A 230,686-nucleotide genomic window follows, 5' to 3' on the forward strand; every position below is an offset into this window, starting at 1 on the left:
TGAAGCCTGCCACCTTGTCAGCAACCGCCTCGATACGCTCAACTGAGCCCACCGAGGTGCCGCCATATTTCTGCACGAACAAACTCATCGTTCTAGTGTTCCTTACTACCTGTATGCGCGGTACCCGACTCGCGCGTGTCGCGCACTTAATCACCAAACCCCGGGCAAATCAACTGCAACGGTACAATTTACACCGAAGCAAAGCCGGAAATTCCGGAATCGCCGACATAATCGGCTGATTGGTTTCACTTGATATTGCTTTTCACCCACTCAGGTACCGCTTTCAGCAGTTCAGGTAGTGCAGCGACATTCACACCGCCGCCCTGGGCCATGTCCGGGCGACCGCCACCTTTGCCGCCCAACTCACCGGCGGCAAAGCGCATCAAGTCACCCGCGGCCAGTCGACCGGTAAGATCTTTGGTTACTGCGGCAATCAGTGCGACCTTGTCTTCACTCGGTGCCGCCAGCAGTAACACACCACTACCGAGCTTGCTTTTGAGTTGATCCGCCAGATCCCGCAGGGACTTCGCATCCGCGCCCTCAATTGAGGTGGCCAGCAACTTCACACCGGCCACTTCAACCACTTCACTGGTGAGGTCGCCTCCTGCACCACTGGCGAGCTTGGTCTTCAACTGTGCGAGCTCTTTTTCAAGCTTACGGTTGTTGACCAACAGCTGCTCCACCTTATCCGCGAGATTTTCCGGACGCGCTTTCAGCAGTGCTGAGGCGTGATCCAGACGCTGCTGGGTCTGATCAAAGAGGGCGAGTGCATGGGCGCCGGTAACCGCCTCTATACGGCGCTGTCCGGATGCAATCCCGCTTTCACCAACAATGCGCAGCAATCCTATATCGCCGGTACGCTTTACATGGGTCCCACCACAAAGTTCTACCGAAAAAGTGCCGGCATCACTGCACTCGCCCATGGAAAGCACGCGGACGGTATCACCATACTTTTCACCGAACAGCGCCATAGCCCCCTTCGCCTTCGCCGTTTCGATATCGGTCTCTTCGGTATGCACAGGGGTATTTGCGCGAATCTGGCTGTTGACCAACGCTTCGATCGCTCGCAATTGCTTGGTCGTTACCGCCTCGGGGTGAGAAAAGTCGAAGCGCAGGCGTTCTGAATCCACCAGTGACCCCTTCTGGGTGACATGGTCACCGAGCACTTTGCGCAGGGCGGCATGCAGCAGATGCGTAGCCGAGTGGTTGAGTGCTGTGGACTGACGTACTTCAGCCGCCACATCAGCGTCGACCTCGTCGCCTACCGCGAGACTTCCGGAAAGCAGTTTGCCCTGATGAAGGTGGTGACCGCCCATCTTGGTACAGTCTGATACCTCAAAACGGCCAGCCTGCGCTTGCAGATAGCCACTGTCGCCAACCTGACCGCCGGACTCCGCATAAAAGGGCGTACGATCGAGAATGACAGCGCCGGATTCCCCCTCTTCCAGGCGATCGACCTGTTCGCCGTCTTTGACAATAGCCAGCACCTTGCCAGTCGCGGAAACGCCGTCGTAGCCGAGAAATTCGGTGGCACCCTCGATATTGAGACTGCCGGCATAGTCCTGTTTGAATTTGCCCGCCGCACGCGCACGTTCCCGCTGGGCCTCCATAGCACTTTCATAACCGACCATATCCAGTGTCAGGCCGCGCTCGCGGGCGATGTCCTGAGTCAGATCAGTCGGGAAACCGTAGGTGTCGTGCAGAGTGAACACCAGGTCACCGGGAACTTCGCTCCCATCGAGAGATTCCAGCGCTTCGTCCAACAATGCCAGACCTTTGTCGAGGGTTTTGGCAAATTGTTCTTCTTCCTTACGCAGGGCATTCTCAATAAGGGACTGCTTCTCACGCAATTCCGGATAGGCCTCCCCCATCTCGTGCACCAGCGCCGATACCAGCCGGTAAAAAAATATCTCCTGGTGACCGAGTTTGTGTCCGTGGCGAATGGCACGGCGAATAATCCGGCGCAGCACGAATCCGCGCCCTTCATTAGAAGGCATCACTCCATCGGCAATCAGGAAAGAGCAGGAGCGAATGTGGTCCGCGATCACCCTCAGGGATTTTTCTTCGGTATTCGCACACCCGACGATTTCACCCGCCGCCTTCAGCAACGCCTGAAACAGATCGATTTCATAGTTGGAATGCACCCCCTGCATCACCGCGGCAATACGCTCAAGCCCCATACCGGTGTCCACCGAGGGCTTGGGCAGCGGATGCAGCTCGCCGTCGGCAGAGCGCTCAAACTGCATGAACACCAGATTCCAGACTTCGATATAGCGGTCGAGGTCGTCGTTTTCAGAACCGGGGGGACCGCCGGGAACATCTTCACCGTGATCGTAGAAAATTTCCGAGCTGGGACCACAGGGACCGGTATCTCCCATCTGCCAGAAATTGTCTTCATCCAGACGCGAGAAGCGGTCAGCGCTGACACCGACTTCCTTAAGCCAGATATCCGCGGCCTCGTCGTCGCTGATATGCACGGTAACCCACAGGCGCTCTTCCGGAAGGTTCAACACCTTGGTCAGGAACTCCCAGGCGAACTGAATGGCTTCGCGCTTGAAGTAGTCACCGAAGCTGAAGTTACCCAGCATTTCGAAGAAGGTGTGGTGCCGCGCTGTGTAGCCGACATTCTCCAGATCATTGTGTTTACCACCGGCGCGCACACAGCGCTGCGAGCTGGTTGCCCGCACATAGGGGCGCGGGTCCTGCCCGAGGAAAGTATCCTTGAACTGCACCATGCCGGCATTGGTGAACAGCAGGGTCGGGTCATTGCCCGGCACTAGAGAGCTGGACGCTACACGTGTGTGCCCCTGTTCGGCAAAATAGTTGAGAAATGCTTCGCGTATCTGTGCGCTCTTCATCCAGCCAATTTCCACATCGTCAGTAATAAACACCGGTACCCCTACTCGGCACCATGAATCAAATTCTCTAATCAGCCCTGCAGACCATCCGCCAGACCGGCCTCAGGCATTTTGCGCTGGGCCAACAGGTGAATGTGCAAGTGAAATACCGTCTGCCCTGCTCCGCGACCATTGTTGATCACCAGGCGAAAACCGTCCTCCAGCCTGAGGCGTCGCGCCACATCGGCGGCCACCCACATCAGGTGCCCCAACAGCGGAGCGTCCTCGATCTGAGCCTCCGCGAGGCTGACCAGAGGCTTGCAGGGAATGATCAGAAGGTGTGTCGGCGCCTGGGGGGACCGGTCTTCTATGACGATGCATTGATCGTCCTCGTACAACCGCCGGGCCGGCAGCTCCCCGGAAATAATCCGGGTAAACACACTGGTTTCCGCCATATTCCATCTCCCTGGCACAGCCGCATTCGCAGCGGAATTACTTTTCCAGTTTTTCATCCGCCGTAAGCTGACGGGCTTCTGTCTCCAGCATCACCGGGATGCCGTCCCTTATGGGGTAGGCAAGACCACTGGCCTTGCACACCAATTCCTGGGTTTCTTCGCGATATTCAAGCGGCGCCTTGCTGACCGGACAGACCAGCAGGCTCAACAGTTTCTTGTCCATGATTCACCCTGCGCAGGCCCGAAGCCCGGAATGACCGGGTCCCGGGTCAAAAATGACCGCGTATGGTACAACGCTTTTTCGGGGTTTTCACCGACCAGCGGTGGAATTGAAGCGTCGGGAAAGGTGGGAATCCGGCCAGCCTCAGGGGCTGGCCATATCGCGCAGGGCCTGAGAGGGGGAGCGCGAAAGCGCATTGAGATGACCGACGAGCAGATCGAGCGCCCTGTCGCCATCTTCCGGCTCGTTGAATATCTCGTGGTAGGCGCCGGGAAACCGGCAAAGCCGATGAACGCTGCCCGAGAGACCATCGAACCAGCGGTGACTGGCAGACGCATCCACCAACCGGTCCTGTTCCGGTAGCAATAGCAGGCAGGGAACGGTTACCGCGTCAGGCTTCGCCAAAAGTCGTGTCCGCATCCGCTGGTAACCGGCAAACCAGCGAGGGGTTACCCTTCCGTGTACCAGCTCGTCATCGCGATAGCCTCTCACAACCTCAGGGTCACGACAGATCCACTCCGCCTGCAGGCGATTTGACAGCGGCAATCCCGGACATACCCGGGCCAGCAGCTTCAGTAGCCGGGCCTCGATCCCCGCCGGCTCCCTGGCGCCGACAAATGCAGGGGCCGAAAGCACCAGACTATCGACCGCACAGTCTTCCGCTGGGTAGACCACACTTGCGCAGGCGATGACTCCTCCCATGCTGTGCCCAAGCAGGTGAAGCGACTGCGCCGGATTTTCGTGCTTAACCAGGCGGATGAATCGACACAGGTCGCGAGCATAGTCAGCAAAGTCGCCAACATCCCCGCGGCGACCTGGAGACTGCCCATGCCCGTAGTGGTCCAGGGCATACACACTGTAGCCGCGGGCGTTCAGCTCACCGGCCAGCCGTCGATAGCGGCCGCTGTGCTCTCCCAACCCGTGGGACACAACCACCACGCCCAGTGCGCTTTCCACCCACCATCGCCGGTAGTGCAACCGGAATCCTCTGGACTCGAAATACATGGCACGCTCCTTTTTATTTATGGTTATGTACGGATACTGCCACTTCGATATTATCGAAGTATTTCCGGATGGGATTTCGTGCCGGCCGTGCCACCAGCCAGCGCCTCATCATCTTTGAACGTTACATAATTATTCACATCCATCAACCCGGTAGCTACGGCAGGCTGTCACCGCCTGGCGCCAGCCATCCAGTAACACACGGCGTCTCAGCTCACCCATCTGAGGCAGGAAATCCTGCTCGATATCCTGCAGGGACTCGGGAAGCTGGTCACAACACCAAATACCGGCACCGATTCCCGCGAGAAGTGCAGCCCCCACCGCTGTCGACTCGACCTGGCGTGGTCGCTCCACCCGCAGGCGGGAAATATCCGCCTGGAACTGCATTAGAAAATCATTGGCACTGGCACCGCCATCCACTCTCAGGCACTGCAGCTTCACACCCAGCGCTTGCGCCATCAGGCTCGCAAGCTCATGGCTCTGGTAGGCAATAGACTCGAGCGTTGCCCGTACCAGCTCCGCACGCCCAGCGCCACGAGTGAGACCGAAGATGGACCCCCGCGCCGCTGCATCCCAGTGTGGCGCACCGAGCCCGCTGAAAGCGGGAACCAGGTAGACACCGCGAGTATCGGGAATCGCCTGCGCAATCGACTCCGTTTCCGCCGCATGCTGGATGATTCCCAGATCATCCCGCAACCATTGCACCGCAGCGCCAGCATTGAATACCGAGCCCTCGATCGCAAACTGCGGTTGTCCGGAGCGATCACAGGCGATGGTTGTCAGCAGTCCTTCCGGCACCAGTGGCCGTCGCGCCCCGGCTGCAGCCAGCATAAAGCACCCGGTGCCGTAAGTATTCTTGAGACTGCCAGGCTGAATACACCCCTGCCCGAAGAGTGCGGCCTGCTGGTCGCCGGCGACGCCGGCGATAGGAACCTCGGCCCCGAAAAAGGCGTCCGCCGCAGTGTGCGCGAAAACACCGGCGGACGGCCTGATCTCCGGCAGAATGGACTCCGGGCAATCGAACAGACTCAAGAGATCCTTATCCCATTGCCGGCGGTCGAGGTTGTAAAGCAGTGTCCGGCTGGCATTGGTGTGATCTGTGAGGTGCGCCCGACCACCGGTAAGACGCCAGATCAGCCAGCTGTCCACGGTGCCGAAACAGAGCTCTCCCGCTTCCGCACGGCGGTGGAGTTCCGGCATCCGATGAAATATCCAGCTCAGTTTGCTGGCGGAGAAGTAGGCATCAAGCAACAGACCTGTACTGGCGCGCACCATGGCTTCTGCACCGGCCTGTTTGAGTTCCGCGCAGATCTCCGCTGAGCGGCGACACTGCCAGACGATGGCCCGGTGCACCGGCTCACCGGTTTTCCTGTCCCAGAGAACCGTGGTTTCCCGTTGATTGGTGATTCCCAGGGCCTTCACATCAGCGGCGGTGATTCCCGCACGCTGCAGGGCTGCGGCGCACACTTTCAGTGTCACCTGCCAGATTTCTTCGGCATCGTGCTCCACCCAGCCCGGGCGGGGATAGTACTGGGGAAATTCAGAATAGCTGCGGCCGCGCAAGCGGCCGTCAGTATCAAACACAAAGGCGGTGGTACCCGTTGTACCCTGATCGATAGAGAGGATCATCGCGGCTCGCTTCTGCTTATTCTATTAGGCCGACCGCCCCCCAACAGGGAGGCGAAAACGCTTCCGCGGCCAGTATATACGCTGAAGGCGCACCCGGGTCTGTCCGGAGACCGCCCCACCAGGTCAATAATGGAGACCGTCAGTACTGCTCGCGGTTCCCGCCAGAGTCCAATTCGGCCAACGCAAATTGGATTGCATCGGCGAAAAAGCCCCGGTAGGCAAGGTAGCGCTGTCGGCGGGCACGCTCTTTCAGCTGCTCCTCCCTGGTCACACCAGGATCTACCGGGCGGCGGAATTTGCGCTGCAGCAGTTCCAGCGCGAGCTGGAACCAGTCCACCTCTTCCTGTATCTGCTCCATGGCGCCCTGCACCAATGCGGACGGCACCCCTCGCAGCTGTAACTCCTGACGGATACGCAGCGGCCCCTGCCCCCGCTGCACGCGAGAACGGCAGAATACTTCCGCAAAACGCTTGTCGGATTGGTAGTTGAGTTCTTGCAGCCGCAGTAGCACCCTGTCGAAAATACTGTCGAAATCCCCGTCAGGGTATTTGGACCCCAATTTCTGGCGTAATTCCTGGCAGGAGTGCTCGCGGCGGGAGAGAAGGTCGAGCGCGCTGCTGAAGAGCGCCTGAAAGGCTTCGGGGGAGTCCAGTGGGGATGCGGGATTGGCGGAAAAGCCACTTTCCGGCGGCCCGCCTTGCGGGCTGCCGGAATCGTTTTGCGGAAAAGACAAAATCAGTCTTCCGCAGCTTCCACGGCTGCCGGCTGGGCAGTAACGGCATCACCCAACAGCAATGCGCGCAGCTGGGATTCGATGTCGTTGCGGATATCTACATTTTCCTTGAGGAACTTGACCGCGTTGGCCTTGCCCTGACCGATCTTGTCGCCTTTGTAGCTGTACCAGGCACCGGCCTTGTCCACCAGACCATGCTTAACACCGTAATCGACGATTTCACCCAGAAGGTTGATCCCCTCACCGTACATGATCTGGAATTCAGTCTGCTTAAACGGCGGCGCCACCTTGTTCTTGACCACTTTGACACGGGTCTCGTTTCCGACCACTTCCTCACCTTCTTTCACCGATCCGATGCGACGGATATCAAGGCGTACGGAAGAGTAGAACTTGAGTGCGTTACCACCAGTTGTGGTCTCCGGGGAGCCGAACATGACGCCAATCTTCATTCGAATCTGGTTAATGAAGATACACAGGGTGTTGGTGTTCTTGATATTGCCGGTCAGCTTGCGCAACGCCTGGGACATCAGTCGCGCCTGCAGGCCGACGTGGGAATCCCCCATTTCACCCTCGATCTCCGCACGCGGAGTGAGCGCCGCTACGGAGTCCACGACCAGCACGTCCACTGCACCGGAGCGCACCAGCATGTCCGCCACCTCCAGCGCCTGCTCACCAGTGTCTGGCTGGGAAACGATCAGTTCATCCACATTGACACCGAGCTTTTCCGCGTAGATCGGGTCCAGAGCGTGTTCCGCATCCACGAAGGCACAGGTGCCGCCCTTGCGCTGCGCTTCCGCAATCACCTGCAAGGTCAGGGTGGTTTTACCGGAAGACTCTGGACCATAGATTTCCACAATACGACCACGGGGCAGACCGCCAATACCGAGGGCCACATCCAGCCCCAGAGAGCCGGTGGAAATGGCGGGAATACGCTCGCGCCCTTTCTCCCCCATGCGCATGACGGTGCCCTTGCCAAACTGGCGTTCGATCTGAGACAGCGCCGCCTGTAATGCTTTGTCTTTGTTGGAATCCATGACCTTTCCCGTGTACGTGAAGATTGGTTATTGGAAGGGAGCTTAGAGAAAAATTACTGTATAAGCAACCAGTAATCTGAAATCGACAGTCCCCGGTCGGCAAAATCCACCGGGACTGGAAAAGACCGGAATGGCTAGCGATGAGACTCGGCAATCGACAGCAGACCACGTAGCGCCTCGGCCACTGTCTGAGCCTGGATTTCGGCGCGGCAGCCTTGAAAGTGCATACAGCGGGCATCGGCTTGTAACGGCTCCTGCCCAATACCGTGGGCCCAGGCCATCCACACAGTACCAACCGGTTTGTCATCACTGCCGCCATCAGGCCCGGCAATACCACTGACGGCGACGGCGAGATTGGCATCCAGTCGGTTTAACACGCCCACCGCCATCTGCCGCACCACCGGCTCGCTAACCGCACCGAATTCTTCAAGATCCCGCGGGTCAACACCGAGAAAATCCCGCTTGATGCGATCGGCGTATGACACCACCGCGCCGTCAAACCAGGCAGATGAGCCGGCAACCGAAGTGATGGCGGCGGCAATACCACCGCCAGTACAGGACTCCGCAGAGGTCACCCGCCACTTCAGCCTATGCAGTTCGGCGCCCAGTGCTTCCGCCAGGCTGTATATACCGAGATCAATCACTCCCGCCCCCGAGCCTGAGTTCAATGTCAGATATCGCTACGACCAGAACCCGTGCCCGGCTTCGGCGCACAGCTTGAGAACTGATAGGGTACATTGCCCACCGGATCGAACCCCAGCTCCAACGCCGCATCCAGCATGGCTGAGGGAATGCGGTGCAACAGGATGTCACCGGTAGCCCCTCCGCACATTTGCGGATACATGCGATCGGTGCGCACGCCGCAGCGGGATTCCACCACCTGAATACCGCCATCTACGAGTTTGCCGCGACTCTGCTCAACGGTCATACCGCCACCTTCGCACTGCTTGGTACCACGCGACTCCATGACCCACAGAGTATCCGTCACCTGTCCCTGGGGCGTGCTACCTGGAGAGGCTGCAGGAGTAGAAGACGCCGCCTCTGTTTCACCGCTACCCGATTCTGTAGGCGCCATTTGGCCTCCCACCCTGTCCTGTTCTGGAGATCTGGCATGGCGATCGTCGCAGCCCGCCAGCACCAGCGCCGCGAGCGCCATAATCATCACTATTCCCTTTTTGACACTCATTACCTGCTCCTCGGTTAATTCCAACTCTGCCCCACGCACAAAGTTCACCACGGTTCTGTCAGCTTAGCGCGAGCCAAACACCCACGCCCAACATCAGAGTACCGGCCATTCTATTCATCAGCCGCACATTCTCGCCCCGGTGCAGCAGTCGACTCAAGGTTCGACCACCGCTGGCGTATATCAGCAGGCAAATGAACTCCAGCGAAAGGATAATGCCGAGCAGAATACTCATCTGCGGCAACAAAGCTTCGTCCTGCCGAATGAATGGCGGCAACAGTGCAATAAAAAATGCCCAGCCCTTGGGGTTCGCCACAGCGGTAACGAACCCCTGAGCACTCAACGAAAGCGCGGGCATCACTGGCCCCCCTTCCGCTCTTGGTTCCACCAGTACCATACGTCCCCGCGCGCGCCACATCTGTATACCGAGATAGGCGAGATAAGCCGCACCGCAGTATTTAAACACCTGAAATGCAGTGGGGTATTTCAGCATAAACGCGGCAATCCCAAGTACCGCAGCGATGGCCACCGTCGCCACCCCACACAGCTCTCCGAGCATCATCCACAGGGTACGGCGCACGCCGAACGTCATCCCCATAGTCAACGCGAGCGTCATGCACATTCCCGGCGTGATGGAGACGAAGAAAAATGTCGGTATAAACAGTGCCAGAACAGACCAGTCGATCATGATGTCACCCGGGAGCAAGCGCGATGTCAGTGGTGCGCAACACTGTGATTGCCGTAGTGACTGACGAACATGCCCGCCAGCATTAACCCGCAACCAATCAACTCATTTACGCTCAGCAACTCGTTCAGGAACAGCCATCCGGCAGCCACGGCAAACACCGATTCGAGACTCATGATAACAGTGGCATGGGAAGGCGCCGCATTGCGCTGACCAAGCAGCTGGAAGGTAAAGGCGATTGCCGTAGAAAACACCATCATGTAGGCAATGGGCCAAGCAGCCTCCCAGGCCCCTTCCAGCGTCGGCTGTTCGACCACCAGCGAGGCCACCGCTGACAATACGCCGCACACCAGAAATTGAATAGCCGCCAGACGCAGCGCGTCGTAGCGGTGCACCAGATAGTCCGCCGACAGCACCTGGATAGCAAACACGAAGGCGCTGGCAAACACCATCAAGTCCCCGATCAGCTGCGCCTGTTCGGAAAAATCCGCCAGCCAGTAGAGGCCGATAAGCGCCAGAGCAACGCCGCCCCAGGTCCATCGATTGGTTTTATGACCGAGGGACAGACCGATGATCGGTACCAGCAACAGGTAAAAACCGCTGATAAAACCCGCGCGCCCCGCAGTGGTGTACACCAGACTCGCCTGCTGCAGCGCGGCGCCGAGAAAAAGCCAGAAACCGAGCACCGCCCCGCCCGGCAGACACTTGCGCCAACGGTGCTGAACGATCACACCCGCCGGTTCCTGCGGTGTCAAATCCCGCCGCGACGAAAGCCAGTACACGATGGGCACCAGCAGAAGGCCACCGAGAAAGAAACGCCAGGCATTGAACGCCAGTGGTTCGATATGCGCCATGGCAACTTTCTGGGGAACAAAGGCCACGCCCCAGAACAATGCCGCCAACAGTAACAGTAACTCGGCCTTGGCCTGCTTTTGTTTCATACATCTTACCCGCGGTCAGAAGCACTCCGGCTTCCGCCACGCAACATCAATAAACAGAAAAAGATTCGATCAGAACCATGTATTTACAACGGTACAATATGGCTCACCAGCAGCTGCAGTGACCTCCGCCCGCGGAATTCATTGATGTCCAGCTTGTACGCCAGTCGCACCCGCTCCACCGCGGCGGGCCAGAAATCCGTATCGATATTGAAGGCAATGGCGTCCAGCGACTGCCTGGGCGCACTCACTGGCGCCACCATCATTTTCAGGTGGCGCTCGCCGACGATCCGCTGCTGCTGCAACACGAACTCACCATCAAATTCCGGTTCCGGGAAGGCCTGCCCCCAGGGCGAACAGGCGCGAAGTAGCGCTGCAGTCTCCATGGTGAACTCTTCTGCACGCAGTTCACCATCGGTTTCGATCACCGCCTGCAACTGTGATGGTGTAAGCCGACTGCGCACCGCGTGCTCAAACGCCTCGGTAAAGGCCGGCAGGCGCTCCGCCGGGAGGCTGAGCCCCGCCGCCATCGCGTGGCCACCGAACTTGCTGATCAGGTGCGGGTGTGCGGCGGCCACATCGCTCAGTGCATCGCGGATATGCAAACCGGGAATGGAGCGCGCGGACCCTTTGATCAGACCGTTATCACCGTCGGCGAAGGCGATCACCGGGCGGTGGAATTTTTCCTTGATTCGGCTGGCGAGAATACCCACAACACCCTGATGCCAGGCCGCGTCATAGAGGCACAGGCTCCAGGGCAATCCGTCCTCCGCCAGTTGCAACTGCTCCAGCACCGCCATCGCCTCCCGCTGCATACCGGCCTCGATGGCTTTACGGTCTCGATTGAGCCCATCCAACTCTACCGCCAGCTCCCGCGCCTCTTCCGGGTCACGGGTCAGCAGGCAGCGAATACCTGTACTGATATCGTCCAGACGACCGGCGGCATTGATCCGCGGGCCGAGAATAAAACCAATGTCCGTGGTGGACAGCCGGTGGAGATCGCGCCCGGCCACTTCCATCAGTGCCCGAATACCTACACGGCAGCGGCCGGCGCGCATGCGCGCGATGCCCTGGTGCACCAACACCCGGTTGTTATGATCCAGCGGGACCAGATCCGCCACGGTGCCGAGCGCCACCAGATCCAGATATTCGGCCATATTGGGCACGGGAATACCCCGCTCCTCAAACCAGCCCGACACCTGCAGCGCACTTTTCAGCCGGCTCAGCAGGTAGAAAATCACCCCGACACCCGCCAGATTCTTGCTGGGAAACTCACAGCCCGGCTGGTTGGGATTGACAATCGCGTCTGCCTCCGGGAGCTCGCTGCCGGGCAGGTGGTGATCGGTGACAATGACCTTGAGACCGGCGGCCCTCGCAGCCGCCACGCCGTCGATACTGCTGATGCCGTTGTCGACGGTGATCAGCAGATCGGGCTGGTACTCCTGGGCCACCTCGACGATTTCGGGCGTGAGGCCATAACCGAATTCAAAGCGATTCGGCACCAGAAAGTCCACCGGGCCCGCGCCCAGCGCACCCAGCGCCAGCACCGCGAGGGTACTGCTGGTGGCACCATCGGCATCGAAGTCGCCAACGATCAGGATCTTGTGCTGCGCGCGCACCGCCTCCAGCAGCAGGGAAACCGCGGCGCCAACCCCGCGCATGGACTCGGGGCTGTGCAGGCGGGCAAGCTGGTGATCAAGGGCCTGGTCGCTATCGACGCCGCGCCCTAACAGCACCCGCTGGAGGATCTCCGGTGTGGAGGAAGTAAAACGGCCAGTGGATAAATCCACTGGCCGCCTCTGAAGGATGGTGTGCATCGCGTCCGGTCGTATCTGGTTCCCGTGATTTCGGCCCCATTCTACCGTCCCGGCTGCGCGACTCAACCCGGGCTCAGGTCAGCGCCCGGGAGATGAAGTCGTGTATCGCAGAAAGCGTATTTGGCAGGACTTGCAACCGCTCTTCGCGCTCCAGCAGGTCCTGCATATGGTGCGGCAACGGCACACTGGTACCCGGCAGCGCCTTGTCCACCGCCTCGGCAAACTTGGCCGGGTGCGCGGTGGCGAGGCACACCATGGGCTCGGCGGCGGACTTGCGCGCGCGGCGCGCAGCCTCGACACCAATCGCCGTGTGCGGATCGAGCAGGTACTCTGTGGATTCGAACACCTCGCGAATTACCTCCACTGTGCGCTCGTCTCCCACCCGCTCGGAGGCGAACAGTCCGCGCGCCTTTTCCAGTGCGCGCTCATCAAGCTTCATCGGCGCACTGCGGTCCGCCAGCAGCTCCGCCACTGCTGTGCCGTTGCGGTCATACAGATCAAACAACAGACGCTCAAAGTTACTGGATACCATGATATCCATACTTGGCGACAGGCTGTGCACCAGCGGCTGCGGTGAGTGGTCGTTGGCGCTAATACAGCGGTGCAGAATATCGTTGGCGTTGGTGGCGATCACCAGCTGATTGATCGGCAGCCCCATGCCACGTGCCAGGTAGCCGGCGAAGATATCGCCAAAATTGCCGGTGGGCACGGAGAAGTTGACCGGACGGTGCGGGCCGCCCAGGCTCAGGGCCGCGTGGAAGTAATAAACGATCTGGGCCATGATTCGCGCCCAGTTGATGGAGTTCACCGCCACCAGACGGCGACCGTCCGGCAGGAAGGACTGGTCTGCGAAGCTGGCTTTCACCATATTCTGGCAATCGTCGAAATTGCCTTCCAGAGCAATATTGAAGACGTTGTGCGACAGCACCGTGGTCATCTGCTTGCGCTGAACTTCCGATACACGGTTGTGCGGATGCATGATGAAAATGTCGATATTCTCGCAGTGACGGCAGCCTTCAATCGCCGCGGAACCGGTATCGCCGGAGGTTGCTCCCAATACCACCACTTTCTCGCCGCGCTTTTTCAGCAACAGGTCGAATAGCTGCCCGAGGAATTGCAGAGCAAAATCCTTGAACGCCAGTGTCGGGCCCTGGAACAGCTCCATTACCCATTCGTTGTGGCCGGTCTGCACCAGCGGGGCAATCGCGGCGTGGCGGAAATTGGCATAGGCACGTTCGATGATGCCGCGCATCTCGGCTTCATTCAGGTCCTCGGCGACGAAAGGCCACATGATGCGAAAGGCCAGCTCGCGGTAGTCGAGACCCGCCATGTCGGCGATTTCCTGCTGGCTGAATCTGGGCAGGTTTTCCGGAACATACAGACCACCATCACTGGCAAGGCCTGTGAGCACGGTGTCGGCAAAGCTGAGAGACGGCGCGCGGCCGCGAGTACTGATGAATTTCACGTTAATTCTTGTCGATTGATTTTGAAAAAAGGAGTTCAGCAGGTGGCGGCCACCTGCCGTCTAAGCGTGCGTATCAGCCGAGGGATTCGACCCGGAAACGGACCACCGGCCCCTGGATCGTGTCCAGCGCCTCAATCTGATTGACCGCCTCCTGAAGCTGGGACTCGCGGGCGCGACTGGTCAGCAGCACCACCGGCACCAGCTCTTCGTCTTCCGCCGGCTCGTGCTGGATCAGGGCCTCGATGCTGATGCCCTGGTCGCTGCAGATCTTCGCCACCTGCGACATCACACCGGGCTTGTCGTGGGCAGAGATACGCATGTAGTAGCTGGTTACGGTGTCACCCATCGGCAGCACGTCGTCCAGGTTGCCCTGACTGTCCTGGGTCACACCGGCCAGCGGCACACGCTGATCAGGGCGGACATTGAGTGTGCGCGCCACATCCACAATATCCGCGATCACTGCGGAAGCGGTCGCCTCGGCGCCGGCGCCGGCACCGTAATAGAGAGTCGGCCCCACCGCATCGCCATTGACCAGAACCGCATTCATTACGCCGTTAACGTTGGCAATGAGACGGCGCTGTGGGATCAGGGTCGGATGTACCCGCAGCTCCACACCATCTTCCGTGCGCCGTGCGATACCCAGGTGCTTGATGCGGTAACCCAGCTCGTCCGCGTAGCGGATATCTTCCCGTGCCACACCACTGATCCCTTCGGTGTACACCTTGTCGAATGCCAGCGGCATGCCGAAGGCCAGAGACGCCATGATGACCAGCTTGTGGGCAGCATCTATGCCCTCCACATCGAAGGTGGGATCCGCCTCGGCGTAGCCCAGCGCCTGCGCCTGCGACAGCGCCTCCTCAAAGCTGCGGCCCTTCTCACGCATTTCCGTGAGGATGTAGTTGCCAGTGCCATTGATAATACCCGCCAACCACTGGATGCGGTTGCCGACAAGGCCTTCACGCAGGGATTTGATGATCGGGATACCACCGGCCACCGCAGCTTCATAGGCGATGGTCACCCCCTGCTCCGCCGCCGCGGCAAACAGTTCATTGCCGTGCTCGGCAATCAGTGCCTTATTGGCGGTAACGACATGTTTACCGTTGGCGATGGCGGTCAATACCAGCTCTCTCGCCACAGTGGTTCCGCCGATCAGTTCAACCAGGACATCTACATCCGGGTTGTTCGCCACATCAAAAATTTCACGGGTGACACTGATACGCCGGGTTTCGCAATTAGGGTTATCGCGGCGCGCACCGATCTGGACGATTTCTATCTTGCGACCGCAGCGGGCAGCAATCTCATCGCAATTGCGTGCCATGACATTGACCGTACCGCTACCTACGGTCCCGAGACCACAGATACCGATACGCACTACGGGCACCGCGCCCGCCGTATTGGATTTTTCCGAGACCTTGACTGCTTCGTCGGCGAATGCGCTCACAACTTCCCTCCGCGCAAGACTGTTTTGGAACACTGCGCAATAACTGGCGTATAAATCAAAAAAAGGTCGACAACCTTACTGAGATCCAGGGGAAATTGTCAATTAAATTGCGCAGAGCGGTCAAATGGCAACCACCCCGGATCACAGACTCCCGGCAACTGAAAAAGCACCGGCATCAGATACAAAAAGGCCGGCAATTGCCGGCCTGATCGAAGGGACTACAACAAATCAGATGCCCAGTGCCTTGGCCAGGGTCTCCGGCGGCAGGTATCCCGGAACCACCGTGCCGTCTTCCATCACAATGGTGGGTGTACCACGCACATCAATTACTTCGTTGCCAAGCTTGTACTGGGCCGCGACAGGGTTATTGCTGCACACGTTGAGCGGCACATCCTTGCGGTTCTTAAGATCGGTCAGGGTCTTGTTCGGATCATCTGCGCACCAGGCGGTGGCAATCTTGCGATAACCCACGGAGTTGAGTCCGGCGCGGGGAAACGCCAGGTAGCGCACTTCGATACCACGGCGGTTCAGCTCAGGCACGTCGTTGTGCAATTTACGGCAGTAGCCGCAGTCTACATCGGTAAATACATAGATATGTGCTTTGGTCTCCCCCTTGGGAGAAAACACAATCATATCCTTCAGGCTCTGCTGATCCATCACTTCCGCACGGTGACGACCGCGGCGCTGTTCAGACAGGTTAACCACCTGTTGCGAGCCGACTTCAAACAGGTCTCCGGCAATAAAGTGACCGCCGTCCTTGGAGACGAACAGGACATTCCCGCCATTGACCTCTACTTCGTACAGCCCCGGCATCGGGCTTTCGCGCACATCACCAAATGTGGCATTGGGGTTCCCGGCGGAAAGCTTGGTCTTAATCTGTTTGGCAACGGCTTCATCCACCGCGGCAATGGCAGCCTGCCCGAGCAGCAGGGAGGCAGTGGCAACAAGCGCCGTCAGCGGCTTGACAAGAAAAGTCATGATTCGGTTCGCTCCAGATTATTCGTTGTTCTGACCGCAACTGCGGACACCAGTTCCCGCCAGTATGGCACCTGTCTCCAGCATTCGGATAACCAAGGCGGGTTTTACTACAGACTGACCCGCGGTTCCACACCCCAATCCCATCCCTGAGACCTTGAGACCAGAACTGCCACTGCCACCCGCGCAAAAAAAAACCGGAGGCAAGCTCCGGTTTTTTTTTGCGCGAGAGAAACTCAGTTGAGTTTCTCTTTGATGCGAGCAGCTTTACCAGTCAGGCTGCGCAGGTAGTACAGCTTGGCCTGGCGAACGTCACCGCGACGCTTGACGGCAATGCTGTCTACCAGCGGGCTGTGAGTCTGGAAGGTACGCTCAACGCCAACGCCGTGAGAAATCTTGCGCACGGTGAAGGAGGAGTTCAGGCCGCGATTGCGCTTGCCGATTACCACACCTTCAAACGCCTGCAGACGCTCGCGGTTACCTTCTTTTACCTTTACCTGTACCACAACGGTGTCGCCCGGGGCGAACTCAGGCAGTTCAGCTCTCAGCTGCTCTTGCTCCAGCTGCTGGATAATCTTGTTGGTCATTTGGAAATCTCCAAAAGGGTTTGTGTAGCCTCACGGCTAGATCACCGAATTACTCCCGCCTCACGGCGAATCCGATATTAATTCTCCGCCCCGGTGGACGACTCCCGCAGGAATTCGTCCAGCAGTTGCATCTGCTCCGGGGTCAGCGCCAGCTTTTCCAGCAGGTCCGGCCGGCGTTGCTGCGTGCGTCCCAAGGCCTGCTTGAGGCGCCAGCGGCGTATTCTTTCATGGTTGCCGGAAAGCAGTACTTCCGGAACCCGACGGCCCTGATAGTCTTCAGGGCGCGTGTAATGCGGGCAATCCAACAGCCCTTGGACGAAGGAATCTTCCACCGCGGACTGATCGTGTCCCAACGCTCCGGGGATCAGGCGGGTAATGGCATCCACCATCACCATGGCCGCAAGTTCACCGCCACTGAGCACATAATCACCAATCGACCATTCCTCGTCGATCAGGGATTCGACGATACGCTCATCGACACCCTCGTAGCGGCCGGCCAGCAATACCAGATTGCCGCACTGCGCGAGCTGCTCTACCCCCCCCTGATCCAACTGCCGCCCCTGAGGGGACAGGTAGATAGAGCGGGTAGCGCCGGCCTCCTCCGCCCAGCTGCGCGCCTCGCGGAGCGCCTGGGACAGCGGCTCTGCCAGCATGACCATGCCGGGGCCACCGCCATAGGGGCGGTCATCGACAGTGCGATGCCTGTCACTGGTGAAATCCCGTGGATTCCAGCAGCGCACTTCCAGCAATCCATCCTTAACTGCCCGACCACTGATACCGTAGTCGGTCAGCGCGGTAAACATCTCGGGAAAGATACTTACCAGGGCGATGCGCTTCGCCGCCATCAGAACTCGGGGTCCCAATCGACGACAATCTGCCCGGCCTCAAGGTCAACGTTGGTAATGAACTCGCCGGGCAGGTACGGAATAAGGCGCTCACGCCCATCCTCGCCACCGCGCACCACCATCACATCGTTGGCACCGGTTTCCATCAGCCGCACCACTTCACCGAAACGGTATTCGCGGCCTTCAAACTGGCTGATCACCTGCAGGCCCTGCAGCTGGTGCCAGTAGTATTCACCATCTTCCAGCGGCGGCATTTCGCTGCCGGCAACGGCGATATCGCGCTGACAAAAGGTGGCCGCAAGATCGCGGTCATCCACATTCTTGATGTGTACGATCAGGCCTTTGCCGTGGCGCTTGCCGTCGTCGATATCAAGACGTTGCCAGCCGTCCCTGCCTCCGGCACCAGGGGCCTGCAGCCACCAGCCGGAAAATTGCAGGATATTCTCCATCGGCTCAGTATAGGAATGCACCTTTACCCAGCCGCGCACACCGTAAACCGCGGTAATACGCCCAACAGTGACCAGATCTTCGTTTACTAGCGAACGCTCAGCCACGGACATACCCCGGTTTACAGACGATCAGGAGAAGAATCAGGCGGCTTCTTTCAGCAGCTTGCTGACGCGGTCAGACAGCTGAGCACCCTGGCCTACCCAGAACTCAACGCGCTCGCGATCAATGCGCAGACGCTCTTCCTGACCACGGGCTACCGGGTTGAAGAAGCCAACACGCTCGATGAAACGACCGTCGCGGGATTTGCGGCTGTCAGTCACAGTCAGGTGATAAAAAGGGCGCTTCTTCGCACCGCCACGAGCCAAACGAATGGTTACCATGTAGCTATCCTGTAGTTTCAACACCAACCAGTCACCAGAGGCGACCGGAACATTCCGCCTCACGGCGGTATTGCAGATTTTGCCGAGACAAAAATCTGTTGCTAAATCAATGATCAGCGACCAAGGGCCAGCTGAAAGGCGGCGTATTCTAATGTACCCACCCCGGTTTGTATAGCGCGGATATACCCGCCAGAACACACCGTTAAAAACACTTACTTCTTGCGGAAGCCTGGCGGCAGACCGCCACCGAGACCACCCAGTCCACCCATCCCGCCGGCGCCACCTCCGAGTCCCGGCAAACCACCGAGACCCCGCATCATCTTGCCCATACCGCCGCCTTTCATCTTCTTCATCATCTTGCTCATCTGCTTGTGCTGTTTGAGCAGGCGATTCAGGTCCTGAATCTGTGTTCCGGAGCCGGCAGTGATGCGACGCTTGCGGGAGCCGCTCAGCATGTCCGGGTTGCGGCGCTCCTCAGGCGTCATGGAACCGATGATGGCGTCCATACGACGGAACTCTTTACCCATATCCGCCTGCTGCGCTGCCTGGGCAAGCCCCCCCATACCGGGAAGCTTGTCCATCAGGGCGCCGAGACCGCCCATATTCTGCATCTGCTGCAGCTGATCACGCAGATCCTCCAGATCGAATCCCTTACCCTTCTGCACCTTCTTGACCAGTTTTTCCGCCTTGCTGCGGTCGATCTTCTGCTCAGCCTGCTCGATCAGGGAGAGAATGTCGCCCATTCCGAGAATGCGCGATGCTATACGGTCCGGGTGGAAGGTCTCCAACGCATCGGTCTTCTCACCGACACCAATAAATTTAATCGGTTTACCGGTGACATGACGAACCGACAGGGCCGCACCACCACGGGCATCACCGTCTGCCTTAGTCAGAATCACACCGGTCAAGGGCAACGCATCGTTAAACGCGCCGGCCGTGTTCACCGCGTCCTGACCAATCATGGCGTCAATCACGAACAGGGTTTCCGCCGGCGTCAGCTCGCTGTGAAGCTCGCGAATTTCCCCCATTAATTCATCATCAATATGCAGGCGGCCGGCCGTATCCACGATCAGCACATCGGCAAACTGTTTACGTGCGGCAGTCACAGCGCCGCGGGCAATATCCAAGGGTTTCTGATCCGGTTGCGACGGATGGAAAATAGCGCCCACCTCACCAGCCAGGGTCTCCAATTGCTTGATGGCGGCGGGGCGGTAGACGTCCGCACTGACCACCATCACTTTTTTCTTCTCGCGCTCCTGCAGGTATTTGGCGAGTTTCGCCACACTGGTGGTTTTACCCGCCCCCTGCAAACCCGCCATCAGGATGACCGCCGGCGGCTGCACCGCGAGGTTGAGCGGCGTGGCCGCCTCCCCCATGACCTTGACCAACTCATCCTGCACGATTTTGACAAACTGCTGCCCGGGGTTGAGCGCCTTGCTGACATGCTGCCCCACCGCCGCGGTGCGCACCTGCTGGACGAAGGCCTTGACCACCGGCAGCGCCACATCCGCCTCCAACAGCGCCTTGCGCACTTCCCGCAAGGTATCGCGGATATTGTCATCCGTCAGGCGCGCCTTGCCCGTAACTTTCTTCAGTGCCGACGACAGACGGTCGCTCAGGTTATCGAACATATCACCTTCTCAAATCGTAAAAGCCTGATGGTCCGGGTGTTACCGGCCCCCAAAAACGCGGCAGTATAGCCCAGCCGGGCTTTCCAGCACAGGCGCGCTGTGACACACTGCCCGCCCGGAACTTAATGACAAAAACGACGGATCTACCCCGATGGCGGCTATGGCCCACTGGATGGCAATCGCGCTTTATGTAGCCACTACCTGTGTAGCGGCAGTATCCCTGTCTCGCCAACCTTCCGCTTCCCGGCAGCCGCTGCTGCTAGGGCTGTTTGGCTGCGCCATCGTCGCTCACGCCATCTCGCTCAAATTTACACTGCTGTCGGAACAAGGGGTCCGCTTCGACCTCGCCGCCGTGCTGTCGCTGATTACCTGTGTTGTGGCCCTGCTCCTGCTGTTTTTGTCTCTGCGTCACCGGCTCAACCTGCTGGTCCTCGCAATCGCCCCACTGGCGGCGGTAGCGGAGATGGCCGCAGTCCACACCTGGGGCGGGGTACCGCCCCGCGCCCTGCTGTCTCCCGGCATCGCCGCGCACGCCCTGCTCTCCATATCCGCCTACTCTCTGCTTACCCTGGCAACGCTTCAGGCCATTTACCTGTATTGGCTCAATCAGCAGCTGCACAACCATCGCCCCACGGGTATCAGCCGAATGCTGCCGCCATTGCAGACCATGGAGAGTCTCCTGTTCGGTCTGATTGCCTTTGGTCAGCTATTGCTGACGGCATCGCTGGTTACAGGCGCTCTCTTCGTTGACGACCTGTTTGCGCAGCATCTGGTCCACAAGACCATCCTGTCGATCTTCGCCTGGATTCTCTACAGCATTCTGCTGTGGGGGCACTGGAAAAAAGGCTGGCGCGGTAACACCGCCGTGCGCTGGACACTGTCCGCCTTCGCCGTGCTGATGCTGGCGTTTTTTGGTAGCAAACTGGCACTGGAAGTCATCTTTGCCCGACACTGACCGCTGTAAACTTGCGAGCACTGGCAAACTGTTCCAATATCGCCCCGATTCCATAAAAAGAGTTCCCCCTTGAACGAGATGCCCCCCGGTCTACTGTTTGCACTGATAGGCCTGCTGATAGTTATTTCCGCGTTCTTTTCCAGCTCCGAAACCAGCATGATGGCGCTGAACCGCTATCGCCTGCGCCACCAGGCCAAGAACGGTCACCGCGGTGCCAAGCGCGCGGTGGATCTGCTGTCGCGCCCAGACAAGCTGATTGGTGCGATTCTGATTGGCAACAATCTGGTTAACATTCTCGCCTCGGTCATTGCCGGTGCCGTATTCACTCGCCTGTACGGCGAGGCCGGTGTTTATTACGCCACCGCGGCACTGACGTTTGTCGTCCTCATTTTTGCCGAGGTAACTCCGAAAACCATCGCCGCCCTGCACCCGGAGAAGATCGCTTTCCCCGCCAGTGTGATACTCCAGCCGCTGCTCTGGCTGATGGCGCCATTTGTATGGTTTGTAGGCAGCATTTCCAACGGTCTGGCGCGCCTTGTGGGCGTGGAGGCGGGAAAGGAGTCAGAGGCTGAACACCTGGCACCTGAAGAGCTCCGCACCGTGGTGTTTGAATCCGGCGCACTGTTGCCCACCAAGCACAAAGGCATGCTGTTGAATGTGCTGGATCTGGACCAGGCTACGGTGGAGGACATCATGATCCCGCGCAATGAGGTCATCGGTCTTGATCTCGACAGCTCCGCGGAGAAAATTCTGAAGCAGCTGGCAGAAAGCAGCTATACCCGCCTTCCGGTATACCGCGGCGATATCAACCAGGTCGTGGGCATTCTGCACCTGCGTCGCGCGGCACAGATCCTGCGGGACGGGCCGGAAGCACTCACCGCGGAAACCCTGAAATCCCATCTGGACGAACCTTATTTCGTTCCCGAGGCCACCCCGTTACCCACGCTGCTGATGAACTTCCAGCAGAAGAAACGCCGCATGGGACTGGTGGTGGATGAGTACGGCGAGGTTATGGGCATAGTGACCCTTGAGGACCTGCTGGAAGAGATTGTGGGTGACTTTACCGCAAGCCCGGTCCCCAGTGATGATGAGGAAATCGTTGCTCAGGAGGATGGCTGGTACCTCGTGGATGGCGGAACCTCAATTCGCGAGATCAACCGCACGCTGCACTGGGAGTTGCCCACCGATGGACCGAAAACCTTCAACGGCCTGATCATGGAGCATCTGGAAAGCATCCCCGAAGGCAATATCAGCCTGTATATCCAGAGCTACCTGATCGAGATTGTGGAAGTGTCCGACAAGATGATTACCAGCGCACGGATCCGAAAAGCCCGCGGCTGATCGCGTCGAACACGGACATACAGCAGGTTTACACTAACGCCAGTTGCCGCTGTACTGGCGCAAAGCTTTTGCGGTGTATCGGTGTAACCCCCAGCCGCGCGAGCGCCGCCATATGCGCCTTGGTCGGATAACCCTTATGTCCGGCGAGGCCATATCCGGGATACTGCTGATCCAGCGCCACCATTTCCCTATCCCGCGTGACCTTGGCAAGAATAGAGGCCGCCGCAATCGCCGCAACCCGGTCATCCCCTTTCACCACGGTATCACAGGCGTAGTGCCAGTCCGGTTTGCGGTTACCGTCCACCAGTACAAACTCAGGCCGCAGCGACAATTGCTCAACTGCGCGCTTCATCGCCAGCATACTCGCGTGCAGAATATTTAACCGATCAATCTCTTCCACCGTCGCACGGGCGATGGCAAAGCTCAGCGCCTTTTCACGGATTTCATCGAACAGTACTTCGCGTCTTTTTTCACTGAGTTTTTTTGAGTCCGCCAGCCCGACGATGGGGCTATCGGGATCGAGAATTACCGCCGCGGCCACCACGTCCCCGGCCAGAGGACCACGTCCCACCTCATCGACACCGGCAAGCAACACACCCGTATACGGACACAGATAGGGAGGAAGAGACGAACTGGATTTCATGGATAGTCTACAGGTTTTACAGGTGAGCCCGTAAGGCAGGAAGGTTAGCCGTACAACAACTTACACACTGCGTCCGCGGCTTTTTCCGAGGCATCGCGGCGCAGCTGCTGGTGCAGCTCGCTGAATTCTCTGCGCAATTGATCACCGAGCAATGGATCATCAAAGTAATTCAACAATGCCGCCCCCAGTGCTTCAGGCGTGGCCTCATCCTGGAGAATTTCCGGCACCAGCTCACGCTGCGCCAACAGGTTTGGCAGGGAAACCCAGGGGGTGTGCAGCATGCGCGAAAAAATTGCGTAGGTCAGCGACGCCATTTTATAGGCCACGACCATAGGTTTGTTCATCAGCATGGTTTCGAGAGTCGCAGTTCCGGATGCAATCAGTACCGCATCTGCAGCAGCCAGTGCCTGCTGGGAGTTTCCGTCAAGGACCATCAGTGGCAGCGCGTCGATACCGGGCAATTGCGCCAGTTGCTGCTCAATCTGCGATTTGCGATCCGGGCTTGCCGCTGGCAACACGAACTTGAGATTTGGCCGACGCTGATAGCACCAGAGCGCCGCCTGTAAAAAAAGGGGCCCCAGCAGCCGAACCTCTCCACCGCGACTACCCGGCAGCAGCGCGACGACTTCATCCTCGGAGGAAAAACCGAGCACCTGTTTTGCCGCCGACACGTCGACATCCAGAGGAATATCATCGGCCAGCGGGTGTCCGACAAAGGTCACCGGCACCTTGTGCTCGCGATAAAACTCCGCCTCGAATGGCAGCAGGGTGAGCATATGGTCCACCGCGCGGGCGATTTTCTTTATCCGCCCTTGGCGCCAGGCCCACACGGAAGGGCTGACATAATGCATCGTGGGAATACCGGCGGAGCGGAGGGCCTCCTCCAACCCGAGATTAAAATCCGGCGAATCGATACCGATAAAAATATCAGGAGGGTCAGCAAGAAAGTTTTCACGCAGGGTGCGGCGGATACGAAGTAACTCCGGCAGACGCTTCAGAGGTTCCACCAGCCCCATAACCGACAACCTTTCCATCGGGAACAGGGACTCGGCTCCCAGCGCCTGCATACGCGGACCGGCAATACCACGCACTTCCACTGCAGGAAAACGCTTCCGCAGAGCCGCAATCAACCCCGCACCGAGAATATCTCCCGAGGCCTCTCCGGCCAACATACCGATGCGCAACGTGCGCACCTCCTCAATCGAAGTGTTCAACGGACGATGCCACGAGTGGAATTTTGCAGGGAATCGATCCAGGGCTGAATTGCCGCGGACTCCTGGCGCAACGGCTGCAGAGACTCCAGCGCCTCATCTGTTGTCAAACCACGACGGTAAACAATCTTGTAAGCGCGATTGATCAGTGCGATGTCCTCGCGGCTGAAACCGCGCCTGCGCAGTCCCTCAGCATTGATGGTCTTGGCCTCTGCAGGGTTGCCAGCCACCATCACGTAGGCGGGAACATCCTTACCGACACCACACCCCATCCCGGTAAATGCGTGTTCGCCGATCGTGCAGTACTGATGAACGAGGGTATAACCGCTAAGGATTGCCCAGTCGCCCACATGTACGTGGCCCGCAAGCGCCACGTTGTTGACGAGAATAGTATTGTTGCCGATCACGCTATCGTGGCCAATGTGTGCGTAGGCCATCAGCAGATTGCCGTTGCCAATAGTGGTCTCACCGCGATCCTGCACGGTACCGCGGTGAATGGTAACGCCTTCACGAATGACATTGCCATCGCCAATCACCAGTGTGGTGGGCTCACCCTGGTATTTTTTATCCGGAGTGTCCTGCCCTACCGTGGCGAACTGATAAATACGATTGTTTTTGCCCAGCCGGGTCGGCCCGCTGAGCACGACGTGCGAGGCGATCTCACACCCATCGCCGACTTCTACACCGGGCCCGATTACACTATAGGGGCCGATATGCACGCCTTCGCCAATACTCGCCGAGTCGTCGACAATGGCGGTTGGATGAATCCTGGTTTGCATTCCGTGGTTCTCTCCTCACCAGCAGGGTTGTGCGAAGTATCCTGATATGTCCGCGCAACAACCCGGATTTCACTGGCAGTGACTCAGATCTTTTTCACCGCACACAGAATGTCCGCCGATGCCGCCAGCTCTCCGTCTACACTGGCTTTGCCGGCAAACTTCCAGATTCCGCGACGCTCGGAAATCACTTCAGACTCCAATTGCAGGCGATCACCCGGCACAACCTGGCGTTTGAAGCGCACATTGTCGATACCCGCGAAGAGGTACAAGTAGCCGTCCTCCGGCTTCTGCCCCAGGGTTTTAAAGCCGAGAATACCTGATACCTGAGCCAGCGCCTCCACGATCATCACTCCCGGAAAGATTGGCATTTCCGGAAAGTGGCCGTTAAACACCTCTTCGTTGATCGAAATGTTTTTATAGCCCTTGATCGACTTACCCTCTTCCAACTCAACAACACGGTCGACCAGAAGAAAAGGATAGCGGTGCGGAAGGTATTGACGAATTTCCTGAACGTCCATCATGACGAATTGTCCCCAGAAACCACTTCGGGGCGCCGAACGCCCCGAATCTACTAAAAATTAAACTGTCTGCAACCGGAAGTTACCGGGCTTTATTCCTGCTCACCTTGCGGCGTACTTTCATCCGCTCGCCCGAGATTAGCCGCCAATGTTTTTTCAAGTTCACTCAGGCGGCGAGCCATCTGATCCAACTGCCCAAATCGCACCGCATTTCGCCGCCACGACCGGCTGTCAGAGAAAGGGGTACCACTGGAGTATGAGCCCGCTTCATCAATGGACTTGGTCACCAGCGAACGGGCAGTAACATGGGTGTGATCCGCGATGGTGACGTGACCGACAATGCCAGCGCCACCGGCAATGGTGCAGTGCTTGCCGATAACGGCGCTGCCCGCCACTGCAGAACAGGCGGCCATGGCCGTATAGTCACCAATGCGCACATTGTGCGCGATCTGCACCATGTTGTCGATCTTGACCCCGCGACCGATCACTGTGTTGCCCAGTGCTCCGCGGTCGATACAGGTACAAGCTCCTACTTCCACCTCATCGGCAATTTCCACTCCGCCCAACTGATGGATCTTGATCCACTGCCCCTGGCTTGGTGCGAACCCGAATCCATCGGCACCGATGACGGTATTACTATGCACGGTACAGTCGGCACCGATAAAGCAGCCATGATAAACGACGACATTGGGGAAAAGCCGTGAGCGGGCGCCTATTTCACTACCCTCACCCACCACGCATCCGGGGCCAATAACAGCGGACGCCGCAACTTTGGCATGCGCCTCAATGATCACCCCCGGACCGATACACGCGGAGGGGTGCACTTCCGCGCTGGGATGAACAGAAGCGCTGGGATCTATACCGGCAGCGTACTGCGGAGTCTTGTCATAAATGGCGGTAGCGAGGGCGAATGCGTGATAGGGATTTGCCACCACTAGCGCCGTCACCGGGCACGATTCCGCCTGCTCAGCTGTCAGCAGCACCGCGCAAGCGCGAGTGCTGGCAAGAAAGCGACGATAGTTGGCGCTCGCCAGAAAGCTGACCTCAAGGTCGTCGGCATCCTGCAACGTATTGAGACCGGTAGGCACCAGACTCTCACTGGCACCTTCCGCCAAACGCAGTTCGGCGCCCAACACTTCAGCCAGCTGGGACAGTGTTGGCTGTCCGGTCTTCAAACTGATCACCTGCGGTAATTTATTTTGCAGCGTTCAGACGCTTGACCAGTTCTTCGGTCAGGTTGGCATCGTTACCCGCGTAAACGGCAGCAGTGGCGTCCAAGACCAGATCCAGCTTGCGCTCCTTGATTACAGCTTCCAGCGCCTCTTTGGCTTTCGGCAGCAGATCTTTTTGCAGATCCTGAACCGCCTGCCCTTCAATCGCACGCAGCTTTTTAACAGTCGTTTCAAAATCGGAGCGTTTGAAGTTAATTTTGCGCTGCTCTTCAGCCCTTTTCTCTTCAGACCAGGTCACGCCATTTTTTTGCGCATCTTCTGCCATTTTCTGCACTTCCACGCGAATGCTTTCCGCAGTGTTCTGCAGTTGGGAGTACTCGGAGCTGGTCTTGAGCGCATTGATTTTCGCCGTCGCCTTTTCGGTACTCATGATCGCAGCCTGAATATTGACCACGGCCACCTTGGTTTGTGCAGATGCCGCTCCCGCAAACATCAGACCCGCCAACAGAATTGCACTAGCTTTCACAAATTTGAACACGCTTATTCTCCGTAACTCATAAATTTCGGCGCCCTGGAGGCGCACATTATTATCAAAACAATCGGCCGCCCTGCAATAAACCCCGAGCAGAAGCGGCGATATACCCCTGGATCAGAAACTGTTGCCCAGTGAGAACTGGAACACTTCTACATCGTCGTCTTCGTTTTCACGCAGTGCCTTGGCGAGGCTAAAGGTGAGAGGACCGAAACCGGTAATCCAGGTCAGACCGATGCCAGCAGAGACATTCAGGTAATCGACGTCGATATCGTAACAGTTAAGCTGGGTGGCGCCACAGCTTGAGTCGAACACGTTACCCGCGTCGATAAAAAACGCCGACTGCATGGAGCGCTGATCCTTCACGAATGGAATCGGGAAAATCACTTCCGCACTGCCTTCTACCAGAATGTTGCCACCAAATGGGTCGGGGCGACGCCCGGAAGATTCCGTCACCAGTTCACCGGTATCCGTATTCAACACGTAACAGCGTTTGGTTACTGCACCCTCGGCATCTACCGCACAGCTAACGTAATCGTAAAACTCGGCCGGGGTGGAGCGCGGCCCAAGGGTATTGCGTTCAAAACCACGCACCGAGCCGAAACCACCGCCGTAGAAGTTTTCAAAGAACGGCAACTCGCCGGTGTCCCCATAGCCGTTCGCGTAACCGAGACGCGTACGCAACCGCAATGTCAGATCCTTGGTTAATGGGCGGAAATACTGCGCGGTATAGATGAACTTGTAATACTCAAGATCACCGCCAGGCAGCGCGATTTCCATGGATGCCTGTTGCGAGGCGCCGCGGGTGGCGAGGATACCGCGGTTTAAGGTTGAGCGTGCATACGAAGTCGTGAGCGACCAGGTATCAAACTCATCGCCGTACAGATCGACAAACCCGTCGTAATCCGTATTCAGCAGGCTGTCATCCAGCGGCATGCTCAAATCGAGCACGACACCGTCTTCGACGGCCTGCCCGAGTTCTTCCGAAATACTCGCCAGTTCATCGAGGTCTACTTCCCCCGTTACACCACTGATCGGGCGCGGGCTGGAGACAATCTGTTGAACTGAGCTACTGTGGGTACTCAACTCCAGGTGGTTGAATCCCACATTCAGGCCGATCCGGGAAATTTCCGAAATCGGATAACCAAAGCTCAGCCCCGCGCCATACGTGGTGGTGTTATAGCTGGACAGGTTGATCTCGGAGTAGTCACGCTCCTGGTAGAACACGTTGAAACCGCGACTGACGCCGTCGGGCGTGAAATATGGATCCGTGTAGGAAAAATTCACCACCGTCTGGTATTTGGAGGTGTTCACCCCAAAGCCAACGGATTTGCCGGTGCCCAGCCAGTTGTTTTCCTGCACATTGGCACCGAGCACCAAGCCACTGCCCTGGGCGTATCCCACGGTGCCGCCAATGGAACCAGAAGGCTGTTCTTCGACCGTGTACTCTACATCGATCTGGTCGGAAGTACCGGGTACCTCGGTCGTTTCTACCTGTACTTCCTTGAAGTAACCGAGACGCTCGAGACGCACCTTGGATTGCTCAATGCGCGCAGAGGACGCGGATGCGGATTCCATCTGCCGCATTTCGCGGCGCAACACATCGTCGGAGGTGCGGGTGTTGCCGCGGAAATTGATGCGGCGTACATAGGCGCGCTTGCCGGGATCGATAAAGAACGTGACCTTTACGGTTTTGTCTTCCTCGTTGGCCTCGGGCATCCCGTTCACTTCCGCGAAGGTATAGCCTTCGTTGCCGAGGCGCTTGGTGATGTAGTCCGAGGTTGTCGTCATCAATACCTGAGAGAAGGTCTGCCCCTTGCGAACCAGCAACAGGCGGCGGATCTCTTCTTCGGAAACAACAGGGTCGCCGGCCAGTTCCACATCGGAAACGGTGTAGACATCACCTTCGGTGATATTGACGGTAATGAAAACGCTCTTTTTGTCGGGACTCAGCGACACCTGGGTAGAGTCGATCTTGAATTCAAGATAACCGCGGTCGAGGTAATAGGATTCCAGACGCTCCAGGTCACCGGTAAGTTTTTCCCGAGAGTATTTGTCGTCGCTGTTCAGCCAGGACAACCAGCCAGTGGTCTGCAGCTCGAAAATTTCACCCAGTTCCTCATCCGAGAACGCCTGGTTGCCGACCACATTGATATGCTTGATGGCGGCCACGGAGCCCTCGTCCACGACCACTTTCAGTTCAACCTGATTACGCGGCAGTTCCTTGACCTCAGTTTTTACACTGGCGCCGTAGCGGCCCTGAGCCACGTACTGGCGCTGCAGCTCCTGAGCCAGGCCTTCAAGCGTCGCGCGCTTGAAAATCTGCCCCTCCGCAAGACCGTTGTCATTCATGCCTTTCAGCAGGTCTTCCGTTTTGATCGCCTTGTTGCCGGTGATTTCAATCTTGGAGATTGCCGGGCGCTCGCGCACGGTAATCACCAGCACCCCGTTCTCACGACCAATCTGGATATCCTGAAAGTATCCGGTGCGAAACAGTGCGCGGGTCGCGCTCTGGATTTCCACACTTTCGACCTGATCGCCCACCCGCACAGGCAGCGCCGCGAACACAGTACCGGCGGAAACCCGCTGCAGACCTTCTACGCGAATATCGTTGACCACAAACGACTGGGCGTAGGCAGTAATTGGCAGAGCCAGGCCGAGCGAAGCCGCTTTCAGGAAGTTTTTCATCTACTAATTCCGAGTTTTTATTCGCAATTCCTGCCGGGCCTCGGGCCCGTACAATTCTTGAGAGCCCGCAGGCACCCCGTTCAGACATCTAAAGTCGAAGAATGTCGTTGTACAACGCCAGCGCCATGATCCCCAGCACCATGGCCATACCGACCTGCAAACCGATCATCTGCACACGCTCGGACACCGGAGAGCCCTTGATGGCTTCAATACCGTAGTAAAGCAGATGCCCGCCATCCAGTACTGGAATAGGCAGCAGGTTCAGTACACCGAGACTGATACTTAGTAATGCCAACAATGACAGGAATGACTGCCAGCCGGCGTTCGCCGAAGTGCCGGCCACTTTAGCAATGGTGATTGGACCGCTCAAGTTGCGGGTCGAAAGTTGCCCGAGCAGCAATTTTTTCAGGCTATCGAGGGTGAAGAGTGTCTTGCTCCAGGTTTCTTCCAGCCCCTTGTTGAGTGCACTCAACATGCCGTAGTGGTAACGACGCACCTTGTCTTCCGGCCAGGACGCGCCGGCTGGCGCCACGCCAATACGCCCGATCTCCTCACCACCATCCAGTTTGACCCGATCGGGAATAACGGTAAGCGCCAGCTCCGCACCATCCCGCGCAACGGTGACCTGCACCGGTTGCTCCGGACGCGCCTTGATATAGCTGGTCCAATCGTCCCAGGCGTCAAATACCTGTCCGTCAGTGGATACAATCTCATCGCCCACTTGCAGCCCTCCCCGCTCCGCGGGGCTACCCGGGATTATCTGGGAAAGTGTCATACCGGGCTCGGGAATCCACAGGGAAACGCCAATTTCCTCCATGGGATCCGGCACCTCCCGCCCGGCCAGCCAGCGCTCGATATCCGCGTACATGTGATATTCCAGGGAGGAATCCGGGTAGCGCACGGAAAACTTGATATGCCCGCTATCCCCGAGGCGATTGGCCAGGCGCCAGTTCAGCGCCTGCCAGGTCGGCGTCGGATGATCATCCACCGCAAGAATTTCCTGCCCCTGCTCCAAACCGGCTACAGCGGCCAGACTGCCCGGCTCCACCTTGCCCACCACTGGCACAGGACCGGAAGTACCACCGAGGAAAACGCCCCAAAACAGCACTATTGCGAGCAGGAAATTGGCAATCGGGCCGGCCGCCGCAATCGCCATACGCGCCCAGACGCTCTTGCGATTGAAGGCGCGATCCAGCTCATTAGGGGCGACCGTACCTTCGCGTTCGTCCAGCATCTTGACGTAGCCGCCGAGAGGGATCGCCGAAATAGTGAACTCGGTGCCGTGGCGATCGTAGCGGGAAACCAACCGTCGACCGAAACCGATGGAGAAGCGCAGTACCTTGACCCCACACCAGCGCGCAACAATAAAGTGGCCGAACTCGTGAAAGCTCACCAATACACCGAGGGCAATGAGGGCCCAGACTGCAGTCTGTAGAAAATCTAGCATGGGGGCAGTTTACATTGATCTCATTTGCGGGTGCGGTTCACCCGCACGGACACCGTTCAGCTCTTCCAACACTTCAAGCGCCCGTTTACGAGCATTCCGATCAGCCAGTTCGACTGCATCCAGGTCCGTCAGTTCAACCACCTCGGTGGTTTTCATGACCTTTTCGATGAGCCGGGCAATCCCGGTAAACGGCAGCTCGCCGGCGAGAAAAGCATCTACGGCAATTTCATTGGCGGCATTCAGCACCGTTGGTGCACTGCCACCTGCTTCCATGGCTTCCCGCGCCAGACGCAGGCACGGGAAGCGGGAGTCATCCGGCGCCTCGAAATCAAGCCGCCCCTGCGCAATCAGATCCAGAGCGGCAACACCACTGTCGATCCTCTCCGGGAACGCCAGCGCATGGGCAATGGGTGTGCGCATATCCGGATTCCCCATCTGCGCCAGAAGCGATCCATCCCGGTACTGCACCATGGAATGCACAATACTCTGAGGGTGCACCACCACCTGGATATCCGCAGGCTTGGCGTGAAAAAGATAGCAGGCTTCAATGAATTCCAGCCCTTTGTTCATCATGGTGGCGGAATCCACGGAAATCTTGCGCCCCATGGACCAATTCGGGTGGCGGCAGGCCTCCTCCGGTGTCACAGTATCCAGCGCTCCCGGATCGCGGGTACGAAAGGGGCCACCGGAACCCGTCAGCAGAATACGCTCTACCCCGGCAGCGTCGAGGCTCTCACAGGGATAGGGAAGGCACTGGAAAATCGCGTTGTGCTCACTGTCGACAGGCAAAAGTTGCGCGCCACTCTCTGCGAGCGCGGCCATGAACAGCGGCCCCGCCATCACCAGTGACTCTTTATTCGCAAGCAACACCTTCTTGCCCTTGCGCACTGCCGCCAGTGTAGGCTTCAGGCCGGCAGCACCCACGATGGCCGCCATCACCACCGCCACGTCTTCGTGTGCAGCCACCCGGCACAGAGCATCCACCCCGCACAGAACTTCCGTCGCAACACTACCTGACCCCGACTTCAGTGCACGGCGCAGCTGAGCGGCCTTGTCTTCGTCCAGTACTACGGCAAATCGGGGCGAGAAACGCTGGCACTGCTGCGCCAGCTCTTCGATGCGATCGCGGGCGGTCAGTGCGAATACCGAGTATTTTTGCGGGTGGCGCGCCAGCACATCCAGAGTACTGACACCAATGGAGCCAGTAGACCCGAGTACACAGACGGCTTGTGGATTCGTGGAATGCATGAAACGAACTACCTCAGCGACTCAACAGGGCACCGGACCACGCCGGTGCCAGAGCCGAACTTCGTCAGCGATGGTATTAGTAATAGCGGGCGATAAACAGGCAAAAGCTTGTCCCGGTTACTGGGCGCAAATTACACAATTTTTATAGATACTTGGGCAATTCACTCGCCAGCGCCGCCATGGTGAATACCGGCAGTGCCGCCGTGAGACTGTCCAGCCGGTCCAGAATGCCACCGTGCCCCGGCAATATCCGACTGCTGTCTTTGATACCACGGTGACGTTTGAACATGCTTTCAACCAGATCTCCGATTACCGACGCCAGCGCAGTAACCAGTACCCCAAAGGTAAACAATATGGTGTTTTTCACAGGGAGGTCGAACGCGAAGGACACCGCCAACGCCAGGACCAGACAGGCCGCAAGGCCACCGAAAAAGCCCTCCCAGGACTTGCCCGGGCTCACTTCGCGAGCAAGCTTGTGCCGGCCGTATTTGCGGCCCACAAAATAGGCCCCAACATCCGCGGCCACCACGACCGCCACAACAAACAACACCAGCCAGGGACCGTGCTCAAGGCCCTGCAGGATAACCACGGACAACCAGGCCGGCACCAGCACCACCAGGCCAATCAGGCCGCGGGCCCAGCGATTCCCCCAGAGCATGGCGCTCGCGGGATACCCCTGGACCCAGAGAAAAGCCAGTGCCCACCAACCACAGGCGACTGCGAGAATTCGCCGTGCGTGGTCCACATCGGGGCTTGAGAATTCGAATTTGAAAACATAGTGCGCCGCCCCGATGAGGGCGGCACCGAGCGCACCGAGAAACACAAACCGCAACGCACGGTTCAGATTGGACAGGTTGGCCCACTCCCACCCCCCCAACAGGATGATCGCCGCCACCACGATGGCAAACCACTGCATGGGTACGAAGAAAAGCAGCCCGAGGAACAGAGCAACCAATACCAGCGCGGTAATTATTCTTTGTTTTAGCACCGTTTAACCCTTGATTAAATCAATCTGGCAACCGGTAAAACGCACCTGAAGCATCCATCGCGAACAGCGGTGTCCGCGCTGCTCTCACCATCAGGCCTGCGCTTCCAGTCCATCCTCACTGCGACCGCCGTAACGTCGGTCCCGCTGGCGAAATGCCGCAATGGCATCATCCAGCTCGGCGACCCCAAAATCCGGCCACAGTGTTTCAGTAAAATAAAATTCGCTATATGCAGCCTGCCAGAGGATAAAATTACTGATGCGTTGCTCCCCACTGGAGCGGATCAGTAAATCCACGGGCGGAAGATCCGCCAGCAGTACTCGCTCAGCAAGCGCCGTCTCATCGATCGAATCCACAGAGCGCTCGCCGCTTGCCACCTCTTGGGCCAGCATACGGGCTGCCTGGGCAATATCCCACTGGCCGCCGTAGTCTGCGGCAATCACCAGAGTGCCGTTCACACCACCCCGCGTCAGCGCCTCCGCTTCCGCGATTGCCCGCTGCAGACGCGGAGAAAATCGGTCCCGGCGACCAATCACACGCAGCTCAACCCCCTGCTCCTGCATCCGCCGCGCTTCGCGCCGCAGATAGGAGTGAAACAGGGTCATCAGCAGCTCCACCTCTTTAGGTGGGCGCTGCCAATTCTCGCTGGAGAAGGCGAACAGCGTGAGCACTTCAACGCCACGCTCTTTGCAGGCCTCGATCAGATCCCGGATCCGCTCGACCCCCGCCTTATGTCCGGCGGACGGAGACAGGCCTTTACGCGCTGCCCAGCGACCGTTGCCATCCATGATGATGGCGATATGCCGCGGTTCCAAAACCTCAGGACCCGTCACACCCGTACCACGTGCAGACATCAGATTTCCATCAGGTCCTTTTCTTTTACCGACAACACCTTTTCCACCTCGGCAATATACTTGTCGGTCAGCTTCTGGATTTCGTCACCGGCACGGCGCTCGTCGTCCTCGGAGATCTGCTTTTCTTTTTCCAGCGCTTTCACTTCCGCCAGCGCATCGCGACGCACATTCCGAATCGCCACACGGGCGTTTTCCGCTTCGCCCTTAGCCTGGCGAATGAAATTCTTGCGGGTTTCCTCCGTCAGCATCGGCATCGGAATACGGATCACGCTGCCAGCGGTGCTGGGGTTCAGTCCCAGATCGGACTTCATGATCGCTTTTTCGATATCCGGAACCAGATTCTTTTCCCAGGGAGTAACGGAAAGCGTACGCGCATCTTCCACCGTTACGTTGGCCACCTGCGACAACGGTGTATCGGAGCCGTAATAGGAGACCATTACGCCATCGAGAATACTCGGATGCGCGCGACCGGTGCGAATTTTGTTGAAGTTGCTACCCAGCGCTTCAATGGATTTTTTCATGCGCCCTTCGGCGTCTTTTTTGATGTCGTTGATCACTGATTCACATCCTCTTCAATAAGTGTGCCCTCTTGGCCGCCCACAACGATATTCAGCAGTGCGCCGGTCTTGTCCATCCGGAAAACGCGCACAGGCATATTGTGCTCACGACAGAGGCAGATTGCGGTTAAATCCATAACCCCGAGCTTTTTGTCCAGCACCGCGTCGTAGGTGAGACGGTCATAGCGGGTGGCATCAGGTACCAGTTTCGGATCGGCGGAGTAGACACCATCCACTTTGGTGGCTTTCAGCACCAGCTCGGCGTCAATCTCGATCCCGCGCAGACAAGCCGCGGAATCTGTGGTGAAAAACGGGTTACCGGTACCGGCGGCAAAGATCAGTACTTCACCCCGCTCCAGGTAACGGATAGCAGCGCGGCGGTCGTAGTGATCGACGATACCGCTCATCTGGATCGCGGACATCACCCGCGAGGAAATATTCGAGCGCTCCAGCGCGTCGCGCAGAGCCAGCGCGTTCATGACAGTGGCGAGCATCCCCATATGGTCACCGGTAACGCGATCGAGACCGGCGGCGTTCAGAGCCGCGCCGCGGAACAGGTTACCGCCGCCGACCACCAGACCGACCTGCACACCGATACCTACCAGCTGGCCGATCTCCAGCGCCATTTTGTCCAGTACTTTGGGGCTGATCCCAAACCCCTGTTCGCCCATCAGCTCTTCTCCGCTGAGCTTTAACAGGATTCGCTTGTACTTACGGTCTTTAATACCTGGCATCCCTTGTTCCTCAACTGTTACGGGCTGAATTCTATGTTGAGACGCAAACCCCATTGCGATTCGCGCCCGCCGAACATTACAACAAATTCGGCGCTTTACCTATTGCTTTACCCCAGGCTTTGCCCCGCACACGGGTCATGGAACCTCACTTCTGGCCGCCTGGCGCGACCAATCGCTCGGTTTATGACCACCCATACGCCCTACGAAAAGTACGGCAAGCCAGATACCAGCGCGGGGTGCCCCGGTGACATTCTGACGAACACACCGGGAACACCCCGCTGGTGCCGACGACCGATTGCGGTCGCCGGCGATCAAGGCATCAGGAGCTGGATTTGACCTGCGCTGCAACTTCCGCCGCGAAGTCCACCACTTCCTTCTCGATACCTTCACCTACTTCAAAACGCACAAAGCCCAGAACATCCGCACCGGCGTCTTTGGCCAGCTTGCCAACGGTCACGTCCGGGTTCTTGACGAACGGCTGTTCCACCAGGCTGTTTTCCTTCAGGAACTTGTTGATGCGACCGCCCATCATCTTCTCGACGATCTCCGCAGGCTTGCCTTCCATATCCGGCTGCGCCTTGATGATTTCCTTCTCTTTTTCCACCACGTCGGCCGGCATATCTTCCGGCTTCACCACCTGCGGGTTGGACGCAGTGACGTGCATGGCGATATCGCGTGCGAGTTCTACGTTGCCGCCACTCAGAGCGACCAGAACCGCAAGGCGGTTGTTGGAGTGCACGTAAGCACCTACCACGGGCGCTTCTACCAGCTGGATGCGACGAACACCGATATTCTCACCAATCTTCTGTACCAGCGCTTCACGGTCAGTTTCCAGCGCGCCTTCCATCAGGGCTGCGACATCCTGCTGACGCTCAGCAAATGCCTTGTCGACAACCTTGGCCACAAAGCCCAGGAAGTTGTCATCGCGGGCAACGAAGTCGGTTTCGGAGTTCACTTCAACCAGAACACCGTAGCTGCCATCTTCGGCAACTTTGGCGGCAACAACGCCGTCAGCAGCGGTACGACCGGCTTTTTTGGCGGCCTTCAGGCCAGATGCCTTGCGCAGGTCATCGATCGCTTTTTCGATATCGCCATCCGCTTCGGTCAGTGCTTTTTTGCACTCCATCATCGGCAGACCGGTGCGCTCGCGCAGTTCTTTTACCATTGACGCGGTAATCGCCATGATTCAATCCTCGGGTTCAGATTCAAATTCTTTGATGGATTTGAAAAAAAGGGGCCGGATAAGAGGCCCCTTTTCCCTGCAGCGTAACTCAGATTTGTTACACCGCCAGTAGCCTTACGGCTTATTGCGCAGCGGCTTGATCGTCGCTGGCTTCAACGTACTCGCTCTGAGCCGCACCGTTACCCGCATTTGCGGCGCCCGCCAGTACGGCGTCGGCTACAGCGGTGGTGTACAGCTTGATCGCGCGAATCGCGTCGTCGTTACCTGGAATAACGTAGTCAACACCTTCCGGGCTGCTGTTGGTATCAACGATACCGATAACGGGAATGCCCAGCTTGTTGGCTTCCTGGATAGCAATACGCTCGTGGTCAACGTCGATCACGAACAGCGCGTCCGGCAGACCGCCCATGTCTTTGATACCACCGATAGAGCGCTCGAGTTTCTCCATCGCACGGGTACGCATCAGCGCTTCTTTCTTGGTCAGCTTCTCGAAGGTGCCGTCCTGAGACTGGGTTTCCAGATCGCGGAAACGCTTGATGGAAGCGCGGATGGTTTTGTAGTTGGTGAGCATACCACCCAGCCAGCGGTTGCTGACGTAGGGCTGACCTGAACGCTCAGCCTGTTCCTGGATGGCTTTCTGCGCAGCGCGCTTGGTACCAACGAACAGAACCTTCTTCTTCTGCGCAGCCATACCTTTGATGATCTGCAGCGCTTCATTGAAGGCCGGAACAGTGTGCTCCAGGTTGATGATATGAATCTTGTTGCGGGCGCCAAAGATGTATTGACCCATCTTCGGGTTCCAGTAGCGAGTCTGGTGACCAAAGTGGACACCAGCCTGCAGCATATCGCGCATGCTGACTTGCGGCATAATAAACCTCAATTTTCAGACGGAAGCGGCGGCATTACAGAAAATCCGACACTCCCCGGGTTGCATCCTCCATATACCCCATTCACCAATCCCCACCGACGACCGAAGTCGTGACCGTGGAGACACCCAGGCGAATGTGCCGGTATATGTGCGGCGTTGGTATGGAACCGGGCTCAAGCCGCGTATTCCAGATGTTAGTTTTCGCCAGGGACATGCCCAAAGCGGCGCGCTTTATACCACATCTGGCGCACAGCGGGAAGCGCAAACACCGCCAGAGGCCACCTTCGCCACCATGCCCTTCAGATGCCGCAGGGCGGCAATTCCGCTACAATACCGCGCCGCGACCGGCCACCTGGCGCCACGGCGCCGGATGACATACCGATCAAGCCACGAACGAGTTACCTGGAAAACTTCATGACCAACGCTGTAAAGACACCGGAACAGATTGCCAAAATGCGCACCGCGGGGCGCCTAGCCGCCGAAGTGCTGGAGATGATTGGCGAGTATGTGGTTCCCGGCGTCACCACCGAGGAGCTGGACCGTCGCTGCCATGACTACATTGTCAACGTGCAGCAGGCAATCCCCGCATGCCTCGGTTACCGCGGTTTTCCCAAGTCCATCTGCACCTCGGTCAACGAGGTCATCTGCCACGGTATCCCGTCGGAATCCAAGGTGCTGAAGAAAGGTGACATCATTAATATCGACGTAACGGTCATCAAGGATGGCTGGTACGGCGACACCTCCAAGATGTACTTCGTCGGCACCCCCGCACCCCATGCGGAACGACTGGTCAAGGTCACTCAGGAGTGTCTGTACAAAGCCATCGACATCGTGCGCCCCGGCACCACTCTCGGCGATATCGGCCACGTAATCCAGCAGCACGCGGAGAGCAACTACTACTCGGTGGTGAAGGACTTCTGCGGCCACGGCATCGGCGACGTCTTCCACGAGGACCCGCAAATCCTGCACTACGGTAAACCCGGCACCGGACAGGTGCTGGAAGAAGGCATGACCTTCACCATCGAACCCATGATCAACGCCGGCAAACCCGGCAGCCGCGTGCTGCGCGACGGCTGGACCGCCGTGACCGTAGACCGCCGCCTGTCCGCCCAATGGGAGCACACCATGGTGGTCACCGGCACCGGCGTTGAAGTCCTGACCGCGCGCACGGAGGAGTCTTTCTAAGCCCCCGCTGTTGAGGCGGTATTATCGCGCGAACATGGCCGGTAGCGGCCAGGGAAGGAACAACCGGCACAGAGATGAGCCCGTGCCGAACCGGAATCTATATAGATGAATTCCATGCAGCTGGCCCAGATCCCGCATTTTGAAAAGCCCCTGTTTTTCTTCGATCAGTCACGCTTCCGCCGCGACCTCGAAGCGGGCACCCGCCCTCGCCTGGAAATATTCCGCGACGCAGTGGGGGCCGCAAATACCCAGATGGCGCAGCGCTTTCGCGAGGGCGAAGATGTGCGCACCCTGGTTTATGAGCGTGCACTGTTCGTGGACTGCCTGCTGCACTACGCCTGGTATCAATACCAGTGGCCGCAGAATATCGCCCTGCTGGCAGTCGGTGGCTACGGCCGCGGAGAGCTGCACCCCAAATCCGATATCGACCTGCTGATTCTGAGTGACGACACACCAGACGCAGCGATGATCGACAACATCGAGCGTCTGGTGGCGTTTCTGTGGGATCTGAAGCTGGACATTGGCCACTCGGTGCGCACCATCGAACACTGTGTGGAAATGGCGGCTTCGGACATCACCGTGGCCACCAACCTGCTGGAGTGCCGCACGGTGGTGGGTAACCCCGCTCTGTGTGAGACCTTGACCGAGCGCATGACGCCGGATGCCATCTGGCCCGCCGACAAGTTCTTCCAGGCAAAGTTTGAGGAGCAGGAGGAGCGCCACCGCAAACAGCGCGGAGCCGAATACAACCTTGAGCCCAATATCAAAAATGCGCCCGGCGGCCTGCGCGACATCCAGACCATCAATTGGGTGGCCAAGCGCTATTTTCAGGTACGCACCCTGAAACAGCTCCAGGGCAAAGGTTTTTTCACCGAACAGGAGTTCGCCATCCTGCAGTCCGGTGAAGATTTTTTATGGCGGGTGCGCTATGGCCTGCACCTGCTGGCGGGCCGTCCGGAAGAGCGGCTGCTGTTCGACTATCAGCGCGAGCTGGCACGGGAGTTTGGCTACAAGGACAGCGACTCGCACCTGGCGGTCGAGCAGTTTATGCACACTTACTACCGCATTGTGATGGCGCTGCGAGAGCTGAACGATGTGCTGCTGCAGTTCCTCGACGAGGTCATCCTGCAGCGCGGCAAACACTTGCCCGTCACCACCATCAACGAGCGCTTCCAGTTGCGTGGCAACACCATCGAAGCCGCAGTCACCCGCACGTTTACCGAGAACCCCTCAGCGCTTCTGGAAATCTTTGTGCTGATGGCAAAAAACCCGGACATCCAGGGGGTGCGCGCCTCCACCATCCGTCTGATCCGCGAGCACCGCTACCTCATCGACGATCAGTTTCGCGCGGACCCGACCAATGCGCGCCTGTTCATGCAGCTGTTGCGCAGTCCCCGCGGTCTGTCCACCCAGCTTACGCGCATGACCCGCTACGGCATTCTCGGTCGCTACCTGCCAGAGTTCGGTCGTGTTACCGGGCAGATGCAGCACGACCTGTTCCATATCTACACCGTGGACGCCCACACCCTGCAGGTGGTGCGCAACATGCGCGCATTCCGCGGCGATGACGCCTGGGAAAAATTCCCGCTGGCCGCGGAAATTCTCGCGCGTATGCGCAAGCCGGAACTGCTGTATATCGCCGGCCTGTATCACGACATCGCCAAAGGCCGTGGCGGCGATCACTCCAAACTCGGTGTGATCGACGCGGAAGCCTTCTGCGTGCGCCACGGCCTCTCGGCCCGCGACACCCGACTGGTGTGCTGGCTGGTGGAAAAGCACCTGTTGATGAGTGCCGTGTCGCAGAAGCAGGACATCACCGACCCCGAAGTGGTGCATGCCTTCGCTGCCGAAGTGGGCGACCGCGAGCACCTGGACTACCTGTACGCATTGACCGTAGCCGATATCAACGCCACCAACCCGGACCTGTGGAACAGCTGGCGTGCGAGCCTGATGCGCCAGCTGTACCAGTACACCCAGCGCGCCCTGCGCCGCGGCCTGGAAAACCCCATTGACCGCGACGAAATCTATGAGGAAACCCAGGCCCAGGCACGCAACATGCTGCGAGCCATGGGACTTCCCAGTAACGCGGTGGAAGATATCTGGTGTGAAATGGGTGAGGATTATTTCGTGCGCGAGAGCGCCGACAATATCACCTGGCACACGGCTGCCATCTATCAGCTACAGAAAGATCCCAAGCGCGACGCCGACAGTGACACCCTGGTGCTCACCCGCAACTCCGGCCCCGGTGAACACGACGGCGCCACCGAAGTGTTCGTCTACACCCCGGACAGACCCAACGTGTTCGCGGCGGTGGTGACCGGCCTCGACATGCTGAACCTGAACATTCACGACGCGCGCCTGTACAGTTCCGCTGGCGGCTACACGCTGGACACTTTCTACGTACTGGATGAAAGCGGCCAGCCGTTGCTGGACGAACCCCAGCGACTGGAACAGATCCGCAAGACACTGCAGAAAGAACTGAAGCTGGTGGGTGATTACTCCAAGGTCATCAAGCGCCGCACCCCGCGTCGCCTGAAAATGTTCCACCTGTCGAGCCAGGCTCACATTTCCACCGAGCCGGAAGATACCTACAGCACCCTTGAAATCATCAGTGCCGACCGCCCCGGACTGTTGGCGCGCATTGCACGAATTTTCATTACCCACGACCTGCGCCTGCACAACGCCAAAATTTCCACACTGGGGGAACGGGTGGAGGATATCTTTCATATTACCGATGCCAACGACGAACCGCTCACGGACCCGGCGCTGATCGAACTTTTAGAACAGGCCATTTGCCAGGAACTGGATGCACACCAGGCAACTCTGCCACCGCAGCAGTAAATGACAGAGTCCGAGATAAGAACACGCGAATAAGCGGAAAAGAAGATGAATCCAAATTTGCAACAGCTGCAGCCCTATCCGTTTGCCAAACTGGCAAAACTGAAAGAGGGTTTTGAAGGACCGGCGGAGCTTGCCCATATCGCGCTGTCTATCGGCGAGCCCAAGCACACGCCACCCGCGTTCGTGCGCGACGAATTGATCGACAACCTCGACAAGCTCGCCGCCTACCCGCTCACCAAGGGAATCGACCCACTGCGGGAAACCATTGCGCAGTGGTTGTGCAGCCGCTTCCGATTACCAACGGTGTGCGCCGATACTCAGATCATTCCGGTCAATGGCACCCGAGAGGCGCTGTTCGCCTTCGCTCAGGCTGTGGTCACCCCCGGTTCTACCGTGCTGATGCCGAACCCCTTCTACCAGATCTACGAGGGGGCCGCGTTTCTCGCCGGCGCCACACCGCACTTTATCAACTGCAGCGCGGACACCGGATTCAAGCCGGACTTCAGTGCTGTACCCGAATCCGTCTGGGCGACCTGCGACCTGCTCTACCTGTGCACCCCCGGCAATCCCACCGGTGCACTGCTGAATCTCGACGATCTGAAACAACTGATTGCACTCGCAGACAAATACGATTTCATCATCGCCTCCGACGAGTGTTATTCAGAGCTTTATTTTGACGAGAGCAATCCGCCGGCCGGCCTGCTGCAAGCCTGCGCGGATCTCGGCCGCAATGATTATCACCGCTGTGTGGTCTTTCACAGTCTGTCGAAACGCTCCAATCTTCCGGGACTGCGCTCAGGCTTCGTTGCCGGTGATGGCGAGATCCTGGAAAAATTCCTGCTCTATCGCACCTACCACGGCTGCGCCATGCCGGTGCCCACCCAGTATGCGTCCATCGCAGCATGGCAGGACGAACAACACGTAAAGCAAAACCGCGCGCTGTACCGGCAGAAATTCGACGCCGTACTGGAGATACTCGACGGTTGCCTGGACGTGCAGAAGCCCGAAGCAAGCTTCTACCTCTGGCCCAGAGTAGGCGATGGCGAAACCTTTGCCCGCGAGCTGTTCCACCAGCAGCACATCACCGTCCTCCCTGGCGCCTACCTGGCTCGCGAAGCCAACGGCGTAAACCCCGGTTCGGAATACGTGCGCATGGCCCTCGTTGCCACCCTGGAAGAATGTATCGACGCGGCGCAGCGCATACGCCGCTTCTGCCTGTAGTTAGTAATCAGGATGCCTACTGTCGAACAGATGAGCGCGAGAAATCTTTTAAAACAGGAGCGGGTGGACTACATCCAGAACCGTCTGGAAGAGCTCTATCCGGAAACTCCGGTTCCACTGGATCACTTCGATGCCTATTCTCTGCTGATAGCAGTGCTGCTCTCGGCCCAGTGCACCGACGAGCGGGTAAATCAGGTGACGCCTGGACTGTGGAAACTCGCAGACAATCCTCACGATATGGCGCAGGTGCCCGTGGAGAAAATCCGCGAAGTCATTCGCCCCTGTGGCCTGTCGCCACAAAAATCAAAGGCGATACAGAAGCTTTCAGAAATATTAGTCAATCAGTACCACGGCAAAGTGCCGGAAAACATGGCTGCACTGGAAACCCTTCCGGGCGTGGGGCACAAAACCGCCAGCGTGGTGATGTCGCAGGCCTTTGGCCATCCGGCATTCCCGGTGGACACCCACATCCACCGTCTCGCCCAGCGCTGGGGTCTGACCTCCGGCAAGAATGTGGTTCAGACGGAAAAAGACCTGAAGCGCCTGTTCCCGAAAGACAAATGGAACAAATTGCATCTGCAGATCATTTTCTACGGCCGCGAATACTGCTCCGCGCGCGGCTGTGATGGCACCGTATGCGAGATCTGCACCACCTGCTATCCCGCACGCAAAAATCCCAAGAAAACGAAAAAGGCCTGATTTCAGATCGAGGCAGCAAGACGACGAACAGGAATAACCATGATTACCCTTTACGGCATCAAGAACTGCGACACCGTAAAAAAGGCCCGCAAGTGGCTGGAGCAACACCAGGTGGATTATACCTTCCACGACTTCCGCGAGGATGGCATGAACCATGTGCCACTGACGGAGTGGCTCGGCGAATTTGGCTGGGAGCAGGTACTGAATCGCCGCTCTGCCAGCTGGCGCGAGCTCAGCGACGCACAGAAAAACGGGATCGACAACACAAGTGCAGAAGTACTCGCTAACACTACGCCCACACTGATCAAACGCCCGGTATTGACCCACGGCGGTAATACCCTGTTCGGTTTCAAGGCCGACGACTACGCTGCATTCATCAAGTCATAAATGGACACGAGCGTATTACCGAATAAACACAGATTAAGGAAAAGGAAACCCACATGAGCAATCTTTACAGCATCGGCTTCGGCGTCGGCACCTGCAATGAGAAAGGTGAGTGGCTGGAAGTCTATTTTCCTCAACCGCTGTTGAGCCCCTCGGAAGAAATCGCAAAGGCAGTGACCGGAGTACTCGACATCTCCGGCGGCAATGTTGCCGTTGCCCTGGAAGAAGCCCAACTGCAACCGCTGGCCTCAGAACTGGATGCCGCCGGCGCTGGCGAACAGGCCGCCATTCTGCGCCAGTTCGCCAGTAGTCAACGCCCGCTGGTTGCCGTCGTACTGCACAGTGACGATGCACCGCAGTCGGTACCCGAGGCGTATCTGAAACTGCATCTGCTGTCACACCGCCTGGTAAAACCCCACGGCACAAAGCTGGACGGTATTTTCGGTCAGCTACCGAACGTGGCGTGGACCAACAAAGGCGCGATTGATCTCGCCGAATTGCCCGCCCGCCAGCTGGAAGCGCGTCTGAAAGGCGAACTGCTGGAAGTGGCGTGCGTGGACAAATTCCCCAAAATGACCAACTACGTAGTCCCGAAAGGTGTGCGCATCGCGCACACGGCGCGTGTGCGCCTCGGTGCCTATCTCGGCGAAGGCACCACCATCATGCATGAGGGTTTTGTGAACTTTAACGCGGGCACCGAAGGTCCGGGCATGATTGAGGGGCGCATTTCCGCCGGCGTATTCGTTGGTGCCGGTTCCGACCTGGGCGGCGGCTGCTCCACCATGGGCACCCTGTCCGGCGGCGGCAACATCGTAATCTCCCTTGGCGAAGGCTGCCTGCTCGGCGCTAACTCCGGGACAGGTATTCCATTGGGCGATCGCTGTACTGTTGAATCCGGCCTGTACATCACCTCCGGCACCAAGGTTGCCGTTTTGGATGACAAAGGCGCGGTGGTCGAGTCAGTAAAAGCGCGGGATCTGGCGGGCAAATCTGATCTGCTGTTCCGCCGCAACTCTTCTACTGGTGCGGTTGAGTGTTTGACCAACAAGAGTGCCGTTGAATTGAATGCGGAACTGCATAGCAATTAATTAAAGTTTTGAGAGCTTTTCTGCCGCGGGTCCGCTTGAAGCGGGTCCGGTGGCGGCAAATCACTGGGTGGAGTCTTTCGGAATCGCTGTGAATACATCCCTGTAAGCTCCGGCGGCGACGGTCCGGCCGCTATCGCGGCGCCTTCGGCCCTGTCGCCGACGGTTCCGAAAGGCTCCACCCAGCGCTTCGCCTAAAATCGACCTTTTGCACTTCGATTACAACAAATTGGTCGTTCTACTTAATTAATTCCGTGTGATTAATTTCAATGCGAAGGCCTGCCTGCCGGGGGCTGTTCGCGAGACCTTCTAAAACAGGGATGTTTTAGAAGAGCCCCCAGGGATGGGTTCACGGCGTGTCTCGCGAACAGCCCCCGGCAGGCAGGCCGCCACAAAACAGGAACAGTGCTCCAAGACCTCGGAGCAGGGCCAAAATAAATGACCCCAACAGTACAACTGACTTGCGACCTGATCCGTCGCCAATCCGTTACCCCCGAAGACGCAGGCTGCATGGAACTGATGCTCGAGCGCCTGGAAAAAATCGGCTTCAAAACCGAACATCTGCGCTTCGGCGATACCGACAATTTCTGGTCCGTACGCGGCGACGAAGGCCCGCTGTTTGCTTTCGCCGGCCACACCGACGTAGTACCAACCGGCCCAGCCGCCAACTGGCAAAACCCGCCATTCGAACCCAAAATCATCGACGGCATGCTCTACGGCCGCGGCGCCGCCGATATGAAAGGTTCCCTGGCCGCCATGGTCGTCGCCTGTGAGGAATTCGTCGCCGCCCACCCTGACCACAAAGGCCGCATTGCCTTCCTCATCACCAGTGACGAAGAAGGCCCGGCCAAACACGGCACCGTCAAAGTGGTCGAGTGGCTGGAAGCCCGCAATGAAAAAATCACCTGGTGCCTTGTCGGTGAACCATCAAGCACCACCCTCGCCGGCGACGTCATCAAGAATGGCCGCCGTGGTTCTCTCGGCCTCGAGCTCACCGTGTTCGGCATTCAGGGACATGTGGCCTACCCGCACCTGGCAGAAAACCCGGTGCACAAGCTCGCCCCGGCACTCGCCGAGCTGGCAGCGGAAGAGTGGGATCAGGGCAATGACTTCTTCCCGGCCACCAGCTTTCAGGTCTCCAATATCAACGGAGGCACCGGCGCCACCAACGTGATTCCCGGAGACGTCAAAGTCGTGTGCAACTGGCGCTTCTCCACCGAGACCACTGCCGAAGACCTCGAACGTCGCGCGCGCGCCATCTTTGACAAGCACGGGCTCAAATACGAAGCCGACTTCAACCTCTCCGGCCAACCCTTCCTCACCGCTGAAGGTCCGCTGGTGGAATCCGCACAAGCCGCCATTCGCAAGGTCACCGGCCGCGAAACCGAACTATCTACCGCCGGCGGAACCTCCGACGGCCGCTTTATCGCCCCCACCGGTGCACAGGTGGTAGAACTTGGGCCGGTGAATGCCACGATTCACAAAGTGGACGAGTGCGTAAAGGCAGACGACCTGGATCTGATCAAAGAAATGTACCGGGAAATCCTTGTGGGATTGTTGAAGTAGCCACGCCGAGACACTTCTGGAGCAGCTTGAGAAAAGCGGCAAACCCGCGGAATCGTGATGCAAATAAAAAACGCGGCGAAATGCCGCGTTTTTTATGGATGTTTATCTCAGTGCAACCTGCCGTGACGTGCCACCACGGTAGACGGCTCATGCACATCGTAACCGTGAGCCATCACAAAGTAGTACAGCACCTGCTCTTCTCCATCGGCCTCAGCCATCAGGTCGAAGATTACATCCTCTTTTTCACCCGGCGTGATACGCACAGAACTGACCAGGTCCGGCTCGATAAATACTTCGCCCACCAGGCGCTTTCCTTTCACCAGCTGAACCAACAGGGTATTGGCATTTTCATGGGTGAAGCGCCAGAAGAAATCGTCATCGTCATACAAAATCGAGTCCGGCGTGCCCGCACGCAGGATGCAATTGCAGTGGTCCGCAAGCCAGGGCCAGAAGTCCTGCAAAGTAAGAGTGTCGGGATGAGTCATGAGTGCATCAATCCTCCAGCAACGCGACGCTGTCGGCACCGCCGTCCAGACCGAACTCTTCAGCAATCTGCTCGCACCAGTCGTTAAGACGCGCACAGGTGAGCTCTTCCTGCTGGTCTTCGTCGATGGCAAGGCCGACAAAGAGATCCTGCCCGGGCACCTGCGCCTTGGAAGCTTCGAATTCGTAGCCCGCGGTAGGCCAATGGCCAATAATAGTGGCACCACCGGCAACGATGACGTCGTGCAACATACCCATAGCATCGAGGAAGTAGTCGCCGTAGCCGAACTGATCACCGAGACCAAACAACGCCACAGTTTTGCCGCTGAAGTCGATTTCCTTGACGTCTTCCCAGAAGTCATCCCAGTCGGACTGGATCTGGCCAAAGTCCCAGGTTGGAATGCCGAAAATCAGCTGCTCATAGCCCGCGATTTCAAGCTGAGTAACGTCGGCGATATCGTGCAGGTCCACTCGATCTTCCCCCAGGCGGGCTACGATGCGGTGGGCAATGCCTTCCGTATTGCCTTCATCACTTCCGTAAAACAGACCGATCTTGCTCACGCTCACTCCTCAACTCTCCGGGGCATTCTGTTCCGGGCTCACTGACAACAGGTCCGGAACTGGCCCGGCGGGCGGGCATTTTCCCAACATTGGGCGGGTACAGCAAGGCTGTAAAAGGCGGATACGGTAGCGAAGCGGTGGTCCACAAAAAAAAAGCCCCTGTCTGAGCAGGGGCGCCAAAGGATGGTCAGCCGGCTGTTGGGGTGGACGCCGGCCAGCCAAGGATCACTGACTGCGGGGGTGAGGAGACGGTCAGCAACCCGTACTGACCAGATAGACGCATTTACTCGTCGTTTTGCTTGTCTCTCCAGCGCTGCATGCGCTTTTCATGGCGTTCCTTGCGCTCGGACTTGAGCTCCTCCAGCTTCGCCTTCTGCTCCGGTGTCAGGATGGACTCAAACTGCTCGCGCTTTTCCTGCATGCGCTGCATTTTTTTAACTTCGAGCTGACCGAGTTTAGCGCCCAGGCTATCCAGGGTTGCCTGATCCGCTCCAGACTCGATCGCTTCGCGCAACTGCTTGTGTACTTCGCGCATGGCTTCCCGGTCAGCCTTGCGTGCCTCTTTGCCCGCTTCGCGATTGGCTTTCAACTGAGCCTTCTGGCCTTCGGTCAGATCCAGCTCATCCGCCAGATGCTCGAACATCCGCTCCTTGTCGAAACCGCCCATGTGGTGGCCACGAGGACCGTGATCACCATCGGGAAAGGCCATGACCAGCCCGGAGGTGGTCAGCGCGCTGCCGATGATCAGGCTGCCTGCGAGTGCTTTCCATTTGTTCATAACGTTCATCCTCTCGTGATGCGTGGGGCGTTACCGCCGAAAAGTTCTGTTGGGTGTTTTCCGATTCGGTAAGTGCATACTAGGCTGGCGGACTGTAAACAGGGGATAAGTGCGGTAAACATTTGTTAAGAACGGTAAAACACGCAAAACCTTGCTCCTGCGGGGCATTGTCATACGCATATAATCGCCATATACCGAAATCCGATGAATGGAAGGTGGAGCCCTAATGAGCCATATCCTGCTGGTCGACGACGACACCGAACTCACCGAACTGCTGGAGGAGTTCCTGCGGGGAGAGGGATTTGATGTAACCGTCGCCAACGATGGCGGTCGCGGTCTCGAACTCGCCCGCAGCCACTCGTTCGACGCACTCGTTCTGGATGTGATGCTGCCGATCCACAATGGTTTTGATGTTCTGCGCAAGCTGCGTGAGGATGCCACCAACCCCGGCCACACACTTCCGGTGGTCATGCTCACGGCAAAGGGCGACACGGTAGATCGTATCGTGGGCCTGGAAATGGGGGCCGATGACTATCTGCCCAAGCCCTGTAACCCGCGCGAGCTGGCGGCGAGACTGCGCGCGATACTTCGCCGCGGCCGGTCTGAAACGAGCGGCCCGGACGATAACCTCAGCAGTGGCGCGCTACGCCTGCTGCCCCGAGAGCATTTGTGTCTGTGGTCGGAACAGCCTGTCAATCTCACCGGTGCGGAATTTTCAGTACTCAGGGTTCTGGTGGAGCACGCCGGCGAGGTCGTCAGCAAAGAAGTACTTACCGAGCAGGCGCTCGGCCGCAAGCTCATGCCCTACGACCGATCCATTGACGTGCATGTCAGCAACATTCGCAAAAAACTGGCGGAACAGGGGGCCAGCCGCGAGCTGATCATCAACATCCGCGGCGCGGGTTATATGCTCACTGGTGGGCAGGGCTGACCTATGAACAGCCTTTTTGGACGCGTGTTTCTCGGTGCGTGGCTCACCGCCGTGGTCATGGTGCTGGCGGCGGTGTACATAACCCATATCCGGGAGTTTGGAGACCCCAGCAGGAAAGACCGCTGGGAGGGCCCCCCGCTGTTCGAGCAGATCGCGCACAATTTACGTATCGCGCGCCGCAGCGGTTCGGATCACTTCGTCCACTGGCTGGAAGAACAACCGGAAGACGTCCGCCGGCGGATTTACGCCATCGACAGGTACGGTACGGAGGTGCTCGGGCGCCCCATACCCCAGTCCATGGCGCCGCTGTTCGAAGCGCTCAATTTTCGCAACCGCGAAGAGCCGGGGATGGTGGACAAGAAGCCGAGCATCGGCTTTTTCGTGCCCATACGCGGCGGTGAGAACCTGCGGGTGGTATTCATCGCCGGCAAGAGCAAGAGTGAACTGCTGCTGCGTTTCATACTGCGCAGCTTCTGGCCGATTCTGGTGCTGACCTCTCTGGCATCGGGCCTCGCCTGTTATCTGCTCGCGCGCTACCTGAGCAAGCCGCTCGACAATCTGCGCACCGCCACCCGGCGGGTTGCAGCGGGTGATCTCAGTTACCGGGTAACACCGACGCTGGGCAGCCACAGCCGTGAACTCGGCGAGCTGGCGGCCGACTTCGACTCCATGACCGCACAACTCCAGGAATCCATGGCGGAACAGCGCCGTCTGATCAAGGATGTCTCCCACGAACTGCGCTCACCGCTGGCACGCCTGCAGATAGCCCTGGGTATCGCGCGACAGAAGAATGTACAGGCGCTCGATCCGGAACTCGACAAAATCGGCAAGGCGGCCGACTACCTGGAAGATATCATTGGCGACATTCTGTCGCTGCCGGTCAGTGGCAGCGATGAGCGCACGCTGGACGACGTGGTGGAACTCAACAGCCTGCTCACCGCGCTGACCGAAGACCTGAAAGACGAGGCGGAGAACAACCGGGTCTGCTTCGATATGCGCCGTGTGGAGACCGAAATGCTGGTAGCCACCCGCGGCAGCTCATTGACTGCGGCGCTGGAGAACATTCTGCGCAACGCCATCAAGTACAGCACAGAGGGAGGACGCATTTCGGTGACGACCGGGCAGGAAGGTGACTGTGGCCAGATTCAGGTTACCGACAGTGGCAACGGTGTACCCGAGACAGAGTTGGAAGCCATTTTTCGCCCATTCTATCGTACCGACGAAGCCCGCAGCCGGGAGAGCGGTGGCTTCGGTCTCGGTCTCGCCATCGCCCAGCGCACTGTGGCCCAACACGGTGGCAGCATTAAGGCCTTCAACGCCCCGGGCGCGGGACTCTCGGTGCGCATCACCCTGCCGCTTCTGGATACCAGTTTCTAAGCAGGCGGGGAATCTGGTCCCCCAAATACGCCCACTGGCGAACCCTGGTGCCAGACAGTACACTCGATGGCGATATAAAACACGGCGCCGGGCCAGCGGGTCCGGCCATTCCGCTTTGGCAGCTTTGCGCACCAGAAGCGCCAACTGGCGGATCTGAACATATGGGCAATACCTAGGGGGACACACGCCATGCGCTGGATACTGTACATTCTGGTTTTTCTCGCCCTGCTGGTTCTCGCCGGCTTCCTCTTTCCGCGCGTAGCTACCACCGAGCGCAGCGTCTACATCACCAAGCCCCCGGAGGTGGTTTTTCCCTACCTCAACAACTTCCGCAACTTCAATCAGTGGTCCCCCTGGTACCAGATTGATCCGGATACCGAATACACTTATGAGGGTTTCCCGGAGGGCATTGGCGCAGTAATGAAATGGCAGAGCGACAACCCCAGCGTGGGCACAGGCTCGCAGACCATTACTGCCAGTGAACCCTATTCCCACATCGCCATGGACCTGGATTTCGGCGCCCAGGGCCAGGCCAAATCCGGATTCCAGCTGCAGTCGCAGGGCAGCGGCACCAACGTGACCTGGACGTTTTCTTCGGACATGGGAGGCAGCCCCATTGCCCGCTGGATGGGATTGATGGTGTCCAAAATGGTGGGCAAGTCCTACGAAGAAGGACTGCAGAAACTGAAAACCGTAGTCGAATCCCAAGACAATCCCGCGGGGTCTGCCGCACCTGACGCTAACAACGCAACGCCCGCAGGCCCTGGTGCCATTGAGCCAGGGGAGATAGACCCGGGCATGGAGAACGAAATCATCGAGGACGATGAAATCGACGAACCGGATAGCGATGGCGACGCGCTGGAAGAGTTCGAGCGGGAAGAACAGCCCTGAGCATGACCACACACTACTGACGCACTACTACAGAAAAGGCAGCCGAGGCTGCCTTTTCCATTCATGGCGGGCTTACTGCTCGCCGATTACTTGTGCGAACCGGGCCCCTGTCGCGAGCGCCCACTCGCATTCCGAGCACCACTTTTGGAGGGAGTACCGCCCTTTTGCGGGCCCTTTTTGCCTGGAGTGCTTTTGGCGGCCACACTTTTGCCCGCCGCGGGACCACCTGCCACCGGCTTCGCCGGCGCGCGCAGGGGCGCGGCGGCTGGCGCTTTGCGCAGTTTACGACGCTGTCGCTGCAGGTTTTCTTTTTCGGCCTGGGTCAGCGGCCGCTGGCCCAGCTTCGGCAATCCGGCAGTGATGCACAGATCGTCGATCTCCCTGGGTTCCATTTCGATCCACTGCCCCACGCGCACATGGGACGGGATAAACACACTGCCGTAGCGCACGCGCTTCAGGCGGCTTACACGCACCCCCTGGGACTCCCACAAACGGCGCACTTCGCGATTGCGACCTTCCATCACCACGCAGTAGAACCAGCGGTTACTGCCCTCGCCACCACTCTCAACGATATCGGTAAAACGAGCTTCGCCATCATCCAATTGCACGCCTTTTACCAGGCGCTTCTTCATTTCGTCATCCACCTGGCCCTGGATACGCACCAGATACTCTCGGTCGATGACTGAGGAGGGGTGCATCAGCTTGTTGGCCAACTCGCCGCTGTTGGTGAACAACAGCAGGCCACTGGTGTTGAAATCCAGTCGGCCGACAGAAATCCAGCGGCCACTGCCGAGGCGCGGCAGGCGGTCGTAGACCGTGGGACGCCCTTCCGGGTCGTGGCGGGAACAGATTTCACCAATGGGCTTGTTATACAGAATGACTCGCAGGCGGTTTTCATCACCGCCAGCAATGCGCTTGCCGTCGAATTCCACGCGGTCGTCGTCGGTTACCCGCTCGCCCAGTCCGGCCACTTCACCGTTGACGGTGACGCGACCCGCTTCGATCGCTCGCTCCATTTCACGGCGCGAACCGAGGCCCGCCCGGGCCAGTACTTTTTGCAGTTTTTCGCCCGCTGGCGCTGCGTCTTGACTCATGTATTGAGATTTTCCGGGAATTTGTTGTCATCTTCATCCAGCTCTTCTGCCGCTGAATGGTCGTGGGTTACCGGTGCATCAGCACCGGTCTCAAGGTCGGTTTCACCCCCGTCGCTCGGCGGTTCGGCGTCGTCCGTTGCCGTTTCCGGGGTTTCGGTTTCTTCAGCGTAGCGTTCCGCCGCTGTATCGACCTCTGCTTCTATTTCAGCCTCTGCCAGATCGCCCTCTGTCGACAGAGTGTCCTGCTGAATCTCCCCTGCGGCGCCGGTTTCAATTCCGGTTTCCGCCAGGCTCTCGATATCCTCACTAGCAATATCGTCACCGGCAGCATCATTACCGGCGTCCTCCTCACGCTCACCACCATCGGCGCCGCTGGCATCGATGCCTAGGTCCAGAACCGCATTCAGGCTGTCGATATCACGGATTTCCGCCAGGGTGGGCAGGTCGTCCAGACTCTTCAGATTGAAGTAATCGAGAAATTCACGGGTGGTGGCATAGAGCGAGGGTTTGCCAGGCACGTCCCGCTGTCCAACGACCTTGATCCAGCCGCGATCGGCGAGACTGCGCACGATCTGGGAACTGACCGCCACACCGCGGATCTCCTCGATATCACCACGGGTGATCGGCTGGCGATAGGCGATGATGGCGAGGGTTTCCAGCGTGGCGCGGGAGTAACGCTGCGGTTTCTCTTCCCACAGTTTGTTGACCCAGGGAGCCAGGTCTTCCGGTACCTGGAAACGCCAGCCACTGGCGACCTGGCGCAGCTCGTAACCACGCCCTTCACAGCGCTGGCCGATCTGCTCCAGCGCCTCCCGCAGTTGTGCGCGCTCAGGCTGTTCGTCTTCCTCAAACAGGGCCAGCAGGCGGTCTTCCGACATCGGCTGGGCCGCCGCCAGCAGCGCGCCTTCCACGATCCGGCAGAGTAATTCCGGGGTAATGCTCATGGTCTGGTGTTCACTCGCTATCAGCTGAACAGCGACGGCGTTGGCGCCGCGTCTGTTTCTTCAATGGATTCTTCGCCGGTGGCATCGCGATCCGCAATATCCCGCACAACCTCCGATGATTCGGCTCCAGGTGACTCAAAGGCCCCCTCTCCGGTCGCTGCCGGCGATTCCTCCTCCGAGAACGCCTCTCGCGCGTCAGCAGTGCCGAGATCCGCGTCTTGGCCGAAGTCATCCCGATCCAGGTCATCGTCGTCGGAAGGTCGCTGCACCTCGCCACGGGAGCGCACATGAATCGCGCCAAACGCCTCGTTCTGCACCAGTTCCACCAGGGATTCCTTCACCAGTTCCATCACCGCGAGGAAGGTGACCACGACACCCAGGCGACCTTCCTCGGCGCGAAACAGCGCTACAAAGGGCACAAACTGGCGGTGGCGGATTTTATCCAGCACCTGGGTCATACGTTCACGGGTGGAGAGCTTTTCCCGCTCCACCTGATGGCTCTCGAACATGTCCGCGCGACGCAGTACTTCGGACAGGGCCAGCAGCACTTCCTTCAGGTCTACTTCCGGCTCCGGGCGCGTGAGCTTGCGATCGGGGCCCGCGGCACTGGCCTGATGGGTGTCGCGCCCCATGCGCGGCAGCTCGTCCATATCTTCTGCGGCAGTCTTGAAGCGTTCGTACTCCTGCAGGCGGCGGATCAACGCAGCGCGGGGGTCTTCCCCCTCCTCTTCCTCCGCTTCCGGCGGGCGCGGCAGCAACATGCGGGATTTGATCTCCGCCAGCATGGCGGCCATCACCAGATATTCCGCCGCGAGCTCAAAGCGCATGGCGGTCATCATTTCCACGTAGGACATGTACTGGCGGGTGATGTCCGCCACATTGATCTCGAGGATATCGAGGTTCTGGCGGCGGATCAGATACAGCAGCAGGTCCAGCGGGCCCTCGAAGGCTTCGAGAATGACTTCGAGCGCATCCGGCGGGATATACAGGTCACTGGGCAGATCGGTGAACGCCTTGCCGGCGACCATGGCGAAGGGCATTTCCCCCTGGCGCGGGCCGGCAGCCGGCTCGGTGTCAGAGATTTGCGCAGCGGCATCGTCAGCCGCCGGTTCCTCCTCCAGCACCTCAACCGAATAGGTCAGCTCCGCCCCGGGATCAGCGTGCAAATCAGCGCCGGCCGCTGCGGACTTCTCCACTTCAGCCTCGCCGGGCGCGATACCGGTTGCTTCTTCTATGTCGTCACTGGACACACTGCAGTCCTAAGCCAAAACCAAACGGGCGATTATACATCAGGGTCAGCCGAGAATTTCATCAATTGCACCACAGCCCTGACGCACCAGTACCGGCTCGTCGCCAGTCAGGTCCACGACCGTGGTGGCCTCAAGGCCGCAGAAACCGCCATCGATCACCAACTCCACCTGGTGCTCCAGTGTGTCACGGATGTCGTAGGGGTCGGTCAGGGGCTGATCTTCGCCGGGCATGATCAGGCTGCAACTCATCAGCGGCTCACCGATGGCACTGATGAGCGCCTGTACGATGGCGTTGTCCGGCACCCGCAGGCCAATGGTCTTGCGCTTGGCATGGGCCAGTCGCCGCGGCACTTCGGAAGTGGCGGGCATGATAAAGGTGTAGGGGCCTGGCGTGTGGTTCTTCAGCAGGCGGAACATCTGGTTGTCCACCTTGGCGTAGCTCGCGAGCTCCGACAGGTCCCGGCACATCAGGGTAAAGTTGTGGTCCTTGTCCAGCTGACGCAGGGCGCGAATACGCTCCACCGCCACTTTCTCCCCCAAGCGGCAACCGATGGCGTAAGCGGAGTCGGTAGGAAAGACGATCACGCCGCCGGCCGCGACGATCTCCGCGGCCTGACTGATCAGACGCGCCTGCGGATTATCCGGATGAATCTGGAAGAACTGCGCCACTCTCATACCCCCTAGACGGAAAATATCATTGATCTGAAGTGGCGCCAGTTTGCCATAAACCCCTCTGCCAAGCAGCCGCCCATGGGGCTATCGCCGGGGCCGTTCCATACATCCGCGGCCAATCGCGGCGCGTTCAGCCCATGGCCGAACGCACGTTGGCACAGCGAGTGTTCGCTAACCGCGCCAAAGTGCCCAGACAGGCTCGACGTCCGCCGGCAGGTGTACACTGCCGAGCTCACGCCAGGGTTGGTCCGGCTGATGAAAGTCGCTGCCGAGGGATGCCCGCAGCGCTCGACCGCCGCTCCGCGACGCGCTGACCCTTTCCAGCAGCGCTAGAATTTCGCGGGTCTGCACCGGGTTTTGCTGCCCGCACACCACCTCCACCGCATCGCCGCCCGCCTCCTGAAACTCCCCCAACAGGGACTGCAGGCGCATGCGGGTAAGTCCGTACTTGAGGGGGTGGGCCAGCACCGCGGCGCCGCCCGCCGCGTGAATGCTGGCCACGGTTGTACCCATGTCCGGCCAGTCCACCGACACATCGCCGGTCTTGCCCGCACCGAGGTAGCGCTTGAACGCCTTGGCTTCGTCCGGCAAATACCCGGCCTCCACCAGCCACCGGGCAAAGTGCGGGCGACCGATCACCCCTTCTCCCGCGTGCTGGCGCGCCCCGGCCATTGCGCCGGAAAAACCGCGTTTTTCCAGCCGGGCGGCGATTTCCAGGGCGCGCGCATCACGCAACCTGCCCCGTTCGGCAATGGCGCCACCAATTGCGGCGGACTCCGGATCTACATTGAGCCCGACGACATGCACAACCTGGCGTCCCCAGCGGGCCGTGAGCTCGATGCCGGGCAGCAGAAAAATGCCCGCCTTCTCTGCAGCGTCCCGCGCCTGCGCGTATCCGGCGACAGTGTCGTGGTCGGTGAGCGCCAACAGCGTCACACCCGCCGATTTCGCCCTCGACACCAGCGCTTCAGGGCTTAAAATACCGTCCGACGCGGTACTGTGGCAGTGGAGGTCTATCTGGCCATTTACTGCCTCGTCGGCCAGACGGAGTCGCGATTGCGGCATGTCAGGGTCCATACTCAGAATTCATTGTTGGTTACCTGCGGATTCGAAAACCGCGTTCTGGGAAATGCGCGATTCATGGAACATTTACCCTGCAAGTCCACCCGTGCCGCCCGGCGTGCACGGCGGAACTGAGGGAACTGTCGCGAGAAACGGCTGTCTCACGGTCGTAATTGCGATCTCGGCAGCCTGACGCGCCGGACCGGCTCACCGGTTTCAGGGATAAGCCCCCGCGAGCGGGGAACCACTATCGCCACTGACAGCTGTATCGTCAGCCAGCGGGCATTATCACCGGAACAAACGATGACTGATACCAAGCACAGCCATACCAGCCCGTCGCAGCAGACCTCAGTGGTTGCCGACCGGAATGCCGAGACCACGGGGAACTCGCAGACCAAGCCACAGAAAGAGAGTCTGCTTGCCAATATTCTGCTGAATATCGTCATTCCCACCGTCATTCTGACCAAACTTTCCGGGGATAACTGGCTCGGCACCAAATGGGCCATTGTGGTCGCACTGGCGTTTCCACTGCTCTACGGCCTGCGCGATCTGCAGCGCTCCGGAAAAGTGAACTTTTTCTCCGCTCTCGGCATCATCAGTATCCTGCTCACGGGCAGCATGAGCCTGCTGGAGCTTGAGGCCAAATACATCGCCATCAAGGAGGCCGCCATTCCGGGCCTGCTGGGCATCGCCACCATCGTCAGCCTGTACACCCGCTGGCCACTGGTGCGCACCCTCGTCTACAACGACCGCATTCTCGATACCGCCAAAATTGCCCGCAGTCTCGTCTCCCGCGGTACCGAGACCGCCTTCGACCGTACGCTGCAGCAGGCCTCGTGGATGATCGCCGGTTCCTTTTTCCTGTCTTCGGCACTGAATTACATTCTCGCGGAAGTACTGCTGAAAAGCCCCCCCGGGACCGAGGCGTTCAATGAAGAACTGGGCAAGATGACCGCGCTCAGCTTCCCGATTATTGCGCTGCCCGCCACCGCCATCCTGATGCTGGTGTTGGTGTTTCTGTTTCGCCGAATTGGCAAACTGACCGGACTGACGCTGGAAGAAATTCTGGTCCAGCAATAATTGCGACTAAAGAAATCAAATACATAAAAACCGTACACAGGAAACAGAATCTGCCTATGTGGTATGCCATCATCAGCCAGGACGTTGAAAACAGCCTCCCGCTGCGCCAGTCAGTGCGCCCGCAACATATCGCGCGTCTCAATGATCTGAAGGATCAAGGTCGCCTGCTGATCGCCGGCCCACATCCGGCCATCGACAGCGAGGATCCCGGTGAAGCGGGTTTTACCGGCAGCCTGGTCGTCGCTGAATTCCCGTCCCTGGACGAGGCCAAAGCCTGGGCGGACGCCGACCCGTACATGGCCGCCGGCGTGTACGCCGCGGTGACGGTCAAGCCCTACAAACTGGTTTTGCCCTGAACCGCGGGCGACGCCGTCTTGCCGTCACCTGCCCATTGCTTTACCGCCACGACAACAATTATTCGACCCGATTTACCTCTGACCATGAACAAACTCCGCAACATCTTCGCCGCCACCCTGATTGCGCTGGGCGCCAGTCACACCCAGGCCATCAGCTCCGACCGCTACATCACCGACGAGCTGCACGTGCCTATGCGCTCCGGCCAGGGCAATGAATTCCGCATCCTTCACCGCGGACTGCCAAGCGGTACCAAACTGACCCTGCTGGAAGATTCTCCAGACACCGGCTGGGCCAAAGTGCGCACACCCGGCGGAGAAGAGGGCTGGGTACGCCGCCAGTATCTGGAAAGCGAGCCGGTGGCGAAAATCAAACTGGCCCAGGCGGAAGCGCGCCTGAACCACGTGGAAAGTATGCAGGGGGATCTCGGTGGCGAAGTGCGTCGCCTTGAAGAGGCGAACGGCAAATTGACGGCCGAGCTGCAGACCGCACTGGAGCGCGCCGATACGCTGGCTCGCGAACTGAAAGAATTGAAGTCCCTGTCGTCGGATGCAGTGGCACTCAACCAGCGCCATCAAAAATTGCTCAACCAACACGAGTTACTAAAGCAGCAGCAGACCATGGACAAGGCGGAAATCCAGCGCCTTGCCAGCAGCGAAACCCGCAAGTGGTACATGTATGGGGCCCTTTCTGTGTTCCTGGGCGCTTTCCTGGCGATGATCGCTCCGCACTTCCGCCCGCGCAAACGGCGCTCCGAATGGGCCAACTGATTTCAACTTTACGGCCTGTGTTTCCGTCACTATGAGCAGCGGTTAGAATTCCCGAACCGGCTCACAAGGCCCGGTCAACGACCGGGCCTTTCTGTTTTGGCGGTCAAGGACTGCCGATACAGGAATGCGTCCAAAAAAATATTCAAACAGGGATTACCGATATGAAACGCCTGTCGCTGTTCAAATCACTTGCCGCCGCACTGGTGCTCTGCCTGCCAAGCTTGGCCTCCGCTCTCAGCGAAAACCCGCGGGTGGTACTGGAGACTGACCTGGGTAACGTGGAGCTGGTGCTATATGCGGACAAGGCGCCGAAAACCGTAGAAAATTTTCTCGCCTATGTGGACAGCGGTTTTTACAACGGCACGATCTTCCACCGCGTCATCCCCGGCTTTATGGCCCAGGGGGGCGGTTACACCTTCGACTTCCAGGAAAAAACCACCCGGGACCCCGTCGTGAACGAATCCGCCAATGGCGTTTCCAACGCACGCGGCACCATCGCCATGGCACGCACCAGCGATCCCGACAGTGCCACCGCCCAGTTCTTCATCAACCTGGTGGATAACAGCCGCCTCGACGGCAGCACCGACAAGGCCGGCTACACCGTCTTCGGCAAGGTACTGCTGGGCATGAGCGTGGTGCAGCAGATCGCCGCCGAGCCCCGCGGCCAGTACGCGAGCTTCCCCGACGCGCCCAATACTCCAGTGCGTATACTGAAAGCCAGACGCGCCGACAGCGCCAGTGATTCCAGCTCGGCAACCGCCCCCATCGGAGACAGCAGCCAGTGATTGCTCTCAGCGTCAATCTCAACAAGATCGCCCTGATCCGCAATTCCCGCGAAGGCAACTACCCGGATGTCGTCGCCCACGGCCGCACCTGCCTGGATGCCGGCGCTCACGGCATTACCGTGCACCCCCGCCCGGACCAGCGACACATCCGCCCTCAGGATGTGCGCGACCTCGCCACACTGTGCGCCAGCCGCAATGTTGAATTCAACGTGGAGGGCAACCCCTTCGCCGGCGCCATGGGAAGCTACCCGGGCCTGCTACCACTGGTGCTGGAAACCCGCCCGCAGCAGTGTACTCTGGTTCCCGACAGCAACGACCAGCTCACCTCGGACCACGGTTTTGACCTGAACAAGGACGGCACGCGCCTGGAGCCGATCATTCGCCAGCTGCGCGACGCGGGTGTTCGCGTCAGCCTGTTTATGGATCCGGACAAAACCCAGATCGGCCTTGCCAGCGACGTCGGTGCGGACCGCATCGAACTCTACACCGGCCCCTATGCCGAAGCGGTAAGCAATCAGAGCCCGCAGCTGGAAAGCATTTTTGCCGCCCATTGCGCCGCCGCCGAACACGCGTTGCACCTGGGGCTGGGCGTGAACGCCGGGCACGATCTCAATCTGATCAACCTCCCCCGCTACCGCACGCTGCCCGGCCTGCAGGAGGTGTCCATCGGCCACGCGCTGACGGTGGACGCCATCAGCATGGGGATGGCCAACGCAGTGGCGGCCTACGTCAACTGCCTGGCAGGCAAGTAGCCCCCAATGTCGAGACTCCCCGCACTGAACATCATTGGCGCCGGTCACCTGGGACGCACCCTGGCCTGCCTGTGGCATCGGCGCGGGATATTTGCCATCGGCGGTATCTGTAATCGAAGCGTTGAAAGCAGCGAGGACGCACGGGCATTTATCGGCGCCGGTACCGCAGTGGCCGGGCTCAACGCCATGCCGCCCGCGGATCTGTGGCTGATCGCGGTCCCGGATGACCAGATTGCCACCACCGCGAAGCAACTCGCGCCGCATCTGCCGGCGGACCGACAGACACTGGTGTTCCACTGCAGTGGCGCCCTGCCCGCTGGCGCACTCACTGCCTGCACCCCGGCGGTTCTCGCCAGCGCCCATCCGGTCCACAGTTTCGCCGACCCCGAGCGGTCGCTTACCGAGCTTGCGGGCGCTACCGTGGCCCTCGAAGGCGAAGCGAGTGGCGTCACGCACCTGGAGAGCGCGTTTCGCGCACTGGATTGCCACTGTATTGTTCTGAGCCCGGAGCAGAAGCTGCTTTATCACACCGGCTCGGTGATGGCATGCAATTACCTGACGGTACTTCTCGATCTCAGCTTGCAGACACTTGCGGCCGCTGGTATCGACGGCGACACCGCCCAGAAAATGCTGGCGCCGATCGTGCTTCAGACCGCCAGCAACAATTTCACCCTGGGGCCGGAGCGCGCCCTTACCGGCCCCCTGGTACGCGGTGATATCGAGACGGTGTCGCGCCAGCTCAAGGCGCTGGAAAACCTGGCTCGGCGCGAACCGGAAAGTACGACACTGGCGGAAACCTACCGCACCCTCGGCAACGCCGCACTGCCACTGGCAAAACGCGCGGGACTGAGCGACACTGCGCGCCGCCAGATGGCCGCCCTATTTTCAGCCCACCTGAACGACACAGCACCGTGACCGACTCCCCCGACTACCTGAAAAAACGCGCATTTTTTGACAGCCTGCTCACCATCTACGGGCGCAAACCCGTACTTGAGGCGCTGGAAGATGACGCTCTGCCGGTCCACAAGCTGCACCTGGCGGACAGCAACCGCAGAGACCAGCTGATCAGCCGTATCGAACAGCTGGCCGCGGAGCGGCAGATTGACATCGCATACTGCGACAGGAAGGCGCTGTCACGTATTTCCAAAAATGCGAAGCAGGACCAGGGCGTTGCGCTGGATCTGGCACTGCCCCATTACGGCGATGCGGATACGTTCCTGAAGGAAAACCGCCAGCACCATTTTGAACTGTTGGCCCTGGACGGCATCACCAACCCGCAGAATCTGGGTATGATCATCCGCTCCGCCTGCGCAGGTGGCATCGACGGCCTGATCCTGCCACGCAAGGGCTGTGCGCAGATTGATCCGCTGGTGATCAAAGCCAGTGTCGGCACCCTGTTTAAAACCCGCATCCTGCGATGCGATCAACTGGCGCCGGTGCTGAGAAAATTTTCAGAACAGGGCGCGCGTGTCTGCGCGCTCTCCTCCCACGCCAATGACACGCTTCGCACCATCGACGACCGAAAGCCAACCATTTTCGTGCTCGGCAATGAGACGCATGGGGTAAGCCCGGCAGTGGAGAATGCCTGCACCCACCGCCTGCGCATTCCAATGCAGAATGGCGTGGAAAGCCTGAACGTAGCCATTACTGCCGCGTTGATCAGCTTTCGCCATCAATACTGAGGCAGGTATTTGTAGAAATTCCCGCCGCTCGACTGCCGTTCAGACGACAGTGTCCTCAATACAAGAACTTCCGCGCCATTAATTTGTTTTTTCGCCGCCGGCACACTGGAAAAGTCGTCGGGATCAACTAATAAGTAACGAGGAAAACAACGGATTTCCCCATCCGGTCATGAAAATTGCGCGACGGTACCCACGGAAGACATTCACACCGAAAACCGATTTCCAACTCCCGCTTCAAGCTCTGACTGAAAGACCAGCGCGCGGAACAAATAAACCATAAATCAAGGATGTTATTTATGCCTTTGCAACCTACGCCGATCAAAATGACATTGGGCGTCGTATTGGCCGCTTCCATGGTCACCAGTACCCAGGTAGTGGCACAGGAAGACCGCTATGTCGACGTTATGCCGTTTCTTACCCGCGTCGACACGGAACGCAACACTGACCGCCAGGCCGCGGGTCTGCGCGCACTCTACGGTTGGCAGACCAGCGGCAACTGGTTTACCGAGGTGCAACTGTTTGGCACGCAACTGGACGCGGACACCAACAGGTTCAAGCCAGCCCCGGTAGTGCCCTCGCCCTATGTGTACACCGGCGAGCTTATTCCCAGCAGCGAAGACGACCTGACCGGTCTTGGAATGGACGTTGTTTACAGCTTCAGCGGTCGCAACGGTTACGCACCGTTCCTGCTGGGTGGCTGGGGTGTTTCCAACAACAACACCAAATTTGACTACGGCCAGCAGGAAACCAACGCGTTTATCAACGTTGGCGTCGGGATTACCACTGGTGCCATCAGCAGCAGCGGGCTGAAAGCGCGGGCCGAAGTGCGCTACATGCGCGATTTTTTCGCGGAGGATTTCGATGACTGGCAGTTTGGCTTCGGCATCAGTATTCCCCTGAGCCAGCCACCCGCGCCCGCTCCGGTTGTGGTCGCGCCGCCACCTGGACCCGAGCCGCAAGTCGTCAATATCGACAGCGACGGCGACGGCGTGCTGGACCAGAACGACCGTTGCCCGGATACGCTGCCCGGCGCCAAGGTGGACGAGTACGGGTGCGTCATCAAAGACCAGACCATCACCCTGGAGAACATCCAGTTCGAGTTCAACTCGGCCAAACTGACCCCTAGAGCCGAGACCTCTCTGAACAAGGTGGTGCAGTCCCTGCGCAATCAGCCCAATACCCAGGTAGAAGTGTCTGGGCATACCGACAGCAAAGGTAACGACGGCTACAACCTGCGCCTTTCTGGTCAACGGGCGGAATCCGTACGCCGCTACCTGATTCAGAACGGTATCAACGCCTCCCGTATCACTGCGCGCGGCTACGGAGAAACCAGACCGGTCGCCTCCAACGACACCGACGCCGGTCGGGCACAGAACCGTCGGGTAGAACTCACGTTCCGCTGAGGCCGCCCGATCTCCGTGAAAGCGGCATCCGCTATCGGATAGCTGCCACCCGCGGAGGGTATGAGCCCAGACCTCCAGAGGCGCGACCTCTCAGTAGCACGAAAGCCGGCATCCGCCGGCTTTTTTTATTCACAATCCACAGAATCTGTGGATATGTCTGTGAGCAACCAACGGGAAAATGCCGCCAGCCCCCATTACTTGGTTGTGACAACAATATGAAGAAAATTTAACCAAAAACATTTTTTCCTTAAAAATCATAAGGTTGCAATTAACTTCAAATCAATCTTGACAAATTTACGATGTAACTGAAGTGCCGAAATCGTTCACCCTGCGCTGTGGAAAGCTTTTTCGTGTAGCCCTTATTGGCTACTGAATTTGATGCCAGATACAGAAGAAGTATCGGTGAGGAGAAGAGTGCACAGCATCGGGGCGAAGGTTGTACACAGCCGGTGCGCACGCGCCGACAGCGAGCACCGGCTGAGCAATCAATTGACGTCAGCGACGACGGGCAAACGCCGCCAGCGGGTGTGTGGTAGTAATGGCCATCTGTACGCGGTCGCCAGGCTTCCCGTGGACCTCGTGGCTGGTTCTTACCCTCAACTGGGCGCCACCCTGAACAGTAACCGCGTACAGACGGGAGCAGCCCTCATAGCGCACCCAGTCAATGACGCCATTGCCGATGGAGGATGGCACGAGAGAAAGGTCATCCGGACGCAGCAGCAGGTCCACTTCACCCTCGGCCGCATCAATGGGAATCCCCGGTGCCGGACCGAGCACCGTGCTTACCTGGTGCTGGCGCAGCTCGCCAGGAAGGAAGCTCGCCTCACCGAGAAAACCCGCGACAAAGCGGCTGGCAGGCTCGGCGAAGCAGACCTCGGGGGTATCCAGTTGCTCGAGTACCCCGCCGTTCAGAATGCCAACACGATCACCGACTGAAAGTGCCTCTTCCTGATCGTGGGTCACCCAGATGGCAGGCACGCCCGCTGCTTTCAGCGCCTCGCGGATTTCCCAGCGCAGATTGTCCTTAAGTGCCGCATCCAGGTTGGACAGGGGCTCATCCAGAAGAACGAAGGCCGGCTCGTGCGCAAGAGTTCGCGCCAGTGCCACCCGCTGCTTCTGCCCGCCGGACAAACGCGCCGGTTTGGCATCGCGCAACCGGTCGAGCCCCAGGAGATTCAACCAGTGATCTGCCAGTGCAGTATTGGTGAGACGGAAACAGACATTCTGCTCCACGGTGAGATGGGGAAACAGCGCGAAATCCTGAAATACCATGCCCACATTGCGCTTTTCCGGTGGCACCGACTTTTTCGCGTTCGCGCGCCAGCTGCCCAATTCGATCTCCCCATCCGAGATGGGAATCAGCCCCGCCAGCGCCTGGAGAATGGTGGTTTTTCCACAGCCAGTGGGCCCTACAAGCATCAGGACTTCGTCCTCTGCCAGGGCCAGATTCAGATTGTTCACCACGGCGGTTGCACCGTAGTGCACCGACAGATTGCTCACCTTCAGCATCAGGAATGGGGGGTCTCTGTAACATCAAATTCCGCCCGGCGCTCGCCGGACAACATCAGCGCGAGTCCCAGTGCCGACATCAATACCAGCAGCAGGCCGGGAATAGCGGCGCGACCAAAATACCCCGCTTCATACACCCGCCACAAGTAGGTGGCCAGGGTTTCGAAACCGGTGGGACCGAGCATCAGCGTCGCTGGCAGCTCGCGCATAGCCTCGAGAAACACCAGAGCGGCACCGGCCACCATCCCACGTACAGTGAGTGGCAGAGTGACTCGCTGGAATGCCTCCCGCGGACTGGCACCCAGTACGCGCGCGGCCTTTACCAGGCTCGGATCAAGCCCCTCCGCAGTGGAGCGCACCGAACCCACCGCCAGCGGCAGGAATCGCAGTACATAGGCCAGCACCAGCAATGCCAGTGTCTGATAAAGGAACGGCAACCGCAGGCCGATATACACGAGCGCAGTACCCATAACGATGCCGGGTACACCAAAGCCAAAATAGGTCATGCGCTCCATCAGGCGCCCGGCGCGACCGGCGATCGCCGCATGGGCCACCGGCACCGCCAGCACGACCGCAAATACAGCCGCCAGAAAAGAGGCGTGCGCGGAGTTCCACGCATAGCTGAGTTCAAATCCTTCCGTGCCCTCGCGGAACAGCCAGACGCCGAACACCGCCAGCGGCAGCACAATGGCCAACACCAGCACAGGCACTACCGACAGGGCAATGGCGAGGCGCTGCCAGCGCCCCGGCCACAAGGTGAGATGGCGCCCGGGCCTCTCGCGACTGCCGCGCACCCGGGACTCCAGAAACAGCACCAGGCCGACAATAACCAGCAGTTGCAGCGACAGCATCGCCGCCTGGCTGAGGCCAAAGGCGTTGTACTCGACGAAGATGACCCGGGTAAAGGTATCCAGGCGCATGATGGCCGGAGTACCGAAATCCGACAGGGTATACAGTGCCACCAGCAGACCACCGGCGGCGACACCGGTTGCCACCCGCGGCAGCACCACCCGCCACAGGCTCGCCGTCAGGCTCATCCCCAGGGTGCGCGCGGCATTAACCAGGCTCGCATCCAGGCTGAGCAGTGAGGCGCGTGTGGTGAGCATCACGAACGGGTAGGAATAGAGAATCATCACGATCGAGGCGCCCGCGAGTCCATCCATCGCCGGCATCGGCAACCCGCTCAGGTTCTCGATCTCACCGCCGCGTCCAAACGCCGCGTACAGGGTAAATGCGCCAATATAACTGGGAATGGCGAGCGGCGCGGCGAGCAGGATGAGCCACAGCCTGCGGCCCGGCATCTGTACATAGGCGGTCAGGAGCGCGAGAGGCACGCCAATCAGGATGGCCCCGAGTACGGTGAACACCATCAGCAACAGGGTGTTGGTGAGAACCTTGAGGTTATGGGCATCAAACAGCTGCACCTCGTCCGAGGCGAGCCCGAACAACACCCCCACCGGCACCAGTGCCATCAGCGCGATGACCAGAGCCAGCGGGTAGGATGCCGGCCATTGCAACGGAGACCTCAGGGTCATAGAACCCCGACGCTGCGCATAAGGTTGAGCGTCGGGCGGAGATCCGCAAGTTGTGTCAGATCCACCTTGGGTGGGGAAATACTGCTCAGGGGAACCAGCCCCTCCGGCGGCTTCACACCGGTAACCAGCGGAATCTCGAAGGCCTCTGACGCCAGGTAGGACTGTACTTCCCGGGACAACAGGTAGCGGATGAAATTGACTGGCAGATTCCCGTCGCTAAGGGCCAGAATCCCTCCGGCATTCACCAGGCAGCCCGCGTCATTTTTGGTAAATGCGAGGTCTACCTTGGCATCGGGCTTGCCGCTTTTGAGACGCAGGGTGTAATAGTGGTTGGCGAGGCCGATATCCACTTCACCCCGCTCAACGCCCATAACCACCCCCAGCTCACCGGCGTAGTTCTTGGCGCGCTTGTTTATGGCTCGCAGCCAGTCCCCCGTCGCTTTGTCGCCTTGCAGCAGGCGCATGGCGGTAACGAAGGACTGAAATGCGGCATAGGCCGGCGCCCAGCCGATGGTCAGATCACTGTCCGCCAGCGCCATGATGCTGTCGGGAATCTGATCCGCGCTCAGACGGCCGGTGTTATAGGGCAGTGTACGGATACGGCCGGTGACGGGGGCCCACTGGGGATATTGAAACCCGGGTTTCAGTTGTGCCGTCAGCTCAGCGGGCAGCGCGCGCGCGAGGCCGGCATCTGCCACCAGACCGATGGCTCCGGAATCCACCGCCCAGAAAACGTCGGCGCGGCGCACGCCGGCCTTCGCCTCGGCCACGATCGTATTCGCGAGTGCCGCGGTAACACCGCGGCGGATCTGGAGGTTCAGCTTGGGATTGCGTTTCTTGATGGCCTCGAGAACATTTTCGTATAAACCACCCTCTCCGCGGCCGAGATACAGGGTGAGATCCCCCTCCAGCTTGGGCAATTGATCAACGGAAACGGCATTTACTGAGGTGTTCGCCACAGGGCCTGCAGCCAGAGCACGGGCTGCAGGCAGACAACCCAGCGCGCCGACCGCCGCCAGGCTATGCAAAAAAGCTCTGCGCTGCACGGTTATTCCTTACTGAAACTTGAGGGCGGGGAGCCGGCACCCCTGGGATACCGGCGCAGACTTAAAAGACGTCTTTACGTTTTTTTTCTGCTTCCAGCAGCAGGCTCTTGGCCTTGTCGAGCTTCGCCTGCATCGCCTCTACGACCTTGCGCACATCATCTACGCTGGTTTTCCCGTCCAGCGCCTTGGGCAAGGTCACATTGAAGTCTTTTTCCAGATCTTCCACCAGAGCCGCATCCTGTTCGATCAGCGCACCTTCAACACCCTCAAAACGGTGCAGATAGGTGTCGTGCACGATGGTGGTCGCCGCTTCCGGAAGTTTTTCCGCGTATTTGGCCACGACACGATCCAGACGGTGTTTGATGTCGTCCAGGGTCTCAGGCATGGTGGTGGGTTCGGCTTCGGTCGTCTGGATCTTGGCGAGGAGTCCCTTTTCCTGGAATTGGGATGCCAGTTTCACCGCACCCAGGCCCTGCCACAGCGCCTGGTTGAGCTTGACCTGCTCTTCCCGCACCTTGGCAACCGGCGCACCGGCCTCGATGGCTTGTTTCACACCGAAAATGCCCTGCCAGATGCTGGCGTAAACCGGGACGTAATTGGTCTCAATCGCCGAGTGGAAATCCACGCCTTCCCAATAGTCCACCATGACCTTGGTATCGGTGCCCTTCAGGCCGTTCTTTTCGTAGGTATCCACTACTTCGCCAAACTTGCCAACCAGCCAGTTCACCTCTTCGGAGTAGGTTCCCATATGGCCTTTGAGATCATTGACATGGTCACCGATGGCCCCGTTGGCGGATACCTGACCGGCGGCCATCCAGGCGCACAGGCCAATAGCGAGTCCCAGGACACGGTGTTTCCGAAAAATGTTGAAGGTTTGCATGGTCACTCCTGACATCTGATTTCCGCAAATGATATTCATTATCAAAGCTAAGATAAAGAGTCATCGTCTGTGGCTTGGCGCAGTTCACCTTGAGCACTCGCTAAGCTCGGCTATCGTTGGTACTGACGCGCCGCCCGGAAAATCAGATCAATGGGCTTTGTTACTGCGAGTACTGGTGGAAACGATAATCTCTCCACCATTTCTGTGCGGCGGGATGCTACCAGTCTGGGGCGGGCTTTTCACCTGTTTCGTCCGGGGGGCGGTTTCGTCGAACCAACATCTTGCTCAACATTGCACCTGTCCGCTGGGCGCGATCCGCCAATATAAAGCGGCCAAAGAGCTGGTATAGTCTCCCCCCTCAGCGTTCTACCCACTCACCCGAATAACGACCGATGACCGATGACTGATGAAGAGTGCCGCCCGTTGATCATCAGGACCAAAGCCACCTTGCGGCACATCGTATACGGTCTGCAGATGCGCCTGATCCGGATGCTCCCGCGACGAATTCCCATTGCCTTCAAGCTGGCGTTGGTCATGACCCTGCTCCTGGTGCTGGGGATGAGCAGCCTTGGCCTGTTCATCAGCAACAATCAGAACCAGCTGATGCGCACTCAGCTGCACGACTTCGGCAGCACCATGGCGCAGCAGCTGGCGAAACTGGCCAGTGAGCCGATCCTGTCCGAAAACCAGCTGAACCTGCGCATGCTGACCACCAATCTGGGACTGGACGGCAAAGTCCTCGGCGCCGGTATTTACGCGCACAACGGCGAGTTGCTGTCGGCCGCCGGGCTCCAGCCCGATCTGTCCGGCATCACGGTTGCGGCGGAGAACATCACATCCCGCTCCTGGCTGCGGCAGGCTGCAAACGGCACCACGGAACCCCTGATCAGCTTTATCGCACCGGCGGTTTACCAGGGCGTCCGGGTCGGTACCGTGGTGATCACCCTGTCGGCGCTGCCGATGGATCAGGCCGCGAGCGGTGCGCGCAAGGCGATTCTCTACGCCATTCTGACGATGACCGTCCTCGCCTCTCTGTTGTCCTACTGGCTGAGCCGGCGCCTGTCACTTCCCATCCATCACCTGATGAAAGCCACACAGGCCATAGGCCGCGGTGACCTCGCGACTCGTATTGAGCAACAGCGCAACGATGAGATCGGATTCCTGTTCGAGGGCTTCAACAATATGGCCGCCGGCCTGCTGAAAAAGTCCCAGGTGGAGCAGGTATTTTCCCGTTACGTGTCAAAAAACGTCGCCGACAAGGTACTCGCCAACCTGGACGAGGTTCGGCTGGTGGACCGTCCGATCGAGGCCACGGTACTGTTCGCCGACATTGTCGGCTTCACCGCAATGTCGGAGAAATTGCAGCCTCGCCAGGTTTCCGAATTGCTCAACGAGTACTTCTCGTACATTTCCCGTGCCTGCTCTCTGTACGGCGGCGTTGTCGACAAGTTTATCGGCGACTGTGCCATGTTGGTGTTCGGTGTCGTGGAAGACGATACCGACCACGCGTTCAACGCGGTCAGCTGTGCGGTGCTGATCCAGCAACTGGCGGCACAGCTGAACGAACAGCGCCGCAGCGACGGCCGCCCGGAAGTGCGCTTCCGCATTGGCGTCAACAGCGGTGCCATGCTCGCAGGCAATCTGGGTTCTGACGAACGGATGGAATACACCGTGGTGGGCGATGCGGTCAACCTGGCATCCCGGTTGTGCTGCGAAGCCGAACCAGACCAGGTCGTCATTCGCCGACAGCTGTTCACTCTGCTGCAGCCGCGCATTGTTGCGCAGGCCGGGCAGACCCTGCCGATCCGCGGCAAATCCACGCCGGTGCAGATCTACGCTGTGCAGGATATTCACGGCGATGGGCGCCCGCAGCTCGAGGCCAACCTGCACCATCTGCTGACGGCAAATAGCGATGGGCAACGTCAGCGTGCGACCGATCATGCGTGAGCCCAGACGGACGCGCCTGTGGCTTGCGGCGAGCCTGATTCTGCTGCCGCTACTACCGGCCTGCAGCCTGACACCGGCATCACCGTCGCTGGAAGGATTTTCAGCAGACACGCTGCAGCAGGTCCGCCTGCAATCTGCCGAACTGGAGCAGCTCCAGAAGCTGGATGGCGTAACGCCGGCCCAGAGACAACATATGCAGCAACTGCAACGCAGCCTGCAGCAGTTCGAGCGCGATGTCCTCCGTAGCGCCGAGCAACAGCAAAAAGAAGGTAACTGGCACGGGGCTGACCAGGTGTTGCAGGGGGCGGCCAAACTACTTCCGGCCAGCCTGGTGATCACCAGCGCAACCCGACAATTGGCCATACAACGCCAGCTACAGGAAGAGCGTGTTCGTATGGAGCTGGAAATCCATCGGGGCGAACAGCTGTTGAAAGACGCGGAGTCCTATCAACGCCTGCAGCAGCTCGTGGGCCCCGGCGCACTCACCTGGCTGGAGCTGAAAAATTACCATCGGCAGCGCCGCGCAACCGCTCAAAATCTGCAACAGTTTGCGCAGAAAGCCTTGCTGCGGGAAAACCGCGAAGACTGGGTACTGGCTCGTCAGGCGCTGACCATCGCACAGGGGTTGTACGGCGATGACCTGCGCACGGAAACCGGCCTGCGCGAAAACCTCGAACGGGATCTCGCCTTCGCCACGCGTCAACTCCGCCCGCCGGCACCACGCCCAGCCAGAGCGAAGCCGCAAAAAAATCACCCGATACCGGTGGAGAATGTACAACAGGCCCTCGACGCCGGGGACCTGCTCAGTGCCAGGCAACAACTGGATCAATTGCTGCAGCGTGCGCCACAGCACCCCCGGCTGGTGGCCCTGCAAACACAGTATCAACAACAGCTGAACATACGCGTGAAGACCGCGCTCAAACGGGGCAACGACCTGTACAGTCAAGGGGAAATCGAACGCGCCCTCAACGTCTGGCGCGAAGCCAGTGCGCTGGCCCCGGATAATATGGAGTTGCTCGGCAACATCGCCCGCGCGGAAAAGGTACTGGACAACCTGCGGGCCCTGTCGGCGCCCGCGGGCTATACCCCCTGACAGCCTCAGTCCTTGACGCAATCCACGCAATAGCGCGCCTTGCCGTCTTTCACCTCCTTCACCAATCCGTGACAGTCGGTTTCAAAACCGGGGAACTGCTCGTTGAAGGTACGCGCAAAACGCAGGTAATTGACGATGGTGCGGTTGAAGCGCTCACCCGGAATCAACAGCGGAATACCCGGCGGGTATGGGGTCACCAGCATGGCGGTGATACGCCCTTCCAGCTCCTCGATGTCGACCCGCTCCACTTCGCGGTGGGCCATTTTTGCCCAAGCCTCGCCCGGGCGCATCGCCGGTACCATATTGCTCAGGTACATCTCGGTGGTCAGACGCGCGACATCGTGCTGCGCGTACACGCTGTGGATGGCGTTGCACAGGTCACGCAGGCCCCAGCCTTCGTAGTGCCTGTTCTTGGCCAGGAACTCCGGCATGCAGCGCCACAGCGGGCTGTTGCTGTCGTAGCAGTCCTTGAACTGCTGAAGCTCGGTCACCAGCGTATTCCAGCGGCCCTTGGTAATACCGATAGTGAACATGATGAAGAACGAGTAGAGGCCGCACTTCTCGACAATAATGCCGTGCTCCGACAGATACTTGGTGAGGATCGCCGCGGGAATACCCCACTCGTCAAAGTTGCCGTCCAGGTCCAGCCCCGGGGTGACGATGGTCGCCTTGATCGGATCGAGCATATTGAAGCCTTCGGCCAGATCGCCAAAACCGTGCCAGTTGTCACCAGCACGCAGCATCCAGTCCTCGCGCTCGCCCATGCCTTCCTCGGCAATATGATCCGGGCCCCACACCTTGAACCACCAGTCGCTGCCCCATTCCTCATCGACCTTGCGCATGGCGCGGCGGAATTCCATCGCCTCGGTGATGGATTCCTCCACCAGTGCAGTACCGCCCGGAGGCTCCATCATCGCCGCCGCCACATCGCAGGACGCGATGATCGCGTACTGGGGCGAGGTGGAGGTGTGCATCAGATAGGCCTCGTTGAACAGGTCCCGGTCGAGCTGACGGCTCTCGGAATCCTGCACCAGGATCTGCGACGCCTGGGAAATACCCGCCAGCAGCTTGTGAGTGCTCTGGGTCGAGAACACCAGCGATTCCTTGCAGCGCACACGGCCCTCACCGATGGCGTGGTAGTCGCCATAGAAATCGTGGAACGCCGCGTGGGGCAGCCAGGCCTCGTCAAAGTGCAGGGTGTCGATCCTGCCATCCAGGGCTTCCTTGATCTCCTCGACGTTGTACAACACACCGTCGTAGGTGCTCTGGGTAATGGTCAGCACCCGCGGCTTGGCGTCGTTGTCTGTGATAAAAGGATTCTGCGCAATCTTTTTCTGGATGCTTTCCCAGTCGAATTCACTTCTGGGAATCGGGCCGATGATGCCGAAGTTATTGCGTGTCGGCATCAGAAAGATCGGGATGGCTCCGGTCATGATGATGGAGTGCAGGATCGACTTGTGGCAGTTGCGGTCCACCACCACGATATCCCCGGGCGCCACGGTGGAATTCCACACAATCTTGTTGGACGTAGAGGTGCCATTGGTGACGAAAAACAGGTGATCCGCGTGGCTGATACGCGCGGCGTTGCGTTCACTGGCGGCGATGGGGCCGGTGTGGTCCAGCAGCTGGCCCAGCTCGTCTACCGCGTTACACACGTCGGCGCGCAGCATATTCTCGCCGAAGAACTGGTGGAACATATGTCCCACCGGACTTTTCAGAAAGGCCACACCACCGGAGTGCCCCGGGCAGTGCCAGGAATAGGAACCGTCAGAGGCGTAGTGCACCAGCGCGCGGAAAAATGGCGGCGCCAGATTTTCCAGGTAGGCACGCGCCTCGCGTACCACATAGCGGGCGATGAACTCTGGCGTATCCTCGAACATGTGAATAAAGCCGTGCATTTCCCGCAGGATATCGTTTGGCAGGTGGTGTGAGGTGCGCGTCTCGCCATAGAGAAAAATCGGGATGTCCGCGTTGCGAAAGCGCAGTTCCGCCACGAATGCACGCAGCCGCGACAGGGTCTCGTCCTGGTTGGCTTCGCTGAATTCATCGTCATCGATAGAAAGGATGTAACAGGAGGCGCGACTCTGCTGCTGAACAAATGACGTCAGGTCGCCGTAACTGGTCACGCCCAGCACCTCCATTCCCTCCGCTTCGATCGCGGTCACCAATGACCGGATTCCAAACCCGGAGGAGTTTTCCGAGCGGAAGTCCTCGTCGATCACGATGATGGGGAACTGAAAACGCATGCTCTCTCTCCGGGTGGGTGGTAGTGGGAGATGTATAAGGTGGTATTGGATGGCTCTTTTTCGGCGGAAATGTATGCGCGCGCACAGGTGCTGTCCAGCCGAATTCAAACGTCGCCGGCGATATTGTAGTGGTGCTTGATACCCTGCGCCCTGCCCGCTTTCACGCGCGGACAACAAAAAAGCCCGGCACACAGGACCGGGCTTTTGGAGCGAGGCCGAGGGCCTTAGGCCGCCGGGGCCTGGGTGCGGTTCTTGTAGGAACCGTCGCGGGTATCGATTTCGATCCAGTCGTCGATTTCGCAGAAGTCCGCCACCTTGACCTCGGTACCGTTGCGCAGCTTGGCCGGCTTCATCACCTTGCCGGAGGTGTCGCCGCGGGCGGAGTTTTCGGTGTAGGTGATCTGGCGCACGATGGTGGTCGGCAGGTCCACAGAGATCACTTTGCCGTCAAAGAATACCGCCTCGCAGATGTCGGTCATGCCCTCTTCGATAAACGGCAGGACGCTCTCCAGGTCTTCGGCACGCAATTCATAGGTGTTGAATTCCGGGTCCATGAAGACATAGTCCTCGCCATTGATATAGGACAGAGTCACTTCCTTGCGATCGAGGATGACCGGTTCCATTTTGTCATCGGCCTTGTACACGGTCTCGGTCTTGGAACCATTGATCAGGTTCTTCAGCTTCATCTTTACAATGGCGCTGTTGCGACCGGATTTGGTGAACTCGGCCTTCTGGACCAGCCAGGGTTGACCGTCGATCAGGGCCACACTGTTGGCCTTCATTTCTTGTGCGGTTTTCATAGGAGTATGAGTATCCGGAATAGGGATGGGGATACCTTTTTCAGGTGGCGCATCATATCCAATTTCGGGAAAAACGCACTAGTGCCGATGCAAGATCCGGATGGCGGGCCTGGGTTTCGCACCAGTGTTCGGCGTGGCCAGACAAGGCTTGCCAATGTGCCTGTACCGCCTCCCAGGCAGCTCCCATATCTCCCCGCCCATTCCAGGCATGCCACATGTCCCTCACCGCGTTGGCGGCTGCCGGCGTCAGCCCATCGCAGTACAGATTCAGAAAGGCGTCCAGCTTGCCCCAGTGGGCCCCCTCCTCCTGCGGGTAAATGTGCCAAAGCAGTGAGCGGCCGGCCCACTGCGCCCGCACGAACGAGTCCTCCCCCCGTACCGCATTGAAATCACAGCTCCACAGCAACAGGTCGTAGTCGTACTGGCTGAGAAAAGGCAGCAACCGGACCTGCAGATTACCGCGTCGCCAGGAATGTTCTGATGCCATGTCCACAACACCGAGCCAGCGCCGCAGGTCCCCTTCGACACGCCCACGGGGCACCAACAACAACGTCGGCTGGCTCCCCTCCGCCATGACCTCCAGCCAACCCGCCAGCGCTGCGTTCTCGTAGGCAAACAGGGAGATCAAACGGGTGTTGTCCGGCTCGCAGACACCGAGCCTGGCGAGAAAGTCCTGACGCACCTGAGGCGATGCCTGAAACCCGCGCCGACGCGTCAGCAGATCGCGCTCACGCAACAGGCCACCGGTACCATCCGCAAAGCCGGGGAAAAAGAAGAATTTCCGCAATCCTCCACCCTGTGGCGAAGGCAGGGTATGGCAGCCTGGGACCCAGTCCTCGGCACTGAGGTACTCGAGATTCAACCACAATGACCCGGCCTGGCGAGCGGCCATGGATGAGACATATCTCGCGGGCAAATTGCAGGCGAAGGCTTCGATGACCACATCGGCCACCTCCTCCGATGGAAATACCGCAGGCCAGTGGCAAATCTCCACCGCCTCAACATGCTGACGACTCAATGACACATCTGCCGCAGGGCACAGCCGCTGAAAGGCGGCTGGTTCATCCACCCACAGACGCACGGCCAGACCGTGCTCGACCGCCAATTGCCGGGCCAGGCGCCAGGTCACGCCGATATCGCCGTAGTTGTCCACGACGCTGCAAAAGATGTCCCAACGCTCGCTCATTGATCGCCACTGGCCAAATGGGGCAAGCACAATAGTCCCCGGCCCATAAGACGTCCAGCCTCACGGCGCGAACCAAGCACGCCCTACCCGCCTCAAGCCGCGCCGGTATGTATCGCCATCAAGTTCACATAACGCAAACGAGCCAATTGCAGAACCTGAGACCGCGCTTCAAACCAGCAGCCTGCAGAATAAAAAACCTTACAAGCGCCAATTGGCACAAATATCCACTCAAAATTGAGAACATCTGGAAACAAATACCTGGATCACCGCTGGCATCCACAGAAAATTGGGGCTATCTTCGTTTACGTACAGATGACAACGCTATCATTTTTTTATGACAGCGCTGTCTGGATGCGTGGCAGGTAATCCGTGTGATTGTTGTCGCGCCAGAACGGGAAGAAGTCACCGTGGTATCCCGTCGGCTGCCAGCACAGCAATCTGTACTTCTCGATAACGCTCGCTGATGCAGTAGGGAGCATGCAGCCGTCAGGTCGCGGCGGGGGGATTCGCGGGGAAGTTGCGCATTGATTCGCCGTTGGCCATCCCGGCTGCAAACCAGGACATTCAACTCCATTAAACGGTGATCAAATTGAAAATAATAAAGTCTTTACAACTGGCGGCAGTGACGCTGCTCAGCCTATTGGCTGGGCAGGTGTTCGCCTACGATTGCGGCGGTCTTCAGGTGTACGTGGATGGCAGCACGTACGACACGGGTAACATCGTGCAAAACAATTCCGTGGCCTACAGCTGTAAGGTGGGCGGCTGGTGTACGGTCGGGGGCCCCTATGCACCCGGTGAAGGCTGGGCCTGGACCGAGGCCTGGACCGATCTGGGCGCCTGTACCGGAAGTTCCTCTTCCAGCTCGTCATCCAGCTCGTCATCCAGCTCATCTTCCAGTTCGTCCTCCTCCAGCAGCTCGTCTTCCGGCGGCAGCTCCAGTGGCTCTTCCAGCTGCGGAGGCCTGCCGGTGTGGGATGCGGCCACCGTCTATGTAGGTGGTAATGCCGTACAGCACTCGAGTGTGAAATACACCGCCAAGTGGTGGACCCAGGGGGACAACCCCAGCCAGAGTGGCGAATACGGCGTTTGGCGTAACGATGGCAACTGTTCGGGCAGCTCATCCAGTTCGTCAAGTTCATCCAGCTCGAGCTCCTCGGGGGGTTCCTCCTCAGGCGGATCGTCCAGTAGCTCTTCCAGTGGCGCCTCCTCCAGCGGCGGCAGCCGGTTGGGTGGCTATTTTGTGCAGTGGGGCGTATACCAGCGCAATTACCATGTGAAAAATATCGTCACCAGCGGATCCGCCGAAAAACTGACTCACATCTACTACGCCTTCGGCAACGTGCAGAACGGTCAGTGCACCATCGGTGATTCCTATGCCGACTACGACCGCTTCTACAGCGCAGCGGAAAGCGTGGATGGCCAGGCTGATACCTGGGACACCGGCGCACTGCGCGGCAGCTTCAATCAGCTGCGCAAGCTGAAGCAGATGTACCCACACATCAAGGTGCTTTGGTCCTTCGGTGGCTGGACCTGGTCCGGCGGTTTCGGCCAGGCCTCACAGAACCCCCAGGCCTTCGCGGACTCCTGTTACAACCTGCTGCACGACCCGCGTTGGAACGGCGTATTTGACGGTATCGACCTCGACTGGGAATACCCGAACGCCTGTGGCCTCAGCTGTGACACCAGTGGCTTCTCTTCACTGACCAACGTGATGTCGGCCATGCGTGCCCGTTTCGGCAACGAACTGGTAACCGCGGCTATCACAGCCGACGGCACCGCCGGCGGCAAAATTGATGCGGCGGATTATGCGGGCGCTTCCCAGTACGTCGACTTCTTCAACGTCATGACCTATGACTTCTTCGGCGCATTCGATGCGGATGGCCCCACCGCGCCGCACTCGGCCCTGTACGACTACCCGGCAATTCCAAATGCCGGTTTCTATTCCGACAGAGCCATACAGGCACTGAAGAACAAGGGCGTGCCGGCAAGCAAGCTCAATCTGGGTATCGGCTTCTACGGCCGTGGCTGGACCGGTGTTAGCCAGTCTGCTCCAGGTGGTTCCGCGTCCGGTGCGGCGGCGGGCTCCTATGAGCCGGGCATTGAGGACTACAAAGTTCTGAAGAACACCTGCCCGGCCACCGGACTCGTTGCCGGTACCGCCTATGCCTTCTGTGGCAACAACTGGTGGAGCTATGACACGCCCTCCACCATCGCCGGCAAGATGCAGTACATCGCCGATCAAGACCTGGGAGGATCGTTCTTCTGGGAACTGAGTGGTGACACCGGCAATGGCGAACTGATTGAAGCCATGCACAGTAATCAATAAGTTGAAGTGAAGTACTGCTCTGCGCGGCCAACTGGCCCGCAGAGCAGATTTTCCGTTGACGATTGTCAGCGGCGAGGAAAGACCGAGAGCATCAAACCCCAGGAATCCGACCGGCGCACAGCAAGATAGACCCGCCGCCCGGCGTTGGATTCAGACTGAAATTACTCCCACTCAATCGTTGCCGGCGGCTTGCTGGAAACGTCGTATGTCACCCGCGAGATATGTTCGATCTCGTTGATGATACGGTTGGATACCTTCTCGATCAGCTCATAGGGAATGGGACTATTGACATATTGGAGCTATTTGCAGCCGCTTAAAGTGCAAAATATCCGAACTATTGCAAGATCAATAGGGATTGATCGGTGCATTCCCAGGTGCTAAACAAATGTCAATCCAAGGGCAATGAGTGCAAACACTACCATTCCGATTTGCTTATGGCAGACTCCACCGTTTGAGATCGTGAAATCTAGGAATCCACATCCATAGCCGGGTTACCTGTCATGAAGACCGAGATCTAGCTTCGTTCAACAAGTTCGATAAGGCGCAAATAACGTGGGTCTGATGTCAGCTCAGGTTCGGTTTCCTCAATCAGTGCTAGTACCGTCGGTAACTCGTATGGCGGACGGGTAAGGACCTGAGGTGTAACCCTGCTCATCAAATCCAGCGTCGCTTCAGGGAATAGAGCTGTAATCGGCCTTACATCACTGATCTCTTGGGCGAACCGGTAGAAGGGATGGTCAATTGTCTCTACCGGCACCAAGAACTTCTTTACCGCTTCGTAGACGGTCGGGAAGCTATCGCCGGTGTTATCAAGCAGGCGGATCCACGCCTTCATCGATGCAGAGGTCCTGTATCGGCGTTCTCTCGGCCAGTCCTCGTTGATTAAGGGGACGACAAGTTTTACCCAGCCATTTTCGTTTTTCTGCCCAACCCGCCCCAACCAGAAAATGAACCGGTTCCGGGTATCGTCAGACATCGCTCGTAAGACTGAACGCATTTCACGTCGTGAAAGGCCGCCCGGCTCATCTGAATGAAACACCCGCATGTAGCCTAGCCATTCGGCGGCTACCTTTGAGAGGTCGCGATCCCATGAAAACCCTTCGATCCACGGAAAGAGATAAAGCAGGCTCGGCTTGATGATCTCCGCTAACGGCGAGCAAGGCACTCGGCCGTGAAGAAATCCATTCCAAGCTGGTTCCGCGGCTGAATGCTCTAAGGCCAACATTGGAATAAGGTGTTTCCTGGTCCAGGCAGGATCGACAAACATCAGCCAGTTCAGCTTGCTGCACGCTATCGATACGGCATGATCTGAACCCTCACCCGGTGCTGCAAATAGGCGTTCGATACGAGACTTGATGTGATCTGGTATTAGTGACCCGGCCTCCTGTTTCTCCCCGGGTACCGCATGGAAAAGTGCCTCCGCACACATCCCGATGGGGCCATTGATCGCATGGCTGAACGTACGCCGGGACCGTTGAATGACTTTTCCACCTTGGCGGACTTCGCCAAGACCACTCTTAGTGACATTTACTCCGCCACTCAGGATGCCATCAACGATGTGATCGTAGACATCCCAACCGAGATCGTCATCAAACTCAAGGACCGCGACCAAATTCTGTTTGAGCCATCGACCCAAGGTATAGCGCAGCTCAGCAATGACCTCTTGTGGGAGTCGCGCTATTCGATTCAGGAATACCTGTCTCAGCCTGGGCGAAATGTTTGCTGGAAGATCATTGATCATGGACGACCAGAACGCCTCCGGATAGTCGCCAGACCTTCCCGCAATCGTCAACGCGGACAACGCCTTTCGCGGATTGGCTTTCACCAAACCAGTGAAGGGCCGCTTCTCAGTGAAGCTATCAAAGTCACGCTTCAGGTCTTCCTTTGCCCTGGCGACCACGTCGCTCACGGGGAGGTCTAAAACCGTATCTGGGGTCTCGTCCGTACCGATCCACCCTCCGCGAGATCCCCATTCGATCACCGTCGAGTTCGCTCGACCGTCGCTCCATTCAGGAATGCCGCTGATCATCTCGGCAAGTCGTTCACTGCGATCTACCTTCAGTTCACAACCCTGTAGCTCAAGATACCGGGCGTATCTGGCGGCGCACTCATCCCGAAATTCAGGGAACTTCTCGTCAGACCAGTGGGAAAGCTTATCGGGGCCGGCCAAGATGCGGTCGGTGAGTTGATTTTGATTCTCCTGGGAGAACTCTCCCCATCGGTCCACCAGTAGGAAAAGAAGCTCTCGGGCCACGTCGGTATCCCAGAATGTCTCCTGGTCTAAGGACAAGACTTCTTCGGCAACATGGTCGGCCTCAAAGGCGTCTACTTTGCTGAACGCATACAGCTTTAGCTTCCGGAAAAAGAACCGGTCTGTCGCAGGCCAAGTCGTTGCATGTGCATTCGCCAGTTCTGGCCACTTGGCAACCATTCGGTCAAAAAGTTGGACGAACCAAGTCACGACCTCCGCGGCATCCGAGATGTGTTCTTTTCCCTCAACCGCACGGCCTGGATAGCAGGTCGGTATCCGGAAATAGACAGTCTCGATATCCGTTAGTAGCCCTGAGGCGACAGTTAGCTGTTCCTCCAGGATGCCAAATACCTGTGGCAATAGATCATCGGAGACATCTAAATCTTCATTGTGCCGCTCAAGGAGCACGATTTCCCACTGACCTAGGTCGTCGAAATGAATTTCCTCCCAGGGTACACAAGGCGGCCTGGACTGCCTCAAACCATACGGTGGTTTGATCTCCAATCGCGGCGCCGCGACCCTCCGGAATTCTCGCAGGACACTGGCTGTCCACCCCTCCGCATTGACCCGTTTCTTGAAGTCGAACCAGTCGCCATTCCACTGGCGATTGCGAGGGTCTCGATGGTGTTCGAGGATCAGGCTCCAGATATGGCGAGCACGCTCGTGCAGAACCACCGAGCGTTCCATTTGCCACTCGATCTGTTGCAGCAGTCGCGGATGCAGTCCGTTCTGCCGAATGGCCCACCAAGCCAGCACCGGGCTATCGATGGACTTGCTGAGCCAGTTGATAAGGTGGCCCAGCCTTATCGGGGTCGTCTCGAAACCTTCAGCCTGTCGTCCGCCCAACCGATGAGAATCATGCGGATTGTCGTCTTCATAACGCCAGACAAGGAGATTGTCGTTACTGACACCCAGTCTGCGATCATCGTCAGAGATGTCCCTCAGATCGTCATCGAGTCCATAAGCGGCCCAGGGATCGAAAACTTCAGCACCGTCGCCATAGCCGCCACTCTGTTTGGCTGATCGGACATTCGCATCCAGTACACATACCCATTCAGGATGCGGTACCGGATCAGCCTCCGAGAACAACTTCGCTCCCTGCACTGTGCGAAGGACATGAGCAACTTGGCCTCGCTCATGAGAGGCCAGATCCTTTGGGTCCTGCTGGCATTTAGCGATTATGGATGCACGCCATCTGCGCGGATCATCGGCCCGGTCGGCCCAGGCTTCCATGCTCCTCCACAGGTCCGGATGATCGGAATAGGCTATGGCTGTGACACCTCGGTCACGCCACTTGGCTTCGATCTCCTCAGGACGTCCACGGTCAAAGGCATACAGCCTAGACCGGTCATATTGGCCGTCATGGTTAAGGCCCTGAAGAAGATATTTAACTGGTGGGTCTTCCGCCTGATAGCCAACCAAAACCACGGTATATCGTTCGAGAAGATGCCTAATGAAGTTGGTGGCCCATGCTTCTGAGAGGTAGGCACGTCCGAAGTCTGCGCTGCTCAGTACGTAGGGGTGACTTTCCGAGGCTACTTCCACCAGGCGCCCGTGTAGATACGTGATTCCCTCTATCTTCGATCCAAAGTTGAGGTCGGGAAAAGCAGGCGGCACATGCGGGACCAGATGCTCTCCTTGCTGCCCTGCCTCGAACAATCGGTCGAAGTTAGTCGTAACAATCTGCGGCACACCGCTCTGGCTCGAAGAGATCCGTTTGATCAGACCGTGCTCACGTCCAAAGTCTTTGATCTCTAGGGGAACACTCAGTCGCTCTGTGACCAGAGCGTTAACTTCATCCTTGCCATATTCAAGATGGAGAAGGTTGAAGATTTGGTCGAGTGGGACATTCGCTGCAGATGGATCGTCCAGATGCGGCCGAAACGCGGTCATGATTTCCGAATCTGCTGGCGGGTCAAAAAACTCTATGACGTGCTGAGTGAGGCCGACAAATGTTGGCATTCCGGATGGTGATGAAACTCCGGCGCCGCACAAAAATACCACTCTGCCAGCATCACATCGTTCAAGGAGGAGATCCGGGATAGAGGGACCATCGGCAAAAAACCTCATACACAGCAACGCCTCTTAACATCGTGGATTTTCAACCGAGCACACCATAGACAATCACCCTTTCGAAGGAGCGTTTATCTACCTATGCGGCGCGGAGACCGCGTGACCGTGCAGTTGACAGATAGTACCAATACGAGCCCTAGAAAATAAACTGACTCCTCTTGATAAAAGACACAAGAGCCCAAGAGAAGATTGCGATGCAAACGATTGAGAAAAGAAAAGGCGCCACAAGGGCGCCTTTTTTCAATATTGGCAACGAGGACCTATTCCCACTCAATAGTAGCCGGCGGCTTGCTGGACACATCGTAAGTCACACGAGAGATATTCTCGATCTCGTTGATGATGCGATTGGACACTTTCTCGATCAGCTCATACGGCAGGTGCGCCCAGCGCGCCGTCATGAAGTCCACAGTTTCTACCGCGCGCAGCGCCACCACATATTCATAGCGACGGCCGTCGCCCACCACACCCACGGATTTGACCGGCAGGAACACCACAAACGCCTGGCTGGTTTTGTGGTACCAGTCCGCCTTGTGCAGCTCCTCGATAAAGATCGCGTCCGCTTCGCGCAGGATATCTGCGTACTCTTTTTTCACTTCACCAAGGATACGCACGCCCAGCCCCGGGCCCGGGAAGGGGTGGCGGTACACCATGTCGTAGGGCAGCCCCAGCTCCAGGCCGATCTTGCGCACTTCGTCTTTGAACAGTTCGCGCAGCGGCTCCACCAGTTCAAACGCCATGTCTTCCGGCAGGCCGCCCACATTGTGGTGGGACTTGATCACGTGTGCCTTGCCGGTTTTGGCGGCGGCGGATTCGATCACGTCCGGGTAAATCGTGCCCTGTGCCAGGAACTTCACGTCCTGCAGCGCGGCGGCTTCCTTGTCGAAAATTTCGATGAAGGTGTTGCCAATGATCTTGCGCTTGGCCTCCGGCTCGTCCACCCCGGCGAGGCGGGATAGGAACGCGTCTTCGGCATCAGAGCGGATCACGCGCACGCCCATGTTGTCAGCGAACATCTGCATGACCTGATCGCCTTCGTTTTTGCGCAACAGACCGTTGTCCACGAACACACAGGTCAGCTGGTCACCAATGGCCTTGTGCAGCAGCGCCGCCACTACGGAGCTGTCGACACCGCCGGACAAGCCCAGCAATACTTTTGCGTTACCCACCTGTGCGCGCACCTTGGCGATAGAATCCTCGATGATGTTTTCCGGGGTCCAGAGTTTTTCACAGCCGCATAGCTCGATCACGAAGTGTTCGTAAATGCGGTTGCCCTGCAGGGTGTGGGTCACTTCCGGATGGAACTGCACCCCGAAGAAGTTCTTTTCCGCGTGGTACATACCGGCGATCGGACAGCTCGGCGTGGAAGCCATCAGCTCGAAGCCTTCCGGCATTTCCACCACCTTGTCGCCGTGGCTCATCCACACGTCCAGCAGCGCCTTGCCGCTGTCATCCAGGTGGTCCTTGATGTCGTGCAGCAGCGCGGACTTTCCCTCCACGGTGACCTGCGCGTAACCGAATTCACGCACATTGCTGCCTTCCACCGCACCGCCCAATTGGTGCGCCATGGTCTGCATGCCATAGCAGATGCCCAGCACCGGTACACCCAGTTCGAACACCGCCTGCGGCGCGCGCGGGGAGCCCTCTTCCGGCACGGATTCCGGGCCGCCGGCAAGGATGATGCCTTTCGGCGCGTATTCGCGGATTTCCTCATCGCTCATATCGAAAGCGCGGATCTCGGAAAACACGCCCAGTTCACGCACGCGGCGGGCGATCAGTTGGGTGTACTGGGAACCGAAGTCGAGGATCAGGATTCGGCTGGAATGGATGTCTTGGCTCATGGCTTACTCGTAACGGTTTTATAAACGGCAAACGGACCTATGAGGTCCGTTTGCGGTTCACTTTCAAGTGCACTTCTAGTCTTTTAACCGGGGCCAAACCCCAGCTGGGATTTGGTCTGTCAGCGGCCGCCTACGGGGTAGTTCGGCGCTTCCTTGGTGATCTGCACATCGTGTACATGGGATTCCCCCATACCCGCAGCGGTTACCCGTACAAACTGCGGCTTGGTGCGCATGGTTTCCATATCCACACTGCCGGTATAGCCCATCGCGGAGCGCAGGCCACCCATCATCTGGTGCACGATGGCGGAAATCGGGCCCTTGTACGGCACGCGACCTTCGATACCTTCCGGCACCAGCTTTTCCGCGCCCTTGCTGGCATCCTGAAAATAGCGGTCAGAAGAGCCCTGGGTGCGAGACATGGCACCGAGGGAGCCCATGCCGCGGTAGGATTTGTAGGTACGCCCCTGATACAGCTCCACTTCACCCGGTGCCTCTTCGGTACCGGCAAACATGGAGCCCATCATTACGGAGTAGGCACCGGCGGCGATGGCCTTGGAGATATCCCCGGAGAAGCGGATACCACCATCGGCGATCAGCGGCACGCCAGTGCCCTCCAGCGCCTTGGCGACTTCGGCAATGGCGGAGACCTGGGGCACGCCGATGCCGGTTACGATACGTGTGGTACAGATGGAGCCGGGGCCGATGCCCACCTTGACCGCATCTGCACCGGCTTCCGCCAGGGCAATCGCGGCTTCCGCGGTAGCAATGTTGCCGCCGATCACATCCACCTGTGGATGCATTTCCTTGATGCGACGCACGCGATCGATCACGTTCTTGCTGTGACCGTGGGCGGTATCCACCACCAACACATCCACGCCCGCTTCCACCAGTGCCGCCACGCGGTCATCGGTGTCAGGGCTGGTGCCAACAGAGGCGCCCACACGCAGGCGGCCGTCACTGTCTTTACAGGAATTGGGGTACTTCTCGGCCTTGTTGTAATCCTTGACGGTAATCAGGCCCTTGAGGTCGAACTTGTCGTTCACCACCAGCACTTTCTCGATGCGGTGCTTGTGCAACAATTCGCGCACCTCTGACGGAGAAGCGCCTTCGTCACAGGTTACCAGGTGCTCTTTTGACGTCATGATACTGGCAACAGGCACATCCAGATTGGTCTGGAAGCGCACGTCACGGCTGGTGACGATACCTACCAGGCTGCCCTTGTCCATTACCGGCACACCGGAAATATTGTGGTGGGTAGTGAGCGCGATCAGCTCACGCACCGTGGCGTCGGCTTCGATGGTAATGGGATCTTTCACCACACCGGCTTCGAACTTCTTCACCGCGCGTACCGCGAGAGCCTGTTCCTCGATGGACATGCTCTTGTGAATGATGCCGATACCACCTTCCTGCGCCAGCGCAATGGCCAGACGCGACTCGGTCACGGTATCCATCGCGGCGGACACCAGCGGAATATTCAGGGTGATATTGCGAGACAGCTTGGTTTTCAGGGAAACATCCTTCGCAGTAACCTCGGAGTAACCGGGCACAAGCAGGACGTCGTCGAAAGTGAGGGCTTCGCGCGCGATGCGCAGAGATTCAGACATGGACACTCAAACCTCAAACTGAGCGGGAATGGGTATCGGCGCGATTATAGCCGCATCGCTTGCGGAAACAAAAGACTATTTTCCCCAGATTGGCAAAACTCTTTACCCGAGCGGACTTCCTTGCAATATTGGCCGCCCTGACTGGACCGTTTGAGAACGAGATGCCTGATTCCCCCCCGGTTACCCCCCTCTCCCGCTCTCCCCTTCCCACCGACGGCCGTCCCGTCCTGACGGTCAGCGATCTCAACCGGGAGGTGAAGCAGTTGCTGGAAGGCAGTGTGCCACTGTTGTGGGTGAGCGGGGAGATCTCCAATTTTGCCGCCCCCAGCTCCGGGCACTGGTACTTTACCCTCAAGGACGCCCGCGCCCAGGTGCGCTGCGCCATGTTCCGCGGCCGCAACCAGATGGTCCGGTTTCGCCCCGCCAACGGCCGCGAGATTCTCGCCCGCGCCCGCGTCAGCCTGTACGAGGGCCGCGGCGAGTTCCAGCTGATCGTCGAACATATGGAAGAGGCGGGATTCGGCGCCCTGATGCGTCAGCTGGAAGAATTGAAAGCCAGACTGCAGGCCGAGGGCCTGTTCGATCTCGCGCGCAAAAAAGCCCTGCCCTACCTGCCCGCCACCATCGGTATCATTACCTCCCCCACCGGCGCCGCCGTGCGGGATATGATCCAGGTGCTCGGACGGCGCTATCCCGCGGCAAACATCGAATTGATCCCGGTGCAGGTGCAGGGGCAGGGAGCGGCACAACAGATTGCCCGCGCCATCGAACTGGCCGGCCGTCTACAGCGCCACGACCTTTTAATCGTTGGCCGCGGCGGCGGCTCGCTGGAGGATCTGTGGTCATTTAACGAAGAGATCGTCGCGCGCGCCCTGGCGGCCTGCCCCATTCCCACCATTTCCGCGGTCGGTCACGAGACCGATACCACCATTGCCGATCTGGTAGCGGACGTGCGCGCCCCGACGCCCTCCGCCGCCGCGGAAATTGCCAGCGCCAACGCCGCCGCACTCAGCGAGGAAATTGAGAGTGTCCGCTGGCGCCTGACACGAGCAACGGACCTGCTGCTTCGCCACTTGCGCCAGCAGGTACAGGTCGTGGGGAATCGCATCCGACACCCCCGCGAGCAGCTGCAGAACCGCGCACAGCGCCTGGACCACCTGGAAATACGTCTGCGCACCGCCATACGCAATCGCACCAATGGCCATACCCTGCGTCTGGAGCAACTGCGACGCGCACTCACCCAGGTCCATCCCCGCCATCGTATAGAGCGCGCTCAGGTAGCGCTGGCGCAGCATACTCACGGCCTACACAAATCCGCCCTGGCCCTGCTACAGCAAAAGCGGGAAAAAGTACTCCACTCCGCCCAGCTCCTGCACAGTGTGAGCCCACTTGCGGTGCTTGAGCGCGGCTACGCCATTGTTCAGGGCGACGACAAGCAGATCATTCGACGCGCCAGGGACACGTATTCCGGACAAAGAATCCACACAAAACTCGCCGAAGGGGAAATTACTGCAATTATCGAATAACGAAAGTATTTTTTTCTCTTGCAACCATATTTTGCATCATCACTCTACGATAGCCAGATCATTTTTCTCGCGGAAGGTGGAGTAATTCATGGGTGCGAAAAATACCAAGCGGTTTCTGCTGCTCACCGTGATGATTGCCGCTCTGGCCACGTTGTGCGGCGGATGCGAAAAAAAGCAGAGTGAGGAAAACAAAACAACCTCACCCAAAGAATTCACCACAGAAAAGGATACCCGCTTCGAAAATTACACAGAATCGGGAGACCTCGCGGCCATTAAAAAACGCGGCTCTATCCGCTTTGTCACTCTTGCGGCCAATCGGGATGACCTGCTCCCTCGCGCCACCATCGTTACCCAACTCCAGTATGAGCTGGCTACGGATCTTGCCAGAAGGCTCAAACTCACCCCTCACTGGCTGGCCGCCGCATCGCCGGAGCAGGCGCTGCAGATGATCAAAAACGGACGAGCCGATGTCTTCGCCGGCAACCTCACCCGTACCGAAGAGCGCGAAGAAAATTTTGATTTGTCGGAAACCATCGCGCGAGCCCGGCAACAACTGGTGACCGGCATTGACGGCCCAGATATCAGCGACCCGTCAAAGCTTGGTAATTCCGTCATTTTGGCCCTGGAAGGCAGCACCTATGCCATCACCGCCAAAGAGCTCCAGAAAAAAAATCCATCGGTCAAGGTTGAGGTGCGAGCTCTGCGCTCGGAAGACACCATCGACCATTTATTGGACGACCTCAACCAACAGAAAGACTTGATCACCATCGTTGACAACAACCTGATGGAGGGCGTGAAAAGCTACCGAGATGATTTTAAAACCGGCGCTTTTGTCAGTGGAGAAGAGGACATCGTCTGGGCGATGCGTAAAGATTCCCCTGAACTCAAGCTGCGCGTTAACAACTTTCTGACCAAAAAATTGATTTCTGCACCCAAGGAGAGAAAGTCGGACTGGGCTTCCATCAAGAAATCCAAAGTCATCCGCTTCCTTACCTACAACGGCCCCACGAGCTACTTCATGTGGAAGGGCACACTGATGGGGTTCGACTACGATCTGGCGAAAAAATTTGCCGACAAGCACGGCCTGGAACTGGAGCTGATCGTGGTGCCGCACGACCAGGAACTGATTGAATGGTTGAAGGCCGGTCGGGGAGATTTTGCCGGTGCGTCTACAACCATCACGGACCGGCGCAAAGCGCAGGGGGTTGATTTCAGCACCCCCTACCTCGAAATGGCGGAACAGATCCTGAGCCACAGTGGCAAACCGGCCATCAATAGCCTGCAGGATCTCAACGGACGCACACTGACACTCCGCGCCTATACCATTTTTGAAGACATAGCGAAGAAACTGCAGCAGAGCGGAATCCGCGTCAAGATTGAAATTGCAGACCCGGAGGTAAGCTACGAACGCATCATCAATATGGTGGCGGAGGGCGAGGCCGATGCCACCATTGTTGATGCCAGTGCCGCGGAAATCGGCGCATCCCTTCGCAGTGATCTCTCGGCGGGGCCATTGGTCAGCGAACCATTCCCGCAGGGATGGATGGTCGTCAGAGGCAATGACACGCTGCGAAAAAAAATCGATGCGTTTATTACCGAATTTCGAAAAACCGACGACTACAGCAAAAAAACAGCCTATTACTTCAAACCCAATAAAAGAGTCAACGACAAGATCGCGGAGCGGGTACGCCCGGGAGGTGCACTCTCCCCTTACGACAAGCTGGTAAAACACTCTGCCAGAGAATACGAATTCGACTGGCGCCTCATCGTGGCACAGATGTGGCAGGAAAGCAGCTTCAACCCGAAAGCGGAGTCTCCCGTCGGCGCGCAGGGCCTGCTACAGGTTATGCCGCGCACCGCCGAGGAAGTCGGTTACCCCCCGCCACTCTTCGAGCCAGAACGTGGCATTCAGGCGGGCGTGAAATACCTGAACTGGATTCGCGACCGCTTTCCCGGGGATGTCAGCCTGGAGAACCGCCTGTGGTTCTCGCTCGCCGCCTACAACGCGGGCATCGGTCATCTCTATGATGCACAGCGGCTGGCGAAAAAACTGGATCTGGATCCTGACATCTGGTTCGACAACGTCGAGGTAGCCATGCTCAAACTGTCAGAGCCACGCTATTTCAAAAGCGCGCGCTATGGCTATGCCCGGGGCGCCGAGCCGGTGCAGTACGTGCGTAATATCAGCAAACTCTACCGCGCTTACACTGACCTCACATCTGGTGAGGTCGCGATGTTACGTCTGCTGTATACCCCGAAAACAGATTTTCCCGGCACGAGAGAATTACCGGACACAATCTACCCGCCGCTCAGATCTCCAGAACAATCTTGCCAATATGATTACTGGATTCCATCAAACGGTGCGCTGCCGCTACATCTGCAAGCGGAAATGTTGCCGCAATCTGCGGACGGATTTTGCCGGTCGCAACCAGTGGCCACACCTGCTCCAGCAGGTCTCGTGCGATAGCGGCTTTCACCTCTGGCCGCTGGGGGCGCAGAGTGGAACCGGTCAAGGTCAGGCGTTTCAGCATAACCGGTAACATGTTGACTTCAACTCTGGCACCGGCAAGAAACGCGATATTGACAATGCGTCCGTCTTGAGCAGCAGCCTGGATATTGCGGTCGACATAGTCGCCCCCCACCATATCGAGAATCACATCGGCGCCACGATTGTTGGTGGCCGCCCGTACCTCAGCCACGAAATCCTGTTCGCGGTAATTGATGGCGCGCTCAGCGCCCAGCTTTTTACAGGCCGCGCATTTCTCAGCGCTGCCCGCGGTAGCGAATACCCGTACGCCCAGGCTGACCGCGATCTGGATGGCGCTGGTGCCGATACCGGAAGAGCCGCCGTGCACCAGTAATGTCTCACCCTGTTTGAGATGCGCACGGTGAATCAGGTTGCTCCACACCGTGAAAAACGTTTCCGGCAATGCCGCGGCTTCAACCGCCGTCAGTCCCTCCGGAACCGGCAGGCACTGCGCCGCAGGTGCCAGTGCATATTCCGCGTAACCGCCACCGTTGGTAAGGGCGCATACCCGCTCACCAACCTGCCAGCGGGTCACCCCCTCGCCGACGGCCGCGACCTGGCCTGCGACTTCGAGCCCAAGCACCGGAGAAGCTCCCGCTGGTGGTGGGTAGAACCCCGCGCGCTGGACGACATCCGGGCGATTTACACCGGCGGCTTCGACACGGATCAGCACTTCACCCGCACCGGCCACCGGCACATCACCTTGCGCGAGCTGCATTTTTTCCGGACCGCCGAACTCCGGAAGATCTATGTAACGCATAGGGTTCTCCCCGCTCCTGTTAGAGAAACCTGAATCCTACAACATAAAAGGCCCGGCATAGCCGGGCCAAACAAGACGGAAAGGGACGAGTTGTCGTCTAGATTTCGTAGTTCAACTCAATACCCACGATACGACCGCGGTTGAGCGGGGTGAAGCTGGCACCCACACCGCCCATGGACGTAGGCAGCTGGGTATCGTTGCCCTCACTGACCTCATCCAGCATATTCTTGCCAAACAACGCCACACGATAATTGCCACCGTCCGGTTCGATGCCGATGCTGAAATCCACCATTTCCACCTCGCTCAACATACCGAGGTTGTTGTCGGTATAGGCGGAGGCGTCGCGGTGGTTGTAATTGATACGTGAGGTAAGCGCGCCCCAGCTTCCCAGCTGCAGGTCGTGCACCATGCCAACGCCGTAAGTCCAGGGAGCGAGGCGCGGAATTTCCAGCGCGTAATCCGCACCATCCACCACGCCGTCACCGCTGATATCCAGCCACACATCGTCGTACTCGCCATCAACATAGCCCAGGTTCATGGTCAACAGCAGGTTCTCGGAGGCTGCTGCCATCAGTTCAAACTCGGCGCCGCGAATGGTGGCGTTGGCAGTGTTACGGATCAGCTGCGCCACACCAGCGGGCTCAATCGGCAAGTTAACCTCCCGCTGCATGTCGTCGATGGTGTTGTGAAACAGCGCCATGTTGGCTTTTACGCGGCCGTCCAGCCACTGTAATTTAGCCCCAAGCTCGAAACTGTTCTGCTCTTCCTGGTCTGTCGGCCCCGGCGATTCCCCTGGCACGGTGTTACGCATGTTGTAGCCACCACTGCGGAAGCCCTTGGTCCATACCGCGTAGCTCTGGGCGGAGTCACTGATTGCCCACTGCAGGCCAACTTTCGGGGTAAAAGCACTCCACTCTTCAGTATCGCTGAAATCGTAGCTGTAACATGCCTCGCGGTCACAACCACCACCGGGCGCAATAGAAGCAATATCTGCGTCCTTTTCCTCTTTGGAGTAACGGCCACCCAGAGTCAGTACCCAGGACTCATTAAGATCGATATCCGCCTGGGTAAATACCCCCACAGCGGTGTGGTCCTGAACACCCCCGCCAGCCATAACCAGAGAACCACCCGAAAAGCTACGTTGCTCAATATATTCCAGGTCCTGAGTAAACCAATACACGCCACTGGTAACGGAAGTGGAACCAAAGCGCCCCGAGTAACGCAATTCATTACTCAGTTGGTTCTGGTCGATCAGACTATAGGAGTGGAAAATAGGCAACGGCAGAGAATCAATATCACCAACACCGGATGTCTCATAGTCACGCCACGCCAACACATTGGTGATGGTGCCGTTGCCGAAGGCGACATCCTGGTTGTACTCGGCGATCGCCTGACTCCAGTCGGTCTCCGCCCAACCTTCCTCGTCGATGGCAAGCTCAAAGGAATCCTTACTGTTATCCCAGTCGGTTACACCGACAGAGGCAGCAATGGCTTGGGCGGAATCGCCATGATTGATACCGGTTATCCCATCCGCATCCACATGGCCACTTTCCAGGCGTACGATCAAATTCGCGGTCTCGCTCAAATCGACGGTAAAACTCGGACGCACGAACCAGGTTTCAGATGCACCGAAGTTGTCATTACCGGTGGCCTTGTTTTCGAACCAGCCCTGATCGTCGCTGTAATAGGCGGTCAGGCGCCCGTTGACACTGTCGCTGATCTTGCCGGAAACGGTACCCGCCAGATTGGTTTCCTGCTGGGCGGTGGTGGAGAAACGCACCTTGCTGGTGAATTCCTCGGTGGGCTTGGCGGTTTTTACAACCACCGCACCACCGGTCACATTCCGACCGAACAGCAGCCCCTGCGGGCCACGCAGCACCTCAATACCCTCCAGATCGAACAGATCCAGGATCACCCCGGCGTTGATCCCCATATACATGCCGTCCACAAACACACCAACGGTGGGGTCGATGGAGGGAATAGAACTGTTGACGCCGAGACCACGCACCGTGAAGTTGGCGGTACTTTTGATCGTACCGGCGTCGTCCATCTGCACATTGGGCATTTTAAACGCCAGACTTTCCAGATCGCGGGTCTGCAAGGCTTCCAACTGGTCGCCAGAGTATGCGGTAGCCGCTACCGGCACGTCCTGCAGACGCTCCGCATCGCCGCGTTTGCGGGCGACAACCTGTACTTCCTCCAACAGGGTGTCGATGGAATTTTCCATGGCATGAGCCGTACCAATACCGCACGCCAATGACATGGCGGCGATGGAGCAGGCGGAGGTTAGAACCAGATTCCGGCCTTTTCCATTGGTTCCGGCACTGCTGTAAGCCAAGCGAAAGGATTTTGGGGTAAAAGCGTCAGATGGGCTTCCCATGTTTTCTCTCCATTGCATCAAGTTATTTTTATGTATTTTCCAGCAACAGACTCACCGCGACCGGTACTGCTTATTACGCGACATCCATATTTCGCGACCCGATCAGTTACCGCGCTGTTTTTCCGCCGACACCCGATGACGGGCGCCGGCAGAGCAAAGACTACAAGAGGTCTTTCCGTTACAAAAGTTTATTTTTTCGAGCAATGTATTCCACGGCTCCCCGAAGGTCAGGAACATCACTCACAGAAAAGGACAAAAGTGCATTACCTCCACCGTCAACGCGATGGGTACCGGGCATTTGTTTCCTAAATTCTCCCTGCACCCTCGGCTCAAACTATGGGGTGAGCCATTGATCCGATTGGTAACAGCTTCAAGGCCCGCTACATTGCCTCAGGCAATAGCAGGTATCCATGCCGCGAATGACGGGAAAAATTCAATCATGGACTCAGTCGCTCAATCTGCCACTCCCCATCACCCATAGAGCGATACACAAAGCGGTCGTGAAGACGCGAGGCGCGCCCCTGCCAGAACTCCACTGCGTGAGGGACCACACGGTACCCCCCCCAGAACGCCGGGCGCGGCACATCCTGACCGGCAAATTTTTCGTGAAATGCTTCGAAGCTGTCTTCCAGCACCTGGCGGGACACGATGGCATCGCTCTGGTGGGATGCCCAGGCCGCGATCTGGCTGTCCCGCGGCCGGCTGCGGAAATAGTCGTCCGCCTCCGCATCCGTCAGCGACAGCACGTCACCGCGCACAATCACCTGGCGCTCCAGAAAATGCCAAGGAAATAACAGGGACGCCTTGGGATTGGCCGTAATATCCCACGCTTTCTGACTTTTCAGGTTGGTATAAAACACAAAGCCGCGCGCATCGAACCCCTTCAGCAGCACGATCCGCTGCGACGGTTGCCCGCTCGCGTCGGCGGTACTGAGGCACATGGCGCTCGGGTCGGAAATATCCGCCTTCACCACCTCTTCAAGCCAGGCGCGAAACTGGCTGATCGGATCGTCCGCCAGATCACCCCGCTGCAAGCCGCCCTGCAGGTATTCCCGCCGCCACTGGCCAATGTCCATCGCTGTCATAACCTTCCCTTTCCAGATACAACAATTACCACTGCTACAACTTATGAAACGGATAACTCCGGCTAGTGTACGAAGTTACCTCGCCAATCCCAATTTGTCCCTGCGCGATAGCGCGTTACCCGTGCCGGCGCAGATGCTCCTCGCGGCTCTTGCGGTAATTCACCACATAGGTGCGACTCATACGGTCGTGCAACAGGTTGCCGCCAAGAAAACAATTGATAAACCAGCCGATCTTGAGAGTCGGCACGGTGAGAAGAAAGCTGGCCGTCCGCCACAGACCACGAAGGTACCCCACACGCTGGAAGTCCCTGTCCATTACCCGGTACCCCAGCAACCACTTCCCCGGCGTGGTCTGCCATTGCGAGCACTCCGCCAGCCACGACAACAGCAGGTAAACCGAGCCAGAGAACAGCAGGCCGGAAAATGTGGCATCCGACTCTGTTTGCCCGGTGACTTTCATGATCACCGCCGTGGCCAGCACCCCGACCATCAGGTGAACCAACCCGATGTCCAGAATCACCGCCACTGCGCGCCCGAGCAGCCCACCGAAAAAATACTGCTCCAGCCGCTCCTGTAGAACCCGGGCTTTCTGACGCACCAGTTTGCTGCCGCCGCGAATCGCCGAAGCGGGGTCCGCATCACGAGGGTCGGTCTGCAGAGCATCAAACAAAATGTCCGCGAGCTCTTTACCGAAACGCGCATAATAAGTTTCCACGGCGCCCGACCAACCGAACAACTGATCGCAGTACGCAAGTACATTATCGGTAATAACGGTGCGGTATTTCTCCTTCCCTTTACCCTTGGCTTCCGCCGCAGCCAGATTGAAACGGGCAAAACGCTCGAACACCGCAAGGCCGAGATTCCAGTTGTACTCGTCCTCCAGCATGTAAGGGGACTCGACGAGAAAATGCCAGCGGTTTTCCAGGTTGACCCGCAGCGGGTCTTGCAGGGCCTGCTCTACCAGCGCCAGTACCCGGTGATATTCCTCAATGCGCAATTGCCGGGCAGCGTCTTCTTCCGTAGACGCCTCATCATCGTCCGCCTTTGTCACCACGGAGACCGACGCCTCGCTTTCGCGGTTTGGTGCAGAATCCGCATCTTCCCCGACTGGGGCTGACACCGCAGTAATCTCGCCCAAAGTCCCTGATGGTGGCATTTCCGAACTCGCCGCCACCGTAGAAGATTCTTCGGCCGCGAGCACTTCCGGCACCGGGTCGACCAGTTCCGCTGTATTCCGCTGGCGCCGCTCCGCGCTGGCCTGGGCAAGTCTCAATGCCTGTTTATAGGCGCTGTGCAACTGCTGAAACGCTTCCGGTCTTTCATCCGGCCGGTTCTGCTTCAGTTTTATTGCATAGGCGCGCTTGATCGCGCGCGGGTCGTCACAGGGCTCGATACCGAGAATCGCCCAGGAATTCATCAGATCCAGTCCTCACCGTCGAAGCGATCGAGAAAATCCCGCAGACTCGCCTGGGCCCTCTTGATTTCCGCCGGGTTTTGCCCGTTGAGCACGCGGTCGAACTCACCCAGGGCGCGGGAAATGATCTCGCGCTGTTGCCCCAGGCTCGCTTCGTACAAACGCTCACCGCGCGCGATCAACGCGCGATTGGCCTCGTCCTCACGCGGATGGAATTTCAGCGCCGCCAGCTTTTCCAGTGCTGCGGCCTTTTCCTTATCGTTCAGTGCGCCGGGAGTAAATTCGATCAGTTTGTTGTAGGCCTTACCGGTGGAAACCACGGTAACATCCACTTCCAGTAAACCGTTCATGTCATAGCTGTAACGGATATCCACGGACTCCTTGCCGCGCGGGCCCTTCGGCACCGGCACACTCATCTCCCCGAGATAGACATTCTTTTTCACCAGACGGTTCTCGCCCTGGTAAACATCGATGCGCAGTTCCGTCTGGTTGTCGCTGGCGGTGCAGACCTGTCGCACCACACTCACCGGCACGACCGTATTGCGCTCGATGATCGGCAGAAAGTATTCGCCCTGGTCCGGACTGTCTTCATTGATGATGCCGGTACCGAGGGTGTAGGGGCAGACATCCGTGAGCACGATGTCATCCAGCGCGGCATTGCGGGACTTGAGCCCCGCCTGTATCGCCGCGCCCATGGCCACCACGGTATCCGGGTCGAGATGACAAGACGGCAGGCGCCCGAACATGCGTCCCACCATGGAACGGAACAGCCCCATACGTGTGGAACCGCCCACCAGCACCACGTCGTCGATGGACTGGGAGGGCATGTCCGCGTCGCGCATGGCGCGCTCGATCGGACGCTTGGCCCGCAACAGCAGGGGTGTGGCCACCTTTTCAAACCACGCGGAGGTCGCCTGCCACTGTATTTTTTCATGGCCGAGGTCGAGTTCGATCTGCTGTTCCGCCGACTGACCGATACGGCGTTTTACGCTCTCCATCTGCATATACAGATTCTGCTGCTGCCGGGGGGACAGCGCGCTCCGGTCAATATTGAACTCCTTCAACACGCTGTCGATCATCGCCTCGACAAAATCCTCGCCGCCGAGAAAGTTGTCGCCGGCACTGGCGTGCACCTCCATGATGCCGTCGAAAAACTCGAGAATGGACACATCAAAGGTGCCGCCTCCCATATCCAGAATGAGGAAATTGCCCTCGCGCTTGTCGTGCAGGCCATAGGCGATGGCCGCCGCAGTGGGCTCGTTGATCAACCGCTCCACCTTGAGGCCGGCAAGCTCGCCAGCGAGCTTGGTGGCGTGACGCTGGTTGTCATTGAAATAGGCAGGCACGCTGATCACGGCCTCGGTAACGGGTTCACCAAGATAGGCTTCGGCGTCCTCCTTCAATGCGCGCAGTACCAAGGCGGAAAGCTCTGTGGCGCTGAACATCTGGCGGCCGAGCTTGACCTTGTGATCGGTGCCCATCAGGCGCTTGAATGCGGCCACGGTGCGATCGCTGTGGTTGATCAGGCGTTCCTTGGCGGTACGCCCCACAACCAGTTCGCCGGCATCATCAAGACCTACGACAGAAGGTGTGAGCACCTCGCCGAGACGATTGGGAATCAGCTTGATTCCATCTTCCGTCATGACACCACAGGCACTGTTGGTGGTTCCCAGATCGATTCCGACAATAGCCATTGTTCCCCCTGAACTAAAAACCGGCTTTTCATTATTTTTCGTGAGCGCGCATTGAAGCATATTTTCAACCCGCCCAACTACGAGACAGGGCACAGCACCGGGCACTGGACAGTCCCTGCCCGACCGATCCCGGATCAGCCCCCAGCCGGTCTCGCCCGCCGTACCGATCTCTGCTCAAAAACAGAAATATCCTGTCGCCCACGCCACTCTGGCTCAATTTTCCTGCGTTTTTTACCGTGGGAATGCAGACTCTGCTGCCGCTTGCAGTGCCGGCAGCCCGCGACTAGGCTCCGACCAACCACTGCGCAAATCTCAGGTATTCGCGGAGATTTGACGGCAGAAGAAAAAAGAACAGTAGGACCGACGAATGGCCAGTAATCCTTCACAAGCCAATCCCAGCTGCGCGCAGACCCTGATGCACCTGCTGCGTCAGTACCACGTGGATACGGTGTTCGGTATCCCCGGTGTACACACCATTGAACTTTACCGCGGCCTTCCCGGCAGTGGCCTGACCCATATCACGCCGCGCCATGAACAGGGGGCGGCCTTTATGGCGGACGGTTATGCCCGCGCCAGTGGCAAACCCGGCGTGTGCTTCCTGATTACCGGCCCCGGCGTCACCAACGCCGCCACCGCCATGGCCCAGGCGTATTCTGACTCTATCCCCATGCTGGTGATCAGTGCGGTCAACCGCCGCGAAGACCTGGGTACGGGACGCGGTCGCCTGCACGAACTGCCGCGCCAACAGGATGTGACCCGCGGCTTCTGCGTGTGGCAGCACGCGCTCACCAGCGCCGAGCAATTGCCCGAAGTACTGGCGCGCGCCTTCCAGGTGATGCATGCACCGCGCCCGGGTCCGGTGCATATCGAAATCCCCATCGACCTGTTTCCCGCGCCCATGCGGAATCCGCTCACGCACTACCGCGCGGTCAATCCCACGGCGCTGCCGGCGGCCCCGGCCGAAACCATTGCCACTGCCGCCCAATGGCTGGCAGAGGCCCGTTCCCCGGTTATCCTGCTGGGTGGCGGTGCGCAGGCGGCCAGTGCTGAGGCCACTGCGCTGTCGGAAAAACTTGCCGCTCCGGTGTTCCTGTCACTCGCGGCCAAAGGGATCGTCGATGAACGCCACCCGCTGTGCGGCGGCGCCAATCTGAGCTTCAGCAATGTGCGCGAACGCGTCGAAAACGCAGACGTGGTACTGGCGGTGGCCACGGAGCTGGCAGAGACCGACCGCAATCTGGTGCGGGACAATTACCGGTTCAACGGCAAACTGATCCGCGTGGATCTCGACCCGGCACAGCTGGTGTGCAATGCCAATCCCGATCTCGCCATTTGCGCGGATGCCAGGAACGCGCTGGCACAACTGTCAGAATCGCTGCCCGCAGCAGACCCTGAGCGTCAGCAGCACACCACCGCCGAAGTGGAAGACCTGTTATACGGTTGCCGCCAGGAGTGGTGGCCCGGCTCCGAAGAGCGTTACCCCTGGGTGCGGGCGCTGCGCGACGCGCTGCCGGAGGACGGCGTTCTTGTAACCGACTCCACCCAGCTGGCCTACAACACCAATCATGCACTGAAACTGTTCCAGCCCCGCAGCCACATCACCTGTACCACCGGTTATGGCACCCTGGGTTTCGCCCTGCCCGCCGCCATCGGCGCTGCCCTGTCGAGCCCACGCCCGGTCATCGCCCTGATCGGCGACGGCGGCATCATGTTCACTCTGGGTGAACTGGCCGCGGCGGTGGAACAACAGCTTGCGCTGCCGATCCTGGTATGGAACAACAGCGGTTACGGTGAGATCCGCGATTTTATGGATCAGGCCGTCGTGGAGCAGGAAGGTGTAAACCTGCGCGCGCCGGACTTTGTGGCCCTCGCCCGCGCCTTCGGCGCCGAGGGTTGCCGTATCAGCAAACCGGAACAGCTGAACTCAGCGGTGTTGGAAGCGTTTGCGCGCAAGGGCCCAACGCTGATTGAAATTACTGCCCCGGCGTAAACGGAAATCGAAACTCCAAAACGACAATGAATAGTACGGCGAAGCAACCATGACAGACCTGAAATCCCTGCCTACGAAAAAGCTCTACATCAACGGCGAGTGGCGCGACTCCAAGGGCGGCAGCCTGCACCCGGTCATCAACCCGGCCACCGAAGAAGCACTGTGCGATGTGATTCAGGGCACCCTGGATGATGTGGACGACGCCGTGGCCGCGGCAAAATCCGCCTTCAGGGATTGGCGCCACACCCGCGCCGCCAAGCGCCAGGCACTGATGCACGCCATTGCCGACGGTATGGAGGCGCGCAAGCAGGATCTTGTCGCCGCCGTTTCCACGGCGCTCGGCTGTCCCCCGCATATCACCGAGTGGCTGCATATCGACGGCCCGATCTATGCGATGCGCTTCTACGCCGACCGCGCCGCAGTGATGGAAGAGACGGAAAAGGCGGGCCATTCGCTGGTGCTGAAAGAGCCGGTGGGCGTGTGCGGATTCATCACCCCCTGGAATTACCCGCTGCATCAGTTCGTCGGCAAGGTGGCCCCGGCACTGGCCGCCGGCTGCACCATGATCCAGAAGCCGTCGGAAATCACGCCGCTGCAGGATTATGTGATGGCGGAAATTATCGATGCCGCCGGCATACCCGCGGGCGTATTCAACCTGGTGCCCGGCGCCGGGCCAGTTGTGGGCGCGGCGCTGTCCAGCCATGCAGATATCGACATGATTTCGTTTACCGGCTCTACCCGCGCCGGCATTGAGGTGGCCCGCGCTGCGGCGCCCACAGTCAAACGCGTGACCCAGGAGCTGGGCGGCAAGTCGCCGTTTATCATCACTCCGGATGCGGATCTCGAAGCCGCGGTGCGCTGGGGCTGCGAGGATGTCTTCATCAACAGCGGCCAGACCTGCACGGCGCTCACCCGTATGCTGGTACCCGCGGAACGCTACGAGGAGGCGGTCGCGATCGCCAAGCGCGTGGCGGAAGACACCGCGATGGGTACCGACGGGAACGCCTTCATGGGCCCTCTCTCCTCCGCCCGCCAGCGCGATATCGTGCGGGGCTATATCCAGAAAGGTGTGGAGGAAGGCGCACGTCTCGTCACCGGTGGTGTGGAGGCCCCGCAGGGTTTCACCAAGGGTTTCTACGTCAGTCCCACGGTATTCGCCGATGTGGACAACGATATGGCCATCGCTCGCGAGGAGATTTTTGGTCCGGTCACCTGCCTGATTCCCTACAAGGACATGGACGAAGCCATCGCCATCGCCAACGACACCCAGTACGGACTCTCCAGCGGTGTGTGGGCCAAAGATGCGGAGTCGGCAATGCCCGTCGTGCGCCGTCTGGAAGCCGGGCTCTGCTTCGTCAACGGCGGTGAGTTCAATTACGACGCACCCTTCGGCGGTATGAAGCGTTCCGGCAACGGGCGCGAATTTGGCAATGCCGGCCTGGACGAGTTTATTGAACTGAAATCCGTACAGCTCCCCGCATAAAAAACTGCCGCGTCGTCTTTATTGGCGGCGCGGTTGACTGCCCGTTCCCCCCTCGCTATCTTTGCCCGCGACATCAAGAGAGTGGCTGACGCCAACGCCAACCTGCCTGCCGGGGCAAGGTGGTTTCTCTTCACAGTCCGTAACGTTGCGTACGACTGTGCAGGGGATGGGGCTCTTGCTGGCAACCGAAGATTTCGGCCCAGCTGTGCAATCCAACCGGATGCGATGATTTTTTGTGGATGTGCGCCACAGATGCATCGCCGCTTCCGCCGTCAGCCCTCCATACATTTTATTGGAGGGAACATGTCCGAATTCACGCTATCCAGCACCGACGTTATCGAAATCCAGATTGCCCCCCAACGCAGCCGAACGGCCGTCCGGGCAGTCAAACGCAGCGATCGACAACTGCTGTGGCAACTCTTGTTCGACTCGACGGAAGACGCGCTGGCCTTTGCAACCCACTGCCGTGCCAGCGACGCACCAGTCACGGCCCACAAAGCCTGTGAACTGGCGGTGTGACCACTAGACTTGTGCCACCAGCACCTGTCGACCAAATCCATAGGGAGCCAATAACAACGCCATGTCCAAGCCCGAGCACTTTTTCCAGCACCTGCGCGACGAACTGAAACAGATCGAGGCCGACGGCCTCTACAAGCGCGAGCGCATTATCACCTCCCAGCAGGCTGCCGAAATTCAGGTCAACAACGACACCCAGGTACTGAACTTTTGCGCCAACAACTATCTCGGACTCGCCAATCACCCGGAGCTGATCCAGGCTGCCAAAGATGGCCTCGACCAGTACGGCTTTGGTATGGCATCCGTACGTTTTATCTGTGGCACTCAGGACATTCACAAGGCGCTGGAATTCCAACTGTCGGAGTTTCTGCAGACCGAAGACACCATTCTTTACACCTCCTGTTTCGACGCCAATGGCGGTCTGTTTGAAACGTTATTGGGCCCGGATGACGCGATCATTTCCGACGCGCTGAACCACGCCTCCATTATCGACGGTGTGCGCCTGTGCAAGGCCAAGCGCTTCCGCTACGCCAACAACGACCTGGCGGATCTGGAAGAACAGTTGAAGGCCGCCGATGCGGCCGGAGCCAGAACCAAACTCATCGCCACCGACGGCGTGTTTTCCATGGACGGCGTGATCGCGAATCTCAGGGGAATCTGCGATCTGGCGGACAAATACAATGCGCTGGTGATGGTGGACGATTCCCACGCGGTGGGTTTCCTCGGCGAACACGGCCGCGGTACCCACGAGTACTGCGGCGTGATCGAGCGTGTAGACATCATTACCGGCACCCTGGGCAAGGCCCTCGGCGGCGCCTCCGGTGGTTTCACTTCCGGTCGCAAGGAGATCATCGATCTGCTGCGCCAGCGCTCGCGCCCCTACCTGTTCTCCAACTCCGTGGCACCGGCCATCGTGACCGCGTCACTGAAAGTACTGGACATGCTGATCGAGGGTGGCGAACTGCGCAAACAGCTGCAGGACAACTCCGCCTATTTCCGCAAGCGTATGACACAAGCCGGGTTTACCCTCGCAGGCGCCGACCACGCCATCATCCCGGTGATGATCGGCGACGCCGCGCTCGCACAGAAGATGGCCGACAAGATGCTGGAAAAAGGCATTTACGTGGTGGGCTTCTTCTACCCGGTAGTACCAAAAGGCCAGGCCCGTATCCGCACCCAGATGTCCGCCGCCCACACCCGTGAGCAGCTGGACCGCTGTATTGATGCATTTATCGAAGTCGGCAAAGAGCTGGAAATTATTTAAGCAGTACCATGAAAGCACTATCCAAACTCAAATCTGAACCCGGCATCTGGATGACGGATGTCGAGATCCCGGAACCGGGTCACAACGACCTGCTGATCAAGATCCGCAAGACCGCGATTTGCGGCACCGACATGCACATCTATCACTGGGATGAGTGGTCGCAAAAGACCATTCCGGTACCCATGGTGGTTGGCCACGAATACGTGGGCGAAGTGGTGGGCATGGGCCAGGAAGTGGCCGGCTTCAAAGTTGGCGATAGGGTTAGTGGCGAGGGCCACATCACCTGTGGCCACTGCCGTAACTGCCGCGCCGGCCGCCGCCACCTGTGCCGCAACACTTACGGTGTGGGTGTAAACCGCCAGGGTTCCTTCGCGGAATATCTCGTTATTCCCGCACTGAATGCATTCAAGATTCCGGACAACATTTCCGACGAACTGGCGTCCATCTTCGATCCGTTCGGCAATGCGGTGCACACGGCGCTGTCATTTGACCTGGTTGGCGAAGATGTGCTGATCACCGGCGCCGGCCCCATTGGCATCATGGCCGCCGCTGTTGCCCGTCATGTGGGCGCGCGCCACGTGGTAATCACGGACATCAATGATTACCGTCTGGATCTGGCAAAAAAAATGGGCGCGACGCGCACCGTGAATGTCAGCCGCGAAAAGCTGCCGGACGTGATGAAAGAAATCGGCATGACCGAAGGCTTCGACGTGGGTCTGGAGATGTCCGGTGTGGCCGTCGCCTTCCGCGATATGCTGTCGGCGATGAACCACGGCGGCAAGATTGCGATGCTGGGTATTCCCCCGGGCGAGATGGCCATCGACTGGAGCCAGGTGATTTTCAAGGGCCTGATCCTGAAAGGCATCTACGGCCGCGAGATGTTCGAGACCTGGTACAAGATGGCAAGTCTGATCCAGTCCGGCCTCGATCTGTCCCCGATCATCACCCACCAGTTCCCGGTGGATGAATACCAGAAAGGTTTCGAGACCATGGGTTCCGGTGAATCCGGCAAAGTTATTCTGAACTGGCAGTAATTAGCTTTGTAGCGAGCACCGTGTGGTTCTAAGCAGGATATGTGGCGGCCGATCACCGGGTGGAGCATTTCGAAACCGCTGTGAATACATCCCTGTACGCTGCGTCGCAAACATTCCTGTTTGCGACGCTTTCGAAATGCTCCACCCGGCGCTCGGCCTTCAATTCGAACTACCCGACTTCGTCAGCTACAAAGTCAAACTTCTTACGAAGTTAAATGATTCAACGCGAAGGGCGGGTGATGGGGATCCGTTTTCAAAAGCGTCGGCGACAGGGACGTCGCCGACGCAGCGTACAGGGAGGTATTCACAGCGGTTTTGAAAACGGATACCCAGCGCCCGGCCGCCACAGGAACAAAAACAGAGCACCCGACCCAAACCACAGAACCTGAAAAGAGCACCCCAAAACCACAGGAGCAAAAAATGCTCAGAGTAATCGGCGTGCTCCTCTTCGCCCTACTGCTATTGGCCATAGCGGCCCACCTCTTCTACTCCCGCAAGGCGAAAGAAGAAGCAACCAGCCACACACGAACCTTCCCCATCTACTACATCGCCAAAAACGCTATGATTCCAGCTTGCGAATCAACCGCGTACTCGTAGTCCCCTGCACCAGCAGCGAAAACAACACCACCCCGAACACCATTGCCTGCACCAAAGGCGAGTACGGCAAATCTGTCGGCAATGAAAGCACCAGTGCTACAGCAATTGCACCGCGCAAACCACCCCAGCTCAGAATCAGGCGCCAGTCTTTGGTAATCGGCGGGCCCACATAACGTGCCAGCGGCGCGACCAAAAACACCGCAAAACCGCGCGCCCCGATCGCCGCCACAATCGCGACAATCATCGCCAGCCAATACTGCGCGAACATATCAACGGTGATGACCAACCCCATGATCACGAAAATCAGCGCATGAAACAGCAATCCCAACCACTCCCAGGTCGGCGCCGCGTGGGCGAGGTAGGTCTGCTCCTGCTCCCGCAGGCAGGCGCGGGCGACGATGGCGCAGATCATGACGGAAAGAATGCCGGAAACACCCACCACGTGTTCCGCCAGGTAGAAACTGCCGAACGCCGCCAACGCCAGTACCACCAGAGCCGCGCCGGCGGAACCGAGAAACAGAATGGTGATGGCGGTCAGCAGGCCACAGATCGTACCCACCGCCAAACCGCCAAAGAAAACCACCGAGAAATACAACGCAAAATTGCCCGCACCACTGATGGCCTCACCCGTGGCAACGGCCCCCTCCATGGCACTGTTCGTGGCAATACCCAGCACAAAGGAAAACAGCACGATTGCGACCACATCATTGAACAGACTCTCCCCTTCTACCACGGTCAGCAATTCGTCGTTGGCACCGGTCAGCCGCAATCGAGCGACGATGGAAGCCGGGTCGGTAGCAGCGAGAATGACGCCGGTGAGGAGCGCGGCAAGCCAGGGAAAGCCGCCCGGCTGGTACACCCCAAAATACACCAGTACTGCGGTCATCAGCACACACAGCAATACGCCTACCGTCGCCAGTAACAGTGCGGGCCCGAGCCAGCGGAACAGGATATCCGGGTCGATCTTCCATGCGGACTGGAAAACCAGCACCGGTAAAATCACGAAGAACACCAACTGGTGCAGATTTTCCGCGCGCAGGTTGGTGTTGTAATCAAACACCGGCAGCAGTATGCCGGCGAGTACGCCGGCAATCAGGCAACCGAGGGTGTCGTCGCGCTTGAGCAATCGCGCAATGCCGAGGCCGGCAACGGCAGCGAGGGCCATGTACAACCCCTGTCCGACCAGTGTACTGACACTTTCCACAGCTTGCTCCCGCCAATCACTGGTTATCGCGATCGGTGGCGATCACGGATTTGGGTTTTACTTCCGGCACCAGATCGTTGAGCGGAACCGGCACGCCGCGCTCATTGATAATTTCCACATGGGCGCGCCGCAGTAATCTGGGCTCGGGTACGCCACAGGAGTGGGCGATGGTACCCACCTCGTATTCCATATTGCGCGCGTAGTGATATACCCGCTCTGCCTTGTCCATCGGGTCCAACCCCTGCTGCAGATCCGGGTTGTGGGTGGTGACGCCGGTGGGGCAGGTATTCTTGTTGCACTGCATGGCCTGAATGCAGCCGAGGGCAAACATGAAGCCGCGCCCGCAGTTGACGAAGTCCGCCCCCATGGCGAGTGCCCAGGCCACCATGGAGGGGGTGAGCAGTTTGCCGGCACAAATAATTTTTACCCGTTCGCGCAGTCCGTATTGTTCGAGAAGATCCACCACCAGGGGCAGACTGCGATTCAACGGCAGGCCCATGTAATCCATCAGGCTTTGGGGCGCGGCGCCACTGCCACCGTCGGCGCTGTCGATGTTGATAAAGTCCGGCGCAGACTCAATGCCTCGCTGCTGAATCGCTTCGCACAGGTCGTGCAGCCAATCGCTTACGCCAATAACGCACTTGAAGCCGACGGGCTTGCCGGTGACTTCGCGGATATGGTCGATCATATCCAACAAGCCGTTCACGTCGCGGATTTCCGGATGCCCGTTGGGGCTGATGGAATCCATCCCCACGGGAATACCGCGCACGTGGGCAATTTCCGGTGTGACCTTTATCCCCGGCAGTATCCCGCCCTTGCCCGGCTTGGCGCCCTGGGAAAGTTTGAGCTCAAACATTTTCACCTGTTCGTGGGCCGCCACCTCTCGCAGCTTGTCGTCCGACAGATTGCCCTCCACATCGCGCACACCATATTTGGCGGTGCCGACCTGAAACACGATATCGCAGCCACCGGAGAGATGGTGGGAAGAAAGCCCCCCCTCACCGGTATTGAGCCAGATACCGGCCTTGGCGGCACCTTTGGACAGCGCCGTCACCGCCGGCACCGACAGCGCACCGAAACTCATGCCGGAGATGTTGAAAATGGAACGGGTGGTGTAGGGCTTGCGGGCCACCCCCTCTCCGAGGGTGACTTCCCGCGGCGGCACCGCGTCCTTGGTGAGAGTGGGAAATGGATGATTGAGAAATACGATGTCGCCTGGCTGGTTCAGCGGCCTTGTGGAACCGAACGCGAGGGTGGAATCCACATTCTTTGCCGCCCGGTAAACCCAGTTGCGCTGGGCACGGTTAAAGGGCATTTCCTCGCGATCGAGGGCATAGAAATACTGACGGAAAAACTCGCCCAGATGCTCGAACTGATAGCGAAAGCGCCCCAGTACCGGAAAATTACGCCGGATCGCCTGCTTGGTCTGGCTCACATCCGACAGGTAGAGGTAGATGACATACAGCACCAGTACCACCAGCCCGAAGGCAAACAGCATCGCAAACAGCTGCAACACCTTGACCGCAAACCCGTATATCGCGGCCACAGCCTGAAGATCCATTTCCTAGTCCCTGCTCTGATGGTTGATATGGCAAAACGTGAAACTGCCAGGTCATTGTATGCGCTGCGCGGATGGCTTGCACAGTCCCGCGCACGGCAATAAACTGTATAAACATACAGTCTTCGCAATTTCCATACAGCGAGCTTCCCGTGGCCAACGACGATTTCAACAATCCCACCCGCCTGCACAAGGGCCGCGGCGCCATCAGCAATCTTGCCGGACGTTTCGTGGATCAGATCAGCAGCCGGGAGAGCGACGGATGGGAGCGGGAACTGGAACCGTTGGAGCGGATTGAAACCGTAGCCATCGAAGAGAAGGCCAAATCCATCATCTCCACCAACGGCTCACCGGACATACCCTTTACCCAATCCATCAACGCCTATCGGGGTTGCGAACACGGCTGTATCTACTGCTACGCGCGCCCCGCCCACGCCTATATGGATCTGTCCCCGGGACTCGATTTCGAGACACGCTTGTTTTACAAACCCAACGCGGCGGAATTGCTGGAGCAGGTACTGCGCAAGAAAAACTACCAATGCAGCCCCATCGCCATGGGCACCAACACCGATCCCTATCAGCCGCTGGAAAAAGACAAACAGATCACCCGCCAGATTCTGGAAACCCTGCAGCGACACCGCCACCCGCTGACCATCGTCACCAAGAGTCAGCTGATTGTGCGCGACCTGCCGATACTCGCAGAAATGGCCCAGGACAATCTGCTGCATGTGGCCATCAGTGTGACCACGCTCGACAACGACCTGAAACGGAAGCTGGAACCGCGCACGGCGGGGCCAGCCGCGCGTTTGCGCACTATCGAGACCCTGAGCAGCGCAGGCATTCCCACTGCGGTGATGGCCGCCCCCATGATTCCCGCGCTCAACGACGCGGAGCTGGAGAATATTTTGAGCGCTGCCCACCGGGCCGGCGCCATCCAGGCCGCTTATATTCTTTTACGCCTGCCATTTGAGGTAGCGCCGCTGTTCCGCCAGTGGCTGGCGGAACACTACCCGGAGCGCGCGGCCCATGTGATGAGGCTGGTACAACAGAGCCGTGGGGGGAAAGACAACCAGAGTGCGTTCGGCGAGCGCCAGCGCGGCACCGGTGTATTTGCGCAGCTGTTGCGACAGCGCTTCAAGGTGCACTGCCGCAAGCTGGGGCTGAATGAGAAAAAGCTGGCGCTGGACTGCAGCCGGTTTACCCTGCCACCGCAAGCGGGGGACCAGCAGAGTCTGTTTTAGCAATTACATCGCGCGCTGGTCTATCCGCTTGCGAAATTCCTCGGCACTTTCCTTGCGTTCGGAATAGCGGTCCACAAGATAGTCGGCGCGATCCCGCAACAACAGAGTGAATTTCACCAGCTCCTCCATGACATCTACCACCCGGTCGTACAGGGACGACGGTTTCATCCGGTCGTTGTCGTCAAACTCCAGCCAGGCCTTGGGTATCGAGGACTGGTTCGGGATGGTAAACATACGCATCCAGCGGCCCAGCACGCGCATCTGATTGACCGCGTTGAAGGACTGCGAACCACCACTGACCTGCATCACCGCAAGGGTCTTGCCCTGGGTCGGGCGGATACCTTGCATGGCCAGCGGTATCCAGTCGATCTGCGCCTTCATAATGCCGGTCATGGCTCCGTGACGCTCGGGGCTGCACCACACCATGCCATTGCACCACTGCGCCAGTTCACGCAGTTCCTTTACCTTGGGATGATCCTCCGCCGCATCGTCCGGCAGTGGTAACCCGGAGGGATTGAAGGTGCGGGTTTCCGCACCAAAGTATTCCAGAATGCGCGCAGCCTCCTCGGTGGCCAGACGGCTGAAAGACCGCGGGCGCAGCGAGCCATAAAGCAACAGGATTTTCACAGGCGCAGCGCTCCGCTCCGGCGCAAAGAGTTTTTCCTCGTCAATGGCTGTCAGGCACTCGGCATCTATGTTCGGCATATCGTTCAAGGACACAACTTACTCCTCAAAGTAGTGGCGGGTTCTGTTGGCGAATGCCACCAGGCTCAGCATCACCGGCACCTCCACCAACACACCGACCACGGTGGCCAGCGCGGCGCCGGAGTTGAGGCCAAACAGGGAAATCGCTACGGCAACCGCCAGTTCAAAAAAATTGGAGGTGGCAATCATGCAGCCCGGCGCCGCGATGTTGTGCGGCAGCTTCATCGCACGGGCCGCACCGTAGGAAATCGCAAAAATACCGTAGGTCTGAATCAGCAGCGGAATCGCGATCAGCGCGATGGCCAGCGGTTTGGCAAGAATGGTTTCAGCCTGGAAGCCGAACAGCAGTACCACCGTCGCCAAAAGGCCGGCGATGGAAATCGGCTTTACGGATTGCAGAAAATGGTTCAGCCGCGAGTGATCCGAACGTGAGTCCAGTGCTCGACGGGTCAGGATTCCGGCAACCAGAGGAATCACCACATACAGGAGCACCGACAGCAGCAACGTATCCCAGGGCACCGTCACATTGCTCACGCCCAGCAGAAACGCCGCCAGCGGCGCAAAGGCAAAAATCATGATGACGTCGTTAACCGACACCTGCACCAGCGTGTAATTGGCATCGCCGCGGGTCAGCTGGCTCCACACAAACACCATCGCGGTACAGGGCGCGACGCCAAGGAGAATCATGCCGGCGATATATTCCGTCGCCGTCTGCGGGTCCACCAGATCTGCGAAAATCACCCGGAAAAACAACCAGCCGAGCGCAGCCATGGTGAAGGGTTTGATCAGCCAGTTCATCACCAGCGTAAGAAACAGACCTTTCGGCTTTTTTCCGATATCGCGGATGGAACCGAAGTCCACCTGTACCATCATCGGGTAGATCATCAGCCAGATGAAAATGGCTACCGGAATATTGACATGCGCCACTTCCATAGCAGCGAACCAGTGAAACAGCCCGGGAAACAGGGTACCTAGCAGTACACCCGCAACGATGCACAGCGCCACCCAGACGGAAAGATACCGCTCAAACAGGCCCACGGTTACTGCACCTCTGCGATGTGAATTAGCGCCTGCTGCAGTGCGTCACGAGACAGGTTTTGTTCCTGCAGAGACAGCAATCTCTGTACGCGCCGTTCGATGGTTGCCATCACCACGTAAAACGCCTCGCGAATCTCCGCTTCACTGCCATCCAGCTTCGACGGATCCGGCAAACCCCAGTGCACCTTTACCGTATCGCCAAACCACACCGGACAACTCTCACTGGCGGCACTGTCACACACGGTAACGACGATGTCCGGCTGATCGCTTTCAAACGCATCCCACGACTTGCTCTGCAGCCCGTCGGTACTGATGCCCTTTTCTTTCAGGTAGCGGATCGAAAGCGGATGCACGGCACCGCTCGGCTGGCTGCCGGCACTGAACGCCTGAACACGGCCCAGCCCTAGATGATTGGTGATTGCTTCGCTGAGGATGCTGCGGCAGCGATTGTGGGTGCAGATATACAGAATCTTCATGTTTTCGGACTCGGGAAAAATGTCAGCAACAGATGGGACGATCGACCATCGCCTTGAGATTGTTTTGCAGAACCGCCAGCCACTCAGGTTCGTCGGTCAACACGGAGTCACACACCGCCCTCGCCCACTCCGGCAGCGAAGGGTGAATGGCGTAGTAGACCCACTGCCCCCGGCGGGTATCCTGCAGCAGCCCACAATTGCGGAGCTGCGCCAGGTGACGGGAGATTTTCGGCTGGGATTCTTCGAGTGCCGCCATCAACTCACACACGCAGAGCTCGCCTTCCGAAAACATCAACAACACCAGCCGCAGACGGGTCTCGTCCGCCAGGCATTTGAACAATTGCACCGGGGTTATCACTGTGCCTCCCTTTCCACGGTTGGATCACGAGGCATTATATATGGATATCCGTATATGTAAATCCAAAAAGACACGACCTAACGCCCGGGCTGTTACAATGCCACCTCACCTGGTTTCAGCGAAAAGTGATCCACCGTGTCCGACTGGTTTGTCTATATGATCCGCACCCGCTCCGGCAGCCTGTATACGGGAATTACCCGTGACGTGGCGCGTCGCTTTGACGAGCACAGCGGCAGCCCCAAAGGGGCGAAAGCGCTGCGCGGGCGCGGCCCGCTGACACTGGAATTTCAGCGGGCGGTGGCGGACAAGTCGGAAGCGTTAAAGCTGGAGCTGCAGATCAAGAAGTGGTCCAAGGCCCGCAAAGAAGCCTTGGTTGCGGGAAAGATCGAGCTGCCTACCCCGGAACCGGTGTAGGCCCGATCGCGAACGGACGGCATCCTGTGCCGGCCCGGCCATCAATCAATCAATCAATCCAGAATGATATGCGGCAGGAACCGGGAGGAATCCCTGGTAATCAGGGTTGCATCTTCACGAATACAGATTCCCGCCGCGCGGTCGCCCACGACCCAACTGCCGACCATAGCATAGGTATCCGCGTTACGGTGTTCGTCGCGGAATTTTGGCAGCGCCTGAAAGGCCTGCCGGATATAACGCCCGTCAGCGTACGGGCCTGCCGCCGATATTTCTTCACCACCACCGGTGATCAGATCCACATTTGCGCCCTCGCGGGAGAACAACGGCTTGCGCACCCAGCCCGCGGCCATTGGCTCGCTGCTGGCGGTTTCAAAAAATGCCGGCAGCAAGTTGGGGTGATCGGGATAACGCGACCACAGCAGTGGCAGAATGCCCTTGTTGGACAGCAGCATTTTCCATGCGGGCTCGACCATCTGGGTATTGGCGGCGAGCGTGGCGCGGCCGAAATCTTCCCGCACCATAAATTCCCACGGGTAGAGTTTGAACAGGCCCTTGATCGGATGGTCATCCAGGTCGACAAACTGTGGATTTTCACCCTTGGCATCGGTGAGTACGCCGATATCTTCCAGCGCGATATAGTGCACGTTCCTTCCGGATTGCGTGGCGATATCCATCAGATAATTGACGGTGCCACGGTCCTCCGCATTGTCGCGCACACTGGTGAAAAAGAACGGGGTCGATAACTCCAGCTCGATGAACGCCTGCTCGAGCTTATCCTGCAGGGAATTGAACTGGTCCGCGCGCGCGGGCAACACCCCATTCCTGATCTGCTCCTCCAGCCACACCCACTGGAAAAATCCGGTTTCAAACAGCGATGTGGGCGTGTCGTAGTTGAGTTCGAGCAGTTTCGCGGGGCCGGTGCCGCTGTAGACCAGATCCATGCGCCCATATAAATGCGGCTCACCGCCATTCCACGAGTTCCACACATAGCTCCAGTAATCCCGCGGGATATTGAGTTGGGTGAGCATTTCCTCGCTGCGGGTGATATCTCCTACCATATCCATCACCATCTGGTGCAGCTCTTCCGTGGGCGCTTCCAGATCGTCTTCCACCTGCTGCAGGCTGAACTGGTAATAGGCGGTTTCATCCCAGTAGGGCTCGCCGTCGAAGGTGTGGAAATTGAACCCTACCTCCTCGGCATAGGTGCGCCAGTTCGGGCGTTCGGCGACGCTGATTCGCTTCATACTTTAACCGCCGTAGCTGCTGCGGGTTGCCGCCTGTTGTCCGAACCCCCCGCGACGCACCAAGCTCCCGACCCGGGGCTGCACCTGCGAAGGCCTCAGGGAGACGGGGCCGGCACCTTTTGCCACCGGGGTATTGTGGGCGGTACGGTAAGTGCCGCGATCATCGCGGGACTTGTATAGCGGTTGCGTGGGCACACCGGCACCGGCGGCACTCTTGTTGCCCGCAGCGGCGGTATTGGTACCTGAAGTGGCTGCGCCCGGCTGGAAATTGGCACCGCGATTCATCATCTGACCGGCGAGATAGCCCATCATCATCGGCATAAAGAAACTGTGCCCGGACGCGGTCTGCTGGGGTGCGGTCTCACACTTGCCATCGCCAAAGTCCGCTTCGCACTCTTCCTTGCTCACGTATTTGGGCGCGACCTGCGGATGCAGCGCCTTGGCCTTGGCGTATTCGGCCTCGCACTGTTCGGTGTTCCACCCTCCGGCACTGCATTCCTCCGGACTGCTGTACACCATGCCCTGCACTTCTTTTTCACAGCCGGCGATCAGCAGGGTTGCGACAGGAACGGTCAACACCAGTGCGGCTTTTTTACTGCGTTTCATAATTTGCGTCCTGTATCCGTTAATAGCTCATGCACGCGGCATTGATCAGGCCAACGGCGATTGCCACCGTCGCGGCAAAAATTCCGGAGGCCATCTCACCCTGATCGATACGCTCGGACAATTGCTTCAACACCATGCGCAGCACCGCAAAGGTGAGCACCTGGACAATCAGTGCCACCGCGCCCCACACAGCGCAATCCAGCAGCGACAGGGAGTTGGTAATCGCACTGGAAAGCGGTAGTGCAAAACCGATGATCGCCCCACCAAATGCCAGCGCCGCCGCGGAGTTGTTGGCACGGATCAGCGTCATCTCCGCGTGCGGTGTCATCCAGGTGTAAATGCGCACAAATATCAACACCAGAACAATCGCCACCGCGAAATAGGCCAAAAAGGGTGGAATACCATTCAATGATGACAGTGTAGTGGCGAGCATGACCTTGTCCTTGTTTGATTGCGCTAACGAGCGTGTGAAAAAAATTTGCCGAATTCTGACACAGATCCGGAAAAAAGAGGGCGGCCCCGGCGCATAAATTCAACCAGAGCAATCCGGTCAAATCTGCTGATACAATGCCCGCCTTCACGACCGCTCCCACCCCGCGATTTCAGGAATCCCATGGAACTGACCCTCACCCTGCTACTGGTATTGTTTGCTGTTGCCATGTTCGCGGGCTGGGTGGACACCCTGGCCGGAGGTGGCGGACTGCTGACACTGCCAGCACTGCTGCTGGCCGGTGTGCCGCCGGTTACCGCGCTTGCCACCAACAAAAGTCAGGCGGTGATCGGCACGCTGACCGCCACCACAACCCTGTTCGCCAAAGGGCATCTGCGCGAACGCAAACTGATATTGCCCGTTGCCACCGCAGCGCTCGGCGCCGCTCTGGGCACCTGGCTGATCCAGCGCATTGACACCAGCTGGCTCAGCTGGGTAATCCCCGTTTTGCTGCTGTGCGTTGCACTGTACGTGTGGCTGACACCAAACCTCGGCAACAGTGAGCGCCAGGCCCGCCAGAGTGAGCGGCAGTGGGCACTCACCTGCGTGCCCGCCGTGGGTTTCTACGATGGCGCCTTCGGGCCTGGTACCGGTACCTTCTTCGCCGCCGCCGGCGTCGCCTTTCGCGGCCAGACGCTCCTTACCGCCACCATCCGTGCCAAGCTGTTCAATCTCACCACCAATGTGGTTTCCGTTGCGCTGTTCGCCGCCGGCGGCAAGGTGATCTGGACGATTGGCGCAACCATGATGGCAGGGCAGATGATCGGTGCCATCATCGGCAGCCACACCATGCTGGCCGGCGGCACCCGCCTGATACGCCCGCTGGTAATCACCATGTGCATACTGATGAGCCTCAGTCAGATTGCACAGCACCTGGGCCTGCTACAGCTGCCGTAACCGGCCCGCCACACCCCGCATCAAAGGCCGGTATTGCGAATCGTGCAGGGCAAAATCTTCGCCCCGGTGGTATTCTTGCCCGCTCAAATACAACCCATCTGAACCGTTATGTACTACTCACTCGGCGACCTGCTCTGGCTGTTTCTGCTGGCCCTGGCGGGCTGGTATTTCTGGTCCGGCATGGCGGCCAAAGACCGGGTGCGCCGTATCGTCAAGGCGCACTGCACCGATTCCGGAATTCAACTGCTGGACGACACGGTCATGCTGGTGCGCACGCGCCTCAAGCGCGATAAAAGCGGTCAGGTGCGGCTGCTGCGCCAGTACGAATTCGAATTCACCTCCACAGGCGAGCGCCGCTACAGCGGTATCGCAGTGTTGCACGGGCAGCGGGTCAGCCAGATCCAGCTTTCGCCCTTCCACCTCGCCTGACCTTCCTTTCAAGGACTCCCATGCAGACTCCTGTGCAAAAAGGCATCTACCGGCACTACAAGGGCAATCTCTACCACTTGATGGAAATCGCCACTCACAGTGAAACCGGGGAACAATTGGCGATCTACCGTGCTCTGTATGATGACTTCGGCGTGTGGGCCCGCCCGCTGGCGATGTTTGTGGAGACGGTCGAAAAAGATGGGGAGACCATCCCCCGCTTCGCACTGGAACAGCCCCTGGACTGACACCCTCGCCCCAAGAACAAATACGGTCCCTGCGACCACACAATAAGGACAACAGGTGAACAACAAGCAGATCCTGATCTACGGTGCGTACGGCTACACCGGCGAGCTGATCGCCCGCAAAGCAGTCGCCAGGGGCCTGAGGCCCATTCTGTCCGGCCGCAGTGCAGCGAAACTGCAGCCGCTGGCCAACGAGCTGGGACTCCCGGCCATCGCCGTCAGCCTCGACGATGAAGACGTGCTGGCACGTACCCTGCAAGACATCGCGGTTGTCATCCACTGCGCCGGCCCCTTCTCCGCAACCGCCGAACCGATGATGCGCGCCTGTATCAAAAGCGGCACCCACTACCAGGACATTACCGGCGAGATGGCGGTGTACCAGCAGGCCCACGCGCTGCACGCGGAAGCCAAAGCGGCGGGCGTGGTGCTGTGTCCCGGCACCGGATTTGACGTGATTCCTACCGACTGCCTGGCCATGGCACTGCACAAGGCCATGACCAGTGCCACCCACCTGACCCTGGGGTTCGACTCGGATTCCGGCCTCAGCCCGGGCACCGCCAAGACCTCCATCGAGAGTATGGGCGTAGGCGGCGCGGTGCGCCGCAACGGCAAGATAGAGGTGATCCCCCACGGCGAACTGACCCGCAAGATCAACTTTGGCCGCGGCGAGAAATTCGCCGTCGCCATTCCATGGGGCGACATTGCCACCGCTTATTACTCCACCGAGATCCCGAATATCGAGGTGTACATCCCCATGAGTCCGCGGCGCGCGAAGAAGATGCGGGGCCTCAATAAATTCCGCTGGCTGCTGCGCATGAACTGGGTGCAGAAGTGGCTGAAGAGCAAAGTCGATAAGAGTGTGCGGGGGCCGACCGAGAACCAGCGCGCGGAGCAAAAGACCTGGGTATGGGGTGAGGTGCGCAATGACCGCCGCGGCGAACGCCGGGTGGGTCGCGTAGTCACCGCCAATGGCTACGACGTGACCGTGTACGGCTCGCTGGCGGTAATGGAGCACCTGCTCGGTTACGAGGGCAAAGGTGGCTATTTCACTCCCTCGAAACTCTGCGGTCACCAGCTGGTGGAAAAGCTGCCCGGCTCCGGCGTAATCAAGATCGGGATCGACTGATCTACTCCCTGCAGGAGCCTGAACCTTCGACTGCGAGGCAGGCTCCTACAAGCCCCTCCGAGACACCCGAATCAATACCCGCCACATCGCGCAGATTTCACGGATCTGACATATTTCGGTCAAGTCCGCGCAACATTGGCTTCGTACTTTTAGAGCATGCGAAGCCTACCTATCACACTGAAAACGGTCGATGTCTCCCTGGTTCTGCGCATGGCGCAGCGGGCGACACGACCGGCATCACGCAGGAACTACCTGCTGCTGTCCCGGTCTGCCGATGGCTGGTTGTATCTGCTCTCGCCACTGGCCATTCTACTGATCGACACGCTGATGGCCCTGCAGTTCCTCTACACCTGCGGCGCGGCCTTCGCCATTGAGCGCTCGCTCTACTGGACCATCAAGAACACCACCAAGCGCAATCGCCCGCCGGAAGCCATCCCGGGGCTGCGCTCCATCATCGTCGCCAACGACCGATTCAGCCTGCCTTCGGGGCACACCTCCGGCGCCTTCCTGTTTGTGACCATGCTCAGCCAGTGCCTGAACCCGCTGTGGGCGCTCGGTTACTTCTGGGCCGCGGGCGTTGGCACCTCCCGGGTGGGACTGGGCGTGCACTACCCCACGGACGTGTGCGCCGGTGCGCTGCTCGGCACCTGTGTCGGGTTCGCGGTCAGCGGCACACTGCTGTAACCGCTCACCCCGGATTCCCTACCCTCTGCTCAATCGGAGAAGCATCTTGAAAATACTCTACGGCGTTCAGGGCACCGGCAACGGCCATATCACCCGCGCGCGCGCCATGGCGGAAGCCTTCCAGAAGTTTCCCGAGCTGGAAGTCCAGTGGCTGTTCAGCGGCCGCCCGCCGGAGAAACTGTTCGCCATGGAGGCGTTCGGCGATTACTGGTGGCGCGAGGGGCTGACCTTTGTACACAGGGAAGGGAAGATCGACCAGATCGCCACCGCCAAACAGCTGAATGTCAGCCGCCTGCTGAAAGACATCCGCGAACTGCCGGTACAGGACTTCGACCTGGTCATCAGCGACTTCGAGCCGGTCACCGCCTGGGCGGCAAGAAAACGCAAACATCCGAGCCTGGGCCTCGGCCATCAGTATGCGTTCAACTTCGCCATCCCCACCCCGCGCTTTGGATGGACCGCCCGTGCGATCATGAAACTGTTCGCTCCGGTCCAGGTGAGTCTCGGCATGCACTGGCATCACTTCGGCCATCCCATCCTGCCACCGATCGCCCAACCGCACGGGCACACCGACGCGGCCCAGCGGGACCACGTACTGGTGTATCTGCCGTTCGAGCACGCGGAACCACTGCTGCACCAACTGGCGCAACTGCCTCATTCTTTCATCGTGTACGGTTTGCCCACCGATCTGCCGGTGGCGGACAACATCGAACTGAAGGCACCTTCCGTGGAAGGCTTCCGCAACGACGTGGCCACCTCCCGCGCGGTGATCTGCAACTCGGGCTTTGAATTGATTGCAGAGACGCTCACCCTCGGCAAACCCATCCTTTCGCGCCCGCTCAAGGGACAGTTCGAGCAGGAGGCCAACGCCATGGCCCTGCAGGAACTGCAACTGGCGAAGGTGGTGAAACAGATAGATGCGATCACCGTCGGCCGCTGGCTGCAGGAGCAGCCCCGCGGTGTGCACATTGACTGGCCGGATGTGGCGACCACTCTCGTGCAGTGGATTGCCGATGGCCGCAGCGAGAGCCAGCAGCAACTCTCCTCGCGCCTGTGGGCCGATGTCGTACCCGGCCGCGCCGGTGTGCGAAAGACCAACACCCTGGCACCGCGTCCTGCGGAGCCGGCAAAGGATATCGAAGAGGATATCGGCGGTATCAAGGGCGGCGAGAGCACCTGATACAAGCGCTCATTCGCATACCCCCGGTTCAGGTGGCCACCGATTTCAGAAAGATCAGTGGCCATTACCTGGAATGTCATTGCCCGCACGCTCCTCACTCCCTACCCTGACCCGGTACCTATAAGACAAAAAGCGGAGTGGTTATGAGCGAGCAGTATCTGAACGACCGGGATATCGAATTCCTGCTGTACGAATTTCTCGATACCGAGTCCCTGCTGCAACGTCCCCGCTACGCCGAGCATTCCCGCGAAGTGTTCAATGCGACCCTCGATACCGCCAAAGCCATCGCGGAAAAGTACTTCGCAACGCACTACACCAAGGGCGATGCCTGTGAGCCCAGCTTCGATGGCGAAAAAGTCACCCTGATCGACGAAACCCGCGAGGCGTGGAACGCGTTTGCCGAGGCGGGATTTCTCGCCGCTCACTACGATTTCGACGAAGGCGGTATGCAGCTGCCGGAAATCATCCTCCGCAGCGCCATGGCCTATATCAACGCCGCCAACGTGGGTACTGCCGCCTACCCGTTCCTCACCCTGGGCGCAGCCAATCTGGTGCGCAGCTTCGCCAGTGACGAGCTCAGACAAACCTACCTGCCGCCGATGATGGACGGCCGCTACGCCGGCACCATGGCACTGACGGAACCGGACCAGGGTTCCGCGCTCGCGGACATCCGCACTACCGCCACCCCGGCGGAAGACGGCAGCTACCGCCTGCGCGGGCAGAAAATGTTTATTTCCGGCGGCGACCAGTCCATCACCGAAAACATCGTGCATATGGTGCTGGCGCGCATCAAGGATGCACCTCCCGGAGTAAAGGGAATTTCCCTGTTCCTGGTGCCGAAATTCATTCCCGCGGACGATGGCAGCGGGCCCACCCGCAACGATGTGCAGCTGGCCGGATTACTGCACAAGATGGGTTATCGCAATACCACCTCCACGGTACTGAGCTTCGGCGAAAGCGGCGGTGCCATAGGCTATCTCGTGGGCGAACCGCACAAGGGCCTCAGCTACATGTTCCAGCTGATGAACGAAGCCCGTATCGGCGTCGGCACCGGTGCCGCGGTGCTCGGCTACCGCGGCTACCAGCACGCACTGCAGTACGCGAAAGAGCGCCCCCAGGGTCGCCTGCCCTCCAATCGTGATCCGCAGTCCAAACAGGTACCGATCATCCAGCACGCGGACGTACGCCGCATGTTACTGATGCAGAAAAGCTACGTGGAGGGCGGCCTCGCACTCTGTCTCTACGCCTCCTCCCTGTTCGAGGACGTCCACAGTGCGGAGACCGAAAATGAACGGCAGCAGGCCACGGAACTGCTGGACCTGCTTACCCCCATCGTCAAATCCTGGCCGTCCAAGTATTGCTTGAAAGCCAACGACCTCGCGATCCAGGTGCTTGGCGGCTCCGGCTATATCCGCGAATATCCGCTGGAACAGCTCTACCGCGACAACCGCCTGAACCCGATTCACGAGGGCACCGAGGGTATTCAGGCCATAGACCTGTTGGGGCGCAAGGTACCGGCAAAGGGACTCACCGGTTACAAAATTCTCGCAGGGGAAATCGGCAAGACCATCGCTGCCTGTAGCGAGGATGCCCAGCTGCACCCCCTCGCACAATGTGTCAGCGACGCCCTCGACCACCTTCACGGCACCACGGAAAACCTGCTGGGACAGATGGCCGCCGATGCAGACCTCGGCCTCGCCAATGCCGCACTTTATCTCGATGTTTTCGGCCGCGTGGTGGTGAGCTGGATCTGGCTGCGCCAGGCACTGATCGCATCGCAGAGGCTCGGAGCCGACAGCCCGATCAGCGAGGAAGAAGAGAATTTCTATCGCGGCAAACTGCAGGCCGCGCGCTTTTATATCGAATGGGAACTGCCGGAAATCAAACCGCAGCTGGCCCTGCTGGAAGTCGGCAACCGTGTACCGTTTGATATGCAGCGCGACTGGTTCTGAGCCGCCCCCAGACAACCGCAGCCATTAAAAAAGGGACTGAATTCAGTCCCTTTTTTATCTGACAAGTGTTATCAGGCAAGCGCCCTGGCGAACGCCTACAGATTCGCGATCTCAATCATCATCGCTGTGTACATTTTCAGATTCAGGCGCAACTGGTCTACGGTAATGAACTCGTGTTCCGAGTGGCCGGTGTAGGCCTTGCCGGGCATGGACGGCCCGAAGCTCACCGCATTCGGCAGCAGCTTGGCATTGGTGGAACCACCAATCGATACCGGGCCCGCATCTTTGATACCGGTGAAATGCCGGAACACCTGCAGCAGCGGTTCCACCTGCGGCGCGTTATCCGCGCGGTAGGGTTCACCGAGATGCACGCCGACGTCCGCCATCTGGATACCGGTCTGTTTCTGCCAGCGGTCGATAGCACCGTGGATCTGCTTGTCCAGCAGCTCGGCGGTTTTACCGGTGGGGCGGCGCAGGTTCAGGTAACTGGTGAGCCCTTTGTCATCGGCCTTCACCATCGTCAGAGCGCCGGTCATCGGCCCCATAAAGTCATCGCGGTAGGCAATATCGCCGAACTGCTCGGCGACGATACCGGTACCGATCAGATCGTTGATATAGCGCACCATGGCACCGGCGGCATTCGCCGGCCAATCGCGGTTACCCAGTGCATCCGCCAGGAAGGCAATGGCATTGACGCCGTGTTCCGGCTCGGAACTGTGGGTGGCCACTCCGCGCGCGGTGATTTCCAGCACATCGTCCTTTTGTGTGAACTCGAATTTCACCTGTGGATGCCTGGCGGCACGCGCGCGGATGCTGCTTTCCAGTTCAGCGGTCGGGTTGACGATGCGGGCATGGGCCTCGTCCGGAACCTGGCTGCGGAAATAGCCACCGTGGAAGTCGCTCAGGTAGGGCTTGTTGCTGTCCGCCACCGGCACATCGGCAAAGGTCGCGCGCACTTCACTCCAGCCCTTCTCCGCAGTCACCACCGGGTAATTCGCATCGATGGTGATGTTGTAGGCAGGCATGTCGTAATCTTTCAGAAAGGCCTCCAACGGGCCCCAGTCGGACTCCTCGCCTAGGTAGACGATCAGTTCCACGCGCCGCTGCATCGGCACACCCTTGTCTTTGATCGCTTTCATCGCATAAAGCGCAGTGGCGATCGGCCCCTTGTCGTCCTCGCTGCCGCGGGCGATCAGCTTGCCCGGCTCGCTGGTGCGATCCAGCTCAAACGGGCTTTTCTTCCACTTGGCCGGGTTGGCCGGCTGCACATCGCCGTGGGTGACAATACCGATTTTTTCCTCGCCCTGGCCCAGCGCCACGATCACCACGTAGCCGTGGTCCTCGCACTCAAGCCCCAACCCCTGGGCCTTGCCACACAGGGCGCGCTTGAAGCCGGTGAACTCGGGGTTTTTCTCCAGCGGCAGGTCTTCCCGCGCTACGGTCTTGAACTTCACCAGCTCGGCGAGGGTATCGGTCATCGCCGCCTCGTACTGGTCCACCGCATAGTCCGCGGTATTCTGCGCTTCCGGCGAAACACTCGCCATCGCAGTCAGCGGGCTGAACAGTAGCGGAGCCGCAATCCGCGCAAGTTTGGATCGGAAATTCACAGGGCACTCCATGGGGTGGGAAAAAGGCGGATTGTACCGCCCCAGCGGAAGTAAATCCCGCTCAACGCGGTGCGGCGATGGCCGGTTGCGACCTGCCGAAAGCGCAGAAGCCTACCGCGTGAGAAGCATTGCCGTGCAAGGTTACAGAGCCTGCCGCGCCTGCTCCCGTTTCAGGTGCGCAACCGCCTCTTCCATGGTGGCCACCCAGTAGCGCTCCGGGTGCGCCGCCAGGTAGTCGACCAGTGCTTTATGGGCCTCGGAGGATACGGTGATGTAGTCGCCGCCCACGCCGTGGAACATAAAGCCTACCAGGCTGTGGTTTTCCCGTGCGGCTTCCACTACGGCAATCAGTTCCTCCGCACTTTTATCCGCGCCGTCGAACGATGCTATGCGGTAAAAGTCGCCGTCGCTGAGCTGGTGCTGACCGTCAGCGGAGAACAGCCGTGCGGCGGGCACGAGTTTTTTCAGTTCGGGAATCACATCCTCGCCACCGGCAGTCATGTCGCCACAGGGATAGGCAAAGGTGCGCTGCTTTTTGCCGTCGATGGCTTCGAGCATGCTGTTGGTGGCCTGCACTTCGTCGACGAACTGCTCCAAGGTGTAGTTATCCAGATCCTGCCAGGACTTTACCCAGCTGCGGTTGGAAAGGGATTTGCGGCACGGGTGGTAGAGCATGTGGTTGCCCAATTCGTGCCCGCGTTCGGCGGCACGGCGCCATTCGTGCAGACGCATACGGATGGAGGGGCGCGCGCCGCTGAGGTAAAAGGTGCCGGGGAGTTTGTGTTCGTCCAGTTGCGGGATGGCGATGTCGAGGTGGGAATCCAGTGCGTCGTCGTAGGTGAGCACCACCGCCACTTCCGCACCACCGGGCCAGGGGGAATTATTATCCGCGGCCGTGCTGGGTGCAGCGACGCCAGTTGCGAGGGCCGCAAACAGTGCGACGCTGGAGAATTTCCTGATGGATAGAGAAAACATAAAACATCCCTTTTGTTTATTGTTGGTTTTGTTTTTCTACAGCGTAACCCGCAGGGTAAGGCCCCCGAGATCCGCCTCGCCGCGCTCGGACATGGGCACAATGACGATCTCGCCGTGGTAACTCTCCACAATATCCACCACCACCGCAAGCCCGATACCCTGTCCCTGCTGTTGCTGATCCGCGCGCACGCCGCGCTGGACCACCTGTTGCCACTGGGTTTCCGTGAGTCCGGGGCCGTTGTCGGCCACCACAATCTCCAGCCCGCGTCCATCCGCGGTATTGGCGATTTTTGCCAGCAGTTTTCCGCCACCGTACTTGTAACCATTGTCCAGCAGGTTGCCGAGCATCTCCATCAGGTCACCCTCGTCACCGTAGAACAGCACCGATTCATCGCACAGCAGTTCTGCGTCCACATGTTTCTCGCGGTAGACCTTATCGAGCGCGGTCAGAATTTTCTCCACCAGTGGTTGCACCGCCACACCGCGCAGGATGGATTTGGGGGAGCTCGCCACTGCGCGCTTCAGCTGGTAGCTGATGATGCTGTCCATACGTTGCACCTGTTCCGCCAGCGCCGCCTGGGCAGACCGCGGGTCGGATGACAGGTCCATGCCTTTCAACACGGCCAGCGGGGTTTTCAGGCTGTGGGCGAGATCGCCGAGGGTGTGCCGGGTCTTCTCCCGCTGGCGGCGCTCGTTTTCGATCAACAGGTTCAGGTTGTCGGTGAGGGGTACCAGTTCCCGTGGGAAGCTGCCCTGCAATGTGTCACTGCCCCCCTGCTGCATCTCCTTCAGCGCCCGCGTCACCCGGCGCAGCGGTGCAAGTCCCCAGCGCAACACCAGCAGCTGTACCGCGATCAATGCCAGTGCGCCGATGCCGAGCCAGCGCCACAGGGTATCGCTGAACTGCTGGACCTGGGCGTGCAGCGGTCCCGCATTTTCCAGAATGACGAAGGTGAACTGCAGTTCGCTGTCGAGCCCCCAGGCAATGCCCTGGCGGAAACTGCTGAAGCGGGTATCGAGCCCCGGCAACTGGATCTCGGCGAACGCCTGCTGCCCCTGACGAAGCGGCAGTGGCAGCGACATGGTGGAAAAATTGGGCAGGCTGAGCGCGGACTGGGAGCGCCAGATCACACGGCCACGGGCATCCATGACCGCACCGATCAGGCCGGAATCCGGCTGATTGAAGCGCTGCTCGGGCAGGTTGAACGGCAGGTGCAGGCTGTCGCCATCCGGCTCCGCTACCACCAGCAGGGTATAAATGTAAGCCTGCAGTTCACGCACCTTGGCCTCATCCAGGGAGGTGCGGTACGCCCGCTCCAGCACACCGGAGAGCACCGCCAGAAACACCAGCAGTACCAGCGTGGCCATCAGCGACAGACGGCCCGAAAGAGAGTGCAGCCAGCGGGTCAGCAACGAATCAGCTCACGGCGGAAAAACGGTAACCGCGCCCGCGCAGAGTCTCAATGGGCTTCACCCCACCGGCGGCATCCAGTTTCTTGCGCAGACGACCGATAAACACCTCGATGACATTGCTGTCACGGTCGCAGTCCTGCTCGTAGATGTGCTCGGTGAGGGTGGTTTTCGACACCACTTCGTCCGGGTGCAACATCAGGTATTCCAATACCTTGTACTCGAACGACGTGAGTTCCAGCTCGCTGCCGGAGACCTTCACCCGCTGCGCACTGGTGTCCAGTTCGATGGGACCAGCGTTGATCGTGGGGGAGGAGAATCCCGCGGAGCGGCGCACCAGCGCATTCAGTCGCGCCAGCAGCTCCTCGGTGTGAAAGGGTTTGGTGAGATAGTCGTCGCCGCCCGCCTCCAGACCGCGCACGCGCTCCTGCCAGTGGCCGCGCGCAGTGAGGATCAGGATGGGGAAGTGGCGGGACTCCTTACGCAGGGTTTCGATCACGGCAATGCCGTCCATTTTCGGTAACCCGAGGTCCATCACCGCTACGTCGTAGGGGTATTCCCGCCCCAGGTACAGGGCCTCTTCACCGTCCGGTGCCTCATCGACGGTGTAACCGGCCTTGCGCAGGGATGCGGCCAACTGTTCCCGCAGGGCGTACTCATCTTCCACCAGCAGTGCGCGCATAAAAAATCCTCAATTGCATTGATGCGGAATGTCCGTGCGGACGGGGTCAGCCGGAGATCTGCCCGGTCTCTTTGTCCACGAACACCACATAGACCTGGCTTTTGTCGGAAAGTCCCTTGACCCGGTACATGGCGCGACCATTGCGCTGCACTTCACTGATGGCCAGTATCTTGCCGCCGTAGCGGCGCTTTACCAGGGATGCGGCCTGGTCGCGGGAGATGCCTTTGTTCTGCATGCGGATGCTGGCCAGCGGCTGCAGCTTGCCCCCGTGGCGTTCGATCTGCACTCGCGGCAAGGGATTCCGCTCCCCGTGGTGTCCTCCAACCGGCAAACCACCACCGGATGGCCCTGCGTACAGCGGCGCGGCCAGTAGTGCCGCCAGTAGGCCAGTCACCAGTAGCATCGCCGCCTTTACCCGGGGGGCTCTGGGGGTCGCGGGAAGTTTCACAATGCAGCTCCTGTTGTTCTGAAAGCAGTGATCCGTAAACACCGGTCAGCAATCATCACAATACCGGCGTCACATCTACGCGAACCCGGATTCTATCCCCAGGATGCTGGTTCGTGCGAATCAGATATGTCTGGCCGTTGTACTGGTAGTTGACGTCGTACCCTACCAGCTCGCGGCGGGTGTTGACCTGCTCCACCACCTGGCAGCGCTGCTGGGTGCCGTACTGCACCGGTGCATTGTGGCTGCTGATGGCGTTACCGATCACTGCGCCGACGGCGGCGCCGGCTACCATGCCGGCGCCTTTGTTACCGCGATGGTAGTGGCTGTGGCGGCCCCAGCCATGGCGATAGCCACGCGCGGCATCGCGCCCGACGGCAGCGCCGATCAGGCCGCCGATGATGGCGCCCGCTGGAGAAGGTTGCTGATAGGTGACCGTCTGATCCCAGCACTGGGTACGGGGCTCCACCACCTGAATATCGTTGTAGACAGGAATCACGGCGGTGACAGCGGCGTAGTCGTAGCCGTCGTCGGGATAGTAGCCGCTATCGCCAGCGGCTACATGGGCACTGACCCCGACCAGGGTGGCGGTCAGCCCGGCAAAGGCCAGTTGCTTGCAGAGTTTGTGAAGATTCAACATGTTCAGTGCTCCCTGAGACCCGGTTTGCGGTGATTGCTTTGCCCTGCCCCGCCGATATGCCCGGCGGGACGGTCACCTTTTTCCGACCTGATCAGGCCGATGGGAGCACTTTACGTGGACCTGGCTGAATCTTTCCTGAACTCCGGGGAACTTTTCGCGCTTGTCAGGGGTAATCAGCGGTTGCGGCTCGATCACTGGTCCGCTGACTGACGCCGGCGCAGGCGCTCTTTAAAGCGCTCCCGCTGCTCCGGTGTAAGGTTGCGCCAGCGCTCGCGCAGCCGCTGCTGCTGCTCCGGCGTCAACTGACGGAAACGCTGACGGGCTTCACGGATTTTCTGACGCTGCTCCGGCGGCAGGGCTCTGAAGCGGGTGTAGGTTTCGCGCAGCCTGGCGCGTTGCTCCGGCGTGAGGTCGCGCCATTTGCGAAATTCCCTGCGCGCCTGCTGGCGCTCAGCATCGGACATCTGCGCCCAGCGATGTGCGCCCTGCTGGAGACGTGTGCGCTGCTCCGGGGTGAGCTGATCCCAGCGGGATTCGAAACGCTGCAACAGTTGCCGCTCACTCTCGCTGAGTGCCTGCCATTCCGGTGGCTGGGCGATGGTCATGGGACTCAGGCCCAGAGCCAGTAGCAACAGCAAACCGGAAAACAGTGGCCGGCCGCCCGGATATCCATTTCCCAGGTTTGTTTTACGGTTTGTCTTGTTCATCCGAACCCCCTTCTGCCCCGCGCGGCAACTCACCCGGCGCCATTGCCGCCGCGGCGCCGCTCATCGGTTCACCACTTTCCAGTATCTGTTCCAGTTCCGTCGGCGCCACGAATTCCCCCGCGTCGTCGGCCCACTCCGACAGAAGCAGCAGGAAGTCCTCCTCCAGGGCCTCATCGGCAAACACGGGGGATACCAGCCACAAAAGTCCGACACTCAGCGCGAACAGGCGGCCCCGCCGCGTTGCATCAGGATGCGCGGTCATCCAGTGCCTCCTCGGCCAGCCACTGGTAAAACTCCACATCCTCGATCATTTCCAGCTCGGCCTCCTCATCCAGCAGCCAGACGTCTGCCAACAGGGTGCTCTCTACCGCGGCGACATCCGAGCCACCCCGCCCCGGCAGCCACAACGCCAGCGCCAGGGCGGCAGCACACACACCGCCCAATGGCAGCCACAGCCCGGCTAAACGTTGACGCTGGTCCAGCGCACGGCTGCGGGCTCGGCGCAGGCGGGAGAGCGTTTCACCATCGAGGTTTCGCTCCCGTCGCGCCAGTGCCTCACGAGCGGCGCCGGCAGCGAGCGCGTTGCGACGCGCGCGCTCGGAATTTTTATTCGCGCTCATCGGACATCCTCCAGCAGTGGGCGCAGGGCCTGCAGGGCCCGGGAAAGGTGGGTTTTTACACTGCCGCCACTGCAGGCCATGGCCGCGGCGGTTTCAGCGATGTCGAAGCCTTCCACACAGCGCAACAGAAACGCCTGTTGCTGGCGCAGAGGCAAAGCGGATACCGCCTGCTCGATCGCGGCGAGGGTGCGTTCGGAAAACACATCCTGCTCCGGACGCGCGCCGTACAGGTCGGGGAAATCAGCGGGTTCGAACTCGTCTTCTTCGCCGTCGTCCGCGGCGACCCGCTCGCGCAGCAGCTGCCAGCGGGAGATGGTTTTACGGCGGCGGTGCCAGTCGGTAATGCGGTTATTGAGGATGGTGAAAAACAACGGTCGCCACTGCTCGCGCGCCTTGTGGTGGTAGCGGCGCACCAGCGCGAACATGGCGTCCTGCACGATATCCAGTGCGTCGTCGCGGTGACCGACCCCCATCATCGCCATGGAAAATGCCCGTTTTTCCACCGAAGCCAGAAACTGGTCCATTGAATCCATGAATGCCGCTGTTGCGCGCCCTTTGTCCGAGGGTTCTTCTAATGGGTGTACCCCTGTTCCGCAAGGAAACAGGAGTCACGCTCTCATTCCACCGCCAGGGGTTACTTGCGCACGCGCTCGCTGCGGCGGTCCATCCGACGATCGACACCCTCGCCCTTGCGATCGAGGCGACGGTCTATGCGTGTCCCTTTGCGGTCCAGACGATTGTCGATGCGGTCCCCCTTGTTATCCAGGCGGCGGTCGATACGGTCGCCTTTCTTGTCGAGGTGGGTCGACAACTTGTCGTTGCCGTTGGCCGCCGCGTGATCGGAGGCGCGATCGAGACGGTTGTCGATACGGTCGCCCTTGTTGTCCAGACGATTGTCAATGCGGTCGCCCTTGCGATCCAGGTGATTTTCCGCAATGTCACCGCGACGGTCGAGGCGGTTTTCGATACGGTCGCCTTTGTTGTCCAGGTGCTCAGACAGTTTTTCACCGTCTTCGGCCCAGCCGGCGGCGGCGAAAGACAACAGCGCGGCCAGCAGTACAGTCTGTTTTTTATTCACTTTCATTTTTTGCTCCATCTTGTCGTGAAACGATCTGATTGGGGAAAACGTCAATGTTCACCAATCAGAACGTGCGGCCCCGGGAATCGGTTGACATGTGGATACAAAAAAATAAAAAAATCAGCCGGCGGTGCCGTGCGCGGCCTCCGGGTCGTCTCCATTCCCCAGCCAGCGCTGAGTCAGGGTACCCGCGGTCATGGCACCATTCACGTTCAGTGCCGTGCGCGCCATATCGATCAGCGGTTCGACGGAAATCAGCAGTGCCGCGATCTGCACCGGCAGCCCCATGGTGGGCAATACCACCAGCGCGGCAAAGGTGGCACCGCCACCGACCCCGGCGATACCAAAGGAGCTGATCACGATCACCGCCACCAGGGAGGCGAGCCACACCGGGTCGAACACGTTGATGCCCATGGGTACCGCCACCATGACCGAGAGCATCGCCGGGTAGATACCGGCACAGCCGTTCTGGCCGATGGTAGCCCCGAAGGAAGCGGAGAAATTGGCAATGGCCGGGGAATTTTTCAGCTCATCGATCTGGGTTTCCACATTCAGTGGAATGGTGGCCGCGCTGGAGCGGGAGCTGAAGGCAAACACCAGCACCGGCCATACCTTGGCGAAGTAATGTAGCGGGCTTATCCCGTTCACCAGCAGCAGCAGTGCGTGCACCGCGAACATCAAGGCAATGGCGACAAACGACGCCACAACAAAACTGAACAGATTGAAGATGTCCGCCCAACTGGACTTGGCCACCAGTGCCGTTACCAGCGCCATGACCCCGTAGGGGGTGAACGCCATAACCAGCCGCACCAGCTTCATGATCCAGGCCTGCGCCACGGACACGAACTGCTCGATGATGGCGCCCTGCTCGGGGCTGTCCCGGCGCACTGCAAGCGCGGCCAACCCCAGTAACACAGCGAAAACCACCACCGCAATCACCGAGGTATCCCGCTGGCCGGCGAGATCGGCAAAGATGTTACGCGGAATAAACGAGGTGAGAATTTCCGGAATGCTGAGATCACTCACGCGACCGATGCGCTCGTTCAGCACCTCGACCCGCGCGGCCTCCCGCGCCCCCTCCACCAGCCCCTCGGCGGTAAGTCCGAACAGATGAGCGACCACGACACCGATCAGCGCGGCAATGGCGGTGGTGCCGAGTAATACCGCCAGCACGGATACGCTGATCTTGCCGAGGTCACTGGTATGACTGACCTTGACCACCGCGGAGAGAATGCACACAAGAACCAGTGGCATCACCAGCAGATGCAAGAGGTTGACGTAGCCCTCCCCCACCAGACTGACCCAGTCCAGTACAAAAGGCAGATTCACGCCCCAACCTTTCGCCAGGTGCATCAGGCCGCCAAACAGCACCCCCAGCAGCAGACCGGCGAAAACTGCCGGCGCCAGGCTAGTGCGGCTTCGGTGCCAGCGCGCCAGCGGCCACATCAGGAAAAAGAAAAACGCCAGGAGAAGCAGAGCACTCAATTGCATTGGGTGTGAGTCCGGATTTTCAGATTTGCTGAGAAATAGTTGGCGGCATCCTAACAGTTGGCGTCTTTTTCCCTTAAAGACGCTTTGGTTATAGCACTAGAAGTGAAACGGAAAATCCGCCGCACTCGCGCTCAATCCTGCACTTCCGCCACCGCAGCCGCCAACGATTCCGCCGTCTGCGGGCCCACCAGGGTACGTCGCCAGTGCCCGGTGGTGTCGATGATAAAGGTGGAGGGCAATACCTGCGGTATGGGTTGCCCCCAGCGGCCCTCAGGCGCCGCCGCCAGCAGCGGAAACTCGATGGCAAACCTGTCCGCCTGCAACCGGACCTGCTCCGCCGGCAACTGATCAAAATTCACGCCGAGTACCAGTACCTTTTCCCCATGCTCACGATAGAAGGCGTTTAGCTCGGGGATTTCCTCCCGGCACGGCGCGCACCACTCTGCCCAGTAATTCACCAGCAAAATTTTGCCGTCAGTGGAAAGCGGTTCGCCGTTGAGGGACTGCAACCCACCATCGACACCGTCGCAGCCGCCACAGCAGATTGCAATGCACAACAGCGCAACGCGCCGTGCGGCCGGCTTAAGAATTTGCGGTGCGGCTCGAAGGTTTGACACGGGCATTGCGGTTGCTTCCCTTGCTGGCTGGATTGTTGTCACTGTTGTTACTGGCATCCTCCGCCACCGGTTCCACGGACTTTTCCAGCATTTCCGTTGCCACGGACTGGCGGAACAGGTCACCGAGGCTCTGGGAGAGATGCTCACGGGAAAAGCCCCGCGCCTCGCGGAAGCGGGCGTCCACTTCCCGGAACCAGGGGCGCGCCGCCAATTCGCGGTGGCCGCTCTCGGGTACCGGCGCCGGGTGCAGCCAGTCGAGCATCTGCTCCAGGGTTATGGAATCCAGATCACGTACCAGCACGTGGTCATTGCGATCGGTCTGCGCGATCACCTTGTTGGACTGGAGGATTTCACGGATACGCCGCCACTGTGCCGGGCGGATGCCCGCGCGGGAAATATCCTGCTCGCTCACCGGCAGGCCCTTCTGGTAATTGCTGAAAAACTTCGACATCAGCACCAGTGTGGCCACGAGATCCGAATAATTACGCCCCTGCGCGGCGGCGTGATACGCCGACAGTGTCCGTACCAGTACGCAGCCCGCCAGTACGATCATCCACAGGGTATAGATCCAGATCAGAAACAGCGGCACAAAGGCAAAAGCACCATAAATCGCCTGCACCGAACTGCGCGATACGATGGCACCAAACAGATACTTGGCGGCCTCAAACGCGATCGCAGTGATCACACCGCCGGCAAGACCGTACCGAAGCGGCACCCGACAATTGGGTACCGCCACAAACAGCAGCGTGAACGCGACCGCGGTAAAAATGAACGGCAACACCCGCAGCACGACGGGCAACAGGCCGAGGCTGTCGTTCTGGGCGAGAAATTTCTGCGAGAAAAGATACGTGGTGGCGGCCATGCCGGCGCCGAGCAGAATCGGCCCAAGGCTCAGAATGGCCCAATACAGCAGAAAACTGGAAACCCCCTTGCGCCCCCGGGGAATATCCCAAATGGCGTTAAAGGTGGTCTCGATATTTTTCAGCATGAAGCCAGCGGTCAACAAGAGGATGGCAATACCGGCACCGGTCAGCCTCTGGGCCTGTACGGAGAAGTTGTTGATGTACTCCTGTACCTCGCGCCCGCTCTCCGGCACGAAGTGGGAAAAGATCTGCTGCTGTATTTTGCTTTCGAGACCGGCGAAATCCGGAAACAGTGACAGCATGGCATAGCTCACCGTCACCAGCGGGACAATGGCGAACAGTGTCATATATGTGAGTGCAGCGGCGTTCTGCCGGCAGTTTTTATCGTTGAACACCGTCCACAAAGAGGTGAAGAAGCGACGCCAGCGATGCACCATTTCCGTCATGGGTCTTCTCAGCTTGTTATACGTTTTGTCATATACGGGCCAACGCCGGATTATTCGATGAATCCTGCGGGGAAAACCGTGCAGTTTGTGCAGATAGTGCGCCATACCTCAGCGTAGACGACCAACCGCAGGCTGCTAGAATACGCCAAACCTTAACAGGATACCCTTTCGATGTGGACGATCTACCATAACCCCCGCTGCTCAAAATCCCGCCAGACCCTGCAACTGCTGCAAGACAACCAGATTGAACCGGAAGTGGTGCTCTATCTGGAAACCCCACCGGATGCCGCCACCCTGAAATCCCTGCTGAAAAAACTCGGCATGAGCGCCCGCGACCTGCTGCGCAAGGGTGAAGACGCCTACAGGGAACTGAATCTCGGCGACACCAGCCTGGAGGAGGATGCGCTGATCGCCGCCATGGTGGCCAATCCAAAGCTGATCGAGCGCCCGATCGTGGTCAGGGATAAGTCAGCAGTGCTCGGTCGCCCGCCGGAAAATGTGCTGGAACTGATCTGATGAGCGCTTCCATGTCCTCCGAGCCCTACGTACTCATCCTCTATTACAGCCGCAGTGGCGCCACCGCCAAAATGGCGGCGGAACTTGCCCGCGGCGTGGAAGAAGCCGGCCTCAGCGCGCGCCTGCGTACCGTGCCGCCGGTCTCGCCCGATACGGAAGCCAGCCTGCCGCCAGTGCCCGACAGCGGTGCACCCTACTGCAGCGCCGATGACCTGCGCCACTGTGCCGGCCTGTTGCTCGGCAGCCCCACCCGCTTCGGCAATATGGCCGCGCCACTGCGCCACTTCCTCGACCAGACCAGCGACATGTGGCTCGATGGCAGCCTCACCGGCAAACCGGCCGCGGTTTTTACCGCTACCGGCAGCCTGCATGGTGGCCAGGAAAGCACTCTCATCTCCATGATGCTGCCACTGCTGCACCACGGCATGCTCATCGCCGGTATTCCCTACTCCGAAGCTGCCCTCATGCACACCACCACAGGAGGAACCCCGTACGGCGCCTCCCACTGGGCGAGCGGTGGCGCAAGTGAACTCAGCGGCGATGAAATCACCCTGTGTCGCGCCCTCGGCGCCCGTGTCAGCACGCTGGCACAGAAGCTGGGAGAGTAAACGTGGCAAAACAACCCAAAACCCTCGACACCGCACAGGTGGCGCGCAAACTGGACATCGCCCGCACACTCAACTGGATCTGCTACGCCGGCCTTCTGCTACTGTTCGCAGTGAAGACACTGATCATTGATGGCAACGTAAAGTGGTGGCTGCTGCAGACGGTCCCACTGCTGCTGGTATTACCCGGTATGCTCAAGCGCCAGCAGCGCAGCTATTTGTGGCTGTGTTTTATTCTGCTGTTGTATATCACCGCCGGCATCGTCGATGTAATGATGCCTACACGCGGCTGGCAGCATGGCGTCCTGACCGCCCTCAGCCTTATTCTGTTCGTTTCCGCAATGATGGCCAGCCGCTGGCAGGTGCAATTGCAGAACGCAAAGACTTAACAGATCGGCTTGCAGAGTTGAATTTTCCGAGAAGGCGTCGCCACCGGGCCAGAAAAGAAACGTTACAGACCGACAACAAGGAGTTCAGGTTTGACTGAATCAACACGTCACCGCGGCCCCATCCGCCGCTTTTTCGGAGCCATCGGTGGTGCCATCACCTGGCTGCGCCGGGTATTTACCAACCTGCTGTTTCTGTTGCTGCTGCTGTTTATCGGCGTAGTCATTTTTGGCGGTGAAGAACGCATCACCGTCCCCCAGGGCGGCGCGCTCAAGGTGGCGCCCGGTGGCTACCTCGTCGATGAACTGAGCCAGCCCAGCGGCGTACCCGCTTTCCTCGGCGGTCCCTCCGCGCCGCCGGAAACCCGCGTCAAAGACCTCGTCGACGCCATCGACCGCGCCGCCAGCGATACCCGCATTGCCGCGCTCGTACTGGAGCTGGACTATCTCGGTGGTGCCAGCCTCAGCAAACTCGAAGAAGTCGGCGAAGCCATCCAGCGCTTCAAAGCCAGCGAAAAACCGGTCTACGCCATCGGCGACAATTTCACGCAAGGCCAGTACTTTCTCGCCAGCTATGCCGACAAGGTGTACATGAATCCCATGGGTTCGCTGCTGCTCACCGGTTTCGGCAGCTACCGCAACTACTACAAAAGCGCACTGGATAAACTGAAAATCAACTTCCATGTCTTCCGCGTGGGAGATTACAAGGACTTCATCGAACCCTACACCCGCGACGACATGTCCCCCGCCTCGCGGGAAAACAACAGCCGCTGGCTGCGCCAGTTGTGGAGTGAATACACCGAGCAGGTGACGGGTCTGCGCAATCTGCCACCGGAATCCATCGACAACTACATCGCCGACCTGCCCCAACAGCTGCGTGCCGAAGGCGGCAGCTGGGCCGATGCGGCACTCGCCAACAAATTCGTCGATAAACTGCTCACCCGCCGCGCCGCCATCGCCGAAGTGCAGGAGCTGGTGGGTGTAAGCAATGACGACAAATCCCAGTACAAATCCATCGATGCCATGGATTACCTCCGCCACACCAAGCTGACCAACCTGCCGGACCCACGCCATAAGATCGACAAGATCGGTCTGATCAGCGCCGCCGGTGCCATCGTCGACGGCGAGGCCCCCGCCGGCCAGATTGGCAGTGAGACGCTCGGCAAACTGATTGCCGAAGCGCGCGAGAAAAACGTGAAAGCCCTGGTGCTGCGCATCGACAGCCCCGGCGGCTCCGCGTTCGCCTCCGAGGCCATCCGCCAGGAACTGCTCGCCACCCGCGAGGCGGGAATTCCCGTGATTATTTCCATGGGCAGTGTCGCCGCTTCTGGTGGTTACTGGATTTCTGCCGGTGGTGATCGCATCTGGGCATCCCCCTCCACCATCACCGGATCCATCGGCGTGTTCGGTGCCTTCCCCACCTTCGAGGATTCCCTGGAGCACCTGGGTGTGTACAACGACGGCGTCGGTACCACCGAGCTCGCGGGCACCATGCGCCTCGACCGCGCTCTGCCGGAAGCCGCCGCCGATATCCTGCAACAGGGCGTGGAGCACACCTACGCGAAATTCCTGCGCCTCGTCGCGGAGGCCCGCCACAGCACGCCACAGGAAATTCACAAAATCGCCCAGGGCCAGGTATGGACCGGGCGCATGGCCCACGAACTGGGGCTGGTGGACGAACTGGGGAATCTGCAGGACGCCATCGCGGATGCTGCGCAGATTGCCAACCTGGAAAAATACGAGGTACTGGAAATCCAGCGCGAGCTGAGCCCCAGCGAAAAGCTGATGCGCACACTGGCGGAAAATGTAGATGCGAGGATCGCCGCCAGCGTGGAACAGAACCTGCCTCTGGGTGCCTGGCTCAGCGGTCTGCAACCGGCACTGCAACCATTCGCGGAGCTGAAAACCTTCAGAGATCCGCGCGCGTTGTATGTGCGCTGCATGAGCTGCGTCGCACCCTGACCGCCCCCGGCTCTGTCGCCGCTGACCGCAATGCCTGCATCGTCAGTGGGACAGAGCCCGCCCTCCTCCTGAACGCCCCTCGATCGCCTCTCAGTCTCCACACCTCTGCGATATCCAGAACGTAGACCGATTCACTTACGGTTCAGACGGCGATTGGTAGTATCCCCGCCATATTGATAAGCAACCGTCACCGGAACCGAACAATGAAACAACGTTCAACCGCCATCACCGCCCTGCTGTGCGCGAGTCTGTCCATGTCACTGTACGCCGATCCGCCCGAAGGGCGCGGCTGGAAGAAAAACGACAAGCACCACAAGCATGAGTACAAAGAAGAGTACTGGGACGGCAACTGCAAGGTGGAACGCAAATGGAACGGTAAAGGCGACTACAAGGAGGAAAGCACCTGCAAGGCACCGCGTCATGCTGACCACCATCACCACCACGATCGCCCGGTGCGCGTCGTCGTATTACCGCCCTGGTTCAACCAGCAAGCCCCGGAACCGGAGTACCGCCCGGAGTGGCGCCCCACCACACAGACGTCCGCCACCAGTTGCAATAGCGACAAAGTGGGCAGTGTATTGGGCGGTTTGATCGGTGGCGTAATCGGCCACCAGATCGGTGACGGCCGCGGCAACACCGCAGCGACCATTGGCGGCGCCATCGCCGGTGTGCTGATCGGTGGCGAAGTGGGCCGCCGCATGGATCAGCGCAATCAGGCCTGTCTGGCCCAGGCGCTGGAGTTCTCCCCGGAGGGCGAGAGTATCCGCTGGCAGAATGCACAGGGCGGCGAGAACTACACCGTTATTCCCGGCGCGGTGGAACAACGCGGTGATCAATACTGCCGCACCTTTACCGCGGCCTATGATGTCAGCGGTGACTCCCGCAGCACCCAGGGCGTTGCCTGCCGACGTCAAGACGGCACCTGGGTCCGCGCCAACTGATCACCGACCTGTGCTGCCGGCCTTACGCCGGCAGCATGTTTTATCGGATTCCCTTCTTTTCCCCGTCTGGCCGAATCTACCCGGCCACCAAGAGCACCAATCCGGTGCACACGAGATTGCTTTCTCCAACCAGCTCCCCACACCGGGGCACGAGAACAATAACCGGGCGCCAATCCGACCAGCGCAGGCACCGCCGTGGCTCACTTTCCCGCGACTGGCACTATTTTTGGATTACCTAACCGAAAAGACGCACAGTTTCGCAGCGTCACCCGATGAATCAGCCCGCGAGTCCGAATGACGCAGACAATGCAGTCACAGGTGCAATGGCTAATCGCCACAGACCTGGACGGTACACTTCTCGACCATTTCACCTATTCCCACGGCGCAGCTGACAGCACGCTGCACGCGCTCGAGGCGGCCGGAATCCCGGTCATCCTCAACAGCAGTAAAACCCGCGATGAAATGCTGTCGCTGCGACAATCCCTGCACAACCGCCACCCGTTTATTGTCGAAAATGGCTCGGCGATTTTCATCCCGCAGGGCTACTTCCCACGGAAACCTGAGCACGCCCGGGAAGAATCAGGCTACTGGATCGTTGAGCCCGGCGCGGCGCGGCGCGATATTCTCGACTTCCTGCACAGGGACCGCGCCAGCCACGGCGCCACCTACCTCAACTTTGCCGCCGCATCGCCCGCGGAAATTGTCGCCGCCACCGGCCTCACGCTCGCGGAGGCAGAAAAGGCGAACCAGCGAGATTACTCTGAGCCGCTGCTGTGGCTGGGCGATGAAGCGCAGAAGCTCGCGTTTATCGCCCGCGCCAATGCCGCCGGATTTGCCACCCTGCAGGGCGGGCGTTTCCTGCATGTTATCGGCCAGACCGACAAGGGCGCGGCAACCACTCTGCTGAAAAAACTCTACCAGCACACCAGCAATCGAGAGTGTCGCCTGATTGCCAGCGGCGACGGTCCCAACGATCTGGATATGCTCAAGGCGGCGGATATTGCCGTCCTGGTGCGCTCTCCCGCACACCCACTACCCAGGCTGGCGAATCACCGCGATCTCATCATCAGCCGCGAGACCGGCCCGCAGGGCTGGGCAGAAGCGATACGGCAAATATTCTCCCGCCAGGCCCAACACCTGGAATAATGCACGCAATACAGGAAACACAACGTGACCGACTTTTTCCAGAATGGCGACATCACGACCCTGCACAACCTGTCCAACCGCAGCCTTGAGGATATGGAAGCGGACCTGCTGCGCTTCTCACAGCAGCGCCCCATGTCGCTGCTGCTGCCATCGCTCTACTCGGAACTCGAAGGCGAAGCACTGCCGCGTATTCTCGAGATTCTCGCCGAGGTACCCTACCTGTCGGAAATCGTAATCGGCCTCGACCGCGCCGATGAATCCCAGTACCGCGATGCCCTCAAACAGTTCAGCGTATTGCCACAACATGTGCGCGTATTGTGGAACGACGGCCCGCGCCTGCGCGAACTGGACGCGCAGCTGCAGCGCGACGGTATCGCGCCCACGGAAGCCGGCAAGGGGCGCAATGTGTGGTACTGCCTGGGTTACATTCTCGCCTCGCGCCGCGGGGAGGCCATCGCCCTGCACGACTGCGATATTGTGACTTACGACCGCATGATGCTGGCGCGCCTGTTCTACCCGGTGGCCAACCCCAACTTCAACTACGAGTTTTGCAAAGGGTATTACTCCCGTGTCGCCAACGGAAAAATCAATGGCCGCGTGTGCCGCTTACTGGTAACCCCCCTGATTCGCACCCTCAAAAAAATCTACGGCCACACCGCGTATCTCGAATATATGGACAGCTTCCGCTATTCCCTCGCCGGAGAGTTTTCCTTCCGTCGCGATGTGATCAACGACCTGCGCATTCCCAGCGACTGGGGGCTGGAGATCGGGGTACTGTCGGAAATGCATCGTAATTACTCCACCAATCGCCTGTGCCAGGTGGACATCGCTCACGCCTATGACCACAAGCACCAGGATGTCTCCTTCGACGACGAACACTGCGGCCTGTCGAAGATGTCTATCGATATCGCCAAATCCTTTTTCCGCAAACTTGCCACCCAGGGCACAGTGTTCTCGTCGGAAACCTTCCGCAGCATCAAGGCGACCTATTTCCGTGTCGCGCTGGATTTTGTCGAGACCTATCGCAACGATGCCATCATCAATGGCCTGAATTTTGATATTCACAAGGAAGAACAGACGGTGGAGCTGTTCGCCAGCAATCTGGTGAAAGCGGGCCAGGCCTTTCTGGAAAACCCGATGGAGACCCCTTTCATCCCCAGCTGGAACCGCATCACCAGTGCCGAGCCCGGCTTTTTGCAGCAGCTGCATCAAGCCGTGGAGGAGGATTACGAGGAGTACAACGTCTGATCCGTGTTGCTTGACTAACGTAAAAACAAATATAGGACCGACCGGGGGAGACCATGAACCAGAACAGTGCATCACTGCCGATCGAGGAGGTACTGCACCAGAAGGTGGTGGACCATCTTCGTTTCATCTATCCGCAGATGGAAGTGGAGCCCATTGCCTTTGAATTGATTCGTCTTATGCGACTGGATGAAGACTGTCAGAGCCCCCTCGCGCATAAAAACCTCTGGGACCAGACAGATATCGCGGTCATCACTTACGGCAACAGCATTCTCAACGACAATCAGCCACCGCTGAAAACCCTGCATCACTTCCTGCAGGCCCACTTCCCGATGCTGATCAATACCGTGCACATCCTGCCGTTTTTCCCCTACACCAGTGACGATGGCTTTGCGGTCTCCGCCTACAAACAGGTCGATCCGAATCTGGGAGACTGGAGCGATATCCTGCGCATCAGCACCGATTTTCACCTGATGGCGGATCTCGTGATCAACCACTGCTCAGCGCAGCATGACTGGTTCATCAACTACCAGGAAGGGACCGATCCCGGTAGCGATTTTTTTGTGGAGGTGGACCCGAATGAAGACCTCAGCAGGGTGGTTCGCCCGCGGGTGACGCCGCTGCTGCGCGCCACCGACACCCCCACTGGCACCAAACATGTGTGGTGCACCTTCGGTCACGACCAGATCGACCTCAATTTCTCCAACCCGAAAGTGCTGGCAAAAATCGTCGACATCATCCGCCTGTATCTGGACATGGGTGTGCGGATCTTCCGTCTCGATGCGGTGGCCTTTATCTGGAAAACACTCGGTACCAACTGCCTGAACCTGGCGGAAACCCATGAGATCGTGCGCCTGCTGCGCACTCTTGTCGAACACGCCAATCCCAACGCAGTGATCATTACCGAAACCAATATCCCCAACCGGGAAAACCTGTCGTACTTCGGCAACGCCAACGAGGCGCACTGCATCTACAACTTCTCACTGCCACCGCTGCTGGTGTACACCCTGGTGGCCGGCAATTGCCGCTACCTGAAGAACTGGCTGATGAGCATGCCGCCGGCCCAGAACGGCACCACCTATTTCAATTTTATCGCCTCCCATGACGGCATCGGTCTGCGTCCGGTGGAGGGATTGTTGGACGACAGTGAACAGGAAGCACTGATCCAGACCATGGAAAACTTCGGCGGACAGATTTCCTGGCGCGCACTGGACGACGGCAGCAGCAAACCTTACGAAATCAATATTTCACTGATCGACGCGTTGAAGGGCACCACCGCGGGGGAAGACGAATGGCAGTTACCGCGTTTTATCTGCGCGCACGCCATCATGCTCGCACTGGAAGGCATCCCGGCGTTCTATCTGCACAGTCTGGTGGGTACCACCAACGATTACGAGCGCATGAAAGAACACGGCCACAACCGCGCCATCAACCGCCGCCAGTGGCAGGAACAGGAACTGAACGAAAAGCTGGCGGATCAGAGCAGTCACCATCACCGGGTTTTTCACCAGCTGCGCCGGCTGATCCAGCTGCGCCGCGAACAGCCGGCCTTCCACCCCAACGCCACCCAGTTCACCCTGCATCTTGGCGACCAGATCTTCGCCTTCTGGCGCCAGAGTCAGGACCGGCGTCAGAGTATTTTCTGCCTCAACAATATCTCCGACCAGACGCAGACAGTCTCGCTCAATGCCATCAATCTGATCGGTACCGACCAATGGAAGGATCTGGTAAGCAACGCCATGTTCGACGATATGCTGGCCACGGTAACCCTCGATCCCTACCAGACCATGTGGATCAGTAATCGGTGGTGAACGAGAGAAAATTGGTTCGGTGGCGGTGCCGATATCGGCACCTTCTCGGATAGTTCTCGGCGATTAACAACCCGCGAACTTATTTCAGATGCTCTTCGTCGATACTTTCGGCGGACTTTACCCAGTGGCCATTTTTCAGGGTCACTTCGAAGCGCGCCCAACGGCGGAAATCATCCCGCAGGCAGATACCGGTATCGTAGGCGCCGTCGCCAGCCAACACCTTGTAGATCACCCGGTCCTGTACCGGAGGTGGTTCGCCGGACTCATCGACGACCTGGCGCACACTCCACAAGCGCCCCAACTTGCCGTTGCTGTAACAGCGCCCGGCCACGATTTCTTTCGGATGCACTACATTGCGCTCCGCATGCTGCTTGGCCAGCTCCAGCAGCTCAGTCAAACCTTCCGCGGTGATATCCACGAACGAATCCTGCTCCTGAATGGCCGCGGCAAAATCTTCCTGGGTGATTTCTGTTTCCCGGTGAGAGGGTTCCGCGACAACCGCCGGTTTCGCTCGCCGCCCCAGATGCACAGGATAGCGTCGCCAGGCAAACAGGCTGTTGAACAACACCGCCACCAACAGAATCAGCAGCACGTTGGTAAGAATCGGCACCAGCAGGAAATCAAAACCCAGCTGGTACACCGCATCGCCTCCGGTGACGGCGGTGAGCGCGGTGGCGCCGCCGGGCGGATGAATGCAACGCAGGTAGTACATGGTCGCAACCGCACCGCCCACCGCAAGCCCCGCCGCGAGCGTCTGGTGCTCAATCAGCTTGTGGCAGATCACCCCGATCAGCGCGGAAACCAGATGCCCGCCTACCAGAGCCCATGGTTGCGACAGCGCACCGTGGGGTACCGCGAACAACAGCACAGCACTGGCGCCCATGGAGGCGATGAGGAAAAAGCTGGTGGATATGTCGATCAGCCCTGCGCTCAACGCGCGCTGTGTCGCCCAGAACACACAGGCAATAGCCAGTGCGGCACCCAGCGCGGAAATGAGTTTTTCGCGGTGACTGGTGTTGTTGCGCTCGATGCCGAGATAAGCGCGAAGTTCATGAAGAAAACCCAAGCAATCCCCCGAAAACCACTTCGTTTATGCCGTGACACCAGGCGCGGAGACTTTGCCCCAGCGCACCTCATTGCCGGCGGCAGGCAACGCCGGAATATTCTGCGCTAACAGCAGTGAGCCCGCGGCCATGAAGGCGCCGCACCAGAACACCGCCGCTGGAGATACCAGCCACAGCAGGCCAAACGCCACAGGGATAATCACTGCGGCAATATGATTGATGGTGAAACTCACGGCAGCGGAAGAGGCAATGTCCCGCTCATCGACAATTTTCTGAAAATAAGTCTTGATGGCAATCGCCATGGAGAAGAACAGGTGATCGACAATGTAGAGGGCCGCCGCGGCGGTGGCGGTCTCTACCAGTGCGTAACCGCCAAACACGACAATCAGCCCGATATACTCCACCGTCAGCGCACGACGCTCGCCAAAGCGCACAATAAACCGGCCAATCTTGGGTGCCAGGTACAGATTCAGCAGGTGATTGACGATAAACAACTGCGCCACTTCCGCCACGCTGTAACCGAATTTTTCCACCATCAAAAAGCCCGCGAACACCACAAAGATCTGGCGGCGCGCACCGCTCATGAAGGTGAGCGCGTAATAGAGCCAGTAGCGTTTACGCAGGATGATTTTCTTGTGCTGCACATGGGGCTGAGGAAACGCGGGAAACGCAAACCACAGCGCGGACACCAGCAGTACCGTGAGTCCACCTCCAATCAGGTAGATCCAGGTGTAGTCCAGTTGTAGTTTTTTCGCCGCAAGCCACACCAGGCCATAGGCCGCGAGCGAGGCAAACGATCCGGCGGCCATGATCCGCCCCAGCCATATGGCCGACGTTTCCTTCGGCAGCCACTGCAGCGCCAGGGATGTTTTCAGGGCTTCGTAATAGTGAAACCCGATGGACATCAGCAGCGTGGTACACAGCAGGCCGAGTGTGGAGGGAAAGTAGCCGGTAATCGCCACACCGGCGCCGGTGGCGATAAGGGAGATGAATGCAAGCCGCTGTTCACGTACCAGCAGCAGCACAAACACCACGGTAAAGGCGAGAAAGCCGGGAATTTCCCGCACACTCTGCAGCAGCCCGATTTCCGCTCCAGTGAACTGAGCCCGTTCAATCACGAAATTGTTCAGCAGCGCCTGCCAAACGCCGAAAGACAAAGGCATGGCAAGTGCCAACAGCAGCAGCAGAATTTCGGGGCGGCGCCAGGACTGGGGCATGGGGGGAAACTCCGGGTAGAGAACAGCAATATCGCCACATCGGCGACAGATTCAAATCATCTGAAATGCAGACGGGGACAGCCATTGCAGCCATCCCCGTACGAAGGGTGTCAGTTTACCGAAAACAGGCTAGTCCACCTAATTCGGCACTCTGACAGATCTGACCAACGCCCATCAATCCTGGCGCAGGGTGCCGATCGGAATAGGAATGTCAAAGTACTCCGCACCGGTCCCCATTCCGCTCTCACAACTGTTGGGCGGCAGCGTACAGGCGTTGCGGGTGGATGGGCACTCGGCAGCCCAGAACATGTACCCCAAAAAGCCATTACTGCTGCCGGCACCGTTGGGCTGAACGTTCTGCACAAATTCGCCCTTCGCCAACTGGGTGGAGTTGAGGAAATCCACACAGTTTTCATTGGGTTGATTGCCATCGGTCAACCACATGCTCACTGCCACCTTGGCCGGAGCCTTGGGGAGAATCGGCGGGTTGTAATTGAACTTGCCGTCCACGTGCTCCTGCCACTGATCGGTAGTGGGCTCGCCGCGGGGTACCATGGCATTGATGTAATCAAGTTTGCCGTTCGGCAGCCAATCCGCGGAAGCGCGGCGGCTCAGCTCCTGCAGATAGCGATTACCTACCGCGAGATCCATCGTCAGGACACCACCGCCACTCAGAGAGCGATAGGTATCGATAAAGGTCTCGATGCCGGCGAGCTGATCGGCACTTGGTGTGCCGTTTTCCCAGTCGATCTCAAACCCGTCCAACCCCAGATCCAGTACCGCCTGATGTGAGGCCATGGCCAGGCCTTCGGCATCAGTAACAAGCGCAGTATCCCAGGCATCGGTGTAGGTCAGCCCCCCCATGGACACCATCACCCGGATACCGTGCGCCTTGAAATAATCGACCACGTCACTGGTCATTCCCCGCGGAATACCATTCAGGAAATTCTCATCGGTGGTCTGGTTCAACAGTTTCATGGGTTCCAGGAAACTCAGTATCACCAGATTGACCGATGGCGTTCCATCCCCGCGATCGATGATCCAATGGTTGGCCTGATCAAACTCGGCGCCCGGCGCGGTGTCCCTCGGCTGGCTCCAGTCACAGTAGTGGTTACCACAGTGCCAGACACCATAAATGGACATCGGCGTGCCGCTGCCTCCGGAGGAGGAGCCACCGGAAGATCCGGAGGACGAGGAAGAGGAGCTGCCCCCCGAGCTGGACGATGAGCCGCCGGTGTCACAGGCACCCAGAACAACCCAGGGATCACCTTTGGTCGGCTGGTTCTTGGTGGTGGCAGGCGCAATGGCTTCATAAGCGGTGCCATTGAGCTGCACCTGATCCCCGGCCTGGTAGCTGGTCTGCCGGCTCCACTCTGGCAAGCCCGAGCAGTCGAAAGCAAAACCCGGTACAGCGAGGAATATTCCCAGGCAGGTGAGGATTACCGCGGTTACATTTTTGAGCATCTTGTTATCCTTTTTCTTTTTCAGCTTTGACCATTCCGACAAATGACATAAATCACCATCTGCGCTTGATCAGGTAGGCGGCCCAACAGGTTGTATAACCACCCAACTTCAAAACCTGTCAGGTCATGGCGAAAAAAACTACCAAAAAGATCGCCAATCAAAAGTTAGAATGTACCAACAAGCGGTGCAACCCGCCCGCTGGGTAATTCCATCTGCAAGCCGAAAAAATATTCAATTTGAGAGAAGGGTCTCACTTCCCATCCGCAAGAAAAGGCGCAAAAGAACGGTTATACACTCGGGTCAATGACTGCGGATGGATACTGCTTGGCGGGACGCTCAGTCGCTGGTATCGCCCCCTATACGTAGATGTCTCAGGGCCCCACTGGCGGAGACAAGTAACAGCGCCATAAAACTGAGAATCCCAGCCCACAGCAACGTAGTCAGAGGGGCGGCATATTCGCTGATCACACCGGCGGCCAACGCACCGATGGCTGCAGAGCCGAACAGGGACAGCTGGTAGATGGAAATGATGCGGCTGCGAACCTGCTCTGGAGCCAGCAACTGGACAATAGCGCGCCCCAGACCGGCAGAGGCCGCAGCCACCGCGCCCCAGCAGGCGCACAGCACCATCAGGCCAAAGGGCGTGGGACCAAAGCTGATAGCAACCAGCAGTACGGCACTGTACAGCAGGCACATCAGCACCCCGCGGCCGGGCTGGTTGCCTTGCCCCCGCCGCAACATGGTTACCGTCGCAATCACCGTACCCACCACAAACGCGATCTGCAGGCTGGCGTAGTAGCTGGCACCGCGTGCATAACTCTCCGCCATCAGCGGCAGCACCACCAGAAATACGCCGATATGTACCAGGCCGTTAAATCCCACCACCAGCACCAGTTCCAGAATTGCGCGATTCCTGCGCACCTCGGCAAACCCCTCCAGCAGCGCCGATGGCAGCCTCTGCGAAGGCTTTTCCGGAGCGGGGCCTGAGTGGCGCATGGAGAAGAAAAATAACGCGGCAACTGCGAGGGTACACACCTGGATCAACAGCAGCAGTTCCGCGCCCCAGTAATCGAAACGACTCGCCAGCAGCATACCCACCGCCTGCCCGCCATACTGGGCCAGCATCATCCAGGTCACGGTGTGTTGCACCCGCGCCTCGCTCAGCCGGGCGGTGCCGTCCCGCGGCCTGCGCGCACAGCGTTGTACCAGATTATCCCGCGCCGGCTGCAGAAATGCGGTGCAGATACCGAGGCTGACACCGTAGGCGAGCAACAGTATCAGGCTCGGCACCCGTTGCAGAAGGTATACGGCCAGTAGCGCATGGCACAGCGCCAGCCCCACACAGGACAGTGCCGCCACCCGCGCCGAATCGAAGCGGTCGGCAAGCGCGCCACCGAACAGCAGAAATACGAGATTTGGCAGCAATACCGAAGCCTGTACCCACCCCAGTTGCAGTGCCGGCAAGTCCACCAGGGAAACGGCAATCCACGGCAACAGGATCACCTGCAGGCCGGTGGCGAGTGAGGTGCCGCTGTAGCCGAAAAGGAAGGTTCGCAGTCGTGCCGCCAGTGCGGGAAATGCCATTGCTGAATCCGGGGTCGGGTTTGCGCGATGCGCCAGTGCCGCGTTGTGGGTGGCGCCGGGGCCGCCCGAGGGGGCGCTATTGTCACACAGATTACACGGTTGTGGGGCGTGCCCGTCGCAGCGGCCAGAACCGTCTCAGTAAGCGCCGCAGCTGGCGCTCGGCCGCAGTATTGTCGCCGTAGGCGGCGCGCTCGTAGGCCAGGGTGATCCGTCGGGCCATAGGCCCCAGTCGCGGTACTTCCCGCTCGATACGGCGAGCGTAATCTCCCGGCGCCTCACCGGGGTTGCGGGCGAATCCCGCACGTGCCATGCGCTGGCAAAAGCGCAAATAGAGACGGCTGTGCATGGGCAGTGCAGGCCCCCGGCTACTGAAGTGCAGCCACAGCATCAACAACGCCAGAGCAAGGATGACCGGCAACCCCAGCAGCAGCGTCAGGCGCAGGGGGGATACCTGCCCCAGCAACCGGGTCAGCAGCCCCTGCTGACGCTGCTGATCAAAGCTCACCACGGTCTGGTACCAGCGGTAGTTGATCATGTCCCACTGCAGGCGCAGGCGGGTGATGAACGCGATCTTGTGCAGTGGTATCAGCGCGTCCTGCATGAATTCTTCGGCGGCAGCACTCTGCAGTCCGTCGCGGATACGCTCCGGCGCCACCGCGGCAGTGGGATCGACGCGCACCCAGCCTCGCCCCGCGAGCCATATCTCGGCCCAGGCGTGAGCGTCGTACTGTCGCACCAGCAGATAGCCCTGCTGCTCCACCCACTCACCGCCCTGATAGCCTGCCACCACCCGTGCCGGCACACCGGCGGCACGCATGGTGAACACGTAACTGCTGGCGAAGTGCTCACAGAAACCCTGACGGGTGGAAAACAGGAATTCGTCAACCGTATCCGCTCCCAATACGGGTGGGCGCAGGGTATAGGTGAAACGGCGATGGTAAAGGTCCAGCAGCGCTGCGGAAATCTGCTCGGCACTCAGGCCTTCGTCGAGCCGCGCCCGCGCCCAGGCGCGCGCTTCCGGGTTTCCGTCGCTCGGCAATTGCAGATGTCGCCGCTGCTCCGCCGCACTCAGCGGCTCGTTGCGTACCAGGCTCTCCCGCGGCCAGGAACGCACATCGTAGGCGAGACGGCTACCCACCGGCATGCGGTAAACGAGAGTGTCGTCACCCGTGGCACTGACCCCCTCCGTCTCCGAGTGCGGGCGCGCCAGGGAAAACAGCCAGGGAGTGTGACTCGCCTCCTGAATCACCTGATAGCGATAGCGCGGGCCCACGGCCGGTAGTGTCTGCTCACTTTCTGCCGGTTCGCCGGCGTCGTGAAAACGACCGCTGCGCCCACGGCGCCAGCCGGCGTAGTGCCGCTCCAGATCCGGTTCACTCCAGCGACGGCCGTCGAAGCGGGTGTACACCAACCCGCGCCAGTACCGTTGCTCAGGAGGGGGCAGGGGGCCGTCGAAGGCGATGCGCAGGGCGGGTTTGTCGGATTTGGACAGTTCGCTGAAATCCCCCGGGCTCATGGAATCACTGATGCCGGTGGACGCCTTGGCGCTGTTCTGCGGCACCGCCCACAGTGGTCCCAGGCGCGGCATCACCACAAACAGCACCAGCATGACCGGCACCGCCTGCGCCAGCAGTTTTGCCGACAGCCCCAGCGCCCTCCCCGGGCGTGCACTACCCCTGCCCTGCTGGGCCGCCAGCGCCGCGGTGATCAGCACCACGCACAATATGCCGTAGAGGGCATAGGGTATCGTCTGCTCGAATATAAACAGGGTGGCGGCGAGGAAGTACGCCAGCATCAGGCTCAACAGCGCGTCGCGCCGGCTTACCAGCTCAATGTTTTTCAGGGTAAATGACACCGCCAGCAGTGCCACCATGGGTTCCAGCGCAAACCAGCGCCGGTAAGTAAGCACCAGCCCCAGCACGGCGAGCGAGACCGCCAGCAGTTTTACCAGGCGCCCGGGCATTTCGCGGCGGCCACGAAACACTTGAAGACGCCAGTAGACCGCCACCGTCCAGGCCCCCAGCAGCCACAGCGGCAGATGGGCAAAATGCGGTAGCAGTACCGCCAGCTGCGCGGCAAAGATCCACAGCAGGCTCTCTCGCGGCAGCAGGGACTGCAGCTGGCTATGGCCGTGGGGGCTATTGCTTTGGGCGGGACTCACGCACCGACTCCCTGCACCGGGAACAGCGCCAGCAGGCCAAGCAGATGGGACTTGTGCGCACCGCCGAGACCCGGAGCAACGGTCTGGCCGGGAAGACGCAGGCCATAGGGTATCTGCGCGCGCTCGGCGTCCACTATCCACGAACAGAGATTGCTGAGACGGGTTTCCACATCGCGCCCCGCCAGCAAGTCCCAGTCGAGCCACAGGCGCGCGTCGCTGCCGGAAGCGTATTCCTTGCTGTAGAGATCGCGACCGCTGGCATACTGCTTCCAGGCTACATGGCGCAGAGAGTCACCGGGCTGATAGTGTTTGAGACCGGCGAAATCGTCGCCGCTGGAAGAGTGCGCCAGCTCCTGGTCCCCTTCACCTGCGTTCGCGCCCAGCGGCAGTGGCCCCGCGGATTTCGGCTGCGGGTAGACCAGAAATTCCACATCCAGGTCCACCCAGCTCCAGCAGCGGAACAATCCGAGCGGAAAACGGCTCTCCACCAGAATGCGTGGCGCGCGTACCCGGCCGCGCCGTACCAGCGGCAGATCGAGGCGGATCTCGCGACCATCGCGCCCGGCCGCCACATCCACCAGTGCACCCTCCTCCGGCGGCCACGCGAGCCGGATCCGCTCGTGAAAGCGCTTGCCGGTTTTCGTGAGCCGAATACGCGCCTGGCCGTAATCGCCGGCAAACGCGGGCTCGGCCTCCACCAGCTGCAATTTCAGTCCGGAGAGATTGGCAAAGGTATGCACCGGCAGCACCACAAACAGGCCCGCCAGCAAAAAGGCGAGAGCAAATACCAGATTGTTTTCGTAGTTGGTGCCGAGTAACCACAGCAGCGTGACCACCAGTACAAAACCCATACCCGCGAGGGTGGGAATGACAAACAGCCTGCGGTGGTTGAGAACAACACTGGCAGAGGCCGGAGCGCGGCGATCCAGCCAGCGGAGCCAGCGTTTGCGGAACAGGCGCGGAATCCGGTTGTCGTTGGCGGAGTTGCTGCGAGTGGTGGCAGTTTTCTCGAGCACGCTATTCACATCCTTTCTTCATCGCCCCGGTGATATCAAGCGGCGATGATATCGACCTGATGCATCATCCGCTCCACCAGCTGCGTGCCGTCGCCGCCGTCCGTCTGCAGACGGTGGCCGGCAACGGCGGGCAGGACGGCCTGCAGATCTTCCGGCAGCAGGTGACCGCGGTTATGAATCAACGCCCAGGCGCGGGCGGCGTGCAGCAGTGCCAGCGCACCACGCGGCGACAGACCGACCGCACATTCCGGGCTGTGACGGCTGTGCTGAACCAGTCGCTCCAGATAGTCGAGAAGGGACTCGGATGCCTTGACCTGACCGACAAGCGATTGCAGTTTTTTCAGCCCCTCGCTGTTGATACGCGGTTTGAGCTGGGCAAGCTGGGCACGCGGGTCGACGCCCTGAAACAGCGCCCTTTCCGCTTCACGGGTGGGATAGCCGAGGCTGATGCGCATCAGGAAACGGTCGAGCTGGGACTCCGGCAACACAAAAGTGCCGGACTGTTGCAGTGGATTCTGGGTGGCGATGACAAAGAAGGGTTCCGGCAGTGGGCGGGTTTCACCGTCGACACTGACCTGGCGCTCTTCCATCGCCTCAAGCAGCGCACTCTGGGTTTTGGGAGAACTGCGGTTGATTTCATCCGCCAGTAAAAGCTGGCTGAACACCGGGCCCTCGTGAAAACGGAACTGGCCAGACTCACGCTCGAAGATGCTGACGCCGAGGATATCGGCCGGGAGCATGTCACTGGTGAACTGCACCCGTTTATAGGAAAGACCGAGAACCTGCGCGAGCGCGTGCGCCAGCGTCGTCTTGCCCATGCCCGGCAGGTCTTCGATCAGCAGGTGCCCGCGGGCCAACAGGGAGGCCAGAGCAAGTTTTACCTGATGTTCCTTGCCCAGCAGGACCTTGCCGATATCGGCGACGATGGCGGAAATAACTTTTTGCACGGCTAATCCATTACTGCTCGGTTTTTCTTCAATAGCTAATGATAGGCCCGCAGTGAGCGGGCACTATCCAGCAAGCCACATTCCGCGCCATTGTGGCCCTATTAATCCAGCGACGACAAGCCTCGCGCCAGATCGGCTTTCAGGTCTTCAGAGTTTTCCAGACCCACCGAGATGCGGATCAGGTTTTCGCTAATCCCCGCTTTCGCCTTGTCCTCTTCGCTCAAGCGACCGTGAGTGGTAGTGGCCGGATGCACGATAGTGCTCTTGGCGTCGCCGAGGTTGGCGGTAACCGAGAAGATCCTGCACGCATCGATCACCTTCCACGCCGCCTCGCGCCCACCCTTGACGGTAAAACTGAACACCGCACCAAAACCCGATTGCTGGGCAGCGGCAAGCTGGTGGTTGGGATGGCTGGGGAGACCGGCGTAATTCACTTTTTCCACCTGCGGCTGCTCGTTCAGCCACCAGGCAATATCCAGTGCACTGCTACAGTGGGCGCGCATGCGCAAATTGAGGGTCTCAAGGCCCTTCAGAAATACCCAGGCATTGAACGGGCTCATGCTCGGGCCACAGGTGCGCAGGAAGATGACGATCTCATCCATCACCTCTTTCTTGCCCACTACCACACCACCCACGCAACGCCCCTGACCGTCGAGGAATTTGGTGGCGGAGTGCACGACGATGTCGGCGCCGAGGTCCAGCGGGCGCTGCAGTGCCGGCGTGCAGAAACAGTTGTCCACCACCAGCTGCGCACCGGCGCTGTGGGCGAGATCGGCCATTGCTCGGATATCCGCGACTTCGCACAGGGGGTTGGACGGGGTTTCCATAAACAGCAGCCTGGTATCGCCATCCAGCGCGTCTTTCCACGCCTGCAGGTCGGTGAGATCAACGAAGGTGACCTTGACGCCAAACTTGACCATATAGCGGGTAAACAGCGCGGTGGTGGTGCCGAACACACTGCGGGAACAGATGACCTTGTCACCGCTTTTCAGCAGCGCCATGCACAGACTCAGGATCGCAGCCATGCCACTGGACGTGGCTACCGCGGCCTCCCCACCTTCCATCGCGGCGATGCGCTGTTCGAACATGCGCACGGTGGGGTTGGTGTAGCGCGAATAGACATTGCCGGGGGATTCCCCGGAGAAACGCGCGGCGGCTTCTGCCGCGGAGGGAAAGACGTAACTGGAGGTGGTGTAAATTGGCTCTGAGTGCTCGCCTTCCGCCGACCGGCTCTGGCCTGCACGTACCGCCAGCGTCTCCAGTGCGTAGCCGTCGTCTTCAAACATGGATTAACCGTCCCGGGTCTGTGTGATTGGAGCCGGTAATCTTAACCCATGAAGCTGAAAGTGTTGGAACAGGAAGTTCAAATGCTCAAGATGGATAAAAAGCTACAAAGCAAAAAACTACAAATCGAAGGCAGAGTGACGGGGATTCGTTTTCAAAAGCGTCGCAAACAGGGATGTTTGCGACGCAGCGTACAGGGATGTATTCCCAGCGGTTTTGAAAACGAATACCCGGCGCTTTGCCGCCACTGCGGGGAACTACGGAGTAACTGGGGGGTGCGGCTAGCTACGTAGCTAGTTTCTTGGCGACACCGCTACCGATAGGCCATTGCGAGACACGCCGTGAACCCATCCCTGGGGGCTCTTCCGCGAGGTCCCTCTCGCGGAAGGTCTCGCAATGGCCTATCGGTATCGATGCCTTCGCATTGCCCTAAAACACTTCGGCTCACCGATTGGTGGGCCGAAAGCTTGGGGGATAAACGGAGTTACAAATTACATTGAGCTCTGTTTGCCCTTGGTTTCCTTTGCATTGTCATTGCGCGCGGCATGCAGGCTGTTGAGGTATTCCTCGGTTACATCGCCAGTGATGTACTCACCGTCGAACACGGAATTCTCGAACTGTTTGATCTCGGTGTTGCCCTCGCCAGAGGACACAATCAGATCTTCCAGCTCCTGGTAAATCAGCCAGTCCGCACCAATTTCCTCGCGCACTTCTTCCGTGGTGCGACCGTGAGCCACCAGCTCAGTCGCAGACGGCATATCGATACCGTACACGTTGGGGTATTTCACCGCAGGAGCCGCGGAAGCGAAATACACCTTGTTGGCACCCGCATCGCGCGCCATCTGGATAATCTGCTTACAGGTAGTGCCGCGCACAATGGAATCGTCCACCAGCAACACATTCTTGCCGCGGAATTCCAGCTCGATCGGGTTCAGCTTCTGACGCACAGATTTTTTGCGCTGCTTCTGGCCCGGCATGATGAAGGTGCGGCCGATATAGCGGTTCTTAACCAGACCCTCACGGAACTTTACGCCCAGACGGTGTGCCACCATCTGACCCGCGGAGCGGGAAGAGTCCGGGATCGGGATGACCACATCGATATCGTGATCCGGGCGCTCGCGCAGGATTTTTTCCGCGAGGTGCTCGCCCTGACGCAGGCGCGCCTTGTGCACGGAAACACCGTCCATAATGGAATCCGGACGGGCAAAGTAAACGTGCTCGAAAATACACGGGCGCAGCTGTGGGTTTTCCGCGCACTGCTCGGAGTGCAGGGTGCCATCCAGCTCGATGTACAGACACTCACCCGGTGCCACATCGCGCACCAGGGTGTAGCCCAGCACGTCCAGCGCCACGGATTCGGAGGCCACCATATATTCCGGGCCATTTTCCGTTTCGCGCTTGCCGTACACCAGCGGGCGGATACCGTTGGGATCGCGGAACGCCACCACACCGTAACCGACAATCATTGCCACACAGGCATAACCGCCGCGCACGCGTTTATGCACCGCGCGCATCGCGGTGAAGATGTCTTCAGCTTTGGGTTGCAGTTTGTGCTGCTTGTGCAATTCGTGGGCAAATACGTTCAGCAGGACTTCGGAATCGGAGTCGGTATTGATGTGGCGCAGGTCCTGCTGGAAGATTTCCTCGCTCACCTCTTTCACGTTGGTGAGATTGCCATTGTGGGCCATGGCGATGCCGTAGGGGGAGTTGACGTAAAACGGCTGAGCCAGCGCCGGGCCGGAACTGCCGGCCGTGGGATAGCGCACATGGCCGATACCGAAATTGCCGGTAAGGCGCTGCATGTGCCGCGCGCGGAACACGTCGCGCACCAGACCGTTTGCCTTCTGCTGGTTCAGGCGGTCACCATCACAGGTAACGATACCGGCGGCATCCTGACCCCGGTGCTGCAACATGGTGAGCGCATCATACAACTGCAGATTGACGTCACTCTTGCCAACGATTCCAACGATGCCACACATACTTCAGATAACCCCAGTCGTTTCGAAATGGTCAAAGTGATCGCGTGCTGCCTCCCGCAGACCGGCGATCAATCAAATTGCCCTGCGAAGAAATCCTTGATCGCACCTGCCGCTTCGCGCGCGCGATCTTCAAAGGTGAGAAAGCGAGGTATCAGCGTCGATTCCTGCCACCACTTGTCCTCATTCACCGGCGCCAGCGCCGGGGCGAAGATCAGCAGTGCCATCACGATGATGCCGCCACGGAACAGACCAAACACCATACCCAGCACCCGGTCAGTTCCGGAAAGGCCTGTGGCCTCGACGAACGCAGACAGAGTCATGTTCAGGCCGGCACCGGCCAACAGGGTAGCGATGAACAGAATGGCAAAAGCGGCAATGGCCTGTAGTGAAGGCGTATCGACGAGGTTGGAAAGGAGTGGTGCCAGCTGGTCGCGGAACATCATCGCCACCACAAATGCGGCCACCCAGGTGAGCAGCGACAGGACTTCGCGCACGAAGCCTCGGCCGAGGCCGATCAGCGTGGAAATGGCGACAATTGCCAGAATGGTCCAGTCAGCCCAGTTCATTCAACCCTACCTGCTACGCGGCGGCCGCCGCGAAGAGCGCGCATTCTAACGTACCGGCCCGGACCAGTGAAGCCGTTCACCAAATCCTGTGAACCTGGGAGGATCTTTGCGGACTGGTGGGTCGAGCCCACCGCTCGGCCCTCGGCGCGCAAAGATGGAATGGTAGGGTCCCGACGAAGACTGTCGTATCAGGCTTTATAGCGCAGGATCAGAGTATCGGCCTTGAGCAATTTGTCCAGCTTCTGCTTGTCGGCCTGGGCATCTACACGGCTCAGCTTGGGCCCCACAAACACCCGTACAAAGCGGCCTTTCGGGGTGTCCACGGCACGGGTGTAGGCGCGGAAACCGGCATCCAGCAGTTTTCCACGCATGCGCTCGGCACTGTTTTCATCTTTATAGGCAGCGACCTGCACGACCCAGCCCTCAGGCAACCCCTGCTCATCCAGTTGGGTCTTCTCCGCCGGCAGCTGTGGCTGCCTGTCTGCCGCAGCCGTTTCCGGCTCTGCCGGTTCGGGCTCAGCCTTCGTCTCCTGAGCCAGGGAAATGGCTTCCGGATCCGGCGCCGGCGTTTTCTGCTCGACAAACTCCGGCTGAAACACTTCGTTAACCGGCGGTGCCGGCTCGATGTCGGTTACCGGTTCGGGTTCGGCGATGGTAATCGGCTTGATATCCGGCGCGGGAGGAATCTGACTAGTCACATCCACATAGCGGGCACCCTCCCGATCGAACAGACTGGGCAGGAAAATCACCGCCAGCGCCGCCAGCACCAGCGCCCCCACAATGCGCTGCTTGACCCCGTCGTTCAGACGGCGGCGGGGGGCGCGGGAAGAAGCGGAGTAGGAGTCATTGTCCCGACTGGCCATGCTGGTGTTCTCTCAAAGTGCTTGTGCAAGGTGGCCGCCGCTACCCGGTAACGGTCAAGGCTTCCGCAACGGTAAAGAAAGAACCGAACACAAGCAACCTGTCATCCCTGTCCAGAGCCGCCACCGCGCGCGACAGCTGCCCCGCAACCGGTTCACACAGACCTTCGACCCGCCCCGAATCGACACCGCCAGCGGCGAGCCCTGCCAGCAGTTGCCCGGCACCTGCCGCGCGGGGGTTGCCCGGCAGCAGAGCCGGATACCAGTAGTCAATATGCCCGACCAGCGGCCCAATCAGCCCGCCAATGTCCTTGTCCGCCATCACCGCCACCAGTGCCAGGGTGCGACCGGAGACCGGGTGACGGACCAGCCAGTCCGCCAGATATTCGGCGGCCGCCGGATTGTGTCCCACATCCAGCACCAGCTGGTGTCCCCGCCACTCAAGAGACTGACAGCGCCCCGGCATCCGCAGGTTCTCCAGAACCTCGCAGACCCGATCCGCACCCGGCAGTTCGCCGGCAATGGCCAACGCGGTGACGGCCGCCGCCACACTGGCCGGCGGCAACTGCAAGTCCGGCAGACCGATTTCCAGCTCCGGCTCCGCATGCAACTGGTAATGCTTGTGCAGCAGCGAGTACTCGCGACCAATAAAGAAGCTTTCACAGCCGAGATCCCGCGCCGTATCCACCACCGACGCCGGTGGTTTCGGGTCTGCGCACACAAACGTCTTGCCCGCCCGCAGAATCCCCGCCTTCTCGCGACCGATCACCTCGCGGTCACTGCCGAGCCACGCCTCGTGATCCACCGCCACGCTGGTGATGATCGCAATATCCGCATCCACCAGATTCACCGCATCCAGCCGCCCACCGAGTCCCACTTCCAGCAGCGCAAACTCCACACCCGCCTGCTTGAACAGCCAGAACGCGGCCAATGTGGTGAACTCGAAATACGTCAGACTCGTCTCACCTCGCGCCTGCTCCACCGCCTCAAACGCCTCGATCAGCGCCTCATCAGAAACCTCTGCACCGCCAATCCGCACCCGCTCATTAAAGCGCAGCAGATGCGGCGAACTATAGGCACCCACGCTGTGATTACCCGCAAGTAGCAGCGCCTCCATAGTGCGCACGCAACTCCCCTTGCCGTTAGTACCACCCACGGTAATCACCCGGCGCGCCGGCGCTTCCACATCGAGTGTGCGGGCAACCGAGGAGACGCGCTCCAGGCCGAGTTCGATTTCCGTGGGATGCAGTTTTTCCAGGCGGGAAAGCCAGGATTGGAGGTCGCGCATAGGATCACCGGTAACTTATCAGGTGAAGGGATTTTAGCTGGGAACGAACAATCGACCGAGTTGGATCGAAGTTCTTAACTCGAAGTGAAGGGAGCGATGCCAGTGGGGGCCTTGCAAGACCTTCACCGCCATGGATGGCGGTGCAGAGCCCCCATGGATGGGTTCACGGCGTGTCTTGCAAGGCCCCCACTGGCAGCGGTCCCGCCACTGAACTTGCAGTAGGCGGGACAAAAAGGAAATTAGTTATTGGAGAGTTTGCCCAACAGACGGCTCACGGTATTCCGCATATCGTGACGCGGAATAATCATGTCGATGGCACCGTGCTCCAGCAGAAACTCCGCGCGCTGGAAACCTTTCGGCAGTTTCTGGCGAATGGTCTGTTCGATGATATTCGGGCCGGCAAAACCCGCGCGGGCACCCGGCTCCGCCGCATTGATATCGCCAAGCAGTGCCAGCGACGCAGACACACCACCGTACACCGGGTCGGTCATGATCGAAATGTACGGCACACCCGCCATGCGCAGCTTTTCCAGCACCGCCGACGTTTTCGCCATCTGCATCAGCGAGATCAACGCCTCCTGCATCCGCGCGCCACCGGTCGCCGAGAAACACACCAGCGGAATCCGCTCTTCCAAAGCACGCTGGGCCGCGCGGGTGAATTTCTCACCCACCACATAACCCATCGAACCACCGTGGAACGCAAACTCGAACGCCACCGCCACCAGCGGCTTGCCTTCCAGCAGTCCCTGCATCGCGATCAGCGCATCTTTCTCGCCGGTCGCCTTCTGCGCCTGGGTCAGACGCTCCTTGTACTTCTTCACATCCTTGAACTTGAGGCGATCCACCGGCTCCACGTCCGCCGCCAGCTCCTCGCGATGCTCCTTGTCCAGAAACATGTCCAGGCGACGGCGCGCACCGATCCGGAAATGGTGCTCGCACTTCGGGCACACATCGAGATTGCGCTCCAGTTCCGGCAGATACAGGGTGGAATCGCACTTCACGCACTTTTTCCACACACCTTCCGGTACCTTGCTGGCACCGGCGCGGCGCTCGGTGCGGATCACCGAGGGGACAATTTTTTCTAACCAGCTCATTCTGTTTCCAAATCCGATATCTGATGCTTGCTGAATTCGTTCGCTGCCGGGCCAATACGCCCGTATCTGAGGGCCCGAGGATAAATGACCGGCAGTTCTAAAACCGCGAATTAAACCACTTTCAAAACGATTGCTCTTGGCCAGATAAGCCGCCCACTCCGGCTTTCTGGCCAGGAGCCTTAAGGAAGACCGACGCCTCAGTTATCCAGGGAGGCGCGCATCTCCGCGACCAGCCCACCAATGCGATCCTTGGCCGCCGCGGCATCAGCGGATTCACCCACCGCAGACACCAACACACTCCCCACCACGGCGCCATCGCCATCGGCACTCACCGCTTTTGCGGACGCCCCATCCTTGATACCGAAACCGACGCACAGAGGCAGATCGGTGTGACGGCGGATGCGCGCGAGGTTTTCGCGTACCGAATCCAGATCCAGGTGGCCCGCGCCAGTGACGCCTTTCAGGGAAACATAGTAGACAAATCCACTGGCCAGCCGCGTAATCTCAGCGATGCGCGCATCGCTGGTGGTGGGAGTGAGCAGGAAGATATTGCACAGATTGCGTGCCTTCAGCAGGTCGTTCAACGGGCCCGCCTCCTCAGCGGGCAAATCCACGGTGAGCGCACCGTCGCCACCGGCCTCTTGCAAGGCGTCGGCAAAAGCTTCCGCCCCCATTCTCACAATGGGGTTGGCATATCCCATCAGGATTACCGGGGTTTCAGCATCTTTTTCGCGGAACTCTTTCACCAGGGCCAGACATTTGCGCAGGGAAGCCTTCTGCTCCAGCGCGCGCTCGTGTCCTTTCTGAATCACCGGGCCTTCCGCCATCGGGTCGGAAAATGGCACACCCAGCTCAATGAGGTCCGAGCCGCTGGCCACCAGCTGGTGCATCAGGCCGACGGTGTTGTCCAGGCCGCCGTCACCGGCGACGATATAGGTCACCAGCGCTTTGCGGCCCTCGCTGCGCAGTTTTTCAAAGCGGCGATCAATTCTGTTTGCTTCACTCACGGTGCCACTCCTCAAACCTGAATGCCGTCGATAGCGGCGACGGTGAAGATATCCTTGTCGCCGCGGCCGGACAGATTCACCACAATGTTCTGCTCCGGCTGCATGGTCGCCGCCAGCTTCAGCCCGTAAGCCACCGCATGGCTGGATTCCAGCGCGGGAATGATGCCCTCGGTACGGGTCAGCTTGCGGAAGGCCGCCAGGGCTTCCTCGTCGTTGATCGCTACATAATTCACACGGCCAATATCTTTCAGCCAGGCGTGTTCGGGACCGACACCGGGATAATCGAGACCTGCAGATACCGAGTGGGTTTCGATGATCTGACCGTCTTCATCCTCCATCAGATAGGTGCGGTTGCCGTGCAGGATACCGGGTATACCCTGATTCAGCGGCGCCGCGTGACGGCCGGTTTCGATACCATCACCGCCCGCTTCAACGCCGTACATTTTTACAGATTCGTCGGCAAGGAACGGGTGGAACAGGCCGATGGCGTTGGAACCGCCCCCCACACAGGCGACGAGCGCATCCGGCAACTGGCCGAATTGCTCCAGGCTCTGACGACGCGCCTCGCGACCAATAATGGAATTGAAATCCCGCACCAGCTGCGGATAAGGGTGCGGGCCGGCCACGGTGCCGATGATGTAGAAGGTGTCGTCCACGTTGGTGACCCAGTCGCGCATGGCTTCGTTCATGGCGTCTTTCAGGGTCTTGGAACCGGATTCCACCGGGATCACTTCCGCGCCCAGCAGCTTCATGCGATACACATTCGGTGACTGGCGTTTGACGTCTTCCGCACCCATGTACACCGCACACTTGAGGCCGAGACGCGCCGCCACGGTGGCGGTAGCCACGCCGTGCTGGCCGGCGCCGGTCTCGGCGATCACGCGGGACTTACCGCTGTGCTTGGCCAGCAGCGCCTGCCCCACGGTGTTGTTCACCTTGTGAGCGCCAGTGTGATTCAAATCTTCACGCTTCAACCAGATGCGTGCACCACCCACGTCCGCCGACAGGCGCTCCGCCAGATACAGCGGTGAAGGGCGACCTACATAGTGCGCCAGATCGTAGTCGAATGCCGCCTGGAACTCGGGGTCGTTCTTCAGGCGCTGGTACATATCCTGCAGCTCATCCAGCGCACTGATCAGAGTCTCGGACACGAAGCGTCCGCCGAATTCCCCGAAGTGCCCGCGGGCATCCGGGTAAGCCCCGTAATCAATGGGGGAAGAAGATTTAGTCACTGCTCAAACTCCTTGTGTCAATTCTGTACGGCCAACGCAGGCGGCGCGGGCAGCGCGAATAAATGCGATTGTTTTGGCGACGTCTTTGCGACCGGGAGACGCCTCTACCCCGCCGCTCACATCCACAGCCTGCGGTCTTGCGGTCGCGATGGCGCCGGCCACATTTTCCGGCGTGAGGCCACCGGCAAGAATGATCTGGTGACCACTGTCCTGAGGTACCCGCTGCCAGTCAAAGGTATCACCGGTGCCACCGGGAACCCCTTTGCGATAGGCATCCAGTAATATGCCGCGGGCATCGGGAAAGGCCGCCATCGCCTCCACCGGATCCAGGTCCGGCTTCATACGCAAAGCCTTGATGTAGGGGCGGTGAAACTGGCGGCAATAGGGCGCGTTCTCATCGCCGTGAAATTGCAGAAGATTCAGCGGCACCTGCTGCAGCACGGCACGCACCTGTTCCGGATGCGCATCCACAAACAGGCCGGTGAGCACCACAAATGGCGATACCGCGCGGGCAATTTCCGCCGCCTGCTCCGGTGTCACATTGCGGGGACTGGCAGGATAGAACACCAGGCCCAACGCGTCCGCGCCGGCTTCCACCGCCAACAGGGCGTCTTCGACACTGGTTATTCCGCAGATCTTTACGCGCATATTCCATACACCGCTGACGCGGCCAGCTGGCGTCCGGTCACTAACGCCACGAATCCCGTGCGCTGGCAGCAGAGAAAATCGGAGAGCCCGGGATACTAGCAGATCGGGGGTTTGGGCGAAACGCGGCGTTTATCGCCCACTATTGGCGATGGCGTCCAGCGGCAGCGGTACCAGCAGTGGTCCAGGCGGCCATTCCGGCAGAACAAACTCATCCGGGTACTGCACATTGACCAGGTACAGCCCGTGGGGCGGAGCAGTGACACCAGCTGCGGCGCGATCACGCGCCGCCAGTACATCCGCCACCCACTCGGGCGCGCGATCGCCGCGCCCGACCGCCATCAGTACACCGGCAATATTGCGCACCATATGGTGCAGGAATGCGGTCGCGCTGACTTCAAGCACGATCAATTGACCGACACGACCGATATCCAGCTTGGACAGTCGGCGCACCGGAGAGCGCGCCTGGCACTGCGCCGCCCGGAAACTGCTGAAGTCGTGTTCACCAATCAAGTGCTGTGCGCCTGCACGCATGGCATCGAGATCCAGCTCCCGCTCACTCCAGGTCACTTCGGTGGCCGCCTGCGCGGAGCGCGTGGCTGCGCTGTGAATCAGATACCGATAGGTCCGGCTGCGCGCGGAAAAACGCGCGTGAAACTGCGCCGGCACCTCCTGCGCCCAGTGCACCCGCACATCGAACGGCATTTGGGTATTCACACCCTGAATCCAGGCCCTGGTCGGCCTTGTGGCGCTGGTATCAAAATGGATTACCTGCCCGGTGGCGTGCACGCCGGCATCGGTGCGCCCGGCACACACCAGCGTGACCGGTTCTGCCGCAACGTTCGACAGCGCCTTCTCCAGGGTTTCCTGCACCGTCAGGGGATCGTGACTCTGCTTCTGAAACCCCCGCAGTCGCGAACCACAGTACTCCACACCAAGCGCAATCCTGCGCAGTCCTGGGGGCAGTGATTCTCCTTCCGGCACCTCACCATTGGCTTTGTATTCGTAAATCTTGTTCATCATGCCGTGGAGTTTACACCTGCGGAAAAAGAAAGACCCCGCATAGAGCGGGGTCAAAGTGTTGTCGCTGTAGATAGCGTGAATAAAACGTCCGGATATCAGCCCATGTGCTTGAGCATATCTTTCGCGCGCTGCTGGTGCTCTCCGGTGGCTTCTTCCACCACCTCTCCCAGAATTTCACGGGCACCATCTTTGTCGCCCATATCCAGGTAGGCCTGCGCCAGCTCCAGTTTGGTACTGACTTCGTCACTGCCTTCCAAAAGGTTCAGCTCGGAATCGAGATCGCTCTCGAGATTGAAGCCCAGGTCGCCCAGCGCCTCATCGTCCGCAGCCGCTTGCTTGCGAGGTGCGGATTCTTCCGCAACGGCAACGTCCAGGTCTTCTTCCAGTTCCAAACCGCCAGACACGCTAGCGGCACTTTCGCCGCCCAGATCGATCTCACCCAGGTCATCAAAATCCCCCAGGTCAATGGAATCGAGATCAATGGAATCGAGATCCAGACCATCCAGATTGCCGTCTTCAACGGAGAGCTCGGTGTCATTGCCAGCGGGGACCGCATCACCGCGGACATCGCCCTCGGCGCTCACGAGGTCACCGTCGTCTTCCATGGGCGTGAGATCCAACTCAAAGTCGAGGCCGCCCTCTTCCGCCATTGGAGTGGACGCTGTATTTGCCGACGGTTCGGCAGAAACGTCAAAGTCGGTGTCGATATCCAGATCTCCAAGCCCTTCCAATCCATCCAGGCTTTCAAGGTCCAGTTCACCGTCGGCGATCAGATCGTCGAATTCCAGTTCGCTGTCCGCAGCGGGCTGCGAAGTCGATTCAGAGGCAGGCCCCTCTGCAGCCATCTCCAGCGAAGACTGCTCCGACTCAAGATTCCCGTCAAAACCACCTTCAAGACCGCTGTCCAGTTCGTCGCCCAGATCCAGATCCAGAGAAAAATCACCATCGTCGGCAGACAGGCCTTGCGGTGCCGATTCCACCTCGTCGTCAAGATCCAGTGAAAATTCATCCAGGAGACCGAGTTCGTCGTCTTCCTCAGCTTCCACCGCGGTATTTTTATTGCCCGAAAACTCGTCGAGATCGTCAAAGCTCGCATCGAGATTGAAGTCCGCAGTATCGAAATCCGCACTTAGGTCATCGAGCTGCGCGGCTTCCAGAGACTCGCTGGAGAAATCCACTTCCGGGGCTACAAAGGGAGCTATGCCGGGGATGGTTTCACGCAAACGCGCAGCCCGATCCGCCGCCGGACCGTCGCTATAACTCAGCAGCTGGCGGTAGTGCTCGTCAAACTGTTCAGCACTCTTTTGCTGGGCGTACACTTCCAGCAGCATCAGGCGAGCATCAACATTGGCGGGTGCCGACCTGAGCCCAGTCAGCAACTTGGCCTCAGCCTCCTGGTACTGCGCCAGGGACAGATGAATTTCCGCCTCCCCGATGGGGTCGTCGGTCTCCACTTCACCCAACTGATCCAGATCAAAACTTTCGCTGGCTTCCAGCTCTTCCACGGCGGACAGATTGTCATCCGCTTCCGCGAACTCCAACGTTTCCGTCTGGGCCCGCTCCGCCGCCATCTCGGCCTCGACCTGGCGGATGGCCTCCTCTTCTTCGCGGCGACGACGCCAGGTGACAAAGCCGAACAACGCCACCAGCAATGCACCCGCGCCAACACCGATGGGCACGATATTGTCCATCACACGCTCAACCAGAGTCGGCTCGGGACGCGTCTGTACCACCACGCGATTGCGGGCTTCGTCGTTCTCCGGCGCGACTTCGGCAGCTTCCGGTTCGCTGACCGCACTCTGCTCCGGTGTTGCCGTCGAGGCATCCACGCCCTCGATCTCCCCACCGACGTCCAAACCCGCATCCTCGGTGCTGGTGTCTTCGGCTTCGGATTCAGCACCTTCAAGCGACTGCGCGGCAGCGGCCTGTACCGCCTGCAGCTCGTCGTTGGAGACTTCCACCATGCGTTCCATGGTGTCGATCTGTTCGTTAAGTTCGCCGATACGCTCCTGCAGTTCGGTATTCTCAAGGCGGGACTTGTCGAGTTCCTCCTCGCTCACCGCCAGCTCACCCTCCAGGGCCTCGCTGTCGCCGGTGCCACTGCCGCTACCAGACAGTACGGATTCATTGTCGCCGGGCGCCGCCAGGGACACGCGCCCTTCCAGTGCATCGCTCTCGACGGTTTCTTCCGCCACGGCGCGACCATCCAGTGGGGCCCCGGTGACTTCGGTATCACCAACACGCTCGCGCCACGCCTCATTCTGGGTCGCCACCTGAGAGACCGCTTCGGTGCGAGTCAGGCTGCGCACTTCATCGTTGGTGGGCAGACGCAGGACGGCGCCCTTCTTGAGCAAATTGATGTTGTTGTTGATAAACGCTTCGGGATTGAGACGCTGGATGGCCAGCATGGTCTGCTGCACAGAAACTTCGCGGGTTTCACGGTTGTCGCGGGCAATTTCCCACAGGGTCTTGTTGGCTTCCACCGGACCGTAGACACGGCTTCCGGAACTCGCGACCGTCTCGGGCTGCGGCGCAGGCTGCAATTCGGCGGGCTCCTCATACACCGGCTGCGCGGGTTCGGTGACGGTCTCCTGCGGTGCCTGGTATTCGGACTCAGGCTGTTCCACCGGTGCCTGTACCGGCTCGGGCTGGCGCACGATAGTGGGCTTCAGCGGCGTCTGTGGCGGCGGGTTGCGGACAATCTGCTGGCGCTCGCGCTCGGCAGCCTGTACCGGCTGGGAGGCAGTATTGGTGGAGAAGGCCGGCAGGTCCATCAACAGGGTGTATTCCCGCAGTAAGCGGCCACTTGGCCAGCGGGTTTCCACCAGAAAATTCAGAAAGGGTTCACGGATGGGGGCGCGGCTTGAAATACGCACCACCGGCTCGCCATTGGAATAGTCGATGCTGAACTGCAGTTCGTCGAGCAGGTAGGCGCGATCCACGCCAGCGCGCTCGAAGTCGTCGGAACTGGCCAGGCGCACCTTGATTTCATTTTCACCAAGGCCGCGAGTCTGCAGCAGTTTGATTTCCGCATTGAGAGGTTGGTTCAAGGTGGAGTTCAGTTTGATCTCACCCAGACCAAGCGCGAGAGCCCCGTTGCCTCCCAGTGCGCTGACCAGACCAACTGCAAGTGCCAGCTTTTGCACACGCATAACCGATTCCCTTTATTTTTAGAATCACTCCGGAATCTGTTCATTCTTCACCCAAAGTGCCAGAAACAGAAACCGGGCCGCGCGGCATGCCGCGCATTTTTTACTCAAAAGAACCAGTGCTCAGACACCAGGCTCTACTCTCCGACGAAACTCTCCGCGAAAGAATCGCCCCCCGATAAAGACTTAGCCCGTCGGGTATCCTCTCCCATGATTACGGCAATGCCCCCCAGGCAGTGCCGTCCCCGCGCCTCTAGAATCGGCCGGGCAATGTTAAGAAGAAACCTTCACAAAGGTCGCTAAGTATTAAATATCAATGGGTTTTTAGCAACAAGTGGACAATCTGTACACAGTTAATTGCGACGTCTTTCCGCAAATTGTCGGATGCCGCACAAAAATTGACCCATGCAGGACCCAGCAACCCGCTGCGCAAACGCCCGACCAGAGTATTCTCACTACCCACCGCGTCCTGCGCCGATGGGCGCTCACGCATTTCCAGGCGCGCACCATTAGTGAGCAGGCCGCGCACCTTGGAGAGCTCCACCGGGTTTTCCAGCTGCGCACTCAGGTTCGCCAACTGGCCGTGAAATACCGATGCGGTATTGATGGTGGCATCAAACGCAATGGACTCGCCGAGCAGGCGGCGCAGCTCCAGTACCAGAGCCAGCTCGCTGACACTGTGGCCACTTTCCAGCAGCGCTTCCGCGGAACTCAGGTGATTGAACGCCAGACGCTGCCCGGTAACTTCATCCGCCTCAGGCTCCTGGCCGTTGAACAGGCGTGCGGTCTGTGCCGCAGCGGCATCCACGCTGGCCTTGCCGAGTGCGGACACTGGCTGATTCAGCACCACGTCCACGGATTTCAATTGCGACTTCAGCGGGTACAGTGCCTCCGCAATCATCGCCGCACCGGCACCCGGCACCGCCACCACCCGGCGCTCGACCGTCTGTAGTGCTGCCGCGTTCAGCAGCGGGTGTATCAGGGCTACGGAGTCATCCCCGCGACTGATTCCCGCCGCGTCGACCACCCAGGCTCCGGCTTCTTCGGCCTTGGTCACAGCCGCACTGGCCGTATCGCCACCACTCAGTAACAACAGCACCTGATCGGCAGAAAAAGTGAACTCGTCCAACGGTGTGACAGCAATACTGCGGTTGGCAAAAACCTGCGGGTCAGCCTCCACTTCGTCACCCACCACCAGCTTCAGCTGTGCGGGGGTTACGGTATTGCGCTCCTCGAGGATTTCCAGCAGCGCATCAAAGGGCGCACTGCCGACGCCAAGGATCACCAGTTCCCGGTTGGATTCAGTCATAGTTGTACTCATGCTGTGGTTCGACTGCTTTTAGGCCAGTTCGGCGATAAATTCAGCAGTCTGAAAAATGCGGGGGATTATACTCGCGAAGCGAGTGGGGGGAAGCCGCCCCGAGAAATGGGGCGGCGAAATGGATGTTTTTCGTACTTACAGTTTGCCCAGCAGAATTAGCAACACACGACGCAGTGGTTCGGCGGCACCCCACAACAGCTGGTCACCGACGGTAAAGGCGTTCAGGTATTCGCCACCGAGGCTCAGCTTGCGCAGGCGACCGACCGGGATATCCAGCTTTCCGGTGACCGCGGTGGGAGTCAGCTCCTGCAGAGTGATGGCGCGGTCGTTCGGTACCACTTTCACCCAGTCGTTGGCGGAGGCAATCAGCTGCTCGACTTCCGCCAGCGGCACGTCTTTTTTCAGTTTCACGGTAAATGCCTGACTGTGGCAGCGCATGGCGCCGATACGTACGCAGGTACCGTCCACCGGCACCACGCTGCTGGTGCCGAGAATCTTGTTGGCCTCCACCTGGGCCTTCCACTCCTCCCGGCTCTGACCGTTTTCCAGTTGGGTGTCGATCCACGGCAGCAGGCTGCCGGCCAGCGGTGCGCCGAATTCCGAGGTGGGGAAATCACCACCGCGCATGCTTTCCACCACCTTGCGATCGATATCCAGAATCGCACTGGCCGGGTCCGCCAGTTCCGCGGCTACGCCGTCGCGGATCGCGCCCATCTGGGAAATCAGCTCGCGCATGTTCTTGGCACCGGCGCCGCTGGCGGCCTGATAGGTCATGGAGGTGACCCACTCCACCAGTCCCGCCTTGAACAGTCCGCCCAGGCCCATCAGCATCAAGCTCACGGTACAGTTGCCGCCGATGTAGTTTTTTACACCGGACTCGATGCCGCGGTCGATCACATCGCGGTTCACCGGGTCCAGCACGATGATGGCGTCGTCCGCCATACGCAGGCTCGACGCCGCATCGATCCAGTAGCCATTCCAGCCTTTTTCACGCAGTTTGCCAAAGACTTCCTTGGTGTAGTCGCCGCCCTGACAACTGACAATCGCGTCCAGTTCGGCCAGCGCATCCAGATCGTAGGCATCCTTCAATGGCGCGACATCCTTGCCGATATCCGGCGCAGCGCCGCCGGCATTGGAGGTGGAGAAAAATACCGGCTCTGCAATATGTGCAAAGTCGTTTTCTTCCAGCATGCGGCCCATCAGAACGGAACCCACCATGCCGCGCCAGCCTACGAATCCTACCTTGTTCATTTCAATACCCTGTCAATTCTGTAAGAGATCACGTCCCGACACCCGCCGGGACAACGCAATGAATTAAGCCGATGCACTCAGAGCGCCGCGACCACCGCTGCGCCCATTTCCGCGGTAGAAACTTTTTGGCAGCCTTCGGTATAGATGTCCGCGGTGCGCAGCCCCTGGTCCAGCACCTTGCTCACCGCCGCCTCGATGGCATCGGCAGCGTCGCCCATATCCAGGGAATAACGCAGCATCATGGCCGCAGAGAGAATGGTAGCGAGCGGGTTGGCGATGCCCTGACCCGCAATATCTGGCGCGCTGCCGTGGCAGGGTTCGTACAGACCAAATCCGCTTTCGTTCAGCGATGCAGACGGCAGCATACCGATGGAGCCGGTGAGCATGGCCGCAGCGTCGGACAGAATGTCGCCGAACATATTGCCGGTCACCATCACGTCGAACTGTTTGGGTGCGCGCACCAACTGCATGGCCGCGTTGTCCACGTACATATGGGACAGTTCCACATCCGGGTACTCGGGTGCCAGACGATCCAGCACTTCACGCCACAGCACGGTAACTTCCAGCACATTGGCCTTGTCCACGGAGCAGAGTTTACCGCCGCGTTTCTGTGCCGCTTCAAACGCCGTGCGTGCGATGCGCTCGATTTCTGACTCTTTATACACGTAGGTGTTGAAGCCCTGCTTCTCACCATTTTCCAATTCGCGGATTCCGCGCGGCTCGCCAAAGTAAATACCGCCGGTGAGCTCGCGCACAATCAGGATATCGAGGCCCGACACCACCTCCGGTTTCAGCGAGGACGCATCGGCCAGCTGGGGGTACAGAATGGCCGGGCGCAGGTTGGCGTACAGGCCGAGACCACTGCGAATTTTCAACAGGCCTTTTTCCGGGCGGATAGCGCGATCCAGCTTGTCCCACTTCGGACCGCCCACGGCACCCAGCAGTACCGCGTCGCAGTCACCGGCATTTTTCAGCTCTGCGTCAGTCAGCGGCTCACCATGTGCATCGATGGACGCACCACCGATCAGGCCCTGGGTAAATTCCAGCCCCAGACCAAATTTCTCATCGGCGGTTTTCAATACCGCCAGTGCCTGCTCAACGATTTCCGGGCCGATACCATCGCCCGGGAGGATCATGATTTTCTTGCTCATGTTTTCTTCCTAAATTCCTTCTCGTGCGGTCACTTCACCGCATCAAACAACCAGGGTGCCTGTTCGCGGCGCTTGGCTTCGTATGCGCGAATTTCGTCCGCGTCTTCCAGTGTCAGACCGATATCATCGAGGCCATTCAGCAAACAGTGTTTGCGGAACTCGTCCACCTCAAACCCAATGGTCTCGCCATTGGGTTTGATCACCTGCTGTTTTTCCAGGTCGATGGTCAACTGGTAGCCTTCGTCCGCATACATTTCCTGGAACAACTGCTCAACGATCGCCTCATCAAGGACAATGGGCAACAAGCCATTTTTGAAACAGTTGTTGAAGAAAATATCCGCAAAACTCGGCGCAATTACCGCGCGGAAACCGTAGTCGTCCAGTGCCCAGGGCGCGTGCTCGCGGCTGGAGCCACAACCGAAATTCTTGCGCGCCAGCAGAATGGATGCCCCCTTATAGCGTGGGAAATTCAGCGGAAAATCCGGGTTCAGCGGGCGCTGACTGCAATCCTGCCCCGGCTGCCCCTCGTCGAGGTAGCGCAGCTCATCGAACAGATTCGGACCGAAACCGGTGCGCTTGATGGACTTCAGAAACTGCTTGGGAATGATCAGATCCGTGTCCACATTGGCGCGGTCCATCGGCGCGACAACGCCGGTTACCAGAGTAAACGCTTTCATTTCACACCCCCGAATTCACGCACGTCCACAAAATGACCGGCAATCGCCGCTGCTGCCGCCATACTCGGACTCACCAGATGGGTACGACCACCGTAACCCTGGCGACCTTCAAAGTTGCGGTTAGACGTGGATGCACAGTGCTCGCCGGCACCCAGTTTGTCTGCGTTCATGGCGAGGCACATGGAGCAGGAAGGCTCGCGCCACTCGAAGCCGGCCTCGATAAACACCTTGTCGAGCCCTTCTTTTTCCGCCTGTGCCTTCACAGACTGGGAACCGGGTACGACGAGCACCTGCTTCACACTGTCGGCTTTCTTGTGGCCCCTGGCCACTTCCGCCGCCGCGCGCAGATCCTCGATGCGGGAGTTGGTGCAGGAACCGATAAATACGCGGTCCAGATTGATATCGGTAATCTTCTGGCCAGCGCTCAGGCCCATGTACTCCAGCGCGCGCTCGATACCGGCTTTCCTGGTGGCGTCACTCTCGTCCGCAGGATCGGGAACTACCGCGTTTACCGGCACCACCATCTCCGGCGATGTGCCCCAGCTCACCTGCGGTTCGATCTCTTCCGCTTTCAGCTCGACGATCGCATCGAAGTGCGCACCATCGTCGGAGTGCAGGCGGCTCCAGTTTTCCACCGCACGCTCCCACTGCTCACCCTTGGGCGCATAGGGTTTGCCTTTTACGTAGTCCAGGGTGATCTGGTCCACCGCCACCATACCGGCGCGCGCGCCGCCCTCGATGGCCATGTTGCAGATGGTCATACGGCCTTCCATGGACATGGAGCGGATCGCGGAACCGCCAAACTCGATCGCGTAACCGGTACCGCCGGCGGTGCCGATCTTGCCGATGATGGCCAGCACTACGTCTTTCGCGGTGACGCCCGGGCCGAGCTCACCGTCCACACGCACCAGCATGTTCTTCATCTTTTTCTGGATCAGGCACTGGGTGGCCATCACGTGCTCCACCTCGGAGGTCCCGATACCGTGGGCCAGTGCGCCCAGCGCGCCGTGGGTAGAGGTGTGGGAATCGCCACAGACCACGGTCATGCCCGGCAGGGTGACGCCGGTCTCGGGGCCGATCACATGCACGATGCCCTGGCCGGGATCATTGATACCGAACTCGACAATACCGAAATCCTTGCAGTTCTCGTCCAGAGTTTTGACCTGGATACGGGAAACTTCGTCCTGGATACCTTCGATACCACCGGCGCGCTCGGCGGCGTCGGACGGCACATTGTGGTCAGGAGTGGCCACCACGGAATCCGTGCGCCAGGGCTTGCGACCCGCCAGGCGCAGGCCTTCAAACGCCTGCGGCGAGGTCACCTCGTGAATCAGGTGACGGTCGATGTAAATCAGTGCGGTGCCGTCGTCGCGGCTTTTGACAAGGTGGTCCTGCCAGAGCTTGTCGTAGAGCGTCTGTTTTTTGCTCTCAGGGTTTTTATTTTCCGGGTGGCCCATAGCCCCATCTCCTCTATGGATAACATGCGGGAGTCTAGGGGGGGTATTGAATAACATCAATTTATATTTATTATATGGCGCATTCGTTTTTGGAATACACGAGTAAGGCGGGCAATTACCATGGAAATTCAATGGCTTAGAGCCTTCCTCGCCATCGCTGAACAGGGTTCGGTATCGGAAGCCGCGGAGCAGCTGCACCTGACCCAGCCCGCGGTGAGCAAACGCCTCGCCTCGCTCGAACAGCAACTGGGCGCGCCGCTGTTTGACCGCATCGGCCGCAAGCTCCAGCTCACCAACGCCGGCCGCGCCCTGCTGCCGCGCGCCCGGCATATCCTCAACGAGGTGAGCGACGCGGAGCGGGAACTCAGGAGCCTCGGCGAAACCATCGGCGGCAGTCTGCGTATCGCCACCAGTCACCACGTGGGGCTGCACCACCTGCCGCCGGTGTTGAAGGATTTCAGCACCCGCTACCCGGACGTCGCTCTGGATATCGACTTCCTCGACTCGGAACAGGCCTACGAGGCCCTGATGGCCGGTGAGTACGAACTCGCCGTAGTCACCCTTGCACTGAAGGACTACCCCAGCCTCAACGCCCAGATTATCTGGCCCGACCCCTGCGTGGTGGTGGCCGCTCCGGATCACCCGCTGGCACAGATGCCCGAACTCGACCTGCCGGCACTGGCCCAGTACCCGGCCATCCTGCCGGACATGAACACCTACACCGGGCGACTGATCAAACGCGAGTTCGACGCCCACGGTCTCAAGCTCACCGCCAAGCTCGCCACCAATTTTCTCGAGACCATCAAGATGATGGCGGGCGTCGGTCTCGGCTGGAGTGTGCTGCCGAAAACCCTAGTGGACGAAACCCTGGCCGAGTTGCCAATGCCGCAGCTCAGCATCGTGCGCAACCTCGGTATCATCTACCACCGCAACCGCACCCTGAGCAACGCCGCCAATGCACTGCAACAGCTGCTATTCAAGGAAGCGCGGGGACTCTGACCCATTCGCGACCCCGAGTCCGACACAAGCGTGAAGAAATCTCAAAATCGCCAACTGGTCAGAGAATCTTCATGCAAACCCGGTAGAATGCGCCGCAGAATCCAACGGGAGAGACTCCAATGAAAAAAATTACTCTGGCTATCTGCGCCGCACTGGCTTCCGCCGGTGCCAGTGCCGACACCATTCTCGGTTTTGATGCTACCGCCGGCCTATGGAAACCCGCCTATAGCGGCGCTATCGGTGTCGACAGCTACAACGTCGATGAATTCACCCTGGCGGAAGATAACGTGACCTTCCTGCAAGTCGCGCTGGAACACCCGGTGCCGCTTATCCCCAACATCCTGCTGGCGCACAGCAAGATCGAAACCAACGGTGCCGCCATGCTGAGCGAAAGCGTCACCTTCGGCGACGAGACCTTTCTGGTTGGCTCCGACGTGAATGCAGACATCAACCTGACGCATACCGACGCCACGCTCTATTACGAGATTCTGGACAACTGGGTAAATCTGGATCTGGGTCTCACCGCCCGTCAGTATCGTGGCGAACTGTCCGTGACCAGCGACCAGCAAGCCGAAAACATCGAACTCTCCGGTGTATTGCCCATGGTGTACGGCGTGGCCCGCTTTGATCTGCCCTTCACCGGCTGGTCCATCATTGCCCAGGGCAATGGCACTGGCTACAAGGGCGACAGCCACACCGACCTCACAGCAAAAATCCGCTGGGATTTCGTACCCGCGCTGGATTTCGCGCTGGAAGCCGGTTATCGCTCCATGACCCTGGATATCAAGGAACTGGATGCACTGCAGAGCGATCTGGAAATCAAGGGTCCCTATCTGGGCCTGAGCCTGCACCTGTAATCCGGGTATCGAGGCAAATAAAAAAGGCGGGGCGCTCACAGCGCCCCGCCTTTTTTGTTTCTACCGGCTTCACGGGAAATCAGGCCGGCTCACCCGCTGGAATCTTCAGGCCAAACGCCACATCCCCATTCTGCCCACGCTGGCGCAGCACATGATCCATCAGCACAATCGCCATCATCGCTTCCGCAATTGGCGTCGCGCGAATACCCACACAGGGATCGTGACGACCGGTGGTGACGACCTCAATAGGGTTGCCGTTGATATCCAGGCTCTTGCCGGGAATGCGCAGACTGGAGGTAGGCTTCAGTGCAATATGCGCAATAATTTCCTGTCCGCTGGAAATGCCGCCGAGAACGCCACCGGCATTATTGGACTGAAAACCGTCCACGGTAATTTCATCCCGGTGTTCGGTACCTTTCTGCTCCACCGACGCAAAGCCCGCACCGATCTCCACGCCTTTTACCGCATTGATACTCATCAACGCATGGGCAAGATCCGCATCCAGGCGGTCGAAAATCGGTTCACCGAGGCCCGCCGGCACACCGCTGGCGTGCACGGAAATACGCGCGCCGATGGAGTTGCCCTCCTTGATCAGCGCCTGCATATACGCCTCCATCTCGGGCACCTTACTCGCGTCCGGGCAGAAAAATGGATTCTCGCTCACCTGGGACCAGTCCAGCGTCTCCACCTTGATGGGGCCGAGCTGGGAAAGATAGCCGCGCACTTCAATGCCCAACTGCTGCCTCAACCACTTTTTCGCGATGGCACCGGCGGCGACGCGCATGGCCGTCTCGCGCGCGGACGAACGACCGCCACCGCGATAATCCCGCAGGCCGTATTTGGCCCAGTAGGTGTAGTCGGCGTGGGCCGGGCGGATCTGCTCGGCGATGTTGGCATAGTCCTTGGAGCGCTGGTCGGTGTTCTCGATCAGCAGGCCGATGGGAGTACCGGTGGTCTTGCCCTCGAACACTCCGGAGAGGATTTTGACTTCGTCCGCCTCGCGGCGCTGGGTGGTGTAGCGGGAGGTACCGGGCTTGCGGCGGTCCAGTTCCAGCTGGATTTCCTCCGCGGAAATTTCCAGCCCGGGCGGGCAACCGTCGACGATACAGCCCAGCGCCGGACCGTGGCTCTCGCCAAAAGTGGTGACACAGAACAGCTTGCCAAATGTGTTGCCCGACATACCCGGTATTCCCTACCCCAGTGAATTATTCAACTTCTCTCGACAATATTTGTCTTCGAAAGCCGCGCATTATAGAGGAATCTGTCGCCGCAGGCTCGCAGGATTCTGCACCGCTGAGTGAGACGGTTCAGCCCGCGGCCTTCTCAAAAAACGGGCGGCAGGCCAGCAGATCTTCACGGGTCAGCATGAATACCCCATGACCGCCATCTTCCAGCTCCGGCCAAACGAACGGCACCCGGGGGTACGCCTCCTCCAGCGCCAGCCAGCTGTTCCCCACTTCACAGACCAGAATGCCCTCCGGCTGCAAATAGTCCGGGGCCTCCAGCAACAGGCGGCGGGTAAAGTCGAGACCGTCGTCACCGGACCCCAGTGCCAGCCCCGGCTCTGCGTGATACTCCGCGGGCATTTCCGCAAGATCCCGCGCATCGACATAAGGCGGGTTACTGACAATCAGGTCATAGCTGCAACCCGTAAGCCCGGCAAACAGATCCGACTGCACCGCCCGCACCTGCTCATTCAGATCGTGGCGATTGATATTGATCTGTGCCACCTCGAGGGCATCCGGAGAGATATCACTAACATCCACCCGCGCCTCGGGAAAGGTTTCGGCACAGGCAATACCGATACAGCCACTGCCGCAACACAGATCCAGAATCGCCAGCGGCTCCTCCGTCAGCCAGGGTTCGAAGCGCTGCCGGATCAGCTCACCAATGGGTGACCGCGGCACCAGCACACGCTCGTCGACATAAAACGGTATATCGCAGAACCAGGCCTCCTTGGTGATGTAGGGCGCTGGCAGGCGCTGGTGGATACGTTTTTCCAGCACATCCATCACCTCGCGGCGCTCCTCCATGGTCAGACGCGCGGCGAGGATGTCCGGCTTACTGTCCGCCGGCAGATGCAAGGCGTGGGTGACCAGCAGGACAGCCTCATCCCAGGCGTTGTCGGTTCCATGACCAAACCAGAGCCCGGACTCATTGAAGCGGCTGGCACCCCAGCGGATGTAATCCAGAACGGTGTGTAAATCCTGCAAACTGGACTCACGTTTCTCTATCATTGGCGAAATTCCTCAATTACCGGCGCCCGGGCTATTGCCACTTTACTCCCTTGGCACAAAGGCTTAGGGTAGCGCACCCTCTGGAGCCCCCGAATATCGGCCCCTTGCCGCTGTACAGGCGCTGAGCCTAAGCGGGCGAGACGTTGGAAGCATACTGATGAAAGAACACTACGCACACATCATTGAAGCCATTGGCGAAAACCTGGAGCGCCCGGGTCTGAAAGACACCCCGCTGCGCGCCGCCAAGGCCATGCAGTACCTCACCCGCGGTTATCAGCAGACCGTGGAAGAAATCGTCAACGACGCGCTTTTCCCGTCCGATTGCAGCGAGATGGTACTGGTCAAGGATATCGAGCTCTATTCCCTGTGCGAGCACCACCTGTTGCCATTTATCGGCAAGGCGCATGTGGCGTACATTCCCGACGGCAAAGTGCTGGGACTGTCGAAAGTGGCGCGCATTGTAGACATGTTTGCCCGCCGTTTGCAGATTCAGGAACAGCTCACGGTGGAAATCGCCGAAACCATCCAGCGCGTTACTGGCGCCGCCGGTGTGGGCGTGATCATCGAAGCAAAACACATGTGCATGATGATGCGCGGTGTGGAAAAGCAGAACTCGGTGATGAAAACTTCCGCCATGCTGGGCTCCTTCCGCAGCCAGCAGGCCACCCGCAATGAATTTCTGTCACTGATCCAATAACGGCGAAAGGCAGGCGAGACCAGGAAACACAAGGAGAGCCCGGCAATGCCCCATCTGGTGATCGAATACTCCCAGCGACTGGAAGGCCGTATTTCCATTGCAACCCTGGTGGAAAATGGTCATCGGGCCATGAACAACACCGGGCTTTTCAATGCCAGCGCCATCAAGACCCGAGCCCTTCCCTATCGGGATTTCGCCCTGGGTAATGACGAGAAGGGTGACAGGACGTTTATCCACGCGGAAGTGCGGATTCTGGAAGGGCGTACCACCGAACAGAAAGAAGCCCTGAGCGCGGCCATATTCAACAGCCTCTGTGAGTCCGCACCGGAGGTGCCGGAGATTTCCGTGGAAGTGCGGGATATGGAAAAGGCGAGCTACGCCAAGCGCGTACCGTTCTGACCCTCTATCAAGGGGCGCAGCCAGGCACACGCACAACAGTGTTTCAGCGGCCCGCCTCAAGAAACGGCAGGAACCAGCGGGCAATAGCCTCGGCACTCTCCTCCATGTGCAGATGGTGCCCACCGGGAAATTCCCGAATTTCCATATTCGGTATCCGCTCTGCAATGGGGCGGATGCGCTCGATCATTCCCTGAATTCCGTTTTCGCCCAATGCGAGAAGAATCGGCATGGTGGCGCGGTCGAGGAATGCCTTTACCTGCGCTTCGTTCAGTTTCGCCAGGGAACTCGCCAGCAACTGCGGATCATTGCTCCAGGTGTATCCGCCATCACAGGGGCGCACGCCCCGCTCCACCAGCGCGCGCGCGGCCGTGTCACTCAACTTGAACAATCCGTTCTTGCGCGCCGCGGTGGCCACATCCAGAGAATCAAACACCTTGGTGCGGCGATCGCGGTAGCGCGCGCGCTGCTCGATACCCTTGCGCAGGGTTTCCGGGGCTTCTTCGTCGGTTGTCGGCGGCGGTACCAGGCCATCGATCAGGGCCAGGCGGTCTATACGTTCGGGAAAGGTGGCCGCGGCAATGGTGCCGATCACCGCGCCGCGGGAGTGTGCCAGTACGGAGAAGCGCTGCCAGCCGAGGGCATCCGCCATCCCCAGCACATCTTCGATCTCCGTCCATACGGTGTAATTGGCATCCCGGTGGCGGTGATAACTCTGGCCGTGCCCGGCCATATCCACCGCAACCAAATTAAGGCTCTGCAAATAGGGCGCCATCGCATCGAAACTGGCGCAATTGTCCAACCAGCCGTGCAGTGCCAGCACCGGGACACCGTCGGGATTACCCCACTGGCGCGCGGCAATGGTATTGCCTTGGACATCCAGAGAAATTTCGCGGGGGGACAGGCTCATGACAGCAACTTCCGGAGAATGAGTTTCACCATGCTGACAGTGCCCTGCGAGCGCCTCAATGGCCACAGAGGTCAGACTCAATGGCCATTCTTGCAGTTGATACAGGGAACATCGAACAGAAGCGCTACGGCTTGTGCTGAAGCCACTCAAGCTCCGCACAGTTGCGGGCCCAAACATCGGCGCTCAGGCAGGCGAGGCTTGAGGTACCCATGGGATGTTCGTCACCCGTCCCGCAGAGGCCGTTGACCAGGCTGCCCACCAGCGGCTGATGACTGACCAGCAGCAGTGGAAAAATATCCTCGTCGGCCTCCGCGAGTGCGTCCAGCAACTGATCCAGCGGGGTATCTCCCGTGAGCAATTCCTGGATTTCCACTTCGCGCTCAAACGTGTCCGCCACAATCTTGGCAGTCTGACGGGTGCGCACAAAAGGGCTGGACCAGATGGTCTTTACCTGCGCCAGTTCCGACGCGCGCTCCTTGCACACCGCCGCCACATCCTCGCGCCCACCGTCGGTGAGCGCGCGGGTTTCATCGCTCTTACTGAACGGCTCCGCGTGGCCGTGACGCATAACAAGCAACAGCACTAGGTTCTCCCGTCAAATCCTGACGACCAAACACATCGAACGTAGCTACCGGTTTATTTATCGCCGGTAGTCTTTTCCGTATCCGCAGAGGCGTCACTGCCAAGCTCAATGACAGTTTCGTCATCCGCGTTTTCTTTTGCAGCTTTTGCGGAGCGGGCTTTTCGTTTTGCCGCCGGCTTCTCCTCCGCCTTCTCCGCGACCTTGGCGGGCGGGGTTTCCGTGTCCGCTTCGTCTACCTCTTCAAACTCGGCCACAACCTCCGCGTCATCCTCACGGCCAATCACCTCGCCGTCGAATTCCTCGGCGCTTTCGTAAGAAGAGAGATCCTCCTCCTGGGATTCCGGCCACTCCGAGAAAGGAAAGGGCTTTTCTTCGGTGTTGTAGATGAGGAACTGCAGACTCTGGTAGATGAATGTGGAAATCTGGTCACCCAGCCGACGCAGATTGTCATTCGCGCCGCCAGTAAAGATGGCGAACAGGAATTGGGCAATTACGACAGCCAGCATCACAAAGCCGGCGACTTCCAGCAGTACAGCAAACAGCACCATATACACCAGGCGCAGCCACTGGTTGGTTGAGGTCAGGTTACGTTTCAGTTCTTCGTTGCTCATGGGGCGATCACCATTCCGTTGTTGGGCACCACTATTAAAGGTCACCGGCCGCAGGGGCCGGTATCAGGAGAAATACCGTCAGGACAAAACTATAGCCCGAATTCGGTTCAGGACTGCGGCCATTCCGAAAAGGGGAATGGCTTTTCTTCGGTGTTGTAAATCAGGAACTGCAGGGTCTGATAGATATAGGATGCGACCTGATTACCAAGCTGGCGCAGGTTGTCGTTCGGGCCGCCAGTAATAATGGCAAAAAGAAATTGCAGGACGATGGTGGCCAGCATCACCACACCAGCCACCTCCAGCAGAATCACAAACAGCACCATGAACACCAGCCGCAGCCAGTGATCAGAGGACGTCAGGTTGCGCTTGATTTCTTCGTTATTCATCTTGATTTCCAATAGCCTTCCCGGTTCGGGAAGTACACTCAGGGTTTGGCCGAATAGGCTACATCAAAGGTCTGTGCCCCGGACATCAACTCACGGATCACCGTAGGGATCGGGGTACCTTCAAATAATATGGCGTGAATGGCGGAAACCAAGGGCATGTAGACACCCAATTCATCTGCTTTCGCCTTGATCAGACGAACGGTATTCACCCCTTCCGCCACCTGGCCGATCTCGATTACCGCTTCATCCAGCTTCTTGCCCTTGCCCACCAGGTAACCCACCCGGTAATTGCGGCTCAGGTCCGAGGAGCAGGTGAGAATCAGATCGCCGACACCGGCCAGGCCGATAAAGGTCATTGGGTCCGCACCTACCGCCTCAGCAAAACGCATCATCTCCGCCAGCGCCCGGGTAATCAGCAGGCTGGTCGTGTTCTGCCCGCGCCCGAGGGCCACGGCCATGCCGGTGACGATGGCATAGATATTTTTCAAGGCGCCGGCGAGCTCGACACCAAACACATCGTTGCTGGAGTACACGCGGAAGGTTTCGGAGTGCAACACCTTCTGAATGGTGGCACAGAGCGATTCGTCCTCACTGGCAATCACCGTGGCGGTGTAGTGGCCAGCGACAATTTCCTTGGCAAAATTGGGGCCGCTCAGCACCCCCACACGCATGCCTTCGGTCTCTTCCCGCAGGATATCGCTCATCAGATGGAAACTATCGTGCTCCACCCCTTTGGTGAGAGAGATCAGCATGGTACCGGGAGACAGAATCGGCGCGGCGCGATGCATCACCTCGCGAAAAGAGCCGCTGGGAATGGCGACAAACACGATCTGGCAACCGCACACCGCGGCCTCGAGATCACAGGTGACCTTCAGTTGCGGATGCAGGGCAACGCCAGGCAGGTAGTGCTGGTTTTCCCGGTTGGCCATGCAGGCGTCGGCGCGCTCCGGGTCACGCATCCACTGCCGGGTGTCGTGGCCGTTGCCGGCAACGATATTGGCAATGGCGGTACCGAAGCTGCCGCCGCCAAGAATGGCAATGGAGTAACTGGATTCGGGGGCGTTTGAGGATACGTCTTTCTGGGTCATAACGCTCGATGGTATTTACTGTGCAGCGGGGGATTATACGGAGCATGCCGCCGGCGCCCAATGACCAGACAGAAAATTGGTCATTTTTGCCAAGTTCACCCGCAGTTGCCGTTCTTTCCACACCAATTCGTGCAAAAAACCAGCGAACGAAGAATTGTGGGACGGATCAAGTTGCAACTATAGCGCAGCGCATTCACACCGCAGGAAATAGGTCGCTGCAGGCGGTAAAGCACATCAGGAACGTCAGAGAGCAGAAAAAATCAGAAGGGTACACCGGCCGGACGGAATGCCCGACCGGTGCGACAGTGACAATCTTAGCGATTGAGTTCCAGCAACAGCGCGTTCAGGCGACGCACGTAGTCCGCCGGATCCTCCAGCTGGTTGCCCGCCGCCAGATTCGCCTGATCCAGCAGGATATTGGTGAGATCCGCGAAGCGATCCTCATCCTGCTCCTGATCCAGGCGCTGTACCAGCGGGTGATTCGGGTTCAGCTCGAAAATCGGCTTGGCGTCAGGCAGCTTCTGCCCCGCCTGCTCCAGAATGCGGCGCATCTGCAGGCCCATATCGTTGTCACTGGCCACCAGACAGGCAGGAGAATCCACCAGACGTGTGGTCGCACGCACGTCTTCGACGCGGCTCTCCAGCACTTCCTTGACCCGCTCCACCAGCGCGCCGGCCTCTTTTTCGACCTTCTCGCGCTCGGCCTTGTCGTCCGCGTTTTCCGCGTCGCCCAGATCCAGCGCGCCCTTGGCCACATCCTGGAACTGCTTGCCATCAAACTCGCGCATGTGGCCGACGAACCACTCGTCCACCTGATCGGTGAGCAGCAGCACTTCAATTCCTTTCTTGCGGAAGACCTCAAGGTAGGGCGAGGACTTGGCGGTGGCGAAGTTATCCGCACATACGTAGTAGATGTGCTTCTGGCCATCTTTCATGCGGCCCACATAGGCTTCCAGCGACTGATCCTGCTTGGCGCTGTCGGTGTGGGTGGTGGAGAAGCGCAACAGCTTGGCGATCTTGTCCTTGTTGGCAAAATCTTCCGCCGGGCCTTCCTTCATCACGGAACCGAACAGATCCCAGAACTTCTGGTATTCGTCTGCATCCTTGTTTGCCAGCTTGTCCAGCATGTCCAGCACACGCTTGGTCAGCGCGCTCTTGATGGCGTCGGTGTTCTGGTCTTTCTGCAGAATCTCACGGGAGACGTTCAGCGGCAGATCGTTGGAGTCCAGCACCCCTTTGACGAAACGCAGGTACAGCGGCAGGAACTGCTCGGCGTCGTCCATGATGAAGGTGCGCTGCACATACAGTTTCAGGCCGCGGGCGGCGTCGCGCTGATACAGGTCGAACGGCGCGCGCGCCGGGATATACAGCAGACTGGTGTAATCCAGCTTTCCTTCCACACGGTTGTGGCTCCAGGTGAGCGGATCGTCGAAGTCGTGGGAGATGTGCTTGTAGAACTCCTTGTACTCTTCGGATTTCAATTCAGAGCGCGGGCGGGTCCACAGCGCCTGGGCGGCGTTGACCGCTTCAAATTCCGGCGCCTTGTCGTCCTTCTTGTCTTCATCGTCGCCGAAGCTGTGCTCTTCCTTCAGCATCTCCACCGGGATGGCGATGTGATCGGAGTATTTTTTGATAATGGAGCGCAGGCGCCAGCCGTCGGCGTATTCTTTTGCCTCATCCTTCAGGTGCAGCACCACGCGGGTACCGCGGCTCGGCCACTCCACATTTTCCACCGAGTATTCGGCCTCACCACTGCACTCCCAGTGCACGCCCTGGCCGGCATCGAGGCCGGCGCGGCGGGTGAATACATCCACCTTGTCGGCAACGATAAACGCGGAGTAGAACCCAACCCCGAACTGGCCGATCAGGTGTGCGTCCTTCTTCTGGTTGCCCGAGAGGTTCTGCATGAAATTGGCGGTGCCGGAGCGGGCAATGGTGCCGAGGTTCTCGATCACCTCGTCGCGGCTCATGCCAATGCCGTTGTCGGTGATGCTGAGGGTACCGGCTTCTTTGTCGAATTCGATGCGAATACGCAGATCCGGGTCTTCTTCCAGCAGCTCGGGCTTGGAGAGCGCCTCGAAGCGCAGTTTGTCGGCAGCATCCGATGCATTGGATACCAGCTCGCGCAGGAAAATCTCCTTGTTGGAGTAGAGCGAGTGGATCATCAGGTGCAGCAGCTGCTTGGCTTCGGTCTGGAAACCGTGGCGTTCTTTGTGCGCCTCTACAGTCATGGGTCGGTTCTCCCCTAAATCAGATCAATCTCAAGTGAGGGGATATTGGGACGGCCGGCGCCTTTTCAAGCGCCGACCGGAGAGACATAAAAAAGGACGTGCCCGGAAGGGTTACTTTTTGGCGGCAGCCGTGGCCTGTACCAGCTTGCCGCGGCCGGTGATATCGGCGATGAAATTGCCGGTGAGATCGGAGATCACGCGAGACTCCGCGTTCATCAGGATGGCGATTCCCACCTTGCGCTTTTCCGAGTAAGCCACAGCCGCGCGAAAGCCCGCCACCCAGCCGCCGTGGAACACGATGCGATCATCGCCCACGGTATACAGGCGCCAACCAAGCCCGTAACCGGCGTGGTCGATATAGTCACGCCAGATGCGATGCTGCATGTGGCGGCGGGTTTCCACCCGCTCAGTGGTGAGATCATTGATCACCTCCTGCGACAGCACATCCGGGCGGTATCCCATCTGCGCCTTCAGCCACTGTGCCATATCGCTGATACTGGCGTTCACTCCCGCCGCGGGCGCCGCCAGATAGTATTCCTTTTCCACCTTTACCGGCCGCCAGCCACTGCCGGTCTGCACATGGGGCGCAGCGCGATTGCCCGCCGCCATAAACGCCTCCCAGCCGAGGGACGCATCTTCCATCTGCAGAGGGACAAAAAAGCGCTCCTTGAGCTGGCGACTGTAGGGCACACCCGTGGCCTTCTGGATCACATCTTCAATCAGGCTGAACAGGACGTTCTGGTAGCCGTAGCACTTGCCGGGCTCACAGTTGGGGTCAATGGTGGCGAACATCGGCAGTATCTTGGACAGGGGCCGATTGTCTTCCAGATAGTTGTCGTAGGCGTTGGGCGTCAATCCCGACGAGTGGCTCAGCAGGTGCTGGACCTGCAGCTTCATGGACAGCGCCGGGGTTTTGAAACTGAGCTCCGGGACGTAGCGCACGACTTTGTCGCCCCAGTTGAACTTGTGCTCGTGTTCGAGCACCGCCGCCATACTCGCGGCGAACGTCTTGGACACCGACGCCAGACGAAATACCGTGTGGCTGGTCACCACTTCATGCTTGCCCTTGACCCGCACGCCGTAGGTGTCCATGGCCACCACCTGGTCGTGATCCACGATCACATAGGCGGCGCCGGGAATGCCATGCTGCTCCAGCATCTGGCGAAAGTAGCGGTCGAATTCACGGGCACTTACCTCGACACTCTTACTGACCGCCTTGCCACCTTCACGCACAGACTTTTCGCTGCGCACCGCGTCTGCGGCGGTCGCCGGGTGCGTCACCAGCAGCAATGAAAACGCCAGCGGCGACAATAAGCCGCCGGCGGCGAAGCGGAATACGCGTCGAATACGGTTGGATATGCCCTGAATCACCTTGAAATACACCATGTGCCGTACTGCTGACCACCGCGGCAGCAACTGTGTCTGGGGCCGAGGCGGCCCGAACCCCCGAGAAGAAGTGCTGCCAGCTGTTGAGGGAAAACCTGTATTAAGACTAGCAGCCCGCGCGAAAATTCTCGGAGCATCCAGCACTTGCCACCGCGCCAATCTTTCGCTGCACCTACTGCCAGATGCCCCTGCAAACGTCCCCATGCGCCTCGCTCACCACACTCGCGCCGGGATTGTAATAAAACCGGAACAAACGCGCACATTAGCCGATTTTTCCGCCGGCATCACCAGGGCTGACAGTGTGAATTTCTTCATGCCCCAAATGACGGGCGAAAAAAAACCGCCATGCGGCGGTTTTTCCGGTGGAGAGCCCTGCGGCCCTCACCGTCTTCAGTCGTGCGGTTTTCCGCAGCAGACTTACAGCTTGTCAGCATTCTCGCTCAGGTAAGCGGCAACACCCGCCGGAGAGGCGTTCATGCCTTTGTCACCTTCCTGCCAGCCAGCCGGGCAAACTTCGCCGTGCTCCTGGTGGAACGCCAGCGCGTCAACCATGCGCAGCATTTCGTCAACGTTACGGCCCAGCGGCAGATCGTTGACGACCTGGTGGCGAACCACACCTTCTTCATCGATCAGGAAGGAGCCGCGGAAAGCGACACCGCCTTCGGACTCAACGTCGTAGGCCTGGCAGATTTCGTGCTTCACGTCGGCAACCAGGGTGTACTTGACTGCGCCGATGCCGCCGTCGTTTACCGGAGTGTTACGCCAGGCATTGTGGGAGAACTGGGAGTCGATGGACACACCGATCACCTCAACACCGCGCTTCTGGAACTCCGCATAGCGGTGATCGAACGCGATCAGCTCGGACGGACATACGAAGGTGAAGTCCAGCGGGTAGAAGAAGATAACGGCTTTCTTGCCTTTGATGGCGTCGGCCAGGTTAAAGGTGTCAACGATCTCGCCGTTGCCCAGTACCGCAGCCGCAGTGAAATCCGGAGCGGGCTTGCCTACTAATACAGCCATGAGAACCTCCTCAATGAGATGGGTAATAACCTTGTGGAAATGATCAATTTATAACCAATAGCTATAAATTGATTAAAGATTGATAGTGGGCCGCTATCTTACACAGGGCTTTATGCCAGTCCCATTAAATTTTTATATAAATCCGATAGCTGGCGCCCTTCATCACCTTGAGCCGATACCCTCCCATTCCCGGTTCCCCGCACATCCCCTGCGACCGGACTCTCTGGTCAGCCCCGGTCGCAAGTCCCCCCTACCGTAGATCGAACCACTGACTAGAATAGTTTCTGAACAACCGCATAATCTTATTGACACACATTCTCATTACCAATAAGATCCACATCCGTTTGAGAATTGATTGTTTTTGCGCCAGGGTCACCGCGATGTACGTATGTATCTGTAAAGGCATCACCGACAGCCAGATCAAAGAAGCCGTGTACGACGGCTCCACCTCGGTCAAAGCCCTGCGCCGTCACCTGGGTGTTTCCTCACAGTGCGGCCGCTGCGCCGAGCTGACCCAGGAGATCATCGACGAGACCATGGCGGGTGGTGTGATGGCGACGGCCAACAGCGCCCTTTTCTACTCGGCCAGCTGATCTTCCGTCTACACCTGCGGCGGATGCCCCTTTGCCCGCCGCGGACGCCCTTCTTCCTTCTTTCACCCTTTATCCCCCCTTGTAACAACTTTAACCGTCTCCTCCCGCAATGACGCGCGATACGTTCCTCACGACGGATCATCGCGACACCAACGACTAGTCTTTAGTGGCCACCGTTAACGGTCTCTCACTGCCCTTTCCGACTGTCGTGACTGAGAAAATCATGAAGCACCGGTTTCTGCATCTATCAGAGCGCCTGCGTGCCAGCTTCTGGGTGATCCCGGCGCTGATGATGGTCGCCGCCCTGCTGTTGGCGCAGGGGTTACTCGCCGCCGACCGCGTATGGAAAATTGATCACCTGCCCGGGTTCGGCTGGCTGCGACTGCACGACCCCGATAGCGCGCGCGCACTGCTCGGCGCCATCGCCGGCTCCACCATCACCGTCGCGGGCACTGTTTTCTCCATCACCACGGTGGCCCTCACACTGGCCTCCAACCAGTTCGGCCCGCGCCTGGTGCGCAACTTTATCCGCGACCGCGGCACCCAGGTATCCCTCGGCATTTTTCTCAGCACCTTCATCTACGCACTGATGAGTATGCGCGGTATCGGCTCAGATCCACTGGAAGTCCGCCATACCCTCACGGTGACCTTTGCCCTGCTGCTGACGCTTGGCTGTATCGCCTATCTGATTTATTTCATTCACAACGTGGCCCAGTCCATTCAGGTGGACAACATCACCTTTCACATCAACCGCGAATTCCGTTCCGCACTGGAAACCATCTACCCGCGGGAAGAAGCGAGAGACCGCCGCAACACCCGCCGCGATCTGAGAACGCTGAAACTTGGTGACGACAGCCTGTGTGTGCGCGCGCGGAACGAAGGCTATGTGCAGATGATCAACCGCCCGGCGCTGATCGATTGGGCGAAAGCGCACAACTGCCGCGTGCAGCTCCTGTGCCACCCCGGTATTTTCGCGTTTCACTGGCGCCCGGTTGCCCGGGTCTACGATCCACCGCGAGATCTCGACAGCCAGGAAATTGCCAATGACATTCTCAATGCCATTACCCTGGGACCGCAGGCAACCGCCGAGCAGGACATCATCTTTTCCATCCGCCAGCTCGCACAGATCGCCGTGCGCGCACTCTCTCCCGGTATCAACGACCCGTTCACCGCCTATTCCTGTATCGACCGGCTGGTGGACGGCGTGGGCATCGTGCTGCAGAGGCCACCGCTTCCCAACTGCTTTCACGACGATCAGGAACAGCTGCGCCTGGTGGTCGACGAGCTGGATTTTGCCGATGTGCTGGCAGCGGCGCTGGATGAAATCCGCGAATACGGCCGCGGCAGTGGCGTGGTCATGCGTCACCTGATCGGTGCACTGATCGAACTCGCAGATATCTGTTCCCGCGATGAAGATCGCCGAGCACTGAACGCCTTAACCGAGCGCCTGGCGGAAGACTGTGAAAATGGCATTGAAGACAGGTTTGATATCGCCACCATCGAGAAGCAACTGTCTACCCTGCGCCGAACCCTGAAGTAAGTTTTTCCACGCTGCGCCAGCAACGCCGATTCCCGCTGCGCACAAAGTGCAGACACAATTTCTTTTTATACTTCGCACACCATCGCCAAACAAAACAAATGGCAATCATTCTCGTTGTAGTTTTCGGCCTTTTTCCCGTTAATTTTTGTGCTTTTTTGCCTCGAAAATAACTGGGCCGGCAACCTTGACTTGCCCCAGTGTGCGACGCAAACTCACCTCGCCAGCCATTTGTGGCCCTACAATTAAGGGCAGACAGGGACGTCGAGAATCGTTTGAGACGCCCGGCGCGCAACTCGCATTTTCGCAAAACGCATCCGGTACTCAGACCGTTTCGGACAAGATTCCCAGGGCACTCCCAGGGCGAAAGGAGAAAACAATGAAAGGCGATCCCAAAGTCATCGAACACCTGAACAAGGCACTGGGCAATGAGCTGATTGCCATCAATCAGTACTTCCTGCATTCGCGCATGTTCAAAGACTGGGGCCTGAAAGAACTGGCCGACAAGGAGTACCACGAATCCATCGACGAAATGAAACACGCCGACTGGCTGATCGAGCGAATTCTGTTTCTCGAAGGTATCCCCAATCTGCAACACCTGGGCAAACTGCTGATCGGTGAGAACACTGAGGAAATGCTCAAGTGCGATCTCAAGCTGGAGCAGAAGGCCATTCCCGAGCTGCGCGACGGCATCGCCTACTGCGAATCCGTACGCGACTACGGCAGCCGCGAACTGCTGCAGCGCATTCTCGATTCCGAAGAAGAGCATGTGGACTGGCTGGAAACCCAGCTGAGCCTGATCGACAAAGTGGGTATCCAGAATTACCTGCAATCGCAGATGGAAAAAGCTTCCGAGGAATAACCCGGATAGAAAATCCGGGCACAAAAAAACCGCGAACGTTCGCGGTTTTTTTGTGCCCGGGAAACGGGAGTCCCGGGTAACAGGAACAATTACTCGCCCTGCTCTGCCCCTTTGGCCGCTTCTTCGATCAGGGTCTTCAGCTCGCCGTTCTCATACATTTCCATGATGATGTCGCAGCCACCGATCAGCTCACCCTTCACCCACAGCTGCGGGAAGGTCGGCCAGTTGGCGTACTTCGGCAGCTCCTGACGGATGTCCGGGTTGGCCAGGATATCCACATAGGCAAAACGCTGGCCGCAGGCCATGATCGCCTGAGAGGCGCGCATGGAGAAACCGCACTGGGGCGCGTTGGGGCTGCCTTTCATATAAAGCAGAATGTCGTTGTCGGCGATCTGCTGTTTGATGTTTTCCAGAGTATCCATAGTGGAAGCTAACCTCGGGTTGGGAAATGTCGGACGCGGGCACCGGCCGGCGTCACTCCGTCTTGAATGCGCGCATTGTACCCGAATCCCCTTTTCACGCACGCCCCGCAAATGCACTGGTGGTGCCGTAGCGCGGCTGTGCTAGTATTGCCGGCTTTCCGGGGAAATTGCTGCCAAAGTGTGTCTTCGACGCATTTTCTGCGGTTTCCCTTACTTTGGCCCACCGACAGAGGAGATTTCGCAGTGGCCACTCCCGCACTCATGCAGAACTACGGTAACAGAACCCTGACCCTGGTCAGAGGTGAAGGCAATTACGTGTGGGACGATGCAGGCCGACGTTATCTCGACGCACTCTCCGGTATCGCCGTGTGCGGCCTCGGTCACTGCCACCCGGCGGTCACCGAGGCCATCGAGCAGCAGGCCAATACCCTGCTGCACGCCTCCAATCTGTACAACCTGCCGCCCCAGGAAAAGCTGGCGGAGAAGCTCGTGTCCCTGTCCGGTATGGACAACGTGTTCTTCTCCAATTCCGGCGCGGAGGCCAACGAGGCGGCCATCAAGCTGGCGCGCCGGCTCGGCAACGAGCGCGGCCTGGCCTGCCCGAAAATCGTCGTGACCGAAGGGGCATTCCATGGCCGCACCCTCGCCACCCTCACCGCCACTGGCAACCCCAAGGTACAGATCGGTTTTGCCCCACTGCCGGAGGGCTTCCTGCGGGTACCCTATAACGATGTGACGGCGATCGAAAAGCTGGCTGCCGAGCACAGCGACATCGTCGCCATCCTGGTGGAACCGGTGCAGGGGGAAGGCGGTATCCGCATCCCCGACGCCGACTATCTGCCGCGCCTGCGCGCCCTGTGCGACCAGCACGACTGGTTCCTGATGCTGGATGAAATCCAGACCGCCAACGGCCGCAGCGGCAAGATGTTTGCCTACCAGCATTTTGACAACCTGCTGCCCGACGTGGTCACCACCGCCAAAGGCCTCGGCAACGGCGTGCCCATCGGTGCCTGCCTGGCCCGCGGCAAGGCGGCGGAACTGTTTACCGCCGGCTCCCACGGCTCCACCTTCGGCGGCAATCCGCTGGCCTGCAGCGCCGGCCTCGCCGTGCTGGAGACACTGGAAAGCCACTGGCTGCTGGAACGCGCGGAAAAGCTCGGCAACGATCTGCTGGCGCAGCTCAAAGGCGAGCTGGCCGGCTGCGCCCAGGTAAAAGACGTGCGCGGCCTCGGCCTGCTGGTGGGCATCGAGCTGGATCGCCCCTGCGCCGAACTGGTGGATCAGGCCCGCGCCGAGGGCCTGCTGATCAATGTTACCGCCGGCAATGTGGTGCGCCTGCTGCCGCCACTGACCTTGAGCGACGACGAGTGCTGCCAGATCGCCGCCACCGTCGCCAAACTGGTGCGCAATTTCGCCCCACAGGACGCCTGATTTACGGAGGACCCCCTATGGCAGTCAGACACTTTCTCACCCTGCTCGACCTGAGTAAGGAAGAGCTGCGCGCAGTGATCGAGCGCGCCATCGAACTCAAAGCCCTGCGCAACCAGGGTATCGCCAGCGAGCCTTTCCGCAACAAGGTGCTGGGGATGATTTTTGAAAAAGCCTCCACCCGTACCCGCGTCTCTTTCGAGGCCGGCATGGCACAGATGGGCGGCCACGCACTGTTCCTGTCCCCGCGCGACACCCAGCTGGGCCGCGGCGAGCCGGTCGAGGACAGCGCGCGCGTCATCTCGCGCATGGTGGACATCGTCATGATCCGCACCTTCGGCCACGACGTTCTCGAGCGCTTCGCCGAATTCAGCAAAGTGCCGGTAATCAACGCCCTGTCCGACAGCTACCACCCCTGCCAGCTGCTGGCGGACCTGCAGACCTATGTGGAACACCGCGGCAGTCCGGAGGGCAAGGTGGTGGCCTGGGTGGGTGACGGCAACAATATGTGCAACTCCTACATCAGTGCCGCGCGCCAGTTTGATTTCGAGCTGCGCATCGCCTGCCCCGAGGGCTACGACCCGAATCCCGCCATCGTTGCCGCCGCCGGCGACCGCGTCACCGTGGTGCGTAAACCGGAAGAAGCCGTGCGCGGTGCCGACTGGGTTGCCACCGATGTGTGGGCCTCCATGGGCCAGGAAGACGAGCAGCGCATCCGTATGAACGCGTTCGCGGGCTACCTGGTGAACCACGAGCTGATGAGCCACGCCAACAGCGACGCCGTGTTCATGCACTGCCTGCCCGCTCACCGCGGCGAGGAAGTAAGCGGCGAGCTGCTGGAAGACGAGAAAATCTCGGTGGTGTGGGACGAGGCCGAAAACCGTCTGCACGCGCAGAAAGCGCTGATGGAGTTCCTGCTGGACAACAGCAACTGATCGCTTTTCACCCAGAAAGATGCAGGGGCGCCAGATCGGACTGGCGCCCCTTTTTTCATCGCGAAGATCGCAGATACTTCGACCTGACAGTGCCAGTTTGATCAGGGAATAAGCAGGCCAAAATTATTATTGCCATGCTTAATTTGGGGCCTCATTACTATTAAAAAATATTCTTAGAAAAACCACGCAGTCGCCCGTGGTGATCACTTTTCATACCCGCCCAGTAACGGCGGGCGTTGCAGGCTGGAATTAATCAGCGCCGCACGGCCTACCCACAAATTATCCACAAGCAACCCCAAAGTTATCCGCCTTGAATTAGCCCCCCGATCGCATTATCTTGTTGGTCATTCGAGATCGGACCCCAATATATTGGGTTTGAGGGTGGAAAGCCCCCCAACAACCCCCAGGGGAGACGGCACAGAGTGCCGAAAACCCACCACAATATATTGTGTTCGACGGCTATCGCACCAACTAGGCCAGACTTGTGCACAGCCCCGAGCGGGCTCCGGAATGGTGGATAAATGTTTGCCGGCAACCGCGCGGCGCCTCTTGTCCCCAACAACCCGGTCGCAGAGTGCCCCTGAGTTTCAGACGCAGTATCAAGCAGTACCCCACAAGAGTTACCCGAGCGGCGCCGAGGCCCCGCCATCACTGCTTGTGTCTGTGGAAATTGCATGACTGGCACTGGATGCCACGATAGCGCGCGCAACCGATAGAACGATTTTCCGGCCAAAAGCCGACTTATCCAGAAGATCAAAGTAAAACCAGGCAAGTCACACTCGACGCGCATACAAAACTACGGAGAAATTCATGCACACAGAGACAGGGCGCCCCCAGTCTGTGCCTAACGGCACTACCAAGGATTCGGTAACAGACCAGGCCAGCAGCACCACACTGGCTGCCACCGCCCCCGGTCAGATCCGCGTGATCAAGCGCAACGGCACTGTTGTCCCCTACGACGACAGCAAAATCTCCGTGGCCGTTACCAAAGCCTTCCTCGCCGTCGAAGGCGGCACCGCGGCCGCCTCCCGCCGCATCCGCGAGCGTGTCGCCGACCTGGTTGCCCAGATCAGCACCACCTTCAAGCGCCGCATGCCCTCCGGTGGCACCATCCACATCGAGGAAATCCAGGACCAGGTAGAACTGGAACTGATGCGTGCCGGCGAACACAAGATCGCCCGTGACTACGTGCTCTACCGCGAAGAGCACGCCCGCCTGCGCGCCGAGAAGGAAAAGCAGAAAACCACCGCCGCCGAGCCCGCGGAAGCCCACCCGAGCATCCGCGTGAAAATGGAAGACGGCTCCCTCGTCGCACTGGATATGGAGCGCCTGCGCACCATCGTGCGCGAAGCCTGTGAAGGCCTGACCGACGTCGACGGCGAGCTGATCCTGCGCGAAGCCCTGAAAAACCTGTACGACGGCGTTTCCGAAACCGACATCAACACCGCGCTGGTGATCACCGCGCGCACCCTGGTGGAGCAGGAGCCGAACTACACCTACGCCACCGCCTTCCTGCTGCTGGACAAGCTGCGCGCCGAAGCCCTGCGCTTCCTCGGCGTGGCCGAGTCCGCCACCCAGAAAGAAATGGAAGGCCTGTACAAGCCGGCGCTGGCCGCGTACGTGGAAAAAGGCATCCAGCTGGAACTGCTCGACCCGGCCCTGGCCAGCTTCGACCTGGACCGCCTGGGCGATGCCATCAAGCCCGAGTGCGATCACCAGTTCACCTACCTCGGCCTGCAGACCCTGTACGACCGCTACTTCCTGCACTCCGACGAAATCCGTTTCGAACTGCCGCAGATTTTCTTCATGCGCGTCGCCATGGGCCTCGCCATCAATGAAGAAGACCCGAACGCGCGCGCGATCGAGTTCTACAACCTGCTGAGCTCGTTCGACTACATGAGCTCCACCCCGACCCTGTTCAACGCCGGCACCCTGCGCCCGCAGCTGTCCTCCTGCTACCTGACCACCGTGCCGGACGACCTGCACGGCATCTACGGCGCCATCCAGGACAACGCCATGCTGTCCAAATGGGCCGGCGGCCTGGGTAACGACTGGACGCCTGTACGCAGTCTGGGTTCTTACATCAAAGGCACCAACGGCAAGTCCCAGGGTGTGGTGCCCTTCCTGAAAGTGGCCAACGACACCGCCGTGGCCGTTAACCAGGGTGGCAAGCGCAAGGGCGCCGTGTGTGCGTACCTGGAAACCTGGCACCTGGACATCGAGGAATTCCTCGAGCTGCGCAAGAACACCGGCGACGACCGCCGCCGTACCCACGACATGAACACCGCCAACTGGGTGCCGGACCTGTTCATGAAGCGTGTGTTCGAAGACAAGGAGTGGACCCTGTTCTCTCCGGCGGACTGCCCCGACCTGCACGACCTGTTCGGCGACAAGTTCGAAGCCCGCTACACCCACTACGAGCAACTGGTGGCCGAAGGCAAACTGAAGCTGCACAAGAAAGTGCGCGCGGTAGACCTGTGGCGCAAGATGCTAGGCATGCTGTTTGAAACCGGCCACCCCTGGATCACCTTCAAGGACGCGTGCAACCTGCGCAGCCCGCAGCAGCACGCCGGTGTGGTACACAGCTCCAACCTGTGCACCGAGATCACCCTGAACACCCGCGCGAACGACGAGATCGCCGTATGTAACCTGGGCTCCGTCAACCTGTCCCAGCACATCGGCGAAGACGGCAAACTGGACCAGGCAAAACTGGCCAGCACCGTGAAAACCGCCGTGCGCATGCTCGACAACGTGATCGACATTAACTACTACGCCGTGGAAACCGCGCGTCAGTCCAACATGCGCCACCGTCCGGTGGGCCTGGGCCTGATGGGCTTCCAGGACGCGCTGTACAAAGCCGGCATCTCCTACTCCAGCGATGAAGCCGTAACCTTCGCCGACACCACCATGGAAGCGATCAGCTACTACGCCATCGAAGCCTCCAGTGACCTGGCGGCGGAGCGCGGCACGTACAGCAGCTACGAAGGTTCCCTGTGGAGCCAGGGCATCCTGCCGATCGACTCCATCGAAATCCTGGCCAAGAACCGCGGCGAGCAGTTCATCGACCAGGACACCAGCTCCACCATGGCGTGGGATGTGGTGCGCGAGAAAGTCGCCAGCCAGGGCATGCGCAACTCCAATGTGATGGCCATCGCCCCGACCGCGACCATCGCCAACATTACCGGCGTATCCCAGTCCATCGAGCCCACGTACCAGAACCTGTACGTGAAATCGAACCTGTCCGGTGAATTCACCGTAGTGAACCCCTACCTGGTACACGACCTGAAAGCCCGCGGCCTGTGGGACAAGGTGATGGTCAATGACCTGAAGTACTACGAGGGCTCGGTGCAGAAGATCGACCGCATCCCGGAAGACCTGAAAGCCAAGTACGCCACCGCGTTTGAAGTGGAGCCGCGCTGGATCGTGGACGCCGCCAGCCGCCGCCAGAAGTGGATCGATCAGGCCCAGTCCCTGAACCTCTACATCGCCGGCGCCAACGGCAAGAAGCTGGACCTGACCTACCGCATGGCGTGGTACCGCGGCCTGAAAACCACCTACTACCTGCGCGCACTGGCCGCCACCACCACGGAAAAATCCACCGTGACCAGTGGCACCCTGAACGCGGTAAGTTCCGGTGGCGCACCCGCCGCCAGTGCCGCCCCGGCTCCCCAGGCCGAAGCCGCGCCCGCCCCGGCCGCCGTGCCCAAGGCCTGCTCCCTGGACGACCCGGACTGCGAAGCCTGCCAATAACTGATAGCAGGCGAACCGAGAGCCTCCAAGGCTCTCGGCATGAATCCAAAAGTCTCTCGGGGGAGAGCAACCGCAAGGCCCTGTTACGGAACATCCGGTAACCGGCGCCGAGCACCAAGACCATAAAGCGCCGCCCCGGCACCGGCCCCGATACTCCCACAGAGGAGTCCGGGTCCGGTCCGGGCGCAGGCTGCACAGAACACCATTCGGATTTTCCGCATACGGAAAGTTGCACAGAACAGAAAAGGGGAAGTCATGCTCAGCTGGGACGATTTCGAAGCTCCAAAATCCAAAGCAGGAGCCATCAGCTCAAAAACCACCGAACCGCAACCGGTGCCGGGCGCACTGCAATCCGAGCAGCAGGCAGTCACCGAACCCGGCGCTACCTATCAGGCAGGCAGCGCCAGCAGTGCCCCGGCACCGACCGCGGCCCAAGCCGAGTCCACCTCAAAGGCAGCGCCCTCTTCCGCGGTAGAAGCCGCGCGCGCCGCCATTGCCGACTTGGACCCGGCCCCGGGCCTCGAAGAACTGGAAATGGGCGCCGCCCGTATCCAGGTCGACGAAAAGCGCATCATCAACTGCCGCGCCGACCTCAACCAGCTGGTGCCGTTCAAGTACGACTGGGCCTGGCAGAAATACCTCGACGGCTGTGCCAACCACTGGATGCCGCAGGAAGTGAACATGAACAAAGACGTGTCCATGTGGAAAGACCCCAACGGTCTGACCGAGGACGAGCGTCGCATCGTGGAATACTCCCTGGGTTACTTCTCCACCGCCGACTCCCTGGTAGCCAACAACCTGGTGCTGGCCATCTACCGCCACATCACTAATCCAGAGTGCCGCCAGTACATCCTGCGCCAGTCGTTTGAAGAAGCCATCCACACCCACGCCTACCAGTACTGTGTAGAGTCACTGGGCATGGACGAAGGCGAAGTCTTCAACATGTACCGCGAAGTCCCGAGCGTCGCCAAGAAAGCCGCGTGGAGCCTCGCGCACACCGGTTCCATCAGCGACCCCAACTTCAAAACCGGCACCGTGGAAACCGACCAGGAACTGCTGCGCAACCTGATCGCGTTCTATGCGGTGACCGAAGGCATCTTCTTCTACTGTGGCTTCACCCAGATCCTGTCCATGGGCCGCCGCAACAAGATGACCGGCGTTGCCGAGCAGTTCCAATACATCCTGCGCGACGAGTCCATGCACCTCAACTTCGGCATCGACGTCATCAACCAGATCAAACTGGAAAACCCGCACCTGTGGACCGAACAGTTCAAACAGGAAGTGACCCAGATGATCCTGGAAGGTATGGAACTCGAAGTGGCCTACGCCCGCGACACCATGCCCCGCGGCGTACTCGGCATGAACGCGGCCATGATGGAGGAATACCTCCACTTCATCGCCAACCGCCGGCTGTCGCAGCTCGGCCTGAAAGAACAGTTCCCCGGCGCCCAGAACCCCTTCCCCTGGATGTCCGAAATCATGGACCTGCGCAAAGAGAAGAACTTCTTCGAAACGCGGGTTATCGAATACCAGACCGGCGGTGCGCTGCAGTGGTAAGACACTGAATATGCATCGACTGTAGAAAAGGATTTACTACAACGAAGAGTCGCTCACAGGAAGAGAGGTATTGAAGCGGGCGAAAGCCCGCTTTTTTTATGAAAGAGAAAAGTAAAAAACGCAAAGCTTCAGTGGATTCATGTGCAATCAAAGTAAATTGCACTCACCACTAATAGCCCACAACCCTAGGGCGGAGTAGGTACTACCGGAATAGTGCTTAAAGGCGAGGCCGAAGTATTCAAGTGCCTGGCCATAGGGCTTTGCTAAATAGTCCCCACAAATAAGGTGGACAAGGCTCCCTGTTTCCAGTGATCTGGCCATGGCTGCCACTTCACTTCCTATCAGTAGCCCTGATAGGTACGCCGCGCTTGCAGCGATCGGTTGCAGGCCCAAAACCCCACGACTTCTGGTATTGAAAAGCTGATGAATCAGCCCGGACTCCTCAGCACTGGCCGCTAAACCCGCATGAAATGCTTCGGCACAGTATTCCTGTTCCCCTTGAACCAACACGCTGTAGTCATTGAGTAGAGCGTAGAGTTCACCGGTGAAAGCTGTGCTGAAGCTACAGATTTCGCCACCTTCAATTTGGACCCACTTGCTGTGGGTTCCCGGCAGACAGAGGGTACTCCTCGCCTGCTCCACGGGGCTCGCCTGGGTCAGCCAGCCTATTACCTGGGTCTCTTCGCCCCGCATCACGTCAGCAGCGCCCGTATTGCTTATGCGCTTTACACCGGGAACACACCAGGCGTTCAGATCAGTGTCCGGGATTTTTACCAGATCCCGGGCAAGCGAAGCCTTTGACGCCGGACAATCGACATAGGGAGCTTCATACCAACCAATACCGGCCCCCACCATACCGCACAGCAGTATCGGGGAACTGGCCATATCAATTGCCTCCATTTGTGACTTTAAATAGGCTTCCATTTGCGGCTGTTTGAGGCTTTTAACCCCGTGATCGCTGCTAATTTGCGTAAGAATTTCACCGTTATCCCCGACACGCATTAGCCGAAAACTGCTGGTTCCCCAGTCACACACTAAACATTCACTCATAGGGGGCGCCCCGGTTCGCTATATGATTTATCTATTGGTTGATTGTTGACCATTGATGGATAATCAACCCTGCGCTGCCCACCTACCTAGCAGTTGGGGTATCAGAGACCAGCTGGACATGGGATTTAACCAGCTTAATTGTCGATTGTTAACAGTTTAATGGCGATTTTTCCTGTCGTCTGGGGTACTATCCGTAAATCGGGTCCTGTTGTAGATTTGTTACAAGACCCTCAGGTATCGGGCGCTTCCCTGGTATCAGCGGCTGCAGCGGTTCGCGGGCTATTCTCAGGTTGAGATTAATCCGTAGTAACGCACATAGGGTAGGCAGCCAAACGGACAGAACAGATAGAAAGTAAGACACGGTCGGAGAGGCAACTCCCCTTCCCCAGGATAAATGGTGAGCAGAATCCATCATGCGTGAAGCCACAAAGATCATTCCGGTACGCGAGCAGATCGCGGACCAATTACGCTCCGACATTATTTCCGGAGAACTCGCTCCCACAACCAAGCTGAACGAGCAGCAACTCGCCAACCGCTTTGGTGTATCCCGCGGCCCGGTGCGCGACGTACTGTTACAGCTCACCAAAGAAGGCCTGCTGGTTGCCAAGAACAATTGCGGGGTATCGGTAAACAGCGTGCTGGATCCGTCCATGCAGGAGCTGATGATCGACATTCGCCGCCGCATCGAGGTGTTCGCCATTTCCCAACTGAAAGGCAAGCTGACCGAGATGGACTTTGCCGAGTTAGAAGACATTCTTGTGCGCCTGCAGGACGCCTTCGATGCGCAGGAATTTAATGAGGTTACCAAAGCGGATATCGATTTCCACCGCTACCTGGTGCAGGCCGCCGGCGGCGATGAGCTGACCAATCTGTGGTACCCCATCGTGCTGCGGATGCGTATGAACTACAAACGCATCTCCAAGCCGACTGACTGTGTCGATGAGCACCGCGCAATTCTGGACGCACTTAGGGCCAACAAGATCAACGTGGCCACGACTGCACTGCGTGCGAACATCAAGTAATCCATATACTGGATTCTTTAAGCCCGGCCACGTGCCGGGCTTTTTTGTGCCTGAAACCTCGCAATAGACAGAAAAATCAACAGGTAAAAAAAAGCGGGGACATTAGTCCCCGCAAAGGTGTTCATCCTGATGAGATGAAAGGAAGAGTCCAGAGACTGCTCAAGCCTCTGAGAGATAAACCGTTTTCTTGTCCACGTACTGCTCGAGCCCATAGCGACCATCCTCGCCACCAATGCCCGACAGTTTCCAGCCATTGTGGAAGCCTTGGTGCTGCTCGCCGATACCACGGTTCACATACACCTCACCCACTTCCATCTCCGCAATGGACTTGTGGATATAGCGCAGGTTTTCGGTAAACAGGTAAGCGGAGAGACCGTACTCGCTATCGTTGGTGTAGGCGATCGCCTGATCGATACTGGAAATCTTCACGATTGGCAGAATCGGGCCGAAGGTTTCCTCGTGCACCAAGATGTTGTCCTGCTGAACATTGGCGAGCACGGTCGGCTCATACCAGTTGCCGCCTTCGAAGCCAGCAACTTCCGCGGGCTTGCCGCCGGTAAGCAACTCTGCCCCCTGGGCGATGCTTTGCTGGACCAGCTCGTGGATATGCTCGATTTCACGGGCATTCACTTTGGGCCCCATCTGCGAGGATTCATCCAGCGGGTTGCCCACTTTCAGCGCCTTCACCTTGGGCAGGAACTTGGCCATAAATTCGTCGTACACCTTCTCGTGTACGTACAGGCGCTCCGCACAGGTACACACCTGCCCGCAATTGGCATAACGGGTCCAAAGTGCGGCTTCCGCAGCCTTATCCAGGTCCGCATCTTCCATCACGATAAATGGCGCCTTGCCACCCAGCTCCAACATGACCGGAATCATGTGCTTGCCACTGGCCTGATGAATAATCTGGCCGGCGCGAGTGCTACCGGTCATGGTGATCATCGCGGTCAGCGGGCTTTCGCACAGGGCCTGGCCAACGATGGAGCCTTCGCCGTTGACGATATTCAGTACGCCCGCAGGAATGCCCACATCGTTGGCAATGCGTCCCAGCTCCATGGTGGTGAGCGGCGTTTCCTGAGTTGGCTTGATGACGATACTGTTGCCGGTAACCAGCGCCGGGCCGATCTTGCGCCCAGCTAGAGCCAGCGGGAAGTTCCACGCGGTAATCGCCACAACAACACCGCGAGGCACCTTGTGGATGTAGATTTTTTCGTCCGCGTTATCGGAAGGCAGAATATCGCCCTCCAGCGTCAGCGCGTTGTCACAGGCGTACTCAATAAACGTTGCGGTCGCATTGACTTCATCGCGGGCCACACCAATCAGCTTGCCCTGCTCCTTTACCAGCAGTTCTGCCAGGCCTTCGGTCTCCGCACGAATCGCGGCGGCAAACTTGCGCAACAGCGTCGCCCGATCACGGGCGGTGCGCTTTGCCCACGCCTTCTGTGCCTGCTTGGCATTGGCTAGCGCCGCTTGCGCATCTTCCGCACAGCCCTTCGGGATATTCCCCAGCACCTCACCGGTGCTCGGGTTCAGCACTTCAATAACGCCGTCGGCCTTGGAGGCAATGTATTCGCCGTTAACGAAGTTCACGTTGTTTTTAATTGCAATTGCCATGGGTTATCTCCCCATCCAGCCACCGTCCACCAGTAGGACGCTGCCGTTCATATAATTGGAAGCTTCGGAGGCCAGGAATACCACCGGGCCTTTAAAGTCTTCCGGCTCGCCCCAACGGCCCTGGGGAATACGCGCGAGAATGCTCGCCGCACGCTCGCTGTCTTCGCGCAGCGCCTGGGTGTTATCGGTCGCGATATAACCCGGTGCAATCGCGTTCACGTTCACACCTTTGGACGCCCACTCGTTGGACAGTGCCATAGTGATCTGACCGATCGCCCCTTTACTCGCGGCGTAACCCGGTACGGTAATTCCGCCCTGGAAGGTGAGCAGGGACGCAGTGAAGATAATCTTTCCGGAACCCCGTGCCACCATCACCTTACCGATTTCACGGCTCAGAATAAACTGGGCATTCAGATTGACTTCAATTACCTTGTCCCAGAGGTCATCCCCGTGTTCCGCCGCGGGTGCACGCAGAATCGTGCCAGCGTTGTTGACCAGGATATCGATCTGGGCGTGTTCACTTTTTACCTTGTCGATAAATCCGTAAAGGGAGCTGCGGTCGGAAAAATCACACTGATAAGGGAAAAATTGCTGACCTGCCGCGGATACTTCACGGCCTACGTCAGATTCATTCAGATCCAGATTGGCCGATACACCGATTACGTCGGCACCCGCTTCTGCCAGGGCCACCGCCATAGCTTTGCCAATACCGCGGTTACAACCGGTAACTAGGGCTTTCTTTCCGGCGAGGCTGAATTGTTGCAACATCGTTTTACTCTCTAAATTCTTTAATTGGCGATACGCGGCTCAGTCTTCCGCGCCGCAGGCGACCAGCGCTTTCATACCGGATGGGTTGCCATCCATGGAAGCGAAGGCGCTGCCGATATCGTTCAGCTGGGCCACCTTACTGATGAAAGGCACCAGATCGATCTTTCCGCTGGCGACCATGTCGATGGCCTGCTCGAAATCCTGCGCTTCATAGACGCGGGCACCAACCAGCTCCAATTCGCGCCAGAAGAACTTGAACAGATCCAGTTGCGGCTTCTGGGAGTGGATCGCCACCATACAGATGCGGCCACGTACGGCAGCTATCTCGGTCATGGCATCCACCGCCGGCTGCACACCGGAAACCTCAAACACCACATCGGCACCTTTACCGCGGGTCCAGTCTTCTACAGCCGCCTTCAAGTCCTGCTCAATCGGGCTCACCGCCAGAGCACCGGTTTTTTCCGCAAAGGCGCGGCGCTCTGGGCTCGGCTCGGAAATCATGACTTCGGCACCAATTCCGAGGGCAACCTGGGCCACCAGCTGACCGATTGGGCCGCCACCGAGAATCACGGCTTTCTCCCCAGCCTTTAGACGCGCGCGGGAGATATCGTGACAGGCCACTGCCAAGGGTTCGATCAATGCGCCCTGCTTCAGGGACACATTTTCCGGCAGCTTGTGCAGAGTGCGGGCCTTCACATTCCAGTAGCTTTGAAATGCCCCCATAGAATCGATGCCCATAAATTTCAGGTTGTGGCAGATATGGCTGTGGCCGTTATCGCAGGCCGGGCAATCGCCGCAGTAATCCAGCGGGCGCACCACGACACGCTCGCCCACGGTATAGCCTTTTACATTTTCACCAACTGCATCCACCACACCCGACATTTCGTGGCCTACAACCTGCGGCGGCTGCACACGCTGATCCATCACGCCGTGATAGATATGCATATCGGTGCCACAGATCCCCACGTAACCCACCTTCAGGCGCACCTCATCCGCTGCAGGCGCTTCACAGTGCCCCTCTACAACTTCAAAGGATTTGTTACCAACATACTGAGCAGCTTGAGCTTGCATGAACATCACCTATTAAGAGTGCTTGACCAGATGTGGTCGCAGCAGAGTTTCATCAAAGGTCACCCCGGTACCCGGCTCGTTGGAGGCAACGGCGCGGCCGTTTTCCAGCACGATCGGGCGGGTGGTGTATTGGTCGATAGGGAAGGAATGGACTTCCAGGTAGCCCGCATGGGGCTGGCTCGCCATCAGGGATACATGCAGCTCGTGCATACCGTGGCTGCACACTGGCAGGTTGTGTGCGTAGGCCAGCTCTGCCACTTTCAGCCAGCCGGTAATACCGCCGATATTGGAAGCATCCGGCTGCAGGAAGCCGAGTTTGGCCTGCGCGATGGCATAGGTGAACTCGTGTACCGTGTGCAGGTTTTCGCCCATGGCCAGTGGAATATTGATGGCATCGGCAATACGGCCATAACCCAGATAATCATCGGGAATGGTGGGCTCTTCGAACCAGGTAATATCGCAGTGATCAATGGCGCGGCCGAAGCGCACTGCCTGCTCGATGGTCATGGAGTAGTTGGCGTCCACCATAAAGGTGACATCGTCACCGATCAGCTTTCGCACCGCTTCCACACGCGCCACGTCTTCCCGGTAGTCTTCCTTACCCACCTTGATCTTCACGGCATTAAAGCCGCGGGCCAGGTAACTGGAAATGTTGTCCAGCAGTTTGGACTCGGAGAAATTCAGGTCGATACCGCCGGCATAACACTTGCTGGAATTGCCAGCACCGCCAGCCACCTTCCACAGGGGCAGGCCCAGGCGCTTGCAACGGAGATCCCACAGTGCGATATCCACTGCAGACAGCGCAAAGCTCAGCAGCCCACCGCGGCCCACATAATGCAGATGGGTTTGAATCCCCTCCCAGATGGCAAAGATATCCGACGCATCGCGGCCTTCCAGCAGCGGTTGGATATCGTCCTGTAACAGGGAGTAGATGGCGCGACCACCGCGGCCACCGGTGTAGGTGTAGCCAACGCCTTCCAGACCATCCTGACAGCGCACGCGGAACACCAGTACCTCAAAGTGGGTGTGGTCACCGTGGCGCGCATCGGTGAGCACTTCCGCCAGAGGAATCTGGTAATACTCAACCTTAGTGGCGGCGATGGTGCTCGAAGACAGCAGCTCTGTGGCCTGCTCTTGTACTTCCATCAACATGGAGGAACCCCAAAATCCGTGATTTTTTATTTGGGCCTATTAACACTGAATTCGATGGCCGCGTTGCCCCCCCAAAACGAGCCAGGCGCGGCTATCGAATTCAGTGTTAACAGGCCCTTTTTCAATACTTCTAATGATTAGACTTCAATCAATGGAACCATTGTATATTGTTAACAATTAACATCAATCATTTTTTTGCCCATAGCGGCGTGGATACAGCTCCCGGTTCAGAGCCTGAGCCGCGGCCACTAGCGGCCCATAGGGCTCATCCGCTACGGTGACAAAGCCGACGTTGTAGTTTTCCCCATCCCAGGCGCGGCCGGAGGCCGGTGAATCGATGTACTGGAACCACTGGGCACCCACAAACCAGGGGTTGTCGATGATGGTGTGCATATAGTCGCGGAACATTTCGCCGCGCTCTTGCTGGCTCTCTGCGGATACGAGGCCCGCGTGGAAACTGCCGGAATCCGTTGCCCCCATATGAAATTCACCAATAATGGAGGGCTTGTCGATTTCCGCGAGGAATTCCCAGTTATCTGCCGCCAGACCCTCGGTGTAAAGGTTGTAGCTCACCACATCTACATGGGCGGCAGCCCCGCGCACCACTTCTGGTGTCATTCCCCAATCCGCAAAGCGGGCGCCGAGAAACAGATGGTCAGGCATAACATCGGCCAGCTCGCGCTCTACCACGGAGAAGAATCGGGCAGAAAGGGATTCCAGCAGCAGAGAAAAGTCCTCCCGCAACTGCCCCTCTATTCTGGGTTCGCCGCCGGCCGCTTGAGGGAGCGAAAAGCCCGCGGCAAATGCTTCCCAGGAAGGAATAGACCGGGAAGGCATAGAAGAAAACCAGGCGCGGGACAGGCTCTCCACGCTCGGGTATTTCCTTTTCAGGATCTCGACAAACGCGGCCTTGGCGGGGCTCTCTGCTGCGTCACGCGTCAGGGTATGAATGATCAGACCGAAGTGACCGGCATCGGTTTTGGTGTTACCCCAGCTCAACTCGTTTTCGATATAAACGCCCATACACCAGGGATCGCCCTGCACTTCAGCAGCGACCTGCGCCACAGTACGCTTTACGGAATTGACAAACTCAGGGTCGAACGGATCATGCAGCGGCCCCCAGTAATCGTTGCCACTGCTGACGCGCTTGTGCTCGCCGCGAATCCAACCATTGGCCACATAAGCGACCTTACCGTTATCGTAAAGTGAAGGATCCGCCCAGTTACCCAGGGTGGTAAATCCCCAGTTCAGCTGGCGGTCGACGGTCACCTCACGCCAGCGCTGCAGATAATCCGGCCCGTATTTCCGCTGCAGATTTGCCCGATAAAAACTGTATCCCTGCCCTTTCTCTACCGGCCCCATATGCACCACTGGGCGATAAAAATAGTGGGCGGCGAGCGGGTCGCCTTTTTCCGGCAGCCACTGAAACAGGTCCCGACGCAGTTCTGACACAATCGTCTCACCCAGCCCTGTATCCGGATCCGCAAAATCCACACCGGTCATGGTGACGGTGTTGTCCATGCGCATATTGTCGACGCCAGTGGCGAAAAACAGGTAACCCTCCGGGTCAATCAGCGCCCACTGCCCGTCGATTTTTTGGGTACGGAAATAGCCGGTGGATTTATAGCGCGGACCCTCCGCCCAGCCGCCAAAACGGGAACGATCAGGAAAGATTGAAGACTCAGAAAACGCTTCCGCCTCGCGCTGCGCACTTGCACGAAGCTCGTCATCGCTGTGAATCTTTTCCGGGTAATCCTGAGGCGCGTACTGACCGTACTGATCGAAAATTTTCTGTAGCTTGTGCGGTTGGAATTCGCCGTTTTGTGCCAGAGCAATGTCCTCAAACACCAGAGTGCGGTCACTGAGGATACTTTTCATATTGAGCTCGATACGGCGAATATTCGCCAGATCCAGCGACTTGCTGCCCCACATCCAGGTCATTGCCGTCGCCGCGTTGTCGTAGAGTGCCGGCGCATCCCGCATACCGGTATCCAGGGCAAGCGCCGGACCATTCAGGTCGAAATAGTAAGTACCGGCGTCACCTGCGGGCACATTGAACGAGCGGGTACCGTAAGTCTCATCATCGTAAACCGTCACAAACAGCTGCGCCGAGTGGTCCCCGGGATTGGTTACTTTCAGGGACAGGCCGATATTCTCCCCGGCACCACGCCAGTCCCAACCAGAATCCGGGGCAAGGTCCAGTCGCGGCTCATAAATGTTTTTGGAGAAAACCGCGTGCAACGGGGAGATTCCGGTGTCCACCGGCAGTCGGGAAAGTGATACTCCGTGCCCTTCCACACCTGCGGGGATCCCGCGACCACCAGTCAATAAAGCCGGCGGGTATTCGTGCTCATTGCCCGGACCCGCAACTACTGCGCCGTTATCGCCTGGCTGACCACAGGCAGGCAGCAGCACAAGAGCCACAGAAAGCCACAGGATTCCGAAACGAAGTTGCTTCAACACACATTGAACGGAGGAAAAAAAGATCGACATTGAACTACCCGGAACCAAAAGATCGTTATTCTGTTTTATTAACAATATTTTGTTAACAATCTACAGTCATCTAGGCTCAATGTAAACGTTTCAATGTCCCTTGGGGGGCTTAAACCCTTGTTTTACCAATAAAAAAGCGCGGTGCCCTCTCGAACACCGCGCTTGTCGCCATCGCCCTGCTTTTGGCGCAGGTACGTTTGAACTACCTATCGATTCGAGCAGGCGTCGATGCCACCGAACTATCTACTGCGCTCGAAAAATCACTCGACAGACTTCACATCGCCAAAGCGGCGCTCGTACAGACCCTCGTGGACTTCCTTGGCCGCCTTGACCAGCTCCACGTAGGGAACATCCGCTACCGACACAAACCCGTTCGCGTAGTTTTCGCCGTCATAGGCGCGGCCAGTAATTGGGGAGTCCATGTACTGGAACATATGCACGCCCACAAACCAGGGGTTGTCGATAAACGAGTGCATATAGTTCTTGAACATACGGCCGCGGTCTTTCTGATCTGCTGAAATCACGATACCCGGATGGAAGTGCCCCTGATCATCGGAACCAAAGCTGAACTCACCAATCAGGCTCGGCTTGTCGATCTCCGCCAGGAACTCCCACTTTGACGGCACCAAACCCTCTTCGTAGAGGTTGTAGCTGATGATATCCACGTTCTTGCCTGCCGCCTTCACAATCTCCGGAGGCATACCCCAGCTTGGCAGACGGGAGCCCAGATACAGGTGATTCGGCATCACCGACTTCATCGCCTTGCGAATAGTGCCGAAGTACTGATTGCCGTATTCAAACAGCAGGGTCGCGTAATCTTCGCGCTGTGCGTCGGTAGTGAGACTCGAGTCCATACCCTTCTCAAAGGCTTCCCAGGATTTCACCTCTTTGCTCCAGGCCTTATTCAAGGCTTCAATGGTGCCGTACTTCTCTCGCAATACTTTAGTGAAGGCGCCTTTGGCTGGGGTGTCTGCTGCATCCCGTGTCAGCGTATTGATCACGATACCGTAGTGAAGTTCGTCACTCTCAAGACGACCAAAACTCTGCTCGTTGTCAAAAAAGACCCCCATACACCAGGGGCTGTTTTCGATCTGCTCGCTGACCGACTTTGCCGCCACTACCGAGCGCTGATAAAAACGGGGGTCGTAGGGATCAGGCACCGGATGCCAGAAATCGAAACCGCTACTGAGAGTACCGAACTCCCCAATGATGTCCGCAAAAGCGACAAACGGAATCCGTTCCTGCTGATAAAAGGGTTCCGCGGCCCAATTGCCCAACGAAGTAAACCCCCAGTCCAGCATGCGGTCGACAGTGACCTTTTGCCAGGTATCCAGGTAGGACTCCGGATACGTCTCGCCATAGCGGCGCTCCAGGTTGGCGCTGTAGAAACTAAACGTCTCACCGTGCTTGAGCGGCCCCGACTGTGTTTCACGCCGGTAGCCGTAGTGATTCCCCAATTCATCATTATAGCCGGGCAGCCAGTTGAACATTTTCGCGCGGGTTTCCGAGATCAACTCGCGGGTCGCCCAGGCTTTCTCGTCGACACGGTTCAGGGGCTGATCGTCTTCCGCAATCACCTCATCGGCGCTGCGCTTCGGGATCAATTTCTGGTCGTAATCGTAACCGGTGATGGTGGAAGAATTGGACAGGCGGATGATGTCGATACCGGTGGAGAAATACAGATATCCCTCCGGGTCGACGATAGCCCACTTACCGTTGACTTTCTCGGTGCGGAAATAGCCGGTGGCTTGCAATTGGGGGCCACTCTTCCAACCACTGAATTTTGAGCGATCGGCGTTGGGTTTGCCGGACAAGCTCGCCAGCTCTTCCTCAACCACTTTTTTCAGCTCTTCGTCGGAGTGGATCTTGCCTTCGTAATCCACCTTGGCGTTCTGACCATATTTGTCCAGCAGCCCGGTAAGGAAGTTTTCATCCATCGGAGGATTGGCCCGCAGACGCAGATTGTCAATGGTGTACTGGCGATCGCTCAGGCTGCCATCGGTACCGAAGGAGATCTGGGTGATCCCAGAGAGATCTAATAATTTTTTGCCCCAGAAGGAGTGCAGCATAATGTCGTCCGACTGCCAGGTGGGCGGATTGGAACGCAGGCCGGAAGCAAAATTGAACTCGTTCTGTGCCGCCGCCTTTGGGTCTTCCTGATCGTGTCCGTGCAGCTTGGCGTAGTAAGTCCGCGCGGTACCATCCGCCGGCACTACCAGCCCGCGAGTATAAAAGTCGCCGTTTTTATCCGCCATGGTGACATCAATCTGCACCGATTCGGCACCGTGATTGGCCACATCGAATGCCAGGTTGAAATCGGAGAACTCGCTCCAGTCCCAGGCTTCCGCAGGCTGGATTACAAGGCCGGCATTATTGTTGTCGGCCAGTTTCAACTTCACTTGTAGCGCTTTGCCACCAGCGCCGTCATCTACCAGGTTGGCGGTGCCATTGTTAACCTGGACAGACGCGGGAATACCGCCCTGATCGAAGCCTTCCAGCAAAAGGTCCTGAGCCAGCAGATTGGAATCGGACGTGGCTGTCACATTGGCCGCAGTCTCGCCACCTTTCTGCTCGCCAGAGCAGGCCGTCAGACTACCCAGAGTGGCCGCAGTGATCGCGAGGCTCAGTGCTGAGCGCATTAGGGGTTTGGAAAATCGCTTGGTGTCCATCGTAGTACTCGTTTTAATTATTGGTTGCCTGACGCAAATACTTGAAAGAATTTATTACCAGTTGGTGTAGCTGCCGTCTGGCTTGTACAGCCGCGGGGCTTCCCAGAATTTGAACGACTGCTCGGCAATCATTTCCTCATTCACATCAATGCCGATGCCCGGCGCATCGCCCACCGGATACACCCGATTCACTTCTTTCGGGCGGTTGATGAAATATTTATCGTGATCGGATTTGTTGCTGTCGTAGGGGGCAATCTCACACCACGAAAGATTCGGCACCGCCGCACACATCTGAATGGTGGCGGCGGTACATACCGGGCCCAAAGGGTCGTGAGGCATAATGTCGATGTAATGGCTTTCCGCCATGGCAGCTACTTTCATCGCCTCAGTCAGTCCACCCACGTTGCACACGTCGATGCGGGCAAAGTTGGTGAGATCGTTCTCGATATGGGGCAAAAAGTCCCACTTGCTGGCGAACTCTTCGCCGATGGCAAAGGGTACATTCACCATCTTGCGCAAGCCCTGGTACGCGGTAACCGACTGATCGCGGATGGGTTCTTCGAGAAAATCGAGCACGCCCTCCCCCAGCTTCTGGCAGAAACTCGCGGTTTCGGCAACGGAGAGGCGGTGGTGGTAGTCGATACCCAGCACCAACTCTTCCCCCAGTTCCTGACGGATTTCCTTCAGGCTACCGGCTGCGGCGGCGATGGATTTACGCACATCAAACGTGGTGGGTTCGGTAGGCGAACCGTGTTCGCCGGTGGTTGCACGGATCACTTCCCAGCCCTGCTCGCGCAGCGCGCGGAAGTCGTCCAGCAGCGCCTGCCCCATGGGTTTGGTGGAGGTAACGAACAGCGGAATCTCGTTGCGCTGCTTGCCGCCAAGCAATTGATAGGTCGGCACGTTCAGCGCCTTGCCCGCGATATCCCACAGGGCGATGTCGATGGCGGAAATGGCTGCGGTGAGCACCCGACCACCTTCGAAATACTGGCTGCGGTACATCTCTTGCCACAGGGCACCAATGTTCCTTGCATCACGGCCAATCAGAAACTCACGGAAATGTTTTACCGCACCGGCAACCGCCAGCTCGCGACTGGAAAGACCAGACTCGCCCCAGCCATAGATTCCCTCGTCGGTTTCCACCTTCACCAGACACAGATTGCGGTGTCCAACCCAGGCGGGGTAAACCTTGATATCGCTAATCTTCATGCTCGCACTCCGCTCATTTCAGATCGTCGGTGGGACAGAGGCTGGCACTGAGGCCGTGGTCTGCGGTGATATTGGAGCCGGTCATGGCGCCGGAACAGGGCGACAGTAGGAAGGCGGCGATATGGCCAACCTCCTCAACCGTGTTGTATTTGTTGTCCGCGTGCATCTGGTCAAAAGACGCTGCCAGAGCCGGGTTTTCATCGGCGACTTTTGCCACCGCCTCGGTCCTGGTCAGGCCCGGGCACAGGCTGTTTACGCGGATCCCTTTTTTGCCCAGGCTCCAGGCCATGGCACGGGTCATGGCGACAATCGCACCCTTGGTGGCAGCATACATTTCGTAGCCGGCCACGCTGGCACCGGCGTGATTGGAGGCGATATTTACAATGGCGGCCCCCGCCGGCATACGGCGCGCCGCCGCCTGGCACAACAGGAATACCGAGCGCTGGTTTACTTCCCAGAGGCAATCCAGCTTGTCCAGATCGAAATCGAGAAAGTCCCCCTCGATAGTGACACCGGCGTTATTCACCAGACCATCGATGCGCCCGAACTTTTCGAAAACCTCATCGATAAACGGCGCAATGGCGGAAGCGTCCCCCACATTCAGCGGAAAATAAGCGCTCTCAAAACCGCGATCGCGCAGGGTTTCCACCCGGTTATTCGCATCATTGATATCCGCCAGTACCACCTTGGCACCCGCCTCGGCACACACCTGTGCGATACCCCAACCGATGCCCGCAGCGGCACCGGTGACGATAACAACCTTCTGATCCAGCAAGGCTTTAGACATGAAGACTTCTCACTTTCTTGAACGGTCCACCAGTGCGCGCGCTCAGGCACGCACCATGGTCGCTTCGATTTCTTCGATGGATTTGTTTTTGGTTTCCGGCAGCAGGCGGAACAGCAGTGCAAGGCTCACGCTGATACAGGCGGCGTAGAACAGGAAGATTTCCGTCGCGCCCATATTGTTCAGCTGCCAGGGGAAAAACTGCTGCACGAAGTAACTGACGGTACTCACAACCAGTGCAAAGAATGGAATCGCCACACCGCGAACATGAGTGGGGAAAATTTCCGAAAAGAGCACCCACATCACCGGCCCGATGGACAGGTTAAACGCGGCGATAAAACACATGATGCCCATCAACACCAATTTGGCGTTGATCTGAATTGCGTTCTGGATCAGCGCGCCCTCGTTGGCCCGCGCCGTCGCTTCGCCGAGCGCCTGATACATAGCCTGCTTGAAGGCCACATCACTCTCAAAAGCAGTACCCACCAGGGCCTGCAACCCGGACACATCAATATTCGTATCCGCCAGCGCCTGCAGAGAAGCCGCGGTCAACTCATAGCTGGCCTGACTGAACGCCCAGCTGCACAGAAACAGGCTGACACCACCCCAGGCCAGGCCGAACAGCACCAGCGGGCGGCGCCCAAGACGATCAATCAGCAGCAGCGCCAGAATCGTGAACATCACGCTCACCACACCGACGATCACCGCCTGCATAAAGGCAGCATTAGTGCCGATACCCACCTGCTCAAACACAGTGGGTGCGTAGAACATGATGGCGTTGATACCGGTAATCGGCTGGGCGATGGCGATCACCAGGCCAACCCAGAAGGCGGTGCGCAGACGCGGTTTGAAAATCTCCGCCACCTGCTGGCGGAAGCTGCCGGCGGGTGCGGCCGCAGCGCTCTCCTGGATTTCCTGAATCTGCGGTTCGATATGACCGGCGGGGATCAACTTGCCCATCATTACGCGGGCCTCATCCAGGCGCCCTTTTAGCACCAGCCAGCGCGGGCTCTCGGGAATGGCCAGCAACATCAACAGCCAGATCAGCGCCGGAATTACTTCCACTCCGAGCATCCAGCGCCAGGTGTACTGATCGATCCCAAGCGCGCCCACCCAGGCGGCGTCCGCGTTGGACGCCTGCAGAATCAGGTAGTTGGCGAAGTACGCCGCCGACAACCCCACTACGGTGGTGATCTGATTCATGGAGACCAGCTTACCGCGCATATTGGCCGGGGCGATCTCGCCGATATACATGGAAGCGAGAGACAGGGAAGTAAACGCAAGGCCACCGAGGAAGCGTGCTGCCACCAACATTTCAAAATTGGGGGCGAGCACCGAGCCAATGGCAGAAAGAAGATAAAGAGCGGCGATAATCAGCAGCGCCGATTTACGGCCCCAGGCGTCACATATGCGCCCGGTGACCATCAACGCAAAAATCACCCCGAAACCGGGCGCACTGACCACGGTCCCGACCTGCAAGTCGGACAGGGTAAATTCGGCAGTAATAAAGCGTACAGTGCCGGAGATCAGCGCCGCATCCAGTCCAAAGATGAAACCGCCAAATGCCACGATCGCGGCAAATTTGAAGGCGGTCAATTGGAATCCTCTCATCGGATAACCCTCTTTATTGTTATGGGTACTCCGACCGCTGATACCTGTCACCCTCTTCAGGGCGTTAGCGTCAAGTATCTTCTGGTTGCACGGTCGGCCACCACGTGATGTTGGCCCATCATACAACCCCAACTCCTTTTTGTTAACAATTAACTATATACAAATATTCCTAGCTCCCTTTATACTGCATCCATCTTGTCCCGTCATCGGGAATAGACCAGAAAGTAGAAGCCAGTAAGAAGAATCACAGGAAAGCACGATGCTGAGCCAGCAGTTTCACCAGGCCCTGGAAGCCTGCCCCCTGATTGCCATTATCCGCGGCGTTACCCCGGATGAGATCGATATGGTTGCCAACACCCTGCTGGAAGCCGGTGTGCGCGCTATCGAGATCCCACTGAACTCACCGGTTGAGCCCCTTAAGAGCATCGAGCGGCTGGCCCAGATCATGGGCGACTGTGGCGAAACCACCATCTGTGGCGCCGGCACCGTACTCACATCGGAACAGGTGCAGAGTGTACAAAATGCAGGCGGAAAGATCATTGTTTCGCCAAACTGCGACCCCGAAATCATTCGGGCCACTATCGACCGGGATCTGATCTCTGTTCCAGGCTGCCTCACCCCGACCGAAGCCTTCAGCGCACTAAAGGCCGGTGCCCGGGTGTTGAAAATGTTCCCGGTGGCGGACTTCCCGGCCCAGTACCTGGAATCCCTGGGTGCGGTGGTCCCGAAAGATATCCTCACCCTGGCGGTGGGCGGCATCACCGATGCCAATATGGAAGAGTACTGGAAAGCCGGTGCCCGCGGATTCGGCCTCGGCTCCAATATTTACGCCGCCGGCGACAATGCCAGCCAGATCGCGGACAAAGCGCGGATCATGGTGGACGCGGCCAACCGCGCTAAAGCACTGGGCACCTGAACGATTCCTCTCTTACACCGGAGACTCTCCCTGTGATGGAATCCGGTGCACCTTGTCAGTTGCGATTGACTCTTCGTGACCTTTGTTCGTGCCGCAACACGAACATTTCTCTCGCTTCAACGCCCCTTTTCAGGGGCGTTTTTTTAACTCTTGTATTTATTTACTCACCGCCCCGATCAGAGACCAAGCGACACACTGATACGCGCTGCAGATTCCCGCACTGCCCGCACCAGTTCTTCCCGCTCCAGCTTTTTACCTACTACCGACGTCAGGCTGGATACCGCCAGTGCGGCAATGGTCGCCCCATCCGGCTGCCCCACCAATGCAGCGCAATCGGTCACGCCATCGGTCAATTCACTCGTACGCAGCTCAAACCCCTGATCGCGCACCGACAGCAAAGACCGCTCCACCTCCGCAGCGCCATCCATATCGGGCCCTCTTTTCTGGAGCTCTTTGCCGACAAGGCCCGCGCGGTGCCCGGCCTCGCAGTTAGCCAGCAGCACGCGTCCGGAAACGGTCTGCAGCAACGGGAAAAGCGTACCCTCATTGAACGACAGGGAAACCGGCCCGGGGCTCTGTACCTGCAACACCACCATCAGCTGCCCCTGGTGGATCACACTCAGGTGACAGGATTGGCCGAGACGCGCCGCCAGCGCCTCCATCTCCGGCTGCGCCGCAAAGCGCAATTGCGATACTGGCGACAGGGTACGGGTCAGCTCCAGCAGCTTGAGAGACACCCTGTATTTGCCAGACACCTCATCCCGCAGCAGATAACCCCGAGACTCCAGGCCAACCAGCACCCGGAAGATCTCACTATTGGTGCGCCCGATACCTTGGGCAATATCCGACTGGGACAGCGGCAGCGATTCCGCGGCGAGAAATTCCAGTATCTCCAGCGCCTTGTCCAGCGCGGGCACCGCGTATTTATTCGCACCATTGCCATTCTTCTGGCTGCCGGCCTTTTCGCTCACTTTCTCGGGCACCGCTTCCCCCTGACCCATCCATTTTATCGGTTTGTGATGCCTGCGCATTTAAGCACAGGTTGACACCACCAAAAAACGATTTTTATACTTGAACAACAATTTCAAATATAAAAATTCAATCCTGATGAGCCGCCAACCTGCGGGTGCCCCCAATCACGGACCAGCACCCGCGCCTCGCACAGCGAGACACTCTAGAGAGAATCGAGAGAAAACTATGAGCAGCTCCGACTTCGACCAACAGAAGCAAGGCACCCCGAAGCAGCAGACGGCGGAACCCATCGTCCTGCGCGGCATGACCTGGAACCACACCCGTGGCTTTACCCCCATGGTGGCGGCGGCCCAGCGCTTTGAAGAACTGAACCCCAATGTCACTATCCAGTGGGACAAGCGTTCACTGCAGGCCTTTGCCGATCACCCCATCGACGACCTCGCCAGCCGCTACGACCTGCTGGTGATCGACCATCCCTGGACCGGTTTTGCCGCACGGGAAAAGGTCATCCTGCCCCTGGACGAACACCTGCCCGCCGCCTTCCTCAAGGACCAGGCAGACAACGCCGTAGGGCACTCCCACACTTCCTATCACTACGATGGACAACAGTGGGCTTTGGCACTGGACGCGGCCACCCCCGTAGCGTCATTGCGCGCGGACCTGCTGCAAGAAAATGGGTTGGAAGAACCCCAAACCTGGGAAGACCTGATGGCACTGGCGGAAAAAGGTCTGGTGGCGGTGCCCAGTATTCCCCAGGACACCCTGATGAACTTCTACATGTTGTGCTCCGCCATGGGAGAAGATCCCTGTGTGGGCGAAGAAGAAGTGGTGAGCAAAGCGGTAGGGATCGAAGCATTGGGCATGCTGAAGGCGCTGTCCGACAACCTGGATCGCCGCTGTTTCGACTGGAACCCGATCAAGGTGTACGAGGCCATGACCCGCAGCGACGACTTTGCCTACTGCCCCTTCGCTTACGGGTATGCCAATTACGCGCAACCCGGCTATGCCCGCAAACTGCTGGAATTCCGCGATACCGTGACTGCGGGCCCCAAAGGCGAACACCTGAAAACCACCCTGGGCGGCACCGGCCTCGCCATCTCCGCGCACACCAAGCACGCGGAAGTGGCCGCACAATTTGTGGAGTTTGCCGGTAACCCGGAACTGCAGGCCTCTTTCTATATCCAGTACGGTGGACAGCCGGGGCACCGCAAAGCCTGGACCAGTGAGTCAGCCAATCATCTGACCAACAACTACTTCACCAACACCCTGCCCACGCTGGACCGCGCCTTCCTGCGTCCACGCTACCATGGGCATATGTTTTTCCAGGACAACTCCGGCGCGCCCATTCGCAACTACCTGATGCACGGTGGCGACGCCAATACGCTACTGACACATCTCAATGAGCTGTACGTAAAGTCCCGCCAAAACTGACAACCACTGAAACCTATGATGCAACCGTTAAAAGGCATAACCGTTCTCGAATTCAGCCAGTACCTGGCAGGCCCCTACGCGGGCCTGCGTCTGGCGGATCTGGGTGCACGCGTGATAAAGGTCGAGCGCCCCGGCAGCGGTGACGCCTGCCGCAGTCTCGCCACCAAAGACCTGTGGGTGGATGGCGACAGCCTGCTGTTCCATACCATCAACCGCAATAAAGAGTCTTTTTGTGCGGACCTGAAAAACCCGCACGACCTGAATGCGGTACGCCAATTAATCGCGCAGGCGGATGTGATGACTCACAACTTCCGCCCCGGTGTGATGGAAAAAATTGGCCTCGACTACACCAGTGTCAAAGCCCTCAATTCGCAGATTATTTACGGAGAAGTCTCCGGTTACGGCAACGAAGGGCCCTGGGTGCACAAACCCGGTCAGGACTTGCTGGCACAGGCGGTTTCCGGCGTGGGCTGGCTCTCGGGCAATCGCAGTGACGGGCCCGTACCTCTGGGGCTCGCCATCGCGGATATGCTGTGCGGAACACATCTCGCCCAGGGAATTCTCGCCGCCCTGGTGCGCCGGAAAAAACACGGCATCGGCGCAAAAGTGCAGGCGAGCCTGCTGGAGTCCATGGTGGATTTTCAGTTCGAAGGGCTGACGACCTATTTGAACAACGGCCGCCAATTGCCTAGCCGCAGCGAGATTGCCAATGCCCACGCATTTCTCGGCGCGCCCTACGGTATCTATCAAACCAGCGACCACTGGATTGCCATTTCCATGGGGCCGCTCGGGCCACTGGCGGAAGCACTGCAGTGCCCGGCACTGAATAAAAGTGACAGTGAAGCCTTCAGCCAGCGGGATGCGATAAAAGCCGTACTGGCAGAACACCTGTGCACCCAAACCACCGATCACTGGATGACACGCCTGAATGCCGCCGGTATCTGGGCGTCGGAAGTGGTGGATTACGACCAGCTGCTCCACCACCCCGCCTTCAAGGCCGTGGCCATGGAGCTGCAGGTTTCCCGCCCCGCCTCCTCGGCTGACCACAGCTCGCCTGAGAAAAGTGCGGTCACCGTAAACACCACCCGTTGCCCGCTGCGGATCAACGGCCAGCGTTTTACCAGCACTAAAGCCGCCCCACGCCTGGGTGAAGATACCGATCATATTCGCAACAGCTTGCTAGAAAGTGCAAATCAACGGGAGGCCGCACAATGAGCCAGTTCCAAAAACCGCTCGCCGGTATGCTGGTACTCGACTTCTCCCAGTTTCTGTCCGGTCCATCTGCGGCTTTACGCCTGGCCGACCTGGGTGCACGGGTTATCAAAATCGAGCGCCCGGAGCGCGGCGAAGACGGCCGTAACCTGTACCTTTCCGACTGCGTGCTGGAGGGGGAATCCACCCTGTTCCACGCCATCAACCGCGACAAGGAAAGTTACTGCGTCGACCTGAAAGATCCGGCCCAACGTGACGAGCTCAACACGCTCATCCGCAAAGCGGATATCCTGATCGCCAATTTCCGTCCCGGCGTCATGCAGCGACTGGAACTCGACTACGACCATGTAAAAGCCATCAACCCGCGCATTATTTACGGTGAAATTACCGGCTACGGCGACACCGGCCCCTGGGCTGAACGCCCCGGGCAGGACCTGCTGCTGCAGGCACTCTCCGGCCTCAGCTGGCTTTCCGGCAGCCGCGACGATGGCCCGGTAGCCATGGGTGTACCGGTTGCAGATATTTTTACCGGCGCACAGCTGGTGCAGGGCATTCTCGCCGCCGCTTTCGCTCGAGAATTTACCGGTGAAGGCAGCCTGGTGCAGATCAGTATGCTCGAAGCCATGCTGGATTTTCAGTTCGAGCCGCTCACCATTGCCCTGCAGGATCCACAACAGACCATCGATCGCGCCGCCGTCAACGGCGCCCACGCACTGGTGGCCGGCGCCTACGGTTTTTACCAGACCAATGATGGATATATCGCACTGTCCATGGGCCGCGTAGAAGACCTTGCACGACTGCTCGACTGCCCCGCGCTATTACCCTATTGCGACCCCGCGCTCGCCTTTACCGAGCGCGATGCCATCAAGCAGATTCTTGCCGATCACCTGCCATCGCAAACCACCGCACACTGGCTCTCCCTGCTGGAGCCGGCGGATATCTGGTGTGCCGAGGTACTCGACTGGAACCAACTGCTGGCACACGACGGTTTCAAAACCCTCGACATGCTGCAATCCCTGCCTATGTCCGGTGGCAGCCAGTTGACCACTAGCCGCTGCCCCATTCGCATTGACGAACAGTGCCTGTGGGGGCGCAATCCAGCGCCGAAACTGGGACAACACCAGGGCGCCATTAATAACGAAATCAAAAATGAGAGATGAGAAGTGGAAAATGAGAGGAATCGGTCATGAATGAGCGCCATTCGCAATCGAATGTTTCGCTATCGAAGTCTACCCCCGGGGTGGCCCATATTACTTTGCAGCTAGCGCCAGCGAATGCCTATCACGAGTCATTCCTGCGGGAAATCGGCATTGTCATTCGCACTCTGGAACAGGACGACAGCGTACGCGCGGTGGTGATCAACAGCGCGCTACCGAAATTCTTCTGTGCCGGTGCCGATATCAAAGTGTTTGAAAGCAACAGTGTGCAGCAAAACCTCGCCCTGGTCGCCGCTGCACGGGAGAACGCCAAGGCCATTGAGAACAGCAGCAAGATTTATATTGCCGAAGTCGCCGGCCACTGCCTCGGTGGCGGCCTGGAAATTGCCATGGCCTGCGATTTTATTTTCGCGGCAGAAGGCAACTACCGCTTCGGCCTGCCGGAAATCAAACTGGGGCTGATCCCCGGCAATGGCGGTACCCAGCGCCTGGTGCGCCGGATCGGTCGCCGCGCCGCCATGGAGGTCCTGCTTACCGGCGATACCTTCGGGCTCGCCCAGGCCCAGGAGCTGGGATTACTGGATGGCGTCTATAGTGCGGAATCCCTGGCTGCCGGCACCACCGAGTTTGCCGAAGAAATCGCCCGCGGTCCCGGCCGCGCCATCGCGGCCACCAAGCGTGCACTGCGTGAAGGCAGTTCCCTGCCACTGGATCGCGGCCTCGCGCTGGAGGCGGAGCTGGCAGATTCTCTCTATGAAACCGCAGATGCGGTGGAGGGACTGAAAGCCTTCGTTGAGAAACGCGCACCAGTATTCAATCAGTAGCGCCCAACTAACAGACTCTACCGAACAACAAACAAAAAATGCGACGGAGAAGATGATGAGTACACAGATAGCGGAAACCGTTCAACAACATTACCAGTGTTATATCGACGGTGAATGGGTCGACAGTGATAGTAAGCTCCCAGTGGAAAATCCCGCGAACGGCAAAGTATTTGCCAGTGTCCCGGACTGCACGCTGGCACAGGCTGACACCGCCCTAGCCTCCTCGCAGGCGGCACTGCAGAGCTGGAAAATGCTCCCCGCCATCGAGCGCGGCCGCCACCTGTTCAACCTGATTGAAGCCCTCAAACCCAAGCGCGACCTGTTTGCCAAACTGCTGGTACTGGAACAGGGTAAAACCCTGAACGAAGCCTACGGCGAGTTCGACGATACGCTCAACTACCTCACCTATTCCGCCGAAGCGGCACGCCGTATCGAGGGCAATATCTTCCCTTCCGACAATGCCGGCGAACAGCTGTGGATTCAGAAGGTCCCCTACGGTGTGACCGTCGGCCTGTGTGCATTTAACTACCCACTGGCCCTGATCGGCCGCAAAGTAGGCCCGGCACTGGTCACCGGCAACACCATGATCGTAAAACCCCACGAGGCCACCCCGGTGACCGCCATGGAATTTGCCAAAGCGGTGGAAGAAGCGGGAATCCCCAAGGGCGTAATCAACATCATCAGCGGCAGCGGTATCGCCGTGGGCGAGCACCTGGTGAAAAGCCCCATTACTCAACTGGTCACCCTCACCGGCAGCATCCGCGCCGGCCAGGCCATCTGCCGTGCGGTCGCAGAAAACGTCACCGCGGTTTCTCTGGAGTTGGGAGGAAAAGCCTCGTTTATCGTGCTCGACGATGCGGATATCGACAAAGCCGTGGATGCGGTGGTGATTTCCCGCTACGCCAACTGCGGGCAGGTATGTATCTGTGCCGAGCTGGTGCTGGTGCACGAAAAGGTCGCGGATGAATTCACCCGCAAGGTGCTGGAAAAAGTGAAAGCACTCACCGTGGGCAATCCCATGGACAACCCCAGCATGGGCCCATCGGTCACCGCGCAAGGGCTGGACCGGGTGGACTCCATCGTGCAGGAAACCATCAGTGCCGGCGCCACCCTCGCCTGCGGCGGCGCGCGCCCGGAAGGCGCCGAGTTTGAACATGGCAACTGGTACCAGCCCACTGTACTGACCGATGTAACCGCGGATATGGCCGCCGCGCGGGAAGAAATCTTCGGCCCGGTACTGCCTATCGTCAAAATTTCTTCGTTTGATGAAGCGGTAGAAATCACCAACCGCCGCAACGATGGCCTCAGCTGCTACCTGTGGAGCAACGATTACCGGGTGATCATGGACGGCATCAGCCGCCTGGAAGTAGGCACCGTATTTGTGAACAAACAGATCGTCGGCTATATCCAGGGCTACCACTCCGGCCACAAGCGCAGTGGTATTGGTGGTGAGGACGGCATCTACGGCATCGAAGGTTATTTGCAGAAGCGCGCGGTATATCTGAACTGCAACTAACCGACAAACATTACGGGGGCACAAGCCCCCATTTTTATGGCTAACTGCAAATAACAATAAAGCGAGAAAACATTATGTCCAAGCACTTGATCATGTTCGAACACCAAGGCGCCAGCGGCATAGAAACCACCGATGCCCCTGAATTCACCAGCCATGAAAATATGCCCGGCTGGAAATCCCGCGCCGTGGAAGACGCCGGCATTTTCATGTTTCAGTTTGAAATCGAGCCGGGCGCCGTGGAGTACCCAATCCACACGTCAGATGAAGCCTGGCTTGCCTTCGTGGCTAGTGGACACGGCACCATGTACGCCGGCGACGCGGAAGAGAACTGCACTGAGGGTGTGCGGTATCAGGCAGGAGATTTTATTACCTTCAAGCCGAATACGCCCCATGGCTGGCTGAATGGCAACGAGAAATCCCTGGTCGTGATTGTAAAGCCAGCCTGAGTACTGCTAACGCATTGCGAGCAAGGACACCTTGGTGGTACCGGCCGGATCAACGGTTTGCGTTACTGTTTCCCCGTTGGTCCAGGTCGCAGTCAATTGCCCGGGTTCTGAACAGCCAGCCAAGCCGAAGTAGGTATATCGGTTGTAACCACGCTCGTAGCCGGCGTTGCTGATACCAACCCGCCGGGTTTGCGTTTGGCCACACGCGCTGAATTGCAGGATGCCATAGCTCATCGGGCGGATCGTCCAGTAGCAGCTCTTCCAGCAGCTCCGGTGGTGGTGAGTCCTGCAACGGAGGTTGGGTTGCTGTCACGGGTGTCAGTGTAAACCCGAGCTCGGGCAGTATTGCCAGGGGTCAGTCCGTTTCACTCAATCCCGTCGTAATGCCGACCTGTGCATCAAACAAGAGTGTGGTGTATTCGACCAGTGACCCACTGGTGGCAACGGTGAACTCGTCTGGTGTCGTTACCGGCAAGAAAATCGGTTCTGCGGTAATTACTGTAAAAACCAAAAACATGGGGAAAACTGCCACCTACTCGGTGACCGTTACTCCGTGATCATACAAACAAAGAAATTGACGCAATGATTTGCGTGGTAAACTTAAAAGTGGCGGCCAAATGGCTGCCACTTATGCATAGGATAAAACCAATGGTATGGTAACTAATCCTTACCCATACCCACGCTGGACTCGGTCCAACCTCTTGACCTCTCCCCCTGATAGCAACGGTAGTCATGCCTACTAGATACGTCATCAACCTCCTCCTGCTACTGACTGTCATTGGTTGTGCTGCCTACTTGTACACCCTGTGGGAAAGCGATCTGATTGAGCAAAAATTTCCTCCGACAATAGGAAATCAGGGATCTGGCGACGAAAGCAATGCGCAGCAATCGCCCAGCAACGAACAAGCTCCGCACAGTGAGACGGGGAAATACGTTGGTAGCGCGGTCTGTAGCAACTGCCATAGCGAGCAGAGCAATCTTTGGCAGGGCTCCCACCACGACGAATCCATGGCTCATGCATCGCCTCAAACTGTGAAAGGAAATTTCGACAATCAATCTCTGACTGCACTCGGTATGGAGCATCGCTTCTACCAGCGCGACAACACTTTCTGGGTTTCCACCGAAGGTTCCAGGGGCGAGCGGGCGGAATTCAAAGTGCTCTACACATTTGGCACCGAACCTCTACAACAATACCTGGTGGAGATGAATAAAGGGCGTTTGCAAGCACTACCTCTCGCTTGGGATACGGAAAAAAAAAGTTGGTTTCACTTGCAGGCCGACCTGAAGCCTAAGCCCGGTGAGTGGATTCATTGGACTCAGGGCGGAATGAACTGGAACAGCATGTGTGCAGACTGCCACAGCACCGGACTTTCAAAAAATTTTGATAGCAAAACCCGCGAATACGATACCCGTTGGGAGGGAATCGATGTTGGTTGTGAGGCGTGCCACGGGCCAGGTTCATTACATGTCGCGCAAGCGGGAGAAGGCATAACACCCAGTAAAGAGACTTTGGATATGATTCGCGGGGAATCAGCCGCAGAACTAGTAGACAAGTGCGGGCGCTGTCACGCCCGCCGACAACCGCTCACTCCTGTTTTCAAGCACAACTCAGATACGATGCTCGATCACTACCTGCCCATGACGCTACAGAATGGTCCCTATTACAGCGATGGTCAGATTAATGAAGAAGTATTTGTATACGGCTCATTCACCCAGAGTAAAATGTATGCGATGGGGGTCAGCTGTGTAGACTGCCACAACCCACACAGCACCCGCCTGGTAAGGAAAGGCAACAGCCTGTGCACCGGGTGCCACCTTTCCGAGCAGTACGACACCTCGAAGCATCACCACCACCCCACATCGGAAGCCCACGCATCCGATACCTACTCCACAGGCACCGGAAATCAATGTGTTGACTGCCATATGCCGGGGCGTAACTACATGACCAACGATTTTCGCAGAGACCACAGTCTGCGAATCCCGCGACCAGATCTAAGTGTCGAGTTTGGCACCCCTAACGCCTGTAACTCCTGCCATCAAGACAAAAATCCTGAATGGGCAGCACAAAAAATCAAGCTGTGGTATGGCGAAAAACGTCCGGCACATTTCTCTGAAATCCTGGCGCGTGCAATTGGCGGTGAAGAGGAAGTTATCACGACCGTTCAGCCTCTGGCGAAATTACTGCGAGCGACAAACCAACCGGCAATTGCTCGTGCGACTGCCGCGGATCTGCTGGCGCCGCTATTGCAGGAGCCTGAAGCCGCGAGAGTACTCCAACAGGCACTTTCTGACACCAGTCCCCTGGTACGGGTTTCTGCCGTGAGTGCGTACTACAACGCGCCCATGCACTACAAATTGCCGCTGCTGACCCCACTCCTCGCCGACCCTGTTCTCGCTGTGCGGATCTCTGCCGCGAAAAGTCTCTCAGAAATGAATGACATGCAGTTTCTAAATCTGGAACCAGAAACACAGCGCCAGTATCAGCAGGCACTGGAGGCGTATCAACGCTCACTTGAAATCAATGATGACTTTGTATCGTCCAGTCATCAGAGGGGACTTGATCTGGAAAAGGCGGGCCATCTCGGCGCAGCGGCTAGACAGTATGAACACGCACTCACTATTGACGATCGCGCGAATGCCTCCCGTATGAATCTGGCCCAGATTCACTACCAATACCAACAGTACGAAAGAGCAGAGGCCCTCTATCGCAAGGTTCTCTCTCAGGAGCCGGATGCGGTGCCCTCTCGCTATGCGCTCGGCTTGCTGCTGGCGGAAATGGGCAAAAAGGAAGAAGCGGAGGACCACCTGGAAATTGCGGCCAAAGGAGGGAATAACGCGAGGATCTGGTATAACTTGGGTGTGCTGCGCCACCAACGGCAAGATTGGAAGCCGGCAGAAACTGCTTATCGCAAAGCGCTGGCATTGGCACCCGATAACGTCGATTACGTGAGCGCTCTTGCCAGCCTGCTTGTTCAACAGGAAGAGTACGACCAAGCAAAAACACTCATCGACAAAAGCCTGCACCTCGTTCCAAATGAACAGAAACTCTTACGGTTCAAAAGATACCTGGATTCTTTGGGAATTAATTAGGACACATTACCACTGAATAACATTACATCTATTGAAGCCATCCATATTGGATGCTTCCCTGCATATCGGATTACAAGCGAATACCTGTCACTGGAAGTTATTCCAGATCTTGGCGGAAAAATTGTTAGCCTACGCTCCGGCTTGGACTTGAAAACCGAGTGGTTGTGGAAAAGCGACCGGATCGCATACCAATTAGCAGAATTCAACCACAGCTACACACAACGGCACGATACCGGCGGGGTGGATGAGTGCTTTCCCAGTGTAGATGAATGTGAGCTACCGCAATACGAAGGCAACGCGCCCGGCCTCATCCTGCCCGATCACGGCGAACTCTATGGCCGCCCCTGGGCCGAGCACGAATGCAAAACGGCAGACGATGGCTCCGCGATATTGCTGTTGAAGCAGCAGTGCCAGACACTGCCTGTGATATTCGAACGCCGCCTGACTGTCGCCCCTGACCGGGGGACAATCCGATTCGAATACTGCGTACGAAACCAGAGCGACAGCGCCGCCCCCTTTAGCTGGTGTTTGCACCCGGCGCTGGCCATCACTCCTGGAATGAAGCTTCGGTTGCCGGAGAACCACCAACTTTACTGCTCTTACGCCAGCGACAATGCCCCACTGACTACCGGCGACCAGTTCCGCTGGCCACTAACCCCGAACGGCACCGATTTGTCGGTCATTCCAGACCCGGATACCGATAGCGGATACGCTACAAAGTTACTTTCCCATCAGGACCTTTTCGACTGCACCAGCGGTAATTCGCCGGCCATAGCCGGGCTGGAGAATCCGGCAACCGGTGAAGCGCTGCATTTTGTATTGCCACCGGCGGAAGTGCCCCATATCGCCCTGTGGCTCAACTACCGGGGCTGGGCCGGGGATGGCGGCGTGCCCTATTTCAATCTGGTACTGGAACCGGCGATTGGCAACGCCGACAGCCTGCGGGAACTGCTGGACAGAGGGACAGCGCCGGCGGTTCCGCCCCTCGCATCCCGTAGCTGGTCATTTGAGGTTCATACGACCACGCCGCAACTTTGTTAACAATATACAAATAGCGGTACACTACCCCCGATCTTTCAGCATTGGGGGTTTCCATGTCTTTCCACAACCATATCGGCGGCTGTCGCGGCTTATTCGCCACACTGCGCGTTCTGTCCACGTTCATCGCGCTGATCCTGATTTCCGTCACGGCGCAGGCCGTACAAAAGCCCAATATTATTCTGATACTCGCGGATGACGCGGGCTACGCGGATTTCAGTTTCCAGGGCAGTGAGGTATTCCAGACACCGAACATTGACCGCATCGCAAAAAACGGTACCCGTTTTGCGCAGGCGTATGTAAGTGCCGCGGTGTGTGGACCATCCCGTGCGGGTTTGGTCACTGGTAAATACCAGCAACGCTTTGGCTATGAGGAAAACAACGTACCGGGCTATATGAGTGCCAGCGGCACTACCGGAGACAATATGGGACTGCCACTGGACGAAAAAACCATCGCGCACTACCTCAAACCACTGGGCTACCACAGCGCCATCCTGGGCAAATGGCATCTGGGCAATGCCGATCGTTTCCACCCGCTCAAGCGGGGATTTGACGAATTTTATGGCTTTCGCGGCGGTGCCCGGTCTTACTTCCCGTTCAATGAGAGCAACCCCAATTCCCGCTGGGAAGATTTTCTCGAGCGTGGTTTCGGTTCCTTTGCCGAGACACCCAAATACTTCACCGATGCGCTGACCGATGAAGCGGTCGCATTTGTGGAGCGCAACAACAGCGAGCCCTTCTTCCTCTACCTATCCTACACCGCGGTACATGCGCCCATGGATACACTGCCGGAAGATCTGGCCGCATTTCCCGAGCTTTCCGGCAACCGAAAGAAAGTCGCCGCCATGACCCGGGCACTGGACAGAGGGGTGGGAAGGCTGCTTGACGCACTGGAACAACAGGAGCTGATTGATAATACCCTGATCGTTTTCACCAACGACAACGGCGGTCCCACAGATCACAATGCTTCCAACAACTTCCCCTTGAGCGGCACCAAGGCCACGCATCTGGAGGGCGGTATCCGGGTTCCATTTGTGATGCAGTGGCCCGGGCGGATTCCGGCTAAGCAGACCTTTCCGGCCCCCATTAGCCTGCTGGATCTGTTACCGACATTTTACGCTGCCGCCGGTGGCGACACTTCCGCACTCGAGAGTATTGATGGTGTGAACCTGATTCCCTACCTCAACGGCGAAGCAAGCGGAAAACCGCACCAAACCCTCTACTGGAAGAAGGAGAGCCGCGCGGCGATTCGCGATGGCGACTGGAAACTACTGCGCTTCCCGGACAGACCCGCCGAGCTCTACAACCTGGCGGAAGACGTGAGCGAAACCCAGAATCTTGCGCAGCAATATCCGGACAAAGTTGCCGCGCTATACAAGAAATTATTCCAGTGGGAGCTACAGCTGGAGCGCCCCAGATGGCAGCTGAAGCGGGAGTTTGAGGGGCAGGCTCTGGAACGTATGGATACCTATCGCCAGGCCAAACTACCTGAGACCACCAAAAACCATTAATTAGCGGTATATCCCAGCAACAAAAAAGGCAGCCCGCTCAATGCAGGGCTGCCTTTTTTCTATCGCTTGTATTTGATTTTTCCTGAAGAACGATCCAGACGGCTGGATCACTGCACCACAATCGGCTTTCTTTCCTTCGCCTGCTTGACGCGCTCTTCGTAAAGCGACTTGTAAAAATCTTGGCGGGCCTTCTGGTATTCATAAGCCTGCATTAAGACATTCTGCTGGTTTCCGGCATTCCACTGATTCCACAGTTCCGCAAGCTCACTCTGGCGCTCGGGAAACTGGTCCACCAGATTGTTCTGCTCGTAGGGATCTTCCCGCATATCGAAATAGCTGCGCCCTACCCCCGGCAATGTCTGATGCATATACTTCGCGTCTTCCGTTCGTACCGCCCAAGTGTTGCCATCCCCTTCTTCCAGGTGCCAGAACAGCGCCTTATGTGGCGAGCCCTGCTTCTCTCCGGTGAGGTAGGGAATCAGGTTTACACCATCCAGGGCCTTCTCCTGTGCAGGTGCATTCCCCAAAGCCAGTGCGGTGGCGGCGACGTCCAATGCAGATACCAGGCCATCAAACTCTCCCGGTTTCAGTTTCTGTGGCCAGTGTAAAAAGAACGGTACGTGAACGCCTCCTTCCTGCAGGCTGACTTTACCCCGTCGGAATGGTGTGTTGTCTGCCCAATCGCTATCTGGCATCCAGTACTCGGGATAGACACCGCCGTTGTCAGAAAGGAAGAAAATCAGCGTATTGTCGTATTTTCCGGATGCCTTCAGTGCATCCACCACCATGCCAATGCCCGCATCCATTTCGTCGATCATTGCCGCATAAATACGCCGCTCGGGATCTTCGATGGCCTGGTATTTCTTGATGGTTTCTTCCGGAGCCTCCAGTGGTGCATGCGGCGCATTGTAGGAAAGGAACAGGAAAAATGGATCCTTACTTTCTGTCACAAACTTCGCCGCATCGCGGCTCAGTGCCGTGGTCAGATATTCCGTCAGCTCGCCAGCTCCGCCGTTACGCACCAGTGGCAGGTAGCCCCCCTCATTGGCCATGTAGTCGTTCTGCCCCTTGTCATTTACCAGGGGCACCTTGTTGGAGGTTCCCTCCGGAAAATAAGCACGGCCACCAGAAAGAAAGCCGTAGAAGTGATCAAAACCGCGATTGTTGGGATGAAAGGGCGGCGCCGCACCCAAATGCCATTTGCCAACGATACCGGTGCGATAACCCACTTCCTGCAGACGCTTGGCAAAGGTTTTCTCGGTAACCGGCAAACCCATGTAATTGTCGAAGGGGGAATAGGTATTGTTACTTTCGGCACCAAAGCGCGCCTGGTGACGCCCGACCAACAACCCCGCACGAGACGGCCCACAATACGGGTGGGTGACGTAGCCGTTATTCATCACCACACCGGCGTTGGCCAGCTGATCCAGGTTCGGGGTTTTGATGTCGTTGGCTCCGGTAAAACCGGTATCTGCATAACCCAGATCATCCGCCAGAATCAGCAGAATATTGGGTTTCTCCACATTCTTTGCCTGTGCAAGCATTGAACACAGGCAACCGCAAACAACACTGAGAAGAAATCGCTTCATGAGAGAATCACCGCAGGTTCGGGCTGGCCTTTCACAGCATTCCGATACACCAATGTCACACCGTTGGCCACCGCCGCACCGGGTTGGTCTTCCAGCCCAACCGCTGCCGTGGTCACATACATATCGGTAAAGTCATCTCCGCCAAAGGCGGGGCATGTGGTGCGAATCACCGGAGCCTGTAATGCGTCGGTTGCACGGCCTTCCGGGGTAAAGCACTGGGTACGGGCACCATCCCACAGGGAAGACCACATATTCCCCAGCCCGTCCATTACCGCACCGTCCGGAATCAGACCTTTATCACTCAAATCGAGAAAGACTTCACGCTCTCCCGCAAGCCAGCCATCGGCTTCATTGAGTGGCACTCGATAAATCACACCTCTGGCTGAATCTGCGTAATAGCCGAAGTTGCGCGCGCGATCAAAACAGATACCGTTCGGCACGGTCATACCGCTGTCCAGTTGACGCAGCTCGCCCCTGTACCAGCGATACAGATTGCCCTGATCCGGCTCCCCCTCTTTGCCCATTGTGCCAATCCAGAATCCACCCCAGGGGTCGGCGCGGCCGTCATTGCTACGGTTGCCAGGTTGATCCGGTTCCAGAGCGCAGAGCAGGGTTTTGTCGCCACTGTTCAGGTTCAGCAGGTTGAGGCCACTTTCACAGGCCACAATTACGCGGTCCCGATCGACCCAACCGATCGCCGAAGGCATTTCATCAAACTGCCAGGCCTGTTCACCTTCCACGCCATTGGCCAGTACCCGCTTGTTAAGCAAGTCCACCCAGTACAGGTTTTTGCGCTGCGGATGCCACAGGGGACCTTCCCCGAGACTGCAGATACGCTGATCGAATACCTCTGCCTGACCAAGCTCGGCAGAACGCTGCAAATGCTCACTCACCTTCTCGTCCTCGCGATTCATCGTATTGTTCGAACTAGCGGTAACACGACTATTCGTTGCCAGTGCTCTGGTTGCGGCGCTTAATGCCAGTGCACCGAACGCGCTGGAAAACATGCCCAACACCAGCTTGCGGCGGGATAACCCGTTTACGATTTTCTTCAAGTTCTCTACCCATTTTTAATCGGCCCCAGACTCCCCAATAATTTTCGCCTGTACTGTCTCGTCCAGGCGGATAGTGGTTGGCGCCATTTCGCCTTGGTCTATAAGGCCGCGAACAATCAGCAGCGCCTTGCCTTCACTGGTACTCAGCTGTGAATTTTTATACCCCGTCATACGGGAGGTTCGCCCATTATCCGTACCCAGCAGTTCCAGTCCATCTGCGAGCTCGAATTCAATTCGCCTATCCTGGTGACGTACAGATCTGCCATGGTCATCCACAAGTTGTGCCGTCACATGTGCGGCACTGTAGCCATCTACCGGTAACGTGTCTCGATCCAGCGAAAGCGCAATCGCGGCTGGCGCACCAGTGGTTTCAACTTCTGCGGAAACATCACAGCCGTTGACTCCATCGGCCCTAAGGCGACCACTCGCGAATGGCAGTGCCCACTTCAACAGGCGGTCCGGACTATCCGCCAGGGTTCGCGTCCCCAGGGATTCGCCGTTCAATGACAAGGCTACTTCCGGGCAATTACTCAATACCTCGACGATAATTGGCTCGCCGTCCGGGTAATTCCAGTGTCGGTTAACGTCCTGCCAACCCCATACTCGCTGCGCCCAGCCGCCCGGTGTCTTTTCCACAACTCCGCCATCAGCATCACGACGGTACAGGGATTTCCCGTCGGTTTGCGAGGTAATCGCGATATAAGGGGCACTGTTCCAGAGGGTGCGATATAGGTCATAGGCCGGTGTCTCAAAACCGGCCACATCCAGCATGCCGCTGCGCACGGCCTTGCGCGGCCAGGCTCCGTTGGCTTCTCCGAGATAGTCCGTTCCCGTCCACAGGAAAGTACCGGGGATAAAGGGGCGCTCTTCCACCGCCTTCCACTCGTGCCACTGCACCACATTCTCAGTACCCATGATCATTTTTTTCGGGTACCGCTGGTGGCCGTAATCGTAGATCACCCGGCGATAGCTATAGCCAACAATATCCAGGGCGTCGGTATAACCGGAAATATGGCTCACCGAGGGCAGAATCAGGTTCGCGGTGACCGGCCGGCTGGTATCCAGCTCCTTCACCCAGCCAGACAACTTCGCGGCAGTTTTGGCGAGCACATACTCACCCTCCTCACTGCCATGGAAGCGGTCCTTGATTTCCTGCTCGCTTATAAACGGGGGATTAAAAAAGTAATTACCCGATGCATTCATATCGAAGTAACCGGTAGCCTCTTTGTAGCGGGGATAGGTCCACTCAATTTCGTTACCGATACTCCACATGATGATGGAGGGGTGGTTGCGGTCACGCTTGACGGCCAGGCGCAGGTCCGACTCAGCCTCTTGCTGGAAGTAATCCGCATAGCCACGGCTGATGTAATCGCTGTGCCGCTCCCACTGATTCAGACGCTTGTCTTTGGGGTTGTCCCACTCATCAAAGATTTCCGCCTGTACCAGAAACCCCATCTCGTCGCAAAGATCGAGGAACTCTTCCGAGGCTGGGTTGTGGGCAGTACGAATGGCGTTGGTACCGGCGGCCTTCAATGTTGCCAGGCGGCGGCGCCAGACATCCTTTGGTACCGCAACACCCACTGCGCCCGCATCGTGATGCAGGTTTACCCCCTTGATGGGCGTATCGACGCCGTTCAGGAAAAAGCCTTCGTTTGCATCAAAGCGCAGGGAGCGGATACCGAAGCGGTTCTCGACCTGATCAACAATACGATCGCCTTGTATCACACGGGTTACCGCCATATATAAATTTGGCGTTTGCGGGCTCCACAAAGCCGGAACAGCGACTTTGAGTTGAAGGTCAACAGTAGCGTCGCTGTGGTCGGCCAGAGATTTTCGGGTTCTGCTCCGAGCTACCGCCTTGCCCGCCGGGTCCAGGATCTCTGTCTCAACCACAAAGGGCTGCGCCGCTGATTTATTGACGACTTCCACATGGACACTCACCTGCGCCATTTCGGCACTGACCTCCGGAGTCTGGATAAATATCCCGGACACTGGAATATGCAACGGGTCTACGGTCAGCAGTTTTACATTCCGGTAGATACCCGATCCGGTATACCAACGACTGTCGATATAACGGCTGCGATCCACCCGGATTGCCAGAACGTTGTCTTGCCCCGCCGGGGCCAGATGGTTCGACAGATCAAGGGTAAACGGAGTGTAGCCATTGATTCGGCCCCCAATTTTTACCCCGTTCAGCCAGATCTCGGAGTGGTTGTAGATTCCGTCAAAATTCAGATAGGTGATTTTACCTTCGGAATGTTCTGGCAGGCGAAAGGTTTTCCGGTACCAGCCGATGCCGCCGGGCAAATAGGCAGTGGCACCGTTCAGTGCCGGGTCGAACTCGTGCTCGATGCTCCAGTCGTGCGGCAGGCGCAGGTCGCGCCAATGGCTGTCGTCATATTCGGGTTTGCGGAAGTGCTCGTCATCCTGCAAACGGAATTTCCAGCCGAAATTAAAATCGACACTGCGAGGGAAAGAAGCACTTGCAGTCGCGTTTTTAGACCTATCGCTGTCGCCGCTCACGAATATCCGTTGATTGACAGCAAGGCCGCGCAATGTCGCCTCTGAACCATCCCGCCAGCGCACATGAATATCCACCGGTTCACGGCTCCGACCCAAACCAAAGTGTGCAACATCCAGCTGGCCCTGAGAGTGGGTGGCACTACCCGCACCGATTCGTTGATAGCGGCGATGGGGGCCGGTTAGGGAAACCTCAGCGCCCTTCGGACCAGTACCTTGGGCTGAGTAACCAACGCGCACCTGCAGGTAATTATTCTCAGGGGATTTCAATTTATGGGGGTTAAGCCCATTCTCGAACAGATGCCAACGCCCCTGATCGTCGTCGCCACTGAGTAGATCCAGGTCACCATCCTGATCGTAATCGAACACTGCGCCCATATCGCCGTGACCGAATTGACCCAGTACAGTGCCGCCGTGATTGGACGCCTGCAGGAATGAATCGCCATCCTGATTTAACATCAGCAGGTCTTCCACCCGCCGGTGCAGCTCGCCGAAACGAAAAACAAAAAAGTCCGCGAAACCGCTATTGTCCAGGTCCCCGGTGGTCACGCCCCAATTGTTATCGGCGCTTTGCGGAGGGAGACGGTCGCTGATATCGGTAAACCCCTGGCCATCGTTGCGCAACAGGATATCGGCAACGCCCAGTGTTTGTGGCGTCCAGTCCGGTGCTATCTGCTTTACGCCATGTACGCTGGCGCGGATATCCCAGGCGAGATCACCGTCTAACAGCCATTCCAGGCGCCATTGATAAGGGCCATTTTCATCTGTCTGGGAACCATGCTGCTCCACCACCCCGAGATGCCAGCCATTGTTGATCAATTCATCAGGAAAGCCTTGCGCCATCTCTTGCGACACGGTTATCAGTGTTTGCCCCGCTGGGGTGGCCAACTTCTTTTCACTCGCCCCAAGGTACACCGGCAGAGTAATTTCCTGGCCCCGCTGCCAATGGAAAAACTCATTGAGCTGCAGAGGTCCATCACTGTAGAAAGTGATCCCGTCGTGGCTGCGATTACCTTCATCGCGCAGGTCCAGACGCCCGCTATCAGAATCAAATGACACGGCGTTATTGGCGATCTGATAATAGGTTTTACCGCGGGCCAGGTAGTAATCCAGGTCGCCATCGTTGTCGATATCGGCCTCGGCGACCGCCATCACATATTCCCGATCTATGCCCTTCGGCAACCACCGGTCGGTGACATCGCGAAAGCCGAAATCGCCATTGCCTGCCCACAGACTCAGCGGCGAGAAGGCGACCAGATCGTCCACATGATCGCCGTTGAAATCCGTAATCAATACACGTTCGGCTTCCAGTTGCTCAAACGCCGACGCGGAACGGTAACGAAACCGGTCCTTGCCAATATTCTCGAACAGAATATTGCGGGGACCGGTTTCGCCGGGCAGCATGACCGCATTGATCTGCAACAGGTCGAGATCCCCATCCAGATCCATATCGATCCAGCGCACCGACCGCCCGCGGGCGCCCATGTTTTCGATACCACTGCCGACGGTAATATCCTGAAAGCTACCCTT

At 58.7% G+C, this 230,686-nt stretch carries 200 protein-coding genes, 2 pseudogenes and 1 riboswitch (2 of these 203 running past the window's edge); of the genes and pseudogenes, 71 read left to right on the forward strand and 131 right to left on the reverse strand.

All coding sequences use genetic code 11. From position 1 onward, the window contains the following. The 21 genes from C3938_RS00610 to ffh form a co-directional block, all read right to left on the reverse strand. Positions 1-88 carry the 5' end (the start) of an aspartate kinase gene (locus tag C3938_RS00610; RefSeq protein ID WP_105101357.1) on the reverse strand. 1,151 nt of this gene lie to the left of the window's left edge, so 88 of the gene's 1,239 nt are visible here — the first part of the coding sequence; it begins with the start codon at positions 86-88; the stop codon falls past the left edge of the window. Between the two features lie 157 nt (positions 89-245). Continuing rightward, the gene (gene alaS, locus C3938_RS00615) at positions 246-2,858 is read right to left on the reverse strand and encodes an alanine--tRNA ligase (protein WP_105103133.1); all 2,613 of its coding nucleotides are present in this window, start codon (positions 2,856-2,858) and stop codon (positions 246-248) included. 71 nt (positions 2,859-2,929) lie between these two features. After that, positions 2,930-3,292, reverse strand: coding sequence for a histidine triad nucleotide-binding protein (locus C3938_RS00620; protein ID WP_105101358.1), 363 nt, complete (start codon positions 3,290-3,292; stop codon positions 2,930-2,932). Positions 3,293-3,329: 37 nt separating this feature from the next. Beyond that, the gene (locus C3938_RS00625) at positions 3,330-3,518 is read right to left on the reverse strand and encodes a Trm112 family protein (RefSeq protein ID WP_105101359.1); all 189 of its coding nucleotides are present in this window, start codon (positions 3,516-3,518) and stop codon (positions 3,330-3,332) included. Between the two features lie 138 nt (positions 3,519-3,656). Further along, the gene (locus tag C3938_RS00630; protein ID WP_105101360.1) at positions 3,657-4,517 is read right to left on the reverse strand and encodes an alpha/beta hydrolase; all 861 of its coding nucleotides are present in this window, start codon (positions 4,515-4,517) and stop codon (positions 3,657-3,659) included. Between the two features lie 129 nt (positions 4,518-4,646). After that, positions 4,647-6,143, reverse strand: coding sequence for a glycerol kinase GlpK (glpK, locus tag C3938_RS00635; protein WP_105101361.1), 1,497 nt, complete (start codon positions 6,141-6,143; stop codon positions 4,647-4,649). A gap of 139 nt (positions 6,144-6,282) precedes the next feature. Beyond that, positions 6,283-6,876 (reverse strand): regulatory protein RecX, encoded by a 594-nt coding sequence (locus C3938_RS00640; RefSeq protein WP_233998566.1) that lies wholly within the window; start codon positions 6,874-6,876, stop codon positions 6,283-6,285. 2 nt (positions 6,877-6,878) lie between these two features. Beyond that, positions 6,879-7,910 (reverse strand): recombinase RecA, encoded by a 1,032-nt coding sequence (gene recA, locus C3938_RS00645; protein WP_105101362.1) that lies wholly within the window; start codon positions 7,908-7,910, stop codon positions 6,879-6,881. A 134-nt stretch (positions 7,911-8,044) separates the two neighbouring features. Next, a complete protein-coding gene (locus C3938_RS00650; protein ID WP_105101363.1) occupies positions 8,045-8,554 on the reverse strand; it encodes a CinA family protein in 510 nt (169 codons plus the stop codon). 26 nt (positions 8,555-8,580) lie between these two features. Further along, positions 8,581-9,096 carry a hypothetical protein gene (locus C3938_RS17720; protein WP_158681509.1) on the reverse strand — a complete coding sequence of 172 codons (516 nt, stop codon included), beginning with the start codon at positions 9,094-9,096 and terminating at the stop codon, positions 8,581-8,583. A gap of 58 nt (positions 9,097-9,154) precedes the next feature. Then, positions 9,155-9,781 (reverse strand): LysE family translocator, encoded by a 627-nt coding sequence (locus tag C3938_RS00660; RefSeq protein ID WP_105101365.1) that lies wholly within the window; start codon positions 9,779-9,781, stop codon positions 9,155-9,157. A gap of 26 nt (positions 9,782-9,807) precedes the next feature. Continuing rightward, positions 9,808-10,719 (reverse strand): DMT family transporter, encoded by a 912-nt coding sequence (locus C3938_RS00665; protein ID WP_105101366.1) that lies wholly within the window; start codon positions 10,717-10,719, stop codon positions 9,808-9,810. An 83-nt stretch (positions 10,720-10,802) separates the two neighbouring features. Further along, positions 10,803-12,533: a single-stranded-DNA-specific exonuclease RecJ gene (recJ, locus tag C3938_RS00670; RefSeq protein ID WP_105101367.1), complete on the reverse strand. Its 1,731-nt coding sequence runs from the start codon at positions 12,531-12,533 to the stop codon at positions 10,803-10,805. Positions 12,534-12,606: 73 nt separating this feature from the next. After that, complete coding sequence (gene thrC / locus C3938_RS00675; protein ID WP_105101368.1) at positions 12,607-13,998, reverse strand: threonine synthase; 1,392 nt, start codon at positions 13,996-13,998, stop codon at positions 12,607-12,609. Positions 13,999-14,071: 73 nt separating this feature from the next. Further along, positions 14,072-15,439: a homoserine dehydrogenase gene (locus tag C3938_RS00680; protein ID WP_105101369.1), complete on the reverse strand. Its 1,368-nt coding sequence runs from the start codon at positions 15,437-15,439 to the stop codon at positions 14,072-14,074. A gap of 228 nt (positions 15,440-15,667) precedes the next feature. Beyond that, the gene (locus tag C3938_RS00685) at positions 15,668-16,417 is read right to left on the reverse strand and encodes a DsbC family protein (protein WP_105101370.1); all 750 of its coding nucleotides are present in this window, start codon (positions 16,415-16,417) and stop codon (positions 15,668-15,670) included. A gap of 233 nt (positions 16,418-16,650) precedes the next feature. After that, on the reverse strand, positions 16,651-17,001 hold the full coding sequence (rplS, locus tag C3938_RS00690; RefSeq protein WP_105101371.1) for a 50S ribosomal protein L19: 351 nt from the start codon (positions 16,999-17,001) through the stop codon (positions 16,651-16,653). Between the two features lie 77 nt (positions 17,002-17,078). Next, a complete protein-coding gene (gene trmD / locus C3938_RS00695) occupies positions 17,079-17,846 on the reverse strand; it encodes a tRNA (guanosine(37)-N1)-methyltransferase TrmD (RefSeq protein ID WP_105101372.1) in 768 nt (255 codons plus the stop codon). Continuing rightward, complete coding sequence (gene rimM, locus C3938_RS00700; RefSeq protein WP_199775459.1) at positions 17,846-18,406, reverse strand: ribosome maturation factor RimM; 561 nt, start codon at positions 18,404-18,406, stop codon at positions 17,846-17,848. Before rimM ends, trmD begins: the two co-directional genes overlap by 1 nt. Positions 18,407-18,436: 30 nt before the next feature. Continuing rightward, a complete protein-coding gene (rpsP, locus tag C3938_RS00705) occupies positions 18,437-18,676 on the reverse strand; it encodes a 30S ribosomal protein S16 (RefSeq protein ID WP_105101373.1) in 240 nt (79 codons plus the stop codon). A 212-nt stretch (positions 18,677-18,888) separates the two neighbouring features. Continuing rightward, a complete protein-coding gene (gene ffh / locus C3938_RS00710; protein ID WP_105101374.1) occupies positions 18,889-20,307 on the reverse strand; it encodes a signal recognition particle protein in 1,419 nt (472 codons plus the stop codon). A 151-nt stretch (positions 20,308-20,458) separates the two neighbouring features. On the opposite strand from ffh, the gene C3938_RS00715 reads away from it, so the two are divergent. Then, entirely contained in the window at positions 20,459-21,262 is an 804-nt protein-coding gene (locus C3938_RS00715; RefSeq protein WP_105101375.1) for a cytochrome C assembly family protein, read from the forward strand. A gap of 69 nt (positions 21,263-21,331) precedes the next feature. Next, positions 21,332-22,603 carry an HlyC/CorC family transporter gene (locus C3938_RS00720; protein WP_418903555.1) on the forward strand — a complete coding sequence of 424 codons (1,272 nt, stop codon included), beginning with the start codon at positions 21,332-21,334 and terminating at the stop codon, positions 22,601-22,603. 28 nt (positions 22,604-22,631) lie between these two features. On the opposite strand, the gene rnhB is transcribed toward C3938_RS00720, so the two are convergent. The 15 genes from rnhB to rpsB form a co-directional block, all read right to left on the reverse strand. Then, a complete protein-coding gene (gene rnhB / locus C3938_RS00725) occupies positions 22,632-23,246 on the reverse strand; it encodes a ribonuclease HII (RefSeq protein ID WP_105101376.1) in 615 nt (204 codons plus the stop codon). A 44-nt stretch (positions 23,247-23,290) separates the two neighbouring features. Then, positions 23,291-24,439: a lipid-A-disaccharide synthase gene (lpxB, locus tag C3938_RS00730; protein ID WP_105103137.1), complete on the reverse strand. Its 1,149-nt coding sequence runs from the start codon at positions 24,437-24,439 to the stop codon at positions 23,291-23,293. A 17-nt stretch (positions 24,440-24,456) separates the two neighbouring features. Beyond that, positions 24,457-25,236 carry an acyl-ACP--UDP-N-acetylglucosamine O-acyltransferase gene (gene lpxA / locus C3938_RS00735; protein ID WP_105101377.1) on the reverse strand — a complete coding sequence of 260 codons (780 nt, stop codon included), beginning with the start codon at positions 25,234-25,236 and terminating at the stop codon, positions 24,457-24,459. Between the two features lie 83 nt (positions 25,237-25,319). Then, positions 25,320-25,757, reverse strand: coding sequence for a 3-hydroxyacyl-ACP dehydratase FabZ (gene fabZ / locus C3938_RS00740; protein WP_105101378.1), 438 nt, complete (start codon positions 25,755-25,757; stop codon positions 25,320-25,322). A gap of 89 nt (positions 25,758-25,846) precedes the next feature. Then, positions 25,847-26,929, reverse strand: coding sequence for a UDP-3-O-(3-hydroxymyristoyl)glucosamine N-acyltransferase (gene lpxD, locus C3938_RS00745; protein ID WP_105101379.1), 1,083 nt, complete (start codon positions 26,927-26,929; stop codon positions 25,847-25,849). Between the two features lie 19 nt (positions 26,930-26,948). Then, positions 26,949-27,464 carry an OmpH family outer membrane protein gene (locus tag C3938_RS00750; RefSeq protein WP_233998568.1) on the reverse strand — a complete coding sequence of 172 codons (516 nt, stop codon included), beginning with the start codon at positions 27,462-27,464 and terminating at the stop codon, positions 26,949-26,951. A gap of 111 nt (positions 27,465-27,575) precedes the next feature. Next, positions 27,576-30,146 (reverse strand): outer membrane protein assembly factor BamA, encoded by a 2,571-nt coding sequence (gene bamA / locus C3938_RS00755; RefSeq protein ID WP_105101380.1) that lies wholly within the window; start codon positions 30,144-30,146, stop codon positions 27,576-27,578. 88 nt (positions 30,147-30,234) lie between these two features. After that, entirely contained in the window at positions 30,235-31,593 is a 1,359-nt protein-coding gene (rseP, locus tag C3938_RS00760; protein WP_105101381.1) for an RIP metalloprotease RseP, read from the reverse strand. A gap of 9 nt (positions 31,594-31,602) precedes the next feature. After that, positions 31,603-32,841: a 1-deoxy-D-xylulose-5-phosphate reductoisomerase gene (ispC, locus tag C3938_RS00765; RefSeq protein WP_105101382.1), complete on the reverse strand. Its 1,239-nt coding sequence runs from the start codon at positions 32,839-32,841 to the stop codon at positions 31,603-31,605. A gap of 142 nt (positions 32,842-32,983) precedes the next feature. Beyond that, the gene (locus tag C3938_RS00770) at positions 32,984-33,829 is read right to left on the reverse strand and encodes a phosphatidate cytidylyltransferase (protein ID WP_105101383.1); all 846 of its coding nucleotides are present in this window, start codon (positions 33,827-33,829) and stop codon (positions 32,984-32,986) included. A gap of 90 nt (positions 33,830-33,919) precedes the next feature. Next, complete coding sequence (uppS, locus tag C3938_RS00775) at positions 33,920-34,681, reverse strand: polyprenyl diphosphate synthase (RefSeq protein WP_105101384.1); 762 nt, start codon at positions 34,679-34,681, stop codon at positions 33,920-33,922. Beyond that, on the reverse strand, positions 34,681-35,238 hold the full coding sequence (gene frr, locus C3938_RS00780; protein WP_105101385.1) for a ribosome recycling factor: 558 nt from the start codon (positions 35,236-35,238) through the stop codon (positions 34,681-34,683). The genes uppS and frr overlap by 1 nt, the downstream gene beginning before the upstream one ends. Then, complete coding sequence (gene pyrH / locus C3938_RS00785; RefSeq protein WP_105101386.1) at positions 35,235-35,972, reverse strand: UMP kinase; 738 nt, start codon at positions 35,970-35,972, stop codon at positions 35,235-35,237. The genes frr and pyrH overlap by 4 nt, the downstream gene beginning before the upstream one ends. A 319-nt stretch (positions 35,973-36,291) precedes the next feature. Next, positions 36,292-37,155 carry a translation elongation factor Ts gene (tsf, locus tag C3938_RS00790; protein ID WP_105101387.1) on the reverse strand — a complete coding sequence of 288 codons (864 nt, stop codon included), beginning with the start codon at positions 37,153-37,155 and terminating at the stop codon, positions 36,292-36,294. A 121-nt stretch (positions 37,156-37,276) separates the two neighbouring features. Then, the gene (gene rpsB, locus C3938_RS00795) at positions 37,277-38,023 is read right to left on the reverse strand and encodes a 30S ribosomal protein S2 (protein WP_105101388.1); all 747 of its coding nucleotides are present in this window, start codon (positions 38,021-38,023) and stop codon (positions 37,277-37,279) included. 414 nt (positions 38,024-38,437) lie between these two features. On the opposite strand from rpsB, the gene map reads away from it, so the two are divergent. The 7 genes from map to dapE all read left to right on the forward strand — a co-directional run bounded on the left by map (position 38,438) and on the right by dapE (position 47,004). Further along, the gene (gene map / locus C3938_RS00800) at positions 38,438-39,208 is read left to right on the forward strand and encodes a type I methionyl aminopeptidase (RefSeq protein ID WP_105103139.1); all 771 of its coding nucleotides are present in this window, start codon (positions 38,438-38,440) and stop codon (positions 39,206-39,208) included. A 105-nt stretch (positions 39,209-39,313) separates the two neighbouring features. Beyond that, positions 39,314-42,049, forward strand: coding sequence for a [protein-PII] uridylyltransferase (locus tag C3938_RS00805; RefSeq protein ID WP_105101389.1), 2,736 nt, complete (start codon positions 39,314-39,316; stop codon positions 42,047-42,049). A 45-nt stretch (positions 42,050-42,094) separates the two neighbouring features. Next, positions 42,095-43,270: a succinyldiaminopimelate transaminase gene (dapC, locus tag C3938_RS00810; protein WP_105101390.1), complete on the forward strand. Its 1,176-nt coding sequence runs from the start codon at positions 42,095-42,097 to the stop codon at positions 43,268-43,270. Positions 43,271-43,282: 12 nt separating this feature from the next. Further along, a complete protein-coding gene (nth, locus tag C3938_RS00815; protein ID WP_418903556.1) occupies positions 43,283-43,969 on the forward strand; it encodes an endonuclease III in 687 nt (228 codons plus the stop codon). A 39-nt stretch (positions 43,970-44,008) separates the two neighbouring features. Further along, positions 44,009-44,356 carry an ArsC family reductase gene (locus C3938_RS00820; protein WP_105101392.1) on the forward strand — a complete coding sequence of 116 codons (348 nt, stop codon included), beginning with the start codon at positions 44,009-44,011 and terminating at the stop codon, positions 44,354-44,356. Between the two features lie 53 nt (positions 44,357-44,409). After that, the gene (dapD, locus tag C3938_RS00825) at positions 44,410-45,441 is read left to right on the forward strand and encodes a 2,3,4,5-tetrahydropyridine-2,6-dicarboxylate N-succinyltransferase (protein ID WP_105101393.1); all 1,032 of its coding nucleotides are present in this window, start codon (positions 44,410-44,412) and stop codon (positions 45,439-45,441) included. 435 nt (positions 45,442-45,876) lie between these two features. Next, positions 45,877-47,004 carry a succinyl-diaminopimelate desuccinylase gene (gene dapE / locus C3938_RS00830; RefSeq protein WP_105101394.1) on the forward strand — a complete coding sequence of 376 codons (1,128 nt, stop codon included), beginning with the start codon at positions 45,877-45,879 and terminating at the stop codon, positions 47,002-47,004. 107 nt (positions 47,005-47,111) lie between these two features. Here dapE and C3938_RS00835 read toward each other — a convergent pair whose 3' ends face one another. The 3 genes from C3938_RS00835 to C3938_RS00845 form a co-directional block, all read right to left on the reverse strand. After that, entirely contained in the window at positions 47,112-47,489 is a 378-nt protein-coding gene (locus tag C3938_RS00835) for a hypothetical protein (protein ID WP_105101395.1), read from the reverse strand. Between the two features lie 7 nt (positions 47,490-47,496). Beyond that, positions 47,497-48,048 carry a flavodoxin gene (locus tag C3938_RS00840; RefSeq protein WP_105103140.1) on the reverse strand — a complete coding sequence of 184 codons (552 nt, stop codon included), beginning with the start codon at positions 48,046-48,048 and terminating at the stop codon, positions 47,497-47,499. A gap of 283 nt (positions 48,049-48,331) precedes the next feature. Beyond that, positions 48,332-48,826, reverse strand: a complete 495-nt coding sequence (locus tag C3938_RS00845; RefSeq protein WP_158681510.1) for a Spy/CpxP family protein refolding chaperone — start codon at positions 48,824-48,826, stop codon at positions 48,332-48,334. Positions 48,827-49,052: 226 nt separating this feature from the next. On the opposite strand from C3938_RS00845, the gene C3938_RS00850 reads away from it, so the two are divergent. From C3938_RS00850 to C3938_RS00860, 3 genes are all read left to right on the forward strand, one after another. Beyond that, positions 49,053-49,757, forward strand: a complete 705-nt coding sequence (locus C3938_RS00850; RefSeq protein ID WP_105101397.1) for a response regulator transcription factor — start codon at positions 49,053-49,055, stop codon at positions 49,755-49,757. 3 nt (positions 49,758-49,760) lie between these two features. Further along, the gene (locus tag C3938_RS00855) at positions 49,761-51,134 is read left to right on the forward strand and encodes an ATP-binding protein (protein ID WP_105101398.1); all 1,374 of its coding nucleotides are present in this window, start codon (positions 49,761-49,763) and stop codon (positions 51,132-51,134) included. Between the two features lie 189 nt (positions 51,135-51,323). Beyond that, a complete protein-coding gene (locus C3938_RS00860; RefSeq protein WP_105101399.1) occupies positions 51,324-52,025 on the forward strand; it encodes an SRPBCC family protein in 702 nt (233 codons plus the stop codon). An 86-nt stretch (positions 52,026-52,111) separates the two neighbouring features. On the opposite strand, the gene rluB is transcribed toward C3938_RS00860, so the two are convergent. From rluB to C3938_RS00885, 5 genes are all read right to left on the reverse strand, one after another. Then, entirely contained in the window at positions 52,112-53,119 is a 1,008-nt protein-coding gene (gene rluB, locus C3938_RS00865) for a 23S rRNA pseudouridine(2605) synthase RluB (protein ID WP_233998570.1), read from the reverse strand. Further along, entirely contained in the window at positions 53,116-54,063 is a 948-nt protein-coding gene (scpB, locus tag C3938_RS00870; RefSeq protein ID WP_105101400.1) for an SMC-Scp complex subunit ScpB, read from the reverse strand. The genes rluB and scpB overlap by 4 nt, the downstream gene beginning before the upstream one ends. 20 nt (positions 54,064-54,083) lie before the next feature. Next, complete coding sequence (locus tag C3938_RS00875; RefSeq protein ID WP_418903579.1) at positions 54,084-55,205, reverse strand: segregation and condensation protein A; 1,122 nt, start codon at positions 55,203-55,205, stop codon at positions 54,084-54,086. A gap of 153 nt (positions 55,206-55,358) precedes the next feature. Next, positions 55,359-55,982 (reverse strand): L-threonylcarbamoyladenylate synthase, encoded by a 624-nt coding sequence (locus C3938_RS00880; protein ID WP_105103142.1) that lies wholly within the window; start codon positions 55,980-55,982, stop codon positions 55,359-55,361. A gap of 174 nt (positions 55,983-56,156) precedes the next feature. Beyond that, entirely contained in the window at positions 56,157-57,050 is an 894-nt protein-coding gene (locus tag C3938_RS00885) for a PHP domain-containing protein (protein WP_105103143.1), read from the reverse strand. Between the two features lie 300 nt (positions 57,051-57,350). Between C3938_RS00885 and C3938_RS00890 the strand changes: the two genes are divergently transcribed. The 8 genes from C3938_RS00890 (at position 57,351) to C3938_RS00925 (ending at position 63,873) form a co-directional block, all read left to right on the forward strand. After that, positions 57,351-58,127 carry a VC0807 family protein gene (locus C3938_RS00890; protein ID WP_233998571.1) on the forward strand — a complete coding sequence of 259 codons (777 nt, stop codon included), beginning with the start codon at positions 57,351-57,353 and terminating at the stop codon, positions 58,125-58,127. Between the two features lie 56 nt (positions 58,128-58,183). Beyond that, the gene (locus C3938_RS00895; protein WP_105101401.1) at positions 58,184-58,483 is read left to right on the forward strand and encodes a YciI family protein; all 300 of its coding nucleotides are present in this window, start codon (positions 58,184-58,186) and stop codon (positions 58,481-58,483) included. An 84-nt stretch (positions 58,484-58,567) separates the two neighbouring features. Next, positions 58,568-59,251 (forward strand): TIGR04211 family SH3 domain-containing protein, encoded by a 684-nt coding sequence (locus C3938_RS00900; protein WP_105101402.1) that lies wholly within the window; start codon positions 58,568-58,570, stop codon positions 59,249-59,251. A gap of 161 nt (positions 59,252-59,412) precedes the next feature. Further along, positions 59,413-60,036, forward strand: a complete 624-nt coding sequence (locus C3938_RS00905) for a peptidylprolyl isomerase (protein ID WP_105101403.1) — start codon at positions 59,413-59,415, stop codon at positions 60,034-60,036. Then, positions 60,033-60,788 (forward strand): pyridoxine 5'-phosphate synthase, encoded by a 756-nt coding sequence (locus C3938_RS00910; protein ID WP_105101404.1) that lies wholly within the window; start codon positions 60,033-60,035, stop codon positions 60,786-60,788. Before C3938_RS00905 ends, C3938_RS00910 begins: the two co-directional genes overlap by 4 nt. Positions 60,789-60,794: 6 nt before the next feature. Then, complete coding sequence (locus tag C3938_RS00915) at positions 60,795-61,703, forward strand: Rossmann-like and DUF2520 domain-containing protein (protein ID WP_105101405.1); 909 nt, start codon at positions 60,795-60,797, stop codon at positions 61,701-61,703. Then, complete coding sequence (locus C3938_RS00920) at positions 61,700-62,470, forward strand: TrmH family RNA methyltransferase (RefSeq protein ID WP_105101406.1); 771 nt, start codon at positions 61,700-61,702, stop codon at positions 62,468-62,470. Before C3938_RS00915 ends, C3938_RS00920 begins: the two co-directional genes overlap by 4 nt. A 296-nt stretch (positions 62,471-62,766) precedes the next feature. Then, positions 62,767-63,873, forward strand: a complete 1,107-nt coding sequence (locus C3938_RS00925; protein WP_158681511.1) for an OmpA family protein — start codon at positions 62,767-62,769, stop codon at positions 63,871-63,873. 495 nt (positions 63,874-64,368) lie between these two features. On the opposite strand, the gene C3938_RS00930 is transcribed toward C3938_RS00925, so the two are convergent. The 4 genes from C3938_RS00930 to C3938_RS00945 all read right to left on the reverse strand — a co-directional run bounded on the left by C3938_RS00930 (position 64,369) and on the right by C3938_RS00945 (position 68,843). Further along, a complete protein-coding gene (locus C3938_RS00930; protein ID WP_105101408.1) occupies positions 64,369-65,382 on the reverse strand; it encodes an ABC transporter ATP-binding protein in 1,014 nt (337 codons plus the stop codon). Further along, positions 65,382-66,917 carry an ABC transporter permease gene (locus C3938_RS00935; RefSeq protein WP_199775460.1) on the reverse strand — a complete coding sequence of 512 codons (1,536 nt, stop codon included), beginning with the start codon at positions 66,915-66,917 and terminating at the stop codon, positions 65,382-65,384. The genes C3938_RS00930 and C3938_RS00935 overlap by 1 nt, the downstream gene beginning before the upstream one ends. Then, positions 66,914-67,963: a substrate-binding domain-containing protein gene (locus C3938_RS00940; RefSeq protein WP_105101409.1), complete on the reverse strand. Its 1,050-nt coding sequence runs from the start codon at positions 67,961-67,963 to the stop codon at positions 66,914-66,916. The genes C3938_RS00935 and C3938_RS00940 overlap by 4 nt, the downstream gene beginning before the upstream one ends. Positions 67,964-68,024: 61 nt before the next feature. Further along, positions 68,025-68,843 (reverse strand): hypothetical protein, encoded by an 819-nt coding sequence (locus tag C3938_RS00945; RefSeq protein ID WP_105101410.1) that lies wholly within the window; start codon positions 68,841-68,843, stop codon positions 68,025-68,027. A 399-nt stretch (positions 68,844-69,242) separates the two neighbouring features. Here C3938_RS00945 and C3938_RS00950 point away from each other — a divergent pair, with 399 nt between their 5' ends. Next, positions 69,243-70,790 (forward strand): adenylate/guanylate cyclase domain-containing protein, encoded by a 1,548-nt coding sequence (locus C3938_RS00950; protein WP_105101411.1) that lies wholly within the window; start codon positions 69,243-69,245, stop codon positions 70,788-70,790. Further along, entirely contained in the window at positions 70,756-71,883 is a 1,128-nt protein-coding gene (locus C3938_RS00955; RefSeq protein WP_105101412.1) for a hypothetical protein, read from the forward strand. Before C3938_RS00950 ends, C3938_RS00955 begins: the two co-directional genes overlap by 35 nt. A gap of 5 nt (positions 71,884-71,888) precedes the next feature. Here the strand turns inward: C3938_RS00955 and C3938_RS00960 are convergent, their stop codons facing one another. From C3938_RS00960 to earP, 3 genes are all read right to left on the reverse strand, one after another. Continuing rightward, entirely contained in the window at positions 71,889-74,129 is a 2,241-nt protein-coding gene (locus tag C3938_RS00960) for an arginine/lysine/ornithine decarboxylase (RefSeq protein ID WP_105101413.1), read from the reverse strand. Between the two features lie 224 nt (positions 74,130-74,353). Next, complete coding sequence (gene efp / locus C3938_RS00965; protein ID WP_105101414.1) at positions 74,354-74,929, reverse strand: elongation factor P; 576 nt, start codon at positions 74,927-74,929, stop codon at positions 74,354-74,356. Positions 74,930-74,981: 52 nt separating this feature from the next. Beyond that, positions 74,982-76,115 carry an elongation factor P maturation arginine rhamnosyltransferase EarP gene (earP, locus tag C3938_RS00970; RefSeq protein ID WP_105101415.1) on the reverse strand — a complete coding sequence of 378 codons (1,134 nt, stop codon included), beginning with the start codon at positions 76,113-76,115 and terminating at the stop codon, positions 74,982-74,984. Between the two features lie 589 nt (positions 76,116-76,704). On the opposite strand from earP, the gene C3938_RS00975 reads away from it, so the two are divergent. Further along, positions 76,705-78,441 (forward strand): glycosyl hydrolase family 18 protein, encoded by a 1,737-nt coding sequence (locus C3938_RS00975; RefSeq protein WP_105103146.1) that lies wholly within the window; start codon positions 76,705-76,707, stop codon positions 78,439-78,441. A 161-nt stretch (positions 78,442-78,602) separates the two neighbouring features. Here C3938_RS00975 and C3938_RS18280 read toward each other — a convergent pair. The 4 genes and pseudogenes from C3938_RS18280 to guaB form a co-directional block, all read right to left on the reverse strand. Continuing rightward, positions 78,603-78,719, reverse strand: a pseudogene (locus C3938_RS18280) (hypothetical protein); the annotation flags it as partial. 236 nt (positions 78,720-78,955) lie between these two features. Further along, the gene (locus tag C3938_RS00985) at positions 78,956-82,762 is read right to left on the reverse strand and encodes an SIR2 family protein (protein WP_105101416.1); all 3,807 of its coding nucleotides are present in this window, start codon (positions 82,760-82,762) and stop codon (positions 78,956-78,958) included. A gap of 263 nt (positions 82,763-83,025) precedes the next feature. Continuing rightward, the gene (guaA, locus tag C3938_RS00990; protein ID WP_105101417.1) at positions 83,026-84,603 is read right to left on the reverse strand and encodes a glutamine-hydrolyzing GMP synthase; all 1,578 of its coding nucleotides are present in this window, start codon (positions 84,601-84,603) and stop codon (positions 83,026-83,028) included. Between the two features lie 119 nt (positions 84,604-84,722). Further along, on the reverse strand, positions 84,723-86,207 hold the full coding sequence (gene guaB, locus C3938_RS00995) for an IMP dehydrogenase (RefSeq protein ID WP_105101418.1): 1,485 nt from the start codon (positions 86,205-86,207) through the stop codon (positions 84,723-84,725). A gap of 161 nt (positions 86,208-86,368) precedes the next feature. Between guaB and xseA the strand changes: the two genes are divergently transcribed. Both xseA and C3938_RS01005 read left to right on the forward strand, forming a co-directional pair. Beyond that, positions 86,369-87,733 (forward strand): exodeoxyribonuclease VII large subunit, encoded by a 1,365-nt coding sequence (gene xseA, locus C3938_RS01000; RefSeq protein WP_105103147.1) that lies wholly within the window; start codon positions 86,369-86,371, stop codon positions 87,731-87,733. Between the two features lie 130 nt (positions 87,734-87,863). Then, positions 87,864-89,777 (forward strand): annotated as a pseudogene (locus tag C3938_RS01005) (transporter substrate-binding domain-containing protein); the annotation flags it as partial. 265 nt (positions 89,778-90,042) lie between these two features. Here C3938_RS01005 and C3938_RS18135 read toward each other — a convergent pair. From C3938_RS18135 to C3938_RS01030, 5 genes are all read right to left on the reverse strand, one after another. Then, complete coding sequence (locus C3938_RS18135) at positions 90,043-91,020, reverse strand: NAD(P)H-quinone oxidoreductase (RefSeq protein WP_105101420.1); 978 nt, start codon at positions 91,018-91,020, stop codon at positions 90,043-90,045. A gap of 97 nt (positions 91,021-91,117) precedes the next feature. Further along, complete coding sequence (locus tag C3938_RS01015) at positions 91,118-93,400, reverse strand: TonB-dependent receptor (protein WP_105101421.1); 2,283 nt, start codon at positions 93,398-93,400, stop codon at positions 91,118-91,120. Between the two features lie 437 nt (positions 93,401-93,837). Further along, positions 93,838-94,476, reverse strand: coding sequence for a pyridoxamine 5'-phosphate oxidase (pdxH, locus tag C3938_RS01020; RefSeq protein WP_105101422.1), 639 nt, complete (start codon positions 94,474-94,476; stop codon positions 93,838-93,840). A gap of 124 nt (positions 94,477-94,600) precedes the next feature. After that, positions 94,601-95,902 carry an RDD family protein gene (locus tag C3938_RS01025; protein WP_105101423.1) on the reverse strand — a complete coding sequence of 434 codons (1,302 nt, stop codon included), beginning with the start codon at positions 95,900-95,902 and terminating at the stop codon, positions 94,601-94,603. Next, positions 95,902-97,593, reverse strand: coding sequence for a molecular chaperone HscC (locus C3938_RS01030; protein ID WP_105101424.1), 1,692 nt, complete (start codon positions 97,591-97,593; stop codon positions 95,902-95,904). The genes C3938_RS01025 and C3938_RS01030 overlap by 1 nt, the downstream gene beginning before the upstream one ends. A gap of 367 nt (positions 97,594-97,960) precedes the next feature. Between C3938_RS01030 and C3938_RS01035 the strand changes: the two genes are divergently transcribed. From C3938_RS01035 to tdh, 5 genes are all read left to right on the forward strand, one after another. Next, entirely contained in the window at positions 97,961-99,583 is a 1,623-nt protein-coding gene (locus tag C3938_RS01035) for a 5-guanidino-2-oxopentanoate decarboxylase (RefSeq protein ID WP_105101425.1), read from the forward strand. A gap of 49 nt (positions 99,584-99,632) precedes the next feature. Beyond that, complete coding sequence (locus tag C3938_RS01040) at positions 99,633-101,066, forward strand: aldehyde dehydrogenase family protein (protein WP_105101426.1); 1,434 nt, start codon at positions 99,633-99,635, stop codon at positions 101,064-101,066. A 65-nt stretch (positions 101,067-101,131) separates the two neighbouring features. Next, positions 101,132-101,265, forward strand: a riboswitch (SAM-I-IV-variant riboswitch). Between the two features lie 104 nt (positions 101,266-101,369). Further along, complete coding sequence (locus tag C3938_RS01045) at positions 101,370-101,585, forward strand: hypothetical protein (protein WP_105101427.1); 216 nt, start codon at positions 101,370-101,372, stop codon at positions 101,583-101,585. Positions 101,586-101,646: 61 nt separating this feature from the next. Further along, positions 101,647-102,846 carry a glycine C-acetyltransferase gene (locus C3938_RS01050; RefSeq protein WP_105101428.1) on the forward strand — a complete coding sequence of 400 codons (1,200 nt, stop codon included), beginning with the start codon at positions 101,647-101,649 and terminating at the stop codon, positions 102,844-102,846. 8 nt (positions 102,847-102,854) lie between these two features. Then, on the forward strand, positions 102,855-103,880 hold the full coding sequence (tdh, locus tag C3938_RS01055) for an L-threonine 3-dehydrogenase (RefSeq protein WP_105101429.1): 1,026 nt from the start codon (positions 102,855-102,857) through the stop codon (positions 103,878-103,880). A 559-nt stretch (positions 103,881-104,439) separates the two neighbouring features. On the opposite strand, the gene C3938_RS01060 is transcribed toward tdh, so the two are convergent. Next, positions 104,440-105,681, reverse strand: a complete 1,242-nt coding sequence (locus tag C3938_RS01060; protein ID WP_105101430.1) for a cation:proton antiporter — start codon at positions 105,679-105,681, stop codon at positions 104,440-104,442. A 16-nt stretch (positions 105,682-105,697) separates the two neighbouring features. Further along, positions 105,698-107,242: an FMN-binding glutamate synthase family protein gene (locus tag C3938_RS01065; protein WP_105101431.1), complete on the reverse strand. Its 1,545-nt coding sequence runs from the start codon at positions 107,240-107,242 to the stop codon at positions 105,698-105,700. 149 nt (positions 107,243-107,391) lie between these two features. On the opposite strand from C3938_RS01065, the gene C3938_RS01070 reads away from it, so the two are divergent. Further along, on the forward strand, positions 107,392-108,480 hold the full coding sequence (locus C3938_RS01070; protein ID WP_105101432.1) for a PA0069 family radical SAM protein: 1,089 nt from the start codon (positions 107,392-107,394) through the stop codon (positions 108,478-108,480). A 3-nt stretch (positions 108,481-108,483) separates the two neighbouring features. Here C3938_RS01070 and arsH read toward each other — a convergent pair whose 3' ends face one another. Genes arsH through C3938_RS01090 form a run of 4 tightly spaced genes read right to left on the reverse strand, consistent with a single transcriptional unit; the run spans position 108,484 to position 111,054 of the window. Further along, on the reverse strand, positions 108,484-109,185 hold the full coding sequence (gene arsH / locus C3938_RS01075) for an arsenical resistance protein ArsH (RefSeq protein ID WP_158681650.1): 702 nt from the start codon (positions 109,183-109,185) through the stop codon (positions 108,484-108,486). Between the two features lie 18 nt (positions 109,186-109,203). Then, the gene (gene arsB, locus C3938_RS01080; protein WP_105101434.1) at positions 109,204-110,223 is read right to left on the reverse strand and encodes an ACR3 family arsenite efflux transporter; all 1,020 of its coding nucleotides are present in this window, start codon (positions 110,221-110,223) and stop codon (positions 109,204-109,206) included. Between the two features lie 2 nt (positions 110,224-110,225). Beyond that, positions 110,226-110,699 (reverse strand): arsenate reductase ArsC, encoded by a 474-nt coding sequence (locus C3938_RS01085; RefSeq protein ID WP_105101435.1) that lies wholly within the window; start codon positions 110,697-110,699, stop codon positions 110,226-110,228. 22 nt (positions 110,700-110,721) lie between these two features. After that, positions 110,722-111,054 carry a metalloregulator ArsR/SmtB family transcription factor gene (locus tag C3938_RS01090; protein ID WP_199775539.1) on the reverse strand — a complete coding sequence of 111 codons (333 nt, stop codon included), beginning with the start codon at positions 111,052-111,054 and terminating at the stop codon, positions 110,722-110,724. Positions 111,055-111,192: 138 nt separating this feature from the next. Between C3938_RS01090 and C3938_RS01095 the strand changes: the two genes are divergently transcribed. Further along, on the forward strand, positions 111,193-111,471 hold the full coding sequence (locus C3938_RS01095; RefSeq protein WP_105101437.1) for a GIY-YIG nuclease family protein: 279 nt from the start codon (positions 111,193-111,195) through the stop codon (positions 111,469-111,471). Positions 111,472-111,524: 53 nt separating this feature from the next. Here C3938_RS01095 and C3938_RS01100 read toward each other — a convergent pair whose 3' ends face one another. From C3938_RS01100 to C3938_RS01110, 3 genes are read right to left on the reverse strand one after another with little or no spacing between them, the layout of a single operon-like run. Then, positions 111,525-112,715: a glutathionylspermidine synthase family protein gene (locus C3938_RS01100; protein WP_105101438.1), complete on the reverse strand. Its 1,191-nt coding sequence runs from the start codon at positions 112,713-112,715 to the stop codon at positions 111,525-111,527. A gap of 3 nt (positions 112,716-112,718) precedes the next feature. After that, positions 112,719-113,321 carry a DUF1190 domain-containing protein gene (locus C3938_RS01105; protein WP_105101439.1) on the reverse strand — a complete coding sequence of 201 codons (603 nt, stop codon included), beginning with the start codon at positions 113,319-113,321 and terminating at the stop codon, positions 112,719-112,721. Between the two features lie 19 nt (positions 113,322-113,340). Further along, positions 113,341-113,754, reverse strand: a complete 414-nt coding sequence (locus C3938_RS01110; protein ID WP_105101440.1) for a DUF350 domain-containing protein — start codon at positions 113,752-113,754, stop codon at positions 113,341-113,343. A gap of 180 nt (positions 113,755-113,934) precedes the next feature. Here C3938_RS01110 and C3938_RS01115 point away from each other — a divergent pair, with 180 nt between their 5' ends. The 7 genes from C3938_RS01115 to C3938_RS01145 all read left to right on the forward strand — a co-directional run bounded on the left by C3938_RS01115 (position 113,935) and on the right by C3938_RS01145 (position 120,321). Further along, positions 113,935-114,708: a TSUP family transporter gene (locus C3938_RS01115; protein ID WP_105101441.1), complete on the forward strand. Its 774-nt coding sequence runs from the start codon at positions 113,935-113,937 to the stop codon at positions 114,706-114,708. Positions 114,709-114,816: 108 nt separating this feature from the next. Then, complete coding sequence (locus tag C3938_RS01120) at positions 114,817-115,137, forward strand: DUF3301 domain-containing protein (RefSeq protein ID WP_105101442.1); 321 nt, start codon at positions 114,817-114,819, stop codon at positions 115,135-115,137. A gap of 20 nt (positions 115,138-115,157) precedes the next feature. Next, positions 115,158-115,382: a DUF1653 domain-containing protein gene (locus C3938_RS01125; RefSeq protein ID WP_105101443.1), complete on the forward strand. Its 225-nt coding sequence runs from the start codon at positions 115,158-115,160 to the stop codon at positions 115,380-115,382. A 55-nt stretch (positions 115,383-115,437) separates the two neighbouring features. Next, positions 115,438-116,505, forward strand: coding sequence for a saccharopine dehydrogenase family protein (locus C3938_RS01130; RefSeq protein WP_105101444.1), 1,068 nt, complete (start codon positions 115,438-115,440; stop codon positions 116,503-116,505). 156 nt (positions 116,506-116,661) lie between these two features. Continuing rightward, on the forward strand, positions 116,662-117,189 hold the full coding sequence (locus tag C3938_RS01135; protein ID WP_105101445.1) for a phosphatase PAP2 family protein: 528 nt from the start codon (positions 116,662-116,664) through the stop codon (positions 117,187-117,189). Between the two features lie 46 nt (positions 117,190-117,235). Next, a complete protein-coding gene (locus tag C3938_RS01140) occupies positions 117,236-118,369 on the forward strand; it encodes an MJ1255/VC2487 family glycosyltransferase (RefSeq protein ID WP_105101446.1) in 1,134 nt (377 codons plus the stop codon). Positions 118,370-118,512: 143 nt separating this feature from the next. After that, on the forward strand, positions 118,513-120,321 hold the full coding sequence (locus tag C3938_RS01145) for an acyl-CoA dehydrogenase (protein ID WP_105101447.1): 1,809 nt from the start codon (positions 118,513-118,515) through the stop codon (positions 120,319-120,321). 95 nt (positions 120,322-120,416) lie between these two features. On the opposite strand, the gene C3938_RS01150 is transcribed toward C3938_RS01145, so the two are convergent. The 14 genes from C3938_RS01150 to C3938_RS01215 all read right to left on the reverse strand — a co-directional run bounded on the left by C3938_RS01150 (position 120,417) and on the right by C3938_RS01215 (position 131,902). Further along, positions 120,417-121,928 carry a dipeptidase gene (locus C3938_RS01150; RefSeq protein WP_233998574.1) on the reverse strand — a complete coding sequence of 504 codons (1,512 nt, stop codon included), beginning with the start codon at positions 121,926-121,928 and terminating at the stop codon, positions 120,417-120,419. 141 nt (positions 121,929-122,069) lie between these two features. Next, positions 122,070-122,903 carry a polysaccharide deacetylase family protein gene (locus C3938_RS01155; protein ID WP_105101449.1) on the reverse strand — a complete coding sequence of 278 codons (834 nt, stop codon included), beginning with the start codon at positions 122,901-122,903 and terminating at the stop codon, positions 122,070-122,072. A gap of 36 nt (positions 122,904-122,939) precedes the next feature. Continuing rightward, a complete protein-coding gene (locus C3938_RS01160; RefSeq protein ID WP_233998576.1) occupies positions 122,940-124,316 on the reverse strand; it encodes an ATP-binding protein in 1,377 nt (458 codons plus the stop codon). 4 nt (positions 124,317-124,320) lie between these two features. Continuing rightward, a complete protein-coding gene (locus tag C3938_RS01165; protein WP_105101450.1) occupies positions 124,321-124,995 on the reverse strand; it encodes a response regulator transcription factor in 675 nt (224 codons plus the stop codon). Positions 124,996-125,041: 46 nt separating this feature from the next. Next, on the reverse strand, positions 125,042-125,443 hold the full coding sequence (locus C3938_RS01170; protein ID WP_158681512.1) for a PepSY domain-containing protein: 402 nt from the start codon (positions 125,441-125,443) through the stop codon (positions 125,042-125,044). A gap of 55 nt (positions 125,444-125,498) precedes the next feature. Continuing rightward, positions 125,499-126,080: a glycine zipper 2TM domain-containing protein gene (locus C3938_RS01175; RefSeq protein WP_105101452.1), complete on the reverse strand. Its 582-nt coding sequence runs from the start codon at positions 126,078-126,080 to the stop codon at positions 125,499-125,501. 191 nt (positions 126,081-126,271) lie between these two features. After that, the gene (locus tag C3938_RS01180; RefSeq protein WP_105101453.1) at positions 126,272-126,787 is read right to left on the reverse strand and encodes a DUF3106 domain-containing protein; all 516 of its coding nucleotides are present in this window, start codon (positions 126,785-126,787) and stop codon (positions 126,272-126,274) included. Further along, positions 126,768-127,049, reverse strand: coding sequence for a hypothetical protein (locus C3938_RS01185; RefSeq protein WP_105101454.1), 282 nt, complete (start codon positions 127,047-127,049; stop codon positions 126,768-126,770). The genes C3938_RS01180 and C3938_RS01185 overlap by 20 nt, the downstream gene beginning before the upstream one ends. Beyond that, positions 127,033-127,407, reverse strand: a complete 375-nt coding sequence (locus tag C3938_RS01190; protein WP_105101455.1) for a hypothetical protein — start codon at positions 127,405-127,407, stop codon at positions 127,033-127,035. The genes C3938_RS01185 and C3938_RS01190 overlap by 17 nt, the downstream gene beginning before the upstream one ends. Next, entirely contained in the window at positions 127,404-127,940 is a 537-nt protein-coding gene (locus C3938_RS01195) for an RNA polymerase sigma factor (RefSeq protein ID WP_105101456.1), read from the reverse strand. Before C3938_RS01195 ends, C3938_RS01190 begins: the two co-directional genes overlap by 4 nt. Before the next feature lie 101 nt (positions 127,941-128,041). Further along, the gene (locus C3938_RS01200) at positions 128,042-128,491 is read right to left on the reverse strand and encodes a hypothetical protein (protein WP_105101457.1); all 450 of its coding nucleotides are present in this window, start codon (positions 128,489-128,491) and stop codon (positions 128,042-128,044) included. Positions 128,492-128,605: 114 nt separating this feature from the next. Continuing rightward, positions 128,606-129,976, reverse strand: a complete 1,371-nt coding sequence (locus tag C3938_RS01205; protein WP_105101458.1) for an L-cystine transporter — start codon at positions 129,974-129,976, stop codon at positions 128,606-128,608. 131 nt (positions 129,977-130,107) lie between these two features. Further along, positions 130,108-130,593 carry a TlpA family protein disulfide reductase gene (locus tag C3938_RS01210; protein WP_158681513.1) on the reverse strand — a complete coding sequence of 162 codons (486 nt, stop codon included), beginning with the start codon at positions 130,591-130,593 and terminating at the stop codon, positions 130,108-130,110. Continuing rightward, positions 130,559-131,902: a YihY family inner membrane protein gene (locus tag C3938_RS01215; RefSeq protein ID WP_105101460.1), complete on the reverse strand. Its 1,344-nt coding sequence runs from the start codon at positions 131,900-131,902 to the stop codon at positions 130,559-130,561. Before C3938_RS01215 ends, C3938_RS01210 begins: the two co-directional genes overlap by 35 nt. A 171-nt stretch (positions 131,903-132,073) precedes the next feature. Between C3938_RS01215 and arsC the strand changes: the two genes are divergently transcribed. The 8 genes from arsC to C3938_RS01255 all read left to right on the forward strand — a co-directional run bounded on the left by arsC (position 132,074) and on the right by C3938_RS01255 (position 140,514). Next, a complete protein-coding gene (arsC, locus tag C3938_RS01220; RefSeq protein WP_105101461.1) occupies positions 132,074-132,418 on the forward strand; it encodes an arsenate reductase (glutaredoxin) in 345 nt (114 codons plus the stop codon). Beyond that, entirely contained in the window at positions 132,418-133,026 is a 609-nt protein-coding gene (gene wrbA / locus C3938_RS01225; RefSeq protein ID WP_233998578.1) for an NAD(P)H:quinone oxidoreductase, read from the forward strand. The genes arsC and wrbA overlap by 1 nt, the downstream gene beginning before the upstream one ends. Positions 133,027-133,028: 2 nt before the next feature. After that, a complete protein-coding gene (locus C3938_RS01230) occupies positions 133,029-133,412 on the forward strand; it encodes a DUF2069 domain-containing protein (protein ID WP_105101462.1) in 384 nt (127 codons plus the stop codon). 90 nt (positions 133,413-133,502) lie between these two features. Continuing rightward, positions 133,503-135,371, forward strand: coding sequence for a signal peptide peptidase SppA (gene sppA / locus C3938_RS01235; protein ID WP_105101463.1), 1,869 nt, complete (start codon positions 133,503-133,505; stop codon positions 135,369-135,371). A gap of 203 nt (positions 135,372-135,574) precedes the next feature. Continuing rightward, positions 135,575-136,312 carry an RT0821/Lpp0805 family surface protein gene (locus C3938_RS01240; protein WP_105101464.1) on the forward strand — a complete coding sequence of 246 codons (738 nt, stop codon included), beginning with the start codon at positions 135,575-135,577 and terminating at the stop codon, positions 136,310-136,312. Positions 136,313-136,606: 294 nt separating this feature from the next. Continuing rightward, a complete protein-coding gene (locus C3938_RS01245; protein ID WP_105101465.1) occupies positions 136,607-137,458 on the forward strand; it encodes an HAD-IIB family hydrolase in 852 nt (283 codons plus the stop codon). Positions 137,459-137,482: 24 nt separating this feature from the next. Further along, positions 137,483-138,706, forward strand: coding sequence for a glycosyl transferase (locus C3938_RS01250; RefSeq protein WP_105101466.1), 1,224 nt, complete (start codon positions 137,483-137,485; stop codon positions 138,704-138,706). Between the two features lie 53 nt (positions 138,707-138,759). After that, positions 138,760-140,514, forward strand: a complete 1,755-nt coding sequence (locus C3938_RS01255) for a sugar phosphorylase (protein ID WP_105101467.1) — start codon at positions 138,760-138,762, stop codon at positions 140,512-140,514. Between the two features lie 79 nt (positions 140,515-140,593). On the opposite strand, the gene C3938_RS01260 is transcribed toward C3938_RS01255, so the two are convergent. From C3938_RS01260 to C3938_RS01295, 8 genes are all read right to left on the reverse strand, one after another. After that, the gene (locus C3938_RS01260) at positions 140,594-141,580 is read right to left on the reverse strand and encodes an HPP family protein (RefSeq protein WP_105101468.1); all 987 of its coding nucleotides are present in this window, start codon (positions 141,578-141,580) and stop codon (positions 140,594-140,596) included. A 24-nt stretch (positions 141,581-141,604) separates the two neighbouring features. Further along, complete coding sequence (locus C3938_RS01265) at positions 141,605-142,795, reverse strand: MFS transporter (protein ID WP_105101469.1); 1,191 nt, start codon at positions 142,793-142,795, stop codon at positions 141,605-141,607. 174 nt (positions 142,796-142,969) lie between these two features. Then, positions 142,970-144,259: a carbohydrate-binding protein gene (locus C3938_RS01270; protein ID WP_105101470.1), complete on the reverse strand. Its 1,290-nt coding sequence runs from the start codon at positions 144,257-144,259 to the stop codon at positions 142,970-142,972. A 336-nt stretch (positions 144,260-144,595) separates the two neighbouring features. Further along, a complete protein-coding gene (locus C3938_RS01275) occupies positions 144,596-145,843 on the reverse strand; it encodes an MFS transporter (RefSeq protein ID WP_105101471.1) in 1,248 nt (415 codons plus the stop codon). Between the two features lie 91 nt (positions 145,844-145,934). Continuing rightward, complete coding sequence (locus C3938_RS01280; RefSeq protein ID WP_105101472.1) at positions 145,935-148,004, reverse strand: transglutaminase TgpA family protein; 2,070 nt, start codon at positions 148,002-148,004, stop codon at positions 145,935-145,937. Next, on the reverse strand, positions 148,001-149,020 hold the full coding sequence (locus C3938_RS01285; RefSeq protein WP_233998580.1) for a DUF58 domain-containing protein: 1,020 nt from the start codon (positions 149,018-149,020) through the stop codon (positions 148,001-148,003). Before C3938_RS01285 ends, C3938_RS01280 begins: the two co-directional genes overlap by 4 nt. A gap of 35 nt (positions 149,021-149,055) precedes the next feature. After that, positions 149,056-149,967, reverse strand: coding sequence for an AAA family ATPase (locus C3938_RS01290; RefSeq protein WP_105101473.1), 912 nt, complete (start codon positions 149,965-149,967; stop codon positions 149,056-149,058). 101 nt (positions 149,968-150,068) lie between these two features. Next, positions 150,069-151,253 (reverse strand): O-succinylhomoserine sulfhydrylase, encoded by a 1,185-nt coding sequence (locus tag C3938_RS01295; protein ID WP_105101474.1) that lies wholly within the window; start codon positions 151,251-151,253, stop codon positions 150,069-150,071. Between the two features lie 48 nt (positions 151,254-151,301). Here C3938_RS01295 and C3938_RS01300 point away from each other — a divergent pair, with 48 nt between their 5' ends. Beyond that, positions 151,302-151,544 carry a hypothetical protein gene (locus C3938_RS01300; RefSeq protein WP_105101475.1) on the forward strand — a complete coding sequence of 81 codons (243 nt, stop codon included), beginning with the start codon at positions 151,302-151,304 and terminating at the stop codon, positions 151,542-151,544. A gap of 198 nt (positions 151,545-151,742) precedes the next feature. On the opposite strand, the gene purF is transcribed toward C3938_RS01300, so the two are convergent. The 15 genes from purF to leuC all read right to left on the reverse strand — a co-directional run bounded on the left by purF (position 151,743) and on the right by leuC (position 169,951). Then, positions 151,743-153,230 carry an amidophosphoribosyltransferase gene (purF, locus tag C3938_RS01305; RefSeq protein ID WP_105101476.1) on the reverse strand — a complete coding sequence of 496 codons (1,488 nt, stop codon included), beginning with the start codon at positions 153,228-153,230 and terminating at the stop codon, positions 151,743-151,745. A 68-nt stretch (positions 153,231-153,298) separates the two neighbouring features. Beyond that, positions 153,299-153,796 carry a CvpA family protein gene (locus tag C3938_RS01310; protein WP_105101477.1) on the reverse strand — a complete coding sequence of 166 codons (498 nt, stop codon included), beginning with the start codon at positions 153,794-153,796 and terminating at the stop codon, positions 153,299-153,301. Between the two features lie 188 nt (positions 153,797-153,984). After that, a complete protein-coding gene (locus C3938_RS01315) occupies positions 153,985-154,659 on the reverse strand; it encodes an SPOR domain-containing protein (RefSeq protein ID WP_105101478.1) in 675 nt (224 codons plus the stop codon). A gap of 40 nt (positions 154,660-154,699) precedes the next feature. Beyond that, entirely contained in the window at positions 154,700-155,944 is a 1,245-nt protein-coding gene (gene folC, locus C3938_RS01320) for a bifunctional tetrahydrofolate synthase/dihydrofolate synthase (protein WP_105101479.1), read from the reverse strand. A gap of 239 nt (positions 155,945-156,183) precedes the next feature. Then, positions 156,184-157,038 carry an acetyl-CoA carboxylase, carboxyltransferase subunit beta gene (gene accD, locus C3938_RS01325; RefSeq protein ID WP_105101480.1) on the reverse strand — a complete coding sequence of 285 codons (855 nt, stop codon included), beginning with the start codon at positions 157,036-157,038 and terminating at the stop codon, positions 156,184-156,186. A gap of 197 nt (positions 157,039-157,235) precedes the next feature. Next, positions 157,236-158,045 carry a tryptophan synthase subunit alpha gene (gene trpA, locus C3938_RS01330; protein ID WP_105101481.1) on the reverse strand — a complete coding sequence of 270 codons (810 nt, stop codon included), beginning with the start codon at positions 158,043-158,045 and terminating at the stop codon, positions 157,236-157,238. An 11-nt stretch (positions 158,046-158,056) separates the two neighbouring features. After that, complete coding sequence (gene trpB, locus C3938_RS01335) at positions 158,057-159,277, reverse strand: tryptophan synthase subunit beta (RefSeq protein ID WP_105101482.1); 1,221 nt, start codon at positions 159,275-159,277, stop codon at positions 158,057-158,059. A gap of 3 nt (positions 159,278-159,280) precedes the next feature. Continuing rightward, positions 159,281-159,925, reverse strand: coding sequence for a phosphoribosylanthranilate isomerase (locus C3938_RS01340; protein WP_105101483.1), 645 nt, complete (start codon positions 159,923-159,925; stop codon positions 159,281-159,283). Between the two features lie 129 nt (positions 159,926-160,054). After that, positions 160,055-160,945 carry a tRNA pseudouridine(38-40) synthase TruA gene (truA, locus tag C3938_RS01345; protein ID WP_105101484.1) on the reverse strand — a complete coding sequence of 297 codons (891 nt, stop codon included), beginning with the start codon at positions 160,943-160,945 and terminating at the stop codon, positions 160,055-160,057. A 95-nt stretch (positions 160,946-161,040) separates the two neighbouring features. Then, positions 161,041-164,097: a FimV/HubP family polar landmark protein gene (locus C3938_RS01350; protein WP_105101485.1), complete on the reverse strand. Its 3,057-nt coding sequence runs from the start codon at positions 164,095-164,097 to the stop codon at positions 161,041-161,043. Positions 164,098-164,407: 310 nt separating this feature from the next. After that, on the reverse strand, positions 164,408-165,403 hold the full coding sequence (locus C3938_RS01355) for an Asd/ArgC dimerization domain-containing protein (protein WP_105101486.1): 996 nt from the start codon (positions 165,401-165,403) through the stop codon (positions 164,408-164,410). A 147-nt stretch (positions 165,404-165,550) separates the two neighbouring features. Next, the gene (gene asd, locus C3938_RS01360) at positions 165,551-166,666 is read right to left on the reverse strand and encodes an aspartate-semialdehyde dehydrogenase (RefSeq protein ID WP_105101487.1); all 1,116 of its coding nucleotides are present in this window, start codon (positions 166,664-166,666) and stop codon (positions 165,551-165,553) included. A 77-nt stretch (positions 166,667-166,743) separates the two neighbouring features. Further along, positions 166,744-167,817: a 3-isopropylmalate dehydrogenase gene (leuB, locus tag C3938_RS01365; protein ID WP_105101488.1), complete on the reverse strand. Its 1,074-nt coding sequence runs from the start codon at positions 167,815-167,817 to the stop codon at positions 166,744-166,746. Between the two features lie 29 nt (positions 167,818-167,846). Further along, a complete protein-coding gene (gene leuD / locus C3938_RS01370) occupies positions 167,847-168,494 on the reverse strand; it encodes a 3-isopropylmalate dehydratase small subunit (protein WP_105101489.1) in 648 nt (215 codons plus the stop codon). Next, positions 168,491-169,951: a 3-isopropylmalate dehydratase large subunit gene (gene leuC, locus C3938_RS01375; RefSeq protein WP_105101490.1), complete on the reverse strand. Its 1,461-nt coding sequence runs from the start codon at positions 169,949-169,951 to the stop codon at positions 168,491-168,493. The genes leuD and leuC overlap by 4 nt, the downstream gene beginning before the upstream one ends. 120 nt (positions 169,952-170,071) lie before the next feature. On the opposite strand from leuC, the gene C3938_RS01380 reads away from it, so the two are divergent. Both C3938_RS01380 and C3938_RS01385 read left to right on the forward strand, forming a co-directional pair. Then, complete coding sequence (locus C3938_RS01380) at positions 170,072-170,950, forward strand: LysR family transcriptional regulator (protein ID WP_105101491.1); 879 nt, start codon at positions 170,072-170,074, stop codon at positions 170,948-170,950. A gap of 119 nt (positions 170,951-171,069) precedes the next feature. Further along, a complete protein-coding gene (locus tag C3938_RS01385; protein WP_105101492.1) occupies positions 171,070-171,807 on the forward strand; it encodes a TIGR04219 family outer membrane beta-barrel protein in 738 nt (245 codons plus the stop codon). A gap of 79 nt (positions 171,808-171,886) precedes the next feature. Here C3938_RS01385 and aroC read toward each other — a convergent pair whose 3' ends face one another. Next, positions 171,887-172,987 (reverse strand): chorismate synthase, encoded by a 1,101-nt coding sequence (gene aroC / locus C3938_RS01390; protein WP_105101493.1) that lies wholly within the window; start codon positions 172,985-172,987, stop codon positions 171,887-171,889. A 127-nt stretch (positions 172,988-173,114) separates the two neighbouring features. Further along, the gene (gene prmB / locus C3938_RS01395) at positions 173,115-174,044 is read right to left on the reverse strand and encodes a 50S ribosomal protein L3 N(5)-glutamine methyltransferase (protein WP_105101494.1); all 930 of its coding nucleotides are present in this window, start codon (positions 174,042-174,044) and stop codon (positions 173,115-173,117) included. Positions 174,045-174,201: 157 nt separating this feature from the next. On the opposite strand from prmB, the gene folE reads away from it, so the two are divergent. Continuing rightward, a complete protein-coding gene (gene folE / locus C3938_RS01400; protein ID WP_105101495.1) occupies positions 174,202-174,741 on the forward strand; it encodes a GTP cyclohydrolase I FolE in 540 nt (179 codons plus the stop codon). Positions 174,742-174,786: 45 nt separating this feature from the next. Next, positions 174,787-175,140, forward strand: coding sequence for a 5-carboxymethyl-2-hydroxymuconate Delta-isomerase (locus tag C3938_RS01405; protein WP_105101496.1), 354 nt, complete (start codon positions 174,787-174,789; stop codon positions 175,138-175,140). A gap of 43 nt (positions 175,141-175,183) precedes the next feature. Here C3938_RS01405 and C3938_RS01410 read toward each other — a convergent pair whose 3' ends face one another. The 8 genes from C3938_RS01410 to C3938_RS01445 form a co-directional block, all read right to left on the reverse strand. Continuing rightward, positions 175,184-176,047 carry an alpha/beta fold hydrolase gene (locus tag C3938_RS01410; RefSeq protein ID WP_105101497.1) on the reverse strand — a complete coding sequence of 288 codons (864 nt, stop codon included), beginning with the start codon at positions 176,045-176,047 and terminating at the stop codon, positions 175,184-175,186. 124 nt (positions 176,048-176,171) lie between these two features. Next, positions 176,172-176,630 (reverse strand): phosphohistidine phosphatase SixA, encoded by a 459-nt coding sequence (gene sixA / locus C3938_RS01415; RefSeq protein WP_105101498.1) that lies wholly within the window; start codon positions 176,628-176,630, stop codon positions 176,172-176,174. Between the two features lie 53 nt (positions 176,631-176,683). Continuing rightward, positions 176,684-177,241 carry a DUF4389 domain-containing protein gene (locus C3938_RS01420; protein ID WP_105101499.1) on the reverse strand — a complete coding sequence of 186 codons (558 nt, stop codon included), beginning with the start codon at positions 177,239-177,241 and terminating at the stop codon, positions 176,684-176,686. Between the two features lie 107 nt (positions 177,242-177,348). After that, the gene (locus C3938_RS01425) at positions 177,349-177,627 is read right to left on the reverse strand and encodes a DUF4389 domain-containing protein (protein ID WP_105103151.1); all 279 of its coding nucleotides are present in this window, start codon (positions 177,625-177,627) and stop codon (positions 177,349-177,351) included. Between the two features lie 38 nt (positions 177,628-177,665). Then, the gene (locus C3938_RS01430; protein WP_105101500.1) at positions 177,666-178,715 is read right to left on the reverse strand and encodes an NAD(P)H-dependent glycerol-3-phosphate dehydrogenase; all 1,050 of its coding nucleotides are present in this window, start codon (positions 178,713-178,715) and stop codon (positions 177,666-177,668) included. Positions 178,716-179,029: 314 nt separating this feature from the next. Continuing rightward, on the reverse strand, positions 179,030-180,946 hold the full coding sequence (gene htpG / locus C3938_RS01435) for a molecular chaperone HtpG (protein ID WP_105101501.1): 1,917 nt from the start codon (positions 180,944-180,946) through the stop codon (positions 179,030-179,032). Positions 180,947-181,057: 111 nt separating this feature from the next. Then, positions 181,058-182,332, reverse strand: a complete 1,275-nt coding sequence (locus C3938_RS01440) for a serine hydrolase domain-containing protein (RefSeq protein WP_105101502.1) — start codon at positions 182,330-182,332, stop codon at positions 181,058-181,060. 417 nt (positions 182,333-182,749) lie between these two features. After that, a complete protein-coding gene (locus C3938_RS01445; RefSeq protein ID WP_105101503.1) occupies positions 182,750-183,352 on the reverse strand; it encodes a peroxiredoxin in 603 nt (200 codons plus the stop codon). Positions 183,353-183,732: 380 nt separating this feature from the next. Between C3938_RS01445 and C3938_RS01450 the strand changes: the two genes are divergently transcribed. From C3938_RS01450 to bfr, 3 genes are all read left to right on the forward strand, one after another. Continuing rightward, entirely contained in the window at positions 183,733-183,945 is a 213-nt protein-coding gene (locus C3938_RS01450) for a bacterioferritin-associated ferredoxin (protein ID WP_105101504.1), read from the forward strand. Positions 183,946-184,168: 223 nt separating this feature from the next. Next, complete coding sequence (locus C3938_RS01455; RefSeq protein WP_105101505.1) at positions 184,169-185,485, forward strand: DUF2254 domain-containing protein; 1,317 nt, start codon at positions 184,169-184,171, stop codon at positions 185,483-185,485. A 376-nt stretch (positions 185,486-185,861) separates the two neighbouring features. Further along, positions 185,862-186,344 carry a bacterioferritin gene (gene bfr / locus C3938_RS01460; RefSeq protein WP_105101506.1) on the forward strand — a complete coding sequence of 161 codons (483 nt, stop codon included), beginning with the start codon at positions 185,862-185,864 and terminating at the stop codon, positions 186,342-186,344. Positions 186,345-186,433: 89 nt separating this feature from the next. On the opposite strand, the gene grxD is transcribed toward bfr, so the two are convergent. Then, positions 186,434-186,766 (reverse strand): Grx4 family monothiol glutaredoxin, encoded by a 333-nt coding sequence (gene grxD, locus C3938_RS01465; protein WP_105101507.1) that lies wholly within the window; start codon positions 186,764-186,766, stop codon positions 186,434-186,436. A 243-nt stretch (positions 186,767-187,009) separates the two neighbouring features. Here grxD and C3938_RS01470 point away from each other — a divergent pair, with 243 nt between their 5' ends. The 4 genes from C3938_RS01470 (at position 187,010) to C3938_RS01485 (ending at position 194,436) form a co-directional block, all read left to right on the forward strand. Next, positions 187,010-188,197 (forward strand): aspartate aminotransferase family protein, encoded by a 1,188-nt coding sequence (locus tag C3938_RS01470; protein ID WP_199775461.1) that lies wholly within the window; start codon positions 187,010-187,012, stop codon positions 188,195-188,197. A 17-nt stretch (positions 188,198-188,214) separates the two neighbouring features. Further along, positions 188,215-189,129, forward strand: a complete 915-nt coding sequence (argF, locus tag C3938_RS01475) for an ornithine carbamoyltransferase (RefSeq protein ID WP_105101509.1) — start codon at positions 188,215-188,217, stop codon at positions 189,127-189,129. Positions 189,130-189,939: 810 nt separating this feature from the next. Then, positions 189,940-192,879, forward strand: a complete 2,940-nt coding sequence (locus tag C3938_RS01480) for a ribonucleoside-diphosphate reductase subunit alpha (protein WP_105101510.1) — start codon at positions 189,940-189,942, stop codon at positions 192,877-192,879. A gap of 255 nt (positions 192,880-193,134) precedes the next feature. Continuing rightward, entirely contained in the window at positions 193,135-194,436 is a 1,302-nt protein-coding gene (locus C3938_RS01485) for a ribonucleotide-diphosphate reductase subunit beta (RefSeq protein ID WP_105101511.1), read from the forward strand. A gap of 147 nt (positions 194,437-194,583) precedes the next feature. Here C3938_RS01485 and C3938_RS01490 read toward each other — a convergent pair whose 3' ends face one another. After that, the gene (locus C3938_RS01490) at positions 194,584-195,486 is read right to left on the reverse strand and encodes a 2-dehydro-3-deoxygalactonokinase (RefSeq protein WP_105101512.1); all 903 of its coding nucleotides are present in this window, start codon (positions 195,484-195,486) and stop codon (positions 194,584-194,586) included. A 413-nt stretch (positions 195,487-195,899) separates the two neighbouring features. Here C3938_RS01490 and C3938_RS01495 point away from each other — a divergent pair, with 413 nt between their 5' ends. After that, complete coding sequence (locus C3938_RS01495; RefSeq protein ID WP_105101513.1) at positions 195,900-196,508, forward strand: GntR family transcriptional regulator; 609 nt, start codon at positions 195,900-195,902, stop codon at positions 196,506-196,508. A gap of 159 nt (positions 196,509-196,667) precedes the next feature. On the opposite strand, the gene aldA is transcribed toward C3938_RS01495, so the two are convergent. From aldA to C3938_RS01540, 9 genes are all read right to left on the reverse strand, one after another. After that, the gene (aldA, locus tag C3938_RS01500; RefSeq protein ID WP_199775462.1) at positions 196,668-198,122 is read right to left on the reverse strand and encodes an aldehyde dehydrogenase; all 1,455 of its coding nucleotides are present in this window, start codon (positions 198,120-198,122) and stop codon (positions 196,668-196,670) included. A gap of 3 nt (positions 198,123-198,125) precedes the next feature. Further along, the gene (locus C3938_RS01505; protein ID WP_105101514.1) at positions 198,126-198,890 is read right to left on the reverse strand and encodes an SDR family oxidoreductase; all 765 of its coding nucleotides are present in this window, start codon (positions 198,888-198,890) and stop codon (positions 198,126-198,128) included. A 39-nt stretch (positions 198,891-198,929) separates the two neighbouring features. Continuing rightward, the gene (locus C3938_RS01510) at positions 198,930-199,961 is read right to left on the reverse strand and encodes a zinc-dependent alcohol dehydrogenase (protein ID WP_199775463.1); all 1,032 of its coding nucleotides are present in this window, start codon (positions 199,959-199,961) and stop codon (positions 198,930-198,932) included. A 12-nt stretch (positions 199,962-199,973) separates the two neighbouring features. Continuing rightward, positions 199,974-201,113: a mandelate racemase/muconate lactonizing enzyme family protein gene (locus C3938_RS01515; RefSeq protein WP_233998582.1), complete on the reverse strand. Its 1,140-nt coding sequence runs from the start codon at positions 201,111-201,113 to the stop codon at positions 199,974-199,976. Between the two features lie 183 nt (positions 201,114-201,296). After that, complete coding sequence (locus tag C3938_RS01520; protein ID WP_158681515.1) at positions 201,297-203,606, reverse strand: agarase; 2,310 nt, start codon at positions 203,604-203,606, stop codon at positions 201,297-201,299. A gap of 260 nt (positions 203,607-203,866) precedes the next feature. Beyond that, positions 203,867-206,275 carry a beta-galactosidase gene (locus tag C3938_RS01525; protein ID WP_105101517.1) on the reverse strand — a complete coding sequence of 803 codons (2,409 nt, stop codon included), beginning with the start codon at positions 206,273-206,275 and terminating at the stop codon, positions 203,867-203,869. A 54-nt stretch (positions 206,276-206,329) separates the two neighbouring features. Beyond that, on the reverse strand, positions 206,330-207,484 hold the full coding sequence (locus C3938_RS01530; RefSeq protein WP_105101518.1) for a mandelate racemase/muconate lactonizing enzyme family protein: 1,155 nt from the start codon (positions 207,482-207,484) through the stop codon (positions 206,330-206,332). Between the two features lie 13 nt (positions 207,485-207,497). Next, a complete protein-coding gene (locus tag C3938_RS01535; protein WP_105101519.1) occupies positions 207,498-208,271 on the reverse strand; it encodes an SDR family NAD(P)-dependent oxidoreductase in 774 nt (257 codons plus the stop codon). A 42-nt stretch (positions 208,272-208,313) separates the two neighbouring features. Then, a complete protein-coding gene (locus tag C3938_RS01540; RefSeq protein WP_233998584.1) occupies positions 208,314-209,864 on the reverse strand; it encodes an MFS transporter in 1,551 nt (516 codons plus the stop codon). 274 nt (positions 209,865-210,138) lie between these two features. Here C3938_RS01540 and C3938_RS01545 point away from each other — a divergent pair, with 274 nt between their 5' ends. After that, complete coding sequence (locus tag C3938_RS01545) at positions 210,139-210,795, forward strand: 2-dehydro-3-deoxy-6-phosphogalactonate aldolase (protein ID WP_105101521.1); 657 nt, start codon at positions 210,139-210,141, stop codon at positions 210,793-210,795. 176 nt (positions 210,796-210,971) lie between these two features. Here the strand turns inward: C3938_RS01545 and C3938_RS01550 are convergent, their stop codons facing one another. Next, on the reverse strand, positions 210,972-211,778 hold the full coding sequence (locus tag C3938_RS01550) for an IclR family transcriptional regulator (RefSeq protein ID WP_199775464.1): 807 nt from the start codon (positions 211,776-211,778) through the stop codon (positions 210,972-210,974). Positions 211,779-211,992: 214 nt separating this feature from the next. Here C3938_RS01550 and C3938_RS01555 point away from each other — a divergent pair, with 214 nt between their 5' ends. The 10 genes from C3938_RS01555 (at position 211,993) to C3938_RS01605 (ending at position 223,992) form a co-directional block, all read left to right on the forward strand. Further along, entirely contained in the window at positions 211,993-213,198 is a 1,206-nt protein-coding gene (locus C3938_RS01555) for an ABC transporter substrate-binding protein (protein ID WP_233998585.1), read from the forward strand. Positions 213,199-213,216: 18 nt separating this feature from the next. Continuing rightward, entirely contained in the window at positions 213,217-214,413 is a 1,197-nt protein-coding gene (locus C3938_RS01560; RefSeq protein WP_233998587.1) for a CaiB/BaiF CoA transferase family protein, read from the forward strand. Continuing rightward, positions 214,410-215,570, forward strand: a complete 1,161-nt coding sequence (locus C3938_RS01565; protein WP_105101524.1) for a CaiB/BaiF CoA transferase family protein — start codon at positions 214,410-214,412, stop codon at positions 215,568-215,570. Before C3938_RS01560 ends, C3938_RS01565 begins: the two co-directional genes overlap by 4 nt. A gap of 26 nt (positions 215,571-215,596) precedes the next feature. After that, positions 215,597-216,391: an enoyl-CoA hydratase/isomerase family protein gene (locus C3938_RS01570; protein WP_105101525.1), complete on the forward strand. Its 795-nt coding sequence runs from the start codon at positions 215,597-215,599 to the stop codon at positions 216,389-216,391. Positions 216,392-216,446: 55 nt separating this feature from the next. Further along, entirely contained in the window at positions 216,447-217,907 is a 1,461-nt protein-coding gene (locus C3938_RS01575) for an aldehyde dehydrogenase family protein (RefSeq protein ID WP_105101526.1), read from the forward strand. 74 nt (positions 217,908-217,981) lie between these two features. Further along, positions 217,982-218,353: a cupin domain-containing protein gene (locus tag C3938_RS01580; protein WP_105101527.1), complete on the forward strand. Its 372-nt coding sequence runs from the start codon at positions 217,982-217,984 to the stop codon at positions 218,351-218,353. A 212-nt stretch (positions 218,354-218,565) separates the two neighbouring features. Continuing rightward, entirely contained in the window at positions 218,566-218,910 is a 345-nt protein-coding gene (locus C3938_RS18285) for an Ig-like domain-containing protein (protein ID WP_105101529.1), read from the forward strand. A gap of 175 nt (positions 218,911-219,085) precedes the next feature. After that, positions 219,086-221,443, forward strand: coding sequence for a tetratricopeptide repeat protein (locus C3938_RS01595; RefSeq protein WP_105101530.1), 2,358 nt, complete (start codon positions 219,086-219,088; stop codon positions 221,441-221,443). Positions 221,444-221,542: 99 nt separating this feature from the next. Further along, on the forward strand, positions 221,543-222,484 hold the full coding sequence (locus C3938_RS01600; RefSeq protein WP_267893034.1) for a hypothetical protein: 942 nt from the start codon (positions 221,543-221,545) through the stop codon (positions 222,482-222,484). Between the two features lie 53 nt (positions 222,485-222,537). Continuing rightward, positions 222,538-223,992 (forward strand): sulfatase, encoded by a 1,455-nt coding sequence (locus C3938_RS01605; protein ID WP_105101532.1) that lies wholly within the window; start codon positions 222,538-222,540, stop codon positions 223,990-223,992. A 107-nt stretch (positions 223,993-224,099) separates the two neighbouring features. On the opposite strand, the gene C3938_RS01610 is transcribed toward C3938_RS01605, so the two are convergent. The 3 genes from C3938_RS01610 to C3938_RS18015 form a co-directional block, all read right to left on the reverse strand. Continuing rightward, positions 224,100-225,515 (reverse strand): sulfatase, encoded by a 1,416-nt coding sequence (locus C3938_RS01610; protein WP_233998590.1) that lies wholly within the window; start codon positions 225,513-225,515, stop codon positions 224,100-224,102. A gap of 62 nt (positions 225,516-225,577) precedes the next feature. Next, positions 225,578-226,636, reverse strand: a complete 1,059-nt coding sequence (locus C3938_RS01615; protein WP_199775465.1) for an SMP-30/gluconolactonase/LRE family protein — start codon at positions 226,634-226,636, stop codon at positions 225,578-225,580. Between the two features lie 15 nt (positions 226,637-226,651). Further along, on the reverse strand, positions 226,652-230,686 hold the 3' portion of the coding sequence (locus C3938_RS18015) for an FG-GAP-like repeat-containing protein (protein WP_199775466.1). Its footprint extends 393 nt past the window's final position; 4,035 of the gene's 4,428 nt are visible here — the last part of the coding sequence; the start codon falls outside the window, past its right edge; the stop codon is at positions 226,652-226,654.

Source organism: Microbulbifer pacificus, from assembly GCF_002959965.1.
Classification (GTDB): domain Bacteria; phylum Pseudomonadota; class Gammaproteobacteria; order Pseudomonadales; family Cellvibrionaceae; genus Microbulbifer; species Microbulbifer pacificus_A.

What these genes read in the sequence shown, in the direction of transcription:
- rnhB (WP_105101376.1), bottom strand. Translation starts at nt 23,246, where the DNA reads ATGAAATCCAGTTCGTCTCTTCCTCCCTATCTGTGTCCGTATACGGGT.
- scpB (WP_105101400.1), bottom strand. Translation starts at nt 54,063, where the DNA reads ATGAGCATTACCCCGGAATTACTCTGCCGGATCGTGGAAGGCGCGCTG.
- C3938_RS01190 (WP_105101455.1), bottom strand. Translation starts at nt 127,407, where the DNA reads ATGAGCGCGAATAAAAATTCCGAGCGCGCGCGTCGCAACGCGCTCGCT.
- bfr (WP_105101506.1), top strand. Translation starts at nt 185,862, where the DNA reads ATGAAAGGCGATCCCAAAGTCATCGAACACCTGAACAAGGCACTGGGC.
- trmD (WP_105101372.1), bottom strand. Translation starts at nt 17,846, where the DNA reads ATGGCGGCGAAGCGCATCGCCCTGGTAAGTATCTTTCCCGAGATGTTT.
- C3938_RS01420 (WP_105101499.1), bottom strand. Translation starts at nt 177,241, where the DNA reads ATGAGCAACGAAGAACTGAAACGTAACCTGACCTCAACCAACCAGTGG.
- glpK (WP_105101361.1), bottom strand. Translation starts at nt 6,143, where the DNA reads ATGATCCTCTCTATCGATCAGGGTACAACGGGTACCACCGCCTTTGTG.
- C3938_RS01185 (WP_105101454.1), bottom strand. Translation starts at nt 127,049, where the DNA reads ATGACCGCGCATCCTGATGCAACGCGGCGGGGCCGCCTGTTCGCGCTG.
- folC (WP_105101479.1), bottom strand. Translation starts at nt 155,944, where the DNA reads ATGCGCGACCTCCAATCCTGGCTTTCCCGCCTGGAAAAACTGCATCCC.
- leuB (WP_105101488.1), bottom strand. Translation starts at nt 167,817, where the DNA reads ATGAGCAAGAAAATCATGATCCTCCCGGGCGATGGTATCGGCCCGGAA.
- C3938_RS01265 (WP_105101469.1), bottom strand. Translation starts at nt 142,795, where the DNA reads ATGCCCCAGTCCTGGCGCCGCCCCGAAATTCTGCTGCTGCTGTTGGCA.
- C3938_RS00955 (WP_105101412.1), top strand. Translation starts at nt 70,756, where the DNA reads ATGGGCAACGTCAGCGTGCGACCGATCATGCGTGAGCCCAGACGGACG.
- pdxH (WP_105101422.1), bottom strand. Translation starts at nt 94,476, where the DNA reads ATGGACATTGGCCAGTGGCGGCGGGAATACCTGCAGGGCGGCTTGCAG.
- dapE (WP_105101394.1), top strand. Translation starts at nt 45,877, where the DNA reads ATGACCCCAACAGTACAACTGACTTGCGACCTGATCCGTCGCCAATCC.
- C3938_RS01145 (WP_105101447.1), top strand. Translation starts at nt 118,513, where the DNA reads ATGAGCGAGCAGTATCTGAACGACCGGGATATCGAATTCCTGCTGTAC.
- wrbA (WP_233998578.1), top strand. Translation starts at nt 132,418, where the DNA reads ATGAGCGCTTCCATGTCCTCCGAGCCCTACGTACTCATCCTCTATTAC.
- C3938_RS00935 (WP_199775460.1), bottom strand. Translation starts at nt 66,917, where the DNA reads ATGACCCTGAGGTCTCCGTTGCAATGGCCGGCATCCTACCCGCTGGCT.
- C3938_RS01450 (WP_105101504.1), top strand. Translation starts at nt 183,733, where the DNA reads ATGTACGTATGTATCTGTAAAGGCATCACCGACAGCCAGATCAAAGAA.
- argF (WP_105101509.1), top strand. Translation starts at nt 188,215, where the DNA reads ATGGCAGTCAGACACTTTCTCACCCTGCTCGACCTGAGTAAGGAAGAG.
- aldA (WP_199775462.1), bottom strand. Translation starts at nt 198,122, where the DNA reads ATGGCAATTGCAATTAAAAACAACGTGAACTTCGTTAACGGCGAATAC.
- C3938_RS00895 (WP_105101401.1), top strand. Translation starts at nt 58,184, where the DNA reads ATGTGGTATGCCATCATCAGCCAGGACGTTGAAAACAGCCTCCCGCTG.
- C3938_RS01520 (WP_158681515.1), bottom strand. Translation starts at nt 203,606, where the DNA reads ATGTCGATCTTTTTTTCCTCCGTTCAATGTGTGTTGAAGCAACTTCGT.
- map (WP_105103139.1), top strand. Translation starts at nt 38,438, where the DNA reads ATGACCAACGCTGTAAAGACACCGGAACAGATTGCCAAAATGCGCACC.
- C3938_RS00905 (WP_105101403.1), top strand. Translation starts at nt 59,413, where the DNA reads ATGAAACGCCTGTCGCTGTTCAAATCACTTGCCGCCGCACTGGTGCTC.
- rplS (WP_105101371.1), bottom strand. Translation starts at nt 17,001, where the DNA reads ATGACCAACAAGATTATCCAGCAGCTGGAGCAAGAGCAGCTGAGAGCT.
- pyrH (WP_105101386.1), bottom strand. Translation starts at nt 35,972, where the DNA reads ATGCCAGGTATTAAAGACCGTAAGTACAAGCGAATCCTGTTAAAGCTC.
- C3938_RS01555 (WP_233998585.1), top strand. Translation starts at nt 211,993, where the DNA reads ATGAGCAGCTCCGACTTCGACCAACAGAAGCAAGGCACCCCGAAGCAG.
- dapC (WP_105101390.1), top strand. Translation starts at nt 42,095, where the DNA reads ATGAATCCAAATTTGCAACAGCTGCAGCCCTATCCGTTTGCCAAACTG.
- C3938_RS00805 (WP_105101389.1), top strand. Translation starts at nt 39,314, where the DNA reads ATGAATTCCATGCAGCTGGCCCAGATCCCGCATTTTGAAAAGCCCCTG.
- C3938_RS01180 (WP_105101453.1), bottom strand. Translation starts at nt 126,787, where the DNA reads ATGAACAAGACAAACCGTAAAACAAACCTGGGAAATGGATATCCGGGC.
- C3938_RS01340 (WP_105101483.1), bottom strand. Translation starts at nt 159,925, where the DNA reads ATGCGCGTAAAGATCTGCGGAATAACCAGTGTCGAAGACGCCCTGTTG.
- C3938_RS01545 (WP_105101521.1), top strand. Translation starts at nt 210,139, where the DNA reads ATGCTGAGCCAGCAGTTTCACCAGGCCCTGGAAGCCTGCCCCCTGATT.
- C3938_RS00890 (WP_233998571.1), top strand. Translation starts at nt 57,351, where the DNA reads ATGACTGATACCAAGCACAGCCATACCAGCCCGTCGCAGCAGACCTCA.
- C3938_RS01040 (WP_105101426.1), top strand. Translation starts at nt 99,633, where the DNA reads ATGACAGACCTGAAATCCCTGCCTACGAAAAAGCTCTACATCAACGGC.
- C3938_RS01115 (WP_105101441.1), top strand. Translation starts at nt 113,935, where the DNA reads ATGGAACTGACCCTCACCCTGCTACTGGTATTGTTTGCTGTTGCCATG.
- C3938_RS01385 (WP_105101492.1), top strand. Translation starts at nt 171,070, where the DNA reads ATGAAAAAAATTACTCTGGCTATCTGCGCCGCACTGGCTTCCGCCGGT.
- C3938_RS00925 (WP_158681511.1), top strand. Translation starts at nt 62,767, where the DNA reads ATGCCTTTGCAACCTACGCCGATCAAAATGACATTGGGCGTCGTATTG.
- truA (WP_105101484.1), bottom strand. Translation starts at nt 160,945, where the DNA reads ATGATGAACAAGATTTACGAATACAAAGCCAATGGTGAGGTGCCGGAA.
- uppS (WP_105101384.1), bottom strand. Translation starts at nt 34,681, where the DNA reads ATGTCTGCACGTGGTACGGGTGTGACGGGTCCTGAGGTTTTGGAACCG.
- dapD (WP_105101393.1), top strand. Translation starts at nt 44,410, where the DNA reads ATGAGCAATCTTTACAGCATCGGCTTCGGCGTCGGCACCTGCAATGAG.
- C3938_RS01255 (WP_105101467.1), top strand. Translation starts at nt 138,760, where the DNA reads ATGAACCAGAACAGTGCATCACTGCCGATCGAGGAGGTACTGCACCAG.
- C3938_RS00660 (WP_105101365.1), bottom strand. Translation starts at nt 9,781, where the DNA reads ATGATCGACTGGTCTGTTCTGGCACTGTTTATACCGACATTTTTCTTC.
- C3938_RS00685 (WP_105101370.1), bottom strand. Translation starts at nt 16,417, where the DNA reads ATGACTTTTCTTGTCAAGCCGCTGACGGCGCTTGTTGCCACTGCCTCC.
- earP (WP_105101415.1), bottom strand. Translation starts at nt 76,115, where the DNA reads ATGAGCGAGCGTTGGGACATCTTTTGCAGCGTCGTGGACAACTACGGC.
- C3938_RS01135 (WP_105101445.1), top strand. Translation starts at nt 116,662, where the DNA reads ATGCGAAGCCTACCTATCACACTGAAAACGGTCGATGTCTCCCTGGTT.
- xseA (WP_105103147.1), top strand. Translation starts at nt 86,369, where the DNA reads ATGCCTGATTCCCCCCCGGTTACCCCCCTCTCCCGCTCTCCCCTTCCC.
- C3938_RS01355 (WP_105101486.1), bottom strand. Translation starts at nt 165,403, where the DNA reads ATGACTGAATCCAACCGGGAACTGGTGATCCTTGGCGTCGGCAGTGCG.
- C3938_RS00835 (WP_105101395.1), bottom strand. Translation starts at nt 47,489, where the DNA reads ATGACTCATCCCGACACTCTTACTTTGCAGGACTTCTGGCCCTGGCTT.
- C3938_RS00630 (WP_105101360.1), bottom strand. Translation starts at nt 4,517, where the DNA reads ATGTATTTCGAGTCCAGAGGATTCCGGTTGCACTACCGGCGATGGTGG.
- C3938_RS00665 (WP_105101366.1), bottom strand. Translation starts at nt 10,719, where the DNA reads ATGAAACAAAAGCAGGCCAAGGCCGAGTTACTGTTACTGTTGGCGGCA.
- C3938_RS01485 (WP_105101511.1), top strand. Translation starts at nt 193,135, where the DNA reads ATGCTCAGCTGGGACGATTTCGAAGCTCCAAAATCCAAAGCAGGAGCC.
- guaA (WP_105101417.1), bottom strand. Translation starts at nt 84,603, where the DNA reads ATGAGCCAAGACATCCATTCCAGCCGAATCCTGATCCTCGACTTCGGT.
- C3938_RS00885 (WP_105103143.1), bottom strand. Translation starts at nt 57,050, where the DNA reads ATGCCGCAATCGCGACTCCGTCTGGCCGACGAGGCAGTAAATGGCCAG.
- C3938_RS01065 (WP_105101431.1), bottom strand. Translation starts at nt 107,242, where the DNA reads ATGGATCTTCAGGCTGTGGCCGCGATATACGGGTTTGCGGTCAAGGTG.
- grxD (WP_105101507.1), bottom strand. Translation starts at nt 186,766, where the DNA reads ATGGATACTCTGGAAAACATCAAACAGCAGATCGCCGACAACGACATT.
- C3938_RS01120 (WP_105101442.1), top strand. Translation starts at nt 114,817, where the DNA reads ATGTACTACTCACTCGGCGACCTGCTCTGGCTGTTTCTGCTGGCCCTG.
- rluB (WP_233998570.1), bottom strand. Translation starts at nt 53,119, where the DNA reads ATGAGTCAAGACGCAGCGCCAGCGGGCGAAAAACTGCAAAAAGTACTG.
- tdh (WP_105101429.1), top strand. Translation starts at nt 102,855, where the DNA reads ATGAAAGCACTATCCAAACTCAAATCTGAACCCGGCATCTGGATGACG.
- C3938_RS00715 (WP_105101375.1), top strand. Translation starts at nt 20,459, where the DNA reads ATGGCGGCTATGGCCCACTGGATGGCAATCGCGCTTTATGTAGCCACT.
- C3938_RS00855 (WP_105101398.1), top strand. Translation starts at nt 49,761, where the DNA reads ATGAACAGCCTTTTTGGACGCGTGTTTCTCGGTGCGTGGCTCACCGCC.
- C3938_RS00860 (WP_105101399.1), top strand. Translation starts at nt 51,324, where the DNA reads ATGCGCTGGATACTGTACATTCTGGTTTTTCTCGCCCTGCTGGTTCTC.
- accD (WP_105101480.1), bottom strand. Translation starts at nt 157,038, where the DNA reads ATGAGCTGGTTAGAAAAAATTGTCCCCTCGGTGATCCGCACCGAGCGC.
- fabZ (WP_105101378.1), bottom strand. Translation starts at nt 25,757, where the DNA reads ATGATGGACGTTCAGGAAATTCGTCAATACCTTCCGCACCGCTATCCT.
- C3938_RS18135 (WP_105101420.1), bottom strand. Translation starts at nt 91,020, where the DNA reads ATGCGTTACATAGATCTTCCGGAGTTCGGCGGTCCGGAAAAAATGCAG.
- recA (WP_105101362.1), bottom strand. Translation starts at nt 7,910, where the DNA reads ATGGATTCCAACAAAGACAAAGCATTACAGGCGGCGCTGTCTCAGATC.
- C3938_RS01030 (WP_105101424.1), bottom strand. Translation starts at nt 97,593, where the DNA reads ATGGCTATTGTCGGAATCGATCTGGGAACCACCAACAGTGCCTGTGGT.
- C3938_RS01495 (WP_105101513.1), top strand. Translation starts at nt 195,900, where the DNA reads ATGCGTGAAGCCACAAAGATCATTCCGGTACGCGAGCAGATCGCGGAC.
- htpG (WP_105101501.1), bottom strand. Translation starts at nt 180,946, where the DNA reads ATGACTGTAGAGGCGCACAAAGAACGCCACGGTTTCCAGACCGAAGCC.
- C3938_RS01440 (WP_105101502.1), bottom strand. Translation starts at nt 182,332, where the DNA reads ATGGTGTATTTCAAGGTGATTCAGGGCATATCCAACCGTATTCGACGC.
- C3938_RS01035 (WP_105101425.1), top strand. Translation starts at nt 97,961, where the DNA reads ATGGCCAGTAATCCTTCACAAGCCAATCCCAGCTGCGCGCAGACCCTG.
- C3938_RS17720 (WP_158681509.1), bottom strand. Translation starts at nt 9,096, where the DNA reads ATGAGTGTCAAAAAGGGAATAGTGATGATTATGGCGCTCGCGGCGCTG.
- leuD (WP_105101489.1), bottom strand. Translation starts at nt 168,494, where the DNA reads ATGAAAGCGTTTACTCTGGTAACCGGCGTTGTCGCGCCGATGGACCGC.
- C3938_RS01240 (WP_105101464.1), top strand. Translation starts at nt 135,575, where the DNA reads ATGAAACAACGTTCAACCGCCATCACCGCCCTGCTGTGCGCGAGTCTG.
- rimM (WP_199775459.1), bottom strand. Translation starts at nt 18,406, where the DNA reads ATGTCCGTGGCTGAGCGTTCGCTAGTAAACGAAGATCTGGTCACTGTT.
- C3938_RS01295 (WP_105101474.1), bottom strand. Translation starts at nt 151,253, where the DNA reads ATGTTTGAAGACGACGGCTACGCACTGGAGACGCTGGCGGTACGTGCA.
- C3938_RS01605 (WP_105101532.1), top strand. Translation starts at nt 222,538, where the DNA reads ATGTCTTTCCACAACCATATCGGCGGCTGTCGCGGCTTATTCGCCACA.
- C3938_RS01445 (WP_105101503.1), bottom strand. Translation starts at nt 183,352, where the DNA reads ATGGCTGTATTAGTAGGCAAGCCCGCTCCGGATTTCACTGCGGCTGCG.
- C3938_RS01155 (WP_105101449.1), bottom strand. Translation starts at nt 122,903, where the DNA reads ATGTTTTCTCTATCCATCAGGAAATTCTCCAGCGTCGCACTGTTTGCG.
- efp (WP_105101414.1), bottom strand. Translation starts at nt 74,929, where the DNA reads ATGAAAACCGCACAAGAAATGAAGGCCAACAGTGTGGCCCTGATCGAC.
- C3938_RS01165 (WP_105101450.1), bottom strand. Translation starts at nt 124,995, where the DNA reads ATGCGCGCACTGCTGGTGGAAGATGAGTACGCCCTGCGGGAACAGTTG.
- C3938_RS01410 (WP_105101497.1), bottom strand. Translation starts at nt 176,047, where the DNA reads ATGAGCCTGTCCCCCCGCGAAATTTCTCTGGATGTCCAAGGCAATACC.
- C3938_RS01565 (WP_105101524.1), top strand. Translation starts at nt 214,410, where the DNA reads ATGAGCCAGTTCCAAAAACCGCTCGCCGGTATGCTGGTACTCGACTTC.
- C3938_RS01595 (WP_105101530.1), top strand. Translation starts at nt 219,086, where the DNA reads ATGCCTACTAGATACGTCATCAACCTCCTCCTGCTACTGACTGTCATT.
- C3938_RS01025 (WP_105101423.1), bottom strand. Translation starts at nt 95,902, where the DNA reads ATGAATTCCTGGGCGATTCTCGGTATCGAGCCCTGTGACGACCCGCGC.
- C3938_RS01405 (WP_105101496.1), top strand. Translation starts at nt 174,787, where the DNA reads ATGCCCCATCTGGTGATCGAATACTCCCAGCGACTGGAAGGCCGTATT.
- aroC (WP_105101493.1), bottom strand. Translation starts at nt 172,987, where the DNA reads ATGTCGGGCAACACATTTGGCAAGCTGTTCTGTGTCACCACTTTTGGC.
- C3938_RS01310 (WP_105101477.1), bottom strand. Translation starts at nt 153,796, where the DNA reads ATGAACTGGGCTGACTGGACCATTCTGGCAATTGTCGCCATTTCCACG.
- purF (WP_105101476.1), bottom strand. Translation starts at nt 153,230, where the DNA reads ATGTGTGGCATCGTTGGAATCGTTGGCAAGAGTGACGTCAATCTGCAG.
- C3938_RS01510 (WP_199775463.1), bottom strand. Translation starts at nt 199,961, where the DNA reads ATGCAAGCTCAAGCTGCTCAGTATGTTGGTAACAAATCCTTTGAAGTT.
- C3938_RS01045 (WP_105101427.1), top strand. Translation starts at nt 101,370, where the DNA reads ATGTCCGAATTCACGCTATCCAGCACCGACGTTATCGAAATCCAGATT.
- leuC (WP_105101490.1), bottom strand. Translation starts at nt 169,951, where the DNA reads ATGGGCCACCCGGAAAATAAAAACCCTGAGAGCAAAAAACAGACGCTC.
- prmB (WP_105101494.1), bottom strand. Translation starts at nt 174,044, where the DNA reads ATGATAGAGAAACGTGAGTCCAGTTTGCAGGATTTACACACCGTTCTG.
- rpsB (WP_105101388.1), bottom strand. Translation starts at nt 38,023, where the DNA reads ATGCCGCAAGTCAGCATGCGCGATATGCTGCAGGCTGGTGTCCACTTT.
- C3938_RS01425 (WP_105103151.1), bottom strand. Translation starts at nt 177,627, where the DNA reads ATGAATAACGAAGAAATCAAGCGCAACCTGACGTCCTCTGATCACTGG.
- C3938_RS01575 (WP_105101526.1), top strand. Translation starts at nt 216,447, where the DNA reads ATGAGTACACAGATAGCGGAAACCGTTCAACAACATTACCAGTGTTAT.
- C3938_RS01105 (WP_105101439.1), bottom strand. Translation starts at nt 113,321, where the DNA reads ATGAAACGCAGTAAAAAAGCCGCACTGGTGTTGACCGTTCCTGTCGCA.
- C3938_RS01205 (WP_105101458.1), bottom strand. Translation starts at nt 129,976, where the DNA reads ATGCAATTGAGTGCTCTGCTTCTCCTGGCGTTTTTCTTTTTCCTGATG.
- C3938_RS01245 (WP_105101465.1), top strand. Translation starts at nt 136,607, where the DNA reads ATGACGCAGACAATGCAGTCACAGGTGCAATGGCTAATCGCCACAGAC.
- C3938_RS01350 (WP_105101485.1), bottom strand. Translation starts at nt 164,097, where the DNA reads ATGCGTGTGCAAAAGCTGGCACTTGCAGTTGGTCTGGTCAGCGCACTG.
- C3938_RS01505 (WP_105101514.1), bottom strand. Translation starts at nt 198,890, where the DNA reads ATGTTGCAACAATTCAGCCTCGCCGGAAAGAAAGCCCTAGTTACCGGT.
- C3938_RS01570 (WP_105101525.1), top strand. Translation starts at nt 215,597, where the DNA reads ATGAATGAGCGCCATTCGCAATCGAATGTTTCGCTATCGAAGTCTACC.
- arsC (WP_105101461.1), top strand. Translation starts at nt 132,074, where the DNA reads ATGTGGACGATCTACCATAACCCCCGCTGCTCAAAATCCCGCCAGACC.
- tsf (WP_105101387.1), bottom strand. Translation starts at nt 37,155, where the DNA reads ATGGCGATTACCGCGTCAATGGTAAAAGAACTGCGCGAGCGCACCGGT.
- C3938_RS01530 (WP_105101518.1), bottom strand. Translation starts at nt 207,484, where the DNA reads ATGAAGATTAGCGATATCAAGGTTTACCCCGCCTGGGTTGGACACCGC.
- C3938_RS00930 (WP_105101408.1), bottom strand. Translation starts at nt 65,382, where the DNA reads ATGCTGAAGGTGAGCAATCTGTCGGTGCACTACGGTGCAACCGCCGTG.
- guaB (WP_105101418.1), bottom strand. Translation starts at nt 86,207, where the DNA reads ATGTCTGAATCTCTGCGCATCGCGCGCGAAGCCCTCACTTTCGACGAC.
- rseP (WP_105101381.1), bottom strand. Translation starts at nt 31,593, where the DNA reads ATGCTAGATTTTCTACAGACTGCAGTCTGGGCCCTCATTGCCCTCGGT.
- C3938_RS00845 (WP_158681510.1), bottom strand. Translation starts at nt 48,826, where the DNA reads ATGAACAAATGGAAAGCACTCGCAGGCAGCCTGATCATCGGCAGCGCG.
- C3938_RS00985 (WP_105101416.1), bottom strand. Translation starts at nt 82,762, where the DNA reads ATGAGGTTTTTTGCCGATGGTCCCTCTATCCCGGATCTCCTCCTTGAA.
- C3938_RS01100 (WP_105101438.1), bottom strand. Translation starts at nt 112,715, where the DNA reads ATGAAGCGAATCAGCGTCGCCGAACGCCCGAACTGGCGCACCTATGCC.
- C3938_RS01015 (WP_105101421.1), bottom strand. Translation starts at nt 93,400, where the DNA reads ATGGGAAGCCCATCTGACGCTTTTACCCCAAAATCCTTTCGCTTGGCT.
- arsH (WP_158681650.1), bottom strand. Translation starts at nt 109,185, where the DNA reads ATGCCGAACATAGATGCCGAGTGCCTGACAGCCATTGACGAGGAAAAA.
- C3938_RS01110 (WP_105101440.1), bottom strand. Translation starts at nt 113,754, where the DNA reads ATGCTCGCCACTACACTGTCATCATTGAATGGTATTCCACCCTTTTTG.
- C3938_RS01200 (WP_105101457.1), bottom strand. Translation starts at nt 128,491, where the DNA reads ATGAAAGTGAATAAAAAACAGACTGTACTGCTGGCCGCGCTGTTGTCT.
- C3938_RS01490 (WP_105101512.1), bottom strand. Translation starts at nt 195,486, where the DNA reads ATGAGTGAATGTTTAGTGTGTGACTGGGGAACCAGCAGTTTTCGGCTA.
- C3938_RS01195 (WP_105101456.1), bottom strand. Translation starts at nt 127,940, where the DNA reads ATGGATTCAATGGACCAGTTTCTGGCTTCGGTGGAAAAACGGGCATTT.
- C3938_RS01050 (WP_105101428.1), top strand. Translation starts at nt 101,647, where the DNA reads ATGTCCAAGCCCGAGCACTTTTTCCAGCACCTGCGCGACGAACTGAAA.
- nth (WP_418903556.1), top strand. Translation starts at nt 43,283, where the DNA reads ATGCCTACTGTCGAACAGATGAGCGCGAGAAATCTTTTAAAACAGGAG.
- C3938_RS00900 (WP_105101402.1), top strand. Translation starts at nt 58,568, where the DNA reads ATGAACAAACTCCGCAACATCTTCGCCGCCACCCTGATTGCGCTGGGC.
- C3938_RS00820 (WP_105101392.1), top strand. Translation starts at nt 44,009, where the DNA reads ATGATTACCCTTTACGGCATCAAGAACTGCGACACCGTAAAAAAGGCC.
- C3938_RS01300 (WP_105101475.1), top strand. Translation starts at nt 151,302, where the DNA reads ATGAAGCTGAAAGTGTTGGAACAGGAAGTTCAAATGCTCAAGATGGAT.
- ispC (WP_105101382.1), bottom strand. Translation starts at nt 32,841, where the DNA reads ATGCATTCCACGAATCCACAAGCCGTCTGTGTACTCGGGTCTACTGGC.
- C3938_RS00960 (WP_105101413.1), bottom strand. Translation starts at nt 74,129, where the DNA reads ATGCGTTTTCAGTTCCCCATCATCGTGATCGACGAGGACTTCCGCTCG.
- recJ (WP_105101367.1), bottom strand. Translation starts at nt 12,533, where the DNA reads ATGCACACCATCCTTCAGAGGCGGCCAGTGGATTTATCCACTGGCCGT.
- C3938_RS01455 (WP_105101505.1), top strand. Translation starts at nt 184,169, where the DNA reads ATGAAGCACCGGTTTCTGCATCTATCAGAGCGCCTGCGTGCCAGCTTC.
- lpxA (WP_105101377.1), bottom strand. Translation starts at nt 25,236, where the DNA reads ATGCAAACCAGGATTCATCCAACCGCCATTGTCGACGACTCGGCGAGT.
- C3938_RS01480 (WP_105101510.1), top strand. Translation starts at nt 189,940, where the DNA reads ATGCACACAGAGACAGGGCGCCCCCAGTCTGTGCCTAACGGCACTACC.
- C3938_RS00850 (WP_105101397.1), top strand. Translation starts at nt 49,053, where the DNA reads ATGAGCCATATCCTGCTGGTCGACGACGACACCGAACTCACCGAACTG.
- C3938_RS01215 (WP_105101460.1), bottom strand. Translation starts at nt 131,902, where the DNA reads ATGACGGAAATGGTGCATCGCTGGCGTCGCTTCTTCACCTCTTTGTGG.
- C3938_RS01315 (WP_105101478.1), bottom strand. Translation starts at nt 154,659, where the DNA reads ATGGCCAGTCGGGACAATGACTCCTACTCCGCTTCTTCCCGCGCCCCC.
- C3938_RS01535 (WP_105101519.1), bottom strand. Translation starts at nt 208,271, where the DNA reads ATGTCTAAAGCCTTGCTGGATCAGAAGGTTGTTATCGTCACCGGTGCC.
- C3938_RS01560 (WP_233998587.1), top strand. Translation starts at nt 213,217, where the DNA reads ATGCAACCGTTAAAAGGCATAACCGTTCTCGAATTCAGCCAGTACCTG.
- C3938_RS01515 (WP_233998582.1), bottom strand. Translation starts at nt 201,113, where the DNA reads ATGTTGATGGAAGTACAAGAGCAGGCCACAGAGCTGCTGTCTTCGAGC.
- C3938_RS00620 (WP_105101358.1), bottom strand. Translation starts at nt 3,292, where the DNA reads ATGGCGGAAACCAGTGTGTTTACCCGGATTATTTCCGGGGAGCTGCCG.
- C3938_RS00915 (WP_105101405.1), top strand. Translation starts at nt 60,795, where the DNA reads ATGTCGAGACTCCCCGCACTGAACATCATTGGCGCCGGTCACCTGGGA.
- C3938_RS01525 (WP_105101517.1), bottom strand. Translation starts at nt 206,275, where the DNA reads ATGGACACCAAGCGATTTTCCAAACCCCTAATGCGCTCAGCACTGAGC.
- C3938_RS01430 (WP_105101500.1), bottom strand. Translation starts at nt 178,715, where the DNA reads ATGACCCAGAAAGACGTATCCTCAAACGCCCCCGAATCCAGTTACTCC.
- folE (WP_105101495.1), top strand. Translation starts at nt 174,202, where the DNA reads ATGAAAGAACACTACGCACACATCATTGAAGCCATTGGCGAAAACCTG.
- C3938_RS01275 (WP_105101471.1), bottom strand. Translation starts at nt 145,843, where the DNA reads ATGGCATTTCCCGCACTGGCGGCACGACTGCGAACCTTCCTTTTCGGC.
- C3938_RS01380 (WP_105101491.1), top strand. Translation starts at nt 170,072, where the DNA reads ATGGAAATTCAATGGCTTAGAGCCTTCCTCGCCATCGCTGAACAGGGT.
- asd (WP_105101487.1), bottom strand. Translation starts at nt 166,666, where the DNA reads ATGAACAAGGTAGGATTCGTAGGCTGGCGCGGCATGGTGGGTTCCGTT.
- alaS (WP_105103133.1), bottom strand. Translation starts at nt 2,858, where the DNA reads ATGAAGAGCGCACAGATACGCGAAGCATTTCTCAACTATTTTGCCGAA.
- C3938_RS01125 (WP_105101443.1), top strand. Translation starts at nt 115,158, where the DNA reads ATGCAGACTCCTGTGCAAAAAGGCATCTACCGGCACTACAAGGGCAAT.
- C3938_RS01270 (WP_105101470.1), bottom strand. Translation starts at nt 144,259, where the DNA reads ATGCTCAAAAATGTAACCGCGGTAATCCTCACCTGCCTGGGAATATTC.
- C3938_RS01175 (WP_105101452.1), bottom strand. Translation starts at nt 126,080, where the DNA reads ATGTTGAATCTTCACAAACTCTGCAAGCAACTGGCCTTTGCCGGGCTG.
- rpsP (WP_105101373.1), bottom strand. Translation starts at nt 18,676, where the DNA reads ATGGTAACCATTCGTTTGGCTCGTGGCGGTGCGAAGAAGCGCCCTTTT.
- ffh (WP_105101374.1), bottom strand. Translation starts at nt 20,307, where the DNA reads ATGTTCGATAACCTGAGCGACCGTCTGTCGTCGGCACTGAAGAAAGTT.
- C3938_RS00945 (WP_105101410.1), bottom strand. Translation starts at nt 68,843, where the DNA reads ATGCAAACCTTCAACATTTTTCGGAAACACCGTGTCCTGGGACTCGCT.
- C3938_RS00950 (WP_105101411.1), top strand. Translation starts at nt 69,243, where the DNA reads ATGACTGATGAAGAGTGCCGCCCGTTGATCATCAGGACCAAAGCCACC.
- C3938_RS01580 (WP_105101527.1), top strand. Translation starts at nt 217,982, where the DNA reads ATGTCCAAGCACTTGATCATGTTCGAACACCAAGGCGCCAGCGGCATA.
- C3938_RS01085 (WP_105101435.1), bottom strand. Translation starts at nt 110,699, where the DNA reads ATGAAGATTCTGTATATCTGCACCCACAATCGCTGCCGCAGCATCCTC.
- bamA (WP_105101380.1), bottom strand. Translation starts at nt 30,146, where the DNA reads ATGAAAAACTTCCTGAAAGCGGCTTCGCTCGGCCTGGCTCTGCCAATT.